Source organism: Streptomyces sp. NPDC096205, from assembly GCF_044763135.1.
In the GTDB taxonomy this organism is placed as follows: Bacteria; Actinomycetota; Actinomycetes; order Streptomycetales; family Streptomycetaceae; genus Streptomyces.
On record NZ_JBIWFS010000002.1, the window covers coordinates 731,396 to 957,793 of the forward strand.

The window sequence follows — 226,398 nt, forward strand, 5'->3', positions numbered from 1 at the left end:
CCAGCTGCTCGCCTCGACCAACCCGGGCTGTGTCGCGTACGACCCCGCCTTCGGGTACGAGATCGCGCACATCGTGCAGGACGGTCTGCGCCGGATGTACGGCGGCAGCGAGGAGCACCCGCACGGCGAGGACGTCTTCTACTACCTCACCGTCTACAACGAGCCGATCCAGCACCCGGCCGAGCCGGACGGCGTGGACGTCGAGGGCATCCTCAAGGGCGTCTACCGCTTCAGCGAGGGCACGGGCGGGTCGATCCCGGCGCAGATCATGGCCTCCGGTGTGGCCGTGCCGTGGGCGGTCGAGGCGCAGAAGATCCTCGCCGAGGAGTGGAACGTCCGTGCCGACGTCTGGTCGGCGACCTCCTGGAACGAGCTGCGGCGCGAGGCCGTCGCGTGCGAGCAGCACAACCTGCTGCACCCGGAGGAGGAGCAGCGCGTGCCGTACGTGACGCGCAAGCTCGCCGGGGCGCAGGGTCCGTTCGTCGCCGTCTCCGACTGGATGCGGTCGGTGCCGGACCAGATCTCGCGGTGGGTGCCGGGGTCGTACCAGTCCCTGGGCGCCGACGGGTTCGGCTTCGCCGACACGCGCGGTGCCGCGCGGCGGTTCTTCCACATCGACGCGCAGTCGATCGTGGTGGCGGTGCTGACCGAGCTGGCGCGCGAGGGCAAGGTCGACCGGTCGGTGCTGAAGCAGGCCGTCGACCGGTACCAGCTGCTCGACGTCTCCGCCGCCGATCCGGGGGCCGCGGGCGGAGACGCGTAGGGCCTGACCCCGCGACGCCGGCATGATCCGGAAGACAGGCCCTGAGCACGCAGACCTACGATTGCGTGCATGAAGGAAGAAACCGCACAGGGCCGTTGGGAGCAGTTGACCCAGCGGCCCTTGCTGGCGCTCGCCGTCGTCTTCGCGATCGCCTACGCGGTGCCGATCGTGGACTACTCGGCCGGGCACAAGCTCACGCGTGTGTGCGCGGTGACCGAGTGGGTGGTGTGGGGCGCGTTCGCCCTCGACTATCTGGTGCGGCTGGTGCTGGCGCCCCGGCGATGGGAGTTCATACGCCGGCACTGGCTCGATCTGTGCGCCGTGATCCTGCCGTTGCTGCGGCCGCTGGCCCTGCTGCGGGTGGTCTCGACGCTGCTGCTGGTCGGCAAGCGGGCGCGGATGGCCTCGCAGATCCGGCTGACGACATACGTCGCCGGTGCGGTCGTCGGGCTGCTGATGTTCGGCTCACTGGCCGTGCTGTCCGTCGAACGGGAGGCGCCGGACGGGAACATCCGGACGCTGGGTGACGCGGTGTGGTGGTCGTTCACGACGATGACGACCGTGGGGTACGGGGATCACGCGCCGACCACCGGGCTGGGGCGGGTCCTTGCCGTGGGGCTGATGCTGTCCGGGATCGCGTTGCTGGGTGTGGTCACCGCGAACATCGCCGCGTGGTTCATTGCGCGGTTCGAGATGGATGACGCGGAGGAGAGGCGGCAGACCGCGGCCATTGCTGCGCTGACCGAGGAGGTTCGGGCGCTTCGGGCGGAGGTTGCTGCGTTGTCCTCCGGGGCGTCTGTGAAGTCGCCTACTGAGGAGCGGGGTTCTGCTTGATCGCGTCTTGCGGGTCGTCCGTGGCTGGTCGCGCCCACGCGGCGGAGCCGCATATCGACACAGCCCCGCGCCCCTAGAAGACCAGCCACACCAGCGCCAGCAGCGTGTCGATGGTCCCCAGGACCAGTGCGATCAGAGTCGGCACCTTGCGGGGGGACCTGCGTGTGCGGTCCAGGGAGAGCCAGCCGCAGGCCATGGCCATGGGGCCCAGGAGGATTCCCAGGACGAAGAAGCCGGCCACGGCGCAGATGGCTCCGGTGATGGCGAGCGACGCGCGGTCCGGCCCGGTCCGCTGCCACGTCCGGCCGCGTGAGCGGGGGTACCCGTGCGTTCGGTTTCCGAAGCTCGCCATCGTCAACTCCCTGGACCGTCAGGTCGGTTGGGTTCCGATGTGGGGCGGGTACCCCCGTCGCGCGGTTCATTCACGCCTTTTGCGGCGCGCTGCCCCCCTCCTGCAGCGCGCCGCATGTGTCCCACTGTCACCTGCGGCGGCCGCCCAGGAGGAGGGGGCTTTAGCTCTCTCACCCTGATAGGGGAAATGCCGCCGGGTGCGGCACCGTCAGATGTGGGCGGCGCCCGCGCCCGCCTCCGCGTTCGCGCCCCGCTTGGTGAGGAGGGCGACGAGGACGGCAACGCCCGCGACGCCCGCCGCGACCAGGGACGCCAGGCTCATGCCGGAGATGAAGGTGTCGTGGGCGACGTCCGTGATCTTGGTGACCAGCGGCTCCGGGGTGCCCGGTGCGATCGGCGCGACCCCGAGCTGGACGGCCTCGGAGGCCTGGTCGAGCTGCTCGGGAGCAAGCGGGGGCAGGCCCGCGTCGGCCCAGTTGCCGGCGAGGTCGCTGTCGACCTTGGAGGCCATGACGGCGCCCAGGACGGCCGTGCCGAGGCTGCCGCCGATCTGCATGGCCGCCTGCTGGAGGCCGCCGGCCACGCCGGACAGCTCCATGGGGGCGTTGCCCACGATGACCTCGGTGGCGCCGACCATGACCGGCGCGAGGCCGAAGCCGAGCAGGGCGAACCAGATGGACATCACGCCGCTGCCGGTGTCCGCCTCCAGGGTGGACATGCCGTACATGGCGATCGCGGTCACCGCCATGCCGCCCGCGAGCGGCACCCTCGGGCCGAGCTTGGTGATGAGGGCGCCCGCGAGCGGGGAGCCGACGATCATCATGCCGGTGAGGGGCAGCAGGTGGAGGCCGGCGTCGATGGGGCCCATGCCGTGCACGTTCTGGAGGTAGAACGTCACGAAGAACAGGCCGCCCATGAACGCGATGGCCATCAGGACCATGAGGACCACACCGGCGGACAGCGCGACCGAGCGGAACAGGGCCAGCGGGATCAGCGGCTCACGCACGCGCAGCTCCCAGAACGCGAACAGCGCGAAGCCGAGCAGGGACGCGCCGATGAACGTCCACGTCTGCCCGTCGCCCCAGCCCCACTCGGGGGCCTTGATCACGGCCCAGACCAGGCAGAACATCGCGGCCGACAGCAGGGCGATGCCCAGCAGGTCGAAGGAGCGCGGGGCGTTCTCCGCCCGGTGGTCGAGGAGGATCAGCACGCCCAGGACGAGCGCGAGGACACCGACGGGCACGTTGATGAAGAACACCGACTGCCAGCTGACGTTCTCCACGAGGACGCCGCCGAGGACCGGGCCGCCCGCGGTGGAGGCGCCGATGACCATGCCCCAGATGCCGATGGCCATGTTGAGCTTCTCGGCCGGGAAGGCGGCGCGCAGCAGGCCGAGCGCGGCCGGCATCAGCAGCGCGCCGAACAGGCCCTGGAGCACGCGGAAGGCGATGACCGCGCCGATCGAGGAGGAGAGGCCGATCGCGCCGGAGGCGGCGGCGAAGCCGACCACGCCTATCAGGAAGGTCTGCCGGTGTCCGAAGCGGTCACCGAGCTTGCCCGCGGTGATCAGGGTGACGGCGAGGGCGAGGAAGTAGCCGTTGGTGATCCACTGGAGGTCTTCGCGGCTCGCCTTCAGGTCCGCCCCGATGGCCGGGTTGGCGATGGCCACGATGGTCCCGTCCAGGGCCACCATCATCACGCCGACGGCGACGGTGAGGAGGGTGAACCACGGGTGCCCGCGCAGGCCCTGGGCCGGGGCCGGGTCCGACGGGGTGAGCGGTGCGCCGTCCCCCGGCCCCGTCTTGTCGATGGTGGTCTGACCAGTCATACGAACGAGGCTAGTGACAGCCTCTGACATTTGACAAAGCAATTCAGTCGTCACTAACTGACATCTATGGAAACACTGCGCGAGCGCAAGAAGCAGCGCACCCGGGACGCACTGGTGCGGGCCGCGTTCGAGCTGTTCACGACCCAGGGCTACGACCGCACGACCGTCGACGAGATCGCCGAGGCGGTCGACGTCTCGCAGCGCACCTTCTTCCGCTACTTCGCGGGCAAGGAGGACGCCGCCCTCGCGGTCCAGCGCCTCACCGAGGAGCACTTCTACGAGGCCGTGCGCGCCCGTCCGCCGCACGAGCCGCCGCTGGAGGCGCTGCGCAGGGCCGTCCTGGAGGGCTGGGACACCATCAGCGAAGTCATCGAGTCCGTCGTACCGGTCGATCTGTACTTGCGGATGTACCGGGTGGTGGAGTCGACTCCGGTGCTGCTCGCCGCGCATCTGCGGCGCTCCGCGGAGACCGAGGAGCGGTTCGCGCGGCTGATCGCCGAGCGCGAGGGTCTCGATGTGGACGCCGACCCGCGGCCGCGGGTGGCGGTGGCGGTGTTCGGTGCGGTGATGCGGGTCACGGAGCGGCAGTGGAGTGCCCGGGAGGACCTCAACCTGGAGGCGATCCGCGAGCTGACCGCGGCGTACCTCGATCACGTGGGGCCGGCGCTCGCCGAGAACTGGCGCGCATCCTGACAGCAGGGAGAGATTCGTCAAACGTGATCTGCGTCACTCGGTTCACGCGAGACCGTCCCGTTCTCCTAGTGTGTCCTCCCAGTGACTTCCTTCGACACCTCCCCGCAACTCAACGTCTGGCGCATGCTGCTCGCGCTGGCCGTGGTGTTCGTGATGCTGGCGACCACCGGCTGGACCGCGCTGCGCAGCGACCACCCGGTGACCGAACTCCAGGCCTCCCTGTCCGCCTGGGAGGACGGCAGCATCGCCGGCCACCGGCTGCCCGACCCGGACGCCTCCCCCGCCCGCATCGCCCGCTTCTTCGCCACGCTCACCGACCGGCAGCAGGCCACGCTCGCGGCCCGCTACCCGCTCGCCGTCGGCAACATGAACGGCGCCCCCGTCGAACTGCGCTACCGCGCCAACCGCGTCGCGCTCGGCAAGGCCCGCAGAGTCGAGCTGGCCCGGATGCACGACAGCCGCCTCAACCCGGCGGGGCAGCAGCAGGCGGGGCGCCGCATGCACCGCCTGGAGTCGCTCGCCGAGCCCGGGCGGCACATCCTCGCCTTCGACCCGGAGGGCTCGGGCCGGGTCGCCGAGGTGTTCGGCGACCTCACCGAGGCCGAGCGGATCTCCGTCGTCGTGCCCGGCGTCGACACCGACCTGCTCACCTTCCAGCGCACCTATCGCTACCACTCCGCGCCCGTCGGCATGGCCCGCTCCCTCTACGACGCCGAGCGCGAGGCCCGCCCCGGCCTGCGGACGGCCGTCATCGCATGGGCCGACTACACCGCCCCCAGCGGCATCGGCATGGACGCGGCCACCGCGCTGCGCGCCGAGGGCGGTGCGGTCCGGCTGAACGCGCTGGTGCGGGCCCTGCCCGGCAGGGCGCCGGTGTCGCTGTTCTGCCACAGCTACGGCTCGGTGGTCTGCGGGGTGGCCGCGCACACGCTGCCCGCACGGGTGGCCGACATCGCGGTGGCCGGCAGCCCCGGGATGCGCGCCGAGAAGGCCTCCGGGCTCGGCACGTCCGCGCGCGTGTGGGCCATGCGGGACGCCGACGACTGGATCGGGGACGTGCCCCATCTGGAGCTCGGCGGCTTCGGCCACGGCGCCGACCCGGTGACCGCCGAGTTCGGCGCGCGGGTGCTCTCGGCACGCGACGCCGAGGGACACGCGGGCTACTTCGTGCCCGGCACGGACAGCCTCCAGAACTTCGCCGAGATCGGCACTGGCGCGTACCGCTCGGTGGACTGCGCCGACGATCTGGGCACATGCCGGGCGGGTTTGTCCGCCACGACGCCGGTGGGACGCGCGTAGAGGCGCAGAAACTGCGGTTTGCGCGGGGAGGGGACGGAGGAGCTCATGCCGCATACGATGAGCCGCATGGGTGACGTACTGGCCGGATTTCATGCCGCCTGGGAGTTCGAGTCCGACTCCGTGCTCATCCGCTACGAACGGGGGATTCGGACACCCAAGCTGTTCCAGGCGCTGCGGGAGCGCCGGGTGCCGCTGGAGGCGGTGCAGGGGGTGTCGCTGACGCCGGGACGGCGGGGGACCGTGGTGCTGCGCGCCGAGCTGCGGCCGGGCGCGGATCCGCTCCTGGAGGCTGCCGCCGGGCAGCTGAAGGAGCACAGCGACCCCTACCGGCTGGTGCTGCCGGCCGAGCGCGAGGTGCTCGCCGAGTACTACGCCGACGAGCTGCGGGCGAGCCTCAAGGGCGACACCGAGCCCGCCGACCGCTTCCTGGTGACGGCGCCCGAGGTGCCGCTGCGGTTCAAGGCGTACGACGCGAAAGCGTCCTTCGACGGGTCCCACGTGCACTTCCGGTGGTTCTGGACCGGGGCGTCGTCGGCGAAGTGGAAGGCCGGGGACCAGAGCTTCGCCGTCGACGAGCTCAGTGGGGTCGAGTGGCGCTCGCCGGAGGTGTTCGAGGGGCATCTGCGGCTGCTGACCGGGGACGCCCAGCCGACGCAGGCGGATCAGGACCCGGCCGCCGTGGTGTTCGGGCTCGGGTACGGGCCGGTGCACGAGTCGCTGCCGTTCGCCGCGGCCGTGCTGGCCGCCGTACGGGGGAAGGGGCCGGGCGCCGCGGTGTCGGCCGTGCCCCGCAGGGACCCGGCCGACATCGCGGACAGGATTCGGCATCTGGGGGAGCTGCACCAGGCCGGACTCGTCACGGACGAGGAGTTCTCCGTGAAGAAGGCGGAGTTGCTGGCGGAGCTCTGAAGGTCACTCCCGGCCGGCGGACGCGAAGCGCATGTCGGCGTACCGGTCGCCGGCCACCTGGGCCGCGATCGGGGCCAGGAGGTTCAGGTCCTCCTCGTCCAGGGTGATACCGACGGCCGCCACGTTCTCCTGAACCCGGGTCGGCCGACGGGTGCCCGGGATCGGGATCACGGGCAGGCCGTGGACCCGGGCCTGCTGCTGGACCCAGGCCAGGGCGATCTGCCCCAGGGAGGCGGAGTGCTTCGCGGCGACCTCGCGGACCGGCTCCAGCAGGGCGGCGTTGGCCCTGGCGTTGTCGCCGGTGAAGCGGGGCTGGTGGCGGCGGAAGTCGTCGGCGGTGAGGTCCTCGGCGCGGGCGAAGGAGCCGGTGAGGAAGCCCCGGCCGAGCGGGGAGTACGGGACGAGGGTGACGCCCAGGTCGCGGGCCGCGGGCACGACCTTGGCCTCGATGTCCCGGCTGAACAGGGACCACTCCGACTGCACGGCCGCGATCGGGTGGACGGCGTGGGCGGCGCGCAGCTCGTCGGCGGTGACCTCGCTGAGGCCGAGCTGCTTGACCTTGCCCTCGCGCACCAGGTCGGCCATGGTGGCGACGGTCTCCTCGATGGGGACGTTCACGTCCCGCCGGTGCATGTAGTAGAGGTCGATCACCTCGACGTCGAGGCGCTTGAGGCTCGCCTCGACGGCCTGGCGGATGTAGGGCGCGTCGTTGCGGACGACCCGGCGGGTGGGGTCGTCCTCGGGGATGGACAGGGCGAACTTGGTGGCGATGAGCACCTCGTCGCGGTGGGCGGCGAAGAAGGGCGCCAGGAAGCGCTCGTTGTCGCCCGCTCCGTAGGCGTCCGCCGTGTCGTAGAGGGTGACGCCCAGTTCGAGGGCCCGCTCCAGGGTCGCGCGGGACTCCTGCGCGTCGGAGGGGCCGTAGGCGAAGCTCATGCCCATGCAGCCCAGGCCCTGCACACCCGCCTCGGGACCGTCGGCGCCGAGGCGGGCGGTGGGGATCCTGGTGTCGTTCATCGGTTCGTCTCCGTTTCGCAGGCGCGGTCGGCGCCGCCGTACACGCTGATCTTGCGGTCCAGCACGGCGAGGGTGTCGTGCAGTTCGGCGATCCGCGCCAGCACGTCCCTGCGGGTGGACTCCAGCAGCTCGCGCCGCTCGTCGTAGGTGGACTCGCCCTCGCGCACCAGCTCGGCGTACCGCACCATGTCGGCGACCGGCATGCCGGTCAGCCGCAGCTTTCCGACGAGGTCGAGCCAGTCCAGGTCGCGGTTGGTGTAGCGGCGCTGGCCGGTGTGCGAGCGGTCGATGTGGGACATCAGGCCGATCCGCTCGTACCAGCGCAGGGTGTGCGCGGTGAGGCCGGTGAAGGCGGCGACCTCGCTGATGGTGTAGCGGTCCTCGCCGTCCGGGCGGGGGTGCCGTCGGGGCGGGGCGGTACAGATGTCCGCCGGGGTCCGCGGGGCTCCTTCGGTGGTCACGGCCGTGGTCTGCATCACCGTCATGCCCCCACGCTATGGCCTTGGAGTGGGCTCCAAGCAAGCGAGAACCGGCGGTAAACAGCGGGACTTGGCGTGATCTTCACCGTTAGCTTGCCGTCATGAGTCTCGTACGACGTGCTGGGCCCGGGGACGCCGCCGAAGTGCTGCGGCTGCGTCAGGTGATGATCGACTCCGTGTTCACGGGGGTGTCCGGCGACGACGGCTGGCACTCCGCGTCCCTGCCGACGCTGCGGGCGCGTCTCGCGGAGCCCGGCGGGGACTTCGCGGCGTTCGTCGTGGAGCACCCGCAGCGGCCGGGGGCGCTGGCCGCGCTGGTGGCGGGGACGATCGAGTACCGGATCGGGCGGGCGGACAATCCGCACGGGCGGGTCGGGTACGTCTTCAGCGTCGCCACCGACCCGGACGCCCGGCGCCGCGGGTACGCGCGCGCGTGCATGGAGGAACTGCTGGCCTGGTTCCGCGAGCGCGGCGCCGCCCAGGTCGACCTGAACGCGTCCGCCGAGGCGGAGCCGCTGTACGCGTCCCTGGGCTTCGTCCGCAAGCCGGACCCCTCGATGCGGTTGCGGCTGTGAGACGCATAGGCTCGACGGCATGTCGTTGAAGAGCCTCGCGCTGATCGAGAACTGGCCCGTCCCCACCGCCGCGGCGGGTGTGGTCCGCGCCGACGGCACGGTCGTGGGGACGCACGGCCCGGCCGGGCGGCCGTTCCCGCTGGCGTCGGTCACCAAGCCGCTCGCGGCGTACGCCGTGCTCGTCGCCTACGAGGAGGGCGCGATCGAGCTGGACGAGCCGGCCGGGCCCGCCGGTGCCACGGTCCGGCATCTGCTGGCGCACACCTCGGGGCTGGCCTTCGACGAGCACCGGGTGATGTCCGCGCCGGGCGAGCGGCGGCTGTACTCCAACGCCGGGTTCGAACAGCTCGGCGACCATGTCGCCAAGGCGACGGACATCCCGTTCGCCGAGTATCTGCGCCAGGCGGTGCTGGAGCCGCTGGGGATGACGGGCACGTCGCTGGAGGGCTCGCCCGCCAAGGACGGCGTGTCGACGGTGGAGGACCTGCTGCGGTTCGCCGCCGAGGTGCAGGCGCCGCGGCTGCTGGACCCGCGCACGGTCGCGGACGCGATGACCGTGCAGTACCCGGGCACCAAGGGCGTGCTGCCGGGCTACGGGCACCAGAACCCCAACGACTGGGGCCTCGGCTTCGAGATCCGCGACGGCAAGTCCCCGCACTGGACGGGCGCCTCCTCCTCGCCGCGCACCTTCGGCCACTTCGGCCAGTCGGGCACGTTCCTGTGGATCGACCCGGACGCGGGCCTGGCCTGTGTCGCGCTGACCGACCGCGCCTTCGGGCCCTGGGCCGTCGAGGCGTGGCCGGGGTTCACCGACGCCGTGCTGGCAGAGCTGCGCCCGTAGGCGCGGCCGGCTCCGGCCGGGCGTCCAGGCTCTCGCTCCCGCCCTCGGTGTCGATGTGCGGCAGCAGCCGGTCCAGCCATCGGGGCGTCCACCAGGCGTGCCGGCCCAGCAGGGTCAGCACCGCGGGCACCATGAGCAGCCGGACCACGGTGGCGTCGATGAGCACGCTCACCGCGAGACCGAGGCCGAGCATCTTCACGACGATGTTGTCGCTGACGATGAAGGCCGCGAACACGCTCACCATGATCAGGGCCGCGCAGGTGATCACCCGCGCGGTGATCTCCAGCGCGTGCGCCACGGCGGCCTTGGCGTCCCCGGTGCGCAGCCAGGCCTCGTGCACCCGGGACAGCAGGAAGATCTCGTAGTCCATGCTCAGGCCGAAGATGATGGCGAACATCATCATCGGCACATAGCTCTCGATGGGCACCTTGCCGTGGACGCCCAGCGCGGGGCCGCCCCAGCCCCACTGGAAGACGGCGACGACGACACCGTAGGACGCGGCGATCGACAGGACGTTCAGGACGGCCGCCTTCAGCGCGACGAGCAGACCGCGGAAGACGGCGAGGACGATCAGGAAGGCCAGTCCCACCACGACGCCGATGATCAGCGGCAGCCGTGCGGCGACGATGTCCCGGAAGTCGACCTGGGCGGCCGTGGTGCCGGTGACGTATCCCTCGGCGTCGGTGCCGGCGGCCGCCTGGGGCAGGGTGTCGTCGACCAGCCGGTTGACGAGGTCGGTGGTGTCGGGGTTCTGCGGGGACACCTCGGAGTAGACGGTGCCGACCAGGACGTCGCCGTCCTTCGTCGGGTTGAGCGGGGTGACGAAGGCGGCTCCCTGGACGCCGTTCAGCGCCTTCTGCGCGTTCGAGGCGAGGTCGGAGCGCTGGGAGTCCGGCACGGAGGTCTGGTCGACGACGACGGTGAGGGGCCCGTTGGAGCCGGGCCCGAACGCGTCGGTCATCAGGTCGTAGGCGCGCCGGTCGGTGAACGAGGTCGGGTCGGCGCCGTCGCCGATGTGCCCGAGCTGGAGGGAGAACACGGGGACGGCGAGGACGGCGACGGCGGCGAGGCCGGCGGCGAGGAAGCGCAGCGGACGGCGTTCCACGCGCTGGGCGTAGCGGTGCCAGGTGCCGGTGGCCTCGGCTCCGGGCTCGGCCCCGGTCTCGGCGACGGGCCCCCGCACCTTGTAGCGGTCGATGCGTGTGCCGATGAGGCCGAGCAGGGCGGGGACGAGGGTCAGCGCGCCGAGGACGGCGGAGACCACGGTGACGGCCGCGGCGAGGCCGAGTTTGCCGATGAAGGTGACGCCGGAGGCGTACAGGCCCATGAGGGCGACGATGACGGTGGTGCCGGAGACGAGGACCGCGCGTCCGCTGGTGGCGGTGGCGTGTCCGGCGGCGCGCACCGGGTCGGCGCCGTCCATGAGGTTCTGCCGGTGCCGGGTGATCAGGAACAGGGCGTAGTCGATGCCGACGCCGAGGCCGATCATCGTGGCGAGGGTGGGCGAGACCGTGGCGAAGGTGAACGCGAGGGCGAGCAGCCCGAGGCCGGCCAGCCCGCCGACGACTCCGATCAGCGCGGTGACCAGCGGCAGTCCGGCGGCGATCACGCTGCCGAACCCGACCAGCAGCACGACGACGGCCACCGCGAAGCCGATCAGCTCGCTGACCCGGTCGTCGGCGGCCGGGCGGGCGAGTTCACCGAGCGAGCCGCCGTACTCGACCTGGGCGCCGGCGTCCTTGAGCGGCTGGACCGCGTCGTCGACCCCGTCGAGGTAGCTGTCGCCGAGGGCGGAGGGCTGTTCGTCGAAGCGGACGGTGACGTAGGCGGTCTTCCCGTCGGAGGACAGCGGGCCGACCTTGGAGGAGGTGGCGTCCAGCGGGTTCTGCACGCTCAGGACGTGCGGCAGTTTCTGCAGGTCGGCGACGGTCGTCGACATCTGTGAGCCGAGCGAGGACAGGGCCTTGTCGTCGTGCAGGACGATCTGGCTGCTGTAACCGCCGGCTTGCGGGTCGTGCTTCTTCAGGACGTCGAGGCCGTCCTGCGACTGCACGTCGGACAGGGCGAAGTCGTCGGAGTAGGTGCCGCCGTGGAGGTGGTTCAGCGCCTGGAGGCCGCCGAGGCCGACCAGCCAGGCGATGATCACGATCACGAAGTGGCGTGCGCACCACTCTCCCAGCCCCCGCAGTCCCCCTGCTGCGGTCCGGCTGCGTCCCCCCGCACGGGCGCGAGCGACCATGGTGTGGGCTCTCTCCCTGCCGGACACGACCCGGCGTCTCCAGTACACGCCCGCCCGGGCCCGGGGTCATCTCGGGCCGGGCGGACGTGTCTTGTCACGCTCAGCTGAAGAACCGGCGCTCACAGGTCGTCAGCGAGACGCTGTCGCCCAGGTCGGCGACCACCTGGTCGGTGCCGGCGGGCCGGTTGCCGTCGCAGTTGACGGAGTCGTTGCCGCGCACACCGTCACGGACGACGATCGTGTCGTTGCCGCCGCCGGTGAGGATGACGTCGGGGCCCGGGCCGGCGCTGACGGAGGCGTTGGCCGTGACGAGCTCGGAGATGAACAGGCTGTCTCCGTTGTCGCCGAGCGAGATCTGCAGCGTGGTGACGCCGGTGCCGCAGTCGGCGGAGGTTGTGCTGTTCGGCAGCCGCTGGCACCCGCTGAACGCGGCGATGCCTGCCTGGTCCTCGACGATCAGACGCCCGGCCGGGGTGATGCCGATGGAGACCCCGTTGGCGACACCGCTGCGCGCCGAGAGCTGGACCGTGCTGCCGGAGCGGGTCACCCAGGAGCCGGGCGGCTCCTGCGCGGCGGCGGGCAGGGCGAACGCGGTCAGGAGCATGCCCGCGGCCAGGGCGGGGGCGGCGGCGCGTATCAGGGTGCGGGGGGCGAGCTTCATGCTGTCTGCTCTCCTTGCGTGAAGAGTGCGTCCCTTGCGTGAGAGTGCCTCGGGACAGGCGCCGGAGTCGGCGTCCTCGGCGCAAGCCAAACAGCACGTGATGGGTCGCGCACCGCGAGTGACAGCGTTCGAGTGCCGCTCACCCGTTCGAATCGGCTGCCATCTCCCACACGAGGACCTCCGCACCGCCGGCCCCCGCGACCAGCTCCAGGTCCCGCGCCCCCGTGCCCCGCACCGCGTCGCCCGGCCCCAACTCGGCGTCGCCGAGCCGCACTTCACCGCGTACGACATGGACGTAGACGTACGCCGCGTCCGGCACCGCGGTCCGCTCCCCCGCCGTCAGCCGCCGCACGTGCAGCATCGCGCCCGCCTCCGGGACGGCGTACGGCGTGGAGTCGGCGATGCCGTGCACGATCTCGTACACCGGGTCGCCGCCGGGGTCGCGGGGCGCCAGCCACATCTGTACGAAGGTCAGCGGGGTGTCCCCGTCGTTGCGCTCCACGTGCCGTACGCCCGCGGCCGAGCTGAGGCGCTGGACGTCGCCGGAGCGCACCCGGGTCTCGTGGCCGGCGGAGTCGCGGTGCGTCAGCTCGCCCTCGACGACCCAGGTGACCAGCTCGGTGTGGCTGTGCGGATGCTCGTCGAAGCCGGCGCCGGGGGCGAGCCGCTCCTCGTTGCAGGCGATCAGCGCGCCGAAGCGGAGGTTGTCGGGGTCGTAGTGCGGGCCGAAGGAGAAGGCGTGCCAGGACTCGATCCCGGCCTCCGGCTCCCCGCCGCGGTAGCGCTCTGCGGCGCGCCGTACGTCCATCACAGGCCCCACCGTAGACCCCGTAGCGCATCCTCCCGTCCGGATAAGGCAGTCTTGTCCCCGTGCCCGAACCCGAAGTCCGTACCGACCGAGCCGCAGCGCGCCCCGTCCATCCGCACGCGGCGACGCTGAAGCGGCTGGAGAAGTCCTCCGGCTCCCTCGCCGCCCAGGCCATCGCGCGGATGGACGAGACGCTGCCGTGGTACCGGGCGATGCCCCCGGAGAACCGTTCCTGGATCGGGCTGGTCGCCCAGGCGGGCATCGCCGCCTTCACCGAGTGGTTCCGGCACCCGGAGGCCCCGCAGGCGATCTCCACCGATGTCTTCGGCACCGCCCCGCGCGAGCTGACCCGGGCCATCACGCTGCGGCAGACCGTGGAGATGGTGCGCACCACCATCGAGGTCATGGAGAGCGCGATCGAGGAGGTGGCCGCGCCCGGCGACGAGAGCGTGCTGCGCGAGGCGCTGCTGGTGTACGCCCGCGAGATCGCCTTCGCCACCGCCCAGGTCTACGCACAGGCCGCCGAGGCACGCGGTGCCTGGGACGCCCGCCTGGAGTCGCTGGTGGTGAACGCCGTGCTCAGCGGCGAGGCCGACGAGGGCGCCGTCTCCCGGGCCGCGGCGCTCGGCTGGAACTCCCCCGAACACGTCTGCGTGGTGCTCGGCACGGCACCCGACGGCGACTCCGAGCTGACCGTGGAGGCCATCCGGCGCGCGGCCCGGCACGCCAAGCTCCAGGTCCTCACCGGCGTCCTGGGCAACCGGCTGGTCGTCATCGCGGGCGGCAGCGACAACCCGCTGGCCGTGGCCAAGTCGCTGATCGGCCCCTATGCCGCAGGTCCCGTCGTCGCCGGGCCCGTGGTGCCCGACCTGCAGGCCGCCACGCGGTCCGCGCAGGCCGCCGCGGCCGGCCTGAAGGCGTGTTCCGCCTGGCAGGACGCGCCGCGGCCGGTGCTGGCGGACGATCTGCTGCCGGAGCGCGCGATGGCCGGAGACCCGAGCGCTCGCGAGCAGTTGGTGGAGGAGATCTACAGACCGCTGGAGGAGGCCGGATCGGCGCTCCTGGAGACCTTGAGCGTCTACCTGGAACAGGCGAGCAGCCTGGAGGGGGCCGCGCGGATGCTGTTCGTGCATCCCAACACCGTGCGCTACCGGCTTCGACGTGTGACTGACGTCACCGGATGGTCGCCATCGGATGTACGCTCCGCGTTCACGCTGCGGATCGCGCTGATCCTGGGGCGTCTCACCGACGGTGATCTTCCTTCCTAGCGTTTTGTCGGGGGGCTACAAATCCCCCCCACGTTCTTCGTCCTAGTCCCCACGGGCGGGCATGCCCTTCGACAAGAGAGAGTGTGAGAGTGTTCGTACTCGTCGCTCCCGGCCAGGGCGCTCAGACGCCCGGCTTCCTGTCCCCCTGGCTCGAACTGCCCGGCGCCGCCGACCGGCTGGCCGCATGGTCGGACGCCATAGGGCTGGACCTCACCCACTACGGCACGCAGGCCGACGCGGACGAGATCCGCGACACGGCCGTGGCGCAGCCGCTGCTGGTCGCCGCCGGTCTGCTGTCCGCCACGGCACTGGGTGACACGGCTCCGGGTGCCGTCGCCGGTCACAGCGTCGGCGAGATCACCGCCGCCGCCTTCGCGGGCGTCCTGGACGACACCGCCGCGCTCACCCTGGTGCGCAAGCGGGGTCTGGCCATGGCCGAGGCCGCCGCGGTCACCGAGACCGGCATGTCGGCGCTGCTCGGCGGTGACCCCGAGGTGTCCGTCGCGCACCTGGAGAAGCTGGGCCTGACCCCGGCGAACGTCAACGGCGCCGGCCAGATCGTCGCCGCGGGCACGCTGGAGCAGCTCGCCGCGCTGGCCGAGGACAAGCCCGAGGGTGTCCGCAAGGTCGTTCCGCTGAAGGTCGCCGGCGCGTTCCACACGCACCACATGGCGCCCGCGGTCGAGGCCCTCGCCAAGGCCGCCGAGGAGCTGGACCCGGCCGACCCGAAGGTCCCCTACGTCTCCAACAAGGACGGTCAGGCCGTCGCCTCCGGCGCCGAGGTGCTGACCCGCCTGGTCGGCCAGGTCGCCAACCCGGTCCGCTGGGACCTGTGCATGGAGACCTTCAAGGAGCTCGGGGTCACGGCGCTGATCGAGGTGTGCCCCGGCGGTACGCTCACCGGTCTGGCCAAGCGGGCCCTGCCGGGCGTGCAGACGCTGGCGCTGAAGACCCCTGCCGACCTCGACGCGGCCCGCGAGCTCATCGCCGCGCACAGCTGACGTCCCCAGAAGGAGCCGAACGGACATGTCGAAGATCAAGCCCGCCAAGGGTGCCCCGTACGCGCGCATCCTGGGTGTGGGCGGCTACCGCCCGACGCGGGTCGTCCCCAACGAGGTGATCCTCGAGACGATCGACTCCTCCGACGAGTGGATCCGTTCGCGTTCCGGCATCCAGACCCGGCACTGGGCGAACGACCAGGAGACCGTCGCCGCGATGTCGGTGGAGGCGTCCGGCAAGGCGCTCGCCGACGCCGGCATCGACGCCGAGAAGATCGGCGCGGTGGTCGTCTCGACCGTCTCGCACTTCAAGCAGACCCCGGCCGTCGCCACCGAGATCGCCGACAAGCTCGGTACGGCGAAGGCCGCCGCCTTCGACATCTCGGCCGGCTGCGCGGGCTTCGGCTACGGCCTCACCCTCGCCAAGGGCATGATCGTCGAGGGTTCGGCGGAGTACGTCCTGGTCATCGGCGTGGAGCGGCTGAGCGATCTGACCGACCTGGAGGACCGCGCGACGGCCTTCCTGTTCGGCGACGGCGCCGGCGCGGTCGTCGTCGGCCCCTCGGACGTGCCCGCGATCGGCCCCACGGTCTGGGGCAGCGAGGGCGACAAGTCCGAGACCATCAAGCAGACCGTGCCGTGGACGGACTACCGCGACGGCACCGTCGAGAAGTTCCCGGCCATCACGCAGGAGGGCCAGGCCGTCTTCCGCTGGGCCGTCTTCGAGATGGCGAAGGTCGCCAAGGAGGCGCTGGACGCCGCCGGGATCTCGCCCGACGAACTGGACGTCTTCATCCCGCACCAGGCCAACGAGCGGATCATCGACTCGATGGTGAAGACCCTCAAACTGCCGGAGTCCGTCACGGTCGCCCGTGATGTACGCACCACCGGCAACACCTCGGCCGCCTCGATCCCGCTCGCGATGGAGCGGCTTCTGGCGACCGGGGAGGCGAAGAGCGGCGACACCGCGCTCGTCATCGGCTTCGGGGCGGGTCTCGTGTACGCCGCGACGGTCGTTACCCTCCCCTAGGCACACTGCCACCAGGCGAACTGCCACACCCCTTGAGAAACATCTACGAAGGAGCGCCGACATGGCCGCCACTCAGGAAGAGATCGTCGCCGGTCTCGCCGAGATCGTGAACGAGATCGCCGGCATCCCGGTCGAGGACGTCGAGCTGGGCAAGTCGTTCACCGACGACCTGGACGTCGACTCGCTGTCCATGGTCGAGGTCGTCGTCGCCGCCGAAGAGCGCTTCGACGTCAAGATCCCGGACGACGACGTCAAGAACCTGAAGACCGTCGGTGACGCGACCGACTACATCCTCAAGCACCAGGCCTGATCCGCCGATCAACCCCCTGGGCTGACTGCCCCGCCACCCGGCGGTGGCGCCGCTGAATCCCCATTACTTGGAGAAAGAATTCCCGTGAGCCCGACCAATCGCACCGTGGTCGTCACCGGTATCGGCGCAACCACACCGCTGGGTGGCGACGCAGCCTCTACCTGGGAGGGCCTGGTCGCCGGCAAGTCCGGCGTCAAGCCCCTGGAGCAGGAGTGGGCGGCCGAGCAGGCCGTCAGGATCGCCGCTCCGGTCGCCGTGGAGCCCACCGAGGTCATTCCCCGGCCGCAGGCCCGCCGCCTCGACCGCTCCGCGCAGTTCGCGCTGGTCGCGGCGCAGGAGGCCTGGAAGGACGCCGGGTTCACCGGCAAGGCCGGCGAGGACACCTCCGTCGACCCCGACCGCCTCGGCGCGGTCATCGCCTCCGGCATCGGCGGCGTGACGACGCTCCTCGACCAGTACGACGTGCTCAAGGAGAAGGGCGTCCGCCGCGTCTCCCCGCACACCGTCCCCATGCTCATGCCGAACGGCCCGTCGGCGAACGTCGGTCTGGCCGTGGGCGCCCGCGCGGGTGTGCACACGCCGGTCTCCGCGTGTGCGTCCGGCGCCGAGGCGATCGGCTACGCCATCGAGATGATCCGCACCGGCCGCGCCGACGTCGTCGTCGCGGGTGGCACGGAGGCGGCGATCCACCCGCTGCCCATCGCCGCGTTCGGCAACATGATGGCGATGTCCAAGAACAACGACGACCCGCAGGGCGCCTCGCGTCCCTACGACGTCGCCCGTGACGGCTTCGTCCTCGGCGAGGGTGCCGGCGTGATCGTCCTGGAGTCCGCGGAGCACGCCGCCAAGCGCGGTGCCCGGGTGTACGCCGAGGCGGTCGGGCAGGGCATCTCCGCCGACGCCCACGACATCGTGCAGCCCGAGCCCGAGGGTCGCGGCATCTCGCACGCGCTGCAGAGCCTGCTGGACAGCACCGACCTGGACCCGGCGGAGATCGTGCACGTCAACGCGCACGCCACGTCGACGCCGGCCGGTGACATCGCGGAACTGAAGGCGCTGCGGAAGGTCTTCGGCGACCACGCGGACCACTTCGCGGTCAGCGCGACGAAGTCGATGACGGGGCATCTGCTCGGTGGCGCCGGTGGTGTGGAGTCGGTCGCGACCGTGCTCGCCCTGTACCACCGGGTCGCCCCGCCGACCATCAACGTCGAGAACCTGGACCCGGAGGCCGAGGCGAACGCCGACGTCGTCCGGGGCGAGGCCCGCAAGCTGCCCGTCGAGGGCCGGATCGCCGCGCTGAACGACTCGTTCGGCTTCGGTGGTCACAACGTGGTGCTGGCGTTCCGTACGGTCTGACGCCGTCGGTTGTGAGAACGGCCCGTCCCCTTCGGGGGGCGGGCCGTTCGCCGTTGTGCCGTCTGCTCGTCGCCGGGTGCGGGTTGTGGTCGCTTCTCGCGCAGTTCCCCGCGCCCCTTGGGGTCAGACCACTTGATGCAACCAGCGGACCGGGGCTCCCTCTCCCGCGTATCTGAACGGTTCCAGTTCGTCGTCCCAGGGCTTGCCCAGGAGCTTGGAGAGTTCGGCCTCCAGGTCGGTCTCGCCGCGCTGGCTGCGCAGCAGGGCGGCGCGCAGGCGGTCCTCGGGGACGAGGATGTCGCCGTGGATGCCGGTGACGGCGTGGAAGATGCCGAGGTCGGGGGTGCAGCTGTAGCGCTCGCCCTCGGCGGTGGGGCAGGGTTCGGCGGTCACCTCGAAGCGCAGCAGATGCCAGCCGCGCAGCGCCGAGGCCAGTTTGGAGGCGGTGCCGACCTCGCCCTGCCAGGAGAACTCCGAGCGCCAGGTGCCGGGCGCGGCGGGCTGCCGGATCCAGTCGAGGTTGACGCGGGTGCCCAGCACCCCGGCGACGGCCCACTCGACGTGCGGGCACAGCGCGCGCGGAGCGGAGTGCACGTACAGAACTCCACGTGTCGTCACCGGGACCTCCGGGCAGAGCGGGACAGGCGGGCCGAGCGGTGGTGGCGGGCAGCCACGCTGATGGCGAGGCTACCGTGCGGCGGGGCAAGGAGGGTGACGTACCGTCGGTCCCGGTGCCCGGAAACACACACCATTCACTCGGCAGGACGCCTGTGCGTGGGCGGACGATCACGGCGCGCGCATCCGGGAACTCCCGCGCGTTGTCTTGTGTGAGGAGTTCTGTGGGGACGAGGCCGTGTCGGTCGACCGAGGGGATCACCGGTATGCGGAAGCGAAACCATGTCTTAGCGGCCGTGGTGGCCGCCGTTACGGCAGCGGTGGCGGGAGTCGCCGGATGTGATGCGGTGGGCGGTGACTCGGCGTCGCCGAGCGGGCGGGCGGTGAAGCCGTCGCCGACGCCGGTGTGGGACCGCAGCCCGGAGTCGATCGTGGCGGTGGGCGACTCGATCACCCGCGGCTTCGACGCGTGCGGCATTCTGACGGACTGCCCGGAGGCGTCGTGGGCGACCGGCAGCCGTGAGGACGTCGACAGTCTCGCCGTACGCCTGCTGGGGCGTACGCGGGCGGCGGAGCGCAGTTGGAACTACGCGCGGACCGGGGCGCGGATGGCGGACGTGCCGGGTCAGATGGCCCGGGCGGTGGCCCGCTCCCCGGAGTTGGTCACGGTGATGGCGGGGGCCAACGACGCCTGCCGGGACTCCGCGGACGAGATGACGTCGGTGGCCGCGTTCAGGACCTCCTTCGAGGAGGCGATGCGGACCCTGCGCGGCGCCCTGCCCAAGGCGCAGGTGTATGTGTCGAGCGTGCCGGACCTGAAGCGGCTGTGGTCGCAGGGGCGGACGAACCTGCTGGGCAAGCAGGTGTGGAAGCTCGGCATATGCCCGTCGATGCTGGACGACGCGGACGCGCTGGACGCGGCGGCGAACCTGCGCCGGGCGACGGTGCAGAAGCGGGTGGAGGACTACAACAGGGTGCTGCGCGAGGTGTGCGCGCGCGACGAGCGCTGCCGTTTCGACGGGGGCGCGGTGTACGCGTACCGGTTCGGCACCGACCAGCTCAGCCACTGGGACTGGTTCCATCCGAGCGTCGACGGTCAGGCGCGGCTGGCGGAGATCGCCTACCGGACGGTCACCGCGAAGGAGACCTGACTTAGGGTTTCCGGCATGATCGAACAGTTCGCAACACTTTCCGACGGCACCCCCGTGCACCGCTGCACCCTGGAGCGCGCGGGGGTCCGGGTGCGGGTGCTGTCCTACGGCGGAATCGTCCAGTCCGTCGAGATCCCGGACCGCGAGGGGCTCCGCGCGGACGTGGTGCTGGGTTTCAAGGACCTGGACGGCTATCTGACGCACCAAGGGCCGTACTTCGGCGCGCTGGTGGGCCGCTACGCCAACCGGATCGCGGGCGCCCGCTTCGCGCTGGACGGGGTGACGTACCCGCTGGAGCGAAACGACGGCCCCAACTCGCTGCACGGCGGCGAGCACGGCTTCGACAAGCGGGTGTGGGACATGACGCCCGTCGAGCACGGCGTCCGCCTCGGCCGGGTCAGCCCGCACGGCGAGGAGGGCTTCCCGGGCCGCCTGGAGATGTCGGCGACGTACACGCTCCTGGAGTCGGGTGCGCTGCGGATCGCGTACGAGGCGGTGGCGGACGCGCCGACGGTGGTGAACGTGACGAACCACAGCTACTTCAACCTGGCGGGCTCCGGATCCGCGGGCGGCCATGAACTGCGGATCGCCGCCTCCCGCTTCACGCCTGTCGACGCGGACCTGATCCCGACCGGCGAACTCGCGGACGTCAGCGGCACCCGCTTCGACTTCCGTACGGCCCGCGAGACCGGCTCGGGATACGACCACAACTTCGTGCTGGACAAGGGCGTCACGGACGGGCCGGTCGAGGTCGCCGAGCTGCACGACCCGGCGTCCGGGCGGGTGCTGACCGTGTCGACGACCGAGCCGGGCCTGCAGCTGTACACCGCCGACCACCTCTCCGGCCCGTTCGCGCCGGGCGACGGCATCGCGCTGGAGACCCAGCACTTCCCCGACTCCCCCAACCGGCCGGAGTTCCCGAGCACGGTGCTGCGGCCGGGCGAGGTGTTCCGCTCGGAGACGGTCTACGGCTTCGGGGTGCGCTGAGCCGGGACCGCCGCCACCACCTCCACCTCGATCTGCGCCTCGGGCCGGAACAACTTGGGCACCTCGAAGGTCATGCTGGTGGGCGGGGTGCCGGTGAGATGGCGGCGGCGCACCTGGCCGTACTCGTCCAGCCGGGAGATGTCGGTGAGGTAGGTGCGGATGTTGATGATGTCCGCCAGGCTCGCGCCGTGCGCCTTGAGCAGGGCGTCCAGGGTCCGGAAGACGCCCTCGCTCTGCTCGGCGAGGGTGGCGCCCTGCGCGATCTGCCCCGACACGAACAGCAGCGCGCTGCCGTCGGCGTGTGCGACCCGGGCGACCTGGGAGTAGTAGGGGCTGAGCGGCTGGGGGGCGTTCTCGGGGTTGTCGAGGGTGACCTGCACGGGTGCTCCTTCAGTCGGCGGTACGGGGGCTGCTGTCGGCGCTACGAAGGTGTGCCGCGGCCTCTGCGATGTCCACGCCGGTGAGCGCGGGGTCCGCCTCCGCCGCACTCCGCAGGCGCTCCAGCACGGCCGTCACGACCGGCAGTTCGGCCGCCTTCACGGCGAGGTCCAGGTCCTTGACGGCGAGCCCGGTGCCGAAGTGCACGCCTTCGGCGAAGGCACGGGCGACGACACCGCCCAGTGGCCCGGCAGCGAGGGCGGCCCGGGAGGTGGCGGGGTCGACGCCGAGCGCGTCGGCCAGCCGGAGGGACTCGGCGACCAGGGCGACCCCGCCGATCACCCCCGTGTTGACGGCGAGTTTGAGGGCGGCGCCCGAGCCGGGGCCGCCGGTGCGGGTGACCGTGCCCAGGTGGGCGAGGATGCCGGCGACGGAATCCACGTCCCCGCCGGCCAGGATGCCGAGTTCGCCCGTGGCCGCCTTGTCGGTGCTGCCCATGACGGGCGCGTCGACCACGGTCGTGCCGTCCCCGAGCCGGGCGGCGAGTTCCCGCACGGCGTCCGGGCCGACGCTGGACATCTCCACCCAGCGGGCGCCCGACCGCAGGGCCGGTGCGGCCTCGGCGGCCACGGCGTCGAGGGCGTCGGGGCCGGTGAGCATCGTGATCACCACCTCCGCGTCCTGGACGGCCTCGGCGGGCGTGCCGGCGCGCAGCGCGCCCTCGGCGACCAGCGGGTCGGCCTTCGCCGCCGTACGGTTCCAGACGGTCAGGGGGTGGCCCGCGCGCAGCAGTCGGCGGGCCATCGGGGCGCCCATGTGGCCGAGCCCCAGAAAGGCGATCTTCTCCATGCCCCGACGCTAGGCCGGGGGCTTGCCATGCGACAAGCGAATGTCCAGCATGGCAGGCATGCCGAACACGCATGACGTAGTGCCGGAGCTGTCGACGGTCTGGCTCCGGGCCTTCCTCGAGGTCGCCCGCCACGGCTCGTTCACCGTGGCGGCCCGCACGCTGGGCTGGACCCAGTCGGCCGTCTCCCGGCAGATCTCCTCGCTGGAGTCGGCGCTGGGCGGCGAGCCGCTGTTCGACCGGCTGCCGCGGGGCGTACGGCTGACCGAGGCCGGACGGGTCCTGGTGCCGTACGCCGAGGCTGTGACGGAGGCCCTGACGGGCGCCGGGCGGGAGCTGGCGGACCTGCGTGCGGGGACGGCCGGGCGGCTGCGGTTCGGGGCGTTCGCCACGGCCGACGCGGCGCTGGTGCCGCGCGCGCTCGCCGCCTTCCGAGCCCGCCGCCCCCGCGTCCGCGTCACCCGCGAGGAGGGCCTCACCCCGGCCCTGCTCGACCGGCTCACCGCCGGGCATCTGGACCTGGCGGTGGTCTCCACGACCGGCCGGGCCCCGCTGGACGCCTACGACCTGCACCATCTGCTCGACGAGTCCCTGTACGTCGCCGTCCCCGCGGACCATCCTCTCGCGGGCCACGAGGGGCCGGTCCGGCTCGGGCAGCTCGCCGACGCCGACTGGATCGCGGGCGGCTCCCAGCCCGAGGGCACCCTCCTCGACGCGGCCCTGCGCCAGGGCTTCCGACCGCGGGTGACCCATGTCGTCGCCGAGTGGACGGCCAAGCAGGGCTACGTCGCCGCAGGGCTCGGCGTCACGCTGATCCCGGCCCTGGCCGCCGCCTCGGTGCGCCCGGACATCGTGCTGCTGCCGGTGCTGGACGAGGGCGCGGCGGCCCGCGCGGTGTACGCGGCGACGGTGAAGGGCCGCAGTCCGGCCCCTGCCGCGCGGCTGTTCCTGGCGGCGCTGCGGGAGGCGGCGGAGACGATTCCGGCACTGTGAACGAGGGATTCCGGCGCGGCGGAGGCGGGTAGGACCTGGCACCTCCATCGCAACGGGAAGGACCTGAAGTCACGTGAGTGTCATACGGGTTGGGATCGGCGTCACCGTGCTGGCGCTGGCCGTCGGGCTCACGGCGGCCCCCGGAGCCACAGCCGGGGTCGACGCCCCGCCGACCGCCGAGGAGCAGCGGCTCGACCGTGCCGTACCGCAGGAGATCCTGCGCCGCTCCGGATTCGACACGGTGGCGGCCGAGTTCGCCCGGGATCTCGCGGGCGCCGGGTCCTACGCGCAGGCCCACCGGATCGTCGTACGCGAGGGGTCGGCGCTGTGGCGGCGGGCCGTGGACCGGGTGCAGGGGCGCGGTCCGGCGGGCGGGGATCTGAGCCGGGACGACGACCGGCCGCTGTACTGGGCGCGGTTGGGGATGACCCGGGAGGTGCGGGCCTACCGGCCCGGGTTCGGACTCGACGAGGAGCGACGCGCCAAGCTGCTCGACGCCCTGGAGCGGGCCTCGCGCGGGCAGAGCGACATCCGCTTCCCGTGCGGCAAGGGTGTCCGGCGGGTCCTGGTCACCGGCTTCGATCCGTTCACGCTGGACCGGGACATCCGGATCTCCAACCCGTCGGGCGCGACCGCGCTGGCGCTGGACGGCACGGTGATCGAGACGGCGGACGGTCCGGCCCGGGTGGAGACGGCCGTGTTCCCGGTGCGCTGGCGGGACTTCGCCGAGGGGACGGTCGAGCGGACCCTGCGCCCGCACCTGCCCCACGTGGACCTGTTCACCACGGTGAGCCAGGGCCGCGTCGGCCGCTTCGACGTCGAGCGCACCAACGGGGCCTGGCGGGGCGGCTTCCCCGACAACGAGAACATCGGCCGCACGGAGACGGTCCCGGTCACCGACCCGGCCTCGCAGCCGCAGTGGACCTCCACGACCCTGCCGTACGCGCGGATCGTCGCGGCGGGCACCGGCCCCTTCCCCGTCCACGACAACACCGGCGTGACCGAGATCCCGGCCGGGGGCACCGAACCCGTCGTACGGCCGGACGGGCCGAGTCCGGGCTCCACCGCGCGGGCCGGGGGCGGCGGGAACTACCTGTCCAACGAGATCGCCTACCGGGCGACCCTGCTGCGCGACCGCCTCGGCCTGCACGACACCCTGCCGGGCGGGCATGTGCACACGCCGGTGCTGCAGTTCGGGGCCGGGAACACCACGGAGGTGACCGACCCCGAGTTCGTGCGCAACCGGTTGGACATCGTCGCGCAGGTGCGGGCGATCCTGTCCGCCGCGCTCAGTGCGACGGGGCGAACGCGAGGCTGACGCCGAGGCCGGCCAGGACCGAACCGATCACCTTGTTGAGCACCTTCTGGGCGCGCAGCATGAGCGTGCGCATGCGTTCCTGGGAGAAGAACACGGCGACGACGCCGAACCACAGCAGGTGGGCCAGCGACATGAACAGGCCGTAGCCCGCCTGCTGATAGAGCGGGGTGCCGGGGCTGACGACCTGGGCGAAGGTGGAGACGACGAACAGGGTCGTCTTGGGGTTGAGGACGTTGGTGAGGAACCCGCTGCGCAGCGCGGCGAGCGGCGTCAGCCCGGTCTTGTTCTCCAGGTCGACCTTCACCTCGCCGCGGGCGCGGAAGGTGCGCACACCGATGTAGACGAGGTAGGCGGCGCCGATCAGCTTGATGACCGTGAACAGGAAGGTCGAGGAGGCGATCAGCAGGCCCACGCCGAGCATGGTGTACGTGACGTGGACGAGCACGCCGGCGGCGACTCCGGTGGCGGCGAGGAGGCCGGTGCGCCGGCCGTGGAGATAGCTGTTGCGGACGATCATCGCGAAGTCGGCGCCCGGGGCGATGACCGCCAGGACGGTGATGACGGCTACGGCGAGTATCTCGGTCACACGGTCTCCTCTTCGGACTCGTCTTGGGCCCCGTCACCGTCGGCCTCCGTCTCCTCGCCGAGCAGGTCGCGGGCCATGAGGGTGGCGCCCGCGACCGCGCCCGGCATCAGGAAGACCGCCACGAACGGGACCAGGAAGGCCAGGCCCAGGGGCGTGCCGAAGCCCCAGACCAGGGTCTTGCGGGAGCGGAGCAGGGCGAGACGGTCGCGCAGCTGGACGCCGCGGCGCTGCATCGCGACGGCGGCGAGCTCCTCGGTGAGGAAGAAGCCGGTGACGAAGAAGCCGACGACGGGCACGACGGTCTGCCCGGCGATGGGGACGAACCCGAGCGCGAACAGCAGCACACCCCAGCACAGGGCGCGCAGGACGATCCGCAGGCTGTCCCGGGCCGAGATCCACAGCTCCCGCCACAGCGGCAGCCCCGACTCGGGCGCGGTGCCGTCGGGCGAGACGTCCCGGTCGACCTCCTCGGAGAGGCTCTCGTAGAACGGCTGGCCGATCAGCAGCGTCACCGCGGTGAAGGTGAGCACGGCGAGCAGCAGGCCCAGCGCGAACAGCACGACCGTCAGGAAGCCGCGGAACAGGCCCTGCCAGGGGCTCGACCAGTCGTCGGCGAACGGCGTCGCCCAGGACACGGCGTCGTCGCCCCACGCGGCGAGCGACACCAGCGCGGCCCCGTACAGCACGAGGGTGATCAGGCCGGGGATCAGCCCGAACTCGAACTGCCTGCGGTGCGTGGCCACCCACCGCTGGCCCTTGATGAGGTACTGGAAACCCGCCCCGAGATCACGCATGGCGGAACTCTAACCGGGTGACACCGAGTCCCTCTTGTTGCCCTTGAGTCGAACAGGTAGATCTCGCCGTACCGATCCGCAGAAAGCCCGGAGGAGGTACGCGTGCGCACCACCCGTAGCGTCCTTGCGAGAACCGCCCTGGCCCTCACCCTGTCGACCAGTTCCCTCCTGCTCACCGCCCCGGCCCAGGCCCGGCCGGCCCCCGACCCCGTCACCCGCCACGAGCCCGCCCTGGACAGCGGGGCCGCCAAGTCGCCCGAGGCCGCCGCCCGTCGGGCGCTCACCTCGCCCGTCCCCGATCTCTCGGACGCCTCCCGCGGCTATCCGCGGCAGCAGGTCCTCGCCCCGGACCCGGAGAACCCGGCCGACAGGTCCCTGAAGCTGGGCCTCGTCCCGTACCACGGCATCGCGCCCCGGCTGAACGCCCTTCAGGCGCTCGGCGACCGGGTCAGCGTGGAGGTGGCCGGGCGTTCGGCGGGCGGACACCGGCTCTATCTGGTCACGGTCACCGCGCCGGAGTCGGCCGCCCGCACCCGCGCCCAGGAGCGGATGCGGGAGCTGATCGAGAACGCGCCCGCGGCGGCCGCGAAGGACCCGGCCGTCAAAGCGGCGTACAAGACGCCGGTGTTCTTCAACAACAACATCCACGGCAACGAGTGGGAGGGCACGGACGCCGCCCTGAAGCTCATCGAGCGGCTCGCGACCGCGACCGACGCGCGCACCCGGGAGCTGCTGAGCACGAGCCGCCTGTACTTCAACATCACCGCGAACCCGGACGGCCGGATCGCCGGGACGCGGGCCAACGCGGGCGGCTTCGACCTCAACCGGGACTTCGTGACCGCCTCGCAGCCGGAGACCCGGGCGATGCGGCAGATCGAGATCGACAAGCAGCCCGCGGTCATGCTGGACCTGCACGGCTACGTCAACGGCACCCTCATCGAGCCGACCACTCCCCCGCACGGCGAGAACTACGAGTACGACCTTTTCCTGAAGAACACCTATGCCAACGCCCTCGGCATGGAGGCCGCCGTCAACGGCCTCGGGTACACCCCCGACAAGGACGGGGTCGAGCCCGCGCAGATCCCGTTCCGGGACCAGCAGGAGGGCTGGGACGACTGGCCGCCCGTCTTCACCCCGCAGTACGCGGCCTACCACGGCACGGTCGCCGCGCACACCGTCGAGATCCCGCTGCCGGTGAACAACTCCGCCTACAGCAGCCTGCCGGTGGCGGAGCTGCGCCGCCGGGCGGCGGTCAACGTCGAGGTGGCGGGCGCCGCGATGCGGGCCACGCTGGAGTTCGTCCGCACGCACCGCGCGTCCCTGCTGGCCGACCAGATCGAGGTGTTCCGGCGCGGGCAGGCGGGCGCGGCGCAGGTGCCGGTGTCCGAGGAGACCGTGCCCGGCGTGCCCGGCATCGGGCCGGAGGACGTGTACACCACCGAGTTCCCGCGCGCCTATGTGATCCCTGGCGGCACCACCGCCGCCGCCCGGCTCGTCGGCCATCTGCTCGCCAACGACGTCCGCGTCAGCCGCGCCTTCAAGGCCTTCCGGCTCGGCGGGCGGACCTGGCCGCAGGGCTCGTACGTCGTCGACCTGCGCCAGGCCAAGCGCGGCATGGCGAACGCGCTGCTCGCGGACGGGCGGGACATCAGCGACAAGGTGTCGGTGATGTACGACATCTCGGGCTGGAGCCTGGGCCGGCTGTGGGGCGCCCGGGTGGAGTCCGTGCCGTCCGGGAGCCTGTCCGGGCTGCCGCTGCGGGAAGTGCGGGAGGCCTCGCCCGTCGGGTACGTCGCCCCGCGCGGCGACCTGCGGCTGCGGCTGACCGACCCGGCGGAGGTGGCGGCGCTCAACTCGCTGCTGGGGCAGGGCGTGCCGGTGCGCCGGGCCGCGGACGGGTCGGTGCTGGTGCCGCGTTCGGCGCGTGAGCCGGCGGCCGAGGCGGCACGGACGTACGACGTGGTGTTCTCCTCGGCGAAGTTCGGCCCGGGCACCGCGCTGCACCGCACCCGGGTGGCCGCCGCGGTCACTCCGGGTGAGCTGTTCGCGCTGCGGGAGATGGGCTTCGAGGTCACCCCGGTGTCGACGGCCGTGCTGAACGCGGGCTTCGACTGGTCGGGCGTGGAGGTGCTGTTCGTGTCGGCCGGGCTGGACCACGGGGCGCTGGCGCCGGCCGCGCGCGGGGCGCTGGAGGCGTTCCTGGCGGCCGGACACGGGCTGGTGGGCCGCGGGGCCGTCGGGGCGGAGCTGAGCGCGGCCACGGCGCTGCTGAAGGCGCACGCGGTGGAGGGCAACGGGGACGCCAATGGCGTGGTCCGAGTGCTGAACTCCGGCCCGCTGACGGCCGGTTCGCCCTCCCACAGCTTCGTCTACGCGCCGGTGTGGTTCACCGGCCTCGGCCCCGGCGTGCGTGTCGAGCAGTCCTACGCGAGCGGCAATCCGCTCGTGTCCGGGCACTGGAGGCCGTCGGACGACGGCACCGGCGGCCCGGCGGACGCGGCCGGCCGGGCCTCGGTCGTCAGTGGCCCGCACGCTGTTCTGTTCGGGACGGAACCGCTCTTCCGGGCGCACCCCAAGGGGGAATTCCCCCAGGTGGCCCGGGCATTGTTGATCATGGGACAGGCCGGCAGAGGCTGATGCGAGGTTGAGGGAGAGCGGATGACGCAGGAGATTCACGGCACCGTCGCCGACGGCTACGAGGCCGTCCGCGAGGAGTTCGCCGCGTTCGTGGCGGAGGAACGCCCGGACTACGAGGGCCAGTTGTGCGCCTACGTCGACGGCAGGCGGGTCGTCGACCTGTGGGCCGGCGAGGGCGCCGAGGCCGACTCGCTGTACGGCGTGTTCTCCACGACCAAGGGCGCCGCGCACCTCGTGGTCGCGCTGCTCGTGCAGGACGGCACCCTGGAGCTGGACCGGAAGGTCACGTACTACTGGCCGGAGTTCGGCGCCGAGGGCAAGGGCGGGGTCACCCTGCGGGATCTGCTCGCGCACCGGGCCGGTGTGGTGGGCCTGGACGCAGGGTTCAGCCGGGAGGAGCTGGCGGACGACCGGGTGATCGCCGAGCGGCTCGCCGACCAGCGGCCGTTCTGGCGGCCCGGCACGGCGTTCGGCTACCACGCGCTCGTGATAGGCGCGCTCACCGGCGAGGTGGTGCGGCGGGCCACGGGCCGTACGACGCAGGAGCTGTTCGAGGAGCGGGTGCGGGCGCCGTACGGGCTGGACTTCCGTCTCGGGCTGCCCGAGGCGCTGGAGCCGCGGTTCCGCAGCGTGCTGCCGATGGCACCGACGCCGGAGCAGCAGGCGGAGCTGAACGCGGCACCGACGGGGCCGCACACGCTGGGCTCCATCGCGTTCAACACCCATGCGCCGGGCGCCGGGACGCTGGTGGACCACGCCAACTCCCGGCTGGTCCGCGCCAAGGGGCCGACCTCGGCGGGCGGTGTGGCGGCCGCGCGCGGGATCGCCGGGATGTACGCGGCGGCGATCAGCGAGCTGGACGGGCGGCCGCCGCTGCTCAAGCCCGACACGATCGCCGAGGCCGGCCAGATCCACTCCGTCGGCCACGACCTGGTGGCCCGGGGATACCGGGCCTTCGGGCTCGGCTTCCAGGCGACCGCCGACGTGGCGTACCCCTTCCTGGGCGCCGGCACGTTCGGCCACAGCGGCGCCGCCGGCTCCCAGGGCTTCGCCGACCCGCGCTCGGGCCTCGCCTACGGCTACACCCGCCGCCGGTTCGCCTACCCGGGCGGCGCGGCGCCGGAGAACGAGCGGTTCGTGAAGGCGGTGCACAGCGCGGCACTGGCCGGCTGAGCGGCGTAGTACGACGAGAGCCATCCGGACGGCGCACGACGAGAGCCGGCCGGGGCGGGCGCACGGCAAGGGCCGCACCCCACGTCCAAGGGTGCGGCCCTCGTCGTATCAACGACGGATGTCAGCCCAGCGTCACGATGATGTTCCCGCGAGTCGCCTTGGAGTACGGGCAGACCTCGTGGGCCTTCTTGATCAGGCTCTGGGCGGTCTCCGCGTCCACGTTCGGGATGGTCGCGGAGAGCTCGACGATGATGCCGAAGCCGTCGTCGTTCTTGCCGATGCCGACCTTGGCGGTGACGGTCGAGCCGGAGACGTCGGCGCCCTCCTGGCGGGCGACCACGCCGAGCGCGCCCTGGAAGCAGGCGCTGTAGCCGGCGGCGAACAGCTGCTCCGGGTTGGTGCCGGTGCCGCTGCCGCCCATCTCGACGGGCGGGTTGACGATCACGTCGAGCCGGCCGTCGTCGGTGGCGACCCGGCCGTCACGGCCGTTCTCGGCGGTGGCGACGGCGGTGTACAGGACGTCGGACTGCTGAATGGGCATGCGGTGATCTTCCTCCTCGTCCGCCGCGACTCGCGCCCACGATCGACGGCGGTTTCGGAAAGAAGTTACCGCATGCCGGAATGCTCGGGAAGCTCAGAGCTGGACGATCATCTTTCCGGTGTTGTCGCCGCGCAGGACGCCGAGGAACGCCTCCAGGTTGTTCTCGATGCCCTCGACGACGGTCTCGCGGTACTTCAGCGCGCCCGAGGCGACCCAGGGGCCGACCTCCTGGACGAACTGCGGCTGGAGGTCGTAGTGGTCGCCGACCAGGAGGCCCTCGATGCGGCCGCGGGTCTGGATGAGGCGCGCGAGGTTCTTCGGGCCCGGGGCGGGCTCGGTGTTGTTGTAGACCGAGATCATGCCGCAGATGACGATCCGGCCGCCCTCGTTGAGCTGCCCGATCGCGGCCTCCAGGTGGTCGCCGCCGACGTTGTCGAAGTACACGTCCACGCCGTCGGGCGCGGCCTCGCGCAGCTGCTCGGCGACGGAGCCGTTCTTGTAGTTGAAGGCCGCGTCGAAGCCGTACTCCTCGACCAGCAGCTTGACCTTGTCGTCGGAGCCGGCCGAGCCGATCACCCGCGAGGCGCCCTTGAGCTTCGCCATCTGGCCGACCTGGCTGCCCACGGCACCCGCGGCGCCGGACACGAAGACACTGTCGCCCTCCTTGAACGCGGCGGTGCGCAGCAGGCCCGCGTACGCGGTCAGGCCGGTCATGCCGAGCACACCGAGGTACGTGGACAGGGGCGCGGCCTGCGGGTCGACCTTGACGGCGTGCTGCGCGTCCACGGCGGCGTACTCGCGCCAGCCGAGGAAGTGCAGGACGTGGTCGCCGGGCTCGATGCCCTCGGCGTTCGACTCGATGACCTCGCCGACCGCGCCGCCCTGCATGACCTTGCCCAGCTCGAAGGGGGCGACGTAGGACTTGGCGGCGCTCATGCGGCCGCGCATGTACGGGTCGACGGAGAGGTACCTGTTGCGCACCAGCACCTGACCTTCGCGCGGCGTCGGAACCTCGGCCTCCACCAGGGCGAAGTCCTCGGGCTTGGGCCAGCCGACGGGACGGCTGAGCAGGTGCCATTCGCGGTTGATCATGGGGGGTGCCTTTCGATTACTTCAGTGCCTGAAACAACCATGCGCCTGGATATTTCAGGTTGTCAAGTAATCCGGGTATCCTTGGGGCATGGCCACTCCCCACGGAAACCGTCCCGACGAACTGACCCTGGAGGTCGTCGACCTCATCGCATCGGTCGTCGCGCGCTATCACGAGGAGTACGAGGAGGCTGCCGCCGAGCACGCGCTGACGGGGGCGCAGGCGAAGCTGCTCGGGTTGCTCACGCTGGAGCCGCTGCCCATGCGGAAGCTGGCCCAGAAGCTGAAGTGCGAGCCGTCGAACGTCACGGGAATCGTGGACCGGCTGGAGGCGCGGGGGCTGGTCGAGCGGCGGCCCGATCCCGCGGACCGGCGGGTGAAGGTCGCGGTGGCGACCGAGGCGGGGCGGGGGGTGGCTCGGTCGTTGCGGGAGTCGTTGCGGTTCGCTCGGGAGCCGTTGGCCGGGCTTTCCGAGGCCGAGCGGGTTGTGCTGCGGGAGTTGTTGCAGCGGATGCTCACCGCCGCGCCGTAGGGCTTCTCTTCCTCGGCGGCTCTCCCGTCGTCGTGGTTGCTCGCGCCCACGCGGCGGAGCCGCATATCGACACAGCCCCGCGCCCCTGGGGGACGTGCCCCTCAGGACGATTTCAGGTGCACCACCACAGGAAGCGGTCGCAGGTCTCCGAAGGTTCCGGTTCCGGGTCCGGGACCGTCGTCGTCGGGGCGACCGTCGGCGTGTCCGCCGGGGCCGGGTCCTCGGCCGGGGCCGAGTCGGCGGGGGCCGGGGCCTGCGGAGTGGGGCCTGAGCCCGTGTCCGCGCCCGCGGACGGGGAGCGGGTGATGACGCCGGGGCTCCTGCTCGCGTCGGGGGACTCGCTCGCCGATGCGGATGCCGAGGGGGAGGCTTCCGAGGCGGAGGCGCTGGGGTCGTGGTCGCCCCGCGTGGTGGAGTCCTGGGAGTCGGACAGGGGATCCGCCGGATCGGTGCCGGCCTCCTGCGACGCGCCGCCGTCCGTCTGCTCGTCCCCCTCCGCCGCAGCGGGCTGCGGGGCGGAGCCGGGTGCGTCCAGGCCCAGTTCGGCGAGGCTCAGGCCGCCCGCGGCCAGCAGGAAGCCCGCGGTGATGAGGACGGTCCTGCGGCGGCGCCTGCGGTGGGCGGCGGCCTTGCGGTCGCGGCGGCTCTCGCCGGGGCGGCGGGACGCGGCGCGGCCCTGCGGGGGTTCGTCGGCGCGGGCGTCGGCCGCGGACTCGTGCGCGGCCGGGTCGTCGTACGTGGGCTCCGCCGGGAGCTGCTCGGCGGGCACGCCGCAGCCCGGGCAGGCAAGGGCGCCGTTGAGATGCCGTCGGCAGGGGTGGCAGTAGTCCATGACGCCGGAAGATTAAGTTCCCGACGCGTCACGTTCCTAGACGTGGCCGTGAAGGTTTCGTGGGGAAGAGGGCCCACCGGCGTGGCGAGTTGGGCTCGAGAGGTTTCGAAAGTACCGAAACCGTAATCTGTGCGACCCATTGACACCCCCGCCCACCCGTCCTTACTGTCTGGCCAGCATTTCGAACGAGTGACGAAATCTCGAACAAAAGCTAACGTTCACGAGGGGCAACTGCCGTGCGCATCACCGGAATCAGCACACACGTGGTCGGGACGCCGTGGCGCAACCTGACCTACGTCCAGGTGCACACCGACGAGGGCATCACCGGAGTCGGCGAGACCCGGATGCTGGGACACACCGACGCTCTGCTCGGCTATCTGAGGGAGGCCGAGGTCAACCACATTCTCGGCTCCGACCCGTTCGCTGTCGAGGATCTCGTCAAGCGCATGAAGTACGGCGACTACGGCCGGGCCGGCGAGATCGTGATGTCCGGCATCGCCGTGATCGAGATGGCCTGCTGGGACATCAAGGGCAAGGCTCTGGGCGTGCCGGTGTGGCAGCTGCTCGGCGGCAAGGTGACCGACAAGGTCAAGGCGTACGCCAACGGCTGGTACACCACCGAGCGCACCCCGGAGGCCTACCACAAGGCCGCGCAGCAGGTCATGGAGCGCGGGTACAAGGCGCTGAAGATCGACCCGTTCGGCACCGGGCACTTCGAGCTGGACCACCAGGAGACCCTGTACGCGGTCTCCCTCATCGAGGCCGTGCGCGACGCCATCGGCCCGGAGTCCGAGCTGATGCTGGAGATGCACGGCCGGTTCTCGCCCGCCACCGCCGTCCGGCTCGCCAAGGAGCTCGCGCCCTTCAAGCCCGCGTGGCTGGAGGAGCCGTGCCCGCCGGAGAACCTCAAGGCGCTGGAGAAGGTCGCCGCGAAGGTGGACGTCCCGGTGGCCACGGGTGAGCGCATCCACGACCGGATCGAGTTCCGCGAGCTGTTCGAGAGCCAGGCCGTGGACATCATCCAGCCCGACGTCGGCCACATCGGCGGCATCTGGGAGACCCGCAAGCTCGCCGCGACCGCCGAGACCCACTACATGCTGGTCGCGCCGCACAACGTCGGCGGGTCCGTGCTGACCGCCGCGTCCCTCCAGGTCGGGTTCACCTCCCCCAACTTCAAGATCCTGGAGCACTTCAACGATTTCGCCGACGCGGAGATCAAGAAGGTCGTCAAGGGCGCCCCGCAGGTGGTGGACGGCTACTTCCACCTGTCCGACGCGCCCGGTCTCGGCGTCGAGCTGGACGTGGACGCGGCCGCCGAGTTCCCGCAGCAGCAGGCCCGTTTCGACCTGTGGGCCGAGGGCTGGGAGCAGCGTAAGCCGAAGGGCACCAAGTGAGTTCCCAGGTCGTCGTGGAGGCTCCCGGCGTGCATCGCGTCGAGGAGCACACGCCGCGCGCGCCCGGTGCCGGTGAGGCGCTGGTCCGGGTGCACGCGGCCGGCATCTGCGGCAGCGACCGCGAGGTGTACCAGGGCAACCGGCCCGAGGGGTACGTCCGTTACCCGCTGACGCCCGGTCACGAGTGGTCCGGGACGGTGGAGGCGGTCGGTGCCGGGGTGCCGGTGAGCCTGGTGGGCCGCAAGGTGGTCGGCGAGGGTTTTCGCAACTGCCAGGTCTGCGACCGCTGCCACGCCGGTGAGACGACCCTGTGCACGGACGGCTACGAGGAGACCGGGTTCACCCAGCCCGGCGCGATGGCCGCCACCCTGACCCTGCCGGCCCGGCTGCTGCACGCCCTGCCGAAGGACGCCGACCTGACCGCGGCGGCCCTGCTGGAGCCGGCCGCCTGTATCGCGGCGGCGGCCCTCAAGGCGAACGCGCGGCCCGGCGAGCGGGTGGCCGTCGTCGGCACCGGCACGCTCGGGATGTTCGCGGTGCAGTTCCTGCGCGCCTCCTCCCCCGGTGAGCTGCTGGTCGTCGGCACGCGCCGGGACCGGGAGGCGCTGGCGCGGCAGTTCGGCGCGACGGACTTTCGAACCAAGGACACCGAAAATTCGGCGCTGCCCGGGGACTTCGACGTCGTCATCGAGACGGCCGGGTCCGCCGACGCGGCCCGCACCGCCGCCGCGCTGCTGCGGCGCGGGGGCCGGCTGGTGCTGACCGGCATCCCGGCGCCGGGCGCGGACGGGCTCGACCCGACCGAGCTCGTCGTACGGCAGCTGGAGGTGCACACCGTCTTCGGTGCGCCGCCGGACGCCTGGTCGCACACCGTGCGGGTCTTCGCCGCCGGTCTGCTCGACCCGGTGCCGCTGGTGACGCACGAGCTGCCGCTGACCGAGTTCTCCCGGGCCATCGAGCTGGTGGGGTCCGGTGACCCGAAGGTCGGCAAGGTCCTGCTGCGCCCGTAGACGTACGCCGGTACGGGGGTTACCTGACGGCCGCCGTACCGGCGTACCACCAAGCCTTCGCGCCCTTTTTCACGCCGAGGGACGCGAACCACGTCCGATATATCGAACACGAAGGACAGCTTGTGACCGACGCTTCCGCCACGGCAGCCCGGCGACCCGGTGAGCAGGCGCTCGCCGCGCTCGGCCTGGGCACGCCCGCGCCCGACCCTGCCGACGCCTCGCCGCACACCTTCCCCGGCGGCGGCCGCTGGCGCACCGAGATCCCCTCGTGCGAGGGCCCCGAAGCGCTGGCCGTCGTCCTGAAGGAGGCCTCGCGCCTGGACGTGCCGATCCACCGGATCAGTCAGGGCAGCGGGGTGTGGATGCTCAGCGACGCCGAGATCACCGAGATGGTCGAGGCGACCGCCGAGCGCGACATCGAGCTCTGCCTGTTCACCGGCCCGCGCGGCACCTGGGACATCGGCGGCTCGGTGCGCACCGACTCGCGGGGCGCCGGCCTGCGCGCGCGGGGCCACGACGCCGTCGCCGGCTGCGTCGAGGACGCCGTACGGGCCACCGAGCTGGGCGTGAAGTGCCTGCTGGTGGCCGACGAGGGCGTGCTGTGGACGCTGCACCGGGCGCGCCTGGCCGGCATCATCCCGGCCGACACCACCCTGAAGGTCTCCGCGCTGATCGGCCCGGTCAACCCGGCCGCGTACGCCGTCTACGAGCAGCTCGGCGGCGACTCGATCAACGTGCCCAGCGACCTCACGCTGGACCACCTCACCGAGATCCGCCGGGTGTCGGCCGCGCCGATGGACATGTACATCGAGGCGCCGGACGACCTGGGCGGTTACATCCGGATGTACGAGGTCGCCGAGCTGATCCGGCGCGGCGCGCCGCTCTATCTGAAGTTCGGCCTCTCCAAGGCCCCCGGGATCTACCCCTACGGCCACCACCTGCGGGATCTGACCCTGTCCACCGCCCGGGAACGGGTGCGGCGCGGCCGGCTCGCGCTGGACCTGCTCGCGCGGCACGGCGCGGACGGCGACATGGCGCCGCTCGGCTCGAGACTGCCGGGCGCACTGCGCCGCTTCGACACGCCCTCATAACGTTCCGGCGAACACCCCTTCACATAAGTCGACGCAGCCCCACAGAATCGCACACACCCGCTCACCGAGCCCGGTCCGAACATCAAGGATGATGATCATGCGCACTCGCAGAGCCGCACTCGCCGCAATAGCCGCCACCGCCTCCCTCGCCCTCACCCTCACGGCCTGCGGCCAGAACTCCGAGGGCGGCAGCGAGGACAAGGGCGGCAGCACCGAGGGCGCCACCATCGGTATCGCGATGCCCACCAAGTCCTCCGAGCGCTGGATCGCCGACGGCAACAACGTCGTCCAGCACCTGGAGGACAAGGGCTACAAGACCAAGCTGGTCTACGGCGAGGACGACCCCGACCAGCAGGTCTCGCAGATCGAGAACCTCATCACGCAGGGCGTGAAGGCCCTGATCGTGGCGGCCATCGACAACAAGTCGATGAACAACGTCCTGCAGCAGGCCGAGGACGCCGGCATCCCGGTGATCTCCTACGACCGCCTGATCCTCGGCACCCCGAACGTCGACTACTACGCGTCCTTCGACAACGAGAAGGTCGGCGAGCTCCAGGGCACCTACATCGTGGAGAAGCTGGGCCTGAAGGACGGCAGCAAGAAGGGCCCGTTCAACGTCGAGCTGTTCGCCGGCTCCAACGACGACAACAACACCCGCTACTTCTTCCAGGGCGCGATGAACGTGCTGCAGCCCTACATCGACAAGAAGCAGCTCGTCGTCCGCTCCGGCCAGACCAAGCTCACCCAGGTCACCACCCTGCGCTGGGACGGCGGCACCGCGCAGAAGCGCATGGACGACATCCTCACCTCGGCCTACAAGACCGAGCGCGTCGACGCCGTCCTCTCGCCGTACGACGGCATCTCCATCGGCATCCTGTCCGCGCTGCGCTCGGACGACTACGGCTCCAAGGCCAAGCCGTGGCCGATCGTCACCGGCCAGGACGCCGAGGTCGCCTCGGTGAAGTCGATCATCGCCGACCAGCAGTCGATGACCGTCTACAAGGACACCCGCGAGCTCGCCAAGGTCGCCTCGAACATGGTCGACGCGGCCCTGAAGGGCAAGAAGCCCGAGGTCAACGACACCAAGACCTACGACAACGGTGCCAAGGTCGTCCCGGCGTACCTGCTGGAGCCGGTGAGCGTCGACAAGGCCAACTACAAGGCCACCGTCGTCGACTCCGGCTACATCAAGGAAAGCGACCTCAACTGACCTCCGCCCCTTAAGGATTGGAAGGCACGACCATGGCGGGACCCGTCCTGGAAATGCGCTCGATCGTCAAGACCTTTCCCGGCGTCAAGGCGCTGTCGGACGTCAATCTGACCGTCCGGCAGGGCGAGGTCCACGCCATCTGCGGGGAGAACGGCGCCGGCAAGTCGACCCTGATGAAGGTCCTCTCCGGCGTCCACCCGCACGGCACCTACGCAGGGGACATCCTCTTCGAAGGGGAGACCTGCCGGTTCAAGGACATCCGGGCGAGCGAGCAGCACGGCATCGTCATCATCCACCAGGAGCTGGCGCTGGTGCCGTATCTGTCCATCGCCGAGAACATCTTCCTCGGCAACGAGCACGCCACCCGCGGCTTCATCAACTGGAACGACACCCTCAAGCACGCCACCGAACTGCTGCGCCGCGTCGGCCTCGACGAGCACCCGGAGACCCGGGTCGCCGACATCGGTGTCGGCAAGCAGCAGCTGGTGGAGATCGCCAAGGCCCTGTCCAAGCAGGTGAAACTGCTGATCCTGGACGAGCCGACGGCGGCCCTGAACGACGAGGACAGCGGCAAGCTGCTGGATCTGATCCTGGACCTCAAGGAACAGGGCATCACCTCGATCATCATCAGCCACAAGCTCAACGAGATCCGCCGGGTCGCCGACTCGGTGACGATCCTCCGCGACGGCCGGACCATCGAGACCCTCGACGTGAAGGCGGAGAGCACCACCGAGGACCGGATCATCTCCGGCATGGTCGGCCGTGACCTGGAGAACCGCTTCCCCGAGCGCAGCCCGCACGAGCCGGAGGAGGGCCGGGCGCCCGCCCTGGAGATCCGGGGCTGGACCGTGCACCACCCGATCGACCAGCAGCGCAAGGTCGTCGACGACGTGTCCCTGTCCGTACGCCGGGGCGAGATCGTCGGCATCGCGGGCCTGATGGGCGCCGGCCGCACCGAACTGGCGATGAGCGTGTTCGGGCGGACGTACGGCCGCTACGCCGCCGGCACGGTCCTGAAGGACGGCGCGGAGATCCGCACGAAGACCGTCCCCGAGGCGGTCGCGCACGGCATCGCGTACGTCACCGAGGACCGCAAGCACTACGGCCTGAACCTCATCGACACCATCAACCGCAACATCTCGCTCAGCGCGCTGGGCAAGGTCGCCCGGCGGGGCGTGGTCGACGAGCACGAGGAACGCCAGGTCGCCGAGGGCTTCCGCAAGTCCATGAACATCAAGGCGCCCACCGTGTTCGAGCCGGTCGGCAAGCTGTCCGGCGGCAACCAGCAGAAGGTCGTCCTCAGCAAGTGGATCTTCGCCGGTCCCGATGTGCTGATCCTGGACGAGCCGACCCGCGGTATCGACGTGGGCGCCAAGTACGAGATCTACACGGTCATCGACCAGTTGGCCGCCCAGGGCAAGGCGGTCGTCTTCATCTCCTCCGAACTGCCCGAGCTGCTCGGCATGTGCGACCGCATCTACACGATGGCCGCCGGGCGCCTCACGGGTGAGTTCTCGCGGGCCGAGGCCTCGCAGGAGTCGCTGATGCGCCAGATGACGAAGGACAAAGAGGTAACGCGATGAGCACGGATGTGACCGCCAAGAGCCCGGCCCCCGCGCCGCCGGGCGGGAGCGGGGCCGCCGGGGGCGACGGCCTGCTCCAGCTGATGCTCGACGGCATGCGCCGCAACATGCGGCAGTACGGCATGCTGTTCGCCCTCGGCCTGATCGTGGTGCTGTTCGCCGTCTGGACCGACGGCGACCTGCTGCTGCCGCGCAACGTCTCCAACCTGGTGCTGCAGAACAGCTACATCCTGATCCTCGCGATCGGCATGATGCTCGTCATCATCGCGGGCCACATCGACCTGTCGGTCGGCTCGCTGACGGCGTTCGTGGGCGCCATGGGTGCCGTCCTGATGGTCGACCACGACATGTCGTGGCCGCTCGCCCTGGTGCTGTGCCTGGCCATCGGCGGGGCTGCGGGCGCCGCGCAAGGGTTCCTCATCGCGTACCTCGGCATACCGTCGTTCATCGTGACCCTCGCGGGCATGCTGACCTTCCGCGGTCTGACCGAGATCTTCCTCGAAGGCCAGACGATCGGCCCGTTCCCCGAGGGCCTGCAGAAGGTCGCCAACAGCTTCATGCCCGAGGTCGGCCCGAACACCAACTACCACAACCTCACCGTGCTGCTCGGCCTCGCCGTGATCGCGTTCGTGGTCTTCCAGGAGTTCCGCGACCGCAAGCGGCAGCAGGAGTTCGCCCTCGAAGTGCTGCCCACCAAGCTCTTCCTGCTCAAGCTGGTGGCGCTGGTCGCAGCGGTGCTCACCGTCACGCTGCTGCTCGCCAGCTACAAGGGCGCGCCGATCGTGCTGATCATCCTCGGTGTGCTGGTGGTCGGCTACGGCTACCTCATGCGCAACGCCGTCTTCGGCCGCCACATCTACGCCATCGGCGGCAACCTGCCCGCGGCCAAGCTGTCGGGTGTGAAGGACAAGAAGGTCACCTTCCTGGTCTTCCTGAACATGGGCATGCTCGCGGCCCTGGCGGGCCTGGTCTTCGCCGCCCGCTTCAACGCGGCCTCGCCCAAGGCGGGCCTCAACTTCGAGCTGGAGGCGATCGCCGCGTCCTTCATCGGCGGAGCGTCGATGAGCGGCGGCGTCGGCACCGTGCTCGGCGCGATCATCGGTGGTCTCGTCCTGGGCGTGCTGAACAACGGCATGAACCTCGTCGGCATCGGCACGGACTGGCAGCAGGTCATCAAGGGCCTGGTGCTGCTGGCCGCGGTCGGGTTCGACGTGTGGAACAAGCGCAAGGTCGGTTCATAGGACACCGGGCCCCGCCACAAGGCGGGGCCCGCTTCATATGGCAGGAGCCGCTGTATGGAACTGAACAGACGCACCCTCATCGCCGGGGCCGCGGCCGCCGGCATCACCGCCGCCACCGCGGGCGGCACGGCGCACGCCACGGGAGGCAGGAAGCCGGTGAAGTCGCTTTTCGGCAAGCTCGCCGACGGCACCGAGGTCCACAGCTGGTCGCTGGAGAACGGCGGCACCCGGCTGAAGGTCCTCTCCTACGGCGGCATCGTGCAGTCGCTGGAGATTCCGGACCGGCGCGGGCGGTACGCCAACGTCTCGCTGGGCTTCGACAACCTGGCGGACTACGTCTCGTCGAGCCCCTACTTCGGCGCGCTGATCGGCCGTTTCGGCAACCGCATCGGCAAGGGCCGCTTCACCCTCGACGGCAAGGAGTACCAGCTCTCCGTCAACGACGGCGACAACAGCCTGCACGGCGGAGCCCAGGGCTTCGACAAGCGGGTGTGGGACGTCGAGCCGTTCACCAAGGGCACCGACGTCGGGCTGCACCTGCGCTACACGAGCGCGGACGGCGAGATGGGCTACCCGGGCACGCTCAGGACGAAGGTCACCTACACCCTGACCCGGCACGGCGACTGGCGCATCGACTACGAGGCAACGACGGACAAGGCGACCGTCTGCAACCTCACCAACCACGTCTACTGGAACCTGGCCGGCGAGTCGAGCGGCACGATCTACGACCACGAGCTGTCCATCGCCGCCTCCCGCTTCACGCCGGTCGACTCGGGCCTGATCCCCACCGGCGAACTGGCGAAGGTGGCGGGCACGCCCTTCGACTTCCGCCGTGCCAAGCCGGTCGGCCGCGACATCCGCGTCGCCCACCAGCAGCTGCTGTACGGCCAGGGCCTGGACCACAACTGGGCGCTGGACAAGGGCATCTCGGACCGGCCCGAGCACGTCGCGACCCTGCGCGACCCGTCCTCCGGCCGCACCCTGAAGATCGCCACGACCGAGCCGGGCCTGCAGTTCTACTCGGGCAACTTCCTCGACGGCACCCTGGTCGGCACCGGCGGCACGGTCTACCGCCAGGGCGACGGACTGTGCCTGGAGACCCAGCACTTCCCGGACTCGCCCAACCAGCCGGCGTTCCCGTCGACGGTGCTGCGCCCGGGGCAGGTCTACCGGTCCACAACCGTCCACTCCTTCCGGTGAGTTGAACACCTCCTGACACCCCTGCGTATGTAAGGGCGGCCCGTGCTCCCCCGCACGGGCCACCCACATACGGAGGTTCCCTTGCCCGGTGGTGTCACCTCGCTGTTCCGCTCCGGATCGGCCCACAGCCCGTCCATGGCGGCGCTGACACGCGAGGGCGGCGACGGGGCCGGCCCGGTGGACTTCTGCATCCCCTGCAACCCGTACTTCCCCACCCCGGCGATGTTCGACGAGCTGGCGGCCGGCCTGCGCGACATCGTCACCTACTACCCCAGCGGCGCCGACACCATCACCGCCGAGCTGTGCACGCTGCTGGGACTTCCGCCGCAGTGCGTGGCGATGGGCAACGGCTCCACGGAGCTGATCACCTGGATCGACCATCTGCTGGTCCGGGAGTCCCTCGCCGTCCCCGTCCCCACCTTCGGCCGCTGGACCGACCAGCCGATGGAGACCGGCAAGCGCGTCGACATGTTCCCGCTCCAGGAGTCCGGCGGCTTCGCCCTGGACCTCGCGCGGTACGCCGACTTCATCCGTGCCCGGGGCACCCGGGTCGCGGTCCTGTGCAACCCCAACAACCCCGACGGCGGCTATCTGCACCGGCAGGCGGTCGTGCAGTTCATGGACGCGATGGCGGACCTGGACCTGGTGATCGTCGACGAGTCTTTCCTGGAGTTCGCCGACGCCGAGCCGGAACCGTCGGTGGTCCAGGAGGCGATCCTGCGGCCCAACGTCATCGTGCTGCGCAGCCTCGGCAAGAACTTCGGCCTCCACGGCGTCCGCTTCGGCTATCTGGTCGCCTCTCCGGCCCTCGCGGGCAAGGTCCGCGCGATGCTGCCCAAGTGGAACCTCAACTCCTTCGCCGAGCACGTGGTGTTCATGCTGAAGGAGCACGGCGCGGAGTACGCGCAGAGCCTTGTGCAGGTGCGCCGGGACCGGCTGGAGATGGCCAGCGCGCTGTCGGCGCTGCCGGGCCTGACGGTCTACCCCTCCCAGGGCAACTTCCTCTTCGTGCGCCTGCCCGTCGGCGCCGAGGGCACCGTGGTCCGCGACCGGCTGCTCACCGAGCACCGGATCCTGGTCCGCGAGTGCGGCAACAAGATCGGTTCCTCCAGCCGCTTCCTGCGGCTCGTGGTGCGCCCCCAGGTCGACGTGCGTCGCCTGGTGTCCGGCCTGGACCAGGTGCTCTACGGGACGTCCAGGAGGGAGGCCGCCGTATCCGAGCTGGGCACCGGGACCAGTTACAGCTCGGGTACGGCGGCTGTCGATCGGCTGGTGACTCAGGGCGGGACTCGAGGTGGGGCTCGAGCCGGGGCTCAGGGCGGGCTCACCGCGGCCCAGTTCCGGGGCGTGGTGGGCTGGCCCGACGCCGGAGCGATGGGGTGAGCCCGGTTGTCAGTAGGCGACGGGCCAGCCGCTGCTCCAGTTCAGGAGGTTGATGCCGAGCTTGGGCGTGCCGTTGTCGTTGCCGTCGTAGTAGTGGTAGACGATCAGGTCCCCGTCGGCGTCGGCCATGATCGACTGCCCGCCGGGGCCGATGACGCTGCCGTGCGACTCCAGCACGGGCGTGCCGCCGTTGTTCATCAGCGCGACGCCGTTCTTGTCGTAGTAGGGCCCGGTGACGGACGTGGCCCGACCGACCTTCACCTTGTACGTGGAGCCGGTGCCCTGGCAGCAGACGTCGTACGAGGCGAAGAGGTAGTAGTACCCGTTCCGCTTGACGACGAAGGGCGCCTCGACGGCCTTGGTCCCGCTCGGGCGGGAGGCGAGCGAGTAGCGGGTGGTGTTGGTCGACAGCTGCTTCCCAGTCGACGGGTTGATCTGGATCATCTTGATGCCGGTCCACCAACTGCCGAAGGACAGCCACCACTTGCCGTCGCTGTCGACGAAGAGGTTGGGGTCGATGGCGTTGTAGTCGCTGGAGGAGCTGGAGCTGTGGACGATGCCGTAGTCGGTCCAGCTGCCCGGCTGCCCGGTGCTCGACCCGGCGAGGCCGATGGCGGAGGTGTTCGTGCCGAACTTGGAGACGGAGTAGTACATCAGGTACTTGCCGCCCTGGTACGAGATGTCCGGCGCCCAGGCCTCCGGCACGGAGGAGTACGTCGACCACCAGGCCGGCCGCGTGGAGAACGCGTCGGACCCGGCCCGGAAGGCGATCCGGTCGCTGGAGGTCTTGCCTGCGAGGCCGCCTCCGGTGGCGTACAGCAGGTACTGCCCGGAGGAGGTCCGGATCATCGTCGGGTCGTGCACGACGGTGGAGCCGGTGACGGTGCCGGGGTTGGGGTAGGCCGAGGCGGTGGAGGGGAGCAGGGCGAGCAGGGTCGCCGCGGGGACGGCGAGCAGGGTGCGGCGAAGACGTGTGCGGCTCAAGGGGACGCTCCTTGGGTGGGGTTGCCGTTCATGTTCGGTATAACGAACGACGGTCGCGTCATCGGACGGGACCGTAGAATCGAACCCCTCGCGCGTCAATAGTTCACGCAGCAACGGAAGTTGTGGATCAGCCGCCCAGCGCGGCACGCAACACCGCGACGGTCTCAGCGTGTTCGCCGGTCTGCGCCCACTCCAGGGGGGTGTGGCCCGTGCCGCCGTCCTCGCGCAGCGACGGGTCGGCGGCGGCGTCCAGCAGAGCCCGGACCGTGTCGGTGTGCCCCCAGCAGGCCGCGCCGCACAGGGGCAGCCCCTCGTGACCGTGTCCGCTCTCCACGTCCGGGTCGGCACCGGCCGCCAGCAGCAGGCGGACGATGTCCGTGGCGCCGTTCACCGACGCCCGGTACAGCGGCGTGCTGCCCTCCGGGTCGGCCGCTCCCGGATCCGCTCCGGAGCGCAGCAGCGCCCGTACCGTGTCCGTCTCGCCCAGCCATGCCGCCGTCGTCAGCCGCCGCGACAGCTTCTTCTGCTTACGCCTGTTCACGGCCGTGGACCCTATGTCGGCGCACCGGCCCGTGTCGTCCCGTTTTTCACGGGTTCTCCCACGACTCCGGTTCCGCCGCCAGGTCCCGGACCGGCTGCGGCAGGGCGTCCGCGGCGAGATCGGCCAGGGTGACCCCCTCCAGAATTCTGCGGACGTTGGCGCGCAGGGCGATCCACAGCGGGAGCAGCGGCTCGGCGGTGCCCTGGTAGCTCAGGCCCGTGGGACGTTCACCGCGCACCGAGACGATCGGGCCGTCGACGGCGCGGATGACGTCCGCGACGGTGATCGCGGACGCGGCGCGGGCGAGGCGGTAGCCGCCGCCTCCGCCGCGCCGGCTGTCCACGACACCGGCGCGGCGGAGGTCGCCGAGAATCCCCTCCAGAAACTTGTGCGGAATGGCCTGCGCGACGGCGATCGTCTCCGCCTTCACCGGATCGCCGTCCTCCTGTCGTACGGCGAGTTCCAGTGCCGCCCGCACCGCGTAGTCCGCCCGTGCCGAGATCCTCATGCGGCCATTGTCGGTCAGGGCCGGGGTCAGGCCAGCCGGATCACGTTCCAGGACAGCGGCTCCAGCACGGCGGTGAGGCCGCCGTCCAGGACCTCGGTCCCCTCGACCGCGTGCGGGGTGACCCGCTCGGGCTCGTCGAGGGTGTTGCGGGCCTCCGGGTCGGCGTCGGCGAGGGCGCTGTGCTCGACGACCCGCGTCACGCCGAGGCCGCCCAGCGCGACCTGAAGCGGGAGGGCCTCGGTGCGGCTGCGGTTGACCGCGAAGACGGTGACCGTGCCGTCCTCGGCGCGCACGGCGGTGGCGTGCAGCAGGTCGGCCTCGCCGTACTTCTTCGTCGCGTACGTCGGTGAGTCGACACGGACGTCCAGCACCTCGCCCCGGCCGTACCGCGAGGCCTGCGCGAACGGGAAGAACGTCGTCTGCCGCCAGGCCGGACCACCCGGCTCGGTCATGATCGGCGCGATGACGTTGACCAGCTGGGCGAGGCAGGCCACCGTCACACGGTCGGCGTGCCGGAGCAGCGCGATCAGCAGGGAGCCGAAGACGACGGCGTCGGTGACGCTGTAGTTGTCCTCCAGCAGGCGCGGGGCCTCCGGCCAGTCGAGGGCGCTGACCTCGGCCTCGGTGCGGGACAGGTACCAGACGTTCCACTCGTCGAAGGAGAGGTTGATCTTCTTCTTCGACTTCAGGCGGGCGCCGATGTGGTCGCAGGTGGCGACCACGTTCTCGATGAAGGACTCCATGTCCACGGCCGAGGCCAGGAAGGAGTCGACGTCGCCGTCGAGCGGCTCGTAGTAGGCGTGCAGGGAGATGTAGTCGACCAGGTCGTACGTCTCCTTCAGGACCGTCGCCTCCCACTCGGCGAAGGTCGGCATGGACTGGCCCGAGCTGCCGCAAGCAACGAGTTCGACCTCCGGGTCGATCTGGCGCATGGCCCGCGCCGTCTCGGCGGCGATACGGCCGTACTCCTCGGCCGTCTTGTGGCCGGTCTGCCAGGGGCCGTCCATCTCGTTGCCGAGGCACCACAGGCGGATACCGAACGGGTCCTTGTCGCCGTGGGCTCGGCGGAGGTCGGAGAGTGCCGTGCCGGCGGGGTGGTTGGCGTACTCCTGGAGTTCGATGGCCTCGGCCACGCCCCGGGTGCCGAGGTTCACCGCCATCATGGGCTCGGCCTGGGGGCCGACCTTCTTGAGGAAGGCGATGAACTCGGAGAGGCCGAAGCGGTTGGACTCCGTCGTGCGCCAGGCGAGGTCGAGGCGGCGGGGCCGGTCCTCCACGGGGCCGACGGAGTCCTCCCACTTGTAGCCCGAGACGAAGTTGCCTCCGGGGTAGCGGATGGCGGTGACGCCGAGTTCTCGTACGAGGTCGAGGACGTCCTGCCGGAGGCCGGCCTCGTCCGCCGTGGGGTGCTCCGGCTCGTAGATGCCCGTGTAGACGCAGCGGCCGAGGTGTTCCACGAAGGAGCCGAAGATACGGGGGTCTACCTGGGCGACGGTGAAGGCGGGGTCCAGGGTGAAGCGGGCGGTGCGCATGTTCGCCTTTCGCGGTGGGTGGTTGGTGTTTCGAATGCGGCTGACTGTGGTCTGTGGCTGGTCGCGCTCACGCGGCGGAGCCGCATATCGGATACGGCCCCGCGCCCCTAGGACACTGCCGGCCAGCCCTGTTCCCAGTTCAGCTTGTTGATGCCCAGCTTCGGGGTGCCGTTGTCCTGGGCGTCGTAGTAGTGGTACGCCAGCCAGTCCTTGCCGCGGTCCTTGAAGACGGACTGGCCGCCCGTGCCGATGAAGTCGCCGTGACCCTCCAGGAGGAGGTCGCCGCCGCCCTGGAGCATCGGGGTGCCGTTGCTGTCGACGTACGGGCCCGTCACGGACGTGGAGCGGCCGACCTTGATCTTGTAGGTGGAGTTCACGCCCGAGCAGCAGGCGTCGTAGGAGGCGAAGAGGTAGTAGTAGCGGCCGTGCTTGACCACGTACGGGCCCTCGACGGCGTAGGGGGCGTCGGGGCGGGTGGCCAGGTGGTGGACCTCGGCGTTGGGGAGGGCCTTGCCGGTGTCCGGGTCCAGCTCGACCATGCGGATGCCGGTCCAGTAGGAGCCGAAGGTCATCCAGAGCTTGCCGTGGGACGTGATGAGCGCCGGGTCGATGGCGTTCCAGGAGTCGGTGCGCTCGGAGGAGAAGACCTTGCCGTGGTCGGTCCAGGTGCCGGGGAGGCCGGAGGGCGAGGTCGCGACGCCGATCGCGGAGTGGTTGGTTCCCCAGGAGGAGACCGCGTAGTACAGCCAGTACCTGCCGTCGCGGTAGGAGATGTCGGGGGCCCAGGGGTCACCGGTGGCGTTGTACTCGTACCACCAGCTCGGCGGCTCGGCGAAGGCGTTGCCGGAGTCCTGCCAGTGTTTGCCGTCCGACGAGAGGCGGGCGCCGATGACGCCGCCGGTCGAGTAGGCCGCGTAGCCGCCGGACTTGAGGCGGATCACCGTCGGGTCGTGGATGATCTCCTGGCCGGTGATCGGGCGGGGGTCGGGGTAGCTCTCGGCCGCCTGGGCTGCGTGGGGCATCAGGGCCATGAGGGTGGCCGTCGCCACGGCCGTGAGAGTGGTGCGCACGGTCACTGTCCTGCCAATCCCGTGTGGGCGACGCCCGCCACGATCTGACGCTGGAAGAAGACGAAGACGACGATCAGGGGCAGGCCGGCCATCAGACCGCCGGCCATGAGCTGGGCCCACTGGATGCCGTAGGAGTTCATGACGGTCGCGATGCCGTTGGGCATGGTCATCAGGTCGGGGTTGTTGGTGACCATGTAGGGCCACAGGAAGTTGTTCCACGACGCGATGAAGGTGAAGATGCCGACGGCCGCGAGGGAGGGCCGGGCGAGCGGGACCACAATGGTGAAGAAGACCCGCCAGCGGCCGGCACCGTCGATGAAGGCGGCCTCCTCCAGTTCGCGCGGGACGCCCTGGAAGAACTTGTAGAGGATGAAGACCATCGCGGCGGGCGCGCACTGGGGCAGGATCATGCCCCAGTAGGTGTCGACCATGCCCATCTGCTGGACGGTCGTGAACAGGGGTACGCCGAGGACGGCCGGGGAGATCATCAGGCCCGCCATGACCAGGCCGAGCAGGGCGTTCTTGCCGCGGAACTCGGTGCGGGCGAAGCCGTATCCGGCGAGGGCGCTGACCACCAGGACCACGGTCGTCACACAGACCGAGACGACCAGGGAGTTGATGAACCAGTTGGTGATGTTGCCGGTCTCGAAGAGGGCCTTCCAGGCCTGGCCGGTCCATTCGTCCGGCAGCCAGTGCGGCGGGATCTCGGCCGCCTCGGCCTCGGACTTGAGGGAGGTGAACAGGGCCGCGGCGATCGGGGCCATGAACAGGGCGGAGACGGCGACGCCGAGCAGGGTGAGGACGATCTGGCCGGGTGTCCAGGTACTGCGGGGCTTGAGCCGGATCTGGGTGCTGCTCATCGAGCGCCCTCCTCACGGTTGCGCAGCAGCCACATCCGCGCCAGGGCGACGACTGCGATGATCACGAAGAAGATGACGGAGATCGCGGAGGCGTAGCCCACGCGGTAGCTGGTGAAGCCCTGTTCGAGGGTGTACTGGACGAACGAGCGCGTACTGAGCTCGGGTCCGGGGCCGAAGTCCATCATCACCACGGCCTGGTCGAAGAGCTGGAGCGAGGCGAGGATCTGCAGGGCGATCACGAGGCCGGTGATGTTGCGCAGCATCGGCAGGGTGATGTGGACCATGCGCTTCCAGGCGTTCGCGCCGTCGAGCTTGGCGGCCTCGTACAGGTGGCCGGGGATGCCCTGGAGTGCGGCGAGGTAGAGCAGGAAGCTGAAGCCGACGGTCCACCACAGGGTCTCGATGACGATGGCGAACATCGTGTACGACTTGTCGGTCAGCCAGGGTGTGTCGATGCCGAGGGTCTCGTTGAACAGGCCGATGCCCTGGGTGAACAGCCACTGCCACATGTTGGCGGCGACCGTCGACGGCAGCAGGAACGGCGCGAAGAAGCACAGCCGCCACAGCCATTTGGCGCGCTCGATGTTATGGGCGAGCATCGCGAGCAGGAAGGCGAGGACGGTGATGCAGGGGACGACGAGGAGGGTGAAGTACGCGCTGTGGCCGAGCGCGTCCCACATCATCGAGTCGCCCAGTGCCTCGCGGTAGTTGTCGAGGCCGACGAAGCTCGCGCTCTCGCCGGAGATGTTGGCGTCCGTGAAGCTGAGCCAGATGCCGCGCAGCAGCGGCCAGATCACGAACAGCACGAACAGGGCCAGGAACGGGGCGACGAACCAACCCCCGTGCTGGAAGCCCTGCTTGCGGCGGACGGTATCGCCGGCCGCGGCGGCCTTGGTCCTCGCGGGGGCGAGGACGGTCTCAGCACTGGTCGTCGTCATGCGACCGCACCTCCCTGCGCGGCGGTCTTGCCGTCCATCGGGTTCTTCGAGGCGAGGAGCGTGGTGAGCCGGGACCTCATGCGCGCCGCGACGGCGGCGGGCTTGGCGGAGCCCATCGTCGAGGAGACGACGATCGGGCCGAGGTCCTGGGCGAGCACGCCGGTGGAGCCCGCGAACCACACCTTGGGCTCGGTGGCCTGGTGGTCCATGGCGCTCACGTACTCGTTCTGCGGGGCGAGCTTTCGGTACGCGGCCGAGGTGAGGGTCGGCGTGTACGCGGGGATGTGGCCGCCGGCCGCCCACTGCTGGGCGTGCTGGACGACGTAGGCGGCGAGCCGGTGGGCGGCCTCGTTGGTGGCGCCGCCGCGGCCGGACTGGTGGGGCAGGACGAAGGCGTGGGACTCGGCGTGGGTGGCCGGCTCGCCGAAGACGGGCGGCAGGGGGGTGGCGCCGTAGTCGAGCCCGGCTCCGGAGAAGACGGGCACCGACCAGTTGCCCTCCCAGGTGAAGGGGGCGCCGTTGATGAACTGTTCGCCGGTGGGGGCGCCCGGGACGACATAGCCGTCGGTGACGTGCTGCCGCAGGAACTCCAGGACCTGGGTGGCCTTGTCGGCGTCGAAGAGGACCTGGGTGCGGCCCTCGTCGAACCACTGGCCGCCGAGCTGGGTGTAGAAGGCGACGAAGAACCACCACTGGAAGTTCTGGTCGTTCGTCCACAGGCCGATGGTCTGCAGGCCCTTCTTCTGGACCTTTTTGGCCTTCTTCAGGACGTCGAACCACTCGGCGGTGGAGCCGACCGGGACCATCCGGCCGTCGTCGCCGAGCAGATCGGCCTTCTTCAGTACGTCCTTGCGGTAGAAGCAGAGCTGGACGTGGATGTCGAGCGGCAGGGCGTAGAGCTTGCCGTCGATGACGCCGCGGTTCCACAGGGCGGGGTTGTAGTCCTCTTTCCGTACGCCGTACTTGGCGAGGAGGTCCATGTCCCAGGGGTCGAGGAGGCGGCCCGGTGAGAAGCCCGCGACCCGGCCCAGGTGCATGACGCTCAGCTCGGGGGCGCGGTTGCCGGCCGCGGCCATGGCCAGCTTCGTGTAGAAGGGGTTGCCCCACTGGAGGGTGGAGTCCTTCACGTCGATGCCGGGGTTTTCCTTCCGGAAGGCGTCCAGCATGGCGATCATGTTGGCGCCGTCGCCGCCGCTGAAGAGGTTCCAGTAGCGCACGCGGGTGTCCGCGCCGGAGGCGAGCGCGTCGGCACCGGTGCCCAGTGCCGCGAAGCCGAAGCTGCCGGCCACGGCCAGTCCGCCCGCGCCGGCGAGTAGTTGCCTGCGATTGAGGCCAGGTCGTCCCATTGCCTGCCCTTACGTTCTTGGTTCGATGAGCCGGCCGCAACCGGTCGTTCGAAATATCGGATGCCGCTCGTAACTTCGAACGGGACCGTAGATTCCCCACGCCCCGACGTCAATGGGTTGGACAGGGTCGGACAGCGACAACTCTCGGCCAGGACCGGACCAAACGATGGTTCGGACCGCAACCACCGTCGTCGGATCGCATGACGCGGGCAGTTCTCCCCGCGTAGGCTCGAACAGCCCGCCGAACGGCGGTGGAAGGGGGCGCGATGGACATCGCGGGCGCGCGACGGACGGCGGCCCGGGCCGCGGCGGCGCTACGGCGACCGAGCGCGGCCTCCGCCATGCGGGGACTCGCCCGCGACCTGACCGCGGCGCTCCGGGCCAGACCCCGGCCGCCCGCCGACGTCCGTGACCTGTGCCGCGTGCTGTGCGAGGAGATGACCGCGCTGCGCGGCGGACGGCCCGTCGAGCTGCGCTTCGAGCGGTTCCCCGACGAGATCGAAGTGACCGGGCTGTGCGTGGAGTTCCGCGACTTCGACCTGGTCATCGTCGAGGAACGCGCCGAGGCCTCCCAGCAACTGGTCATCCTCGGCCATGAGTTGTGGCATCTGCACGCCGGTCACCGCCATCACCACGGCGTCGACGAGGCGACCGCCGCCCGCGCCCTGGCCGGCTGGGGCGGCTCCGCCCTGACGGTCGCCGCCCGCAACGGCTCGCGCCAGGCCGACGAGGCCCAGGCCGACGACTTCGGCCACCGCCTCGCCGCCGCCTTCCGCCCCTTTCTGACCGACGGCCCGGACCCGCGCCCGCCCCTCGACCCGGTGCAGCGCTCCCTGGGCTACCGGGGCCGCGGAGGCACGACCCGGTGACCGGCACCGCCCCCGTGACGGCCGCACGCCCTCGGGCGAGAAGAGCCCGCCGTTGCGCTGCCGCCGGGGTGGCCCGGCCGGCCGCCGCCGCTCCCGTGCCGCTCGCCCTCGATCCGTCCCGGCTGCTCACCGATCTGAACGTCTCCGTGTGGCTGCCGACCGTACTGCTGGCGGCCGCGCTGGCGATCAAACTGCCCAGCATCGTGAAGATGTGGCGGGACCCGCTGCTGCGGGCCGTCGGCGGGCTGCTGCTGTTCGGCTGCGCGGTGTTCGTGTCCGCGGCGCCCTCCACCATCGCCTGGACCAACCGCGTCACCGGCGTGCCGAACATCGCGGCACCCTGGGTGTACTCCCTGATCACAGCCCTGTGCGCGTCCTGGCTGCTGCTGATCGTCGCCTGGCGCAACGGCACCGGCCGCTCGGCCGCCACCCGCCGGGCGACCCGCCGCGTCGTCGTCGCCTACGCGGGCGTGGTCGTCGGGCTGTGGGTGCTGTTCGCCCTCGCGGACGCCCCGGTGGAGCGGCCGCGCGACCTGGACACGTACTACGCCACCACCCCGTTCATGCGCGAGCAGATCCTGCTCTACCTCCTCGCGCACACCCTGGCCTGCACCGTCACGGCCCGGCTGATCTGGAACTGGATCCGCACCGACGGACTCGACGCCTGGCTGCGCTGGGGCCTGCGCATCCTGGCCGTCGGCTACAGCCTGAACCTGCTGTTCGACGCCTCCAAGCTCACCGCCGTGGCGGCCCGCTGGACCGGGCACGACCTGGACTGGCTGAGCACCTATGTGGCACCCACGGCCGCCTGCGCCTCCGCGACCCTGGTCGCGGTCGGCTTCATCGTCCCGCACGCCGGGCAGTACCTCCACGAGCACTGGCGGCTTCGCAGTGTGCGCCGGCAACTGCGGCCGCTGTACCTGCTGATGCGGGACGTCACCGGCGGCCGCGAGCCGCTCGCCGCGCGCGCCACCGGCGAACTGCGCCTGGTGCGCCGCGAGACCTTCATCCGCGACGCCCTGCTCCAGCTGTCCCGCCACCTCGACGAGGACCTGCGGGTGCGCGCGTACGACGCCGCCCTCGCCCTCGGCCACCCGCCCGTCCGCGCCGAGGCCCTGGCCGCCGCGGTGATGCTGCTGGACGCGGTGGAGACCCGGCGGGGGTCGGGAGCCCCGGCGGACATGGGGTACCTGATGCGCGAGATCCAGGCCGTCTCCCGCGCACTGAGCCGGCCCGACGAACTGCACGCGGTCCGCGCCCGCACGGCCGCCCCCGCCGAGAGCGCCCGTGCATGACCGCGGTGGTCCTCGGCGGCTCCCACACCGGCATGCTCGCCGCGCAGGCCCTGGCCGGGCCGGCCGGCCGGGTGCTCGTCGTCGAGCGTGACGTCCTCCCGCACGGCCCCACGCCCCGCAAGGGTCTGCCCCAGGCCCGCCACACCCACGTCCTGTGGTCGGGCGGCACCCGGGCCCTGGAGGACCTGCTGCCCGGCGTCACCGACGCGCTGCGTGCGGCCGGGGCCCGCCGGATGCCCGTCACGAGCGGCGTCGTGGCGCTCTCCCCGCACGGCTGGTACCGCCGCTGGCCCGAGTCCCACCATGCCGTCCTGGCCGGCCGCGACCTGCTGGACGCGACGATCCGGGCCCGCGTCCTCGCCGACGAGCGCATCGAACTCCTCGACGGCACGGAGGTGCTGGGCCTGACGGGGACGAGCACCGCTGTCACGGGGGTCCGGGTCCGGCGCGGCGGCGACGAACGGCACCTCCCCGCCGACCTGGTCGTCGACGCCACCGGGCGCGGCTCGGCGGCGCCCCGCTGGTTACGCGCCCTCGGCCTGCCCGCCGCCGAGCGACGCGAGGTCGACCCCGGCCTGGCCTACGCCAGCCGCCTCTTCCTCGCCCCGCGGGACGCCCGCACCGGCTTCCCGCTCGTGAACGTGCAACCCGACCCGCGCTCCGGCGGCCCCGGCCGCAACGGCATCCTCCTGCCGATCGAGGAGGGCCGCTGGCTCGTCACCCTCTCCGGCACCCGCGGCGGCCACCCCTCCCCCGACAACGCCCTCTTCGGCCGGTTCGCCCGCGAACAGCTCCGGCACCCGCTGATCGCCGACCTGATCGAACGCGCCGCACCTCTCTCGGACGTGGCCTTCACCCGCATGACCGCCAACCGCCGCACCTTCTACGAACGCATGCCGGCCTGGCCGGAGGGCCTCGTCGTCCTCGGCGACGCCCTCGCCGCGCTCAACCCCCTCTACGGCCACGGCCTCTCGGTCGCCGCCCAGAGCGTGCTGCTCCTGCGGGATGCCGTACGCCGCCGGGGCCCCGGCCGGCCCGGCCTGTCCCGCCGCGTGCAGCGGGCCGTGGCCCGCCCGGTGGACGCGGCGTGGTCCCTGGCGGTCGGCCAGGACAGCTTCTACCCGGGCGCGACCGACCACGGCCCTGCCCTGCGGGACCGCCTTGTCGCGGCGTACGTGGGGCGGCTGCTGTACACCGCGACGGGGAACGGCCGTGTCGCGCGCCGGGTGACCGACGTGACCTCGCTGGAGCGGGGCGGGGGGACTCTGCTCGCGCCGAGTGTGCTGCTGGCGGCGCTGGTCGGCCCGCTGAGACCTCCGCTGAAGGTCCCGCCGTTGACGGTGAGGGAGCGCAAGGCCGCGGGGTTGCCGTAGCTGTATGTCCCCAGGGGCGCGGGGCTGCATCGATATGCGGCTCCGCCGCGTGGGCGCGACCAGCCCACGACAACCCGCGGCCGAACGACGGAGAAGAGAGACCTCAGCCCTCGAACGCCGGCTGCGCGATGCCCTTGCCCGCCCCCGGGATCACCAGCAGCGACCCCGACATCGGATGCGGCGCCGCCAACCCCGTACGGGCCGTCGTGATGTACAGGTCGGTCAGCTCGGCGCCGCCGAACGCGCAGGCCGTGGGGCGGCTCACCGGCAGGGGTACGACCCGGTCCAGGACCCCCTCCGGGGTGTAGCGCCGTACGGCAGCCCCGTCCCACAGCGCGACCCACACGCAGCCGTCGGCGTCGACCGTGAGGCCGTCGGGGAAGCCGGCGCCGTCCTCGATGGCGGCGAAGGGCCGGCGGGCGGACACCCGGTCGCCGGTGACGTCGAAGACGTCGATGCGGCGGGTCGGGGAGTCGATGTAGTACATCAGGCGCCCGTCGGGGCTCCAGCCCGTGCCGTTGCTGACGGCGACCGAGTCGAGGACGACCTCGACGGTCCCGGTGCCGGTGCCGGTGAGACGGGACAGGGTGCCGCCGCCCGGGGCCTCGTCGTAGCGCATGGTGCCGGCCCACAGGGAGCCGTCGGGGGCGACGGCGGCGTCGTTGCCGCGGCGGCCGGGGACGACGTCGCGGTGCAGCCAGCGGAAGGTGTCGTCGGGGTCGAGCAGGCCGACCCCGTCGCGGAGGTTGAGGACCAGGCCCCCGCCGGCCCGCGGCTTGGCGGCGCCGACGTGCTGGTCGGTACGGCGCACCGTGCGGCGGCCCGTCGACGGGTCGTAGGTGTGCACGCGGGAGCCGAGGATGTCGACCCAGAGCAGCCGGCCGGCCGCGGCGTCCCAGGTGGGACCCTCACCGAGCGCGGCCTCCGCCTGCACGGCGACCTCGTAGGCGGTCATACGGCGCTCCGGTGGCCGAGCCGCTCGGACAGCTCGGCGGCACCCTTGGCGGCGAGCTGCTCCAGCTCGGCGCGGCGCTCCTCGCTCCAGCGGATCATGGGCACGGAGATGGACAGGGCGGCGACGACCCGGCCGGTGCGGTCGTGGACGGGCGCGGCCACGCAGGAGACGTCCGGGTTGGACTCGCGGTTCTCCACGGCGAGCCCGCGGGTGCGGATCTCGGCGAGGGCCTCGCGCAGGGCGGCCGGGTCGGTGATGCTGTTCGGAGTCATCGCGACCAGCTCGGCGTCGTCGGGGATGCGCGCGGTGAGCTCCGGCTCGGGAAGGGAGGCCAGCAGCATCTTGCCGACGGAGGTGCAGTGCGCGGGGAGCCGGCGGCCCGCCGCGGACACCATCCGGACGGCGTGCGTGGAGTCGACCTTGGCGATGTAGATGACGTCGGTGCCTTCGAGGATCGCCACGTGCACGGTCTCGTCGCAGGTCTCGGCGACGGAGCGGGCGACCTGCTGGCCCTCGGCGGCGAGGTCGAGCTGCTCGGCGTAGCGGCTGCCGAGCTGGTAGGGGCGTACACCGAGCCGGTAGCGTCCGGGCTGGCCCGGCACGGCGACGATGTACGAACGGGCGGCGAGCGTGGTCACCAGCTCGTGCACGGTGGTGCGCGGCAGCTGGAGCTTGCGCACGATGTCGGGGGCGGAGAGCGTGCCGTCCCCGTCGAGGAAGAGCTCGAGTATGTCCAGAGCCCGGGTCACGGCAGGCACGAGGCGTCCCACGTCGGCCCCCTCCCTTGATCTGCGAGGCTGTTCGAAATTTCAACAGCCGATCGGAATGACGAACACAGGCTACTCAAAGTCCGTTTCACCGGGCAATGCCCCAGCGGTACCGGTCTCAGCCGCTCTCCCCCAGCCGCCCCCGCAGCCGCTGGGCCCGCAGCACCAGCTCCAGCTCGAAGCGGCGGTCCGGGTCGTCGATCTCGTCGCCCCACAGTTCGCGGATCTGGCGCAGCCGGTAGCGGACCGTCTGCGGATGGACACCGAGCCGCGCGGCCACCTCGGGGGCGCCGCCGCGGGTCTCCAGCCAGGCCAGCAGCGTCTCCGCGAGCCGCCGCCCGTGCGCGGGCCCGCAGTGCGTCAGCGGGGCCAGGCATCTCAGCGCCAGGTCGTCGAGCAGTTCCTCGGGCTGGAGCAGCACGAGAGCCTCGGTGTGCTCGGTGCAGAACAGCACCTCACCGGCCGGCAGCAGCCCCCGCTCCATCAGGCGTACGGCGGCCTCGGCCCAGCGCAGCGACTTCGCCGCGTCGGCCAGCGGCACCGGCGGCCCGATCGCGCCCGCCCAGCCCGCCAGCGCCCGGTGCAGCAGGTCCCGGCGGCCGGCCGCGTCCGGCTCGGGCACGACCATGCGCGGCTGCTCGTAGTCCATGTCGAGCAGCACCTCCTGACCCACCGCGGGCGCGACGGCCTCGCGTGCCGGACGCAGCAGCACCCCGACGGCGACCCGGCGGGGCAGCGGCCAGCCGACCCGGGAGGCGCGCTCGGCGAGGGCGTCGGCACCCTCGGTGCGCTGCCGGTCGGCGAGGAGCTGCTCCATCAGCCGGCGCTGCAGGCGCAGCCGCTCCCCGGCCTGGCGGGCGGCGGCCTCGGCGTAGCCGCGCACGGACTGGTCGACGAGGCCGTCGAGGTACTCGTATCCGGCGTCGACGAGTTCGTACATCGCGGGCGGCGGGATCCGTACGCGCTGGCCGATGTCGGCGAAGCGGCGCCAGGCCAGCCGTACGCCCATGCGGTAGATGGCCTGGAGGGAGTCCAGGCTGCGCCCGCCGAGGCCCTCGCCGCGGCCGAAGTCGTGGAAGACACCGGGCGGGACGGTGGGCCGGCCGGCCGAGTAGTCGGTGTGCTCCAGGTGCCGGACGAAGACCTCGATGGCGCGGCGGATGCCGACGAGGGCCATGGGTTCGCCGTTGTCGTCGAGGACGACGGGCAGATGGGGGTACTCGCGGCGGATCTCCCGCATGATCTCCTGCGCGAGTTCCGGCGCCTCGGCGAGGGCGATCGCCGCGAACCGGCGCACCTTCAGGGGCGGCACGTCGTGCCAGGCGGAGCGGGGGGCGGCGACGGCCGTGGGGCGGGCGGTCACGGCGTGCTCCCCTCGGCCGCCTGTTCATAGGTGATCAGCGGGGTGTCGGGCTGCTCGGGGGTGGCCCGGAGCAGGGCGACGGCGCCGAGGGCGGCGCCCACGGCGAGCGCGGCGGCGGCCACGACGGTGACGGTTGCGGCGAGCAGTCTGGGCATCTCAGGGTCTCCCTCTCCGATCCGAAAGGTCGCCCCACCCCGGTGTTCCACCCCCTGCTTCAGGATGCCCAGTCTCGGCACGGCGTCGAAGCACCGTCAAGGGCAACCCCCACCAGGGCTCACGAATTGACATTACGTCAGATCTAATAGCCGCCGAATTTGTCACGCTCGTGAGTAGCCGTGGCGAACGCCTGGGCGAAAACTTGCGAACCCCACCCCACCGTCACCCACGCACCCTCCCCCACTGTCCCCCACGCACCCTCCCCCCACTTGAGTTCCGCACCCTGAGACGAGTCGGAGCACCGATGCCCCAGCAGTCCTCGCTGCGCGCCGCACTCCCCCGGGCGCAGCACCCCACGGCGCCTCCCCCCGAACCGCGCCGGATCGTCTTCCTCGCCCACCGCGACCTCGGCAACCCGTCGGCCGGCGGCTCCGAGTTGCTCGTCGACCGGCTCGCCGACGGCCTCACCCGCCTCGGCCACCAGGTCACGCTGCTGTGCGGCGGCCCCGCGGCCCACCGCGACTACCGGGTCGTCTCCGCGGGCGGCGCCTACGGCCACTATCTGCGCGCCCGTTCCGCCTTCGCCCGCCAGGTCGGCGAGACCGACCTGCTGGTGGAGGTGTGCAACGGCATGCCGTACCTCTCCCCGCTGTGGCACCGGGGACCCACGCTGTGCCTGGTCAACCACGTCCACACCGACCTGTGGAGCATGCGCTTCGGTGGCCCGCTGGCCCCGGCCGCGCGCCTCGGGCGGCGACTGGAGCACTGGGCGCTGACCGGGGCCCGGCCGGACGGTCTGCTCGTCGCCGTCTCCCCCTCCACCGCGCACGCCCTGCACGGCATCGGCGTCGAGCGCGACCGCATCCGGGTCGTGCACAACGGCGTCGAGGAGCCGGGTCCGCACACCGGGCGCTCGCCGGAGCCGCTGTTCGTGGCCGTCGGACGGCTCGTCGAGTACAAGCGGATCGATCTGCTGCTGCGGTTGTGGGAGCGGGTGCGCCCGGTGACGGGTGGTCGACTGGTCGTCGTCGGGGACGGGCCTGAACGGGAGCGGTTGGAGCGGCTCGCGGGTGAGGGTGTCTCCTTCGCCGGGCATGTCTCCGAGGACGAGAAGCACCGGCTGCTGTGTGCGGCGTGGCTGCTGCTGCACCCTTCCGCCGTGGAGGGGTGGGGGCTGGTCGTCACCGAGGCCGCCGCCCGGCAGACCCCTGCGATCGCCTTCGACGTGCCCGGGCTGCGGGATTCCGTCATGGACGGGGTGACCGGGGTGCTGGCCTGTGGTGAGTCGTCCTTCGCCGCGGCGTGGTGCACGCTCGCGTTGTCCACTCGTCGCCGTGAGGTCATGGGTAAGGCCGCGCAGGACAGGGCGGCGCGGTATCGGTGGGACCGGACGGTGAGGCAGTTCCGTACGGTGGCCGCCGAGGCCGTGCGGGGTTGGTCGCCGTGAGCGGGTTGCGGGTTCGTCGTGGCTGGTCGCGCCCACGCGGCGGCAGCCGCACATCGAACACAGCCCCGCGCCCCTATGGGCCCGTTCCCCGCGACCCCTCCATAAAGCGTTCGGTCCTTCTCCTTCGGGCCTTCCTCCGTGAGCAGCGCGATCCCGTCGCCTGCTACTCCCTCCTCGCCCGGGACGCCGTCGATCAGGTCGAGGCGTACGACGGGTCCGTCAAGGGCCGTACCGTCGTCGATGTCGGCGGAGGCGGCGGGTACTTCACCGAGGAGTTCCGGCGGCGCGGGGCCGACGCGTACCTCTTCGAGCCGGACTTACGGGAGCTGGGCGAGAAGCCGCCCGAGGGTGCCGTCGTCGCCGACGGGTACCTCCTCCCCCTCTACGACGGTGTCGCGGACGTCGTCTTCTCCTCCAACGTGCTGGAGCACGTGGCCGACCCGCAGACGTTCCTCAGCGAGCTGGTTCGGGTGACCCGGCCGGGTGGGCTGATCTATGTGTCGTTCACCAACTGGCTGTCTCCGTGGGGAGGTCACGAGTGGGCGCCCTGGCACTACCTCGGCGCCGAGCGGGCCCGGCAGCGGTACCGGCGCCGCACCGGGCGCCCGGCCAAGCACACGCTCGGCGAGAACCTGTTCGCCGTGCACATCGGCCCCACCCTGCGGCAGGTGCGGGCCCGCGACGACGTGCGGATCGTGTCGGCGCGGTCGCGCTACTGGCCGTTCCTCGCGGAGGGCATCGTGAAGGTGCCGGGACTCCGTGAGGTCGCCACCTGGAACCTTCTCCTCATTCTCCGGCGGTGTGCCCCATGACGACCACGGTCCAGGTTCCTCCCCCGGCGGCCGTCCCCACCCCCGCGACCGCGCCCGACAGGCCCGAGGGGCCGCGGTCACGGCGCTGGCTGCTGGGGTTCTGGGCCGTGGTCCTCGCCCTGTTCCTCGCAGTGCAGCCGGGGCGGCAGACCTTCGACACCAAGCTGGGGGTGACCACCGATCCGGGCCAGTTCCTCGCCGACCTGGGGCAGTTGTGGCACGACCGGGGCGGCTTCGGCGGGATCTCGGACCAGTACGTCGGCTACCTGTGGCCGATGCTGCCGTTCCACTGGGTGTGCCGCACGGCCCATGTGCCGGTGTGGCTGGCCGAGCGCCTGTGGCTGTCGCTGGTGGTGACCGTCGCCTTCTGGGGCGCGCTGCGGCTGGCCGAGCGGCTCGGTGTCGGCAGTGGAGCCTCGCGGCTGCTGGGGGCGGTGGCGTACGCGCTGTGGCCGGTGTTCACCATCGTGGTCGGGTCGACGTCGGCGGCCGTGCTGCCGGGCGCGTTCCTGCCGTGGGTGCTGCTGCCGCTGGCGGACGAGCGGTACACGGCCCGGGTGGCCGCGCTGCGCTCGGCGCTGCTCGTGCCCTTCATGGGCGGCGTCAACGCCGTCTCCACCCTCGCCAGTCTGCTCCCTGTGGGTCTCTATCTGCTGTCCCGGCCGGCCGGGCCCCGGCGGCGCAAGCTGATCGCCTGGTGGGCGCCCGCGATGGTGGTGGCCACCGCTTGGTGGTGGGTCCCGCTGCTGCTGCTCGGCGCGTACGGCGAGAACTTCCTGCCGTACGTGGAGAGTTCGCAGACCACGACGGAGACGATGTCGGCCACCGAGGCGCTGCGCGGTGCCGGGAACTGGGTGGCGTATCTGCACTTCGGCGAGGCGTGGCTGCCGGCCGGATGGACGGTGGTCTCGGCGGTCCTGGTGATCGTGTGCTCGGCGCTCGCCGCCGGGTTCGGGCTCGCGGGTCTGGCCCGCCGGGACCTGCCGGAGCGGCGCTGGCTGGTGCTGACGGCGCTGGTGTGCGCGCTGGTGCTGCTCGCCGGGTACGGCGGCACGGTCGGGGCGCCCTTCCACGGGGCCGTGCAGGGCTGGCTGGACGGGGCGCTGGCGCCGTTCCGCAACATCTACAAGTTCCAGACGGGTGTGGCCCTCGCGCTCACCCTCGGGCTCGCGCACTTCGTCGCGGTGGCCGCCGAGCCGCGCGGGGCGCGGGCGGTGCGCGGCCGGCGCGTGCTGCCGTTCGCCGCGGCCGTGCTGGTGCTGCCGGGGCTGGTGTGGCCGTATCTCAACGGGTCGATCCTGAACCCGGGTTCGTTCCGGGAGATCCCCGCGTACTGGAAGGCCACCGCCGACTGGCTGGAGAAGTACTCGCCCGACTCGCGGGCCCTGGTCGTCCCCGCGACCGCGCACGGGGTGTACACCTGGGGCTCGACCATCGACCAGCCCCTGGACGTGGTCGCCGGCTCCCGCTGGGCGCAGCGCGACTACGTCCCCTTCGGCACGCCCGGCAACCGCCGCGCCATGGACGCCGTCCAGCAGGCCCTGCTCACCGGCGGCGAAGTGCCTGGTCTGGCCGACTACTTGAGCCGGGCCGGGCTGTACTACGTGGTCGTCCGCAACGACCTCGACCCGGACCAGATCGGCTGGACCCCGACCACGACCGTGAAGCGGACCCTGGAGCAGTCCGGCTACGAGCGGGTGACCGGGCTCGGCCCGGTGACGACCGTCGGCCGGATCGCCGAGGACACCCCGCTCCAGGTGGAGGGCCTGTACCCGCGGGTGCGGGCGGTGGAGATCTACCGGCCCGCCGACGAGGCGGTGCCCCGGCCGGGGCAGGCCCGGCTGACGGCGGTCGCCGACACGGCCGTGGTCTCGGGCGGCCCGGAGGCGCTTTTGCCGCTGGCCTCCGCGATGCGCGGCCGGGCGACCGTGCTGACCGGCGACAACCACCCCGGGCTCGGCACCCCGCCCGTGCAGGTCATCGGCGACGGGCTGCGGCGCGCGGACACCCGCTTCGGCCTCGTCGACGCCAACACCTCGTACACGTACACCCGCGACGAGCGCAACGCGCAGGGCGCCCTTCAGGACCCCGGTGAGAAGCCGCACCAGATCCTGCCGGTGACGGGTGTGGAGCACCAGACGGTGGCCGAGCTGCGCGGCGCGCGGTCGGTGACGGCGTCGTCGTACGGCAGCTGGTTCTTCCATCTGCCGCAGTTCGATCCGGTGAACGCCTTCGACGGCGACCCGGCGACCGCCTGGGCGGAGGGCTCGGACGGCTCGCCCGACGGGCAGTGGCTGCGGATCGGCTTCAGCGGGTCCTACGACATGCCGTCGTCCTTCGAGGTCACTCCGCTGCCGCAGGGCAGTGTGCGGGCGGCGCCGACCCGGGTGCGGGTGGAGACCGAGCGGGGCTCGGCGACCAGCTTCCTGCGGCCCGACGGCACGGCCCAGAGCATCCGGGCGTTCCCCGGGCCGACGCGCTGGATGCGGCTGACGATCGTCGACTCGGTCGAGCGGCGCGCCGGGCTCACCGGGGCGGGCTTCTCCGAGGTGGACCTGCCCGGGGTGACCGTGTCCCGGCTGCTGCGGCTGCCCGCCGACACCCGGGGCTCCGGCTCGGCCGCGGACGTGGTCTCCCTGCACCGTACGGCCGACCCGGCGAGCGTCTCCCCGACCGGCATGGAGTCCGGCCTGCGCCGCGGCTTCTCCGTCAACACGCCCGGCGCGTACGGGTTCCGGGCGAGCGCGATCCCCGTGCCCGGTGAGCGGCTGGACCGGCTGCTGTACGAGGTGGCGCCGGACCAGGCCGGCCGGATCACCGCCACCGCCGACTCCACCGCCCGCCTCGGCGTGGGCCTGTCGGCCCGCAACCTCACCGACGGCGACCTGACGACGGCCTGGATCGCCGGGGACCGCCCGACGCTGCATCTGCGCTGGCCGGACAAGCAGCCGGTGGGCGAGCTGGTGCTGGCCCCGGCGGGCGGGCTGACCACCCGGCCCACGCAGGTCCACCTCAGCTCCCCGGACGGCGCTGCGGTCGCCGCCGTCGACGACAACGGCTGGGTGCGCTTCCCGCCGATCACCACCGACCGCCTCGACATCACCGTCACCGCGACCGCCCCGCTCACCCTGCACAACCCGGTCGTCGACGAGGACCTCCAGCTGCCGGTGGGCCTCACCGAGGCGTACGTCCCCTCCCTCGACCGCTACCGCGTGCCGCAGCCCGACCCCTCCCGGACCTTCTCCCTGCCGTGCGGGAAGGGGCCGGTGGTCTCGGTGGACGGGCAGCGGTACGACACGCGCGTGACGGGGACCGTGCGGGACCTGGTCCAGCACCGGGCGGTGGACGTGACGCTGTGTCCGGGCGGGTCGCTCGACCTCCCGGAAGGCGCCCATCGGCTGGAGTCGGCCGACTCCGGCCCGCTGCTCCTCACCGACGTCACACTGACCCGCGGCACGCTTCCCGAGCCGTCCACCAGCGGGCGTGAGCTGCGCGTACGGGACTGGCTGGGCGACCGCCGCGAGGTGACGGTCGGCTCGGGCGCGGCCTCGTACCTGACGACGTACGAGAACCACAACGACGGCTGGAAGGCCACCCTGAACGGCGAGGAGCTGACCCCGGTCCGGCTCGACGGCTGGCAGCAGGGCTGGCGGATCCCGGCCGGGGCGGGCGGCACGGTGAAGCTGACGTACGAGCCGTCGACGGCCTACGAGGGGGCGCTGATCGGCAGCGGGGCCGGGATCGCCGTGCTGGCCTGTCTGGTGCTGTGGCGCAGGCGCGCGGAGAACCCGGACGAGCCGCAGCCGGTGCCGCCCGCACCGGGGTTCTGGCTCGGCACGGTGGCGCTGACGCTGGTCGGCGTGGTGATCGCGGGCTGGTTCGCCCTGCTGGTCCCGGCCCTCGCCGTGCTGGCCCACCGCCGCCACGCTCTCCTCGTGCCGCTGGCGTTCGCCTCCCTCGCGGCCGCGGGTCTCGTGGCGGCGACGGGCGCGGGACGGCCCGCGACGGAAGGGGCCGGGGCCTTCGGGCCGGTCGCCCAACTGCTGGCGTTGACAGGGCTGTTCGCGGCGCTGGTGAGCGTGCGCGAGCCGGGAGCACGGAAGGAGGGCCGGGCATGACGACACGGGTGCCGTTCCCCGTCGTGGACGAGATCTCCCGCCACTGCCATCAGGAGGCCGAACCGGAGACCGTCCACATCGAGGTCCACCTCCCGGGCCGCCTCGACCCCGGCCGTCTCCGCAAGGCCTTCCACGAGGCCCTGCACCAGCACCCCCGCATCCTGATGCGCGAGGCGCCGGCCCGCTGGTACCACCGCCGCTACCTGTGGGAGCTGACGACGGACCCGGACGTGGAGGTGGTGACGTTCCCCGAGCCGGGGAAGGACGCCCTGCGGGACGCCCGGACGCGTGCACTGACGTACGCGCCCGCGCTGTCGGTGTCGCCGCCGATACGGCTGGAGGCCGTCGAGGAGGCCGGCACGGTCCTGCTCCTCACCGTCAACCACACCGCCCTGGACGGCCCCGCCTGCCTCCGTGTCCTCGCCACCGCGGCGGAGCTGTACGGCGGCCGGGACAACGCTCCTTCGACGCCCCCCGTACGGACGCAGGAAGCCGCACCCCCACCACCCGCGCCCTCCCCCTGGGCCCGCCCCGCCAGGATCGCCCCCGGCACACCCGAGCCCACCCCCGGCAACGGCCTCCTCGTCACCGAACTGCCCCTGCCCCGGCGCCCGAAAGGCGCCCCCTACACGGTGAACGACCAGCTGATGGCCGCCACCGCCCTCACCCTCGCCCACTGGAACGGCGAGCACGGCGCCCGCCCCCGCCCGCTGCGCATCACCATGCCCGTGGACGACCGCCCGAGGGACGCCTCCATGCCCATCGGCAACGGCACCCGCCTGGTCGAAGTAACCCTGGCACCGCAGGAGTTGCACCTCCCCATGCCCGATCTGCTCCGCCGTACGGCGACCCGCACCCGCGCGTTGAAGGTCCAACCCCGCCCCCAACTCGGCCATGGGGCAGCTCTGTTGACGAAGCCGGTCACGCCGGTCGCTTGGCGGGCGGCCCTCACGCGAGGGCTGCGCCGGGCGGCCGCGCCCTGGATGTCGACGACGCTGCTCAGCAACATCGGCCGCATCCCGTACCCACTGGACTTCGGCGAGGACGGCGGCCGGGCGCACGCGGTGTGGTTCTCGGCCCCGGCCCGGATGCCGCGCGGCCTCACCGTCACCACCGCCTCCACCGCCGGCCGCCTCCACCTGGCCCTGCGCTGGTCGCGCACCCTGCTCGGGCCGGGCGACGGCGCCCACCTGCGCGACCTGTTCGAGGAGCACCTGCACACCACGGAGGTCCCCGCATGACGGCCGTCGCCCCTGGGGAACTGCGCGACTTCTACGAGGACCCCGCCGTGCCGGTCGCCTCCGGCAGCGCCCGCTCAATGCGTCAGGCGCGCATGCTCGCGACAGCGCTCGGCCCCGCCACCACCGCCCCCCGAACGATCCTCGACATCGGCTGCGGCGACGGCACCGCGGCCGCCACGGCGGCTCCCCTCCTCGCCGGCCATCACCTCGTCGGCGTCGACTGGTCCCAGGACGCGCTCGGCCGCGCCCGCACCCGGCTGCCGTACGCCGTGCGCGGCGAACTCACCGGCGGTGGGCTGCCGTTCCGGGCCGGATCGGCGGACGCGGTGCTGTTCAGCGAGGTCGTCGAGCACCTCGTCGACCCGGACGCGGCCCTGGAGGAACTGCGCCGGGTGCTGCGCCCGGGCGGCCATCTGATGCTGTCCACCCCGAACCTGGCCGCCTGGTACAACCGCGGTCTGCTGCTGGCCGGGGTGCAGCCGGTGTTCTCCGAGGTGAGCCTGCGCGCGATCCACGGCCGGCCGGGCCGGGAGGTCGTAGGACATCTGCGGCTGTACACGGCCCGGGCGCTGCGGGAGTTCGTCGCCGCGTCCGGCTTCGAGGTCGTGACGCTGGCCGGGGCGCCCTTCCACGGGGTGCCCCGGCCGCTCAGGCCGCTGGACCGGCTGGCCTGCGCGCGACCGTCGCTGGCCTCGATCCTGCTGCTGCACGCGCGAAGGACCTGAAGCCCGTGTGGTGGGGAGTGGCCGCGGCCCTGCTGGCGAACGTGCTGTACAGCAGCGGTTTCGTGCTGGAGAAGCGGGCGCTGGCGGGCATGCCGGAGGTGTCGGTGCGGCGCCCGGCGCGGCTGCTGCGCCACGTGCTGGGCAGCCCGCTGTGGCTGGCGGGCTCGGCGGCGCTCGCGGCCGGGTTCGGGGCGCAGCTCGTGGTCTACCGGACGCTGCCGATCGCCGCCGCGCAGGGCATCTTCGTCTCCGGCCTGGTCCTGCTGGTGCTGCTGTCGGCGCGGCTGCTGCGGGAGGAGACCAGCGGGCGCGAGCGGTACGCGCTGGCCGCGATCCTCGCCGCGCTGCTGATGGTGGTGCTGTCGCTGGAGGACACCGAGCGAGTGGGCCGGTCGGCGCCGTACCCGCTGGTTCTGCTGGTGTGCGTGCCGTCGCTGGCGGGCGGGGTGTGGCTGTACCGCGCCGCCGAGCGCCGCGCCGCGCGCCGCCACCGGATGCCGACCACGGGCGTCGAGTACGGCGTGGCGGTCGGCCTGCTGTACGGGGTGAGCTCGCTGGCCGTGAAGGGCGTGTCCGGCTGTCTGACGGGGAGCCCGCCCGGACAGGCCCTGGCCGGGCTGGCCCGCTCCCCGTACCCCTATCTGCTGCTGTTCACCGGCGCGTTCGGTCTGGTGATGTCGCAGGCCGCGCTGCAACGCTGCCGGGCGTCGCTGATCGTGCCGGTGTGTACGACGGTGACGTGTCTGTACACGGCCGTGCTGGGCTCGCTGTCGTTCGGCGAGGCCCTGCCGGGCGATCCGGTGCGGCTCGCGCTGCGGCTGGCGGGCATCTGCCTGGCGGTCGGCGTGCTGCTGTCCGTGCCGAAGCACGACCCGGCCCCGCAAGCCCCCGTCCCCGCCGAGGAGTTCATGTGAAACCGGACGACCCCCTGCTGAAGATCCTGGCCTGCCCGCTCGACAAGGGCCCGCTGCACCTGCTGGCCGACGACGCCCTGTACAACCCGCGGCTGCGCCGCCGCTACCCGATCGTGGACGGCATCCCGCAACTGCTGCCGTCGTCCGGGGAGCAGCTGGGGGACGACGAGCACGAGGACTTCCTGCTGCGCCTTTCCGGGGAACACCCCGAGGCCCCCGGGACGGCACCATGACCGGCCGGCCCACCCTGGCGGCCCGGCTCGCCCCGCACCTGCCGCCACGGCTGGTCGCGGCCGCCGCGCGTGCGGTGTACCCGCGCTTCGAGCCGGAGCTGGCCCGCCTCGGCGACTTCTGCCCGCCCGGCTGCGGGACGGCGGTGGACGTCGGCGGCTGGTACGGCCCCTGGACCCACCGGCTGGCCGGGCGGTCCCGCCGGGTGGTGACGGTGGAGCCGGTACCGCACCTGGCCCGCCTGCTCACGGCGACCGCCCCGGGAAACGTCCGGGTCGTCGAGGCCGCGGCAGGCGACCGCCCCGGCACGGCCCGCCTGTGGCTGCCCGCGGGCGACCCCGGCGACCGGGGCGTCTCCTCGCTCGTACGGCGGGACATCCACGCCCGTGCCGTCCCGGTGCGCGTGGTGGCGCTGGACGACCTGGGCCTGAAGGACGTCGGCTTCGTCAAGGTCGACGTGGACGGCAGCGAGCCCGCGGTCCTGCGCGGCGCGACGGCCCTGCTCTCCCGCGACCGGCCGGCCCTGTTCGTGGAGCTGGAGTCCCGTATCCAGCCGGTCGCGCCGGTGGTGACGTATCTGCGCCTGCTCGGCTACGAGGGCTGGGTGCTGCCCGCGGACACCTGGGTCCCGCTGTCCGCCTTCCCCCTGGAGGCGCACCAGGCCCGTGCCGCCCATGTCGCCTCCCACGGGCTGGCCCGCCGTGTCCTGCCCTTCGGGGACCGGCCGCGGTACGTCAACTCGGTGCTGTTCCTCCCGGACGGCCGCCGCCCGGCCGGGGCGCGGGTGCGCGACGATGGGACGCATGCCGTCAGCTAGCCCGTTCACGCCCCTGCACTTCCAGCTGGTGCTGCTGCGCCGCATGGCCGACCACAACCCGGTCCTGGTGGAGCGGGCCCGCCATGAACTCGGCGTGTCGGTGGCGGAGATGCGCGAGGCCAACAAGCGCTGGCAGGCGATGACCCGCTCACCCCGGGCGCGGCCCGCCGCGAGCCGCTACCGCTCGGTCCTCGGCCCGCCGGAGTCCGTCACGCCCCGCCGTATCGGCGACCTGGACTGCGAGGCCCGGCAGTGGCCGGTCCCTCTCTGGCCCGACCTGCGCTTCGAGATCCTCCTGGCCCCCGACGGCACGGTCTGGAACGAATGGCTGGTCCGCGCCCCGGGCGCGAAGGCCCCGGCCCTGCACACCCTGGCGGACCTCACCCCCTGGTCCTGCACGGTCGACGAGGCCGCGCGCGCCTTCGCCCCGGCCCGCCCCCTGGAAGGCACCGCCCCCACCCGATGGGGCCTGGTCTTCACAGCCCCGGACCTCGACGGCGTACGCCGGGAGGTGGTCGCGGAGTTCACCTGGGGGCTGCTCCAGCGGACGGCGGTGGGCGGTGGTTGACCTTCCCCTTCGGTGAAGCCCCAGCATCGGTGGCGGAAGAGACGAGGACAGGGCGAGGTACTCCATGGAGATGCTGACGATCGGGGCCTTCGCGAAGGTGAGCCGGCTGTCGCCCAAGGCACTGCGGCTGTACGACGAGCTGGAGTTGCTGCGGCCGGCGCGGGTCGACCCGGACACCGGCTACCGGTACTACGCGGCCGGGCAGCTGGAGCGGGCCCGGCTCGTGGCGTGGCTGCGACGGCTCGGGATGCCGCTCGCGTCGATCCGCGAGGTGTGCGACCTCCAGGAGCGGGACGCCCGCGCGGCTGCCGCGGAGATCCGGGCCCACTGGGCGCGCGTCGAGGCGGAGACGGCCGTACGGCGGGACCTCGCCGCGTTCCTCGTCGACCATCTGTCGACCCCGACACGGGAGGACACCACCATGCTGGAACTCCGTTATGCCGCGCACTCCGACCGAGGCCGGACGCGCCCCGCCAACCAGGACGCCGCCTATGCGGGGCGGCGACTGCTCGCGGTCGCCGACGGCTACGGGCCGCGCGGCGAGGGCGCGAGCGGCGCCGCCCTCGATGCCCTGGCCGCGCTGGACACCGGCGACCTGCCGGACGGCAGCGTGCTCGGGCTGCTGGAGGACGCCGTGCGCGACGCGTCCCGCGCCGTGCGGGAGACCGCGGGGGCCGAGGAGACAGGCACCACCCTGACCGCCATGCTCTGGACCGGCTCCGCGCTGGCCCTGGCCCACATCGGCGACTCCCGGGCCTACGTCCTGCGCGACGGCGCGCTCTTCCGCATCACCCACGACCACACCGTCGTGCAGTCCCTGCTCGACGAGGGCCGGCTGACACCCGAGGAGGCGGAGTCGCATCCGCAGCGCTTCCTGCTCCTGAAGTCCCTCTCCGCGGACACCGACCCCCTGCCCGACCTCCGCCTCCACGAGGCCCGCCCCGGCGACCGCTACCTGCTCTGCTCCGACGGACTGTCCGTCACCGTCCCCGACGAACACATCCGACACCTCCTGACCGAGGCCGCCTCCCCCGCCGACGCCGTCCGCACGCTGACCGACGCCGCGAACGACGCCGGCGGCCCGGACAACATCAGCTGCGTGGTCGCGGACGTGGTGATGGCCGGGGCCTGAGCAAGAGGTCCGGTCCGGAAAACAGGAGGCCCGATCGAACAGCGGGCTCCGGCCCGATCCGGCAGGATCGGCGGCATGTCCCTCGCCGGAACCGCCGCCCACGCCTCTGCCGGTCCCCTGCCCCCGCTCGTCGCCCGCGCCGTCGCCGCCGCCCAAGCGCACGGCTTCCCGCACTCCTGCCGCCCCGAACAGGGCCGCCTGCTGCACGCCCTGGCGGGCGGCGCCTGGCGGGTCATCGGGGAGACCGGCACCGGGCTCGGCGTCGGCCTGGCGTGGCTGGCGTCCGGCGCCGGGGAAGCCGTACGGCTGGTCAGCGTGGAACGCGATCCGCAGCGGGCCCGGGCGGCGGCGGCCCTGTTCGCCGACCGGCCCGGTGTGGAGGTGCTCACCGGTGACTGGCGGCGCATCGAGGAGCACGGGCCGTTCGACCTGCTGGTCCTGGACGGCGGCGGACAGGGCAAGGCGCCCGGTGACGCGCCCGCCGACGTGGAGCGGCTCCTCGCCCCCGGCGGCACGGTCGTCGTCGACGACTTCACACCCGCCACCACCTGGCCGCCCCTCCACGACGGCCGCCCCGACCTGGCCCGGCTGCACTGGCTGGACCACCCGGCGCTGCACACCGTGGAACTGCGGCTCGCGCCGGATCTGAGCGCGGTCGTGGGGACGCGCCGCGTCGCTCGGTGACCGTTGTCACGGGCCGGGCTCCTGCGGGCTCCGGCGGGGTTGGGGTAGGAACGGTTCGTCGTCGAATTTCCCGGCCGTTTCCGATCGTCAAGGAGTGCCCCGCGTGTCCTCCCTCTTTCCCGCGCTCGCCGGTGGACCGGGCGAGCGCGTCGCGCTCCGGTTCGGGGCGCGGTCGCTGACGTACGCGCGACTCGCCGCCGCGGCCGGTGCCGTGGCGGAGGGGGTGCGTGGTGCGGGCCGGGTCGCCGTGTGGGCGACGCCCGAGCTGGAGACGGCCGTCGGTGCGGTGGGCGTGCTGGTCGCCGGGCTGCCGCTGGTGCCGCTGAACCCGAAGTCGGGCGAGAAGGAGCTGGCGCACATCCTGAGCGACAGCGCGCCGGACGTCGTCCTCGTCGGGCCGGGTGCCGAACTGCCCGAGGCGGCCCAGGGGTTGGCGCGCGTCGAGGTCGACGTGCACGCGGAAGGCGCCCTGCCCGCGGAGTCGGCCGGTGACGCCGACCCGGCTCTGGTCGTCTACACGTCCGGCACGACCGGCCCGCCCAAGGGCGCCGTCATCCCGCGGCGGGCGATCGCCTCGACGCTGGACGCGCTGGCCGACGCCTGGCAGTGGACGGACGCCGACGAGCTGGTGCACGGGCTGCCGCTGTTCCATGTGCACGGGCTGGTGCTCGGCATCCTCGGCCCGCTGCGGCGGGGCGGCGGCGTACGGCATCTGGGCCGGTTCACCACCGAGGGCGTGACGCGGGAGCTGGCGTCCGGCGCGACGATGCTGTTCGGGGTGCCGACGATGTACCACCGGATCGCGGAGACCCTGCCCGGCGACCCGGAGCTGGCGAAGGCGCTGGCGGGGGCGCGGCTGCTGGTGTCCGGGTCGGCCGCGCTTCCGGTGCACGACCACGAGCGGATCGCGGCGGCGACCGGGCGCCGGGTCATCGAGCGGTACGGCATGACGGAGACCCTGATGCTGTGCTCGTCCCGGTGGACACCCCCGGACCCCCGGCCCAGCGTCCGCGCCGACGGCGAGGCCCGCGCCGGGACCGTGGGGGTGCCGCTGCCCGGCGTGGAGCTGCGGCTGGTGGAGGAGGACGGCTCCGGGATCACGGCGTACGACGGGGAGACCGTCGGGGAGATCCAGGTGCGCGGGCCGAACCTGTTCACCGAGTACCTCAACCGGCCCGACGCCACCGCGGCCGCGTTCACGCAGGACGGGTTCTTCCGCACCGGGGACATGGCGGTGCGCGAGCCCGACGGCTATGTCCGCATCGTCGGCCGCAAGGCCACCGACCTGATCAAGAGCGGCGGTTACAAGATCGGGGCCGGTGAGATCGAGAACGCCCTGCTGGAGCACCCGGGCGTGCGCGAGGCCGCCGTGACCGGGGAGCCGGACCCGGACCTGGGCGAGCGGATCGTCGCCTGGATCGTGTCCGCCGACCCCGAGGCCCCGCCCACCCTCGCCGAGTTGGCCGACCACGTGGCCCGGCGGCTCGCCCCGCACAAGCGGCCCCGGGTCGTCCACCACCTCGACGCGCTGCCCCGCAACGACATGGGCAAGATCATGAAGCGGGCGCTGACCTCATGACCGTACGCCTCACCGCACGGCAGGCGATCGCCCTGGTCGCCGAGGACTTCACCGAGCTGCCGCCGCCCGAGCGCGAGCCGGCCCCCGACGGCCCCCTCGGCTGGCACGGCTACGACGCCGCCCGCGCCCGCGCCGCCGAGCGCACCGGCGAGCCGGAGTCGGTGGTGTGCGGCACCGCCCGTGTCGGGGGCACCCGGGCCGTGCTGATCTCCTTCGAGTTCGGGTTCCTGGGCGGCTCCCTCGGCGAACGCACCGGCGACCGCATCGAGGCGGCGTACGTCCACGCACGCGAACACCGGCTGCCGGTCGTGCCGTTGATCGCCACGGGCGGCAGCCGGATGCAGGAGGGCATGGTCGCGCTGACCCAACTCCAGCGCGTGGCCCGGCAGTCGGTGCTCACGCGTGAGGCCGGGCTGCCGCAGATCGCCGTGCTGCGCGACCCGACGACCGGCGGCGGCTGGGCCACCCTGGGCGCGGGCGCCGACGTGGTCCTCGCCCTCCCCGGCGCCCAGGTGGGCTTCGCCGGCTCCCGGGTGCGCCCGGCGGACGCCGACCCGGCCGCGTACACGGCCGAGGCGCAGGTCGCGGCGGGCGCGGCCGACGCGGTCGTACCGCCGCAGGAGCTGCGCGAGGTGCTGGGCCGCTGGCTGCGGCTGCTGACGGCGCCCTCCGCCGAAGCCGCGCCCCCGCCCGAGCCCCTCGGCGCCCGCGACCTCCCGCGCACCGGCTGGGACGCGGTCCGGCGGGCCCGCTCCCCCGAACGCCCCCGCGCCGAGGCCTATCTGGACGCCTACTTCACCGACCGGGTGGCGATCAGCGGCGACCGCTGCGGCGGCACCGACCCCGGCATGCTGTGCGGCTTCGGCGAGCATCGGGGCCGTACCGTCGCGTACGCCGCCCAGTGCGGGACCGCCACCCGCCCGGCGGGCTACCGGACGGCGACCCGGCTGATCCGGCTCGCGGACCGGCTCGGCATCCCGGTGCTGACCCTGGTGGACACTCCGGGCGCGGCCAACGACGCCGAGGCCGAGCGGCAGGGTGCGGGCGCGGCGATCGCGGAGCTGTTCGCCGCGGTGGCGGGCGCCCGCACCCCGGTGACCACGCTGCTGATCGGCGAGGGCGGCTCGGGCGGGGCACTGACCCTGGCCGCGCCCGGCAACACCTGGGCCGCGCCGGACAGTTACTTCTCCGTCATCGCGCCGGAGCTCGCGGCCGCGATCCTGAAGCGCCCGCCGGAGGAGATCGAGGCGACCGCCGGTCAACTGCGGCTGCGGCCGCAGGACTTGGCTGAGCTCGGACTGATCCGAACAGGGGATCAGCTGTTCCCTGGAACAGGTGATCGTCACCCCTGAGGGTCAACTGGGGCCCCTGGGGCGGGACATACTCACTGTGCGCGAACGACGGGCTGCAGACCGTGATCGACCACGCGCATGTCCCAGCTGAACCTCTGCAAGGAGTAGCTCGATCATGAACCTTCTCACCGACGCCCTCGCCTGCCTCGTCCACTTCATCGGCTGGCTCGTCTGAGGCCGTCCCGAGAACGCACGGCGGCGCCGTCTCCCCGTCCCAGGGAGGCGGCGCCGTCCGCGTGTCAGCGGACCCCCGCGGCCCGGATCACCTCCTGCCGCACGGCCCCGCCCCGGTCGTCCCGCGCCGACGCCCGCAGGGACACCGACCCGGCGCCCGCCGGGACGTCCAGCACCCCGCGCCCCGCGCGGTCCAGCGGAACCCTCCGCCAGCTCACCCCGTCGTCGTACGACACCTCCAGCGCGACCCCGCCGACGACCCCGCTGCCCGCCGCCCCGGCGACGTACCCGGCCCCGATCCCGACGGGCACGCGGCGCCCGCCCGGCACCCGGCCCGCGAGGTCGGTGCCGAGGTCGAAGGAGAGGTTGATCAGCGGCAGCCGGGTCTCCTCGGCGGTGGCCGCGGAGCGGAAGGTCCACTCGGTGTGCCCCTCGGTGGCGAGCCCCCAGCGTTCCGCGTCGAGCGCGGTGTCGGTGACGACCCGGTAGGTGTGCTCGCCGGCGGGCGCGCCGGACACAGAGGCGTCGGCCCCCCGGCGCCGGTCGACGAGTCCGCCGTCCAGGTACACCTCGGTGGTCTGTCGCATGCCGCTCTCCTCGCTCCACACGTCGCCGAAGCCGGAGTGGTCGGGCCCGGAGTCGCCCCAGCCGGGCAGGCTGAACTCCAGCCGGTCGCCCGTGCGGACCGGGCCCCGGTCCAGCGCGGTGCCGAGCCAGGGATGCCAGACGGGCCGGAACCACGGCAGCTCCCGGTGCGTGCCGCCCCGGTACCGGACGACACCGCCGCGCTGCTCCAGCGCCCCGTCGGCCGTCGTCACCGACTCCTGCCAGCGCTGCCCGGGCCCGGCCGAGACGAAGTCCGTGCGGGCGGCGGGCTGGTCGACGCGCTCGGGGAAGCCGAGCCCGACCGGGAAGGCGTCGGTGAGCGAGTACCGGAACTCGCTGCCGCTGCGCGGCACCGCCGCGTGGAACTCGGTGTCCAGCACGGCCAGTTCGTCCTCACCGGGCCGGTAGGTCAGGTCCCGGTCGGGTATCGCGCCCCGGTGCCCCTGCGAAAGGTCGTACACATAGGGCGTGTTGCGCGTGCCGGTCATGTCGACGGCCCCGGCCTCCCGCAGCCGGGCCGCGTCGGCGGCGTCGACCGTGGCGATGGGGAAGGGCCGGTCGGAGCCGTCGTCCGCGCCCCACCAGGCGCTGAGCCGGCCGGGCCGGTCGTCGGTCACGAACAGGGCCGCCACCCCGGCGTCCTGCGCGGCCTGGGCGAGCGCACCCGGTTCGGCTCCCTCGGCGAGGCGCACGAGCACCGCCTTGCCCCGGGCATCGTCGAACGACCCCTCCACCAGCGGCAGCCTCCTGCGGCCCTCGACGAGCGTGCCGCCGGACTGCACGAGCGCGTCGGCGACACCCCGCACCTGAAGCAGCGGCTTGCCCAGCCGCCACACGGTCCGGTACTCGAACAGGCCCTGGCCGACCCGTGCGGTGGGCGCCGCGAACACGCTGTCGTACGTCACCGGCACCATGACCGCCCCGAACGCGTCGGAGCCGCCGCCGGAGCGGGCGTACTCCATGACGAGCCGGCGCCGCTCGGTCCGCCGGTCGACCTCGGCGCGCAGCTCACGCAACTCCCGGCCGTCGAGGGTGACTTCGCGGTCACGGTCGAGGACGACCTCGGGCGCGGCGAGGAAGCCGAGGCCGAGCGAGTCGGTGCCGTGGCTGCCGCGCACGTCGAGGAAGGAGGTCAGGCTGTAGGTGCCCGGCGCCAGCCGCAGCGCGAGGCTTCCGGAGTCGCCGACCCGGGCCTGGAACGGGTCGGTGCCCTCGGCGAGTTGCTGCACCGTGAGGTCGGCCGCGGCGGGCTCCCCGTCGCGGTTCTTGACGCGCACGGTGAGGGTGTACCGCTCGTCCTCCTTGACCATGCCGTACGCGGTGCGGGCGAGAGGCGTGCCGTCGTCCGAGACGGCCGTGATCCGGCCGCCGGTGGCGCCGACCGGGGCCTTGGTGCCGTCCCGGGTGACGGTCGTGGACGCGGTGCCGTGCGCTGGGACCACCAGCGTGCTGTCGGCGAGCACGGCGGCCTCGTCGGAGGCCGACAGACGCAGCCGTACGTCCGTATCGGTGGAGTTGGCGTAGGTGAGGGTCCGCGTCACCGGCGGGTTCGCCGCATAGGGCCAGCGCAGGAAGCCGAGGTCGACACCGCCGGTCGCCGTGACCGGGGCCCGCACCGCGTCCGGCACGCTCACCCGCCCGGCGCCCAGCTCGTACACGGACGCGTCCAGCGGCTTCGCCGTCGACATCAGCGCGTCCTTCAGCCGGTCGCCCGGCCAGTCGGGGTGCTGCTCGGCGAGCAGCGCGGCCGCGCCCGCGACGTGCGGGACCGCCATCGACGTACCGCTCAGGGAGGTGTACGGCCCACTGCCGGCGGTCAGTCCCGAGCGGGCGGCGAGGATGTCCACGCCGGGCGCGGCGAGGTCGGGTTTGAGGGCGTTGTCGCCGAGGCGCGGACCGGCGCTGGTGAACCAGGCGGCCCGGTCGGCGGAGTCGACGGCGCCGACGGTGAGGGCGGCGTCGGCGGCGCCGGGCGAACCGATGGAGGAGGGCGCGCCGGTGTTCCCGGCGGCGACCACGAACAGGGCGCCGGTCTCGCGCGAGAGGGTGTTCACGGCCTGCGCCATCGGGTCCGTGCCGTCGCTGGGCTCGGTGGTGCCGAGGCTCATGCTGACGATGTCGGCACCGGCCTCGCGGACGGCCCACTCCATCCCGGCGATGATCTGCGACTCGCTGCCGGTGCCCTGGTCACCGAGCACCTTGCCGATCGCGAGCGCGGCTCCGGGCGCCACGCCCCGTTCGGCACCGGCCGAGGCGGCCCCGCTGCCGCCGAGGACCGAGGCGACATGCGTGCCGTGGCCCCACCGGTCGGCGACCTCCTGGCCCTCGACGAAGCTGCGGCTCGCGGTGACGCGTCCGGCGAGGTCGGGGTGGTCGGCGTCCACGCCGGAGTCCAGGACCGCGACGGTGACGCCCTTGCCGGTCAGCCCGGCCTCCCAGGCGGCGGCCGTGCCGATCTGGGCATTGCTTTCGGCCATGTCGGCGCGCACCCGCCCGTCGAGCCACACCGCGCGGATGCCGTCCTGCCGGGTGAACGCCCGCCAGAACTCCCGCCCCCGGCCCGCCTCCACTGCGGCCCCGCGCACACTGGGCAGGACCCGCGTCCGCTGCGCCCCACGCGGTACGGCGGCCCGCACGCCCTTGTCGTACGTCACGATCAGCGGCAGCTCGGCGGCCCGCTCGTCGGCGAGGCCCTGCCGTATCAGCCCGCTCACGTCGAACAGCCGCTCGTCGAGCGTGCCCGCGCGCAGATACGGCAGGGCCTCGTCCGGTACGACGGTGATACGGCCGTTCGCCGACCGGACACGTACCGCTCCCCCGGCGCCCTCGGGCCGCCGTACGGCGACCGTCTGCTTCCCGCCTCCGACGTCGGTGACGGTCACGCGGTCGCCGGTGACGAGGGTGACGTGGTGTACCGGCCGCTCGGTGTTCTCGGTGGTCTCGTTGTTCCCGGTGTTCCCGGCGTTCTCGGTGTTCCCGGTGTGCGCGAGGGCCGGGGTGCCGCCCTCCGCGTGCACCGTCGGCAACAGCAGGAGCGCCACGACGGCCGCCGTCACGGCGGCCCGGCGCCCGACTGGTCCTCTGGTCATCCCCACCTCTCTCGGTCGAGTGGGTCGAGTGGTGGGAGCAGTGTGATGTGCCTTGTGTTGCACGGGAGTTGACCGGGGGCAGCGGATCGTCGATGTGGCGGGTTTCCGCCACCGCCGCGGGACGCGCGGCGTTTGTGGCGGGACAAGGCGAAGTGCTCTCCGACACAATGGAGTTCACCGACGTCACGCAACACACGGGGGAGCGGCACGGCGCCATGGACGGCCTGGTGGAGTTCAAGACCGAGGACGGCGCGCGGATCGTCGTGGAGGCGGCCGAGGACGACGCGTCCGGCGCCCGGCTGGTCTCGCGCGGCGACGGACCGGCGCAGGCGGTGCGCACCTTCGAGGGCGCCCTGGAGGGAGTGCGCGCGGCGGCGGAGTCCGCGCTGCGGGTGTTCCGCGACGGCCTGCTCCGACCGGACTCGGTGGAGCTGGAGTTCGGGGTCAAGCTGAGCGCGGAGACGGGCGCGATCATCGCCAAGGGCGCGGCGGAGGGCCACCTGATCGTCAAGCTCAGCTGGTCACCGGGCCCGGCCGGCGGGTCCGCGGGGGCGGCTGACGCGGCCGCGGGGGCGGCTGACGCGGCCGCGGGATCGGCCGACGAGTCCGCGAGCCCGGCGGCCGGGGCCGCACCATCGGCCGACGGCTCCACAGCACCGACTCCCGCCCCCACCGCACCGACCCCCCGCCCCGCATGAGCAACGCCACCTGGCACGCCCGGATCGAGTGCGGGAAGGAAGTCGGCGCGGGCTTCCTGGTGTCCGCGCGCCGGGTGCTCACCTGTGCCCATGTCGTGCGGTGCAGCGACGCGGCCGAGGTCACCGTGTCCTTCCCGGGACGCCGTGAGCTGGGCGGCGTCCGTGCCTCGGTCGCCGTGCACGGCGGCTGGCGGGGCGGCGTGGCCGACCCGGGCGACCTCGCCGTACTGGAGCTGGAGCGGGACGTGCCGCTGGCCCCGGCCGCGTTCGCGCCGCCCGGCGCGGAGCACGGCGGCGAGCTGGTGGCGTACGGCTTCCCGAAGGGCTACGACGAGGGCATGCTCGCCGCCTACCGCGCCCTGCCCGGCCCGCTGATCTCCGGCGAGTGGGTCCAGCTGGAGGCGCTGACCGCGCACGGGCAGCCGCTGGCGGCCGGGTTCAGCGGGGCGGCGGTGACCCGCCCGGACGGCAGTGTGGTCGGGATGGTGTCGGCGGTCGCGGGCTCCCGGGAGGTGCGGGTGGGCCGCATGCTGCCGACGGAGATCATGGCCCGCTACTGGAGCGGCCTCGGCGAACTGGTGCCGACGGCCGGCCACGCGGCGGACGACAGGCGGCGGCTGTACACGCTGGTGCGGCGGGCGCAGGAGGAGGCCCGTGCGGGACTCGACCCCGACCGGCTGTACGTCGACGCGGTGGGCCCCTTCGGACCGCCGCTGCCGCCGGGCGGGTTCCCGTCGCTGGAGCGGGCGGCGGGGTATGTGCAGTGGGAGGTGCCGGAGGCGGAGGCGGTGACCCGGTTCGCCGACCGGCTGGAGGAACTGCTGCGCGGCGACGAGACGCCCGCCCGCCCGGAGGCCGCCTGGTCGCCGATCGTCGTGGAGATCGAGCACAGCGGCGCGGGCGCCGACCAGGTCACCGTCGAGGTCTCCGCCTACCGCGACGGACACCGCCGCCCGGTCGGCGCCCGCCGTCTGCCGCGGTCCGGCGTCCGCGCGTACGTGCAGGAGCGCATCGACGAGGCCTTCACCCAACTCTCCCCGGATGCCGAGGAGTTGCTGACCTTCGTGCTGCCGCGGGAGTGGCTGAACGAGCCGGTGTCCCGCTGGGAGTGCAGCCCCGACGACCCCACCCCGCTCGGCTGCGCCTACCCGCTCGTGGTGGCCGACCGCGCCCGGCACCGCAGTGGCCGGCTGCGCCACCAGCTCGCCAAGAAGTGGCAGAAGCTGGACGCCGGCACCACGTCCCTGCACCGCGTCGAATGCGGCACCCGCGAGCGGCCCCTGAGCCTGCGCAAGCGGCTGCGCGAGCACGACGCGGGGCTCACCGCGTACGGCGCTCCGCCCACAGCCGTACGGGAGCACTTCGAGGTCGCCGTCAACGTGCCCGTCCCCGTCCTGCTGTGGCCGCGCACCGGCTGCCCCGGCGCCGCCCACGCGGGCCCCTGCCCGGGCGGCACCTTCCTGGACGAACTCGCCGAGTCCGTCACCGGCGTACCGCCCGCGGACCTGCCCCGCCTCGTCCTGACCCTGCGCGAGACCGCGGAGGCCGCCGACGAGCCGGAGCGGCACTGGGCCCACGGCCTGCAGCTGCTGTGGGACGACCCGCGCTGCTTCCCGGAGCCGACCGCCTGTCTGCACTCACCTGTCGCCTGAGCGAAACATGAAAGAAGAGCCCCGCATGCCCCTGTGGCCCGTCTACACCGGCACCGACGAGCCGCACGACGGCATCCTGAAGCTGCCCCCGCCCCCGCCGTGGCGGGCGTTCGACGGCGGCCCGGTGCTCCAGGCACCCACGGACGACACCGCCGACGCGGACTCCCCCGACCGCACCCACCGCGCCGCGACATACCGGGCCACCGAGCAGACGGTCCAGCTCGTCAACGCCGCCCTGTACCTGCGCCGCCCGCTGCTGGTCACCGGCCCGCCCGGCACCGGCAAGTCCTCCCTCGCCTACGCCGTCGCCCGGGAGCTGCGGCTCGGCCCGGTGCTGCGCTGGAACATCACCAGCCGCAGCACCCTGCACGACGGCCTCTACCAGTACGACCCGCTGTCCCGGCTGTACGCGGCCCGGCAGTCGCTGGAGGGGGCGAGTGACACCGGCGTGGAGAACCACCTGCGCCTCGGCCCCCTGGGCACCGCGCTCCTCCCCTACGCCCGCCCGCGCGCCCTGCTCGTCGACGAGATCGACAAGAGCGACCTCGACCTGCCCAACGACCTGCTGCACGTCCTGGAGGAGGGCCAGTACGAGATCCCGGAGCTGGTCCGCGCGGCCAGGGACACGCCGGTCGCCCAGGTCATGGCCGACGGCACCGACGAGCGCGTCCCCGTCGAGCGCGGCCGGGTCCGCTGCCGCGCCTTTCCCTTCGTCGTGCTGACCAGCAACGGCGAGCGCGAGTTCCCGCCCGCGTTCCTGCGCCGCTGTGTCACCCTCCGGCTGAGCCAGCCCGACGACGGGCACCTCGCCGACATCGTCCGCGCCCATCTGGGCGAGCCCGACGAGCACGCCCGCCGCCTCATCGACCGGTTCCTCTCCCGCGTCGGCGGCGGCGACCTGGCCACCGACCAGCTCCTGAACGCCATCTACCTGGCCCGCACCTCCGACCTCCCCGCGCACTCCCTGGACGACCTGGCCACGCACCTGATGCCGTACCTGGGGCAGGACCCGCAGACAGATGCCTTCTGACGCCCCCGACCCGCTGGCCCGTCTCGCCGACCTGCTGGCCGAGGCGGGCGGCTCCGGCGTACGGCCGACCGGGCGCGAGCTGGCCGAACTGCTGTGGCTGGCGCGGCGGATGGAGGACGCGGAAGGCCTCTCGGCAGAAGCGGAGCCGGAAGCTGAGCCGGGGCCGGAGGTGGAGGCAGAACAGCCGAGGCCCCCGAGCCCGGAGCCCACCCCGCCCCCGGCCCCCGAATCCGAGGCACCACCGACACCCCCGGCCCCCGAGGCGCGGGCCCCGCTGCACCTCCCCTCCCCCCGCACCGCCGACGCACCGGCCACGTCACCCCGGCACGCCTCCCTCCTGGCCCCCGCGCCCCCGATGCTGCGCCACCCCCTCGGCCTGCAACGCGCCCTGCGCCCGCTGAAGCGCCGTACGGACGCGCCCACCGGCCGTGAGCTGGACGAGCGGGCCACGGCCGAGCGCATCGCCCGCCTGGGCGCGGCGCCCGAGTGGTGGCTGCCGGTCCTGCGCCCGGCGCAGGAGCGCTGGCTGCGGCTGCGCCTGGTCCACGACACCGGCCCGACCATGCCGGTCTGGCGCCCCCTGGTCAGCGAACTGCACACCGCGCTGGCCCAGTCGGGCGTCTTCCGCACGGTGACCCTGCACCGCGCCGCCCCCGACGGCACGGTCGGCACCGACGCCGCGCACGCCCCCGCCGACGGCCGTACGGTCACGCTCCTCATCAGCGACTGCATGGGCCCGCAGTGGCGCAAGGGCCCGGCGGCCACGCGCTGGTACAGCACCCTGCGCCGCTGGTCCCACCGCATGCCGGTCGCCCTGATCCAGCCCCTGCCGGAACACCTATGGCGCGACACCGCCCTCCCGGCGACGCCGGGCCGCCTCTCCTCCCCCCACCCGGCGGCACCGTCGGCGGCCCTGACCTTCACGCCGTACGACGACACCGCGGAGGCAGGCGTCCCCCTGCCGGTCCTCGAACCGGACCCGGCCTGGCTGGCGAACTGGGCGTCGCTGACCGCCTCACCCGGGGGCACGCGGTACCCGGCGGCGGTGGCGACTCTGCCGGCCACCCCGCCGGACGCGACGGGCCTCACGGACCTGTCCCTGCTCACCCCCGAGGAACTGGTCCTCCGCTTCCGCGCCACCGCCTCCCCGGAGGCCTTCCGTCTGGCGGGCCACCTGGCCCTGGGCCGCCCCGACCTGCCGGTCATGCGGCTGATCCACGCCGCCCTGGAACCCGACCCGCGCCCCCAGCACCTCGCGGAGGTCATCCTCAGCGGCCTGCTGACCACCGCCCCAGGACCGCCCGGCAGCTACACCTTCCGCCCCGAGGTCCGCGACCTCCTGCTGCGCGCGGTCCCCCGCACCTCCCGGCTGCACACCACCGACCTGCTGGAACGGGTCGGCGGCCTCATCGACCGCCGCGCGGGGCGGGCGCGGGGGGAGTTCGCGGCGACCACTCCTGCGGAGGGCGGGACGGAGACAGGGGCCGACGACGAGGCCTTCGCGACGGTCAGCCAGGAGAGCGCGCGGCAGCTGACCGGCGTCGAGCCGGCGCCGGCAGGGCTGGGAGACCGATACCAGCTGCTGCGGCGGCTGACCCCGACGGGAACCCTGTGGCAGGCGAAGGACATCGAGACCGGCCGCCAGGTGGCGCTGCGGCTGCACGGGACGATCACCGACTCGGCCCGCCAGGAGGCGTTCCTGCGCGAAGCACGGGTCCTGATGAAGCTGCGCCATCCGAACGTGGTGACCGTCCACACCATCGGCTTCGACGGCCCCAACCCGTACGTCGCCATGGAGCACCTGGAGGGCGTCCCGCTCAACAGCCTCGCCGCGCCCAACGGTTACCGGCTTCCGCCGCCGCTGCTGGTGTCGGTCGGCAGCCAGCTCGCCCAGGCCCTCCAGGCCGTGCACAGGGCAGGGATCGCGCACGGCGGTCTCGGCATGTCCCGGGTGGTGCTGCTGCCCGACGGCACGGTGAAGCTCAGCCTCTTCGAACCGGGACGCGCGCCCGGCTCGGAAGGACAGGAGGCGGATCTGTGGGCGCTGGGCGAGTTGCTGCTGCAGCTGGCGACGGACACGGGCTCCCGGGCCCGCCCGGTCGACGCCGACGCGCTCGTACGCCTGCCGTCCCGGATACGCCGGGACTACGCGCACGCCCTGAATCGGCTGATGCACGCGGAGCCGGGGGGCCTGGTCCTGCTCGCGGACCCGCAGCTGCTGCACACCGTGCGCGACGCGTGCGCCCCGCGCCTCTACAAGGTCCTGGGCCCGCTACGGGTCGAGGGGGCACCCGAACTCGACGACACCGCACGGGCCATGCTGGCGCTCCTGCTGCTCAGGCACGGCCGCGTGGTCACCCATGACGAACTCCGCACGGGGATGTGGGGGCCGGGAGAGGAGCCGAGGAACGCCATGGCCGTCCTCGGCGCGACGGCCTCGCGGCTGCGCACCCTCCTCGGCCCGGACGCCGCCCTGGCGACCCGCCCCGACGGCTACGCCGTGCACACCAGCGCCGACCAGGTGGACGTCGTCCGCTGCGACGCCCTCGTCCGGCGCGCGGAAGAAGCACGCCTGGCGGGGGACCTCACCAACGCCCACGCCCACATCACCGACGCACTGGGCCTCTGGCACGCCGACGCCGTTCTGCACAACGTCCCCGGCCCCGCCGCCCGCACCGCCCGCACCCGCCTCCTCCAGCTCCACCTCACCCTGTGCCGCACCCGCGCCGAACTCGACCTGGACCTCGGCGAGGTGGACCGGGCGGCCGCCGACCTCGCCGGCCTGGTCCGCGCGCACCCCGCCCGGGAGGACTTCCGCCGTCTGTATCTGATCGCGCTGCGCCGCCAGGGCCGTACGGCTCAGGCGCTGGAGGTGTTCGAGGAGTACGAGGTCTCCGGCGGCCGCAGTCCCGAGCTGCTGGAACTGGGCCGGGAACTGCGCGAGGAGGCAGGCCCAGGCCCCTCCCCGGCCGTCCCCGCCCTCACGCTGACGACCTCCCCCCTCAGCGGCCGGCCCGAGGCCCGCATCAGGCTCGAGTACGCGGTGCACGACGCCCTCGTCCGCGGGGCGCTCACCCCGCAGCAGTACGAGGTGACCGTCCGCGAGGACGGCTACCTCGTCCACACGGAGCCCGGCGCCGACCTGCTGCCCGTCCTGGTCGCCGCCCTGCGCAGCCTCCCGGACGCCCTGGCCGGGCTGCGGGACGCGCCGCCGGTGCGGGTGACCTTCCAGGACGCCCCGCAGCCGCCGGTGCAGCCGCCGCTGCTGGTCTGCGTCCCCCCGGCCCTCCACGGGCGGTTCGCCGCCAGCTCGGCCGCCCTGGGCCCGCACCGGTTCCGGCCGTTGTACGGTCCCGTGGACGCGCCGCCGCTGGCCTGGTACTGCCCGCTGGTGCCGGGCGCCACCCCGCCGGACGAGGACCGCGACCTGGTGCGCGGCCCGCTGATCGCCCGCGACCTGCGCGAGCTGCGCGTACCGGACACGGGCCGTACGGCGGTGGTGCACGCTCCGCCCGACCGCCCCCTCACCCTGCTCAACCCGGCCCAGCCGCACGGGGTGGGCCCGCCGCGCGCCACGACGTACTACGAGGTGGACCTCACCCCGCACGAGGCGAGCCGCCGGCTGGTCCTGCCCAGCTCCGGCAAGAGCGGCTTCCCGGCGGCGGTCGACCTGTCCTGGCATGTCACGGACCCGGTCGCCTTCGTCCACGGCGGACCGGACCGCGTGCTGCCGCGACTGCTGGACCATCTGACGGACACCGCCTCACGCATCACCCGCCGCTACTCCCTGCGCCACATGGCGGGTGCCGAGCGCGCGGTGACGGCGGCCCTGGCGGGCGACCGGCCGGTACCCGGGCTGGTGGTGATCTGGTCGGTGCGGCTGGGCGCCGCGGGGTCGGGCACCCTGTCCCCGGCCGCCCCGCGCCCCCTGCCCGAGCTGCTCGCCGACGCGGAGCTGGTCCTGGTCGGCTTCGACGGCCCGCTCACCCGGCTGTTCTCGGCGCAGACCGCCCGCGAGGCGGTGCGCGAGCTGCTGTCGGTCGTCGCCGAACACCGGGACCCGGCGGAGGCGTTGGACGGCCGACCCCTGCCGCGCCCGGCGCCGCTGGAGGCGTTCCCGCACCCGCTGGACGTGCTGCGTGCCTTCTCCCGCGACCGGCTCGGGCCCCTGATGCGGGCCCGGCTGGAGGAGCTGGAGCTGCTCGCCGTACGGCACTCGCCGGCCACCCACCGCTCCGGCGCGCTGATCGACGTGCTGCACATGGCGCGCCGTCAGGTCGCGGTGGTCACGGACGTCAGCGAGGCCGCGGTCCACCGGTACGCCCGGCACCACCGCCTCTCCACGCGCGTCCACGGCCGCGACGACGACCTCCGGCGGCTCATGCCCGACCCGAGCTGTCTGCAGCGCGCCGTGGGAGAACACCACCCCGCCGCCCCTCCGCGGGCCCTGCTCATCTCCTCCTCGGTGGCCGAGGTGACCGCCGCCCGGCGCATCGGTGTGCCGTGCATCGGGCTGGGCCGCAATCCCATGCTGGAGCAGCATCTGCTGGAGGCGGGCTGCGAGGTCACGGTGCCGTCGCTGGAGCCGGTGCTGGAGGCGGCGCGCACGCTCTGAGCGCGCCTTCGCGCCGACCGAACGCGCCTTTATGTCTGGCTCACTTCGAACAAATAGGGCAAATCAACCATTCGGCGGCGCCCCGCCCGGCGCATCCCAGAAGGCGCCCGCCCCCACGGCCCCCGCACGATGCGTGTACGGCCCGCCGGCCCGGCGGCCCGCACAGCGAGGCCCGCCCCCGGGCGGCCCCATGGTCTGCGCTCTCGGGAGGACCTGCCAATGACCGCCAGTCTGGAGCAGTTGCGCCGCTGCCACTTCGCCGTCGACCTGGGCGCGGCGCGGACGCGGGTGTACGTGAAGGGCGCCGGGCTGGTCGTCGACCAGCCGTCCGCCGCCGCCGTCAACACCCGCACCGGCGCACTGATCGCGGTCGGCGAGTTCGCGGAGAAGATGACGGGCCGCACCCCGCACTACATCCGCGTCGTCCGGCCCGTCTCCGGTGGCACGGTCGTCGACATCGAGATGGCGCAGCGCATGCTGCGGCACCTGATCGGCGACAAGATCCGCCGTCAGCTGCGCCGCAAGCCGTTCCTGCGGGCCGCCGCCTGCACCCCGCACGACGCCGACCCGCTGGCCCAGCGCGCCACGATCGAGACCCTCGTCGGCCTCGGCGCCCGCCGCGTCGAGCTGGTCGACACCCTCATCGCCACCGCCGTCGGCTGCGGCCTCCCGGTCGAACAGCCGGAGGCGACGATGGTCCTGGACTGCGGCGCCGCCGCCACCCAGGTCGCCGTGCTCTCCCTCGGCTCGATCGTCACCGCCGCCCGCCTGCCCGTCGGCGGCGAGGCCGTGGACCACGCGATCGTGCAGCACCTGCGCCACGAGCACGAGCTGATGCTGCCCAGCCAGTCGGTGCGGCCCCTCCAGCTGGCCCTGTCCGGCAACGGCCTGACCCCGCACGGACCGGCCTCCACCGAGATCCACGGCCGCGACGTCGCCACCGGCCTCGCCCGCTCGGTCCAGGTCGACACGGCCGCGGTCCGCGACGCCATCCAGACCCCGCTGACCGCCGTCCTCGACGGCATCGGCAAGGTCCTGCGCAACTGCCCGCCCGACCTGGTCGCCGACCTCGCCGACCGCGGCATCATGATGGTCGGCGGCAGCGCCCTGCTCCCCGGCTTCGACCAGATGCTCCGCCAGGCCACCGGCATGCCGGTCCATATCGCCGAGCGACCCGACGTGTGCGCCGTCCAGGGCCTCGGCGTCATGCTGGAGGGCAGGATCCAGCCCCTGGAACTGGACCCCACGGGCGACTGACCCTCCCGGCCCCACGGCACCGCGAGCCCGGACAGGCGCAGCCCTACCCCGGCACCCTCCCCGTAACGGCGTGTGCATACAGAGCCGCCGCGGGTGACAGGCTGTGCACATATGCCCGCGCGAACGTCACCAAGGGCATGGAAACGGAGGAGTGCCGGCCAGGCTCCGCACTCGGCCGACCTCTCCATGACAGACAACGGGTCGGCACGAGCGCACCGTCCGCACCGTCCTCACCGGCCGAGATGCGGTCATTCGGTAATACGATGAGAGACCCCGATGCCGGGGCCGAGGAAACGCCCGCCCCGGACGGGAGGCACGGCCATGCAGGATGCAACCAGCGGTGTCACTGAGGGCACGGACGAGCTGACCGGTGTGTTCGTCTACCGGGCGAAGGAAGACGCCTGGTGGTGGTCGGACGACATGTACCGCCTGTACGGCTATGCACCGGACTCGGTCGTGGCGACGAGCGCACTGCTCCGCGAGCACCAGCATCCCGAGGACCGTGAGCGAGTGGAGAAGGCGCTGGCCACCGGGCTGACGGACGGGCGGCCGTTCAGCTGCTACCACCGCATCAAGGACGTCGCGGGGAACGAGCGCGCGGTCGTTCTCGTGGCCGACGGCCGAACGGACGAGGCGGGCGGTGTGGCAGCCCTGCGCGGCTTCGTCATCGACCTCACCGGGCCCGTCGCCCAGCACGCCCGCACAATCGCCGACGGTGAGATCGCCAAGGCGAGGGAGAGCCAGGAGAACATCGACCTGGCACGCGGAATACTCATGGCCCAGTACGGCATCGACGGCGATGTGGCCCTGCGCGTCCTGCGCCGCCAGTCGCAGCACACGAACACGAAGCTGCGAGAACTGGCCCGTGTCCTTGTCGCCGCTGCGCCCACGCCGGCAGGCGAGCCGCAACATGATCTGCACCACCGGATCAGCGCCGTCCTGTATGCCCAGGACGCGGACCGAGGCTGCGGTCCCAGCGTCTGACCTGCTGCCCACCGGGTACTGGGAGAGAAGGCCGCCTGGTTCGGAAAGGTGCCCGTCGGCCAGTGCGCCGGGTCCGCCCGGGACGACCCGGTCGCGCGCGCCGGGGAGCGGGCCTCGGTCCACTCCCCGGTGAGGAGCTGGATCACAGCGGGACGATGCCGCGAACTGTGGCGCCTGCGCACACGCTCATCCGCACGAGGGGGAGATGACGTGGTGCAGCAGCAGGCCCGGTACATGGCGGGCCAGCCAGGCGCTGGCCAGGCCGATCGAGGCGCCGACGGCCACATCACTGGGGTAGTGGGCGCCGCTCTGGACCCGCTCGACGGCCACCGTCACCGCAGGCACTGCGCAGATCGCCCCCACCAGCGGCCACGACGGAGCGACGGCGGCGGTGAACGCCACCGCGGCGGCCGTGTGCCCGGACGGGAGCGACGAGGAATCGGGACGGTCCTCGACCTCGCTGTGCGGGACCCACTCCTTGGGCGGCCGAGGACGGTCGGCCAGCTGCTTGCACACGCCGTTCGACGCCAGTTGGGCCACCGCCATCGCCGCCAGACCCGCCGCCGCGGCCGTGCGGCCGCGCCGGCCGCCCAACCAGGCCATCGCCACGGCAGCACCGCACCACAACTTGGTGGCCTCCGCGGCCTCTTCCACGGCCGACAACGAGCGCACGAGGCCGGGACGGTCCCAGGACACCATCCGCTTCGTCACCCGGCGATCACCGTCACGCACTCCCGCCGACCAGTCCATGACCTGCGAGTATCCAGGGGCGAACAGGCCAACCCGCCATCTCGACCCCCGCCGAGGACCCTCAACCCCTCAGGCGCGCTCATCGGCTACCTGCGGGGCACCGGCGATGCGGCCCGCCGTGCGTCGCGGGCGGCTGCCGCGTTCACTTCACGCCAGCCCCGGCCTCTCCTCGACAACCGGGCCGACGCCGAGGACGTCGTACAGGACGCGTTTCTCAGCGCCTGGCGGCGCCTGCCGGAGTTCCACCACGCAGCTTCGTTCGGCCGAGCCCGCCGACGACGACGCGTCCGCCTCACCGCCGTCCGCCGCCGAGGCGGACGCGGTCACGGCCGCCCTGACCCGAGCACTTCGCACACTCGACCCCGATCAACGGGTCTGCCGGGTCCTCCGGGAACTGCACGGCCTGCACTACGAGGAGATCGCGCACGTGACCGGGACCGGGACCGGTGAGCAGACGGTGCGCGGCAGGTTGTTTCGCGCACGACGCGCGTTGCAGGAGGCGATGCGCCCATGGCGCTGGACGATCCGCACCCCGTCCCCGGCGAACCGCCGGCCGAACAGCCCCGGCCGGTCGGCACTCCGCAGACGCTCGCAGCGCAACTGCCGGGGGGCGACGAGCATCTGCCCTGTGGACGCACGCTCAGCCACGCCTGGGAGCAGGCACGCGACACCGAGGCCACGGCAGACCCGCATACGACCCGCTGCCCCTACTGCCGGCAGGCCGTCGAAGGGCTGGCCGCCCTGGACCGGGCCACCCGCGCCCTCCGCTCCGCGGATCGCCCCGACGGCCGCAGCCTTGCCGACCGGGTGATGACAGCCGTACGGGCAGAACTCCGCCTCGTCACCATGACCCTGGCCACCGCACTCGACGAGCCACTGGCCGACCGGGCCGCCCAGGTACGCCGCGCCGTCCTGTACGCCGCGGAGCAGGGGTTGGGTCTGGCGGTGGCAGCAGTTGACCTGAAGATCGACACTGTGCTGGGCCCCGCCGACACACACGATGGCGGGGCACCGGGAAGGAGCGAGCGGCGATGACCTCTCACCGCAGGTCAGATCGATTCTGCACCTGCACTGTGGTGGGGCGGGTGGGACTCGAACCCACGGCCGACGGATTATGAGTCCGCTGCTCTAACCGGCTGAGCTACCGCCCCATAGCGGCGTGTCGCGTACATGTGTGCGCGCCGTCTGCCGCAGCATAGCCGCTCATACGATCTCCTGCTCCGGCATGGTCGGCTTCGCACGGCCTTCGTGACCATGAGGACTCCGCCGGGGTCCCGGCGGTTCCCCCGGGCCCGTAACCCGTGGAAGCCGGACATGAAAAAGGACCCCGGCGGGGTCCTCGTTCACGATGCTCCCCCGACTGGACTCGAACCAGTAACCTGCCGGTTAACAGCCGGCTGCTCTGCCAATTGAGCTACGGAGGACCGAGCTCCCCCGACTGGACTCGAACCAGTAACCTGCCGGTTAACAGCCGGCTGCTCTGCCAATTGAGCTACGGAGGAATGCCTCGTTGCATCGAACGTACCTACCTGGGTATCCGCCAGGGGGCGTTCGCTCGCTGCGACACATACATTAGCGCAAGCAGGGGGGTGCTCCGCCAATCGGTACTCCCTCATGACGGAAGGGTGGCTCGGCCATGCGCTACAAGCTCACGTTCGTCGCCGGACTGGCGCTTGGTTACGTGCTCGGCACACGTGCCGGGCGCGAGCGCTACGAACAGCTGAAGAAGTCCGCACGTCAGGTCGCGCAGAATCCTGCCGTCCGCAACACCGCCGAGTCGGCCGCCCACCAGGGCCGCCACTTCGCCGGCAAGGCGATCCACACGGTCAGCGAGAAGGTCGGCGACCGTGTCCCGGCCTCCGTGGCCGACCGGGTCCGCCACCTGCGCGACCGCAACGGCTCCTACCCGGAACAGGACGACTGGGGCACCAGCAACACCTAGGGCCACCTGGCGGCGACGCCCACAACCCGCACCCGGGACGACCACAGGCACCACCACGGGAACGGAGTACGGCAAAATCTCCCTCATGGGGATAGTCGCCGGGTTGGACAGCTCACCCGATTTCACGCGCATCGTCGTCTGCGACACGGACACGGGGGCCGTGCTGAGGCAGGGGTACGCACCGCACCCCGCGGAGGACCCTGGCGACACACGGCCCAGCGACGTGGATCCACAGTCCTGGCTGCTCTCGCTCGGCGAGGCGGCCGGCGGTGGCCTGCTGGAGGGCGTGCAGGCCATCGGGGTCTCGGCGCAGGCCAACGCGGTGGTCCCGCTGGACGCACAGGGCGCCACCGTGCGCCCGGCGATGATCGGCGGCGACAAGCGGGCGCAGGTCGCCGCCGCCGACCTCGTCGACGCGCTCGGCGGCCGGGAGGCCTGGGCACAGGCCGTCGGCTGCGTCCCCACCGCCGCGCACCCGGTCACCAAGCTGCGCTGGCTGCAGAAGACCGAGCCGGAGAACGCCCAGCGCACCGCCATGCTGATGCAGGCCCACGACTGGCTCGTCTGGCAGTTGCTCGGCCGCCCGGTGCGTCGTACGACCGACCGGGGCGGGGCGTCGGGGACCGGCTACTGGTCGGCGACCACCGGCGCCTACCGGCCCGATCTGGTGGAGCTGGCGCTCGGCCACCAGGCGATGCTGCCGGAGGTCATCGGCCCCTCGGAGGCGGCCGGTACGACGCCGGAGGGGCTGCTGATCTCGGCGGGGACCGGCGAGACCATGGCGGCCGCGTTCGGGCTGGGGGTCGGTTTCGGGGACGCCGTGGTGTCGCTGGGCGCCTCCGGGTCCGTGATGGCCGTGCACCCCGAGCCGCTGCACGACGCCACCGGGACGATCACCTCGCTGGCCGACGCGACCGGCATGCACCTGCCCGTCGTCACCACGCTGAACGCCGTACGGACTCTGCGGGGCACCGCCGAGCTGCTCGGACTGCCCGATCTGGAGAGCCTGTCCGACCTGGCGATGAAGTCGACGCCGGGTGCGCACGGGCTGGTGCTGCTCCCCTATCTGGAGGGCGAGCGCACCCCGAACCTGCCGCACACCGCCGGCACCCTCGCGGGCCTCAGGCGTGAGGCGATGCTGCCGGAGCATCTGGCGCGGGCGGCGTTCGAGGGCATGCTGTGCGGGCTCGCCGACGCGCTCGACGTGCTGCGCGGCCGGGGCGTGGACGTACGGCGGATCTTCCTGCTGGGCCCGGCCGCCGAGCTGCCCGCGGTGCAGGCGGCCGCGCCTTCGCTGTTCGGGGCGCGGGTGGTGGTGCCGCAGCCGGCCGACTACGCCGCGATCGGCGCCGCCCGGCAGGCCGCCTGGGCCCTCGGTGTCTCCCAGGGCACGCTCGACCCGCGCACCCCGCCGGCCTGGCAGGGCGCCGCGGCCCAGGTGCTCGACCCGGGCGAGGAGCTGGCCGTGGGGCAGGCCGTACGCCAGCAGTTCGTGTCCGTGCGGGAGCAGACCCACCCGGGGGCGTTCCGCGCATAGCTCCGGGGGCCGTAGCACACGTCTGATGGGTTAATCAGTTGAGGTAACGCGGGTGGAGTGTTCGACGATAGGTGCCAAGGGCGACCGACCGCCCCTTCGCCGACCGTCTTTTCGCCCACTTCCGAGAGAAGCGACGTGCTCATACGACTTCTGCGGACCTACCTCAGGCCCTACAGGAAACCCATCGCCCTGCTGGTACTGCTGCAGTTCCTGCAGACCTGCGCCACCCTCTACCTGCCGACCCTGAACGCGGACATCATCGACAACGGTGTCGTGAACGGGGACACCGGCTACATCCTCTCCTTCGGCGCCCTGATGATCGCGATCTCGCTCGTGCAGGTCGTGTGCAACGTCGGTGCCGTCTACTACGGCGCCCGTACGGCCTCGGCGCTCGGCCGGGACGTGCGGGCGGCCGTGTTCGACCGGGTGCAGTCGTTCTCCGCGCGTGAGGTGGGTCACTTCGGCGCACCCTCGCTGATCACCCGGACCACGAACGACGTCCAGCAGGTGCAGATGCTGGCGCTGATGGCGTTCACGCTGCTGGCGTCGGCGCCGATCATGTGTGTCGGCGGCATCGTGATGGCGCTCGGTCTGGATGTGCCGCTGTCGGGTGTGCTGGTCGCGGTGGTGCCCGTGCTGGGCATCTGCGTGACGCTGATCGTGCGGGCGCTGCGGCCGCTGTTCCGGTCGATGCAGGAGCGGCTGGACACGGTGAACCGGGTGCTGCGCGAGCAGATCACCGGCAACCGGGTGATCCGGGCGTTCGTCCGCGACGAGTACGAGCAGCAGCGGTTCCGGAAGGCGAACACCGAGCTGACCGACATGGCGCTGGGCACGGGCAAGCTGCTCGCGCTGATGTTCCCGATCGTCATGACGGTGGTGAACCTGTCGTCGATCGCGGTGGTGTGGTTCGGCGCGCACCGCATCGACAGCGGCGGGATGGAGATCGGCGACCTGACCGCGTTCCTCGCCTATCTGATGCAGATCGTGATGGCCGTCATGATGGCCACGTTCATGTTCATGATGGTGCCGCGCGCCGAGGTGTGCGCCGAGCGCGTCCAGGAGGTCCTGGACACCGACAGCAGTGTGGTGCCGCCGGCGAACCCGGTGCGTGAGCTGCGCCGGCACGGCCATCTGGAGATCCGCGGCGCCGGGTTCCGCTACCCGGGCGCCGAGGAGGCGGTCCTGAAGAACGTCGACCTGGTGGCCCGGCCCGGTGAGACCACCGCCGTGATCGGCTCGACCGGCAGCGGCAAGTCCACCCTGCTGGGTCTGGTGCCGCGGCTGTTCGACGCGACCGAGGGCGAGGTGCTGGTCGACGGCGTGGACGTGGCCGGGGTGGATCCGCGGCTGCTGGCCCGGGTCGTGGGCCTGGTGCCGCAGAAGCCATATCTGTTCGCGGGCACGGTGGCGACGAACCTGCGCTACGGCAATCCCGACGCCACCGACGAAGAGCTGTGGCACGCGCTGGAGGTGGCGCAGGCCAAGGAGTTCGTCGCCGGTCTCGAGGGCGGTCTGGACGCGCCGATCGCGCAGGGAGGCACCAATGTCTCCGGCGGTCAGCGCCAGCGGCTCGCCATCGCGCGCACGCTGGTGCAGCGCCCGGAGATCTATCTGTTCGACGACTCGTTCTCCGCGCTCGACTACGCCACCGACGCCGCGCTGCGTGCCGCGCTGTCGCGGGAGACGGCCGAGGCGACCGTGGTGATCGTCGCCCAGCGGGTGGCGACCATCCGGGACGCCGACCGGATCATCGTCCTGGACGAGGGCCGGGTGGTCGGCACGGGCCGGCACCACGAGCTGATGGCGGACAACGAGACCTACCGGGAGATCGTGCTCTCCCAGCTGACGGAAGCGGAGGCTGCCTGATGGCGGGGCCGATGGGGCGGATGATGGCCGGGGGCGGCCCCGATCAGCGCTCGATGGACTTCAAGGGCTCGGGCAAACGGCTCGTCGCCCAGTTCAGACCGGAACGGGTGACGATCTACGCGCTGCTGCTGTGCGTGGTGATCAGCGTGGGCCTGTCGGTGGCCGGGCCGAAGATCCTCGGCCGGGCGACCGACCTGGTGTTCGGCGGCATCGTCGGCCGGCAGATGGAGCCGGGCCCGACCAAGGAGCAGGTGCTCGACTCGATGCGCGAGCGCGGCGACGGCGACATCGCCGACATGCTGCGCGGCACCGACTTCACCCCCGGCAAGGGCATCGACTTCACCGCCGTGGGGCATGTGCTGCTGATCGCGCTCGGTGTGTTCGTGGCCGCCGGTCTGCTGATGGCGGTGGCGACCCGGCTGGTGAACCGGGCGGTCAACCGCACCATGTTCCGTATGCGCGAGGACGTGCAGACGAAGCTGTCGCGGCTGCCGCTGTCGTACTTCGACAAGCGCCAGCGCGGTGAGGTGCTCAGCCGGGCCACCAACGACATCGACAACATCGGGCAGACCCTCAACCAGTCGATGGGCCAGCTGATCAACTCGGTGCTCACCATCGTCGGTGTGCTGGTGATGATGTTCTGGGTGTCCTGGCTGCTGGCGCTGGTCGCGCTGGTGACCGTGCCGCTGTCGTTCGTGGTGGCGACCCGGGTCGGCAAGCGGTCGCAGCCGCACTTCGTGCAGCAGTGGCGCACCACCGGCAAGCTGAACGCGCACATCGAGGAGATGTACACGGGCCACGCGCTGGTGAAGGTGTTCGGCCGGCAGGACGAGTCGGCGCAAGCGTTCGCCGAGCAGAACGAGGCGCTGTACGAGGCCGGGTTCAAGGCGCAGTTCAACAGCGGCATCATGCAGCCGCTGATGATGTTCATCTCGAACATCAACTACGTCCTGGTCGCGGTGGTCGGCGGTCTGCGGGTCGCCACCGGCTCGCTGTCGATCGGTGACGTGCAGGCGTTCATCCAGTACTCGCGGCAGTTCTCCATGCCGCTGACGCAGGTGGCGTCGATGGCGAACCTGGTGCAGTCGGGTGTCGCCTCGGCCGAGCGGGTCTTCGAACTCCTCGACGCGGACGAGCAGTCGGCGGACCCGGTGCCGGGTGTGCGGCCGGAGGAGCTGCGCGGGCGGGTGGCGCTGGAGCAGGTGTCCTTCCGCTACGACCCCGACAAGCCTCTCATCGAGGACCTGTCGCTCACGGTCGAGCCGGGGCAGACGGTCGCGATCGTCGGCCCGACCGGCGCGGGCAAGACCACGCTGGTCAATCTGCTCATGCGGTTCTACGAGGTGTCCGGCGGCCGGATCGCCCTCGACGGGGTCGACATCGCGAAGATGTCCCGTGACGAACTGCGCTCCGGGATCGGCATGGTGCTCCAGGACACCTGGCTGTTCGGCGGCACCATCGCCGAGAACATCGCCTACGGGTCCGGGCGCGAGGTCACCCGCGGGGAGATCGAGGAGGCCGCGCGGGCCGCGCACGCCGACCGGTTCATCCGGACGCTGCCCGACGGCTACGACACCGTGATCGACGACGAGGGCACGGGGGTGAGCGCGGGCGAGAAGCAGCTCATCACCATCGCGCGGGCGTTCCTGTCCGACCCGGTGATCCTGGTGCTGGACGAGGCCACGAGTTCGGTCGACACCCGTACCGAGGTGCTGATCCAGAAGGCGATGGCCAAACTCGCGCACGGGCGGACGTCGTTCGTGATCGCGCACCGGCTCTCCACGATCCGGGACGCGGACACCATCCTCGTGATGGAGAACGGCTCGATCGTCGAACAGGGCGCGCACGCCGAGCTGCTGGCGGCCGACGGGGCGTACGCCCGGCTGTACAAGGCGCAGTTCGCGCAGGCGGTGGCCGAGGTCGACTGAACGCTCCGCTGGGAGTGCCGCGATGGGCCGTCGTTCGTCCGACGGCCCGTCGTGGCTGGTCGCGCCCCGCGGCGGAGCCGCAGATCGGCGCAGCCCCGCGCCCCTGGCTTGCTTCAGTCGAGGTATCCCCGCAACTGATCGGCGAAGGCGTGGTCGCGCAGCTTGTTGAGGGTCTTGGACTCGATCTGCCGTATCCGCTCCCGGGTCACGCCGAAGATGCGGCCGATCTCCTCCAGGGTGCGCGGGCGGCCGTCGACGAGGCCGTAGCGCAGCTGGACGACCTTGCGCTCGCGCTCGCCGAGCGTGGACAGCACGGCTTCCAGGTGCTCCCTGAGCAGCAGGAAGGCGGCCGACTCGACGGGGGACGCGGCGTCGCCGTCCTCGATGAGGTCGCCGAGGGCGACGTCGTCCTCCTCGCCGACGGGTGCGTGCAGCGACACGGGCTCCTGCGCGAGGCGCAGCACTTCGCCGACCCGCTCGGGCGGCAGGTCGAGCTGGACGGCGACGTCCTCCGCCGTGGGCTCGTAGCCGCGCTCCTGGAGCAGCCGGCGCTGGACGCGTACGACGCGGTTGATCAGCTCGACGACATGGACGGGCACCCGGATGGTGCGGGCCTGGTCGGCGAGGGCGCGGGACATGGCCTGGCGGATCCACCAGGTCGCGTACGTGGAGAACTTGTAGCCGCGGGCGTAGTCGAACTTCTCGACGGCCCGGATCAGCCCGAGGTTGCCCTCCTGCACCAGGTCGAGCATGGTCAGGCCGCGGCCGACGTACCGCTTGGCAACGGACACCACGAGGCGCAGGTTCGCCTCGATGAGGCGGCGCTTGGCCATCCGGCCCATCACGACCAGCCGGTCCAGGTCGAGCGCCAACCGGGTGTCCAGCTCGGGTGAGTCGAGGAGCTTCTCCTCGGCGAACAGGCCGGCCTCGACACGGCGGGCGAGCTCGACCTCCTCGGCGGCGGTGAGCAGCGGGATACGGCCTATCTCCCGCAGGTACTGGCGGAACAGGTCGGAGGAGGGCCCGGAGGTGTCAGCGCGTACGGGCGCGGGCTCGGCCTCCTCCAGCGCCTCGGTGGGCGGCTCCGACGGCTCCGCCGGGGCCTCCGGGTGGAGCACGGCACGGCCCTGCGGCGGTACGGCGACGAGCACGCCCGGCTCGGCGTCGGGCTCCGGGCCGTCGGTGGTGGCGTCGGTCTGGACGAGGGTCTGGGTCTGCACGGGGGCGACCTCCAGGGTGATCGCTGCGGAGTGGTACGGCAGCGCTGCTTCGGGAGCGGAGTCGGCGGCCTCGCCGCTGTCCGTCCCGTGAGCGATGAGCGGAACCGCGGGGGTGAGGGATCCGTGGGGGACGGATCGGCCGCGCTCCGAGGACTCAGGCACCGGAACCAGTGTGGGGTACGACACATCCCCGCCACGAGGGGCGTGCGGTGACTTTTTGCGGTCGCTTCGTGACGGGGCGCCAAACCCTGCGCTGCGGCCGAGCCGCACATCGGCACGGCCCCGCGCCCCTCAGGGGGCGCTGCTGCTCAGAGCGAGCCGGGGCCCTCGTCCTGCAGCGCGCGGTCGTACCTGGTGAGGACCATCATCTCGTTCTGCACCGCCGCCGACTGGGCGGGATCGCTGTTGCCGAGGCGGGCCAGCAGGCTCTGCAGGTCGGCGAGGCGACGGGCGACGGCGCGTCGACGGACCGTCACCAGCTGGACGCCCGCGTAGTGTTCGTCGACCGTCTTGCGCAGGATCGCCTCGACGGCCAGTTCCGTCACCATCGCCCGCACGGTGTCGTCGGGGGCCGCGTCCCGCACCCGGACCAGGTATTCCTGCGGGTCCTGCGTGCCGAACTCCGCGCCGCCCGCGTCGAGGATGGCCTGGCGTACGGCGGCGTAGGGGGCGGCGGTGAACTCGTCGACGCCGTACGCGTCGAAGGCCGGGGAGACCAGTTCCGGGCGCTGGAGGGCGAGCTTGAGCAGTTCGCGTTCGGTGGCGTAGACGGGGTTGCGCAGGGTGAGGGCGGGGCCGGCGGCGCCCGGGCGGGGGGCGGCGTCGTACGACGGCTGCTGCGGGCCGCGGGACGGGGCGGGGCCCTTGCCGCCGCGGTCGCGGGCCCAGCGGGCGAGCTGGGCGACCCGCTTGACGACGAACTGGGTGTCGAGGATGCCGAGCATGCCGGCGAGCTGGACGGCGACCTCGTGCTGGGCGCCGCTGTTCTTGATGCGGGCGACGATCGGCGCGGCCTCGTCGAGGGCGGCGGCACGGCCGGCCGGGGTGTTGAGGTCGTAGCGGCCGACGATCTGCCGCAGCGCGAACTCGAACAGCGGGGTGCGCGGTTCGGCCAGGTCGGCGACCGCGTCGTCGCCCTTGGCCAGGCGCAGCTCGCAGGGGTCCATGCCGTCCGGGGCGATGGCGATGTAGGTCTCGGCGGCGAACTTCTGGTCGTCCTCGAAGGCGCGCAGGGCGGCCTTCTGTCCGGCCGCGTCACCGTCGAAGGTGAAGATCACCCGCGCCGAGCCGTTGTCCATCAGCAGGCGCCGCAGGATGCGGATGTGCTCGCCGCCGAACGCCGTGCCGCAGGTGGCGATCGCGGTGGTGACCCCGGCGAGATGGCAGGCCATGACGTCGGTGTAGCCCTCGACGACGACGGCCCGGCTGGACTTGGCGATGTGCTGCTTGGCGAGGTCGATGCCGTAGAGGACCTGCGACTTCTTGTAGATCGCCGTGTCGGGGGTGTTGAGGTACTTCGGGCCGTTGTCGGCCTCGTAGAGCTTGCGGGCGCCGAAGCCGACGACGTCGCCGCCGATGTCGCGGATCGGCCACATCAGCCGGCCGCGGAAGCGGTCGATGGGTCCTCGGCGGCCCTCCTGGCTGAGCCCGGAGAGGATCAGCTCCTTGTCGGTGAAGCCCTTGCCGCGCAGGAAGCGGGTGAGGTGGTCCCAGCCCTGGGGGCTGTAGCCGACGCCGAAGTGCACGGCCGCCGCCTGGTCGAAGCCGCGCTCGGCGAGGAAGATCCGCCCGGTGTCGGCCTCGGGGCTGGAGGCGAGCTGCTCCGCGTACCACTCGGCCGCGATCTTGTGCGCCTCGACCAGGCGGATGCGCTCGCCGCGCTGATGGGCGGGGTTGTAGCCGCCCTCCTCGTAGCGCAGGGTGATGCCCGCCTGGCCGGCCAGACGCTCGACCGCCTCCGAGAAGGAGAGGTGGTCGATCTTCATCACGAACGTGATGGTGTCGCCGCCCTCCTGGCAGCCGAAGCAGTGGAAGAGTCCCTTGCTCGGGCTGACCTGGAAGGACGGCGACTTCTCGTCGTGAAACGGGCACAGCCCCTTGAGGTTGCCGCCGCCCGCGTTCCGCAGCTGGAGGTACTCGGACACCACGGCGTCGATCGGGACCGCGTCCCGAACAGCCTTCACGTCCTCGTCGTTGATCCGTCCTGCCACGCGTGAATTCTACGGGGGTGCTGTGACAGTGCCGCTCCCCGTGACGTCAGGGGACGAGGCTTTCCAGGGAGACGTGCGGGTCCGCGAGAGCCTCCGTGTCGACCTGGGCCCGGGAACGGATGAGGTTCTGGACGGTCTCTGTGACGTCCCACACGTTCACGTTCATCCCCGCCAGCACCCGCCCCTCCTTCACCCAGAACGCGATGAACTCCCGCTTCCCGGCGTCCCCGCGGATCACCACCTGGTCGTACGACCCCGGCGGAGCCCAGCCGCTGTACTCCATGCCCAGGTCGTACTGGTCGGTGAAGAAGTAGGGCATCCGGTCGTAGACCACGTCCTTGCCGAGCATCGCCCGCGCCGCGGCCGGTCCGCCGTTCAGCGCGTTCGCCCAGTGCTCGACCCTGATCCGGCTGTCGAACAGGGCGAGCGGGAAGGACGCCACGTCGCCGGCCGCGTAGATGTCGGGGTCGGAGGTGCGCAGCCGCTCGTCCACGACGATGCCGCCGCCGTGCGCCCGGTCGGCGATCTCCAGCCCGGCCGCCTCCGCGAGCGCGATCCGCGGGGCCGCGCCGATCGCGGCGAGGACGTCGTGCGCCGGGTGCTCCTCGCCGTCGTCGGTGCGGGCGGCGAGGACCAGGCCGTCCTGGCCGACGATCTCCGTGAGCCGGACCCCGAAGTGGAAGCGGACCCCGTGCTCGCGGTGCAGTTCGGCGAAGACATTGCCCAGCTCGGGGCCGAGCGCCCCGTGCAGCGGGGTCGGCCCCGGCTCGATGACCGTGACCTCCGCGCCGTACCCGCGGGCCGCCGCCGCGACCTCCAGGCCGATCCAGCCGGCCCCGGCGATCACCAGATGCCCGTTGTCCCGGCCGAGGGCGCCGAGGACGCCCTTGAGGCGCTCGGCGTGCGCGAGCCTGCGCAGATGGTGGACGCCCGTGAGGTCCGTGCCGGGGATGTCCAGGCGGCGCGGCTCGGCGCCGGTCGCCAGCAGCAGCTTGTCGTAGCGGACGAGGGTGCCGTCGTCACCGAAGCGGACGGTCTTCGCCGCCGGGTCGATCGCGTCGACGGTCTGCCCGAGGTGCAGTTCGACGTCGTGGCGCGCGTACCAGGCGGGCTCGTGCACGAAGACGCTGTCGCGCTCCTCCTTGCCGAGCAGATAGCCCTTGGACAGGGGCGGCCGCTCGTAGGGGTGGTCGCGTTCGTCGCAGATCAGTATCACCCGCCCCGTGAACCCCTCCGCGCGGAGCGTCTCGGCCGCCTTCGCACCGGCGAGACCGCCTCCGACGATGACGAATGTCTGATCCGCATCGACCACTTGTTGCCTCCTCGTTGACGTGGCGCCACATGCGAGCGTCCCGCACGCAGCGTGATGGGGGAAGAGGGAGTGACCCGATCAGGCCACGCAGGGTTACGTCCGCCCGGTCGGCGGCGCCGTCACGGGCGACCCGTCAGCCGGGCGTGCAGGGAGCGCGCCGAGGCGTCGGTGAGCGACGCGATCTGGTCGACGATCACGCGCTTGCGGGCCCGGTCGTCGCCGGCCTGGTCGAACAGGGCGCGGAACTGCGGGTCGAGGCCGTCGGGGGCCCGCGCGGTGAGCGCCTCCGCGAGTCCGGCGACCACGATCCGCTGGTCGGCGCGCAGCCGCGTCTGCTCGTCGCGCTGCATGACGTACCGGTCGGCGACCGCCTTCAGTACGGCGCACTCCATCCGGGTCCCCCGTGGTACGACCAGCTCGGCCCCGTAGCGGGTCAGCCGGCCCGAGCCGTACGCGGCCCGCGTGGCGCCCTCGGCGGCCAGGCAGAACCGGCCGATGAGCTGGCTGGTGGCGTCCTTCAGGCGGGCCTGGGCGAGGGCCGTGCCGTCGTAGCCGTGCGGCCACCACTCCTGGTCCTGGAGCCGGTCGAGGGCCTCGGCGAGCTCGGCCGGGTCGGTGTCCGCGGGCACGTACCGGCCGACGGCCACCGCGAACACGTCCTGCCGCTCCGGCTCGGCGTGCAGCATGTTGGGGTCGATGTGCCCGGCGTGCAGGCCGTCCTCCACGTCGTGCACCGAGTACGCCACGTCGTCCGACCAGTCCATGACCTGGGCCTCGAAACAGGTACGGGTGCCGGGGGCGTCCTTGCGGACCCAGTCGAAGACGGGCCGGTCGTCCTCGTAGACGCCGAACTTGGTGGAGTCCGGGTCGGTGGGGTGGGCGCCGCGCGGCCACGGGTACTTGGTGGCGGCGTCCAGGGCGGCCCGGGTGAGGTTGAGGCCGACGGAGCCCTCCGGGGTGAACCGCTTGGGCTCGATGCGGGTGAGGAGCCTGAGCGACTGGGCGTTGCCCTCGAAGCCGCCGCAGTCGGCCGCGAACTCGTTGAGGGCCTGTTCGCCGTTGTGACCGAAAGGCGGGTGTCCGAGGTCGTGGGAGAGGCAGGCGGCCTCCACCAGGTCCGGGTCACAGCCGAGGGCCGCGCCCAGCTCTCGGCCTACCTGGGCGCATTCCAGGGAGTGGGTGAGGCGGGTTCTCGGACTGGCGTCCCACACCCTGCTGGTGGTGCCGGGGGTGACGACCTGGGTCTTTCCCGCGAGCCTTCTGAGGGCCGAGCTGTGCAGGACCCTGGCGCGGTCGCGTTGGAAGGCGGTGCGGCCTGGGCGTTTGTCCGGCTCGGGGGCGTAGCGTTCGGTGGCGGTGTCGTCGTAGTCGTGGGGAGTGCCTGCCATGGGTCGACAGTAGTGCGCCTACTCGTCTGCCGAGTGTTGTTGTGGTGCGGGTGCGGGTCGTTCGTGGCTGTTCGCGCCCACGCGGCGGAGCCGCAAATCGATACAGCCCCGCGCCCCTTAGGCCACTGCCCTCAACGCCGTTTCCAGTGACTGGTCGTATCTGTGGAGGATCAGGTCCGCCATCGCGGGGTGGGCTCCCAGGGGGGCCGAGGCTACCCATGGGGCCTTGGCCGCGCACTCCGTCGCGAAGCGGCCCGGGGCTGTGAAGCAGGACGCCACGGCTATGCGGTGGCGGCCTCTCGCGGTGAGGGAGCGGATGGCCGACTCCACCGTCGGGGTCGCCGCGCAGGCGTACGCCGGGACCACGGGGACGCCCAGCCGCTCGGCCAGGCGGTCGGCGATACGGCGGGTGCCCGCGGCGGACTCGGGGTCGCGGGAGCCTGCGGCGGCGAGGACCACGGCCGTCGTACGACGCTCGGAGGCCGTGCGAGGGGCGTGCCAGCCGGCCTCGGTCAGGCGTTCGTGGAGTGCCTGGACGAGCAGGGGGTGGGCACCCAGCGGTGCGGCCTGGCGGGTGCGGATCCTGGCCTCGGCCGCCATGTCGGGGATGTCCTGCTTGATGTGGAAGCCGCGGCTGAACAGCAGCGGGACCAGGACGGCCTCGTCGGTGCCGAGGGAGGCGAGGGTGTCGGGCAGCAGGGGGGCGTTCAGCTCGATGTGGCCGAGGCGGACGGCGAGACCGGGGCGGCGGGCGCGGACCCGGTCGGCCAGCTCGCGGACGGTCTCCAGGGCGCGGGGGTCGCGGCTGCCGTGGGCGACCAGGACCAGCGCGGGCTGGCCGTCGAGCGGGGCGAGGCCGAGGCGGCCGGCGAGCCCGCTGCTGATCCGGTTCATGAGATGCGCCGTCATGCAAGGATCCTGGCTGGCCGAGATTGCGCCCCCGTTGCACGGCCGTATCACGGTTGTTTTCCGGTGCTTCACGGGACGCGGGCGCTCGGTGTGAGGTGAACCGGATCCGTGCGGGGCGCGTCCTTCCTGGTCGTAGGCGACCGGAGGATGGCTGGATGAAGATCGTTCGACCCCGTGTGCCCCGTACACGTGCCGGGCGGCGGCGGCTCGTGCAGGCCGTGATGGCGGGGTGCGCGCTGGCGCTGATGCCGGCGGCGTGGCTGCACGTCGTGACGGACGGGCGGCTGAGCACGACCGCGGACGTGCCGCGCACGGACGTGGCGATGGTGTTCGGGGCGGGGCTGTGGAACGGCGAGCCGTCGCCGTACCTCGCGCACCGGCTGGACACGGCGGCCGAGCTGTACCGGGCGGGCCGGGTGAAGGTCGTGCTGGTCACCGGGGACAACAGCCGTGAGGAGTACGACGAGCCGGACGCGATGCGCGCCTATCTGGTGCGCAGCGGGGTTCCGGACCGGCGGATCGTGTCGGACTACGCGGGCTTCGACACCTGGGACTCGTGCGTACGGGCGAAGAAGATCTTCGGCGTCGACAAGGCGGTGCTGATCAGCCAGGGCTTCCACATCCGGCGGGCCGTCGCCCTGTGCGAGGACGCGGGGATCGTCTCGTACGGCGTCGGGGTCGCCGAGCCGCACGACTCGACCTGGTACTACGGCGGCGTACGGGAGATCCTCGCCTCCGGCAAGGCCGCGCTGGACGCGGTGATCGAGCCCGATCCGCGGTTCCTGGGGCGCAGGGAGCACGGCGTGACGCGAGCCCTGACGGAGGCGAGTGGCTTTTAGGGGCGCGGGGAACTGCGCGAGCAACCCACCACGGCCCGCAGGCGCGGACGGCGAGACGCGGGCAGGCGGGCGGGCGCGAGGGACGCCCCGGCCGCCGGGCCAGGGCAGTACCGGTCCCACCTCACGGTCCGGCCGCGCACGCGAAGAGGTCGCCGTGCGCTTCGTTTAACAATCGGCCGTCATGGGGCGTAACACGCCCGACCCACGCTGAAGTGCATGAAGAGCACCCTCACGCCCACCCACTGCCCGTACTGCGCCCTGCAGTGCGGGATGAACCTGTCGCCCGCACGCGAGGGGGGCGTCGAGGTGATCGAGCGCACCGATTTCCCGGTGAACCGGGGCGCGCTGTGCGGCAAGGGCCGCACCTCGCCGGAGGTTCTCGCCAAGGGCGTCCGGCTGACCTCGCCTCTTGTGCGGCAGGGCGGCGCGCTCGTGCCGGCCGGCTGGGACGAGGCGCTCGACCGGATCGCCGGGGCGCTGATCCGGACGCGCGCCGAGCACGGGCCCGACGCGGTCGGCGTGTTCGGCGGCGGCGGGCTGACCAACGAGAAGGCGTACACGCTCGGCAAGTTCGCGCGGGTCGCGCTGGGGACCTCGCAGATCGACTACAACGGCCGGTTCTGCATGTCGTCGGCGGCGGCGGGCGGCACCAAGGCGTTCGGCCTGGACCGCGGGCTGCCGTTCCCGCTGGAGGACATACCGCGGACCGGGTGCGTGATCCTGGTCGGGTCCAACCTGGTCGAGACGATGCCGCCGGCGCTGCGCTACCTCACCGAGCTGAAGGAGAACGGCGGCACGCTGATCGTCGTCGACCCGCGCCGCACGCGTACCGCCGAGCAGGCCGATCTGCATCTGGCCCCGCGCCCGGGCACCGACCTCGCGCTCGCGCTGGGGCTGCTGCACCTGGTCGTCGCGGAGGGCCGTACCGACGAGGAGTACATCCAAAACCGTACGTCCGGCTGGGAGGAGACCCGGGCGGCGGCGATGGCGCACTGGCCGGAGTACGTCGAGCGGATCACCGGCATCTCCGTGCCCGAACTGCGCGAGGCCGTACGGCTGTTCTGCGAGCCGGAGGCCGCGATGGTGCTCACCGCGCGCGGGCCCGAGCAGCAGGCCAAGGGCACCGACACCGTGAGCGCGTGGATCAACCTGTGCCTGGCGACGGGGCGGGCCGGTCAGCCGTTCAGCGGCTACGGCTGTCTGACCGGGCAGGGCAACGGGCAGGGCGGGCGCGAGCACGGCCAGAAGGCCGACCAGCTGCCCGGCTACCGCAAGCTGGACGACCCCGAGGCCCGGCGGCACGTGGCCGCGGTGTGGGGCGTGGACCCGGACTCGCTGCCGGGACCGGGGCGCAGCGCGTACGAGCTGCTGGACGCGCTGGGCACGGACATCAAGTCGCTGCTGCTGATGGGCTCCAACCCGGTGGTGTCGGCGCCGCGTGCCGCGCACATCGAGGAGCGGCTGCGGTCGCTGGACTTCCTGGCCGTGGCCGACGTGGTGATGTCGGAGACAGCCGAGCTGGCCGACGTCGTGCTGCCGGTGACCCAGTGGGCCGAGGAGACGGGCACGACGACGAACCTGGAGGGCCGGGTGCTGCTGCGCCGGCAGGCCATCACCCCGCCCGAGGGCGTGCGCAGCGACCTGGAGGTCCTGCACGGCCTCGCCGCCCGGCTGGGCGTGGAGAAGGGCTTCCCGACCGACCCGGAGGAGATCTTCACCGAACTCCGCCGCGCGAGCGCGGGCGGACCCGCGGACTACTCGGGGATCACGTACCGGAGGCTCGCGGAGGAGAACGGCGTGTTCTGGCCCTGCCCGGGGCCGGTGGAGCCGGAGGGGGCGGACGCGTCCGCGGGCTCGGCCGCAGCGGATGCACTCACGGGTACGACCGGCTCCGGCCCCGCAGGTCCCGTCGATGACGGCGAGGACGCCGCACTCGACGCCCCGCTGCCGGACGACCCCGCGCTGGAGACGGGTGCCGAGGAGCCGACCGAGGCCGCCGGCCACGCCGGTGAAGCCGGTGAAGCCGGTGAAGCCGGTGAAGCCAGCGAGGCCGCTGAGGCCCGTGTCGCCGCGCCGCACCCCGGCACCCCGCGGCTCTTCCTCGACCGGTTCGCCACGCCCGACGGGCGGGCCCGGTTCGTGGCGGTGTCCTACCGGGCGATCGCCGAGGAGCCGGACGACGAGTACCCGGTGCTGCTGACGACGGGCCGTGTGGTGTCGCAGTACCAGTCGGGGGCGCAGACCCGGCGGGTGGCGGAGCTGAACGCCGCCGCGCCCGGACCGTTCGTGGAGCTGCATCCGCGGCTCGCGGCCCGGCTGGGCGCGGCCGAGGGCGACCCGGTGGCAGTGGTGTCCCGGCGCGGCCGGGCCGTGGCGCCGGCCCGGATCACGACGTCCATCCGCCCGGACACCGTGTTCATGCCGTTCCACTGGCCCGGCGAGGGCCGCGCGAACACGCTCACCAACCCGGCCCTGGACCCGACCTCGCGGATGCCGGAGTTCAAGGCGTGCGCGGTGCGTCTGGAGGCGGTACGACCCGTCGCGGATTGACCCACGATTCTGGGGCAGAAATGCACCCGTCGGTGGGTCGCCGAGCCTCGTAGATTCGAGGCATGACGACCCACCAGGTACCTCAGCGCATGAACTTCGCCGCCGTCGCCCCCAAGGTGTTCAAGGCGGTCCTGGCCCTCGACGCGGCCGCCCGGCAGGGCATCGACCCGGTCCTGCTGGAGCTGGTCCAGATCCGGGCCTCGCAGCTCAACCGGTGTGCGTACTGCCTCGATTACCACACGGGCGACGCCCGCAAGGCCGGTGAGAGCGAGGCCCGCATCTACCAGCTCTCCGCGTGGGAGGAGTCGAGCCTGTTCACGGAGAAGGAGCGGGCGGCCCTGGCGCTCACCGAGGCGGTCACGCTGCTGCCGCAGGGGGTGCACGACCATGTGTACGACGAGGCCGCGCGCCACTTCGAGGAGCAGGAGCTCGCGCAGCTCATCGCGCTGATCTTCACGGTGAACACGTGGAACCGCATGAACGTGACGACCCGCAAGACCCCCGGCACGGTGTGACGGTCAGCGGCGGTTCCTCCAGTCGCCGCTCTCGATGAGCTTGCCGCGCTCCCGCAGCCGGGCGGCGATCGCGGGCGCGGCGAGATAGACCCAGGCCCGGACGGCGGCCCCGTCGGCCTCCCGCAGGACCTCGCGCTCGACGCGCAGATAGAGGCTGCGGCCCGGGTCGCCGGGGCGGTACTCCTCCAACTGGTCCAGCGCGCCGAGGAGTTCGGCGTACGCCTCGTCGAGCGCGGTGACCAGCTCCCCGCACACCACACCGCCCGGCTCCTCGACGGCGTAGGGGTAGCCGGGGCCGTCGTACAGGGCGGCTCCGGCGAGCCGGGCCGGGTCCTCGGCGCGGGTGCGGCCGCGCAGGAAGAGGTCGTGGTTGACCTCGCCGGGGCGGAGGGTGCCGTAGACGAAGAAGGGGAGGTGGCGGGGGTTTTCGGGCGTCACAGAAACGATTCTCACTCCTCACACACCTCCACGTAATCGCTATGGCCATGACAGGTCCGCAGCGCTTTGAATCTTGGTCACCTCCCGCCGCCGTCCCCGCACCGAGGAGACCCATGAGCCGGATACGGCCGTACGCCGCCCGCAGCCTGACCACCGCCGCCGCCGTCGCCCTGCTGGCCGGGGTGCTCTCCCCCGCGGCCGGCGCCGCGCCCGAACCCACGCCGCTGGAGAACGCGGCGGCGGCGCTGGACACTCACCGGAGCGAACTCGGCCTGGCGGAGGGGCAGTCGGTGAAGGTCCGCGACGTGATCGTCGACCCGGACGGCACCCAGCATGTGCGCTACGACCGCACGTACCGCGAACTCCCGGTGCTGGGCGGTGACTTCGTGCTGCACCTGTCGCCCGACGGCACCCTCCGCGGCACCTCCCGCGCGACGACCCGGCAGATCTCGCTCGGCGTGACCCCGGCGCTGCCCGCCACCAAGGCGGCCGACCTGGCGGCGCAGGCCCTGCGCGCGACCAACCTCGGCACGGCCCTGCGCAAGCTGACCTCCCGCCCCGAGCTGGTCGTCGACGCCCTGCACGGCGCGCCGAGGCTGGCCTGGCGCACCGAGGCGGCCGCCCTCGACGAGCGGGGCAACCCGGTCGCGCGTACGGTGCTGACGGACGCGACGACGGGCACCCAACTGGACGCCTGGGACGTGCTGGAGACCGCGACGGGCGACGGCCGGTCCCTCTACGGCGGCACGGTCGCGCTGGAGACGACCGCGAGCGGATCCTCGTACAGCCTGAAGGACCCGCTGCGCGGTGGCACGTACACCGGTGACGCGGCGGGCGGGACGGACCTGTGTCTGCTGGGCGCGGTGTGCGTGAGCCGCGCCCCGGCCACGGTCTTCACGGACGCCGACAACCACTGGGGCGACGGCACGCAGGCCGACCGGGCCTCGGCGGCGGTCGACGCCCAGTACGGCACGGCGATGACGTGGGACTACTACGCGAAGGTCCACGGCCGCAAGGGCATCGCCGGTGACGGCAAGGGCTCGTACAACCGGGTGCACTACGGGAGTGCGTACAACAACGCCTTCTGGGACGACAGTTGTTTCTGCATGACGTACGGCGACGGTGACGGCAAGCAGTTCGGTCCGCTGGTCTCCCTGGACGTCGCCGGGCACGAGATGTCCCACGGCGTGACGTCCAAGACGGCGGCCCTGACGTACTCGGGCGAGAGCGGCGGCCTGAACGAGGCGACCTCGGACATCTTCGGCACGCTCGTGGAGTTCCACGCGGCGAACGCCCAGGACCCCGGCGACTGGCTGATCGGCGAGAAGATCGTCCGCTCCGGCTTCGGCAAGGCCGCCCTGCGCTGGATGGACCGCCCCAGCCGCGACGGCAAGTCCGCCGACTGCTGGAGCCCGACCACCGGCACCCTGGACGTCCACTACTCCTCGGGCGTCGCCAACCACTTCGCCTACCTCCTCGCGGAGGGCAGCGGCCCGAAGTCCCTGAACGGCGTCACCTACGACTCCCCCACCTGCAACGGCTCCACCGTCACCGGCATCGGCCGCACCGCCCTGGGCGCGATCTGGTACCGCGCACTGACGGTCTACATGACGTCGTCGACGAACTACGCGGCCGCCAGGACAGCGACCCTCAACGCGGCCCGGGATCTTTACGGGGCCGGGAGCCGGGAGTACGCGGCGGTGGGCGCCGCTTGGAGCGCGGTGAAGGTGGGCTGACCCGCCCCCCTGGGCGGCCTAACCCCCGTAAGGCCGCCTCTCCTTCGCCTCCCTCAACGCCTGGCCCCACCACACCAGTTGGTCCAGCATCACCTTCGCCGCCGCGTTCGGGCCCGTCGGGTCCTTCAGGGTGCCTTCGGTGTCGAAGGCACCCGCGGCGTTGGGGAAGGAGACCGTGTCGCGGACGGTGACGGTGTGGAGTTCGGCGAAGACCTGGCGGAGGTGTTCGGTGGCGCGCAGGCCGCCGGAGATGCCGCCGTAGGAGACGAGGGCGACGGGCTTGGCCTGCCACTCGGTGTGGTGCCAGTCGATGAGGTTCTTCAGGGCCGCCGGGTAGGAGTGGTTGTACTCGGGGGTGAGGACGACGAACGCGTCCGCCGAAGCCAGCTTGGGGGTGATCGCGGCGAGGGCCGCGGCCGTCTCCGGCGTGCGGGTCATCGAGGTGGGCAGGTCCGTCTCCGCGACGTCCAGGACATCGGCCGTGAGGTCCTCGCGGGTGCGGAGGCGGTCGAGGAGCCAGTCGGCGACGACCGGGCCGAAGCGGCCGTGGCGGTTGCTGCCGAGGACGACGGTGACATGGAGGGGGCTGGTGTTCTGTGTGGTCATGCGGGACAGGCTGGTACCTCAAGTTTTGTTGAGGTCAAGCTCCGGTTCCCGGGCGGGCGGCGGTCACCCGTTCACCCCGTCGCCCTGCGCTCTTCGGGTGTTCTTGTACGACACGCCTGCCGTGCGGCCGTGACCTGCTGAAACGCACCCTCGGGGGTGCCCGGTGCGGGCCCGTTCGCCGCGTTTCTGACGCCCCCTCAGGAAGCGGGCTCGGCGCCCTGCCTTTTTCCTCGGAAGAGCAAGGGAAGAGCAGGGGCCGCGACAGGCTCGACCGAGGGGCTCGACGAGGAGCTCGTGAAGGAGCGACCGATGCGACGTACCGCCAGGCTGCTGACCGGCGCGGCGTTCGCCGCCGTCGTCGTCGGCGGACCGCTCGCCGCGAGCGCGTATGCCGCCGGCGCCGCTGAGTCCGCCGGCCTGGAGGTGTACCCGTCGTCCGTGGTCCCCGGCGGCACCGTCACCGTCGGCACCGCCGCCTGCGGCGACGACTCCGCCGCGGAGGGCGACGCCAGCGCGGTCGGGGCCGGGGTCTTCACCCTGGCGCCCAGCAGCCGCGAGGGCGAGGTGATCGGCCAGTTCAAGGTGCCGCCGAGCGCCCAGCCGGGGACGTACGAGATCGTCGCGACGTGTGGCCACGACGGCCGGGAGGTGCACGGCGACCTCGTGGTGACGCTCACTCCCGTGCAGCCGCGCGGCAGTGTGAAGACGGGGGTCGGCGGCGCTCTTGGCCCCGACCCCGTGCAGACCGCGGCAGGCGTGGCGGCTCTCGCCGTCGCCGCCGCGGGCGGTACCTGGCTCCTGCATCGCCGGGCGAGAGGCGACGGGATCTGACGGACACCCTCCGCTGTCCGTCCGCCGGTACCGCATGTCCCCTCCCCCTCCGGGTCCGACCGCCCCTCGCGGCCCGGAGGGGGACCCGGGGACCGAAGGGAGGTCCAGGTGCGCAGATACGGCAACACCGCCATAGCGGCCGTCACCGCCGCCGCCCTGTGCACGGGAGCCTGGCTGCTGCACAACGGCGCCGCCCCGCACGCCCCGCCGCAGCCCTCCGCCGCCGAGGCCGCCGGCACCGATCACGCGGGCCACGGCCGGGTGACCTCCGCCCCCGCTCTGCCGCCCTCCCCGCCCGACCGCATCCGCATCCCCGCGATCCGGGTGGACGCGCCTTTGATGGGCCTCGGCCTCACCCCGTCCGGCAGCCTCGACGTGCCGCCCGCGGAGAAGAAGAACCTCGCCGGCTGGTACGAGGCCGGCACCACGCCCGGGGAGACCGGCACCGCCATCGTCGCCGGGCATGTCGACAACGCCGACGGCCCCGCCGTCTTCTACGCCCTCGGCGCGCTGAAGAAGGGCAGCGGCATCGACGTGGAGCGGCGCGACGGCAGCACCGCGCGCTTCACCGTCTACGCCGTCGAGGTGTACCAGGCGCGGAACTTCCCCGACCGCAAGGTGTACGGGGCCGCCCCCCGCCCCGAGCTGCGGGTCATCACCTGCGGCGGCGGCTACTCACGCGCGACCGGGTATCAGGGCAACGTGGTCGTCTTCGCCCGGCTGACCGGCAGCGTGCGCTGAGGCTCCGCCCAGGAGGTTCGCCTTCCCCCACTCCGCGAGCGGCTCCAGCGCCGTGTTGAGGGTCTCGCCGCGCTCGGTCAGCGAGTACTCCACCCGCGGCGGCACCTCGGCGTACTCCTCGCGGTGCACGATGCCGTCCGCCTCCATCTCGCGCAGTTGTGCCGTGAGCACCTTCTCCGTCACGCCCGGCAGCTCGCGGCGCAGCTCCCCGAAGCGGTGCGGGCGCACATGCAGCGCCCACAGGATCAGCACCTTCCACTTGCCGCCGATCACGTCCATCGCCGCGTCCGTGCCGCACATGTACGAACCCGGCCGCCGTCCGATCGTCATGCCCCGTCCCCCCGTCCCCTCTGTCCGGATGTTCTGCCTGTTGTTCTGCCTGTTGCTCTGCCTGGTTGCTCTGCCTGGTTGCTCTGCCTGGTTGCTCTGCCTGGATGCTTTCGCCGCGGTAACCACCCACTCGTAAGTGCGTACTTGAGCAGGTGATCCACCCTCTACGAGGCTAACCGCCATGACTGACAACGCCCTTTCCCCCAGCTCCCGCACGCCTCTCACCGTCCTCGGCACCGGCGCCATGGGCACCGCCCTGGTCCGCGCCTGGCTCGCCGCCGGCCACCCCGTCACCGTCTGGAACCGCACCCCCGCCCGGGCCGAGGCCCTCGCCGCCGAGGGCGCGACCGTCGCCGCGAGCGCGGCCGAGGCGGTGGCCGCGAACCGGCTGGTGGTCGTCTGCCTGCTCGACGACGCCTCGGTCGGCGAGGCCCTCGCACCGGCCGGCCTGACCGGCCGGGACGTCGTGAACCTCACCACCGGCACGCCCGGCCAGGGCCGCGCCCGCGCCGCCTGGGCCGAAGCGCGCGGCGCCCGGTTCCTCGACGGCGGGATCATGGCCGTACCGCCGATGATCGGTGCCGCCGAGTCGGGCGCCTTCGTGTTCTACAGCGGCTCGGCCGAGCTGTTCGAGGAGCACCGGGCCGCCCTCGCCGTACCGGCCGGCACCCGGTACGTGGGCCCGGACGCCGGGTCCGCCGCCCTGCACGACGTGGCACTGCTGAGCGGGATGTACGGCATGCTCGGCGGGATCGCGCACGCCTTCGCCCTGATCCGCGGGCAGGACATCGCGCCGAAGGAGTTCGCGCCGCTGCTGGAGGGGTGGCTGAACGCGATGTCGTCCCTGGTGCATGTGGCCGCCGAGAGGCTGGAGAGCGGCGACTTCACGACCGACGTCGTCTCCAGCCTGGCCATGCAGGTCGCCAGCAGCGGCACGTTCCTGGGCACCTCCGAGGAGCTGGGGGTGAGCACCGAGCTCCTCACGCCGTACCTGGACCTGATGCGCCGGCGGGTGGAGTCGGGCCATGGCGACGAGGACAACGCGGGGGTGATCGCCCTGCTGGACGGCAGCGCGGCCACCGCCTGACGGCCGTCGGCATGGGTCACCTCAGGCGAGCCACTGCTCCCACGCCAGCTTCGCCACCAGGGTGAACACCACCGTCAGCAGGACGACCCGTACGAAGCCGCTGCCCTTCTTCAGTGCGGTGTGGGCGCCCAGCGTGCCGCCGGCGAGGTTGAAGACGGCCATGAGCGCGGCGAGCTGCCACAGCACGGTGCCCTGCCAGGCGAACATCGCGAGGGCGCCGGCGTTGGTGCAGCAGTTGACGATCTTGGCGGTCGCGGAGGCGGTCACCAGGTCGAGATGGAGTACGGCGGTCAGCGCCAGGACCAGGAAGGTGCCGGTGCCGGGGCCGATCAGGCCGTCGTAGAAGCCGATGCCGAGGCCGGCCAGGCCGATCGCGGCGAGGATGCGGCGGGGGGTGACCGGGCCGGGGGCCGGTGCGGTGCCGAAGGCGGGCCGCAGGATCACGAAGGCGGCGACGCCCAGCAGCACCACCATGATCACCGGCTTGAGCACCTCCGTGCTCATCCCCGCCGCGAAGAACGCCCCCGCCGAGGACCCGGCGAGCGCCGCGAGCCCGATCCGTACGGCCGTGCGCACATCGACCGGCGCCTTGCGGGCGTAGGTCACCGCCGCGCCCGTGGTGCCGACGATCGCCACCGCCTTGTTGGTGCCCAGCGCGTACGCGGCCGGAGTGGAGACCGGCAGGCCCAGCAGCAACGCGGGCAGGAGCAGCAGCCCGCCACCGCCCACCACGGCGTCGATCCACCCGGCCGCGAGGGCAGCCAGGCACAGCAGGGCGATCATGGCGAGAGATATGTCGGGCACGACGGCGACCCTACGGGACGGGATACATGCCGTGTCCATGTTGTTTCGGGGGTTCTGAGGGTCTCCTGAGCTTCGCGGCGTTCCCTCACAGAGGTCTCCCGAGTTTCCCGGCGTTCCCTCACACAGGAGGTCCACTCCCGCTGAGGGCAGAGTTCCCCCCGTGAAACAGACGCGATGCGGTCGGGTAACACCCGCACCGCACGCTCGATGCCATGACCTCGAATTCGCGTGTGGTGGTGATCGGCGCCGGCCTCGCGGGCGTACGGCTCGCCCGGCGGCTCGGTGAGCTGGGCACGCCCGTGACGCTCGTCGGCGAGGAGGAGCACCGGCCCTACAACCGGGTGCTGCTCGCCGAGGTGCTGGCCGGACGGTACAGCCCCGATGTGATCGCACTGCCCGCCCCGGCGGACCTGGTGCGGGCCCGGGTGACCGGTATCGACCGGGCCGCGCGGACGCTGGCGTGCGCGGACGGCTCGGAGATCGCATACGACACGCTGGTCCTGGCCACCGGCTCCAACCCGGTGCTGCCGCCGCTGCGGGGCCTGTTCACCCCGGACCATGTGCTGCCCGAGGGCGTGCACGCGTTCCGGACCATGGACGACTGCCTGGGCCTGTCCAAGGCGGTACGGCCCCGCACCAAGGCCGTGGTGATCGGCGGCGGGCTCCTAGGTGTGTCGGCCGCCCGCGCGCTCGCCCTGCGCGGCGCCCAGGTGGTGCTCGCCCAGCAGTCCGAGCGGCTCATGGAGCGCCAGCTCGACCCGGCCGCCTCCCAGCTCGTCCGCCGGCATCTGACCGGCCTCGGCGTCGAGGTGCACACCGAGTGCCGGGTGCGTGACGTGCGCTGCGTCGGCGGCGCGGTCCGCTCGGTGGAGATGGCCGACGGATACGCCCTCGACGCCGACATCGTCGTCCTGGCCTGCGGCGTCCACCCGCGGGTGGGCCTCGCCAAGGACGCCGGTCTTTCCGTGCACAAGGGCATCCTCGTCGACGACGAGCTGCGCACCTCCGACCCGCACATCTTCGCGATCGGCGACTGCACCCAGCACGACGGCGAGATCTACGGCCTCGCCGCCCCCGCGCTGGAACAGGCCGACGTGCTCGCCGAGTTGCTGGCCGGCCGGTCGGCCGCCCGCTACCGCGGCACCCGCTCCCTCACCCGGCTCACCCTGACCGGCCTGGACCTCGCCGCGTTCGGCGAGACCGTGCCGCAGCCCGGGGACGACGTCGTGCAGCTCGCCGACGCCACCCGCGGCACCTACCGCAAGGTCGTCGTCCGCGACGACCGTCTGGTCGGCGGGGTTCTCGTCGGCGAACTGGGCACCGTGGGCGCGCTGGCGCGCGCCTGGGAGGGAGCAGAGCCGCTCCCCGACGACGGCCCTCTGCTCCACCTGCTCACCAACGATGGAGGCTCCTCATGACCGCCACCCCGGGGGCCACCCCCACTCCCACGATCGTGCTGGTCGGCCACGGCATGGTCGGCCAGCGCTTCCTGGAGTCGCTCGCCGAGCGCGGCCTGACGGCGAACCACCGCGTGGTGGTGCTGTGCGAGGAGCCCCGCCCCGCGTACGACCGCGTGCACCTCACCTCGTACTTCTCGGGCACCTCGCCCGAGGAACTGTCCATGACGGACATGGAGTTCATCAAGGACAACGGCATCGAGCTGCACCTGGGCGACCCGGCGGAGACGATCGACCGTGAGGCCAAGACGGTCACCGCCCGCTCGGGTCTGGTCGTCGCCTACGACTACCTGGTGCTGGCCACCGGCTCCTACCCGTTCGTGCCGCCGGTGCCGAACAAGGACGCCGCGGGCTGTTTCGTGTACCGCACGATCGAGGACCTCCTCGCCATCGAGGAGTACGCCAAGACCCGTACGACCGGCGCGGTCGTCGGTGGCGGTCTGCTCGGTCTGGAGGCCGCGGGCGCGCTCAAGGGCCTCGGACTGGACAGCCACATCGTGGAGTTCGCGCCCCGGCTGATGCCGGTGCAGGTCGACGAGGGCGGCGGCGCGGCGCTGCTGCGCACCATCGAGGGCATGGGCCTCACCGTCCACACCGGGGTGGGCACGCAGGAGATCGTGGTCGGCGAGGACGGCGCCGTCACCGGCATGAAGCTGTCCGACGGCTCCGAACTCTCCGTCGACCTGGTGGTGTTCAGCGCCGGTGTCCGCCCCCGCGACCAGCTGGCCCGTGAGAGCGGCCTGGCGGTCGGCGAGCGCGGCGGCATCTCGGTCGACGAGCAGTGCCGTACGGTCACCGACCCGAGCGTGTTCGCGATCGGCGAGTGCGCGCTGGCCGCCGACGGCCGCGTGTACGGCCTGGTCGCCCCCGGCTACGAGCAGGCGAAGACCGCCGCCGCGACCATCGCCGCCGACGAGGCGTCGTTCACCGGCGCCGACCTGTCGACGAAGCTGAAGCTGCTCGGCGTGGACGTGGCGTCCTTCGGTGACGCGCACGGCGCCGCCGAGGACTCCCTGGACGTCGTCTACTCCGACTCCCGCTCGGGCCTGTACAAGAAGCTGGTCATCGCCAGCGACGGCACGCTGCTCGGCGGCATCCTGGTCGGCGACGCGGAGGCGTACGGCACGCTGCGCGCGCTGACCGGCACGGTCCCGCCGATCGCCCCGGAGAGCCTGGTGCTGCCGGCCGGCGCGGGCGAGTCTGCGCAGCTCGGCCCGACCGCGCTGCCGGACGAGGCGATCATCTGCTCCTGCCACAACGTCACCAAGGGCCAGATCCGCGGCGCGGTCACCGACCACCAGTGCACCTCCGTGCCCGAGGTGAAGAAGTGCACCAAGGCCGGTACGGGCTGCGGCAGTTGCATCAAGGTCCTCGGCCAGCTCGTGGACGCCGAGCTGGAGGCGAGCGGCGTCGAGGTCGACAAGGGCCTGTGCGGCGACTTCTCGCAGACCCGCGAGGAGCTGTACGAGATCGTCCTGGCGCTGCGCATCAACTCCTACCAGGAGCTGCTCGACCGCTACGGCCGAGAGGAGGCCCGCGGCGGCGACGGCTGCGAGATCTGCAAGCCCGCGGTCGGCTCGATCATCGCCTCCCTCGCCCCGACGATCGGCGCGAGCGGCTATGTCCTGGACGGCGAGCAGGCCGCGCTGCAGGACAGCAACGACCACTTTCTGGCCAACCTCCAGAAGAACGGCTCGTACTCCGTCGTCCCTCGTATCGCCGGCGGTGAGATCACTCCCGAGAAACTCATCGTGATCGGCGAGATCGCCCGGGACTTCGGCCTCTACACCAAGATCACCGGAGGTCAGCGCATCGATATGTTCGGCGCCCGCGTCGAGCAGCTGCCGCTGATCTGGACCCGCCTCGTGGACGCCGGCTTCGAGTCCGGCCACGCCTACGGCAAGGCGCTGCGCACGGTGAAGTCCTGCGTCGGCGAGACCTGGTGCCGCTACGGCCAGCAGGACTCGGTGCGCATGGCGATCGACCTGGAGCTGCGCTACCGCGGCCTGCGCTCCCCGCACAAGCTGAAGTCGGCCGTGTCGGGCTGCGCCCGCGAGTGCGCGGAGGCCCAGTCCAAGGACTTCGGCATCATCGCCACCTCCAACGGCTGGAACCTCTACGTCGGCGGCAACGGCGGCGCGACCCCGCGCCACGCGGACCTGCTCGCGCAGGACCTCACCGACGAGGAACTGATCCGCCTGATCGACCGGTTCCTGATGTTCTACATCCGCACCGCCGACCGCCTGGAGCGCACCTCCACCTGGCTGGACCGCATCCCCGGCGGCCTGGACCACGTCCGTGACGTGGTCGTCGAGGACTCCCTCGGCATCTGCGAGGAGCTGGAGTCGCTGATGGCCGACCACGTCGCCAACTACCGCGACGAGTGGGCCGAGACCATCCAGGACCCCGAGAAGCTCGCCCGGTTCGTGTCCTTCGTGAACGCGCCCGACACCCCCGACCCGGTCGTCGGCTTCGTCCCCGAGCGCGACCAGATCAAGCCCGACCTGCCGCTGCTGACCATCGGACTGCGCCCCTCGGAGGGCCTCCTGGAAGGAAGCACCCAGCGATGACCCTGGCACCCGAGACGACCGACCTGAAGGTCCAGATCCAGCTCGCCGGCGACTGGCTGACCGTCTGCGACCTGAGCCGGCTGCTGCCGGGCCGGGGCGTGGCCGCGCTGCTCCCCGACGGCAACCAGGTCGCCCTCTTCCGCGACCGCTCCGGCCGCCTGTACGCCATCGACAACCGCGACCCCTTCAACGGCGCGGCCGTCCTCTCCCGCGGCCTCACCGGCACCCACGAGGGCCGCATCTACGTCGCCTCGCCGCTTCTGAAGCAGCGCTTCGACCTGGAGACGGGCGTCTGCCTGGACGACGACGCGGTACGGGTGACGACGTACGAGGTCCGCACGTACTGAATCTTTTCCGGCCCGCCGCGAGGCGCGCACCCGATGCCGACCGGGTGCGCGCCTCGCGGCGTTTCACGCGGGGGGCTTGGCGCCTGTCACTCGCAGCCGACCCCGTCGCCGTCTCGGTCCAGGTGGCTGCCGTAGCCGGGGTCGCCCGCGTACACGGGCGCGGCACCGGCGGCGCGGGCCGCGCTGCAGTTGTCGTAGTAGACGGAGCCGCCGGAGTCGTCACTGCCGTAGTCCTCGACCGCTTCGGCGGTGACGGTCTGCGTGACCCGTACGGTCTCCTTGACCCGGACCGTCCGCGTGACGGTGACGGCCGGCTCAGGCTCGGCGGCGGCCGGGGTCTCGGTGACGGTGGCGGTCGCGGTGACGGTGACCGTGGGTGCGGCCGAGGCCGCCAGGGCCTTGGCATCGGTCGCCGTATCGCCGTCGTCGCCGTCGTCGCTCCCGCACCCGCCGACTCCGAGGAGGAGGGCGAGGGCGAGGACGGGCAGCACAGAGCGCTTACAAGGGTTGTTCATGTGGCCCCCCACGGGTGTCGGATCAGGGGACGACCGTACGGTCGCACCCCCGCTTGTGAAGGACGTGTAATGGTTTCGTGACCGGGCGTGAGGGATCTGCCGTACGGCGAAGCGTCACGGGTTGTCCATGGCCCGTCAACCGCGCTCCCCTAGGGTCCATCAGCGCACGGCCCCGTCGTCTGCCCGACGGCGGGCGGTCACGGCACCCTCTTGGAGTGAACGTGGAACGTCGTACTGTCCTGCGTGCGGCCATCCTCGGCGGGTCCTCCGCCGTCTTCGGCGGAACCCTGTGGCGGGGCGCCGCCTACGCAGCCCCGGCCCAGCCCGGCACCGGCCCCTACGGGTCCCTCGGCTCCCCGGACGCCAACAGCATCCGGCTCCCCAGCGGCTTCACCAGCCGGGTCGTCGCCCGGTCGGGCCAGACGGTCTCCGGCACCTCCTACACCTGGCACAACGCCCCCGACGGCGGCGCCTGCTACGCCGACGGCACGGGCTGGATCTACGTCTCCAACTCGGAGATCAACCCTGGCGGCGGAGCGAGCGCGGTCAGGTTCTCCTCGACCGGCCAGATCACCGGCGCGTACCGCATCCTGTCCAACACCCGGCAGAACTGCGCGGGCGGCAAGACCCCGTGGAACACCTGGCTGTCCTGCGAGGAGGTGTCGCTCGGCTACGTCTACGAGACGGACCCGTTCGGCGTGAACGCGGCCGTGCAGCGGCCGGCGATGGGCCGCTTCAAGCACGAGGCGGCTGCCGCCGACCCGGTGCGCAAGGTCGTCTACCTGACCGAGGACGAGACGGACGGCCGCTTCTACCGCTTCGTCCCCACGACCTGGGGCAACCTCTCCTCCGGCACCCTCCAGGTCATGGTCGCCGGCTCCGGCACCTCCGGCTCCTTCAGCTGGGCGAACGTGCCCGACCCCGACGGCTCCCCCACCACCACCCGCACCCAGGTCTCGGGGTCGAAGTCCTTCAACGGCGGCGAGGGCTGCCACTACGCCAACGACACGGTGTGGTTCACCACCAAGGGCGACAACCGTGTCTGGCAGCTCAACCTCCTGAACAACACCTACGAGCTGGCCTACGACGACTCCCTGGTCACCGGCGGCACGGCCCCTCTGACCGGCGTCGACAACATCACCGGCTCCGCCTCCGGCGACCTCTACGTCGCCGAGGACGGCGGCAACATGGAGATCTGCCTGATCACCCCGGACGACATCGTCGCCCCCTTCCTCCGCATCGACGGCCAGTCCTCCTCCGAGATCACCGGCCCGGCCTTCTCCCCCGACGGCCGCCGCCTCTACTTCTCCAGCCAGCGCGGCACCACGGGCTCCTCGTCGGGCGGCATCACGTACGAGGTGACGGGGCCGTTCCGGTCGTAACCGGCCCGTTCCGTTCGTAGGAGACACGCGCGGCGCTCCTCCGTCCTCGTCGGTTCATGGCACACCCCGGTCGTCCCGCCCGCCGTTCGGCTGAGATCCCGGCCTGCGATGGCGCGCCTCCCACCCGGCGGGGCATCCCTTGTTCCACACAGAACAGGAGAAAGCGGGATGACCATGCGAACGACCTGGAGGGTGGGGCGCCTGTGGGTGCCGGCGGCGACGGCGGTGGTGATGGCGGCGGCGGCCGGCCTGACCGGGGCGGCGCCGGCCGCCGCCCAGACCGTGGTGAACTGCAACGGCAACCCCGCCGCCCTGCAGCCCGCGATCACCGCCGCCTCACCGGGGGACACACTGCGCGTGCGGGGGACCTGCGTCGGCAACTTCACCATCCACAAGGACCTGACACTGATCGGCCTCGGAAACGCGGTCCTCGACGGCAACGGGACCGGCACCACCGTGACGGTCGGCTTCTCCCAGGTACAGCTGACCAACCTGACCATCACCGGGGGCAACGACACCTACGGCGGCGGCATCTTCAACCACAGCGGCAGCACACTGACGCTGGACCGCTCCACCGTGCGCAACAACTCCTCCATCTTCTACGCCGGCGGCATCGGCAACAGCGCCACGCTGACGCTGAGGAACTCCGCAGTGCGCGACAACGTCGCAGCTCACGGCGCCGGCGGCATCGACAGCGTCGGCTCAACGCTGACGCTGGACCGCTCCTCGGTGACCCACAACACCGCGAACGGCGACGTCGGCGGCGGCATCCGCCACCAGAACGGCACGCTGACGCTCACCCGCTCCACGGTGAGCAACAACAGTTCCCCTACCAACGGCGGCGGTATCTACAACATCGGCGGCAACGGCTACGGCACGATGACGCTGGACCGCTCCACCGTGCGCGAGAACACCGCCGCCAACCGAGGCGGCGGCATCTACAACGAAGGCGGCACGGCGACGCTGCGCAACTCCACCGTGGAACGCAACACCGCGAACGGCGGCCCCGGCAGCGGCGGCGGCCTCTACAACGACGGCGGCACGGCGACACTGACCAACACCATGGTCCGCAACAACATCCCGGACAACTGCGCCCCACCGGGCACGATCCCCGGCTGCACCGCCTGACCCCCCTCTCCGAGGGGGCGCCACCCCGCACGGGTGCCGCCCCCTCCCCGCGGAACCGACACACCACGTCACACGGGCAGGTGCCAGACCGCGCCATCCGGGAGGTGCCACACATACGCACGGCCGTCGGCCCCCCGGGCGTAGCCGAACCGATCCTGACCGGGCCGACCCACGGAGTTCCACCACTCCCAGGCCGCTTCCGCCTGCTTCCACAGTTCGTCGTCGCCGCCGTACGTCACCACGCCGGTGTCTTCCCCGGCGAGCGGAACACGCGCCCACGAGCCGTCGTCCCGCTGGAACTGCAGCGCCGTCCCGGCCTCGTCGGCGTAGTACACCAACTCGACGCCGGGCAGATGGAAGGCCAGGACCAGGCGCAGCGGGTAGTGCGCTCGGATCGTGGCCGCGGTGAGCACCGTCGATCGGCTCCCGGCCGTGGGCGCGCGTTCCGGCCGGCAGCCTTCAAGCGGGCGACCGCGGAGGCAGCTGAAGCTCTGGCTGACGGCGGGACGCAAGATGAGCCTTACTGGATCGCCTACTTCGACGACGCCGAGTTGGCCGGAGTCACTGGCGGTCGCCTTCTCGACATGGCCCGCCAGGACCCCCGGGGCCACGCGGAAGCAGCAGCGCAGAACATCCACGCCGCCCTCACGAAGAGGGGGGCCGAGGCCGGCCGCAGTTACGCCCTCGACCTGATCGGCCTCGCCGAGTGCCACTTCCTGCTGGGCGATGTCACGGTCGCGGTGAGCCACACGCACCGCGCAGTCGACGCAGCCGCGCGCACCCGGTCCAGCCGGGTCCGCGCACAGCTCGGGCAGCTGTACCCGTACACGGTGGGCCGGTCCGCCTCGCGTACCGTCGGCGAGGCGCGGGCCAGAATCCGCGAAGTCCTGTCGAGCTGAAGGAGCAACGTGACCACGATCGCCGTGACCGGGCACATGGACCTGACCGACAGCAGCGTGCCTCTGGTGCGCGACGCCCTCCGGAAGACGCTCAAGCCCTACTCCGGCGACCTCACGGGCGTCTCGTGCATCGCCAAGGGGTCTGACTCCTTGTTCGCCGAAGTGGTCCTGGAGCTGGGGGGCCACCTCGTCGCGATCATCCCGTCCAAGGACTACCGGGCGAACAAGGTCAAGCCCGCCCATGCAGCGACGTTCGACCGGCTCACCGCGGCCGCTCACGAAGTGATCGTGCTCGACAACGAGACCGCGAACCGCGCGGCCTACGAAGCAGCCAACCGCGAACTCCTTCGTCGTGCCGACCGTCTCGCCGCCGTGTGGGACGGGGCTCCCCCGAGCGGGAAGGGCGGAGGCACCGCCGACACCGTGCTCGAAGCTCGCGAGGCGGGGCTGCCCGTCGACGTCGTGTGGCCCGAAGGAGCGGCTCGCGGCTGAGTGCCACCCCGCAGACGTACATACGGCCGCTCCCGCACAGCACCACGAAGAGACGGCACCCCCGCACGGGTGCCGCCTCTTCTTCGTGGTCCGGAGCCGCCGCCGATCGGTACTGAGGGTCGGGGACCAGCGGCGGCTCCGGGGCTTGCGGGAGGTCAGCGGTGGTCGCTGTCCCTCCGGCAGGAGGTCAGCGGCAGTCGCTGCCCCTCACCGGAAGGTCAGCGGTGGTCGCTGCCCTCCGACTGGGAGGCCGCGCGGCCGGCCTCGAGGCGGGCCACGGGGATGCGGAACGGGGAGCAGGAGACGTAGTCGAGGCCGACCTCGTGGAAGAAGTGGACCGACTCCGGGTCGCCGCCGTGCTCGCCGCAGACGCCGAGCTTGATGTCGGGGCGGGTCTCACGGCCCGCCTTCGCCGCGGCCTTGACCAGGGCGCCGACGCCGTCCTTGTCGATCGTCTCGAACGGCGATACGCCGAAGATGCCCTTCTCCAGGTACGCCGTGAAGAACGAGGCCTCCACGTCGTCCCGGCTGAAGCCCCACACCGTCTGGGTCAGGTCATTCGTACCGAAGCTGAAGAACTCCGCCGCCTCGGCGATCTGGCCCGCCGTCACCGCGGCGCGCGGCAGCTCGATCATCGTGCCGATCGAGAGGTTGAGCGACGTACCCGTCGCGGCCTCGACCTCGGCGATGACCTGGTCGGCCTCCTCGCGGACGAACTCCAGCTCCTGGACGGTGCCGACGAGCGGGATCATGATCTCCGCGCGCGGGTCGCCCTTGGCGTTCTTGCGCTCGGCGGCCGCCTCGGCGATCGCGCGGACCTGCATGGTGAACAGGCCGGGGATGACCAGGCCGAGGCGTACGCCGCGCAGGCCCAGCATCGGGTTCTGCTCGTGCAGGCGGTGGACCGCCTGGAGCAGGCGCAGGTCGTTCTCGTGCGGCTCCTGGCGGGACTCGGCGAGGGCCACGCGGACCGAGAGTTCCGTGATGTCGGGCAGGAACTCGTGCAGCGGCGGGTCCAGGAGCCGGACCGTCACCGGCAGGCCGTCCATCGCGGAGAACAGCTCCACGAAGTCCTTCTTCTGGAGGGGAAGGAGCTGCTGGAGAGCCTCCTCGCGCTCGTCCTCGGTGTCGGCCAGGATCAGCCGCTCGACCAGCTCACGCCGGTCGCCGAGGAACATGTGCTCGGTGCGGCACAGGCCGATGCCCTGGGCGCCGAACCGGCGGGCGCGCAGCGCGTCCTCGGCGTTGTCGGCGTTGGCCCGTACTCGCAGGCGGCGCTTGCGGTCGGCGAAGGCCATGATGCGGTGCACGGCCTGGACCAGCTCGTCGGCGTCGTCGGCGCCTGGGTGCATCCGGCCCTCGAAGTACTCCACGACCGGGGAGGGGACCACCGGGACCTCGCCCAGGTAGACCTTGCCGCTGGAGCCGTCGATGGAGATCACGTCGCCCTCCTCGACGACGTGCCCGCCGGGCACGGTCATCCGGCGGCGCTTGGTGTCGACCTCGAGCTCCTCGGCGCCGCACACGCACGTCTTGCCCATGCCTCGGGCCACGACGGCGGCGTGCGAGGTCTTGCCGCCGCGACTCGTCAGAATCCCCTCGGCCGCGATCATGCCGTCGAGGTCGTCGGGGTTGGTCTCGCGGCGGATCAGGATGACCTTCTCGCCCGAACGGGACCACTTCACCGCGGTGTAGGAGTCGAAGACGGCCTTGCCGACCGCGGCGCCCGGCGAGGCGGCGATGCCCCGGCCGACCTGCTCGACCTTCGCCTTCTCGTCGAAGCGGGGGAACATCAGCTGGGCGAGCTGGGCGCCGGTGACGCGCTGCAGCGCCTCGGCCTCGTCGATCAGGCCCTGGTCCACCAGCTGGGTCGCGATGCGGAAGGCCGCGCCCGCCGTGCGCTTGCCGACGCGCGTCTGGAGCATCCAGAGCTGGCCGCGCTCGATGGTGAACTCGATGTCGCAGAGATCCTTGTAGTGGTTCTCCAGCGTCTCCATGATCTGCATCAGCTGGTCGTACGACTTCTTGTCGATCGACTCCAGCTCCGCGAGCGGGACGGTGTTGCGGATGCCCGCCACGACGTCCTCGCCCTGCGCGTTCTGCAGGTAGTCGCCGTAGACGCCCTGGTGGCCGGAGGCCGGGTCACGGGTGAAGGCCACGCCGGTGCCCGAGTCGGGGCCGAGGTTGCCGAAGACCATGGAGCAGACGTTGACCGCGGTGCCCAGGTCGTGCGGGATGCGCTCCTGGCGGCGGTAGAGCTTGGCGCGGTCGCCGTTCCAGGAGTCGAAGACCGCCTTGATGGCGAGGTCCATCTGCTCGCGCGGGTCCTGCGGGAAGTCCCGGCCGGTCTCCTTCTTGACGATCTTCTTGAAGGTGGTGACCAGCTTCTTGAGGTCGGCGGCCTCCAGGTCGGTGTCGACCGTGACCTTCTTGACGTCCTTGGCCTTGTCGAGGGCTTCCTCGAACAGCTCGCCGTCGACGCCGAGGACCGTCTTGCCGAACATCTGGATCAGGCGGCGGTAGGAGTCCCAGGCGAACCGGTCGTCGCCGGCCTGCTTGGCCAGGCCCTGCACCGACTTGTCGGAGAGGCCGATGTTGAGGACCGTGTCCATCATGCCGGGCATGGAGAACTTGGCGCCCGAGCGGACCGACACCAGCAGCGGGTTGTCGGCCTGGCCGAGCTGCTTGCCCATGCGCTGCTCCAGCGCGTCGAGGTGCGCACTCACCTCGTCACGCAGTGCCACCGGCTCCTCGCCACTGTCGAGGTAGACCTTGCAGGCCTCGGTGGTGATGGTGAAGCCCGGAGGGACGGGAAGACCCAGGTTGGTCATCTCGGCGAGGTTTGCACCCTTACCGCCGAGAAGGTCCTTGAGGTCCTTGTTGCCCTCGGTGAAGTCGTAAACGAACTTTTGAATTTCCGACACGGGTCCCAACTCCTGGAGGACGCGGTGGCTGCCCTGACGTCGAGGAACATACCCAGATCGAAGGCACCTGGGGAGGTCCACTTGCGCGTCATGTGCCTGTAACCGGTCGTCCGCCACCGGATCGAAAGTCAAAGGTTGGTAAGCGAACGAGCCGCGCTGTTTTCAACTCTTGAACACAAGACCACTCGGAGACTGTCCATCCCGCTCAGATGAGCTCACTTCAGCACGTCTGATTTCGATCGATGAACGATCAAGGGGTGGCACTCAGTGCCACCCCTTGAGGAAGTGCAGTCGCGCTTGATCCGCTCATCTGAGCGCAACCCTTATCATGGGTGGCGAGAATCACGCTGTCACAGGAACCCGGATATCACCATGCGGACCCCCGTCCGGACCGGAAACCCGCTTGTCACCAGCGTGCCTCAGACCCCGAGCGCCCGCAGCCGCTCCTCGGCCCGCGCGGGCGCGTACAGGTACTCCACCACCAGTGCCCCGGCCCCCACCAGCCCCGCCCGCTCCCCCAGCCGCGAGGTGACGATGTCCAGGTGAGCGGTGGAACGCGACAGCGCCCGCTGGTACAGCAGCTCCCGTACGCCGGTCAGGAAGGGAGTTCCGGCCAGATCGCCGGCGATCATCAGCACGCCGGGGTTGAGCAGCGTCACCACGGTCGCCAGCACCTCCCCCACCAGCCGCCCCGCCTCCCGGGCGAGGCCCACCGCCTCCGGGTGCCCGGCCGCGAGCAGGCCGCGCACATCTGAGCCGGAGGCCGCCGGTATCCCGGCCTCGGCCAGCCGCCGGGCCACCGCGCCGCCGCTGGCGACCGCGGCCAGACAGCCGTAGGAACCGCACCGGCACAGCGCCTGCGCGCCCTCCGGCACCCGGATGTGCCCGATGTCCCCGGCGCCGCCGTCGATGCCCCGGTAGACCGAGCCGTCCACCACCACGCCCGCGCCGATGCCGGTGGAGACCTTCACCAGGACGAACGCCGAGCAGTCGGGGTGGGCCGTGCGCTGTTCGCCGTACGCCATCAGGTTCGCGTCGTTGTCGACCAGGACCGGTACCTGCCCGGCGCCCGTGTACTCGGTGAACGCCCTGGCCAGCCGGCCTCTTATGTCGTAGCCGTGCCAGCCCGGCATGATCGGCGGCTGCACCACCCGGCCGGTCTCGCTGTCCACGGGGCCGGGCACCGCGAGCCCGATGCCGCACACCTCCTCGGGCCGGTGGCCGGCCCGCGGCAGCAGCTCGGCGAACCAGCGGCCCAGCGCGTCGAGCACCGCGTCCGGGCCGTCCTCGACCAGCAGGGTGCCGCTGCGCTCGGCGCGGATCTCGCCGGTCAGCGACAGCAGGGCCACGCGCGCGTGCCGGGTGTCCAGGTCGGCGGCGAGCACCACCGCGTGTTCGTCGTCGAACTCCAGCGTGATGGAGGGGCGTCCGCCGAGCGGGGAGTCCACCGGACCGCCCGCCCCCTCGCGCAGCCAGCCCGCGCGGAACAGCCGGTCCAGGCGCTGCCCGACGGTGGCCCGGGACAGGCCGGTCGCCTGCTGCAGCGCACCGCGCGTGGTGGCGCGTCCGCTGCGCACCAGTTCGAGCAGCTCGCCCGCACTCGCCTGACTCCTGGCAGTCATGCACACCCCCTTGTGTTTCCCAAGCTTGCATTACATATTGAGTTTTGCGTGTTAAATAGGCGTAACCCTGCGGTAGCCACTGCCGAACCGGTCGACAGTTCCGCCCGTGCCATTCTTGCGGGAGCCCCGAGTGGATCGCACTGCCCAGCTCATCGCCCACCGGACCGAAACGTCCGTTGCATACGATCCGGCCGTCCACGCCCATCCGCTGCACGTCGGCGCGGCGCGGGTGCTGGAACAGAACTGGACGGGGACCTCCACGGTGCCCTCGCGGGGCCTCTACCCGCACCAGTGGTCCTGGGACTCGGCGTTCATCGCGATCGGGCTCAGGCATCTGTCCGCGTTACGGGCGCAGACCGAGCTGGAGACGCTGCTGTCCGCCCAGTGGGCCGACGGGCGCGTCCCGCACATCGTGTTCAACCCCTCGGTGCCGCTCGACGCGTACTTCCCGAGCCCCGACTTCTGGCGCTCCTCCACCGCCGGCCGCGCCGCGGGCGCCCCGCGCGGGGTGGAGACCTCGGGGATCGTGCAGCCGCCGGTGCACGCGCTCGCCGCCTGGCTGGTGCACCTCGCCGACCCCGAACTCTCCCGGGCCCGCGGCTTCCTGGCCCGTCTCCACCCGCGGCTGGCCGCCTGGCACCGCTACCTCCTGCACCGCCGCGACCTCGGCGGCGGGGGCCTCGCCTCCGTGGTGCACCCCTGGGAACAGGGCATGGACAACGCCCCGAGCTGGGACGCTGCGCTCGCCCGCGTCACCCCCGCCCCGGCCCGCTCCTTCCGCCGCGCCGACCTCGACCACGGCGCCCCGGAGGACCGGCCGACGGACCTGGACTACGGACGGTACGTGCGGCTGGCGGCGGACTACCGGGACCGCGGCTACAGGGACGGGACGGGCGGGAGCTACGGCGACGGGCCCAGCGACTTCGCCGTCGAGGACCCCTCATTCAACGCCCTCCTCATCGCCTCCGAGCACGCGCTGGCCCGTATCGCGCACGAGCTGGGCGCCGGCGGCACGGCCCGGCACGCCCGCGCCGAACGCCTCACCGCGGCCCTGATCGAGCGGCTGTGGGACCCGCGGACGGGCCAGTTCCTGTGCCGGGACCTGCGCGGCGGGGGCCTCGTCCCCGAGCGGGGCGTGTCCGGGCTGATCCCGCTGCTCCTGCCGACGCTGCCGCGCGACACCGTCGTATCGCTGGTGCGCACCCTGACCGGACCCCACTTCGGCCTCGGCACCGCCACCCGCCTCGCACCGAGCTACGACCTGCTCGGCGAGGCCTTCGACCCGCACCGGTACTGGCGCGGGCCGGCCTGGTTCAACACCAACTGGCTGCTGGAGCGCGGCCTGCGCCTCCACGGGGAGCGGGAGCGCGCCGACGCCCTGCGCCGCGCGCTGCTGGACACCGCGCAGCACAGCGGCTTCGCCGAGTACGTCGACCCGTACACCGGCGAGGCCTGCGGGGCGACCGGCTTCGGCTGGACCGCCGCGCTCGCGCTGGACCTGCTGCACACGCCGACGTTCGACCTGAGGGACATGAGGGACAAGGGAGGGGACCGGGCATGACCGATCGGCAGCATCTGCTCGTGTACGGCGGGACCTTCGCCGCCGTGGGTGACGGCGGCGACATCAGCGGGGTGCGGGGCGGCAGTTTTCCCGACGGGCTGTTCGTGCGGGACGCCCGGCATCTGAGCCGCTGGCAGCTCACGGTCGACGGGGCCGTGCCCGACACGCTCACCCCGGTGGCCGACGGGGACACGGCCCGCTGTGTCCTGGTGCCGCGCGGCGGCCGCCTGGAGCCCGCCGCGTACACGCTGTTCCGGGAACAGGCCGTCGCCGACAGCTCGTTCGTGGAGGCGGTGCGTATCACCAGCAACCGCCCGGTGCCGACCACTCTGCGCCTGGCGATCACCGCCGATGCCGACTTCGCCGACCAGTTCGAGCTGCGCTCCGACCACCGCACCTACGCCAAGCCCGGCGCGGTCCGCCACCGCCAGGCCCTCGACCACGGTGTGGAGTTCACCTACCAGCGCGGCAAATGGCTCTCCCGTACGACGGTCAGCTCCGAGCCGGCCCCGGACGGCGTGGAGGAGACCGGCACGGGCGCCCGGCGCCTGGTGTGGACGCTGGACCTGGAGCCGTACGGCACCGCGGAGCTGACCCTGCGGGTGATGGCCCGGCCGCACGGCGAGCAGCGGGCGCTGCGGGTGCCGGCCTCCCCGGCGGCGGTGGACGGACAGCTGCGGGCGCTGGAGGCCGGTTTCGTGGAGGGCATGGCCTTCCCGACCGGGTGGCCGGAGCTGGCCGCGGCCTGCGAGCGGGGTCTGGCCGACCTCGCCGCGCTCCAGGTCCCGGCGCGGGGCCCGGACGGCGAGGAGCTGCGCGTCCCGGCCGCGGGCGCGCCCTGGTTCCTCACCCTGCTGGGCAGGGACGCCCTGCTCACCTCGCTGTTCGCGCTGCCGTACCGCCCGCAGCTGGCCGCCGCGACCCTGCCCGCGCTCGCCGCCACGCAGGCCGGTGAGCACAGCGGCCCCGCGTCGGTGGCGCAGCCGGGGAAGATCGTGCACGAGGTGCGCCACGGCGAGCTGGCCTACTTCCACCAGGTGCCGTACGGCCGTTACTACGGCTCGGTGGACGCCACCCCGCTCTTCCTCGTCCTGCTCGGCGCCTACACCGAGCACACCGGCGACCTCGCGCTCGCCCGCCGCCTGGAGTCCCACGCGCGCGCCGCGATCGGCTGGATGCTGGACCACGGCGGTCTGACCTCGCGCGGCTATCTGGTCTACCGCGCCGACCAGGGCGGGCTCGCCAACCAGAACTGGAAGGACTCCCCCGGCGCGATCTGCTGGGCCGACGGCACCCGCCCCACCGGCCCGGTGATGGCGGCGGGCGCCCAGGGCTACGCCTACGACGCCCTGCGCCGCACGGCGTGGCTGGCCCGCACGGTGTGGGAGGACCCGACGTACGCGGCGCTCCTGGAGCAGTCCGCCGCCGATCTGCGCGACCGCTTCCAGCGCGACTTCTGGATGCCGGACCGCTCCTTCCCCGCGCTGGCCCTGGACGGCGAGGGCGGCCAGGTCGACGCCCTCGCCTCGGACGCCGGGCATCTGCTGTGGTCCGGGCTGCTGGACAAGGAGTACGGCGAACTGGTCGGCCGGCGGATGCTGGAGCCGGACTTCTTCTCCGGCTGGGGCGTGCGCACCCTGGCCGCGGGGCAGCCCGCCTACCACCCGCTGTCCTACCACCGCGGCTCGGTGTGGCCGCACGACAACGCGCTCATCGCGCTGGGCCTGGCCCGCTACGGCCTGCACGACGAGGCCCGTACGGTCGCGGGCGCCCTGGTGGAGGCGGCCGCCGCGACCGGCAACCGGCTGCCGGAGGTGCTCGCCGGCTACTCCCGCGAGGCCCACGCCGAGCCGGTGCCCTTCCCGTACGCGTGCATCCGCGAGTCCCGCGCGGCGGCGGCTCCGCTGGCACTGCTGACCGCGGTGGGAGGGGCGTAGCGCCTCGGTTGAACGCTGTCCCCTGACGCCCCGTACGAAGGGGCGGCGGGCCCGGCTCCCCGTGCCGGGCCCGCCGTCGTCGTCGTACGGAAGGACCTCGGGTGAGGGGTTTTGGGCTGAAAGGCGTCGGGCTGAAGGCCCTCTGGCCGAAGAGCGGTACCCGGCACATCGCGGTCACGGTCTTCTGCTCGGTGCTGGTGCTGGGGGCCCTGCTGCTGCCGAACGCGCTCGTCGCGCTGCGTCCGGTGCGCTTTGTGCGGCTGCCCGGCGAGGCGGTGATCGGCGCGATCGTGCTGCTCGCCCTGCCGCGCCGGGCCCGTACGCCCGTGGCGGTGGCCGTCGGTGTCGGGCTGGCCGCGCTGACGGTCCTGAACGTGCTGGACATCGGCTTCCGGCAGTATCTGGGCCGCGGCTTCAACCCCGTACTCGACTGGGAGCTGCTGGACGACGCCCACGGCTATCTGCGCGACACCCTCGGCGGCACGGCCGCGCTGGCCGCTACGGCCGGCACTCTCGTGGGGGTCGGCGCCCTGTTCGCGCTGCTGGCGTGGGCCACCGTACGGCTGGCCGGCGCCCTGGACCGGCATCGCTCGCAGGCGTCCCTGGGGGTGCTGGTGGCCGGGACGGTGTGGGTGACCTGCGCGGCGCTCGGGCTGCAGATCGGCGGTGTGCCGTTCGCGGCCGACCGGGCGGCGCAGGCGGCGCTGAGCCAGGCGCGGCGGGTGCAGGTGACCCTGCGGGACGAGGCGGAGTTCGCGCAGGAGGCGCGGGCCGACGCGTTCGGCGCCACCCCGCCCGGCCAGCTGGTGCCGGACCTGCGCGGCAAGGACATGATCTTCGCGTTCGTCGAGAGCTACGGCCGCAGCGCGATCGAGGACCCGGGCATCGCGCCCGGGGTCACGGCCACGCTGGACGCACGCACGAAGGCCCTGGAGAAGGCCGGTTACCGGGCCCGCAGCGGCTGGCTGACCTCGGCGACGTACGGCGGCGGGAGCTGGCTGGGGCACTCCACCTTCCTGTCGGGCCTGTGGATCGCCAACCAGGCCCGCTATCGCACGGTCACCTCCGGCGACCACCTCACCCTCACGAAGGCGTTCCGCAAGACGGGTGCCTGGCGCACGGTCGGCATCGTGCCCGGGGTGCGCAAGGGCTGGCCGGAGGCTCGGTTCTACGGCCTCGACCATGTCTACGACGCCCACCATCTCGGCTACCAGGGGCCGAAGTTCAGCTGGTCGACGATGCCGGACCAGTACGCGCTGGAGGCGTTCCAGCGTCTGGAGCACGGCCGCCGGCACGACAAGCCGCTGATGGCGGAGGTCATCCTGACGTCCAGTCACCAGCCGTGGGCGCCGATCCCCCGCACGGTCGGCTGGGACGAGCTGGGCGACGGCCGGATCTTCGACGGCATCGAGAAGGCGGGCCTGGACCCGCAGGACGTCATCGCCGACTCGGCGCGCTCGAAGCGGGAGTACGCCCGGTCGGTGCAGTACTCGGTGACCAGCCTGACCCAGTGGCTCCAGCGGTACGGCACCGACGACACGGTGCTGGTCTTCCTCGGGGACCATCAGCCGATCGCCCGGGTCAGCGGGGACCACGCGAGCCGTGATGTGCCGGTGTCGGTCGTCGCCAAGGACCCGAAGGTGCTGGCCGCGATCGACGACTGGGGCTGGACGGAGGGCCTGCGGCCGGCGCACTCGGCCCCGGTGTGGAGGATGAGCGCGTTCCGCGACCGGTTCCTGCGGGCGTACGGGTCTGTGCCGCGTCCGACGAAGGGCTGACCGGCCGCTCGTCTCCCGCTCGTGTCCCGCTCGTCTCTCGCTCGTCAGCCGCTCGTCAGCCGCCGGAGGCGTACGGGGCTGTCCCCGGCCCCTGTTCAGCCGCCGGAGGTGTCCAGCTCGGCGTCCTCGCCGACGCCCGCGCAGTCGTAGGGGTCCTTCAGCCAGCCGTCGGGCAGGACGACCCGGTTGTTGCCGGACGTACGGCCGCGGGGGCCGTCGGCGCCGACCGGCCAGGCCTGGTCGAGGTCCAGCTCGTCGAGCCCGGCGCGCAGTTCCTCCAGGGAGGAGGTGATGGCGAGCCGCTTGCGCATCTCGGAGCCGACCGCGAAGCCCTTGAGGTACCAGGCCACGTGCTTGCGGAAGTCGATGACCCCGCGCGCCTCGTCGCCGATCCACTCGCCGAGCAGGGTGGCGTGCCGGACCATGACGTCGGCGACCTCGCGCAGGGACGGCCGCGCGATGTCGTCCGTACGCCCCTCGAAGGCGGCGACCAGATCGGCGAACAGCCACGGCCGGCCGAGGCAGCCGCGTCCGACGACGACGCCGTCGCAGCCGGTCTCGCGCACCATCCGCAGGGCGTCCTCGGCGGACCAGATGTCGCCGTTGCCGAGCACCGGGATCTCCGGCACGTGCTCCTTGAGGCGCGCGATGGCGTCCCAGTCGGCGGTGCCGCCGTAGTGCTGGGCGGTGGTACGGCCGTGCAGGGCGATGGCGGTGACGCCCTCCTCGACGGCGATCCGGCCGGCGTCGAGGTAGGTGAGGTGGTCGTCGTCGATGCCCTTGCGCATCTTCATGGTGACGGGCAGGTCACCGGCGCCGCCGACGGCCTCGCGCAGGATGGCCCGCAGCAGGTTGCGCTTGTACGGCAGGGCCGAGCCGCCGCCCTTGCGGGTGACCTTCGGGACCGGGCAGCCGAAGTTCAGGTCGATGTGGTCGGCGAGGTCCTCCTCGACGATCATGCGGACGGCCTTGCCGACGGTGACCGGGTCGACGCCGTACAGCTGGATCGAGCGCGGCTTCTCGGTCGCGTCGAAGTGGATGAGCTGCATGGTCTTGTCGTTGCGCTCGACCAGCGCCCGGGTGGTGATCATCTCGCTGACGAAGAGTCCCTTGCCGCCGCTGAACTCCCTGCACAGGGTGCGGAAGGGCGCGTTCGTGATCCCGGCCATGGGGGCGAGGACGACGGGCGGCTGGACGGTGTGCGGGCCGATCGTGAGCGGGGATGCGGGCGTGGGCATTCCTCCATTGTGCCGTGTCACGGGTTTGGGCAAGTCTTTAGTTAGGCGCACTATTGAACGGCGTAGGCTGGAGCACATGCCCGAGCCGACCACCCGCCGGCGTCATCTCGTTCTGGCGATCTGCTGCACCAGCCTGCTGATCGTGAGCCTGGACGTCACCGTCCTGAATGTGGCCCTGCCCTCCCTGCGCTCCGACCTGGGCGCGAGCACCTCCGGCCTGCAGTGGACGATCGACGCCTACACGCTGGTGGTCGCCTCGCTGCTGATGCTCGCGGGCTCCACCGCGGACCGGATCGGCCGCAAGCGCGTCTTCATGGCGGGCCTGGTCGTCTTCACCCTCGGCTCGGCCCTGTGCTCCATGGCGCCGACCCTGGAGGCGCTGATCGTCTTCCGCACGGTCCAGGCGGTCGGCGGCTCGATGCTCAACCCCGTCGCCATGTCGATCATCACCAACACCTTCACCGAGCCACGCGAACGCGCCCGCGCGATCGGGGTGTGGGGCGCGGTGGTCGGCATCTCGATGGCCGCGGGGCCGCTGGTCGGCGGGGTGCTGGTGGAGTCGGTGGGCTGGCGCTCGATCTTCTGGCTCAACCTGCCGGTGGGCCTGGCGGCCCTTCTGCTGACCCTGCGCCACATCCCGGAGTCCCGCGCACCGCATCCCCGCCGCCCCGACCCGGTGGGCCAGCTCCTGGTCATCGCCCTCTTCGGCTCCCTGACGTACGCGATCATCGAGGCCCCGAACGCCGGCCTCGCGACCGTCCTGCCCTTCGCGGCGGTGGCCGTGGCCGCCCTGACCGGGCTGGTCCTGTACGAACCCCGCCGCGCCGAACCCCTCATCGACCTGCGCTTCTTCCGCTCGGCTCCCTTCAGCGGGGCCACAGTGATCGCCATCAGCGCCTTCGCGGCCCTCGGCGGGTTCCTGTTCCAGTCCACGCTGTACCTGCAGAACGAGCGGGGGCTCGACGCCCTGCACGCCGGCCTGTGGATGCTCCCGATGGCCGCACCGACCTTCCTGTGCGCACCCCTGTCGGGCCGCCTGGTGGGAAGCCGCGGACCACGCATCCCCCTGCTGATCGCGGGCCTCACCATGACGACCAGCGCGGTCATGTTCGCCGCGGGAGCCCAGACCTCCACGGCCGGCCTCTTCACCGGCTACCTGCTCTTCGGCATCGGCTTCGGCTTCGTGAACGCCCCGATCACCAACACGGCGGTGTCGGGCATGCCCCGCGCCCAGGCAGGCGTGGCCGCGGCAGTGGCCTCCACCAGCCGCCAACTGGGCCAGACCCTGGGCGTGGCCGTCGTGGGCGCGGTCCTGGCGTCGGGGGCGGGCTGGTGGGTGCTGGTGGGCTGCGGGGCGTCGGTCCTGGTGGTGGGGCTGGCGAGCAGCGGGGACTGGGCCCGCGGGACGGTGGACCGGGTGTGGGGGCAGGAGGCTCCGCGCGAGCAGCCGCAGACCGCGCGGGGCTGAGGCCTGTCTTCCTCAGGCCGGTTCGCGCACTAGGGCCTGTCGCCGCGCTCCAGCGCGAGCTCGTGCAGCCGCACCAGCCGCTCCCGGCTCAGCTCGTCCGCGGGTGCGTAGGTGACCATCCGCGGGCCCACCTCGGGGCTGAGCCACAGGTCGGTGTGGTCGACGACGATCAGGCCGACGTGCCGGTTGAGGAACTCCTTGCGCTTGGTCCGGTGGGCGACCACCTCGTGCCGGTCCCACTCCTCGCAGAAGTCCGGCGACTCCGCGCGCAGCCGCTTGAGGAGCATCTTCCAGGCGGGATCCCCGAGATGCCCGGCCATGGCGGCACGGAAGCGCGCGGCCATCAGCCGCTGGGCCTCGGCGAGGTGGACGATCGAGGAGCGCCACTCCTCGTTCGTGTAGGAGAGGATCATGCAGTTGCGGTCCTCGGCCGGCACCGCGTCCAGGTCGCACAGCAGCATCCCGTACGTGCGGTTGTAGGCGAGGATGTCGTACCGGCTGTTCTGCAGACAGGCCGGGAACGGCTCCAGCTGCTCCAGGACGGCCCGCAGTGCAGGTGTCACCGACGGGCACACCGTCGCCGGGGTCGGGTCGATCGCCCCGGCGAGCTGGAAGAGGTGGGCGCGCTCGCCCGGGTCGAGCAGGAGGGTGCGGGCGAGGGCGTCGAGGACCTGCACGGAGACCTGGATGGGCCGCGCCTGCTCCAGCCACGTGTACCAGGTGACGCCGACCGCGGAGAGCTGGGCCACCTCCTCGCGGCGCAGTCCGGGCGTACGGCGCCGGCGGCCGCGTTCCATGCCCACCTGCTCGGGGGTGATGTGCTCACGGCGGTGGCGCAGGAAGGCCGCGAGTTCGTGCCGGCGGATCTCGGCGACGGCGGGGCGTGAGGCCGCCTGCTGCGGGGCCGGGGTCTCCTGGGCAGCCATGGTCGTCATGCCCCCATCGTGCCGGGCCGCGCACCCTGTTGCCAGGTAGTCCTTGTACCAGGACAAGGACACTCTGGTACCAGCCTGAGCGGTGGCCCAGGCTCGACGGCGTGACCGAAACCATGACTTCACGCCAGGTCCGCTCGCCGGTGGGCCCGCCCGCGCTGAGCGACCTCGGACTGTTCACCGTGCTGCTCGGAGCGGCACTCCCTCTCATCGACTTCTTCATCGTCAATGTCGCCCTGCCCGACATCGGCCGCGACCTCGCGGCGGGCGAGTCGGTCCTGGAGCTGGTGGTGGCCGGCTACGGGGTCGCGTACGCCGTGCTGCTGGTGCTCGGCGGACGGCTCGGCGACCAGTTCGGCCGCCGCCGGCTGTTCCTGGCCGGCATGGCGGCCTTCGGGCTGACCTCGCTGGCGTGCGGGCTCGCGCCGGGCGCGTGGAGTCTGGTCGCGGCGCGCATCGCGCAGGGCGCGGCGGCCGCCGCGATGCTGCCGCAGGTGCTGGCCACCGTGCAGGCGACGACCACCGGACCGCGCCGGGCCCGTGCGATGAGCCTGTACGGCGCGACGGCCGGGCTGTCCATGGTGGCCGGGCAGATCCTCGGCGGTCTGCTGGTCGCCGCGGACGTGGCGGGGATCGGCTGGCGGGCGGTGTTCCTGGTGAACGTGCCGGTCGTACTGGCCGGTCTGGCGCTGGCCGTACGGGCGCTGCCGGAGACGCGCTCGCCGCGCCCGGAGCCGCTGGACGGTCCCGGTACGGCGCTGCTCGCGGTGTCCCTGCTGACGCTGCTGGCCCCGCTCACCGAGGGCCGGGCGGCGGGCTGGCCGCTGTGGACGTGGCTGTCGCTGGCCGCGTTCCCGTTCGCGGCGGCCGGGTTCTACGCGGTGGAGCGGCGGGCCGACCGGGCGGGGCGGACGCCGCTGGTGCCGCCGAGCCTGTTCGCGGTGACGTCTCTGCGGCGCGGGCTGGTGATGATCCTTCCGTTCTCGATCGGGTTCAGCGGGTTCATGTTCGTGGTCGCGGTCGCGTTGCAGCGGGGGGCGGGGCTCGGGCCGGTCGCAGCGGGGCTGGCGCTGGCGCCGCTGGCGGTGGCGTTCTTCTTCCTGTCGCTGGCGGGGCCGCGGCTGGTGGCCCGGTTCGGCACGCGCGTGGTGACCGCCGGGGCGGTGCTCCAGGCGGTGGGCATCGGGCTGCTGGTGCTGGCCTTCTGGCAGACCTGGCCGGACCCGGATTTCCTGGCGCTGCTGCCGGGCGGGGCGATCGCGGGGGCGGGGCAGGCGCTGCAACTGCCCGTCATCTTCCGGATCGTGATGTCCGAGGTGCCGCCGGAGCGCGCCGGGGTCGGCAGCGGCGTGATGAACACGACCCAGCAGTCGGCACTGGCGCTCGGCGTGGCCACGCTCGGCTCGCTGTTCCTGTCGCTGGTCCCGTCGATGGGCATACGGGACGCCCTTGTCGTGACGCTGCTGGTGCAGCTGGCGGGGATCGTGGTGACGGGGCTGCTGAGCCTGCGGCTGCCGCGGACGATCGCCTGAGACCTGCTTCCCGCGACCTGTGACAGGGCTGTGACCGGAGGAGTGGCTTCCGTCACAGCTCTGGGGGGAGGGCGGCTGGTCGGGTGGGCGGACGCACGTCCGCTCACCGGGAGGAAGCCGGACCATGATGATTCTGCTGGTCGGCCCCGCCTTCCTCGCCGCGGCCCTCGGGGTGGTCCTCCTCGTCGTCGCCGTCCTCAGCGCCGCCCTGCCGGGCCGACCCGAGGACTGGCGCCGGCTCCTGGTGCGACGGGCCACCTGGCTGGCCGCCTCGGGGGCCGCGGCCGTCTATCTGTGGGGGGCGTTCGGTGTGGCGGCCTCCGAGAGCGCCTTCGGCGACGGCGCCGACTCGGTCCCGGCCCCCGCGTGCCGCGACGAGGACATCCCGCCGGAGACCGTCGAGGGGCTGTCCCACCACCGGGCGTCCTACCTGCCGCTGGCCTTCGACTGCGTCCGCGAGGACGGCAGTGTCTACACGTCGGACCCGTACTACGGCGTGGCGAACCGTACGGCCCCGGTCCTCGCCGTCACCGCCGCGCTGCTCGCGATCGGCGCCGGCTACGCCTCCGAACTGCGCCTCAGGCGCGCAGCCCCCGCAGCACCAGGTCGACCACAGCCGTGAACTCGGCCTCGATGCCCGGCTGTTCCCACTCCTTGGCGTAGCACGGGTCGTGGAAACGGCCGGTCGCCTGGAACACCGCGAGGGCGGTGGCGGCCGGGTCGGCGGCGGTGAAGGTGCCCTCGGCGACGCCCGCCTCGATGATCCGGGTGAGCTGGCCGGCCAGGTCGGTGATGTGCTCGCCGACCGCGGCGGTGTTCTCCCCGGTGAGCACCATGTAGGTGGCGAACAGCTCGGGGTCGTCCCCGGCCTTGCGCCGCTTGGCCTCGAAGAGCCCCGCGAGCCAGTCCCGCAGCCGGGCCCGCGGGTCGCGCTCCTCGGCGACGATCGCGGAGAGCGTCTCCGCGGTGCGGTCCAGCCACCGCTTGGTGACCGCCTCGCGCAGCGCCGCCTTGGTGCGGAAGTGCCGGTAGACGCTGCCGTGGCTGACCCCGAGCGCGCGGGCCACGTCGACCACGGTGGCCTTGGCCGGTCCGTGACGGCGCAGCACCTCCTCGGTCGCCTCGAGGATGCGCTCGGCGGTCAGGGTCTCGGTGGTCGCTGCCATGTCCTAGACGGTACCCGCCGCCGTCACTCGCTCCCGAGGTGAGCCATCTGCGCGGCCGGGTAGCGCTCGCCCGCCGCCGCGCCGGCCGGGACGGCCTCCTCGATCGCCGCGAGGTCGGCGGCCTCCAGGGTCACGTCCAGCGCGCCCAGGGACTCGGCCAGCCGCTCGCGGGTGCGGGCGCCGACCAGCGGGACGATGTCCTCACCGCGGCTGAGCACCCAGGCGATGGCGATCTGGGCCACGCTGACGCCCTTCTCCGCGGCGATCTTGCGCAGCGCCTCGACGAGGTTCAGGTTGTGCCGGAGGTTGTCGCCCTGGAAGCGGGGCGAGAAGGCCCGGAAGTCGCCCGCGCCGAGCTGCCGGTCGGCGGTGAAGTGGCCGGAGATCAGGCCGCGGGACAGCACGCCGTACGCCGTGATCGCGATGCCCAGTTCACGGGTGACGGGCAGGATCTCCTCCTCGATGCCGCGGGAGATCAGCGAGTACTCGATCTGGAGGTCGCAGATCGGGGCGGTGGCGGCCGCCTTGCGGATGGTGTCGGCGCCGACCTCGCTGAGGCCGATGTGCCGGACGTACCCCTTCTCGACCAGCTCGGCGATCGCGCCGACCGTCTCCTCGATCGGGACGGCGGGGTCGAGGCGGGCGATGCGGTAGACGTCGATGTGGTCGACGCCCAGGCGCTGGAGGGAGTAGGCGGCGAAGTTCCGCACCGCGGCCGGCCGGCCGTCGTAGCCGCTCCAGCCGCCGTCCGGGTCGCGCAGGGCGCCGAACTTCACGCTGACCAGCGCCTGTTCGCGCCGGGCCGCGGGGGCCGTGCGCAGGGCCTCGCCGATCAGCAGTTCGTTGTGGCCCATGCCGTAGAAGTCGCCGGTGTCGAGCAGCGTCACGCCGGCTTCCAGGGCCGCGTGGATCGTCGCGATGGACTCGGCCCGGTCCGCCTCGCCGTACAGCGCGGACATGCCCATGCAGCCGAGGCCGAGGGCGGAGACGTGGGGGCCGGTGGTACCGAGAGTGCGTGTCTGGATCGTCATGGCCTCCACCTTGCCATGACGGCTGACAGATTTCAATATCTGTCAGTCCAAACTTGTCAGCACACCCGAATGGCGCACCCTGGTCCAGACCTCTTGACGAAAGGTCTGGACCAGGGGACTGTCATGTCTACGACACCTCACCGCACCCCCACCGGGAGGCCTCGCATGCTCAGACGTCTGCTCGTCGGCGCCCTCACCGCCGCGCTCCTCTCCCCCTTGGGACTCACCACCGCGCCCACCGCCACGGCCGCCGAGACCTGCGCCCTGAAGCCCCGCCCCACCGGCAAGGTCCTCCAGGGCTACTGGGAGAACTGGGACGGCGCCGCGAACGGCGTCCACCCGCCCTTCGGCTGGACCCCGATCACCGACTCACGCATCCCCGCGCACGGCTACAACGTCCTCAACGCGGCCTTCCCCGTCATCCGCTCCGACGGCACCGCACTGTGGGAGGACGGCATGGACAGCGGCGTGAAGGTGGCCACGCCGTCGGAGATGTGCGCGGCCAAGGCGGCCGGGCGGACGATCCTGCTGTCCATCGGCGGCGCGACGGCCGGGATCGACCTCAACTCCACGGCCGTGGCCGACCGTTTCGTCGCGACGATCGTGCCGATCCTGAAGACGTACAACTTCGACGGCATCGACATCGACATCGAGACCGGCCTGGTCGGCAGCGGCAGCATCACCCAGCTGTCCACGTCCCAGGCCAACCTGATCCGCATCATCGACGGCATCCTGGCCCGTATGCCGGCCGGCTTCGGCCTCACCATGGCGCCCGAGACGGCGTACGTCACCGGCGGCAGCGTCGTCTACGGCTCCATCTGGGGCGCCTACCTGCCGATCATCAAGAAGTACGCCGACAACGGCCGCCTGTGGTGGCTGAACATGCAGTACTACAACGGCAGCATGTACGGCTGCTCCGGCGACTCCTACTCCGCGGGCACGGTCGAGGGCTTCGTGGCGCAGACCGACTGCCTCAACCGGGGCCTGGTCGTGCAGGGCACCACGATCCGGGTCCCGTACGACAAGCAGGTGCCGGGTCTTCCGGCCCAGTCCGGCGCGGGCGGCGGCTATATGTCCCCGAGCCTGGTCGCCCAGGCCTGGCGGCACTACGGCACATCGCTCAAGGGCCTGATGACCTGGTCGGTCAACTGGGACGGCTCACGGAACTGGACCTTCGGCGACAACGTCAAGGCGCTTCAGGGCCGTTGACCGCGGACGTCACCCCCAGCACCCGCAGCATCGCCCGCGTCGCCGGGCTCGGGTTGAACCGGCTCCACGCCAGACACTCCAGCCGGTGCGGCCCGTCCACCACCGGCACCAGCGCCAGCTCGGGGTCGCCCGCGGCCAGCGGCCGGATGAAGGCCGAGGGCAGCAGCGCGACCCCGAGCCCGCGCGCGGTCAGCCGGGTGATCATCTCGACCAGCCCCACCTCGTACGCCACGTCCCGCGCCAACCCCGCGGCGGCGAACGCCTGATCGGACTGCGCCCGCGCGGGCGTGCCCACCATGAAGTCCACGAACGTCTCCCCGGCGATGTCCCGCAACGCCACCCGCGAGGCCCCCGCGAGCCGGTGCCCGGCCGGCACCACCAGCACATGCTCGTCATGGTCGAGCACCAATGTCTCGACCCCGGTGGGCAGTTGCCCCTCCGGCAGCCCCAGGAACGCGATGTCCAGCTCACCGTCCCGGATCGCCGCCACGAGATCGTCACTGCGCCCGGACCGCAGCACCACCCGCACCTGCGGATACCGCTCCCGGTACCGCTGCAGCAGTTCGGGTACGTCGACGGCGGCCGCGGTCACGATCACCCCGACGGCCAGCCTGCCCCGCACCACGCCCGCTGCCGCGGAGGCGTCCGCCACCGCCCGGTCGGCCGCCTCCAGGCACTCCCGCGCCCGCACGACGAACGCCTCTCCCGCGGGCGTCGGCTCCACCCGGCGGCTGGACCGCGCGAACAGCCTTACCCCCAGCTCCCGTTCGAGCCCCGCGATGCGATGGCTCAGGGACGACTGCACCACGGAGCACCGCTCGGCGGCCCGGGTGAAGTTCCGTGTCTCGGCGACGGCGACGACGTACCGCATCTGCTGAAGATCCACGGGATTCATCGTCGTGGGCCATGGCTGCCATCGCAACCATGCTTTGGAGCCATGGAGTTCAGGGGCCGAGACTCCTCGCATGCAGACCTCGACCTCGTACGGACCGCGTGCGGCGACCGTGGCCCTGACCGCCCTCGCCCCGGTCTCCTGGGGCACCACGTACGCCGTCACCACCGAGCTGCTGCCCGCCGGGCATCCGCTGTTCGCCGCGGTGATGCGGGCCCTGCCCGCCGGACTGCTGGCACTGGCGCTCACCCGGGTGCTGCCGCGCGGCGACTGGTGGTGGAAGGCCGCCGTCCTCGGCACCCTCAACATCGGCGCGCTGTTCCCGTTGCTGTTCGTGGCCGCCGAACGCCTGCCCGGCGGTGTCGCCGGCACCCTCGGCGCCGTCCAGCCGCTGCTGGTCGCCGCTCTCGCCATCGGAGTGCTGCACACCCGGCCGACGGCCTGGACCTGGAGCTGGGGCGTGATCGGCGTGCTCGGTGTCGGCCTGGTGGTGCTCGGGCCGGGGGCCCGGCTGGACGCGGTCGGCGTGCTCGCCGGCCTCGGCGGCACGGCGGGCATGGCCACCGGCGTGGTCCTCACCCGGCGCTGGGGCCGCCCCGCAGGGGTCGGCGCGATGACGCTGGCGGGCTGGCAACTCACCGTGGGCGGGCTGGTGTTGCTGCCCCTCACCCTCGCCGTGGAGGGCATCACGCCTCCGCCGGTCGACGTGGACGCCGTCGCCGGTTACCTCTGGCTGGGCAGCATGGGCGGGCTGATCTCGTTCACGCTCTGGTTCCGCGGGCTCGGCAGGCTGCCGGTGGCCGCCTCCGCCCCGCTGGTGCTGCTGTCCCCGCTGGTCGCGACCCTGGTCGGCCTCGCCCTCGGGGAGACCCTCGGCCTCCTCCAGGCCCTCGGCTTCGTCCTCGCCCTCGCCTCGCTGCTCGCCGCGCAGTTCAGCGCGCCGCGCCTGCGCAGAAGCAACCCGCACACCAAGGAGAACGCATCCCATGACGACACCTCTGACGATCGCCGTCCTCGGCGCGACCGGCATGGTCGGCAGCCGAGTGATCACCGAGGCGGCCGGCCGCGGACACCGGATCCGCGCTCTGTCCCGCAAGCCCGCCGGTGACCACCCGCACATCACCCCGGTCCCCGTCGACGCGACCGACACGGACGCCCTGCGCGCGGCCCTGACGGGCGTGGACGCGGTGGTGGTCGCGGTCCGCACGAACCCGGTCGACGAGCCCTTCCTCGTCGGCACGACCGTCGCCGTGCTGGACCTGGGCGTACCCACCCTGGTGGTCGGCGGCGCCGGCGTCCTGCGCAGCCCGGACCGGCCGGACCTGCTGGTCGCCGACAACCCGGCCTACGTCCCGGCGGAGATCAGGCCTGTCGCCGCGGCCGGCCTGGCCCAGCTCGCCGCCTGCCGCGCCCACCCCCACCACGCCTGGACCTACCTCGCCCCACCGGCCCTCCTGGAACCAGGCACCCGCACCGGCACGTACCGCCGCGGCACGGACACCCTGCTGACGGCGCCCGACGGCCGGTCGTGGATCAGCGCGGAGGACCTCGCGGTGGCGGCGGTGGACGAGCTGGAGAGCCCGGCAGGCGAGCACCTGATCACGGTGGCGCATCGCTGAGAGACCGCGGAAAAAGGCGAGCCCACCCTCCAGCCGAGTTGTCACGGGCGGAGGGTGGGCAAAGGCCGGGGGTCCAGGGGGCGGAGCCCCCTGGTACCTCAACAGCGAGAAACCTCAGCAGCCGATCAGACGCGAGGCGAGGTAGCCCTCGATCTGGTCCAGCGACACGCGTTCCTGCTTCATGGTGTCGCGCTCACGCACGGTCACCGCGTTGTCGTCCAGCGTGTCGAAGTCGACGGTCACACAGAACGGCGTACCGATCTCGTCCTGGCGACGGTAGCGGCGCCCGATCGCACCGGCGTCGTCGAACTCGATGTTCCAGTGCTGGCGCAGCGCCTGGGCGAGGCCCTTGGCCTTCGGCGACAGCTCCGCGTTGCGGGACAGCGGCAGGACGGCGACCTTCACCGGGGCGAGGCGGTGGTCGAGGCGCAGCACGGTGCGCTTCTCCATCTTGCCCTTGGCGTTGGGCGCCTCGTCCTCGACGTACGCGTCGAGCAGGAACGCCAGCATCGCGCGGCCGACACCGGCCGCGGGCTCGATGACGTACGGCGTCCAGCGCTCCTGGGCCTCCTGGTCGTAGTAGGCGAGGTCCTGGCCGGAGGCCTTGGAGTGGGCGCCGAGGTCGTAGTCGGTGCGGTTGGCGACGCCCTCCAGCTCACCCCACTCGTTGCCGCCGAACTGGAAGCGGTACTCGATGTCGGCGGTGCGCTTGGAGTAGTGGGAGAGCTTCTCCTTCGGGTGCTCGTACCACCGCATGTTCTCCTCGCGCAGGCCCAGGCCGGTGTACCAGTTCCAGCGCTGCTCCATCCAGTACTCCTGCCACTTCTCGTCCTCGCCCGGCTTGACGAAGAACTCCATCTCCATCTGCTCGAACTCGCGGGTGCGGAAGATGAAGTTGCCGGGCGTGATCTCGTTGCGGAAGGACTTGCCCATCTGCGCGATGCCGAACGGGGGCTTCTTGCGCGAAGCGACCTGCACCTGGGCGAAGTTGGTGAAGATGCCCTGGGCGGTCTCGGGGCGCAGGTAGGCGATGGAGCCGGTGTCCTGCGTCGGGCCGAGGTGGGTGGCGAGCAGGCCCGAGAACTGCTTGGGCTCGGTGAACTGGCCCTTGTTGCCGCAGTTGGGGCAGTTGATGTCCGCCAGGCCGTTCTCCGGCGCACGGTTGTGCTTGGCCTCGTAGGCCTCCTCCAGGTGGTCCGCGCGGAACCGCTTGTGGCAGGAGGTGCACTCGGTGAGCGGGTCGGAGAAGGTGGCGACGTGACCGGAGGCGACCCAGACCTCGGGGGCGAGGATCACGGAGGAGTCGATACCGACCACGTCCTCGCGCGACGTCACCATGTAGCGCCACCACTGGCGCTTCAGGTTCTCCTTGAGCTCGACACCCAGCGGTCCGTAGTCCCAGGCGGCGCGCTGACCGCCGTAGATCTCACTGCAGGGGAAAACGAAGCCACGGCGCTTGCTCAGGCTGACGATGGTGTCGATCTTGTCGGCGGCCACGGTGCTCTCTTCATTACGACGACGGGCGACGAAGCGAGGTGCTTCCAGCGAATGCTTCAGATTACCGGCGCAGGCTGCCCCTCGACCAAATCGGTCCGGTCTTCGGCCCGTTCAGCAGCTTTGTTGACAATGGTTTCCATCTTTGCTGAAAATGAGTGTCATGAACGTACGACGACAGCACATATCCGGGATCGCGATCGCGGCGGCCACCGCTCTCGGTCTCGCGACCCTGTCCGCCTGCTCCTCCGACAGCTCGGCTGCGGGCAGCACGGACAAGTTCGACGTCGTCGCGTCGTTCTACCCGATGGAGTTCCTCGCGGAGCGGATAGGCGGGGACCACGTCCATGTGACGACCCTCACCGAGCCCGGCCAGGAGCCGCACGATCTGGACATCAGCGCCCAGCAGCGCGCACAGCTGGAGGAGTCCGACGCGGCCCTCTACCTCGCCGGCCTCCAGCCCGCCGTCGACGACGCCGTGAAGCAGTCCGGCACCGAGACGAAGATCGACGCGGCGCAGCTCACCACCCTGGAGGACCTCGGCGTCGAGGACGGCCACGACCACGGCGGCTCCTCGGAGGAGGAAGAGGGCGGCGACCACCTCGACCCGCACGTCTGGCTCGACCCCGTGAAGTACGCGGAGATCGCCGAGGGTGTCGGCAAGGCTTTCGAGAAGGCCGACCCCGACCACGCCGCCGACTACAAGAAGAACACCGCCGCCCTGGTCAAGGAGCTCGGCGAGCTGAACACCTCCTTCGCCGACGGCCTGAAGAACACGAAGACCAAGGTCTTCTTCACCAACCACGCCGCCTTCGGCTACCTCGCCGAGCGCTACGGCCTCACCCAGGAGGCCATCTCCGGCCTCGACCCGGAGAGCGAGCCCAGCCCCGCCCGCGTCAAGGAGCTCCAGGAGGAGGCCAAGGCCGACGGCGTGACCACCGTCTTCTACGAGACACTGGTCTCCGACAAGACCGCGAAGACCCTCGCCTCCGACGCCGGCCTGAAGACGGACGTCCTCGACCCCGTCGAGGGCATCACGGACAAGTCCCGCGGCGACGACTACATCCAGGTCATGCAGGCCAACCTCAAGGCGCTCCAGAAGGCCCTGGGCAGCAAATGATTTTCACGGAGGACGACGCCATGAGCGAACCCGTCATATCCCTGCGCGGCGTACGCGCCGAGCTGGGTTCGCGCACCGTCCTGCGCGGCATCGACCTCACCGTCCGGCGCGGTGAGGTCGTCGCGCTGCTCGGCGCGAACGGCTCCGGCAAGTCGACCGCCGTGCGCAGCGTCATCGGCCAGGTGCCGGTGTCGGCCGGTGAGATCGAGCTGTTCGGCACCCCGCGCCGCCGCTTCCGCGACTGGGCGCGCGTGGGCTACGTACCGCAGCGCACCACCGCCGCGGGCGGCGTGCCCGCCACCGTCACCGAGGTCGTCTCCGCGGGCCGCCTGTCCCGCGCCCGCTTCGGCGTCCTGCGCAAGGCCGACCACGCGGCCGTACGCCGTGCCCTGGACCTCGTCGGCATGGCCGACCGCGCCAAGGACTCCGTGGACGCCCTGTCGGGCGGCCAGCACCAGCGCGTCCTGATCGCCCGCGCGCTCGCCTCCGAGCCCGAGCTGCTGATCATGGACGAGCCGATGGCGGGCGTCGACCTGGCCAGCCAGGAGGTGCTCGCGGAAACCCTGCGCACCCAGGTCGCCGCGGGCGCCACCGTCCTGCTGGTCCTGCACGAACTCGGACCGCTGGAGCCCCTGATCGACCGGGCGGTCGTCCTGCGCGACGGCTGCGTCCTGCACGACGGGCCGCCGCCCGAGGCGGTCGGCCAGCACGCGCTGCCCGGCCACGACCACGTACACCCGCACGCGGCCCACGACGCCGAGCCGATCCGCACAGGACTGCTGAGCTGATGGAATTCCTGAACTACGCCTTCATGCAGCGGGCCCTGATCGCCGCGGTCCTCGTCGGCATCACCGCCCCCGCGATCGGCATCTACCTGGTCCAGCGCCGCCAGGCCCTCATGGGCGACGGCATCGGCCATGTCGCCATGACCGGCGTCGGCCTCGGCTTCATGCTGTCCTGGTCCCCGGTGTGGATGGCCACGCTGGTCTCCGTCGCCGGCGCGGTCCTGATGGAGCTGATCCGCTGGTACGGCAAGACCCGCGGCGACATCGCCCTCGCCATGCTCTTCTACGGCGGTATGGCCGGCGGCGTGATGCTGATCAACCTCGCGCCCGGCGGCGCCAACGCCAACCTGATGTCGTTCCTCTTCGGCTCCCTGTCCACGGTGTCCGAGGCGGACGTACAGGCCATCTGTATCCTCGCCGGATTCGTGATCCTCACCACTTTGCTGCTGCGCCGCCAGCTGTTCGCCGTCAGCCAGGACGAGGAGTTCGCACGGGTCACCGGGCTGCCGGTGCGCGCGCTGAACCTCCTCGTCGCCGTCACGGCCGCGGTGACGGTCACGGTCGCCATGCGCGTGGTCGGCCTGCTGCTGGTGTCGGCCCTGATGGTGGTCCCGGTGGCCGCCGCCCAGCAGATCAGCCGCAGCTTCGCCACCACCTTCGTCATCGCGGTCGCGCTGGGCGTGACGGTGACCATCGGCGGCACGGTGACCTCCTACTACCAGGACGTACCGCCCGGCGCGACGATCGTGCTGCTCGCCATCGCCGCCTTCATCGCCCTGACCGCGCTGGCCACTCCCCTGGCCCGTCGCAGGGCCCGGGCGGCGGCCGCCGCGGCGCCCGCGGGAGACCCGGCTGAGTGCGCGATTCCGGCCAGCCGGGGCCCCGAGAAGGAAGTCGGCGTCTGACCGCCCCCTGCCCGGGCTGGCACAATGGCCCGGCAAGGCGAGACGTGAGGAGGCAACCGGTGACGACCGCTGGACCGCCCGTGAAGGGCCGCTCCACCCGGCAGCGTGCCGCGGTGGCGGCCGCCCTCGACGAGGTCGACGAGTTCCGCAGCGCGCAGGATCTGCACGACATGCTCAAGCACAAGGGCGACTCCGTAGGCCTCACCACCGTCTACCGCACCCTGCAGTCCCTCGCCGAGGCCGGCGAGGTCGACGTTCTGCGCACCTCCGACGGCGAGTCCGTCTACCGCCGCTGCTCGACCGGCGAACACCACCACCACCTCGTCTGCCGCGCCTGCGGCAAGGCCGTCGAGGTCGAGGGCCCGGCCGTGGAGACCTGGGCGGAGGCCATCGCCGCGGAACACGGCTATGTGAACGTGGCGCACACGGTGGAGATCTTCGGCACCTGCGCGGACTGCGCGACGAAGGGCTGACCGGCCGCGGGGGGCGCTGCCGCGCCCCCTCGCCCGTTCCTCACTCCTGCCGGCCCTCCATGGCGAGCAGCTCCTCGTTCGGGATGGCCCCGCCGAAGCGCCGGTCCCGGGAGGCGAACTCCAGGCAGGCCCGCCACAGATCACGGCGGTCGAAGTCCGGCCACAGCACGTCCTGGAACACCATCTCCGCGTAGGCGCTCTGCCACAGCAGGTAGTTGGAGGTGCGCTGCTCACCGCTCGGGCGCAGGAACAGGTCCACGTCCGGCATGTCCGGGTAGTACATGTACTTCTGGAGCGTCTTCTCGCTGACCTTGGCGGGGTCCAGCCGGCCGGCCTTCACGTCCTCCGCGAGGGCCTTCGCCGCGTCGGCGATCTCGGCGCGACCGCCGTAGTTCATGCAGAAGTACAGGGTCAGCCGGTCGTTGTCCTTGGTCTGCTCCTGGGCGATCTGCAGCTCCTTGGCCACCGACTTCCACAGCTTGGGCATACGGCCCACCCAGCGCACCCGGATGCCCAGCTCGTCCAGCTGATCACGGGTCTTGCGGATGAAGTCGCGGTTGAAGTTCATCAGGAAGCGCACCTCGTCGGGCGACCGCTTCCAGTTCTCGGTGGAGAAGGCGTACAGGGAGATCGCCCCGACACCCATCTCGACGGCGCCCTGGAGCACATCGAGGACCCGCTCGGCGCCGACCTTGTGGCCCTCGGTGCGCGGCAGCCCGCGCTCCTTGGCCCAGCGACCGTTGCCGTCCATCACGATCGCCACGTGGTTCGGGATCAGCTCACCCGGGAGCTTCGGCGGCCGCGCGCCGGACGGGTGCGGCTCCGGCGTCCTGTACTCGCGGCGCTGGCGCCCCAGGAACCCGCGTACGACCATGTGCGTCTCGTCTCCCTCTTGCTTCTTACTTCTCGACGTACCGAAGGGAGCGCAGCCCGCGCTCCAGATGCCAGTGCAGATAGGCGGACACCAGCCCGCTGCCCTCCCGCACGTACCGCGGCTCGCACGCGTCGGCGGTCTCCCAGTCGCCCGTGAGCAGCGCGCCGAGCAGTCCGAGCGTCTGCGGCGACGGTACGACGCTACCGGGCACCCGGCAGTCCACACACACGGAGCCGCCCGAGGCCACGGAGAAGAACCGGTTGGGACCGGGCATCCCGCACTTCGCGCAGTCGCTGAAGCTGGGGGCGTAGCCGTTGACGGCGAGGGACCGCAGCAGGAAGGCGTCGAGCACGAGGTGAGGGGCGTGCTCACCGCGCGCGAGCGTCCGCAGCGCACCCACCAACAGCAGATACTGCTGCACGGCAGGCTCCCCCTCGTGATCGGTGAACCGCTCGGCGGTCTCCAGCATGGCCGTCCCCGCGGTGTAGCGGGCGTAGTCGGTGACGATCCCGCCCCCGTACGGCGCGATGGTCTCGCTCTGCGTACACAGCGGCAGGCCCCGCCCCACCAGCTCACTGCCCCGCGCGAAGAACTGCACATCCACATGCGAGAAGGGCTCCAGCCGGGCCCCGAACTTCGACTTCGTGCGCCGCACCCCCCGAGCCACGGCCCGCACCCGACCGTGCCCCCGCGTCAGCAACGTGATGATCCGATCCGCCTCACCCAGCTTCTGGGTGCGCAGCACGATGCCGTCGTCACGGAACAGACTCATGCCCCCATTCTCCCGCACCGGGTCCGGTCCCTGTGCCCGCGTGCCCGACATCACTCGCTGCGCGGAGGCGGAGCCGGCGGGGCTCAGGGGTGACCCCGAGGGGCTTCCTCGGGTAAACCCCAGGAGGAACAGGGACGTTGCCCGGATGTGCTGGCCCGGCAAGATCGGCGAGGCTCGGGGCATGAAGAAGTCGACGCGTCACTCCCGGGCCGGCCGTGCCACACTCCTCGGTCTCGCCGCGGCCACAGCCACAGCCGGTCTCGGCCTCGGTCTCACGGGTCCCGCCACGGCAAGCCCCACAACGGCCTCCCCCTCGACCCTCCGATGGGGCGCATGCGAAGGCGGCGGCCCCGCCCTGGACCCCCGTCAGCAGTGCGCGACCCTCTCCGTGCCCATGGACTACGCGAAGCCGCACGGCAAGCAGATCCGGATCGCCGTCTCGCGGCTGCCCAGCGAGGACCCCTCCGCCCGGCGCGGGGCGCTGCTGCTGATCCCGGGCGGGCCCGGCGGGACGAGTCTCGGGCAGCCGTCGCAGAAGGCGAAGGTGCTCCCGCAGGAGGTCCGGGACGCGTACGACCTGATCGGGTTCGCGCCGCGAGGCATGGCGCCGTCCACGGCGGTGACGTGCGACCTCGACACCTCCGACCTGGCGGCGACGAAGCTCAGGCCGTGGCCGGCGCCGGACGGCTCCGTCGAGGGAAACATGGCCAATGCCCACCGGATGTCGCAGGCCTGCGCACGCAACGGCGGTGAGCTGATCCGGCACATCAGCACGGCGAACGAGGCCCGTGACCTGGACCGCATCCGGGCGGCGCTGGGCGAGCAGCGGATCTCGGCGTGGGGTGTGTCGTACGGGACGTATGTCGGCGCGGTCTACGGCCAGTTGTTCCCGCACCGCACGGACCGGTTCGTGCTGGACAGCAACGACAACCCGGATCCCGCACGGGTCGGCCGCGCCTGGCTCGCGGGGTTCGAGCAGGGCGTCGAGGACACCTTCCCCGAGTTCGCCAGGTACGCCTCCACCCCCGGCACCCCGGACCGTGTCGCCGCGCACCCGGCCGAAGTGCGGCGCGTCTTCCTGGAGTTGGCCGCACGGCTCGACCGCGCACCGCTCCCCCGCCCCGGCGCCAACCCGCCCGTGCTGGACGGGAACGAACTGCGCCAGGCCATGCTGACCGGCCTCTACGACCCCGACGGCTATCCCGCCCTGGCCCAGCTGATCAATGCCGCCCGCAAGGGGCAGGTGCCGCCCGCGCCGCCCGCCCCGCCGGAGGCGGTGCTGCAGAACGTCACGGCGGTCGCGATCGGCACGATATGCAACGACGTGGCCTTCCCCGCCTCGGCCGCCGACTACTCGCAGGACGTCCACGACAGCCGCGCCGCCTTCCCCCTCACCGCCGGCATGCCGCGCGGCCCGATGGCCTGCGCCGCCTGGCCGTTCGCGCCGAAGGAGCCGCCGGTGCGGATCGGCGACAAGGGCCGCTCGTCGTTCCTGCTCGTGCAGAACGAGCGCGATGTGGCCACGCCGCTCAGCGGCGCGCGCAAGCTCCGCGAGGCCCTGGGCCGGCGTGCCGTGATGGTGACGGTGAACTCCACCGGCCACGACGCCTACCTCGCCAACGGCAACGCCTGCGGCGACGCCACCGTCAGCCGCTTCCTGGCCACGGGCCGGCGCCCCGCCACGGACCTCTACTGCCGCTGACCGGCGCCGGCCCCACCACCCTCGCTCCCGAACCGCTCCACATACCTCCGCTGCCACGGCGTCTCCACGGCCCGCCGGTCGTAATGCGCACGTACGTAGGCCACGGCCTCGTCGGCCGGCACGCCGTCCAGGACGGCGAGGCAGGCGAGGGCCGTCCCGGTGCGGCCGCGTCCGCCGCCGCAGGCGAGTTCCACGCGCTCGGCGGCGGCCCGCCGCCAGGCCTCGGCCAGCACCGTGCGGGCCTCCCGGCGGTCGGCGGGGAGCCGGAAGTCGGGCCAGCGGAGCCAGTGGCTCTCCCAGGGGACGGCGGGCGGCCGCCGGCCCAGCAGATAGACCCCGTACGTCGGCAGGGGCGCCTGCGCGTCGAGCGGCCGGCGCAGCCCCCGCCCCCGAACGGACCGCCCCGAAGGCAACCGCAGCACCCCCGGCGCCCCCGCCTCCCAGGTCTCACCCGTCCCCGTCATCAGGCCCCTCCCACCGTCCCGTCCGTCCATCAGGCCACCCCACCGTCCCAGCCATCAGACCCCTCCCACCGTCCCCGGCGTAACCAGTCCCGACTCGTAGGCCACGATGACCAGTTGGGCCCGGTCGCGCGCCCCCAGCTTGCCCATGATGCGGCTGACATGGGTCTTCGCGGTGAGGGGGCTCAGGTGGAGGGCGTCGCCGATCTCGGTGTTGTTCAGGCCGCGCGCGACCAGGGAGAGCACCTCGCGCTCGCGCTCGGAGAGGCACTCGGGGCCGCCCTCGAGCGGGGCCGTGGCGGGGCTGCGCAGGAAGCGGGCGATGAGCCGGGAGGTCGGTCCGGGCGACAGCAGGGCCTCGCCGCCGGCCACCGTGCGGATGGCGTCGAGGAGTTCGGCGGGGCGGGTGTCCTTGACCAGGAAGCCGGAGGCCCCGGCGCGCAGGGCCTCGACGATGTGCTCGTCGGTGTCGTACGTGGTGAGCACGAGGACCTTCACCCCGGCGAGGTCCTCGTCGGCGGCGATCAGCCGGGTGGCCTCGATGCCGTCGAGGTCGGGCATGCGGATGTCCATCACCACCAGGTCGGCGCGCTCGCTGCGGGCCAGTTCGACGGCCTCGCGGCCGGTGCCGGCCTGGCCGACGACCGCCATGTCCTTGGCGGACTCGACGAGCATCGCGAACGCGGCCCGTACGAGGGTCTGGTCGTCGGCGAGCAGGACACGGATGGTCACGGGGTTCCTCCCGGGGACGCTGACGGTACGAGGCTGATCACTGGGTTCCTCCCCAGGCGGCGCCGCTCACTGCGCCGCCCCCAACGGCAGTACGGCGCTGACCTCGAAGCCCTGGCCGGGCAGCGGCCCGGCGTCCAGGGTGCCGCCGACGCTGCGCGCCCGCTCGCGCATGCCGACGAGCCCGAATCCGGGCGTGCCGCCGCCCTGGCCGGTCCCGTCGTCGGTGACGGTGACCCGCAGGGCGCCCTGCCCGGCGTGCACGCCGACCCGGATGCCGAGGTCGTCGCGTCCGCCGTGGCGTACGGCGTTGGTGAGGGCCTCCTGCACGATCCGGTAGGCGGCCGCGCCGACGGCGGGCGGCACGTCCCCGGCGCAGACCGACAGGTCGACCTCGGCCCCGGCGACCCGCGCGGCCTCGGCGAGGCCCGGCAGGCCGCGCAGGTCGGGCAGCGGCCCGCGCGCGTCGGGTGTGCCGTGTTCGCGCAGCACCTCCAGGGTGGTGCGCAGTTCGCCGCGCGCGCTGCGGCAGGTCTCGGCGATGTCGTCGAGGGCCTTGGCGACGGTCGCCCGGTCCAGCCGGTCGGGGTCGGCGTTCAGGACGTGGGCGGCGACGGAGGTCTGCACGCCGATGAGGGTGATGCTGTGGGCGAGCAGGTCGTGCAGGTCGCGGGCGATGCGCAGGCGTTCCTCGGCGACCCGGCGGCGGGCCTCCTCCTCGCGGGTGCGTTCGGCGCGTTCGGCGCGCTCGACGATGGCGGCGACGTACTGCCGGTAGAAGCGGACGTCGATGCCGACGAAGACCACGGCGATCACCCAGCCGAAGGTCCGCAGCAGTTCCGCGGCCTGGTGCTTGTTGACGAACACCATGATGCTCATCGCCAGGGCCAGGGCCGTGCCGCTGGTGAGCAGCGTGTAGAGGGGCCGGCAGGTGACGGCGACGGTGTACAGGGCGAGGTAGGAGGCGGGGACGGGCGCGGTGTGGTTGTTGTCGAGGGCGTGGTACGGCAGCAGCAGCGCGACCGTCGCGGCGAGCACCAGCAGCGGGCGGCGGCGCCGCCACACGTTCGGCACCTGCCCGGCGAGCAGCAGGGCCCAGCCGAGCGGGTCGGGGCGGCGGGCCGGGTCGGTGGCCAGAGCGACGGCGACGGCGTGGGCGGTGGTGGCGAGGACGAGCAGGATGTCGTTGCGCAGGGCGTGCGGGGCGGTCAGCGGGTCGCGGTTGATCACCGCCATGATCCGCTCGCCGACGCGGGGTTTCGGGGCTGCTTCGGGCACGGCCTCATCTTCCGTGAGGAAGGCGCCCCTCCGGGAGGGAGGGGCGCCTGGAGGTTCAGACGCGTTCCGGCCGGCGGACCGCCGGCTCGGGCTCCGGCGCCCGGGACATCCGGCCGGGCCACCACACCGTGCGGCCGAGGGCGACGCTCGCGCTGGTGACCAGGTAGGTGCGCACGAGGAAGGTGTCGAGGAGCACGCCGACGGCGATGACGAAGCCGAGTTCGACGAGCTGGACGAGGCCCATGTTCATCAGCACCGCGAAGGTCGCGGCGAGGACCAGGCCCGCGGAGGCGATGACCCCGCCGGTGGTGCGCAGCGCGGTGAGCGCGGCCGTGGCGGGTTCGGCGCCGCCGAGGGACTCCTCGCGCATGCGGTGCATCAGGAAGATGCCGTAGTCGACGCCCAGGGCGACCAGGAACACGAAGGACAGCAGCCCGAGCCCCGGGTCGGTGCCCTCGAAGCCGAACAGCGGCCCGAACACCAGCCCGCCGATGCCGAGGGCCGCGCCCCATACGGCGACCACGGCGGCCACCAGCATCAGCGGGGCGACCAGGGAGCGCAGCAGGATGATCAGGATGAGCAGGACGGAGACGAGGACGAGGGGCACGACGACCTTCTGGTCGCGGGCGCTGGCGTCCTTCAGGTCGAGCTGCTGGGCGCTGGGTCCGCCGACGTAGGAGCCGTCGAGCTTGGCGCGCAGGGCCTCGATGGTGCGGGTCTCGGCGGCCGTCTGCGGCGGGGCGGAGGCGGTCACGGACACCTCGGTCCAGCCGTCTCCGGTACGGCCGAGCCGGGCGCTGTCGACTCCATCGGTGTTCCGCGCGGCGGCGAGGGTGGCCTCGGCGCGGTCGGCAGGGGTCATGACGGTGATGGGCTGGCTGGACCTCTCGGGGTAGGCCTCGGCCAGGGCCAGCATGGCGGTGACGGACTCGGGCCGGTCGACGAAGGAGTCCTCCTGCTTGACCGTGCCGGGCAGGTTGAGGGCGCCGAGGGCGAGCGCGCCGAGCGCGACGGCGCCCGAGACGAGGACCGCGACGGGGCGGCGTCCGGCGGAGCTGCCCATCGCGGCGAACAGCGAGCGGCGGGCCTTGGGGGTGCTGCCGAAGGCGGGGACGAGCGGCCAGAACACGCGGCGGCCGAGCAGGACCAGGATCGCGGGCAGCAGGCTGAGCATGGCGAGGAGCGCGCACAGCACGCCGACGGTGCCGAGCGGGCCCATGCCGCGGTTGGAGTTCAGGTCGGCGGCGAGCAGGCAGAGCAGGCCCGCGGCGACGGTGCCCGAGGAGGCGAGCACGGCGGGGCCGCAACTGCGCAGCGCGGCCTTCATGGCGTCGTACGGCCGCTCGATGCGCCGTAGTTCCTCGCGGTAGCGGGAGACCAGGAGGAGGGCGTAGTCGGTGCCGGCGCCGAAGACGAGGATCGTCATGATGCCGGAGCCGGCGCCGGAGACGGCGGTGCCGAACGCCTGGTTGAGGCCGTAGGCGACGGCCATGGACAGGTAGTCGGCGACGCCGGCGACGACGAGCGGCAGCAGCCACAGCACGGGGCTGCGGTAGATGAGGATCAGCAGCACGGCCACCACGGCGGCGGTGGTGTAGAGCAGCGGTCCGCCGAGGGAGTTGTAGACCTCCGCGGAGTCGGTGAGGAGTGCGCCGGGGCCGCCGACCTCGACGGTCAGTCCGTCGCCGCCGTGGACGGTGTCGCGCACGTCGTTGACGAAGGCGTCGCGCAGTTTCTCGTCGTCCCCGGGTTCGTTGCTGACGACCGGGTACATCAGGGTCGCGCCGTCCCGGGAGGGCACGCCCTCGGGGGTGGCGGTCAGCGCGTGCTCGCCGTCGATCGCGGCGACCTGTTCGTCCGCCGTGCGCCGGTCGGCGGCGGTGAGGCCGCCGTCGCGGTGGTAGACGAGGACGAGTTGGGTGCTCTCGCCGCCGGGCAGCTTCTCCTGGAGCTCGGCCACCTGGGTGGAGTCGGCGCTCGCGGGCAGGTAGTCGGTGACGCGGTCGCGCTGCACGTCCGCGAGTTTCGCGGCGAACGGCGAGGCGACGGCGAGTACGCCGACCCACAGCGCGAGCACCAGCCAGGGCACGGCTCTGCGCCGTGTCTGTGTGTTTGCGGCCCCCATGGATCGGGCCTCCCTCCGGCACGAATGTCTGGATGTGACTCCAGACTCCCGGCGGAGAAGGGCCGATTCGTCGCGCCTGCGGCCGAGTTCGGGGGTACTGCCCGGGGTGATGTGAGGGGCCGGTTACTCCCGGGGGAGTACTGCGGCGGCCAGGAGCCGTGTCACCTCGTCGGCGGCGATCGTCAGCGCCGACCCGACCGTCGCGAGGACCTCCCGCTCCGCGGGCGTGTACGGGCCGTCCGCGAGGGCGATCCGTGCGCCCTGGAGCAGGATCGACTCCCGCCCGGACGGGGCGAGGTGGGGGGCGAGCGGGTCCAGTGCCTCGTGCAGCTCTATGGCCAGTCCGGGCCCGCACGGGGCGCCGTACACCCGGCCGGTGTCCGCGGCGAGGGCCTCGACCAGCGCGTTGAGCTTGTCCTCCGTGCAGTCGTCGAAGCCGGCCTGCCGCACCGCGCCGGCCGCCGCGGTCAGGGCGAGCCGCGCACGGGGCCCGCCTCCCGCGGCGAGGACCGCGAGGGCGACGGTGTGCACGGCGTCCCGGAGCATCGCCGCGAAACGGCTGGTGGTGGGGTGGTCGAGGACCTCCGTGCCGTAGCGGCGCCTGCAGTCCGCGCACTCGACGGCGGGCCCGGTCTCGCCGCGCGGCAGCACGGGAACGCCCAGCAGGGTGAAGCGGCGGCGCCCGGTGAGCCGCTGGTAGTTGCGGTCGCCGCCGCAGCCGGGGCAGAAGAACTGCCCGTCGCCGACGGCGGTCCATGCGACGCGCGTGCCCAGGATGCGCACAGCCTTGTCGGCCCGGCCGTCTCGTCCCCGTCCTGGCAGCACGTCGCACCTCCGTCACCGCGCGGCAACATCGCCGCGCTGGCGTGATGTTAGCCACATCGCCCAGCCCTAGTCAGCACCCCGGACGAGACCTTTCCGTGACCTGGGGGTTCATATGGCTGGTATACGACGGTGCCCCGCCGGCCGTGCGTACGGCGGGCGGGGCAGCGAAGCGACGAGGGGCGGGGGTCAGCGCGCGGCGCGGTTGACGGCGGAGATGACCGCCTTCAGCGAGGCGCGGGTGGTGTTGGCGTCGATGCCGATGCCCCACAGGACCTTGTCGTCGATGGCGCACTCGATGTACGAGGCGGCCTGCGCGGAGGCGCCCTCGCTCATGGTGTGCTCCTGGTAGTCCAGCAGGCGGGCGTCGACGCCGATGCCCTGCAGCGCGTGGAAGAAGGCGGAGATCGGACCGTTGCCGGTGCCGACCAGCGTGATCTCCTTGCCGTCGACCTCGGCCTCCACGGTCAGCGTGTCCACGCCGTCCTTGTCGGTGGTGGACTGGCCGGCCTTCAGCTGGATGCGGCCCCACGGGTTGTCCGGGTTCGGCAGGTACTCGTCCTGGAAGACGGCCCAGATGTCCTTCGGCGTGACCTCGCCGCCCTCGGCGTCGGTCTTGGCCTGGATCAGCTTGGAGAACTCGATCTGCATACGGCGCGGCAGGTCCAGCTTGTGGTCGTTCTTCAGGACGTACGCGACACCGCCCTTGCCGGACTGCGAGTTGACGCGGATGACCGCCTCGTAGGAACGGCCGACATCCTTCGGGTCGATCGGCAGGTAGGGGACCGCCCACTCGATGTCGTCGACGGTGACGCCCTTCGCGGCCGCCTCGGCCTCCATGGCGTCGAAGCCCTTCTTGATGGCGTCCTGGTGGGAGCCGGAGAAGGACGTGTAGACCAGGTCGCCCACGTACGGGTGGCGCGGGTGGACCTCCATCTGGTTGCAGTACTCCCACGTACGACGGATCTCGTCGATGTCGGAGAAGTCGATCTGCGGGTCGACGCCCTGGGAGAACAGGTTCATGCCCAGGGTGACCAGGTCGACGTTGCCGGTGCGCTCACCCTGTCCGAACAGGCAGCCCTCGACGCGGTCGGCGCCGGCCATCAGGGCCAGCTCGGCGGCGGCGACGGCGGTGCCGCGGTCGTTGTGCGGGTGGACGGACAGGCAGACGTACTCGCGGCGGGACAGGTTGCGCCCCATCCACTCGAAGCGGTCCGCGTGGGTGGAGGGCGTGGAACGCTCCACGGTGGCGGGCAGGTTGAGGATGATCTCGCGGCCCGGGCCGGGCTGGTAGACGTCCATCACCGCCTCGCAGACCTCCAGCGCGAAGTCCAGCTCGGTGTCGGTGAAGATCTCCGGGCTGTACTGGTAGCCGAACTCGGTCTCGGGGCCCAGCAGCTTCTCGGCGTACTCCATCACCAGGCGGGTGCCGTCGACGGCGATCTGCTTGATGTCGTCCTTGGAGCCGCGGAAGACGACCCGGCGGAAGACCGGGGCGGTGGCGTTGTACAGGTGGACCGTGGCGCGCTTGGCGCCCTTCAGGGACTCCACGGTCCGCTCGATCAGGTCCTCACGGGCCTGGGTCAGTACGGAGATGGTGACGTCGTCCGGGATGGCGCCCGGCTCCTCGATGATGGAGCGTACGAAGTCGAAGTCGGTCTGGCCGGAGGCGGGGAAGCCGACCTCGATCTCCTTGTAGCCCATCTTGACCAGCTGGTCGAACATCCGGCGCTTGCGCTCGGGCGACATCGGGTCGATCAGGGCCTGGTTGCCGTCGCGCAGGTCCGTGGACAGCCAGCGGGGGGCGGCGGTGATCCGTCGGTTCGGCCAGGTGCGGTCGGCGATGTCGACCTGCTCGTAGCGGCCGTACTTGTGGATCGGCATGGAGGTGGGCTGCTGGCGGTTCGCCATGATGCGTAAGGCTCCTCAGGATGTCCGGAAGGACGGCCGACGACGCAACGCCAAGCTCCGCGGGGAGGGAGTCGACCTGGACTACAGGCCCTCGCCGCGGCAGCTAAGGAGAAGCAGCCCGAAACGCATGATGCGCAGCATGCTAGCCGAGCCGCCTTCGCCGCGAAGGTCCGTATCAGTATGCGGGACCGCAGACCTTAAATCGGACAAAAAGTGCGCTATACCACTTCCGGAGGCCGATTCGGGCCCACATCCCCCGTTTTTCACCGATCATGGTTGCTGGTAGTGACAGCGGCATAACTCAGTGCGATGGTGCCGGGCATGACGCCAGTCTTCTGCACCATCGTCCCGCCGCATGTTCTCGACCAGCTGGCCCGGGCGGAGGACCCCCGCCTCTCCGGCCCCGCCCGCCGCACCCTCCAGCGCGACGCCTTCGAGCGCACCCAGCGCCGCCTGACCACGGTGATCGGCGCCGCCGCCGTCGCCCCGCCCACGGGAGCCGAGTCCGGCAAACCGAACCGCACCATCTACGACGCCCGGCACCGGACCACCCTGCCCGGCAAGAAGGTCCGCGCCGAGGGCGAGGAGCCCGGCAGGGACGCCACCGTCAACCGCGCGTACGCGGGCCTGGGGGCGACGTACGAACTGTTCCTCAGCGCCTTCGCGCGCGACTCGATCGACGGCTCGGGCCTCCCGCTGGACGCGACGGTCCACTACGAGGAGGACTACAACAACGCCTTCTGGAACGGCGAGCAGATGGTGTTCGGCGACGGGGACGGCGAGATCTTCCTCGACTTCACGATCCCCGTCGACGTCATCGGCCACGAACTCGCCCACGGCGTCACCCAGTACACCGCCAACCTCGCCTACTTCGGCCAGTCCGGCGCCCTCAACGAGTCCCTGTCGGACGTCTTCGGCTCGCTGATCAAGCAGTACACCCTCGGCCAGACCGCCACCGAGGCCGACTGGCTGATCGGCGCGGGCCTGCTCGCCCCGCGCGTGACCGGCACGGCCCTGCGGTCGATGAAGGAGCCGGGCACGGCGTACGACGACGACGTCCTCGGCAAGGACCCGCAGCCCGCGACGATGGACGACTACGTCCACACCGGCCGCGACAACGGCGGCGTGCACATCAACTCCGGCATCCCCAACCACGCCTTCTATCTGGCGGCGACCGCCCTCGGCGGCCACGCCTGGGAGCGCGCGGGCCGCGTCTGGTACGACGTGCTGACCGGCGGCGAGCTCCACGAGGACGCCCTGTTCACGGACTTCGCCACGCTCACCGTGAAGGCGGCCCGGGCCCGCTACGGCGAGGGCGACGAACTCACCGCCGTCAGCAAGGCCTGGGAGCAGGTCGGCGTGCGCACGCTGTAGTTCCGTACTAGACAGGGACCCATGCGGATTCAGGTGAGGCGCACGGGAGGTTTCGCGGGCATCGAGCGGTACGCCGAGGTGGACACCTCTGGCCGCGCCGACGCCCAGGAGTGGCACGCCCTGGCCGAGCGCGCGCTCGCGTCCGGCCGGGGCACGCCCCCGGTCGGGGTGCCGGACGGGTTCGGCTACGAGATCACGGTCGACGGGAAGACGGTGTACTGCGCGGACCCACGGCTGACCGACGACCAGCGCAGGCTGATCACACGGGTGCTGAAGGAAGGCGCGTAACGCGCGATCCCTGTCCGGCCGTTGACTTCGGTTACCCCGGGTACGGATGATCCGGCGCATGGCGACCAACGCGATACCTCGGTTCCCGGCCGGCTTCCTGTGGGGCGTGTCGACCTCGGCCCATCAGATCGAGGGCGCGGTGGACGAGCGCTCGCCGTCGGTGTGGGACGTCTTCACGGCCGAGCCGGGCCGGGTGAAGGACGGCTCCACGGCGGCGGTGGCCTGCGACCACGTCCACCGCCACCGCGAGGACGTGGCCCTGCTGGCCGGCCTGGGCGTGGACGCCTACCGCTTCTCGGTCTCCTGGCCGCGCGTGCTCAAGGACGGCGGCCTGGACTTCTACGACCGCCTGGTGGACGACCTGTGCGCGGCGGGCGTCCGCCCGGTGCCGACCCTCTTCCACTGGGACCTGCCGGTCGGGGAGGACTGGCTGGAGCGGGACACGGCCGCGCGGTTCGCCGAGTACGTCTCGGTGGTGGCCGAGCGCCTCGGCGACCGCGTGCAGAAGTGGATCACCCTCAACGAGCCCGCCGAGCACACCCTGCTCGGCCACGCCCTCGGCGTCCACGCCCCCGGCAGACGGCTCCTATTCGACGCCCTCCCCGTCGCCCACCACCAGCTCCTCGCCCACGGCCTCGCCGTCCGGGCCCTGCGCGCGGCCGGCGCCTGCGACATCGGCATCGCCAACTCCCACGGCCCGACCTGGCCGGCCTCACGGGAACAGGCCGACGTGGAGGCGGCCGACTTCTACGACCTGCTGCTGAACCGGCTGTTCGCCGACCCGCTGCTGCTGGGCGCCTACCCCGACGGCATCGGGGAGTTGATGCCCGGGGACGTGGCGGCCGACCTGTCGGTCATCGCCGAGCCGCTGGACTGGTACGGCATCAACTACTACGCGCCGACCCGGGTGGGCGCCCCCCAGGGCACGGAGATCGACTTCGGCGGCGTCCGCATGCCCGCCGAACTCCCTTTCTCGGTACGGGAGATCGACGGCGTCCCCCTGACGGACTTCGGCTGGCCGGTGGTGCCCGAGGGCCTCACCGACCTCCTCACCGCCTTCCGCACCCGCTACGGCGACCGCCTCCCGCCCGTCGTCATCACCGAGAACGGCTGCTCGTACGAGGGCCTGGACGACCAGGACCGTATCGCCTACCTCGACGGCCACATCCGCGCCCTGCACCGGGCGATCGAGGCGGGCGTGGACGTACGGGGCTACTTCGTGTGGTCCCTGCTGGACAACTTCGAGTGGGCGGAGGGGTACGCCCGGCGCTTCGGCCTGGTGCATGTGGACTTCGAGAGCCAGAAGAGGACGCCGAAGGCGTCGTACACCTGGTTCAGGGACGTGCTGGGGGCGCAGCGTAGTTAGGGGTGCGGGGAACTGCGCGACAAGCCACGACGGCGCGTCGGACGCGAGACGGCGAGAACCACGACGGCGAAGAGGCGGCTACAACGCCCCCGCCTCACGGGCCGCATAAACAGACGGGTACTGCGGCCGATACCCCAGCTCCCGCCGAATCCGCTCCGTGGAGGTGATCCCGAACCACGGATCGGGGTCGGCACGCTCGAACAGCTCCTCCGGCACCTCGGCCCCGTTCAGCTGATGCAGCTCCACCGCGGTGACAGGCGTGTCGTCGGCGATGTTGTACAGCCGCCCGTCCACCCCGGGCGCGTGCAGCAGCCGCAGCAGGCCCTGGGCGACATCGGCGTGGTGGACCATCTGGAGCCGCTGAGCAGCGGCCCAGCGGGACGCCCACATCAGGGACTGGGCCAGGTGCGGGTCGCCGTCGCCGTAGACGAAGGTCAGCCGGCCCACCCGCACGCCCAGCCCCTCCATCGCGAACAGCCCCTGCTCGGCCTCCCACTTGGACGCGGTGTAGGCGCCCCACATCTCCCCGCCGGGCTCGACGGGGTCGTCCTCCGTCAGCGGCCTTCCCCGCCCGGTGCCGTACACCAGCCCGGTGCTGGTCTGCACGAACCGCCGTACGCCCGAGGCCGCGGCCGCCCGGCCCAGCGCCAGGGCGGCATCGCGGTTGACGGCCCAGGCCTCTTCGTCCGGCACGCCCCGGAACGCCGCGGCCACGTTCACCACGGCGTCCACCCCGGCGACCGCTTTGCCGAGCGCCTCCTCGTCGCGCAGGTCGCCGACGACGACCTCGGCGCCGAGATCGGCGAAGGCGTCCGCGCGGGAGGCGTCCCGCACGAGGACCCGGACCTTCTCCCCCGGCCGGGCCTGGGCCAGCAGCCTGGGCACGAAACGGCGTCCGACCTGTCCTGTCGCACCGGTCACCAACGTCAGCATGATGTGCTCCTCTCGTCGGGCACCAGCCTCCGGCGACCGGGCGTGCGGCGGGAGAGACCCGTCGATCATGGGACTGGCAGTCCCTGGATAAGCCGGACGGCGTCCCGCACGCTTGAGGGGTGGACCGAGCCGAACTCGCCGACTTCCTGCGCCGCGGCCGCGGCCGTCTGTCCCCCGCCGACGTGGGGCTGGCCGCGGGTGCCCGCCGCCGTACGCCCGGACTGCGCCGGGAGGAGGTGGCGGCGCTGGCCGGTATGTCGGTGGACTACTACACGCGTCTCGAGCAGGCGCGCGGCCCGCGGCCGTCCCGGCAGATGCTGACCGCGCTGGCGCGGGCGCTGCGGCTGGGCGAGGAGGAGCGCGACCACCTGTTCCACCTGGCCGGTGAGGAGCCGCCGCGCCGGGAGGCCGGGGCGGGGTACGTCCGTCCCGGGCTGCTGCTGATCCTGGACCGGCTGCACGACACCCCGGCGCAGGTGGTGACGGACATCGGGGACGTCCTCGCGCAGAACGCGTCGGCGAAGGCCCTGGTGGGGGACGTGGAGGCGCGTCCGCCGCGGGAGCGGAACCTGGCCCGGCTGTTCTTCCTGGACCCGGCCTCGCGCGAGCTGTTCCCGGAGGAGGACCGGCCGGTGAACGCCCGGGCGCACACGGCGGCGCTGCGCGCGGCGACGGCGGCGCACCCGGAGGACCGGGCGGCGGCCGCGCTGGTGGCGGAGCTACGGGCACAGAGCGCCGAGTTCGCGCGCCTGTGGGAGGAGCACGACGTGGCCGCGCGGCGGGGGCCGACGAAGAGGTTCCGGCACCCGGTGGTGGGCCTGCTGGAGCTCGACTGCGAGGTCCTGCTCAGCCCCGACCACCGTCAGTCACTGGTCGTCCACTCGGCCCGCCCCGGCACGGAGTCCCACGACCGGCTGCGTCTGCTGGGCGTGCTCGGCCTCCAGGACATGTCCGCCGACGGGGCCTGACGCCTCAGAAACCGAGCTTGCGCAGCTGCTTCGGGTCGCGCTGCCAGTCCTTGGCGACCTTGACGTGCAGGTCCAGGAAGACGGGCGTGCCGAGCAGGGCTTCGATCTGCTTGCGGGACTTGATGCCGACGTCCTTCAGGCGCTTGCCCTTGGGGCCGATGATGATGCCCTTCTGGGAGGGGCGCTCGATGTAGACGTTGGCGTGGATGTCGAGGAGGGGCTTGTCCGCGGGGCGGTCCTCGCGCGGGAGCATCTCCTCCACGACGACCGCGATGGAGTGCGGCAGCTCGTCGCGTACGCCCTCCAGGGCGGCCTCGCGGATCAGCTCCGCGATCATGACCTGCTCGGGCTCGTCGGTGAGGTCGCCCTCGGGGTAGAGGGCGGGGCCCTCGGGCAGCATCGGGATCAGCAGGTCCGCCAGCAGGTCGACCTGCTTGTTCGCGGTCGCCGACACCGGGACGATCTGCGCCCACTCGATGCCCAGCTCCTTGCCGAGCTGGTCGATCGCGATCAGCTGCTCGGCGAGGGTCTTGGAGTCGACGAGGTCCGTCTTGGTGACGATGGCGACCTTCGGGGACTTCTTGATCCCCGCCAGCTCCTTGGCGATGAAGCGGTCACCGGGACCGATCTTCTCGTTCGCCGGGAGACAGAAGCCGATGACGTCGACCTCGGCCCAGGTGGTCCGTACGACGTCGTTCAGCCGCTCGCCCAGCAGCGTGCGCGGCTTGTGCAGGCCGGGGGTGTCGACCAGGATCAGCTGGGCGTCCGGGCGGTGCACGATGCCGCGCACGGTGTGCCGGGTCGTCTGCGGCTGGTTGGCGGTGATCGCCACCTTCTGCCCGACCAGAGCGTTCGTGAGGGTGGACTTCCCCGCGTTGGGGCGGCCCACGAAGCAGGCGAAGCCGGCCCGGTGGACTTCTTCAGCAGACTGCTCGGATGACTGGGTGCGAACGCTCATGCGCCCATTCTCCCTGATCCCCGAAGCCGTGCCGCACCACGCACCGCACAGTGAGGTCCCGGAAACCCGTCCGCAACGAAACGTCGCCGAAACACACCTGTACACGACCGGAAACCGTCACCGGTGACTCTCTGACGCAAGCCCCCCCTCCGTTGGAGACGACCGTGACCCTTGCCGCGCCCCTCGCCGCAGCGCATGTCGACACCGGCGACACCGCCTGGCTGCTCGCCGCCACCGCCCTCGTCCTGCTGATGACCCCGGGCCTGGCCCTGTTCTACGGCGGCATGGTCCGCACGAAGAGCGTCCTCAACATGCTGATGATGAGCTTCGTGTCGATCGCCCTGGTGACGGTCGTCTGGCTGGCGGCCGGCTACTCGCTCGCCTTCGGCGAGGACGCGGCCGGCGGCCTCATCGGCGGCCTGGACCACCTCGGCATGTCCGGCATCGGCCCGGACAGCGTGCAGGGCACGGTCCCCACCGTCCTGTTCGCCACCTTCCAGCTCACCTTCGCGATCATCACGGCCGCGCTGATCAGCGGCGCGATCGCGGACCGGGCGAAGTTCGGGGCGTGGCTGGTGTTCGTGCCGCTGTGGGCGCTGCTCGTATACGTTCCCGTCACCCACTGGGTGTGGGGCCCGGGCGGCTGGATCCTCGACAAGCTGGGCGCGTTGGACTTCGCGGGCGGTCTGCCGGTCGAGATCACCTCGGGCGCCTCCGGTCTCGCCCTGTGCCTGGTACTGGGGCCGCGCCTGGGCTTCAAGAAGGACTCCATGCGCCCGCACAACCTGCCCATGGTGGTGCTCGGCGCCGGTCTGCTCTGGTTCGGCTGGTTCGGCTTCAACGCGGGCTCGGCCCTCGGCGCGAACGGCCTCGCCGCCGCCGCGTTCCTCAACACCCTCGCCGCCGGCTGCACCGGCCTGCTGGGCTGGCTGTTCGTCGAGCAGAAGCGCGACGGCCACCCCACCACGCTGGGCGCCGCCTCCGGCGCGGTGGCGGGCCTGGTGGCCATCACCCCGTCCTGCGGCTCGGTGTCCCTGCTGGGCGCGCTCGTGGTCGGCCTCGCCGCCGGTGTCGTCTGCTCGTACGCGGTGAGCTGGAAGTTCAAGCTGAACTACGACGACTCCCTGGACGTCGTCGGCGTGCACCTGGTCGGCGGAGTGATCGGCACGCTCCTCATCGGCGTCTTCGCGGTGGAGTCCATGACCGGCGGCACCGAGGGCCTGCTGTACGGCGGTGGCTTCGGGCAGCTCGGCAAGCAGCTGGTCGCTGTCGTCACGGTCGGGGCGTACGCCTTCGCCGTCACCTACGGCCTCGGCAAGCTCATCGACAAGGTGCTGGGCTTCCGCGCGAGCGAGGAGCAGGAGCACACCGGCCTCGACCTTACGGTGCACGCGGAGACCGCATACGATCACGGCGTCCTGGGCCACGGCGCCCCGGTCGCCCACTCCGTCGTCCCCACCGCCCAGAAGGTCAGGCCCCAGGCATGAAGCTCATCACCGCGATCGTCAAGCCGTACCGCCTCGACGAGGTGAAGAACGCCCTCCAGGAGCTCGGCATCCAGGGCCTGACCGTCAGCGAGGCCAGCGGTTACGGCCGCCAGCGCGGCCACACCGAGGTCTACCGCGGCGCCGAGTACCAGGTCGACCTCGTCCCCAAGGTCCGCATCGAGGTCGTCGTCGAGGACGCCGACTCCGACGCCGTCATCGACGCCATCGTCAAGGCCGCCCAGACCGGCAAGATCGGCGACGGCAAGGTCTGGGCCCTGCCGGTGGAGACGGTCGTACGGGTGAGGACGGGCGAGCGAGGCCCGGACGCCCTGTGACTTTTCAGAACGTCCCGTAGGGACACGTAGTCAGGGGCGCGGGGAACTGCGCGACCAGCCACGGCGGACCCGCACCCGGCCGCGCACGCGAGGCCCCACGACAGGTCCCGCTCAGCCGGCGGTGACGGTCACCCGAACCTCGCCATCAGGCCCAGCCACGAGCACAGGCGTCCCCGCCCCACCAAGATCCCGCACAGCAGCCCGGTCCAGTTCGGACACCGACTCCGCGTCGGTCACCACAGCCGCGGCCTCCAGGGACTTCGCCCCGGACGCCACCGCCATAGCCACCGCGGTCTGCAGCGCACTGAGCTGAAGCGAGTCCAGCGACACCGTCCCGGCGACATACGTACGGCCGGTGTCGTCGCGGACGGCCGCGCCCTCCGGCACACCGTTGCGGGCACGGGCCGAACGGGCCAGGGTGACGATCTTGCGGTCCTCGGGGTCGAGCGCGTTGCTGTCGGTCATGGTCCGAGGATACGTAGGCAGGGCCGGCTCACCCCGCGACGGGGTACATCGCACGATGGTGAGGTCGGGCTGGTGGCGCTGGGCCTGCGCCGGGGTCAGTCCAGGGTCTGAACGATCTCGCTGCGCGCGGCCGTGTGCACCACGCGGCCGCGCGCGCCGTTGACCAGGGACAGATACGGCGCCACATGTCCGCACTCGACGTCGGCGACGACCGGCACGCCGAGCGGGCCGAGGGCGTCCAGGACGGCCTCGTGCTGGGTGAGGGTTCGCCCGTCGGCTGCCGGGCTGCGGCCGACGAGTACGGCGTTCGCGCCGTCGAAGAACCCGGCCAGGCGCATGCCGTGCAGGCTCCGGCAGACGGTGTAGGCGTCGCTGCCGCCGGACTCGATGTACACGAGGGTGCCGCCGTCGCCGGCCAGGGAGGAGACGTCCAGGTACGGCGTTCCGGCCACGTTGACGAGCGCCTCCAGGCACCCGCCGATCAGCCGGCCGGTCACGTCCACGTCGCCGGAGCCGTCCAGGCGGGTCCAGTGCCCGGTCGCGTCGAGCGTGAAGTCGCGGATGCCGGGGTGCTCGGTGTAGTCGTCCCAGCCGGAGGACCGGTGGCGCCCGGGCGGGGTCTGTGTGAGCGGCTCGCTCTGCGCCGCGGTGACGACGTCGAACCAGGAGAGCAGGCCCTCGGGCGTCCGGTAGGGGGTGTCCATGAGGTTGTTGCCGTGGACGGTCGCGACGCCGGTCAGCAGGGTCAGCGGGGTCGCGATCGTGGAGATGTCGGACCAGCCGATCAACCAGGTCGGCTCCGCCCGCGCGATCTTGTCGAAGTCCAGCAGCGGCAGCAGGTCGATCGCGGTCTCGCCGCCCCACGGCGGGATCACGGCCCGGATCGTCGGGTCGGTCAGCATCTCGGTCAGCTCGGCCGCCCGCTCACCGGCCGGGGCGCTGATGTGCGTGGCGCCGTCCATGCACCGGCCGACGACGACCTCGTACCCGCGCTCCCGGATGTCCTGGAGCGCCACCTCGAGGCGCCCCCGCATCGACTCGGGGACCCCACTGGACGGGGAGGTCACACCGACACGGTCACCGGGGCGCAGCGGGCGCGGGTATCGAACGCTCATGCGGCGGATTCTGACACGGGGTCACCCGGCCCCGGCAACGCGTTTACGGCCGGTCGAGCCGGAGCCGGTCCGCCCTCGGCAGTCCGGCCACCACCAGGTCGTAGGAGTCCTCGACGAGCTCGGCGACCAGCCGGTCGGGGAGGTCGCCGTCGACCGTGACGGTGTTCCAGTGGCGCTTGTTCATGTGGTAGCCGGGCTTGATCAGGCCCTCGTACTCGGAGCGCAACCGGACGGCGTCCTCCGGGTCGCACTTGAGGTTCACGGTCAGGGGCCGGTTGTCGAGCCAGCTCAGGGCGAACATCTTGCCCTGGACCTTGAAGACGGAGATCTCGGGGCTGAAGGGGAAGTCCTCCACGGCGGCGTTGAAGGACAGGCACAGGGCGCGCAGTTCCTGAGGTGTCACTCGTCCTCCTTCTGCTCCGTGCCGGCCGGATCGACCGGCTCCACCAGCACGGTCACGATCTTGTTCCGGCGGCCCGCGGACGACTCCGCGGTCAGCCGCAGCTCGCGGCCGTCGGGGAGGCCGACCATGGAGGAGGCGCCGGCGATGGGGACGCGGCCGAGGGCCTTGGCGAGCAGGCCGCCGACGGTCTCGACGTCCTCGTCGTCGTACTCCTCCAGGCCGTACAGCTCGCCGAGGTCGCCGATGTCGAGGCGGGCGGTGACCCGGAAACGGTCCTCGCCGAGGTCCTCGACGGGCGGCAGTTCACGGTCGTACTCGTCGGTGATCTCGCCGACGATCTCCTCGAGGATGTCCTCGATGGTGACGATGCCGGCGGTGCCGCCGTACTCGTCGATGACGACGGCGACGTGGTTGCGTTCCTTCTGCATCTCGCGCAGCAGGTCGCCGGCGTTCTTGGTGTCGGGCACGAAGAACGCGGGCCGCATCGCGGTGGACACCAGCTCGGACTCGGCGTCGCGGCTGATGTGCGTCTTGCGGACGAGGTCCTTCAGATACACGATGCCGACGATGTCGTCCTCGCTCTCGCCGGTGACCGGTATCCGGGAGAAGCCGGAGCGCAGGGCGAGGGTGAGGGCCTGGCGGATGGTCTTGTAGCGCTCGATGACGACGAGGTCGGTGCGCGGCACCATCACCTCGCGCACCAGGGTGTCGCCGAGCTCGAAGACGGAGTGCACCATGCGGCGCTCGTCGTCCTCGATGAGGGACTCCTGCTCGGCGAGGTCGACCAGTGCGCGCAGCTCCGCCTCGGAGGCGAAGGGGCCGCGCCGGAAGCCCTTGCCGGGGGTGAGCGCGTTGCCGATGAGGATCAGCAGCGACGGGATCGGGCCCATCACCCGGGCCAGCGGCAGCAGCACATAGGCCGCGGCGGTGGAGGTGTTCAGCGGGTGCTGGCGGCCGATGGTGCGCGGGGACACGCCGACGGCGACGTACGACACGAGGACCATGACCGCGATGGCGATCAGCAGGGCCTGCGAGGTGGAGGAGAACTCCTCCAGGCAGGCGTAGGTGACGAGGGCGGCGGCGGCCATCTCGCAGGCGACGCGCACGAGCAGCGCCATGTTGAGATAGCGGGTCGGGTCGGCCGCCACCTGGGCGAGCTTGGCGCTGCCGCGGCGGCCGGACTTGACGGCCTCGTCGGCGCGGAAGCTGGAGACGCGGGCGATGCCGGCCTCCGCGCAGGCGGCGAGCCAGGCGACGACGACCAGCAGGATCGCGCCGAGGACGAGTTGCGGACTCATGACCGGGGTGACCGCCCGCGCCTAGGAGACGGTCGGGGCCGGCGACGGGCCGGTCAGGCCCTTCTCCGCGCGCCACCCGTCCACGATCGCCGCCTGCAGGCCGAACATCTCCGCCTTCTCGTCCGGCTCCTCGTGGTCGTAGCCGAGCAGGTGCAGCACACCGTGGACGGTGAGCAGCTGGAGCTCCTCGTCCATGGTGTGCTGCGTCGGTGCTTCGTCGCCCTGCTTCTTGGCGACCTCGGGGCACAGCACGATGTCGCCGAGCAGGCCCTGCGGGGGCTCGTCGTCGTCCTTCGTGGGCGGGCGCAGCTCGTCCATCGGGAAGGACATGACATCGGTAGGGCCGGGCAGGTCCATCCACTGGATGTGGAGCTGCTCCATGGCGTCGGCGTCCACGACGATCACCGAGAGCTCGGAGAGCGGGTGGATGCGCATCCGTGCGAGTGCGTAGCGGGCGATGTCGAGGATCGCCTGCTCGTCGACCTCGGTTCCGGATTCGTTGTTGACGTCGATCGACATGGTGCTGCTCGGTCTACTTCCCCTTGTGCCCGGCCTTGCTCCGGCCGCCCTTGTGCGTGCCGTTCTCCGTGCCGTGCGTGTCGTCGTACTTCTCGTACGCGTCGACGATACGGCCCACCAGCTTGTGCCGGACGACATCGTGGGACGACAGCCGGGAGAAGTGGACGTCCTCGACGCCCTCCAGGATCTCCTGGACCTGACGCAGGCCGGACTTGGTGCCGTTGGGCAGGTCGACCTGCGTCACGTCACCCGTGATCACGATCTTCGAGTCGAAGCCGAGGCGGGTGAGGAACATCTTCATCTGTTCCGGGCTGGTGTTCTGGGCCTCGTCCAGGATGATGAAGGCGTCGTTGAGGGTGCGGCCGCGCATGTAGGCGAGCGGCGCGACCTCGATCGTCCCGGCGGCCATCAGACGGGGGATGGAGTCCGGGTCGAGCATGTCGTGCAGCGCGTCGTAGAGCGGGCGCAGGTAGGGATCGATCTTTTCGTAGAGCGTGCCGGGCAGGAAGCCGAGGCGCTCGCCGGCCTCCACCGCGGGCCGGGTCAGGATGATGCGGTTGACCTGCTTGGACTGCAGGGCCTGCACCGCCTTGGCCATGGCGAGGTAGGTCTTGCCGGTACCGGCGGGGCCGATGCCGAAGACGATGGTGTGCTTGTCGATCGCGTCGACGTAGCGCTTCTGGTTGAGCGTCTTGGGGCGGATGGTGCGACCGCGCGAGGACAGGATGTTCTGCGTGAGCACCGAGGCCGGGGTCTCCTCCTGGCCGTCGCCGCTCTCGCTCGCCCTCAGCATGGCGATCGAGCGTTCCACTGCGTCCTCCGTCATCGGCTGCCCGGTGCGGAGCACCAGCATCATCTCGTCGAACAGGCGCTGTATCAGGGCGACTTCCGACGGGTCGCCGACCGCGCTGATCTCATTGCCCCGGACGTGGATGTCGGCCGCCGGGAAGGCCTTCTCGATCACGCGCAACAGGGAGTCGCCGGACCCCAGCACGGTGACCATCGGGTGCTGGGCGGGGACGGTGAACTGCGCTCGCGCCTGCCCCTGCGCAGGGGTGTGAGCTGTGGGTGTCTGAGTCATGGGCCGGCTCTGAAGGCCTGCGTTTCCTCCTCTTCACGGCCGCGTGGCTGAGGGCGGCCTCGCGCTTCCAGGGTACGACGGTGGACCGACAAGGCCGTAGGGCTTTTCGCCGAAGCCCGTCCCGGACAGGCCCTGGCTGCGGGCAGGCGTGCCGCTGGGGCGGCACGGGTGGGCGCAGCGGCACCTCCTCGCGCCGAGCTGCGCAACGCCCCGCGCCCGGCTCCCGCGCCCTGCACCCCTACGCCGACCTCCCGAAGCCGATCGTCGGGACCGCCCTCCTCAGCGGCCAGGGGCGTACGCACTCCTCCGGGACCAGGGTGTCCAGGAACGCGTACCGCTGGAGCGCCGCCGGGTCCTGGGCCTCCAGTGACTGCACCTTGCGCCACCAGGCGGCGACCTCGCTCCAGCCCGGGGCCGACAGGGAGCCGCCGAACTCCTGGACGGACAGGGCCGCCGTGAGGCCCGCGAAGGCCAGCCGGTCGGCGAGGGGCCAGCCGGCCAGGGTGCCGGTGACGAACCCGGCGACGAAGACGTCCCCCGCGCCGGTGGGGTCCAGCGCCTCGACGGCGATCGCGGGGACCTCCGCCGTCTCGCCCGTACGGCCGTCCACGGCGTACGCCCCCTCCGCCCCCAGCGTCACGACCGCGACCGGGACGTACGAGGTCAGGGCCTGCGCCGCCGCCCTCGGGCAGCTGGTGCGGGTGTAGCGCATGGCTTCCTCGGCGTTCGGCAGGAAGGCCTCGCAGTGTTCGAGGTCGGCCAGCCCGGCGAGGTCCCAGGCGCCGGTGTCGTCCCAGCCGACGTCGGCGAAGAGGCGGGTGCCCTTCGCCGCGGCCTGGGCGATCCAGGGGGCGCGCCTGCCCGGGGTGAGGGAGGCGATCGCGGCCCGCGCGCGGGGCGGGCAGTCGGGGGCGGGCTCCTCCGGCGGGGGCTCGTGGCCGTGGGAGACCATCGTGCGCTCGCCCTCGTAGGCCATGGAGACGGTGACCGGGGAGTGCCAGCCGGGCACCGTGCGCGACGGGCCGAGGTCGATGCCCTCGCCCTGTTCCAGGGCGTCCCAGCAGTACTCGCCGTAGTGGTCGTCGCCGAAGGCCGCCGCGAGGGAGGTGCGCAGCCCGAGCCGGGCCAGGGCGGTGGCCATGTTGGCGACGCCGCCGGGGCTGGAGCCCATGCCGCGGGCCCAGGACTCGGTGCCGCGCACGGGCGCGGAGTCCAGGCCGGTGAAGATGATGTCGAGGAAGACGGTGCCGGTGAGGTAGACGTCCCAGGGCGGATCGGCGGGCGCGCGCAGCCCGGCGAGCGGGTCGACCTGGGACCGGCGGTGCGGTCCCCCTGCGATGGACACCTCGGACGCGATCACGATGGCGCTCCCTGACGCACGGTGCGGATTCAGGCCAGTGTGCACCACCGCACGCAGGGGGCGCCGACGCTCCCGGCGGGGACCGCGCGTGCCGCTACCAGCGCGGCACGGCCGGTGTCGTCCACCCGGGCTCGGCGACCCGCATCGCCGCCGCGTCGTCCCGGTCGCGCAGCCGGCCGTCGTCTTCGAGCCACCTGCGGTGCAGGAAGGCCAGCCGGTCGCGGTCGAGTTCGACGCCGAGGCCGGGCGCGTCGGAGACGGTGACGCGGCCGCCGGTGAAGGGGATGCGCTCGGTGAGGACGTCCTCGGACTGCCAGGGGTAGTGGGAGTCGCAGGCGTGGTGCAGCGCGGGCACGGTCGCCGCGACGTGGGTCATGGCGGCCAGGCTGATGCCGAGGTGGGTGTTGGAGTGCATGGAGATACCGACGCCGAAGGTCCGGCACACGGCGGCCAGGTGCTGGGTGTTGCGCAGCCCGCCCCAGTAGTGGTGGTCGGACAGGACGATCTGCACGGCACCGCGGGTGAACGCCTCGGGTATCTCGGCGAAGGTCGTCACGCACATGTTGGTGGCGAGCGGTACGTCGGTGCGGGCGGCGACCTCGGCCATCGCGTCGGTGCCGAGGGCCGGGTCCTCCAGGTACTCGAGGACGTCCTTCAGCGCGTCGGCGACCTTCACGGACGTCTCCACCGACCAGGCTCCGTTGGGGTCGAGCCGCAGCGGCTGCCCGGGGAAGGCCTCCGCGAGGGCGCGGACGGCGGCGACCTCCTCGTCGGGCGGGAGGACACCGCCCTTGAGCTTGAAGGAGGTGAAGCCGTGGTGCTCGGTGAAGCGGCGGGCCTGCTCGACGACGCCGGCGGGGTCGAGGGCGGCGCCCCACTCGTCAGCCGCTTCCCCAGGATGGGCGGCCCACTTGTAGAAGAGGTACGCGCTGTACTCGACCGAGTCGCGCAGCTTGCCGCCGAGCAGGGCGTGCACGGGCAGCCCCAGCGTCTTGCCGAGGGCGTCGAGGCAGGCGACCTCGAAGGCGGAGACGACGGACAGCCGCAGCTTGTCCGCGGTCTGGACACCGCGCAGCCCGCCGACGTCGACGGCGTTCTCCACGCGTGAGGCGTCCACCCCGACCTCGTCCACGAGCGTGAACAGCCCGTTGAGGTCGTCCACCCGGCGTCCGGTGAGCCGGGCGGCGAGCGGCCGGGCCAGTTCCAGGTACTTGGTGTCGCCGTAGGTCTCTCCGACGCCTGTGGTGCCGTCGTCCGTGACGACCTCCACGATCAGGCGGGGCGTGTACGGCTGGTGGACGCCCTGGGTGTTGAGCAGGGGCGGGTCGGCGACCAGGACGGGCGTCAGCCGGACCTCGGCGACGGTCGGGGCGTGGGTCACGGGGCGCCTCCTGCGGGTTCACGTATGAGAACACCGGTCGAGTGGATGAAAAGCGATCGCCCTTCTACCCGACGGTCGGGGCACCAAACCGAAAAGTGCTCCAGATCACACCACCCACCCTCCCTCGCGCCCGCCCCCACTTGATACAAATTGCCCGCGCGTTCCTGTCCGTCGACAGTCGTCGCCCAATCCCCCTTTTGTGCCGCTCCTTTCGCATGCCCTGGGAACGCCCGTGTCCTCCCCCCGCACCACTCCCTGGCCCGTCCTCGCCCTTTTCACGGCCGGGTACCTCGCCCCGTACCTGCTGCCGACGGTCGTCGGCCGGCTGGACGCGTATCTGCCCGTCACCTCCACCCAGGCGGGCGCCATCGGCAGTGCGCTGCTGCTGAGTTCGGCGACGGCCGGGTTCCTGCTGGCCTCGCTCGTCGAGCGGATCGGCGCCCGCAGGCTCGCCCGGGCCGGGCTGGCTCTCGCCTTCGCCGGATACGGAGGTGCCGCGCTCGTGCACGCTGTACCGGCCGTGGTCGCCGGGGCGGTCCTCGGCGGGTTCGGCTCGGGCACCGTCACCGCGGTCGCCGCGACCCGGATCGCCGCCCAGCGCGATCCGCACCGGACCTCCACGCTCGGGCTGCTGGGCGTCTCCGCGCTCGCGGGCGCGGTCTATCTGACGGTCCCCCACCTCGGCCCGGGACACGGGCTGCCGCTCACCGCGATCGCGCTGACCGCGCTCGCCGTGTGGCCGCTCACCGGCCGGCTGCCCGCCGCCGGAGCCACCCTCCACACCCGCCGCGAACCCGCCCCGCTCCCCCACCGGCGCTCCGGGCTGGTCCTCGTCGCGGTCATGCCCTGCTGGTCGCTCGCGCAGAACGCCCTGTGGGGCGTCAGCGGCCGGATCGGCCTGACCCAGGCCCATCTCACCGAGGCGGCCGTCGGCGTGGTCTTCGCCGTCGCGCTGGGCGCCGGACTGCTCGGCGTCCTCGGTGCGGGGGCACTCGGACCGCGGCTCGGCCGCGCGCTGCCCATCGGGGCGGGTACGGCGCTCATCGCCGGGTGCATCGTGCTGAGCGCGTCCGCCACCGACCTGGCGAGCTTCGCGGGCGGCGAGATCGCCTGGAACACCTGCTACCCGATCGTCCTGTCGTACCTGATCGGGCTGGCCGCCTCCCTCGACCCGGCCCGCGGCCGCTGGGCGGTCCTGGTCGGCTCCGCGTCCTCGCTGGGCACGGCGGCGGGCCCGCTGACCGGCAGCCTCCTGTCCGCACAGGCGGGCTTCCCGGTGATGGGCGCGGTCCTCGCGGCCGGGCTGCTGGTGATCGCCGTACCCATGACGGTGGTCGCGCGGGGCGCCGGCCGGCGGACCCTGCCGGTCGTCGAGATCCCGGTGGAGACGCCCGCCCCGCAGACGGCGACCGCCGCTTAGAACGCGCAGGCGTCGACCCGCCGCCTAGAATGCGTACGCGTCGACCTCCGCGAGGTAGCGCGCCCGTCGCTCCTCGTCGTCCTCCAGGAAGGAGGCGAGGAAGGAGTTGCGGGCCAGCTCGCGCAGGCGCTCCTCGCCGAGGTGCAGTTCCCGGCGTACGGCGTCGAAGTTGTCGCCCGCGTAGCCGCCGAAGTAGGCGGGGTCGTCGGAGTTGACCGTGCACAGCAGGCCGGCGTCCAGCATCGCGGGCAGCGGGTGCTCGGCCAGCACGTCGACGGCCCGCAGGCGGACGTTGGACAGCGGGCACAGCGTCAGCGGGACACGGTCGCGGACCAGCCGGGCGACCAGCTCCGGGTCCTCCATGCAGCGCAGGCCGTGGTCGACGCGCTCGACGCCGAGGACGTCCAGCGCCTCGGTGATGTACTCCGGCGGGCCCTCCTCGCCGGCGTGCGCCACGCGCCGCAGCCCCAGCCGGGCCGCGGCCTCGTACACCTCGCGGAACTTCACCGGCGGATGCCCGACCTCGGCCGAGTCCAGTCCGACACCGGTGATGCGGTGCAGATAGGGCTTGGCGGCCTCCAGGGTCGCCATCGCCGACTCGGCGGACTCGTCGCGCAGGAAGCACATGATCAGCTTGGTGGAGACGCCGTGGTTCTCCTCGCTTTGCGCGAGCGCCCGCCACAGGCCCTCGACGACCGTGCCCATGCCCACACCCCGCGCGAGGTGGGCCTGCGGGTCGAAGAAGATCTCCGCGTGCCGCACGCCCTGCGCGGCGGCGCGGGCCAGATAGGCGTTCGCGAGGTCCGCGAAGTCCTGCTCGGTGCGGAGCACCGCCATGAGCTCGTAGTACAGGTCCAGGAAGGACTGGAGGTCGTCGAAGCGGTACGCCGTGCGCAGCTCTTCGGTGTCCTCGTACGGCAGCTCCACGCCGTTGCGCGCGGCCAGCTCGAAAGCCAGCTCCGGCTCCAGGGTGCCTTCGATGTGCAGGTGCAGTTCTGCTTTGGGGAGGGGCATTACGGCATCGTACGACCGCTTTACCGTCGTTTCGGAACCGGCACCCGCATCAGGTCGTACGCCACCGTCAGCTCGCCCTCGTAGCCGGCGGCGCGGGCCTGGCGCTCGAACTCCTCCGGCTCGGAGTAGCGCTGGCTGAAGTGGGTGAGCACGAGGTGGCGCACGCCGCCCTCCCGGGCCACCCGGGCCGCCTGACCTGCTGTCAGATGGCCGTGATCGACGGCGAGTTGCTCGTCCTCGTCGAGGAACGTCGACTCGATGACCAGCATGTCGCAGCCCTCGGCGAGCGCGAACGCGCCCTCGCACAGCCGGGTGTCCATGACGAACGCGAACCGCTGTCCGCGCCGCACCTCGCTGACCTCCTCCAGCGCGACCCCGTGCAGGATGCCCTCGCGCTGGATGCGGCCCACGTCCGGCCCCTTGATGCCGTGCGCGGCGAGCCGCTCGGGCAGCATGCGGCGGCCGTCGGGCTCGGTCAGCCGGTAGCCGAAGGACTCGACGGGGTGGGAGAGCCTGCGGGTCTCCAGTACGTAGTCCCGCGTGGCGGCGATGACGCCGTCCTGCGCCATGGGGGACTCCGTCAGCCGGACCGTCTCGCGATACGCCGTCGCGTACCGGAGGCGGTCGAAGAAGCGCTGTCCCGAGGCCGGGTAGTGCGCGGTGACCTCGTGCGGCACCTGGTCGAGGTTGATGCGCTGGATCACCCCGGCCAGACCGAGGGAGTGGTCGCCGTGGAAGTGCGTGACGCAGAGCCGGTTCAGGTCATGGGCCGCGACCCCGGCGCGCAGCATCTGGCGCTGTGTGCCCTCGCCGGGGTCGAACAGCAGGCCCTCGCCGTCCCAGCGGAGGAGGTAGCCGTTGTGGTTGCGGTGCCGGGTCGGGACCTGGCTGGCGGTGCCGAGCACCACGAGTTCGCGTACGGACACGGCGACTTAACCGGGGGGCCACTGCATGCCACGGCCGCCGAGGATGTGGGCGTGGGCGTGCCACACCGTCTGGCCCGCGCCGCTGCCCGTGTTGAACACGAGGCGGTAGCTGTCCAGCTTCTCCTCGTCGGCCACGGCCTGGGCCTCCCGGAGGACGTCCGCGGCCACCTCCGGTGCACCTGCGGCGAGTTCGGCCGCATTGACGTAGTGCGCCTTCGGGATGACCAGGACGTGGGTGGGGGCCTGGGGGTTTATGTCCCGGAAGGCGACCGTCGTTTCTGTCTCGCGGACGACATCCGCCGGGATGTGGCCTTCGACGATCTTGCAGAACAGGCAGTCTTCCTGGGGTTCGCCTGCCATGGTCCCTCCGGGGGTAGAGCGGCTTTACGTTTCGCATCGTATCGTCGTCGGGTGCGGGTGCCTTGTGGTTGATCGCGCCCACGCGGCGGAGCCGCACATCGATACAGCCCCGCGCCCCTGGGTTACTCCACCCTTGGCGGCGTTTTGGCGGGCTGTTGCTCCAGTGCCTCCAGTGCGAGCCTGATCGCCTCGTCCAGTTGGGTGTCCCTGCCCGCTGCCCAGTCCTGGGGGCTCTGGATGACCTCCACGTCCGGGTCGACGCCGTGGTTCTCGACGCCCCACTCCTGGCCCTCCAGCCAGAAGGCGTACTTGGGCTGGGTGATGAGGGTGCCGTCGACGAGGCGGTAGCGGCTGTCGATGCCGACGACGCCGCCCCAGGTGCGGGTGCCCACGACGGGGCCGAGGCCGAGGGCCTTGACGGCGGCGTTGACGATGTCGCCGTCGGAGCCGGAGAACTCGTTGGCGACGGCGACGACGGGGCCGCGCGGAGCGTCCTGCGGATAGCTGTAGGGCTGCATGCCGCGGGGGACGGCCCAGCCGACGATGCGGCGGGCCAGCTTCTCCACGACCAGTTGGGAGGTGTGCCCGCCGCGGTTCTCGCGGACGTCGACCACGAGGCCCTCGCGGGCGACCTCCACGCGCAGGTCGCGGTGGATCTGGGCCCAGCCGGGGGCCTGCATGTCGGGGACGTGGAGGTAGCCGAGGCGGCCGCCGGAGGCCTGGTGGACGTAGGCGCGGCGGTCGGCGACCCAGGCGTGGTAGCGCAGGGGTTCCTCGTCGGCGAGGGGCACGACGACGGCGTGACGGGGTTCGCCGCCGCCCGACGGGGAGACGGTCAACTCGACCGGGTGGCCCGCCGTGCCCACGAGGAGGGGGCCGGGGCCCGTGACCGGGTCCACCGGGCGGCCCGCCACGGCGACGATCGCGTCGCCGGGGCGGATGGCGACGCCGGGCGCGGCGAGCGGCGAGCGGGCGTCGGGGTCGGAGGTCTCGGTGGGCAGGATGCGGTCGACGCGCCAGGTGCCGTCCTCGTGGCGGGAGAGGTCGGCGCCGAGCAGGCCCTGCCGGTCGCCGCTGCCGTAGCCGCCGTTCGGGACGACGTAGGCGTGGGAGGTGCCGAGTTCGCCGTGGACCTCCCAGAGGAGGTCGACGAGGTCGTCGTGGGTGGCGACGCGGTCGAGGAGGGGCCGGTAGCGGTCGAGGACGGCGTCCCAGTCGACGCCGTTCATGTCGGCCCGCCAGAAGTTGTCCCGCATGACGCGGCCGGTCTCGTCGAACATCTGGCGCCACTCGGCGGCCGGGTCGATCAGCCGGCGCACCCGGGCGAGGTCGACGGTGACGTTGCTGTCGCTGTCGGCGTCGGCGGACGCCCGCCGGTCGCTGGGCACGACCTTGAGCAGCCCGTCGGTCCACAGCAGGACGCGCTTGCCGTCGCCGCTGACCTGGAAGTGGTCGGCGTCGGTGGCGAGGTGCTCGATGCGCTGCTGGGCGAGGTCGTAGCGCTCCAGCTCGGTGTGCGGGTCGGGCGCCTCGGGCGTGGCCCGGGAGACGCCGAGGACCCCGCGCACGGGGTGGCGCAGCCACAGGACGCCGTCCTTGGCGGCGCGCAGGTTGGAGTAGCGGGCGGCCTCGACCGGGAAGGGCACGATGCGGTCGGCGAGGCCGTCGAGGTCGATCCGGGTGGTGGGGGTGCCCTCGCTGTCGGGCGTCTCGTCCTTGTCGGACACCTCGAAGGGGCGGCCGTGCCGCTGCGGCCCGAAGGGCGAGGGCGTGGTCGCCGCCAGGGTGATCAGGTGCGGGCGGGAGCCGGTGACGAAGGCGAGGTCGAAGACGTGCTCGTCGTAGACCGGGTCGAAGGAGCGGTTGGACAGGAACGCCAGGTACTTGCCGTCGAGGGTGAAGGCGGGCGCGTAGTCCTGGAACCGCAGCGGGGTCGCCTCGGTGACCGTGAGGTCGGTGGTGTTGGCGAGCTTGAGCCGGCACAGCGGGTGCGGGCCGGGGTGGGACCAGGCGAGCCAGCCGGAGTCGGGCGAGAAGGTGAGACCGGTGACGTCGCCGTGCTCGCTGCGGTCCAGCTCGCGCACCTCGCCGGTCTCCCGCTCGACGAGCAGGACGCGTCCGTCGTGCGCGGCGACGGCGGCGCGGCTGCCGTCGGGGGACATGGTGAGGCCGAGGACCCGGCCGAGCAGGCCCGCGGCGATACGGCGCGGGGTCGCGCCCGGGGCGAGGCCGGTGGCGGGCGCGAACTCCAGGGCGTCCTCGCCCTCGGCGTCCGTCACCCACACCACCCACTCCTCGCCCTCCACGCGGAAGGTGCGCGGCAGCCGGGCCCGTACGCCGGGTTCGGCGGCGAGGGCGCGGGCAGGCCCCGAGCGGTGGGTGACCCAGTGGACCGCGCCGCGCACGCCGACCGCGCTGCCGCGGGCCGCGTGGTCGGGGGAGGCGGAGCCGAACCAGCGGGCGGCGTCCACGGGGTGCGGCTGGCGGTCGGTGCGCTGCCCGCCGAGCCGGATGTCCAGGCGGCGCGGCTCGGCCCCCTCCAGGTCGTCGAGCAGCCAGAGTTCACCGGCGCTCGCGTAGACGACCCGGGTGCCGTCGCTGGTGGCGTGGCGGGCGTAGAAGCCGTCGAGGGGCGTGTGGCGGCGCAGGTCGGAGCCGTCGGCGAGGGAGGAGTAGAGCGCGCCGGTGCCCTCGTGGTCGGACAGGAACGCGATGCGCTCCCCCGCCCAGCAGGGGTGCTCGATGTTGCCGTCGAGGTCGGCGTGGAGCCGTACGAACTCGCCGGTGCCGTCGGGGTCGATCCACAACTTGCCCGCCGTACCGCCGCGGTAGCGCTTCCAGTAGGCGGCCTCGCGGCCCATCGGCGCAGACAGCAGCACGGTCGCCGGGCCGAACGCCACGTCGCCGACGGGGCCGTGGGGCAGGGTGGTGGCCGGGCCGCCGTCGAGCGGGATCGCGCGCGCCCAGGTGCGGCGCAGGGTGGCCTGGCCGTGGGTGCTCAGCGCGAGGACCTCGCCGTCGGGGGTCCAGCCGCGCACCTGGGTCTTGCCGCTGCCCCAGTACGTCAGCCGCCTGCCGGGGCCGCCCTCGACCGGGGCGATGTGCACCTCGGGGGCGCCGTCGCGGGTGGAGGTCCAGGCGACGGTGGTGCCGTCGGGCGAGATGCGCGGGTGCGACACCGGCACGTTGTCGGCGCTGACCCGCCAGGCCCGGCCCCCGTCGAGGGGGGCGAGCCAGACGTCGTCCTCGGCGGTGAAGGCGACCGACTCGCCGTGCACGTGCGGGAAGCGGAGGTACGCCGGTATGGCGGAGGAAGAGGGCTGCGTCACCCGATCAAGCCTATGCAGTCGGGCCGTTCGGGGCCGGGCGTTTGGATCACTTCCCCTGGACCGGCCTGCACTCTGGGAAGTTGTCGCACCTCACGGTCTGCGTCACCGTCACCGTGACGGCGGGGCGGGGTCCGCCCGCGGGCGGCGCGCTGGTGGCGTCGCAGTTGCCGAGGCCCTGGACGTGGAACCACTCCTTGCCGTCGATCTTCGCGGTGAGGTCACCGCGTACGCACGCGCCGCTGACGGCCCGGGTGACCCGGCCGGTGACGGTGATGTCCTTGCCGTCGTCGGTCTCGCCCTGGCAGTCGACGGCGGCGAGGTCATCGGCCGTGGCGGACGGGGACGCGCTGTCCCCGTCGTCGACGGACGCGGTGCACGTCAGCCAGCGCACGTCCGCCTTCTGCCGCTCCAGCTCCGCCGTCACCAACTGGTCGGTGGTGTACGCCACCGTCGCCGAGTTCAGCCCGCCCGCCGGGTCGCACGCGGCGGCGCCGCCCACGGTGACCACCGCGAACACCACCGCGGCCGCCGTCCGGCGGCCACGCGGCCGCTTCGCCACTTCCCAAATCCGTCGCAATACCCCCATGGAGGGCAGCGTCCCACTGTCCCGGCCGTCGCGGTAGAGCACATACGGCCACGCACGGCCTGGTCCGCTGCCGGGCCGTCACGAGGCGGACGGCCGGCCGCCGCTGCCGCCGCGGTGATCAGCCGCGCAGCAGCAGCCACTCCTGAAGCTCCACCAGGTTGCCCTCCGGGTCCTTGACGTGGGCCACCCGCAGCCGGTCGGACATCGGTGCCGGACCGTGCAGCAGCTCGGCGCCGCGCGCGGTGATGTCCTCGCAGTACGCGTCGAGGTCGTCCACCCGCAGCACCACCAGCGACCGGTGCCCGCTCGCCGCATCGCCCAGTTCGCCCAGCACCTCGGCCATCATCGCCCGGTCCTGCAGCGCGACACCCGCCGAGCCGGTGGCCGGGCTGAACTTCTCGTACGGCCCGTCGACCGCGCCCGACTGCGGCTTGAGACCGAGGACGTCGGCGTAGAAGCGGTAGCAGGCGGCGAAGTCGGTGACCAGCAGCCGGACCTGTGCGAGTTCCATGGCGTGCTCCCCCTGAGGTTCAGGACGTCGTTCAGGACCAGCGGCCGGTACGCCCCAGCAGCAGGGCCACCGCCGCGGTCCCCGCGGTCGAGGTACGCAGCACGGTACGCCCGAGGACGTACGGCTTCGCGCCCGCCTCCGCGAACAGGGCCAACTCCTCCGGGGACACGCCCCCTTCGGGGCCGACGACCAGCACGATCTCGCCCTCGGTGGGCAGTTCGACCGTGGCGAGGGGCTCCTCACCGCTTTCGTGGAGTACGGCGGCGAAGTCGGCTTTGGCGAGAAGTGCGGCAACCTGTTTGCTGCTCGCGGCGTCCGCGACCTCCGGGAAGCGCACCCGGCGGGACTGCTTGCCCGCCTCCCGTGCGGTGGCCCGCCACTTGGCGAGGGCCTTCAGACCGCGCTCGCCCTTCCACTGCGTGATGCAGCGGGACGCGGCCCACGGGACGATCGCGTCGACGCCGGTCTCCGTCATGGTCTCCACGGCGAGTTCGCCGCGGTCGCCCTTCGGCAGGGCCTGCACGACCGTGATGCGGGGCTGCGGCTCGGGCTCCTCCTCGACGGCGCCGAGGTCCACCACCAGCCGGTCCTTGCCCTCGGCGGCCCTGACCACGCCCTCCGCCCAGCGCCCGCGCCCGTCGGTGAGGACGACGTCCTCGCCGGGCCGCAGCCGCTTCACGGAGACAGCATGCCGTCCCTCGGGACCGTCGAGCACGAACTGGGGCCCGCCGCGGTCGAGTTGCTCGGCCACGAACACCGGAGCCGTCATCAGAGGGCACCTCCTTGCGCCGGCAGGTTCGACAACGTTGTGCGGGCGGCGGCCAGTTCGCCCATCAGCACCTCCACCAGCTGCCCGGCAGGCATCGCGCGCGCCATCCGGTGCCCTTGCCCCGCCCACAGCGCCATGCCCTGGGCGTCGCCCGCCTTCGCGGCCGCCTTGCGCAGCGGCGCGGTGAGATGGTGGACATCGGGATAGGCAGCGGGCGCGTACGGGCCGTGCTCGCGCAGGAAACGGTTCACCAGGCCGCGTGCCGGGCGGCCGGAGAACGCCCGCGTCAGCTCGGTGCGCACGAACAGCGGGTTGATCAGGGCCTGCTTGTGCAGGGCGTGCGCGCCGGACTCGTCGGTGGCGAGGAACGCGGTGCCGAGCTGGGCGGCGCTCGCCCCCGCGGCGAGGACGGCGGCGATCTGGCTGCCGCGCATGATGCCGCCCGCGGCGACGAGCGGCAGGGACACGGCCTCGCGGATCTGCGCGAGGAGGGAGAGCAGCCCGATGCCGGTCCCGTCGGTCTCGGACAGGTCCCGGTGCGTGCCCTGGTGGCCGCCGGCCTCGACGCCCTGCACGATCACCGCGTCGGCACCCGCCTGCTCCACCGCACGCGCCTCGTCGACGCAGGTCGCGGTGACCAGGGTGACCGTCCCGGCGCGGCGCAGGGCCTGCAGCGCCTCGGGGGTGGGCACGCCGAAGTGGAAGGAGACCGCGGGTACCGGGTTGTCCAGCAGGACGGCCAGCTTGGCGTCGTAGCCGTCGTCGCGGCCGCTGTCGGGGTCGCCCAGCTCGGTCTCGTACCAGGCGGCCTCACCGGCGAGCTGGTGGGCGTAGACGCCGACGGCCGCGGGGTCCGCGTACTCGGGGTGCGGCATGAAGAGGTTCACCCCGAAGGGGCGGGAGGTCAGGCTCCGCAGCTGCTTGATCTCCTGGTACATGCCGTCGGCCGTCTTGTACCCGGCGGCCAGGAACCCCAGCCCGCCGGCCTCGCACACGGCAGCGGCGAGCTTCGGCACGGAGACGCCGCCCGCCATGGGGGCCTGCACGATCGGACAGGGGAGGAGACCGGTCAGCGCGGAGGACATGACCGCATGTTGTCACGTCCTCCGAACAAGTCCGAATCGGCCCTTCCGCTCGGCATAGGCCTGCGGCACGGGTGGCTTCGCACCTCGGTGAAAGCCACCCGTGGCGGGACCTCAGCGACCGTTGAACGCATCCTTCAGCCGCGAGAACAGACCCTGCTGCCCAGGCTGGAACTGCCCGGTGGGCCTCTCCTCGCCGCGGAGCTTGGCCAGCTCGCGCAGCAGGCGTTCCTGCTCCGGGTCGAGCTTGCCCGGGGTCTGGACCTCGACGTGGACGATCAGGTCGCCTCGGCCGCCGCCCCGCAGGTGGGTGACACCGCGCCCGTGCAGCGGGATCGACTGGCCGGACTGCGTGCCGGGCCGGATGTCGACCTCCTCCATGCCGTCGAGCGTCTCCAGCGGCACCTTGGTGCCGAGAGCCGCCGCCGTCATCGGGAGCGTGACCGTGCAGTGCAGGTCGTCGCCGCGCCGCTGGAACTGCGCGTGCGGCAGCTCGTGGATCTCGACGTAGAGGTCACCGGCGGGACCGCCGCCGGGGCCGACCTCGCCCTCGCCCGCGAGCTGAATACGCGTGCCGTTGTCCACACCGGCCGGGATCTTGACCGTGAGGGTGCGCCGGGACCGGACCCGGCCGTCACCCGCACACTCCGGGCACGGCGTCGGCACGACGGTGCCGAAGCCCTGGCACTGCGGACACGGCCGCGAGGTCATGACCTGGCCCAGGAAGGACCGGGTGACCTGCGAGACCTCACCGCGGCCGCGGCACATGTCACACGTCTGCGCGGACGTGCCGGGCGCCGCGCCCTCGCCATTGCAGGTGTTGCAGACGATGGCCGTGTCGACCTGGATGTCCTTGGTCGTGCCGAAGGCCGCCTCGTCCAGCTCGACCTCGATCCGGATCATCGCGTCCTGGCCGCGCCGCGTACGCGACCTCGGCCCGCGCTGGGACGCCGTACCGAAGAAGGCGTCCATGATGTCGGAGAAGTTGCCGAAGCCGCCCGCCCCGAAGCCGCCCGCGCCGGCGCCGCCGGACTGCGAGAGCGGGTCGCCGCCGAGGTCGTAGACCTGCTTCTTCTGCGGGTCCGACAGCACCTCGTAAGCGGCGTTGATCTCCTTGAACCGCTCTTGCGTCTTCGGATCGGGGTTGACGTCCGGGTGCAGCTCGCGAGCGAGCCGACGGAAGGCCTTCTTGATCTCTTCCTGCGACGCGTCGCGGCGCACGCCGAGAACGGCGTAGTAGTCCGTGGCCACTTACGACTCCGCCAGGATCTGTCCGACGTACCGTGCCACTGCGCGTACCGCTCCCATCGTTCCCGGGTAATCCATGCGGGTCGGTCCGACCACGCCGAGCTTGGCGACTGCCTCGCCGCCCGAACCGTAGCCGACCGACACCACCGACGTGGAGTTGAGTCCCTCGTAGGCGTTCTCGTGACCGATGCGCACGGTCATGCCCGAATCACCCGCCTCGCCCAGGAGTTTGAGGAGCACGACCTGCTCCTCCAGGGCCTCCAGGACGGGGCGGATGGTGAGGGGGAAGTCATGTCCGAAGCGGGTGAGATTGGCGGTGCCGCCGATCATCAACCGCTCCTCGGTCTGTTCGACCAGTGTCTCCAGGAGGGTGGAGAGCACCGTGTGGACCGTGCCGCGGTCCTCCGGCTCGAAGGCTTCCGGCAGGTCCTGCACCAGCTGCGGCACGTCCGTGAAGCGACGGCCCGCGACCCTGCTGTTCAGCCGCGCCCGCAGATCCGCGAGCGAGGCCTCGCCGAACGGCGCCGGGCAGTCGACCATCCGCTGCTCGACCCGGCCGGTGTCGGTGATCAGCACCAGCATCACCCGGGCGGGGGCCATCGACAGCAGCTCCACGTGCCGGACCGTGGACCGGGTCAGCGACGGGTACTGCACGACGGCCACCTGCCGGGTGAGCTGCGCGAGCAGCCGCACCGTGCGGGCCACGACGTCGTCGAGGTCGACGGCGCCGTCGAGGAAGTTCTGGATGGCGCGCCGCTCCGGCGCGGTGAGCGGCTTGACCTCGGCGAGCTTGTCGACGAAGAGCCGGTAGCCCTTGTCGGTCGGGATGCGCCCGGCGCTGGTGTGCGGCTGCGCGATGTAGCCCTCGTCCTCCAGGGCCGCCATGTCGTTCCGCACGGTCGCCGGGGACACGCCCAGGCTGTGCCGCTCGGTGAGCGCCTTGGAACCGACCGGCTCCTCGGTGCCGACATAGTCCTGGACGATGGCGCGCAGCACCTGGAGCCTTCGTTCACTGAGCATCGCGCGCACCTCCAGAAGTCGTCGCCTCGGCCGCCCGGCCGCTCCACCTGGCACTCGGAGCATACGAGTGCCAGCCTTACCGGCCCAGTGTACGGCCGTCGGGTGGCACCCGGGCAAGGCAGGTGGCGTACCGCCCTGCCGTGCGCGGGCGGCACCGCTAGCGTCGCCGTATGACGGTGACTTGGGAAGAGCTGGGGTGGGAGCGGCTGGCGGCCGGGGTCGGCCGGTGCCGCCTGCCGGGCTGGGACTGCACGGCCGGGCTGGTCGTCGGGGAGGGCGCCGCGCTGCTGATCGACGCGGGTTCGAGCCTGCGGGAGGGCTCGGAGCTGCGGGCCCGCGCCGAGTGGCTGTCCGGCGGCCGTGTGACCCATCTCGCGCTGACCCACCCCCATTTCGATCATGTCTTCGGGGCGGCGGCGCTGTCGGACGCGGAGGTGTACGGCGCGGTCGGCGTGGCCGCGGCGCTGACGTCCCGGCACGCCCGCGAGGAGCTGCGCGCGGACGCGATCGGCAACGGCCTGGACGAGGTGGCGGCCACGGAGGCGGCGGAGGCGTTGATCGCGCCCGGCCATCATGTCTCCGGCGAGTGGACGCTGGACCTCGGCGGCGGCCGCCAGGTCCTGCTGGCCAACGTCGGCCCCGGCCACACCGCCCACGACCTCGCCGTCCTGGTCCCCGGCTCCCCCGAGGTGGTCTTCTGCGGCGACCTGGTCGAGGAGTCCGGCGAGCCCCAGGCGGGCTCCGACGCGGTGCCGTCCCGCTGGCCCGACGCCCTGGACCGCCTCCTCGCCCTCGGCGGCGAGGACGCGCTGTACGTACCCGGTCACGGAGCGGTGGTCGACGCCGGCTTCGTACGACGTCAGCGCGACGAGCTGGCGTCCCGTTTCGGCGTGTCGCCCTGAAGGCGCCGGGGCTTGTTCCTATCGTCATCCGAATGCGCCAGTACTCCGCCGACCTGACCCCTCCCTGGAAGAAGCCGCAGCCCGTCCCCGAGGTCCCGGCCGAGCCCGGTCTGGTCGTCGAGGAGCCCGGCACCGGCTTCTGCGGCGCGGTGATCCGCTGCGAGGCGGGCACGGTCACCCTGGAGGACCGCTTCGGCAAGCACCGCGTCTTCCCCCTGGAACCGCGGGGCTTCCTGCTGGAGGGCCGCGTGGTGACGCTGGTGCGGCCTGCGGCCGGTTCTCCCGTACGTCCCACCCGTACGGCATCCGGCTCGGTCGCGGTCCCCGGCGCCCGGGCCCGGGTGGCCCGCGCCGGCCGCATCTACGTCGAGGGCCGGCACGACGCCGAGCTGGTCGAGAAGGTCTGGGGCGACGACCTGCGCATCGAGGGCGTGGTGGTGGAGTACCTGGAGGGCGTGGACGACCTGCCGAGGATCGTCGAGGACTTCGCCCCCGGCCCGGACGCACGGCTGGGCGTCCTGGTGGACCACCTGGTGCCGGGCTCGAAGGAGTGGCGGATCGCGGAAGCCGTGACCAGCGAGCACGCCCTGGTGGTGGGCCACCCGTACATCGACATCTGGGAGGCGGTGAAGCCGTCGTCCCTGGGCATCGAGGCGTGGCCCCGCGTCCCCCACGGCCAGGACTGGAAGACGGCCGTGTGCCGCGCCCTGGGGTGGCCCTCGGACAACACGGGCGCGGTGTGGCAGGCGATCCTGAAGCGGGTCGGGTCGTACAGGGACCTGGAGCCGGAGCTGCTGGGAAAGGTCGAGGAACTGATCGATTTCGTCACGGCGCCGGCGGCCTAGCGGCTAGTCCACCAGATCCCTGACCACCGCGTCCGCCAGCAGCCGCCCCCGCAGCGTCAGCACCGCGCGCCCCTCCTCGTACGCCTCCTCCTGGAGCAGTCCCTCGGCGAGGGCCCGGCGGGAGGCGGCGAGGCCCTGCTCGTGCAGGAGGGAGAGCGGGACGCCCTCGCGCAGGCGCAGCTCCAGCAGGATGCGCTCGACCCTGCGGTCCTCGTCCGACAGCAGCTCGCGGCCGGCGCCGGGTGAGCGGCCCTCGGCGAGGGCGGCCGCGTAGGCCCCCGGATGCTTGACGTTCCACCAGCGCACCCCGCCGACGTGGGAGTGCGCCCCGGGGCCCGCGCCCCACCAGTCGGCGCCGCGCCAGTACAGCTCGTTGTGCAGGCAGCGGCCCGCGTCCGAGGTGGCCCAGTTGGAGACCTCGTACCAGTCGAAGCCCGCCTGCCCGAGCATTTCCTCGGCGATGAGGTACCGGTCCGCGTGGACGTCGTCGTCGGTCATCGGGACCTCGCCCCGGCGGATGCGGCGCGCGAGCTGCGTGCCCTCCTCGACGATCAACGCGTACGCGCTGATGTGGTCCGGGCCGGCGCCGAGGGCCGCCTCCAGCGAGGCCCGCCAGTCGTCGTCGGACTCGCCCGGGGTGCCGTAGATCAGGTCGAGGTTGACGTGCTCGAAGCCCGCCGCGCGTGCCTCGGAGACGCATGCCTCGGGGCGTCCCGGCGTATGGGTGCGGTCGAGGATCTTCAGGACGTGCTGCTTGGCGCTCTGCATGCCGAAGGAGATGCGGTTGAAGCCGCCTTCGCGCAATGCCGTGAGATACGCCGGGTCGACCGACTCCGGGTTCGCCTCCGTGGTGACCTCGGCGTCGGGCGCCAGCCCGAACTCGTCGCGGACGGCCCCCAGCATCCGTACGAGATCGTCGGCGGCCAGCAGGGTCGGCGTGCCGCCGCCGACGAAGACCGTGCGGACCTCGCGCGGGTCGTCGCCGAGCACCTTCCGCGCCAGGCGGATCTCGTCGACGAGGGTGTCGGCGTAGTTGTCGCGGGAGGCCAGCACCCCACCCGTGCCGCGCAGCTCGGTCGCGGTGTAGGTGTTGAAGTCGCAGTAGCCGCAGCGGGTCGCGCAGTACGGGACGTGCAGATAGAAGCCCAGGGGTCGGTCGGCCGCCCCGGCGAGCGCGGACGCGGGCAGCGCGCCGTCGGCGGGGACGGGCTCGCCGTCGGGGAGTGCGGAAGGCATGTCTTCCAGTGTCCCCCATGCCCGCAGGTCGCTCTGCCGGGCTGTCTTCGGCCCGGGCCGGCTATTCCGCCTGGAGCACCAGCAGCGCCAGGTCGTCCTCCGGCGGCTGCCCGCCGAAGTCGTGCACGAGCCGGCGGATGCGTTCCGCGATCAGCTCGGCGTCCAGTCCGGCGCATCCGGCGAGGGCGGTGGCGAGGCCGTCGGCGTCGTCGAACTGGCGGATGCCGTCACGCCGCTCGGTGACCCCGTCCGTGACACACAGCAGACTGTCGCCGGGCCACAGCTCGAAGGTCTCGCTGGTGTACGTCTCGTCCTCGACGACCCCGAGCAGGGTCTGCGGCCGTGCCGCCGTACGGACGCTGCCGTCCGCCCCGAGGAGCAGCGGCAGCGGGTGGCCCGCGGAGGCCAGGGTGCAGCGGACCCCGCCGCCCTCCAACGGCACGAGTTCGCCGTAGAGCAGGGACAGGAAGCGGGTCTGCGGGCCGTCGCCGGGCACGCCGGGGCCGACGAGGGCGCGGGCGGCGGCGTCGGCGGCCTCGGTCGCGTCGTCGAGGAGGAGCTGGTTGAGGCGGTCGAGGACGTCGGCGACGCGGTAGCCCTCGCGGGCCAGCAGCCGCAGCCAGGGCCGGGCCAGGCCGATGACGACGGCGGCCTCGGGGCCCTTGCCCTGGACGTCGCCGACGGCGAAGCACCAGCGGCCGTGGCCGGCCGGGAAGAGGTCGTAGAAGTCGCCGCTCGGGCCGCCCTTGTCGCACGGCTCGTAGACGAGCGCGCTGCGCACCCCGGGGATCTGGGCGACCGCGCCGGGCAGCAGGCCGCGCTGGAGGACGGCGCTGATGGTGGCCTGGCGCGCGTACTGGCGGGCCGCGCCGATCGCGAGGGCGACGCGGCGGGCGAGGTCCTCGACGAGGCCGGTGATCTCGTCGGGGAAGCGCAGGATGCCGGCGCGGCCGATGACGAGGGTGCCCAGCGGGCGTCCGCCGGCGATCAGCCGGTAGGCGAGCGCCGAGCCGTGCGGGGCGCCGGGGGCGAGCGCGGCGGCGGGCCAGGGGTAGGCCTCGGGGCCCGAGCGCAGGCCGTCGGACGGGCGGGGCGGTTCCTTCTCCAGGACGCGGCGCAGTTCCTCGATACGGTCCTCGTGGCCGTGCCAGACCCGGCCGAGGCGGGGTCCGGGCAGCCCGCCGCCCTCGCTCCAGCCGCGTCCGGTGGCCTCGTCCTCCAGCCAGATCGCGCACCAGTCGGCGAGCCGCGGCACGAGCAGCTGGCCGGTGAGCGCGGCGACCAGGTTCTCGTCGAGCTGCCCGGCGAGGAGGTCGGAGGCCTCGGCGAGGAAGGACAGCGCGCCGCGTCCGAGCCAGTCCCCGTCGTGCTCCGCGCACCGGCCCTCCGGCGCGAGGAGCGCGGCCGCGTCGAGGGCGCCCTCCGGTGCACAGCCTCCGCTGTCCTCGGGCGTCAGCCGCGCCCACACCGTCTTGGCGCCCCTGCGGTAGGTGACGCCCCAGGCCTCGGCGAGCCCCGCGACCAGCCGCAGGCCCCGCCCGTACTCCTGCGCCTCGGCGGCGGTGCTGCGGGGCGGGCGGGCCGGATGCCGGTCGGTCACCTCGACGACGAGGGCGCCGCAGCCGTCCTCCAGCCGGCAGTACAGCTCGACGTCCGTCCCGGCGTGCACGACCGCGTTGGTGACCAGCTCACTGACGACCACCAGCGCGTCCCCGACCAGCCGCTCGGTGTCGGGCACCCACTCCTGGAACGCCGCCCGCGCCAGCGCTCGCGCGATCCCGGGCGCCGGCGGCCCTCCGGCCAGCTTCGTACGGAGCTCGGAGGGTCGCGCGGAGGCAACGGTCTCCCGCTGCACCGGAATGGCCCTCATGGACAACTCCCCGAGCTTTCGGACGTATTGACCTCGGTCTGCCGCCAGAGTGACAGACAGGCCCTGTCCAGAAGCAGGGAGTTACCGAACTAGACCATCATGAGCGAGATCTGTGCTACGGAAGTGGCACATCCCGACCGTTTCAACGCCCTATGGGGGCGTGCCCCAAGGGGCGCGGGGCTGTGTCGATCTGCGGCTCCGCCGCGTGAGCGCGATCAACCACGACGAACGGATGGCCGCCGAACAACCCCGCACCACCCCCTACGCCTCGCGCGTCCCCGCGTACATCTCCTCCAGCAGATGCTTGTACTCCCGCTCGACGACCGGCCGCTTCAGCTTCAGGCTCGGCGTGATCTCCCCGTGCTCCACATCGAGATCCCGGGGCAGCAGCCGGAACTTCTTGATCGTCTGCCACCTCTGGAGGCCGGAGTTGAGCTCCTGGATGTAGCCCTCGACCATCTCCACGGTGGCGGGGGCCGCGACGATCTCGGCGTACGACTTGTCCTTGAGCCCGTGCTCCGCGGCCCAGCCGCTGATCGCGGCCTCGTCGAGCGCGATGAGCGCGGTGCAGAAGTTCCGGTCGGCGCCGTGGACGAGGATGTTGGAGACGAACGGGCACACCGCCTTGAACTGGCCCTCGATCTCGGTCGGCGCGACGTACTTGCCGCCCGAGGTCTTGAACAGGTCCTTCTTGCGGTCGGTGATGCGCAGATAGCCGTCGGGGGACAGCTCGCCGATGTCGCCGGTGTGGAACCAGCCGTCGGCCTCCAGGACCTCGGCGGTCTTCTCGGGCAGGTTGTGGTAGCCCTCCATGATGCCGGGGCCGCGCAGCAGGATCTCGCCGTCGTCGGCGATACGCACCTCGCAGCCGGGCAGCGGCTTGCCGACGGTGCCGGTGCGGTAGGCCTCGCCGGGGTTCACGAAGGACGCGGCGGAGGTCTCGGTCAGGCCGTAGCCCTCCAGGATGTGGATGCCGGCGCCGGCGAAGAAGTAGCCGATCTCCGGGGCGAGGGCCACCGAGCCGGAGACACAGGCGCGCAGGTTGCCGCCGAAGGCCTCGCGGAGCTTGGAGTAGACGAGCGTGTCGGCGACCTTGTGCTTGGTGGCCAGGCCGAAGGGCGCGCTCGCGGTGCCGGTGCGGCGGAAGTTGTCCTGGGTGGCCTTGGCGTACTCGCGGGCGACCTCGGCCGCCCACTGGAAGATCTTGTACTTGGCGGCGCCGCCGGCGCGGGCCTTGGCGGCGACGCCGTTGTAGACCTTCTCGAAGATGCGGGGCACGGCCGCCATGTAGGTCGGCTGGACGACCGGCAGATTCTCGATGATCTTGTCGACGCGGCCGTCGACGGCGGTGACGTGGCCGACCTCGATCTGCCCGGAGGTGAGCACCTTGCCGAAGACATGGGCGAGCGGCAGCCACAGGTACTGCACGTCGTCGGCGGTGATCAGGCCGGTCGCGGCGATCGCCTTCGCCATGTACGACCAGTTGTCGTGCGGCAGGCGCACGCCCTTGGGGCGGCCGGTGGTGCCGGAGGTGTAGATGAGGGTGGCGAGCTGGTCGCTGGTGATCGCGGCGACCCGCTCCTTGATCAGCTCGGGGTCCTTCTCCAGCCGGGCGGCGCCCCGGCTCTCGAGCTCGGCGAGGGAGAGGATCCAGTCGCCGGTCTCCACGCCCTCGGCGTCGATCACCACGACATGGGTGAGCTCGGGCAGCTCGGCGCGCTTCTCGACGGCCTTGGCGAGCTGCTCGGCGTTCTCCGCGATGAGCACCCGGCTGTCGGAGTCGGCGAGGATGTACGCCGCCTCGTCCGCGTTGGTCTGCGGGTAGATGGTGGTGGTGGCCGCGCCGGCGCACATGATGCCCAGGTCGGCCAGCAGCCACTCGAGGCGGGTGGCGGCGGCGAGGGCGACGCGCTGCTCAGGCTGGACGCCGAGCTCGATGAGTCCGGCCGCGACGGCGTAGACCCGCTCGGCGGCCTGGGCCCAGCTCAGCGACTTCCACTCGTCGGGGCCCTGACCGGACGGGGCTGGTACGGGGTACCGGTACGCCTCGGCGTCCGGCGTCGCCGCCACGCGCTCCAGGAAGAGGCCCGCCACGGAGGGCGGACGGTTCTCGATCAGGGTCTGTGTGTCGCTCACGACGTCCTCCGGGGCCCGCGACGATGCGGCTGGCTCAGTGGCTGTTTTTCACTCACGTGCCGTTGTTTAACTCGTGAGTAACTATCGAGCAGGGACAGGGTAGAGCCCGGCCGCCCGCTGCGTAAGAGTCCGCGCCCTGTCACTTCCTACAGACACATACCCGCCACGTGCGAGGAGCCCGCCGCGCTTTTGCACGACGGGCCCCTCGATGTCCGTTTTGCGGGTGTGCTGCGGGTTACTTCTTGGCCTTGCCCGACCCCGCGCTGTCATCGCTGGAGAGCACCGCGATGAAGGCCTCCTGCGGAACCTCCACGGAACCCACCATCTTCATCCGCTTCTTGCCTTCCTTCTGCTTCTCCAGCAGCTTCCGCTTACGGGAGATGTCACCGCCGTAGCACTTGGCGAGGACGTCCTTGCGGATGGCGCGGATGGTCTCGCGGGCGATGACACGGGAGCCGATGGCCGCCTGGATCGGCACCTCGAAGGCCTGCCGCGGGATCAGCTCGCGCAGCTTGGCGACGAGCCGCACACCGTAGGCGTACGCCGCGTCCTTGTGCGTGATCGCGGAGAAGGCGTCGACCTTGTCGCCGTGCAGCAGGATGTCGACCTTGACCAGGCTGGAGGTCTGCTCGCCGGTGGGCTCGTAGTCCAGCGAGGCGTAGCCGCGGGTCTTGGACTTCAGCTGGTCGAAGAAGTCGAAGACGATCTCGGCGAGCGGCAGGGTGTAGCGGATCTCGACGCGGTCCTCGGAGAGGTAGTCCATGCCGAGGAGGGTGCCGCGCCGGGTCTGGCACAGCTCCATGATCGAGCCGATGAACTCGGTCGGGGCGAGGATCGTGGCCCGCACGACCGGCTCGTACACCTCGTTGATCTTGCCTTCGGGGAACTCGCTCGGGTTGGTGACGGTGTGCTCGCTGCCGTCCTCCATCACGACCCGGTAGACCACGTTCGGCGCGGTCGCGATCAGGTCGAGCCCGAACTCGCGCTCCAGCCGCTCACGGATCACGTCGAGGTGCAGCAGGCCCAGGAAGCCGACGCGGAAGCCGAAGCCGAGCGCGGCGGAGGTCTCCGGCTCGTAGACCAGCGCGGCGTCGTTGAGCTGGAGCTTGTCCAGGGCCTCGCGCAGCTCGGGGTAGTCGGAGCCGTCCAGCGGATAGAGCCCGGAGAACACCATCGGCTTCGGGTCCTTGTACCCGCCGAGCGCCTCCGTCGCGCCCTTGTGCTGGCTGGTGACGGTGTCACCGACCTTGGACTGGCGGACGTCCTTCACACCGGTGATGAGGTAGCCCACCTCACCGACACCGAGGCCGTCGGCGCCCAGCATCTCGGGCGAGTTGGTGCCGATCTCCAGCAGCTCGTGGGTGGCGCCCGTCGACATCATCTTGATCCGCTCACGCTTGTTGAGCTGACCGTCGATGACACGGACGTACGTGACGACACCGCGGTAGGAGTCGTAGACGGAGTCGAAGATCATGGCGCGCGCGGGCGCGTCCTTGACGCCGACCGGCGCGGGGACCTCGGCGACGACCTTGTCCAGCAGCGCGTCGACACCGACACCGGTCTTCGCGGAGACCCTGAGCACGTCGGACGGGTCGCATCCGACCAGGTTGGCGAGCTCCTCGGCGAACTTCTCGGGCTGCGCGGCCGGCAGGTCGATCTTGTTCAGCACGGGGATGATCGTGAGGTCGTTCTCCATCGCCAGGTAGAGGTTGGCGAGGGTCTGGGCCTCGATGCCCTGGGCGGCGTCGACGAGGAGGATGGTCCCCTCACAGGCGGCCAGCGACCGCGAGACCTCATAGGTGAAGTCGACGTGCCCCGGGGTGTCGATCATGTTGAGGATGTGCGTGTTGCTCTTGTCGTGGGTCGGGGCCCACGGCAGACGCACCGCCTGGGATTTGATCGTGATGCCGCGCTCGCGCTCGATGTCCATGCGGTCGAGGTACTGAGCGCGCATCTGCCGCTGCTCGACCACACCGGTCAGCTGGAGCATCCGGTCGGCGAGCGTGGACTTGCCGTGGTCGATGTGCGCGATGATGCAGAAATTGCGGATCAGAGCCGGGGCGGTACGGCTCGGCTCGGGCACATTGTTAGGGGTCGCGGGCACGCAGGGTCCTGTCTCTTGAGGCGCCTTATGCCTCGGGTCGGATCGATACGTAGCCTCCATGGTCCCACGGGCGGCGACCGGCGGCTGGTTTGGGCTGGCCGCGGGGGCACTGGTAGCCTGGGTGGCTGTGTCTCATGCCCTCTCAGCGCGAGGCACGTCATCAGAAATCACTCGGTACGGGATCCAGGGGCCGCTCGGCCCCCACGATCGCGTGCCTGAACCTGAAAAGGCTCATTCGTGGCGAACATCAAGTCCCAGATCAAGCGGATCAAGACCAACGAGAAGGCTCGGCTGCGCAACAAGGCCGTCAAGTCCTCCCTGAAGACCGCCATCCGCAAGGCCCGCGAGGCCGCTGCCGCGGGTGACGTCGAGAAGGCCACCGAGTACCAGCGCGCCGCTGCGCGTCAGCTCGACAAGGCCGTCTCGAAGGGCGTCATCCACAAGAACCAGGCCGCCAACAAGAAGTCGGCGCTTGCTTCCAAGGTCGTCGCGCTCAAGGGCTGACCCTTTCTGATCTGACCGCTGGAAGGACCCAGGGCGGGCCCTCTCTCATCCGCCCCCGACCAGCCCCCGAGCCTGTACGCGGCCTGCGTTCGCCACGCGGGTACGGGCTCAGCAGCTTGAACAGCTTGAACCGGAGGCCCCGGTCTTCCTCCCTCGGGAGGGAGGCCGGGGTCTTTGGTGTGCGTGGTTCCTGCGGGGTGTGGTTCGGGTGTGGCTGGTGCGTTGTGCGGCATCGTTGTGCGGCACCGTTGTGCGGCATCGTTGTGCGGCTGGAGCCGGTGTCTGGGCCGGTGCGGTCCGTGCGCGGGGCCGGACTCGATCCGTGCGCAGCAGGTCGGCCCTTGCGCGGGCCGGTCGCGGGGATCAGGTCCAGAAGTCGTTGACCTTGTCGATGTCGTCCACGCACTGGTCGAGATCGGTCGCCTTGTTCTCGACGATCCGGAAGACGAGGCACTCGTCCATGTCTATGTGCTTGCCTCCGCGCTGGGCCCTGGTGCGGTGGAAGGCGACCGCATGCCCGGCTCCGTCCACGAGCACCTTCTGCAGCTCGACCTGGAGACTGCCGCCCGTCTCCTCGAAGAGCCTGCGGTACAGCCCGACGATCGCGTCCTGGCCCTTGTAGTCACCCGAAAGGGAGTGGCTGCCGGGCACATGCTGCGTACAGTCCGCCGTCATCAGCTTCCGCAGCGCGTCCATGTCCCCGCGCTGGAACGCCTCATAGCCCTTACGGACCAGCTGCGCATGGGGATGTTCAGCCATGGCGACCGCCACCTCTCCTCGTTCGGCGTTGGATGGCTGCCAGACACGATTTTCCTCCCGGGGGAGGCAGGCGTCCTGCGGGAACGCCGACTTCCACAGCTGGGCCCGTTGGCCGAGGGTGATCGGGGCGGACGGCTCAGCGGCCTCGGGAACGGGCCGCTCGCGCGATGATCACCACGGCCTTCTCCAGGGCGTACTCGGGATCGTCGCCGCCGCCCTTCACGCCGGCGTCCGCCTCTGCCACGGCCTGCAGCGCGACGGACACCCCGTCGGGGGTCCAGCCGCGCATCTGCTGTCGCACGCGGTCGATCTTCCAGGGGGGCATGCCCAGCTCGCGCGCGAGGTCGGCGGGGCGGCCTCCCCGGGCCGAGGACAGCTTCCCGATCGCCCGCACGCCCTGCGCGAGCGCGCTGGTGATCATCACGGGGGCCACACCGGTCGACAACGACCACCGCAGCGCCTCCAGCGCCTCGGCAGCCCTGCCCTCCACGGCCCGGTCGGCGACCGTGAAGCTCGACGCCTCGGCACGGCCGGTGTAGTACCGCCCGACGACGGCCTCGTCGATGGTCCCCTCGACATCCGCGACCAACTGCGCCACCGCGGAGGCCAGCTCCCGCAGATCACTGCCGATGGCGTCGACGAGCGCCTGACAGGCCTCGGGCGTCGCGGACCGCCCCTTCGCCCGGAACTCCTGCCGCACGAACGCCAACCGGTCCGCGGGCTTGGTCATCTTGGGACACGCCACCTCCCGCGCCCCGACCTTGCGCGCGGCGTCCAGCAGCCCCTTGCCCTTCGCGCCACCGGCATGCAGCAGCACCAGCGTGATCTCCTCGGCCGGCGCCGACAGATACGCCTTCACATCCTTGATGGTGTCGGCCGACAGGTCCTGCGCATTGCGCACCACCACGACCTTCCGCTCCGCGAACAGCGACGGACTCGTCAACTCCGCGAGCGTGCCGGGCTGCAACTGGTCCGACGTCAGGTCCCGCACATCCGTGTCAGCATCCGCGGCCTTCGCAGCAGCCACCACCTCCTGAACCGCACGGTCGAGCAGAAGGTCCTCCTGCCCCACCGCAAGCGTCACCGGGGCAAGAGGGTCGTCATTCGCAGTCTTCCTGGCCATCGCCCCAAGCATGTCACGCCCCACCGACAACCCACCCGCCATGGGCGACACCCTCGGCCGGGGCCGGCGACCAGACCGGCCACGCTCAGACACCTGGCCCTCCCCGCTGCGGGCAGTCGTGCCGCTGGGGCGGCACGGGTGGGCGCAGCGGCACCCCGCCAGCGCGGGCGAGCGTCACGCCCCGGGCTCAGCCACCACGCCGCGCACCCGCCAGGAAGGCCGGCCTACGGCTCCTCACGCCACCCGTCCCACTCCCCGGCGAACTCATCGAGCTCCTGAGGATCGAGCCGCCCCTCCTCGTCCCGCAGCACGACCAGCCACTGCGCATCCTCCGCGTCGTCCTCCCCTGCCAGCGCATCCCGAAGCAGCCGAGGCTCCTCAGCGACGGCGAACCGCTCCCCCAGCGCCTCCGCCACCGCCTCCGCGGCATCACGATCGGGCAGCACCAGCACATGTCTCACATCACTCACGCCCCCATTTTCCGCCACGGCCCTCGCCTTGAGGTCGCCGAGGGTCCCAAGGTCGCCGAGGGCCCCGAGGCCTTCGAGCGTCCCAAGGTCGACGAGGTCCCCGACCTAGACCAGCCCCACCGCCCCGAGACCGGACCCGCCGCCCTGACCCCCGCACCGTCGGCACCCGGTCAGTCTCGCGCCACCCTCATCCCCTCCCCCGTACCGGTCACCGCCACCGCCCCACCGGCATCCGTCCGCAGCACCACCGCACCCCCGGCCCGCAACGCGGCAACCGTGCCAGGAGCCGGATGACCGTACGGGTTGTCCACCCCGGCAGAGATCAGCGCCAGCCGCGGCGCCACCCTCCGTATGAGGTCCGGATCCTGGTACGCCGAACCATGGTGAGCGACCTTCAACACATCCACCCCCTCGAACTGAGCAGCCGCAGGCGACCTCAACAACGCCCGCTGCGCGGGCGGTTCGAGATCCCCGAGCAACAACATCCGCAGCCCCGCCGACCGCACGAACAACGTCACGCTCGCATCGTTCGGCCCCTCGGGCTCCATCAGCGGCACCGACTGGGCCACACCACCGCCCCGAATCGGCGGCGCCCCCGGCGGTGGCGGCCACACCACCTGCCACGCCAGATCACCGGTGCGCCGGCGCTCGCCCGCCACAGCCCGAGTGACCGGGATGCGCCGCGCGGCCGCCTCTCTGCGTACGAACTCCACCTGTTCCACAGGCTCCTCGAACCCGGTCGTCTGGATCTCCCCCACCGACCGGCCCCGCAACACACCCGGGAGCCCAGCCACATGGTCCGCGTGGAAGTGCGTGAGCACCACCAGAGGCACCTTGGTGACGCCGAGTGCCCGCAGGCATCGGTCGACCGGTTCCGGATCGGGCCCCGCATCGACCACGACACCGCTGCCCGCACCCGCCGCCAGCACCAGCGCGTCGCCCTGCCCCACGTCGCACATCGCCAGCCGCCAGCCCGGCGGCGGCCAGCCCTTGATCACTCTCGCGAACGGCGGCGGCTGCACCACCACCAGCAACAGCAGCACCCCACACACCGCACACAGCCAAGGCCGGCCGAGCAACCGCCTCCCCACGACCAGCACCACCACCGTGACGAGCGCGAGCAGCGCCGCCCCGGCCCAGCCTTTTGGCCAGTCCATTCCCCCGCCGGGCAGCGCCGCCCCGGCACGCGCCACATCCGCGATCCACCCCACCGGCCAACCCGCCACCCACGCCAGCCCCTTGGCCACGGGCATCGCCACCGGCGCCACCGTCAGCGCGGCGAAGCCCAGCACCGTGGCCGGTGCCACCGCGAACTCCGCGAACAGATTGCACGGCACCGCCACCAGACTGACCCGCGCCGACAGCACCACCACGACCGGCGCACACAGAGCCTGTGCCGCCCCGGCCGCCGCCAGCCCCTCGGCCACCCGCGGCGGGACCCCGCGCCTCTGCAATGCGGTGCTCCAGCGCGGCGCGACCGTCAGCAGGGCGCCCGTGGCCAGCACCGACAGCAGGAACCCGTAACTGCGTGCCAGCCAAGGGTCGTACAGCACCAGCAGCAGCACAGCCGTCGCCAACGCCGGGATCAGCGATCTGCGGCGTCCGGTGACCAGCGCCAGCAGCGCGACCGACCCGCAGGCGGCGGCCCGCAGCACACTCGGGTCGGGCCGGCACACCACCACGAACCCCAGCGTCAGCACCCCACCCAGCACCGCCGTCGTCCGCAGCGAGATCCCCAGGCGCGGCGCGAGCCCGCGGCGCTCGACCCGCTGCGCCAGGCCCGGCGGGCCGAGCAGCAGGGCCAGCACGATCGTGAGGTTGCTCCCCGACACCGCCAGCAGGTGCGCCAGGTCGGTCTCCTTGAACGCCTCGTCCAGCTCCGGCGTGATCCGCGAGGTGTCCCCGACGACCAGCCCGGGCAACAACGCCCGCGCATCCGTCGGAAGCCCCTCGGTCGCCTCGCGCAAGCCCTCCCACAGCCGACCCGCGAGACGCTGCGCCCCCGACGGCTGCCCCGTCACCTCCGGCGCCCCCGACCCGCGCACCCGCAGCACACCTGCGATCCGATCACCGCCCACGACCGCCGGCGCCAGCCGCCCGGTCACCCGAAGCCGCGTCGAGGGCAGCACTTCGAGCCACGGCGACGACACCGGACTCGCCGTCGAGGACGGCCCGCCCTCACGTTTCCGCGCGTCGACCATCAACAGCACAGGCGTCCGCGTCACCGACTCCGCCCCGTCCGGCGCCACGACCCGGCGCACCTCCGCCTGGATCAGCACCACACCCGGCGCCATGCGGTTCCCCCTGACCCGAGGTCTGGAGAGCCGTGGATCGGACGTGACCTCGACCTCCGCCGTCACCGTGGCGAACTGCCTCACCAGCCCCGGCACGGGCCCGCGCCGCAGATCGGCCCCGTGCAGCCCCGCCGAGACGGCAGCCGCGGCGACACAGAGCAGGACAGCCGCCACCGCGCCGAGCGACCACCCGCGCCGACCGGAACCCCGGCCACTGCGAACCCCCTGGCTCCACTTCCAGAGCAGCACCCCCGCCACGGCCAGGCAGGCGATCGTCACGCCAATGACCCACCCCGGCGGCGCGCCGAGCGTGAGAGCGGCTGTCGCCCAGGCCGCCACAGCCGGTGGGACGAGCCTCAGATCGGCCGGTGCCTCCTGCCGAGGGTGGGCGTCTCCCAGGCGTCTGCCGGACGCGCTGTGCACCGCCCGGCGTGCACCGGAGGCCAGAGCGGCCGGAGCCCCCGTGCTCATGGCCGCACCAGGTCGCGCAGATCGGCGAAGCGGCGTTCACCGATGCCGTTGACCTCCCGCAACTCGTCGACCGAGCGGAAGCCGCCGTGCTGGGTGCGGTAGTCGATGATGTGCTGGGCGAGCACCGGACCCACCCCGGGCAGGCCGTCCAACTGCTCGACCGTGGCCGTACTGAGGAAGACCGGCGCCATGGGCCCGGCGGGTGTCCCGGGACCTGGTGGCACACCGCCGACGGCTCCACCGGTGCCGATGTCGGTTCCGGTGCCGGTTCCGGTGCTGTTGCCGACGCCTGCGACGGCTGGGCCGCCGACGATCACCTGCTCCCCGTCCACCAGGAACCGCGCGCGATTGAGTCCGTCGACGTTCGTGCCGGGCCGCACCCCTCCCGCGGCCCGCAGCGCGTCCGCGACCCGCGACCCGGCCGGCAGCCGGTGGATACCCGGTTCGCGGACCTTGCCGCTGACGTCCACGACGATCTCGGCAGGCGCCGCCCCAGCAGACCCCCCTACCGGCGCGCTGACCGGCGGAGAGCTGTGCCCGGAGGCATCCCCGGTCTGCTGCTCCTCGTAAGAACCGGCCGCACGCACGATCTCGGGCGCCTGCACCGGCTGGGTACGGCCGCTCCAGAAGTGCGTCACCGCGAGGCCCCCGGCCACGACCAGCACCACCGCGAGCGCGGCTACGCTGCGCCGCTCCAGCCCGCACCTGGCCTGCAGCCACACCGGCATCCGCTCCCGCAGAGCGAGACCGACCCGCCCCCGTAAGTCGCGGCTGTCGCCACCGCCTACCGGAACGGCTTCGGGTGTCCCCCGTTCACTCACTCCGCCGGGCGCCGACTCCACCTCCTCTCGCCACGTCGGCGGTGAGCCCTGTTCCACCACCCGTGGTGGTCCGGCCCCGGCCTCCCTCCGCGGCACGGGCGGCGACTCCACGAACAGCGCCTCCGCGCGGCGTCGCAGTTCATCGGCAGACGGGCGGTGACCGTGCCGGGCGCGGACGGGCCGGCGGCGGTGACGGTGTCGGATGCGGCCGTCGGAGGACAGGGCCCGGCCGGGCCCACTCGTCGCGGACGGCGTACGTGGATGTGATCGAAGTGCCATGCCACGAGGATCACGCAGATCAAGGCCTCACGGCGCTCCCGCTCAAGTTCCGTGGATCGCCGCACAGTTGTGGATAACTCCGTCACCCGAACGAGTGGGTCCACTCCCTCACCGAACAGCAACGGCAACGGCCGACAGCCGTGTCCCCGCTGTCTCTCAGCGCGCCGAGACCACGACCCCGAGCAGCCCAGGGCCCGTGTGCGCCCCGATCACCGCTCCGACCTCGCTGACATGCAGATCGGCCAGCCCCGGCACCCGCTCACGCAGACGGTCCGCCAGCGCACCGGCCCGGTCGGGAGCGGCGAGATGGTGGACCGCGATATCGACCTGTGCGCCTCCTGCCCGGTCGACGACCAGCTCCTCCAGGCGGGCGATGGCCCTGGACGCCGTACGGACCTTCTCCAGCGGGCCGATCCGGCCGTCCTCCAGCTGGAGCAGCGGCTTCACGGCGAGCGCGGAGCCGAAGAGCGCCTGCGCGGCACCGATCCGGCCGCCGCGGCGCAGGAAGTCGAGGGTGTCGACGTAGAAGTAGGCGCAGGTGCCGGCGGCTCGTTTCTCCGCGGCGGTGACGGCGTCGTCCACCGTGCCGCCCGACTCGGCGGTCTCGGCCGCGGTGACCGCGCAGAAGCCGAGCGCCATCGCGACCATGCCGGTGTCGACCACCCGCACCGGAACGGGCGCCTCGCGGGCCGCGAGGACCGCCGCGTCATAGGTGCCGGACAGTTCCGCGGACAGGTGGAGCGAGACGATGCCGGTGGCGCCGGACTCGGCGACCTTGCGGTAGTGCTGCGCGAAGAGTTCGGGGCTGGGGCGCGAGGTGGTGACGGGGCGTCGTTTCTGCAGTGCCTGGGCCAGCGACCGGGTGGAGATCTCGGTGCCCTCTTCGAGTGCCTGGTCGCCGAGCACCACGGTCAGCGGTACCGCGGTGATCCCGTGGCGCTCCATCGTCCGCTGCGGCAGGTAGGCCGTGGAATCCGTGACGATCGCGACATGGCGGGACATGAGCTGGAGGTTACCTGGCGTAGCGCCCGCGCGGCAGCCCGGCCCCGCTCACCTGGGAGTTCAGCAGCGCCTCAGGTGGTGCTTTCAGGTCGGGGCTTCTTCTGCCACGGGTAGGCGGGACGCTGTCCGGGCGGGGTGATGGCCTGCCGTGCCGGTTCCCCGGCCGGTCGTCCCTGCGCGGGTCCCGGCGAGGTCTGCCCGGCCGACGCGGTGTCGGCGCTCGGCGCCTCGGGCCACGACGGCGGCGGGGTGGCGGAGTCGGTGGTCGTCCAGTGCCGCAGGGCACCCGCCTCCAGGTCGATCTGTGTGCTCAGGGAGTCCAGGTCGTCGTCGGCGAACCGGCGGGCCCGGTCGCGGGCGGCCCAGCGCAGGGAGTCCGCCGAGCGTGTGATGCGCTCGGTGCGTTCGCGCAGTGCGGGCAGCCGCTCGACGAGCGCGGCCCGGTCCGGCTCCGACTCCAGGCGCCGCAGCTCGGCGTCCAGCTCGTGGCCATGGGCGCTGAGGCGCTGGAAGAGGCCGAGGGACTCCTTCAGCGACTCGTCCTCGGCCACGCCCGTGTGCAGCGCGTCCTGCGTGGCGCGCATCGAGGTGCGCAGCGACAGCCGCAGTTGGGCGATCTCGCCCGCCGGGCCCGGCTGGGCGAAGGACTTGGCCCGCAGGGTGTGGTCCTCGACGGTGCGGCGGGCCTGGGTGAGGGTGCGGTCCACGCCGCGCTTGGCGGCACCCACCGCCTTCACCGTGGCGTAGACGCCCCCTGCGAGGAGCAGCGCGAAGAGCAGGACGACCACTGCGACCACTGCTTCCACGACGCTCCTCCTCCGCACTGCCGCGGCACGCTCCGCGCCGCACTTAAACCGTAAACGCAACAGGCAGGCCCGGAGTTCCAGAAGAACCCCGAACCTGCCCGTAGGGGACTACCCCGAGTCGCCGACCGACACCCGGCCGACCTCGGTGGCCGAGAGCCAAAGGCCGGCCAGGCCAGGCCAGGCCGGCGCCGGAAACGCCGCCCCGACTCCGACACCAGCCCGAGCCCCAGCCCCGTAAGACCGGCACCTACGCCGTAACGATGTTCACCAGCTTCGGCGCCCGCACGATCACCTTGCGGATCGCCGCACCACCCAGCGCGGCGACGACCTTCTCGTCGGCCAGGGCCACCTTCTCCAGCTCCTCCTCGGAGATGGCCGGCGGCACCTCCAGGCGGGCCTTGACCTTGCCCTTGACCTGGATGACACAGGTGACGGTCTCGTCGACGACATACGCCGGGTCGGCCACCGGGTAGTCCTGGTGCACGACCGAGTTCCCGTGGCCCAGCTTGCGCCACAGTTCCTCGGCGATGTGCGGGGCCAGCGGCGCGATCAGCAGCACCAGCGACTCGGCCACGGACCGCGGCACGGCCCCGCCGGTCTTGGTCAGGTGGTTGTTCAGCTCGGTGATCTTGGCGATGGCGGTGTTGAAGCGCATGCCCTCCAGGTCGCCGCGCACGCCGTCGATCGCCTTGTGCAGGGCACGCAGCGTGTCCTCGTCGGGCTCGGCGTCGACGACGGTGGCCTCGCCGGTCGTCTCGTCGACGATGTTGCGCCACAGCCGCTGCAGCAGACGGAACTGGCCCACCACCGCGCGCGTGTCCCAGGGGCGGGAGACGTCCAGCGGGCCCATCGCCATCTCGTACAGGCGCAGCGTGTCCGCGCCGTACTCGGCGCAGATCGCCTCCGGAGTGACGGCGTTCTTCAGGGACTTGCCCATCTTGCCCAACAGGCGGGAGACCTTCTCGCCCTGGTAGTAGAACGCGCCGTCGCGCTCCTCCACCTCGGCGGCCGGCACGGCGATGCCCCGGCTGTCGCGGTAGACGTAGGCCTGGATCATGCCCTGGTTGAACAGCTTGTGGAACGGCTCGGCCGAGGAGACGTGACCCAGGTCGAACAGGACCTTCGACCAGAAGCGCGCGTACAGCAGGTGCAGCACGGCGTGCTCGGCGCCACCGACGTACAGGTCGACGCCGCCGTGCGGCTGGCCCTCGCGCGGGCCCATCCAATACTGCTCGATCGCCGGGTCGACCAGCTTCTGGTCGTTGTGCGGGTCCAGGTACCGGAACTCGTACCAGCAGGAACCGGCCCAGTTGGGCATGGTGTTGGTCTCGCGCCGGTACTTCTTCGGTCCGTCGCCCAGGTCCAGGGTGACGTCGACCCAGTCCTCGTTGCGCGACAGCGGCGTCTCGGGCTTGGTGTCGGCGTCGTCCGGGTCGAAGGTGCGCGGGGAGTAGTCCTCGACCTCCGGCAGCTCCAGCGGCAGCATCGACTCGGGCAGCGCGTGGGCCACGCCGTCCTCGTCGTAGACGATCGGGAAGGGCTCGCCCCAGTAGCGCTGGCGGCTGAACAGCCAGTCGCGCAGGCGGAAGTTGACGGTGCCCTCGCCGATGCCCTTGCGCTCCAGCCACTCCGTGATGCGGGCCTTGGCGTCGACGACGCCCAGGCCGTCCAGGGAGACCTCGTCGTTCGAGGAGTTGATGATCTTCGCGTCGTACGAGGCGAAGGCGTCCTCCCACGTCGAGGTGTCCGTGCCCCGGCCGTCGGTCGGCTCGACGATGCAGTGGATCGGCAGCTCGAAGGCGCGCGCGAACTCGAAGTCGCGCTGGTCGCCCGCCGGGACGGCCATGATCGCGCCGGTGCCGTAGCCCATCAGGACGTAGTCGGCGATGAAGACCGGGATCTGCTCGCCGTTGACCGGGTTGGTGGCGTAGGCGCCGATGAAGACGCCGGTCTTGTCCTTGGCCTCGGCCTGGCGCTCCACGTCGGACTTGGAGGCGGCCTGCGTGCGGTACGCGGCGACGGCCTCGGCCGGGGTGGCGTGGCCGCCGGTCCACACCTGGTGGGTGCCCTCGGGCCAGGCCTCCGGGGTGAACTTCTCGACCAGCGGGTGCTCGGGCGCCAGCACCATGTAGGTCGCGCCGAACAGGGTGTCGGGGCGGGTGGTGAAGACGGTGATGCGCTCGCCGTCGATCGGGAAGTCGACGCGGGCGCCCTCGGAGCGGCCGATCCAGTTGCGCTGCTGCAGCTTGATGGCCTCGGGCCAGTCCAGCTCTTCCAGGTCGTCCAGCAGGCGGTCCGCGTAGGCGGTGATGCGCATGTTCCACTGGCGCAGCTTGGCCTTGAACACGGGGTAGTTGCCGCGCTCGGAGCGGCCGTCGGCGGTGACTTCCTCGTTGGCCAGTACGGTGCCCAGGCCGGGGCACCAGTTGACCGGCGAGTCGGAGGCGTAGGCCAGGCGGAACTCGCCCAGGACGTCGGCGCGCTCGGCCTCGGTCAGCTCGCTCCACGCGCGCGTGTGGCCGGGAACGGCGCGCTCACCGGACTCGAACCGGGCGATCAGCTCGGAGATCGGCCGGGCCTTCTTGGCCTCGTCGTCGTACCAGGAGTTGAAGATCTGCAGGAAGATCCATTGGGTCCACTTGTAGTAGTCCGGGTCGATCGTGGCGAACGACCGGCGCTTGTCGTGGCCCAGGCCCAGCCGGCGCAGCTGGGACTTCATGTTGTTGATGGCCGCCTCGGTGGTGATCCGAGGGTGCTCGCCGGTCTGGACGGCGTGCTGCTCGGCGGGCAGGCCGAAGGCGTCGAAGCCCAGGGTGTGCAGGACGTTGTGGCCGGTCATCCGCTGGAAGCGGGCGGTGACGTCGGTGGCGATGTAGCCCAGGGGGTGGCCCACGTGCAGGCCCGCACCGGAGGGGTACGGGAACATGTCCATGATGAACTTCTTGGGCTTGGCGGCCAGCTCGGGGTCACCCGCCAGGTCACCGCTCGGGTTGGGCGCCTCGTAGGTGCCGTCGGCGTCCCAGAAGTCCTGCCAGCGTGCCTCGATCTCAGCGGCCACGGCGGCTGTGTAGCGGTGCGGCGCGGCATCCGCCGACATGCCAGTGGCGGCAGCGGGGTTCGTCTCGCTCATGATCCTCAAAGCTCCATCGATCGTCTCTGCCAGCGGCGTGTCACTCGGGAAACGAAAAATCCCCTCGCACAGGAGGGGACGCCGCGCCGATTCCGGCCACTCCGTTCACCCGTGGCCGGGACTGATCAGCGCGGCTCGCTAAGCAGAAGGCGTACGGCACGCATGGCGTCAGGGTACCGCAGCGGTCGAGCGGCCCGCGACGGCCTTCCACGGCAGGCGCTGAACAAAGGTCAATGATTACTTCGCGTAACAGCCGCTAAGGGGCATCACAACAAGCCCATTGTCATTTGATAACAACGCAATAACTCAAACCTCGTACCCACCGGTATGGCGCGACCTAGAGTGCGGCAGCGGGACCGCTTTCCCGAACCGCTCGGAGTTGCCCCCATGAACCCTCGACGTAAGTCCCCCTCGCTCCCCCAACCCGGCCGCTCGGCCTATGGGGCGGTGACGGCTGCCGCTCTGATCCTCATACCCCTGGTCGTGCTGGTCGGAGGTGACGCCTTCCGGGACTTCCTCAATTTCGGCGCCGGCGTCCTGTGCCTGGTGTCGCTGAGCTGCTCGGTCATCTGGGGGCTGGTCGCCCAGGACCGGATCTTCCTGAACACACGCCAGCGGATCATCGGCCAGGCGGTGCACCGGACCACCGCGGTCGCCTCGATCGCGTTCCTGTTGCTGCACATCACTACCAAGATCGCCCTCGACCATGTGGAACTGGTCGCCGCGGTGATCCCCTTCGCGCTCGGCGTCACCGGCAGCGCGGGGCTGATCGGCCTGGGCAGCCTGGCCGGACTTCTGATGATCTTCGTGGGCATCACCGGCGCCCTGCGTGGCGCCTTCGCCTCCCCCGCCCCGGTCGCCGCCCGCTGGCGCGCCATGCACATGCTCGCCTACCCGGCCTGGTGCGCCGCCCTGCTCCACGGCCTGTACGCCGGCCGCGAGGCGAAGCCGGTCTTCGTCTTCCTCTACGGCCTGTCCCTGGTGGCCGTGATCGCCGCCCTGGCCCTGCGTTCCGCCCCTCGCCCGGTCAAGCGCAAGGTCGCCGACCGGATCACCGCGCTGCTCGGCACGCAGGACGGGCCGGGCCGCGAGGAGCCGGCAGGCGACCGCGACAGGGCGGAGGCCTCCGCGCTGCCGGGATACGGCGGGGAGGCCGGGGCGGGCCACCGCGCGGGGCGCCGGGCCGGTCGCCGGGCGGGCTTCGACCAGCGGACAGCTTCCGGGGCCTACGAGGCTCCCGCCGAGCGCGCGGGCGGCTTCGCGGCCGCCTACCGCGCGGTGTCGCGGCGCCCGCGCGCGGCACAGCCGTTCACGGCCGACGAGACCGCGCGGATGGACCTGCCCGATTTCCCGAGCACCCAGTCCCTCCCGCTCACGGACAGCGGCTCGTCGGCCTCCGGCGCCTGGCCGATCCCGTCGCCGCCGCCGGTCGGCGAGGCCCCGCCGTCGGCGTACGACCCCCTCGCGGACACGGGATACACCGTCCCCGCTTATGGCAATTCGGGCACCGAGACCTACGGTTCGAGTGACGTGTACGACACCGCTGAGTCGAACACCCTCTACGGCACGTACAACCCGAGTGACACGTACAACAGCGGTCCCGCCACTGAACCATTCCCCGGTGCCTCCTACGACTACGACTACGAGGCACCGGGTTCGGGCGAACCTTGGAACACGCCTTCCGGAGGCTTTAAGTGAACGAGGCCCTGCCCGACGTCCCGGAAGTCCGCGTCGTCGGACTTCCGCAGCTCACGTCAGGCTTCGACCTTGTCGAACGGCTCGACCTGCCCATGCATCTGAAGGTGCACGGGCCGCTCGAGCCGATGGCCGGCGAGCAGCTCGCCCAGCTCGCCGAACGCATCAACCTCAGGGGCCGCGGAGGCGCGGGCTTCCCCTTCCACAAGAAGCTGCGGTCGGTCGCCGAATCGGCGATCCGCCGCGGTGTACGGCCGGTCGTCGTGATCAACGGCAGTGAGGACGAACCGGCCTGCCGCAAGGACACGGTGCTGATCAACCGTGCCCCGCATCTGATCCTCGACGGCGCGCTGCTGTGTGCCGAGGCGCTCGGCGCCCGCACGCTCGTCGTCGGGGTGACGCGGGAGTCCACCCAGCGCTCGATGGAGGCCGCGCTCGCCGAGCGCGGCCTGAGCAACGGACGAAGATCGGCGCTACGCGCGCGTGTGCAGCGCAATCCGGTGCGCATGGTCACCGGTGCCGCGGCCTCGCTGATCCGCTCCATCGACGGCGGCCCGGCGATCCCGCCGGGCCGCAAGATCAGCGCCTCGCAGAGCGGGGTCGGCGGAGCGCCGACCCTGCTGTCGAACGCGGAGACGTTCGCCCAGCTGGCCATCGCCGCCCGGATCGGCCCGGAGCGGTACGGCAACACGGGCCTGTACGACGAACCGGGCACGGTCATGCTGACAGTCTCCGGCGCGGTCGCCCGGCCGATGGTGATCGAGGTCCCCACGGGCGTACCGCTGCGCTACGTCCTGCAGCTGGCAGGCGCCCCACCGATGCCGCAGGGGGTCCTGACCGGCGGCTACCACGGCAAGTGGATCGATGCGGCGACCGTGAACGAGGCGATCGTCTCCCGCAACTCCCTGGACGCGGTGGGCGGTTCGCTGGGCGCCGGCGCGATCCTGCCGATCGGTCAGGAGACCTGCCCGCTGGGCGAGTCGCTGCGGGTGGCGCAGTGGCTGGCCGAGGAGAGCGCCGGCCAGTGCGGCCCCTGCTACCTCGGACTGCCCGCGGCCGCGCGCGGGATGGAGGACATCCTCAACGGCGGCGGGCCGGCCGCGCTGGAGGCGCTGAAGCAGGTCGCAAGGAACGTGAAGCGGCGCGGGGCGTGCTCGCACCCGGACGGCTCGGCGATGTTCCTGGAGTCGACCATCAAGGCGTTCACCGACGACCTCGCGGCGCACGTGCTCGGGAACGGCTGCGGAAGGCCCGTACAGGGCGTTCTGCCGCTCTTCGAGGGCGGCAGGGCCCCCACAGGAATCCCGGGCGGCGGCGAGGCCCAGGAGAACGGCCCCAGCCGTCAGAAGATCTACGTCGACTGGACACTGTGCCGGGGCCACGGCCTGTGCGCGGACATCCTGCCGGAGGTCTTCGAGCTGGGCGCGGACGGTTTCCCGACGGTCGCCCAGGCCTCGGTGCCCCGCTACGCCGAGGCGAAGGCGCTGCGCGCGGTACGACGCTGTCCGGCGCTGGCGCTGCGCCTCGAGGAGGACACGCGCGTGCAGCCGGCCCGCAACACGCTGCCGGTACTGTCGCAGGGCCGCGGCCGGCGGGCGCTCGGGCGCTGAGCGCCGTACCGGAAACGAAAGATCCCGTCGGACCGATCGGTCCGGCGGGATCTTGTCTGTGGAGCTAAGGAGAATTGAACTCCTGACCTCCTGCATGCCATGCAGGCGCTCTACCAACTGAGCTATAGCCCCTTGCGGTGTGTCATCCGCTTCGTTTTCCCTTTCGGGCCCCCTCGCGGCGACACAGAGAACATTACACGGTCCCCCCGGTGGAACACCAAATCGTTTCCGCTCTGCACCGCTAGGTCGGGGAATGTCCGATCCGACGCATGCGGCCCGACGCGGAACCGGCAGGTCCCGGCGTCAGGCCGTGACGAACGAGTAGAACCGCTTGAGGGTGCAGTGCTCCTCCAGGAGCCGCCCGTAGATCGGCTCGCCCTCCAGCTCGCGGTAGGTCTCGATCGGGTCGCCTTTTATGATCAGCGCCCGCGCGCATTCCTCGCACCAGTACTGGTAGTCGGGATTCACCGGTTCCATGTCGCGGACGATCGGCGTACCGCTGCCGCACCAGTCGCACTTCCGCCTGTGTGCACCCATCGATCAGCTCCAGCTGTGGCCGCAGGCCGTGCACACGTAGGAGATCCCGCCGTTGTCGCCGAGCACTTGGGCGACATGCGCGGAACCGCAGGAAGGGCAGCTGAGCCGGGTGGCCGTGTTCCGTATCAACGCCGCTTCGCCGAGGAGGTGGCCGACCTCCTCGATGATGCTCGCAGGCATCGCCACTCCCTCCCGTCGGGCCGCGCCCCCTTCCGGCCGTTTGATTCTGCCACGGCCGGACCAATACGGTCAGCGACGCCGTGGTACCAGTCCGGCCACAGCACCCACCACCGCCGTCCCGGCCAGCGCGCACATGCACACCCACAGCGCCTGCGCAGAGGTATACGCCCCCGGGGCGCCGAGTGACTCAAGCCGGTTGAGGAACAGTGTGCCGAAGGCCGCGACCCCGACGAGCTGCCCCAGTTGGGTCACCGTCGCCAGCAGTCCACTGGCGTCCGCGGCGTCCTCCGGCCGCACCGTGGCCAGCGCCCGGGTCAGGGTCGGACTGTAGGCGAGGGCGAGCCCCACGCCCACAGCGCCGTACGCCACGAACACCGCCGCTCCCCCGTCGCCGCCACCCTTGAGCGCCCAGCCGGCCCCGGCCAGCGACAGCGCGGTGAGCACGAATCCCAGCGGGATGAGCACCCGCCGCCAGGAGGCTGGCCACTTGCTCCAGGTCAGCCCGACCACGCCGAACACGACGGCGGTCGGAGCGAAGGTCAGCCCGGCCCGCAGCGCGCTCTGACCGAGGCCGCCCTGCAGATGCAGGGTGAGGGTGAACAGGAACCCGGCGTTGACGGCCATCACCGCCAGAATCCGTACGACGGCCAGGGCCATGCCCTGATGTCGCAGCACCCGGGGCGCGATCAGCGGGGCGCCACCACGCCGGGCGAGCCGTGCCTCGTAGCCGCAGAACAGCACGAACACCACCACCGCGGCACCGAGCGACAGCCAGGACCACCACGGCCAGTCCAGCTCCTGACCGAGCACCAGCGGCACCGTGAACAGCGACACCGCCGCGCCGAGCAGCAGCAGTCCGGGCACGTCGAACGGGCGCGAACGCTCCGCGGCCGGTGCCCCGTCACGCGGTAGGACGCGTCGGCCGATGACCATCAGGGCGATGCCGACCGGCACGTTCACCAGGAACACCGGCCGCCAGCCGGTGCCGAACAGGTCGGCGCTGACCAGGACGCCACCGACGATCTGGCCGGACGCCGCGCCGACCGCGAGGACGGCCGAGTAGGCGCCGAGCGCCCGCACCCGGGCCTCACCGGTGAAGGTGCGCTGGATCAGGCTGAGCACCTGCGGGATCATCAGCGCCGAGCCGGCGCCCTGCACCAGCCGGAACACGATCAGCTGACCGACGCCCTGCGCCAGGCCGCAGGCGAGCGAGGCCACCGTGAACAGCGCGAGTCCCGCCAGGTGGACCCGGCCGTGGCCCAGCCGGTCGCCGAGCCGGGCGCCGGTGATGAGCAGCACGGAGTACGCGATGGTGTAGCCGGCGATCACCAGCTGCAGTTCGGCGCCCGAGGCGTCCAGGTCGGAACCCACCGTCGGGGCCGCGACGTTCACGATGAAGACGTCGAGCAGGGCCATGAACATGGCCGCGAGCACGACCGCGAGCAGCGGCCGGGGCCCGTTGTCAGTGCCAGGCGCTTTACTGGCCACAGGACTTGAGACGGGCGCCGCAGGCGGGCCCGTACGAGGAGTCGTCGTCATGCCTGGAGCCTGACGGCCCTCCGATACGGGTGCCGAGAGCCCGCCGATGCTGGTACTGGCAGCACCTGGCAACGCCGGGTGCCGCCGCGGACGATGAACGCGTGACGACTGGGGGGACGTGACGAGATGGGGACCGCACAGCGCCGCCGGCCCGAGCTGGCCGCTTTTCTGCGCAGCAGGCGTGCCCGGGTGACTCCGGCCGACGTGGGGATGCCCCCGGGCCTGCGGCGCCGCACACCGGGGCTGCGCCGCGAGGAGGTCGCCCAGCTCTCGGGTGTCGGGGTGACCTGGTACACATGGCTGGAGCAGGGGCGCCCGATCAACGCCTCCGCGCAGGTCCTCGACGCGGTGGCGCGCACGCTGCGGCTGGACGCGCCGGAGCGGGAGCATCTGTACCACCTCGCCGAAGTGCCGTACGTACCCGCGCCGGGGGCTGTGGCGCGGGCCGTGGGCCCGGAGATCCAGGGCATCCTCGACGCCCTCGATCCGCGCCCCGCGGTGGTCTACAACACGCGCTACGACGTCCTGGCCACCAACACCGCCTATCTCGACCTGTTCTTCGCGGACGGCGAGCTCCCCGAGGCGCCGAATGCACTGTGGACGCTGTTCCAGGAGCCGGAGGAGACCTGTCCGGTGCTGTTCCGCGAGGAGGAGCTGCCGGTCATGGTGGCCACCCTGCGGGCGGCGTACGGGACGCATATCGGGGAGCCGGCCTGGGAGGAGTTCATACGCAGGCTGTCGGCGGCCAGTCCGCTCTTCGCGCGGCTGTGGGAGTCCGGCGACGTGCAGCTGCCCGGGCGCCGGGTGAAGACGTTCCGGCACGCCCTGGTGGGTCAGTTGCGGATGACGTCGCAGTCGCTGTCGATCGACGGGGTGCCGGAGTGCCGGATCGTCGTCTACACACCGGAGGACGAGGAGACGGTGCGCGGTATGGCGGTGCTGCGGGAGCACTGCCGGCGACAGGCCATCGCGGGGAGCGCCGTGGGGCAATGAAAAATCCCGCCCCCTGCCCGGGGACGGGATCCTCATCACTGCTCTTTGACAACTCGACAGAGTGTCGTTCTGTGGAGCTAAGGAGAATTGAACTCCTGACCTCCTGCATGCCATGCAGGCGCTCTACCAACTGAGCTATAGCCCCTTGCGTTCTTCCCGCTCGGCGGGGCGAACAAGAAGAACTTTAGCCTGCGACCTGCCGGAAAGTGAAATCCGGGTCCCGGCGGGGTCGCGGGCCATGGTGCGCGGGCTCAGTCGTCGTCGCCGAGGACCGGCTCGGGCAGGGTGCCGGCGTTGTGCTCGAGCAGGCGCCAGCCCCGGGCGCCCTCGCCGAGGACGGACCAGCAGCAGTTGGAGAGCCCGCCCAGGCTCTCCCAGTTGCGGGCCTCCAGGCCGAGCAGACGGCCGATGGTGGTCCGGATGGTGCCGCCGTGGCTGACGACGACGAGGGTGCCGTCCTCGGGCAGCTTCTCGGCATGCCGCAGCACGACGGGAGCGGCGCGGTCGGCGACCTCGGTCTCCAGTTCGCCGCCGCCGCGGCGCACCGGCTCACCGCGCTTCCACGCGGCGTACTCCTCGCCGTGGCGGGCGATGATCTCGTCGTGTGTCAGGCCCTGCCAGACACCCGCGTACGTCTCGCGCAGGGCCTCGTCGCGGGAGATGTCCAGGCCGGTGAGCGCGGAGAGTTCGGCGGCCGTGTCCGCGGCCCGCTGGAGGTCGGAGGAGACGATCGCGTCGGGGCGCAGGGAGGCGAGCAGCCGGGCGGCGCGGCGGGCCTGGGCCACGCCGGTCTCGGTGAGCTCGACGTCCGTGGTGCCCTGGAAGCGGCGCTCCACGTTCCAGGAGGTCTGGCCGTGCCGCCAGAGGATGATGCGGCGGCCGCGACCGGGCGTCCGGTCGGACCCGGCACCCGGTGTGGTCATCGCCACTCACCACCCGCTTCGGCCGCGTCCTCGGCGGCCTGCAGCTTGGCGTGCTCCTCGGCCTTGCCACGGGTGGCCTTGGCATCCTCGGGCAGTTCGATCTCGGGGCAGTCCTTCCACAGCCGCTCCAGGGCGTAGAAGATGCGCTCCTCGCTGTGCTGCACGTGGACGACGATGTCGACGTAGTCGAGCAGGATCCAGCGGGATTCGCGATCGCCCTCGCGGCGGACCGGCTTGGCGCCGAGCTCCTTCAGGAGCCGTTCCTCGATCTCGTCGACGATCGACTTGACCTGGCGGTCGTTGGGTGCGGACGCCAGCAGGAAGGCGTCCGTGATCGACAGCACGTCGCTGACGTCATAGGCGATGACGTCGTGGGCGAGCTTGTCGGCTGCCGCCTGCGCGGCGGTGGTGATGAGCTCGAGAGAGCGGTCAGTGGCGGTCACTACATGGCTTTCCGTCGGCGGTCACTAGACCTCAAGGGTCTCACGGACCGCCGACGGCACCCCACGCGAATAAACCGGGCAGCGCGCTCCCGGGCGCCACACCGCCAGTACCGCACCGCCCCGGCCGGGCGGCGCCTAGGACGACGCCGGGCTGTAGTCCTCGCCGAGGATCACCGTGACGTCCGCGTTCGAGGAGACCTCGCCCTTGGTGACGGAGCCGGCGGGCAGGCCGAGGGTCTTGGCGACCTCGGTGGCGTTCTCCTTGTCGGCGGCGTTGGCATAGACGACCTGGGACTCCGACTCGGTGCCGGAGGCGGAGCCGCCGTCGAGGAAGGTGAAGCCGCCGTTCAGCAGGACGACTCGGGCCTTCTCGGTGCGGTCCTTCGCGCCGCTGGCGTTCTGCACGGACACCCGGACGGCGGCGTCCTTGGCGGGGCTCTTCGCGGTGCCGCCCAGGATGTCCTTGACCACACCGGCGCTGGCCTGGCTGTTCAGTGTGCCGTCGTCCTGGACGGGCAGCAGCGCCGTCTTGTAGTCGCCGCCCTTGGCGAGGTCGGCGAGCTTGGCGAGGAAGGTGCCGAGGTCCTTGTCGGTCAGCGACGGGTCGAGGATCTGCGCCAGGGTCTGAACGGTGACGGTCGCGGCCTGCGGGTCGGACGACATCTTGCGCAGCACGCCCTGCATGACCTGCCCGAACCGCTGGAGCTGGGCGTTGTCGTCCTCACCGGAGGCGCGATAGGTGGCGTAGGCGACGGCCATCTTTCCGCTGAGCGTCTGCTTCTCGCCCTTGTGGACGAGCGGTGCCGCGCTCTTGGACTTGCCGGCCGGGTCGGGCACATCGGTGTCGGTGTCGATGTCGATGTTGCCGACGAGGTCGACGAGGTTCTGCAGGAAGGGCGTGTCCAGGCGCCAGGTGCCCTGGATCTGGGTGCCGAGGACGGTGTCCAGTGCCTCGCGGGTGCCGGAGGAGCCGTCGTCGTCGACGGACTTGGACAGCGTGGTCGCGGTGCCGTCGTCCGAGGTCAGGGCGAGGGAGTTGGGCAGCAGCACGGTGGTGCCCTGCTTGGTGGTGGCGTTCTCGACGAGCAGCGCCGTGGAGGTGCCGCCCTTCTTGGTGTCGTGCAGATGCAGGACGATCACGTCGCGCTGCTGGGCGGCCACGGAGGTGTCGCCGGCGCTGTCGGTGTCCGACGAGGACAGGCCGGGCAGCTTCCCGGCGTACCAGAGGTAGCCGACGCCGCCGACCGCGATCAGCGCGAGCACTACGACGAGCGCGACGACCCGGCTGCGGGCGCGGCGCTTGGCCTCCTCGCGGCGCTCGGTGCGGTTCTCGGTGAACTTCAGCCAGTCGATGACGTCCTCGGAGTCACCGTCGGGTTCCTCGACGAAGGCGAACTGTTCCGTGCGGTAGTCGCGGTCGTCTCCGCGGTCGCCCTGAGGTGCCTGGCCGTGGCCGTCGGACCCGGCCCAGCTGCCGCCGTCCCCCTGACCGCCCGGATGTCCGGGGGCCTGGGGTTCGTGGGCGGGCGTGGCCTGCTGCGGGATGTAGGCGGTCTGTTCCGCGACGCGGGGCTGCCTGCCGTCGGGCGCGGCCTGGCCGTACGGGTCGTAGGCCGTACCAGGCGCCGGGCGCGCGCTTGCGCCGTACGGGTCGTACGGGTCGTAGGAGGGGACCGGCTGCTGGGTGCCGGTGTCGCAGGCGTCGTACGCAGGCACCGGCGGCTGGTTACCGGTGTCGTAGGCGTCGTACGAGGGGACCGGCTGCTGCGTGCCCGTCGCGTACGGGTCGTAGCCGTAGCCCTGCTGAGCGTAAGGGTCGTAGGCCTGCCCGGGGGCCTGCTGCGGCTGGGCGACCTGCTGGTACACAGGTCGGCCGTACTCGTCGTAGCCGACAAGTTCGTACTGGTCGCCCCCGTGGCCAGCGTCGTATCGGTCGTTCACCGGTGCCCCTCTCGGCTCACTCGCCGCGGTACAGCTCTCGTTTGGCGATGTAGCGCACGACTCCGTCCGGCACCAGATACCAGACGGGGTCGCCCTTGGCGACTCTCGCACGGCAGTCCGTGGAGGAGATGGCGAGGGCGGGAACCTCGACGAAGGAGACGCCGCCCTCCGGCAGGCCGGGGTCCGCCAGGTGGTGGCCGGGCCGGGTGACACCGATGAAGTGCGCGAGGGAGAACAGCTCCTCCGTGTCGCGCCAGGTGAGGATCTGGTCCAGGGCGTCGGCGCCGGTGATGAAGAACAGGTCCGTGTCCGGGTTGAGCGCGCGCAGGTCGCGCAGGGTGTCCACGGTGTAGGTGGGGCCGCCACGGTCGATGTCGATGCGGCTGACGGAGAACTGCGGGTTCTCGGCGGTCGCGATGACCGTCATCAGATAGCGGTCCTCGGCGGCGGAGACATTGCGGTGGGACTTCTGCCAGGGCTGGCCGGTGGGGACGAACACCACCTCGTCCAGGTGGAACTGGGCCGCGACCTCGCTGGCCGCCACGAGGTGACCGTGGTGGATCGGGTCGAACGTTCCGCCCATGACGCCGAGCCGGCGCTTGCTGCTGCGGGCCGGGCCCTGCCCGGGGCCACCTATGCGTGCCTGCGCCGGGCGGTGCCGGGTGTCCGGGGCGTCGGCCGCTTCATGCGCCGGACCGGTAGGCATGTCCTGCTCTCCCATGCGTGCAGACCCTACCGGCCCGGGCTGTGGGCGTCGGCCGACGGTTCCCCGCTGCCCGCGCTGCGGGCTCTTACCCGGGTTCAGCGGTCGCGGTTGAAGCGGGTGGTGACCCAGAGCAGCAGCAACAGGATGATGAACGCGCCGCCTCCGGTGAGCAGGGGGTTGAGGCTGTCGTGGTTGCCACCGTGCTCCTCGCCCTCGGCGGCGAGGGTGACCAGCTGGGCAGCAGCGCTGTGGAAGCTCATCTTCGGCAGGACCTATCCGGTGTGGGCGGGATAAAGATGTCGGCCCATCGTAAGCGGGCGGCTCCACACGGCTCACGCCGACTCCGCCGTTGGGGACGTCCGGGGGAGCCCCTAGGGGAAAGGTCGGGGTCGTCCCGAGCGCGGGAAGGAACTCGGCGGTGCCGTCAGTCGTCTTTCCTTTTGTAGCCGCGCAGCAGCAGCCACGCGGTCAACACGCCACCCACGACCATCACGATCAGTACGACCCGGAGCAGATTTCCCGCTCCCTGCTGCTCGGCGGCACCGGCGGCCTGGGCCAGCCAGGCGGCTGCGGGACTGTGCTCCATGGTGCTGGACTCCGTTCGCTGCACTGCCCGTCCACGGTAACCCGGCCTAGGCTGGTCCCTTCCGCGGGGGCACGGAGGGCACAGCACAGCGCTCCAGAGCACGGCACTCATACGTACATGGGGGAAGACATGTCCGACGACAGCCACCAGCACACCGGGCACGAGCATGTGCCCAGCCGACAGCGCAGGCGCTTTCCGGAGATCTCCTCGCGTGCGTACGAGCATCCCGCGGACCGCTCCGCGCTGGTGGCGCTGCGCAAGCTGAGCGGTTTCGACACCGTCTTCAAGGCGCTGAGCGGGCTGCTGCCCGAGCGGAGCCTGAGGCTGCTGTTCCTGTCCGACTCCGTGCGTGTCTCGGACCGGCAGTTCTCCCACCTCAACGACATGCTGCGGGACGCCTGTTACATCCTGGACCTGGAGAAGGTTCCGCCGATGTACGTCAACCAGGACCCGCAGCCCAACGCGATGTGCATCGGCCTGGACGAGCCGATCATCGTGGTCACCACGGGGCTCGTCGAGCTGCTCGACGAGGAGGAGATGCGGGCGGTGATCGGCCATGAGGTCGGCCACGCGCTGTCAGGGCACTCCGTGTACCGGACGGTCCTGCTGTTCCTGACGAACCTCGCGCTGCGGGTGGCGTGGATCCCGCTGGGCAATGTGGCGGTCATGGCGATCGTGACGGCGCTGCGGGAGTGGTTCCGCAAGTCGGAGCTGTCCGCCGACCGGGCCGGACTGCTGGTGGGCCAGGACCTCCGGGCGTCGATGCGCGGCCTGATGAAGCTGGCGGGCGGCAACCATCTGCACGAGATGAACGTGGACGCGTTCCTGGAGCAGGCCGAGGAGTACGAGGCGGGCGGTGACCTGCGCGACTCGGTGCTGAAGATCCTCAATGTGCTGCCGCGTTCCCACCCGTTCGCCACCGTGCGCGCGGCCGAGCTGAAGAAGTGGGCGGCCAGCCGCGACTACCAGCGGATCATGGACGGCCACTACCCGCGGCGCAGCGACGACAAGGACACCTCGGTCTCCGACTCCTTCCGCGAGTCAGCGGCGCACTACGCCGGGCATGTCAGAAGCTCCAAGGACCCGCTGATGAAGCTGGTCACCGACATAGCCGGCGGGGCCGGGGACCTCGGCAGCCGGGTGCGGCGCGGCTTCGGCGGCTTCGGCGCGAGCCCGGGCTCCGCCGGAGCCGGAGCGAACGGCTCCACGGACGCCCCGCCGACCGACACCCCGCCGAAGGACCAGCCCCCACGGGACGAGCCTCCGCGCGACGAGAACTGACCCGAGCGCACTTCCCCAGGGCCCTCTCCTCAGGGCCCTCTCCTCAGGGCCCTCTGCCCGGGGGACCTCTGCCCCTGGACCGTCTGCCCCGGGCCTCCCGCGCCGGGGTCCCTCTCCCCCCGGGGCCCTCCCCCCCAGCCCTTCTGCCCCAGCCCCTCTACCCACTCACCTCCTGCCCCGAGCCCCCCTCCCTGGACCGTCTTGCCCCGGGCCTCCCGCGCCGAGGTTCTCTCCCCCAGCCCTTCGCTCCCCCAGGACCTTCCACCGCGGGCCCCTCACCCCGGCCCCGCCCTCACACCCGCGGCTGGGCCTCGTCCGCCAGCGTCCCGCAGAGCGCAGGGGTGCCGTCGCTGGCGAAGGGGTTGGTGCCCGCAGGGCCGCCCTGCTCGGCGGTCTGGCCGGCCAGGAGGGGGCGCAGATGGTTGGTGGAGTCCTCGGTGCAGGACAGCGGTCCGGCCTGGACGGAGGAGAGGGCCAGGTGGGCCTGGTGCAGCCGCAGGTCGTCGCGGTCGAAGCGGAAGCGCAGCTCACGGCGGACGGTGAACAGCGACGCCTTGGCACTGTCCCCGGCACCGGCGGGCCGCAGGGCGTACACGAAGGTGTGGTCGGCGGTGACCTCCAGCGTGGAGGCGTCGGCCTCGACGGCGTGGAGCGTGCCGCGGACCCGGATCCCGCGGTCGGCGAGCTCGGCGTCGGAGGGGTCGAAGCGGATCAGCCAGCCGGTGGGCGCGTGCAGGCCATCGGCGGCGGGGCGGGCGAAACTCTCGTCGAACTGGGCGAGTTGGTCGGGAGCGAGGAGCACCCGCACCGGCCGGACCTGCTGGCCGGTGACCACCTCGGGATACAGGGAGGAGCGGACGATGTAGTCCTTGGCGGTGGTCAGGGCGCTGACGACCTGGCTGTCGGAGAAGTTCGCCGTGCGCCGGGAGGCGGGCAGCGGGATGCCCTCCGCGCCGACGCGGTAGGGGGCGGCGGGGCTGTGCGCGAACAGCTCCGCGGGATCGGCGGAGCCGGGGACCTTGCCGTGCGGGGCGAGCGGCACGACGGTCATCCGCAGCGGTTCGGTGGGCTGGGAGGTGGCGCGGGGGGTCTGGTACGGGTGCCGTACGCCCATGTAGATCGCGGTGCCGAAGGCCAAGGCGATCAGCAGGACCAGAAAGAGCGCCTGGCGAGGCAGGCCGCGGCGCAGCGGCGGGCGGCTGCGGACCGCGGGCGCGTGGTCGGCCATGCGCTCCTGGGCGGAGAACTCCTGGAGGCGGGCAGCACGGACGAACGACTCGTCGAACACGACGGATCGGTACTCGTCGTCCGCACCGCCGGGGGCGCCGTCGGGTGTCCCCTCCGGTGGCTCTCCTGGCCCTCCCATACCTTCAGGGTAGGTCTCCGGAAGGCCCGGTAAACGCCCTGGTACACGACAAGTTCTGACAGGTTCTCACCAGGTCCGGCAGGGGATCGGACGGGGCTCGCGACGGGCTCGCGCGGCCACTTCTGGACAGACCGCGGGCGCTCCTGGACAGAGTCAATGGAACCCGGACGGGGCCCTGCGCGGGGGTCCGGATCAGGGTGGGGGCGGGACCGTCGAGACGACCGGCCGGGGCGGCTCGGCCGAGGCGGGCGGGGAGGCCGTGCCGCCCTGTTCCAGCCGGGGAGCCGCGCCACCCTGGTCCAGCTCGGTGGTGGCGGGCGGCGGGGCCGGGTCCTGGCGGCCCGAGGAGGCGCCACGGTAGACGGCCGCGAAGGCCAGGACGACCATGCCGACACCCATCACGAGCGCGAGCACCCAGGCGACGGGCCGGTGCCAGCGGCCGTACCGGCCGTACCGGCCATAGGGCCCGGCGAAGCCGTAGCGGCCCTCCAGGATGTCCGGGTCGTCCAGATCGTCGAGGTCCCGATCATGGCCGAATCCGGTGCGGTGGGGCCGGCCGTCGGGGCCGTAGCCATCGCCGTAGTGGTCGCTGCCGCCGTGGGCGCGGCGGGCGGCCTCGGCCTCGGAGGCCTCGGCTCTGGCCTGCGCGGCGGCCAGGAGGCGTTCGACGGCGGTCGGCTCATGTACTTCGGCCGCCCGTACGAAGGCCTCGTCGAAGACCACGGAGGCGAACTCTTCGTCCGACACCCCGCGGTCGTGGTCGTCGTCGGGCTCCCAGCCGTCGGGAAACGGCGTACCCCCCACGTCCTCCGGCACGGGTCCAGAGTAGACCTGGGGGGTCATTTTGGGCAGACGGTACGGAAATTCTCCGCAGCCCGAATCAGCCCGGATGAGCAGCCCGGATCAGCCCGGATCAGCCCGGATCAGCGAACGGCCCAGTGGACGGCTCAGCGGACGAATCAGCGCCGTACATGCCCGTCGCCGGTGACGATGTACTTGGTGCTGGTCAGCTCCGGCAGGCCCATCGGGCCGCGGGCGTGCAGCTTCTGGGTGGAGATGCCGATCTCCGCGCCGAAGCCGAACTGGCCGCCGTCGGTGAAGCGGGTGGAGGCGTTCACGGCGACGGTGGTGGAGTCGACCAGCTGGGTGAAGCGGCGGGCGGCCTGCTGGGAGGTGGTGACGATGGCCTCGGTGTGGCCGGAGGTCCACAGCCGGATGTGCTCCACGGCCCGGTCGAGCGAGTCGACGACCGCGGCGGCGATGTCGTAGGACAGGTACTCGGTCTCCCAGTCCTCCGCGGTGGCCTCGACGACGGTGGCCCGGGAGTCCTTGGCGTAGGCCATGACCCGGTCGTCGGCGTGCACGGTCACGCCCGCCTCGGCGAGGGCGTCCAGGGCGCGCGGCAGGAACTCGGCGGCGATGTCCTGGTGGACCAGGAGGGTCTCGGCGGCGTTGCAGACGCCGACGCGCTGGGCCTTGGAGTTGATCAGGATGTCGACGGCCATGTCGAGGTCGGCGGCGGCGTCGACGTAGACGTGGCAGTTGCCGGTGCCGGTCTCGATGACCGGGACGACGGACTCCTGCACGACGGTGTTGATCAGGGAGGCGCCACCGCGCGGGATCAGCACGTCGACCAGGCCGCGGGCGCGCATCAGCTCGCGCACGCTGTCACGGCTCTCGCCGGGCACCAGCTGGATGGCGTCGGCGGGCAGCCCGGCGCCGCCCACGGCGTCGCGCAGGACCCGCACCAGGGCGGAGTTCGACTGGTACGCCGAGGACGAGCCGCGCAGCAGGACCGCGTTGCCGGACTTCAGGCACAGGGCGGCGGCGTCGACGGTGACGTTCGGGCGGCCCTCGTAGATGATGCCGACGACACCGAGCGGGACGCGGACCTGGCGCAGGTCGATGCCGTTGGGGAGGGTGGAGCCGCGGACGACCTCACCGACCGGGTCGGGCAGGGCGGCGACGTCCCGTACGTCGGCGGCGATGGCCCGCACCCGCTCCGGGGTGAGGGTGAGCCGGTCGATCATGCCCTCGCTCATGCCGTTCTCACGGGCCTTGGCGAGGTCCAGGGCGTTGGCCTCGACGATCTCGCTCGTGCGGACTTCCAGCGCGTCCGCGATGGCCAGCAGCGCGTCGTCCTTGTCCGCCCGCGGCAGCGGCGCGAGCGTGGCGGCGGCGGCCTTGGCCCGGTAGGCGGCCTGGGTGACCGGGGACATGGAGTCGTACGGGGAGAGCGTGGTCATGCAAGAAAGGGTAGTGCGCCCGGGGCACCCTTCCACGCGACGTCCCACAGCCCGAGACACGGGCTCGCACTGCACGTCCCCCAAGGGGCGGGAGGAACTGCGCGACCAGCCAAAGACGACCGGTGGACGGCAACGCACCAGCAACCCACCCCTAGGTCGGCCGCACCTTCGGCTCAGTAGGGGTGCACTCCCACCGGCGTGGCCGGCGGCGGCCCGTACCCCTCCGAGATCCGCTGGTGGTACGTGTCCCGGTCGATGACCTCGAGGCCGACGATCTCCCACGGCGGCAACCCCGCGGTCTGCCGATGCTCGCCCCACAAGCGGAGCGCAACCGCGGCGGCGTCGTGCAGATCGCGGGCCTCCTCCCAGTACCGGATCTCGGCGTGGTCGTCGGCGTACCGGCTGGTCAGCAGAAAGGGGTGGTCGTGTGCGAGCTGCTCCAGCGCCCGCCGCACCTCCTTCAGCGGGGCGGGTTCGCCGGAGACGCTGAGGGTGATGTGCCACAGCCGAGGCAGGTCGGCCTGCTCCCCTTCGTACCGGTCGCCCGCCGCCACGCTGGTCAGGGCGCGCTCTTCGCCGGCCGCGCGGGACGCCGCCGCCCCAGGGCGCACTCGTCTCACGACGGCCTCCTTACTCCGCAGTGCCGGGGGCCGCCCGGCAACGACCGGGCGCCCCGACGGGCCCATGTCGCGCCTGGGCGAAACTGCTCCCAGAACGCGTCCCTCACACAAAGTTGAGCAGGCCGCAAGCCTCTGTGGGGCGGTTTTACGGAACGTCCCCCGCCGGGGGCGGACCTTTCCGGCTCTTTTACGGGTGCAGGAGGACGAGGTCGTCCCTGTGTACGACCTCGCGTTCGTACGCCGGTCCCAGCTCGGCGGCGAGCTCGTGCGTGGAGCGTCCGATCAGACGGGGGATCTCCTTGGCGTCGAAGTTGACGAGCCCGCGGGCGACGGCGCGCCCCTGCCCGTCGCGCAGCTCGACCGGGTCCCCCGCACTGAAGTCGCCCTCGACCCCGGCGATACCGGCCGGCAGCAGAGATTTGCGGCCCTCCACGACGGCCCGTACGGCCCCGTCGTCGAGGGTGAGCGCGCCCTGCGGGGCGGAGGCGTGCTGCAGCCACAGCAGCCGGTCGGCGGAGCGCTTGCCGGTGGAGTGGAAGTAGGTGCCGGTGTCCTGGCCGGTGAGGGCCTCGGCGGCGTGGACGGCGCTGGTGAGGACGACGGGGATACCGGCCGCGGCGGCGATCCGGGCCGCCTCCACCTTGGTGACCATGCCGCCGGTGCCGACCCCGGCCTTGCCCGCGCTGCCGATCTCGACGTGCTCCAGGTCGGCGGGGCCGCGCACCTCGGCGATCCGCGAGGTGCCCGACTTGCTCGGGTCGCCGTCGTACACGCCGTCCACGTCGGACAGCAGCACGAGCAGGTCGGCGCGCACCAGGTGCGCCACGAGCGCGGCGAGCCGGTCGTTGTCGCCGAAGCGGATCTCGTCGGTGGCGACGGTGTCGTTCTCGTTGACGATGGGCAGCGCGCCCATTGCGAGGAGCTTGTCGAGAGTGCGGGAGGCGTTGCGGTGGTGGGCGCGGCGGCTCATGTCGTCGGAGGTGAGCAGCACCTGGCCGACGCGGATGCCGTAGCGGGCGCAGGATGCGGTGTAGCGGGCGACGAGCAGGCCCTGGCCGACGCTGGCGGCGGCCTGCTGGCGGGCGAGGTCCTTGGGGCGGCGGCGCAGGCCCAGCGGGGCGAGCCCGGCGGCGATGGCGCCGGACGAGACCAGGACGATCTCCTTCTCACCTCCGCTGCGGCTCTTGGCGAGGACGTCGACGAGCGCGTCGACCCGGTCGGCGTCGAGCCCGCCGGAGGCGGTGGTCAGCGACGAGGAACCCACCTTGACGACGATCCTGTGGGCCTCGCGCACGGCCTGCCTTGCCCCTGACACTCGCTTTTCCGTCCCCTCACAGCTCTTGGATCACTCGCCCGCAATGTACGCGAAGGGAAACGCCTCACGCGCGGGAGTTCCAACCCCCGGAATCACCCCATCACCACACCGGCTCCGCGGCCACTCAGCAGCGGGCCTGCCACAGACACGCGGCGAGCTACACCGACACGCGGCGAGGCCACCACCGAGACTCGGCGAGGCCACCATCGGCCCAGGGCAAGCCACCACGGCCCCGCCCGGCCCGCCTCACTCCCACCGCCCGGCCCGCCTCAGCCCCCGCCCGGCCCCTGCGCCTCCGGCTGCCCGGGCATGGCGTCGACCATCTCCGTGACCACCTCTGCCTCACTTTCAGCAGCACCGAAGCCTTCAGCTTCAACAGCACCGAAGCCCTCAGCTTCAACAGCACCGAAGCCCTCACCCCCGCCGCCCGGCTCCATCGCCGCAGCCCGGGCCGTCTGCCCCAGATTCCGGCTCTCCGCCTTCAGCGCGAGGTTCGCGACCGCGGTGTTGAACTGGTCGATGGACTGCGGCTCGTCCGGACCGAGCAGGTACCGCTTGAGCTCGGCCCGCTCCTCGGCGAGCGGGTCCGTCGCCGGATCGCGGACGGCGTCCAGCAGCGCGCCCATCTCGGCGGCGCTGTTGGAGAGGATCACCGCGGCCCGCACGGCGGTGTTCTGCCGCTTGAACTCCTCCGCGCCGAGCCCGGCCGAGTCCGTGACGGCGTACGGCTTGCCGCTGGCGATGAAGTCGGAGACGACGGAGGAGATGTCGGAGACCATCGCGTCGGAGACGTTGAAGCAGTCGTACAGATGCGGCTCGGCGCCCGTGATGACCCGGTGCTCCCAGGCGGGGAAGGCGCGCCAGTACGCGGCGTTCCACTCGGTGCGCAGCCGGGCGATCTCCTGGTGCCGCTCGATGTCGACGAGTCCGTCCCGCGTGGCCTCGGCCTCGTCGCGGGACTCGGTGGAGCCGGTCAGCTCGGCCAGGCGGGCCTCGATGCGGGCCAGCTCGGCCCGGGCGTGCGCGGCCGCCTCCGGGTCCGCCGCGAGGGCCGGGTCGGCGACGCGCTCGGCGGCGGCCTGCTCGACCAGGGCGGTGATGCGCTGGTGGGCGGCCCTGGCCTGGGCGCTGACCGTGCCGGTGAAGGGGTGCGGCTTGTACAGGACACGCACCGGCGGGTCGGCCTGCACGAGTGCCTTCACGATGTTCTCGCCGGCCAGCACGAGCGAGGTGTTGCCGGGGTTGTCGTCCCAGCCTTCCCAGGTGGGCGCGTACAGGACGGTGGGCATCCGGCCCTCCGGCACGCCCTGCCAGGTCTGGATGGGCGCGAGCTGGGGGCGGCCGACCTCGACGATGTCGTCGTCGCGGACGCCGACATCCGCGATGGCGTAGCGGTCGCGGCCCGCCCGGCCGGCGGTCCACACCTCGTCGTAGACCTTGCTGAAGGGGTTGACGCTGGCGAGCTTGTCGCTGTCGCCGTGGCCGATGAAGACGTGCTTCATGGTGGGCACGCGCAGCATGTGGATGTTCTTGCCGACGTTCGCCGCGTACAGCGCGACCCGCACGGTCGACAGGTCCATGTTCATCAGATGCACGCCGCCGGGCACGCACAGGACGGGCACGGTGGTGGGCGTGAGGCGCTCCATTATCGTGCGCTCGCGCAGGATGATCAGCGGGGTGGAGTCGAGCTGCTCCATGGTCTGGAGCCACATGTTGACCTGGTAGGCGGAATCCTTGGAGCCGGAGAAGTACAGCACCGTCTCGGGCCGGTAGGCGCGCAGCCATGCGTCGACGGCGTCCAGCACCTTCTCGGCGTTCGGCGGGATTCTGTCGCCGCGCACGTACGGCGCGAGGGCCAGGTCGTAGGCGGCGGCCAGCACCAGCGTGAGGACGATGCCGACGAAGCCGACCAGGTCGCTGCCGGTGCCGGCGGCGAGCAGTATCCCGACGACCGCGAACAGGTCGAGGTGAAGCACCTTCTCCGCGGAGCGGTGCAGCAGGGCGCGCGGCGGGGCGTCGGGGATGCGGATGCGCGAGGCCAGGTCGATGTTGCGGGTGGCGACCGGCAGCCTGCGGCGGTTGCGGATCAGGGTGACCAGCGCGCCGTGCGGGGCCTGGAGGCCGTAGAACGCGATGAAACAGGCGACCGTGCTGTAGAAGATCACACTGTCCGAGAGGTCCAGTCGGGACAGCAGCAGGACGAGGAGCAGCTGCCTGATCAGAAAGCGGATCGACAGACCCGCGCGCACCT

General features: G+C 72.1%; 198 protein-coding genes, 5 tRNA genes and 3 pseudogenes (2 of these 206 only partly in view). 98 read left to right on the top strand and 108 right to left on the bottom strand.

From position 1 onward, the window contains the following. A protein-coding gene (aceE, locus tag ACIQ6Y_RS09780; RefSeq protein ID WP_404034985.1) for a pyruvate dehydrogenase (acetyl-transferring), homodimeric type crosses the window boundary here: on the top strand, positions 1–763 show its 3' end. The gene continues 1,985 nt to the left of window position 1, outside the view; only the last 763 of its 2,748 coding nucleotides appear in the window; its start codon lies off the left edge, out of view; the stop codon is at positions 761–763. A 69-nt stretch (positions 764–832) separates the two neighbouring features. Next, a complete protein-coding gene (locus ACIQ6Y_RS09785; RefSeq protein WP_404034987.1) occupies positions 833–1,597 on the top strand; it encodes a potassium channel family protein in 765 nt (254 codons plus the stop codon). A 73-nt stretch (positions 1,598–1,670) separates the two neighbouring features. Here ACIQ6Y_RS09785 and ACIQ6Y_RS09790 read toward each other — a convergent pair whose 3' ends face one another. Both ACIQ6Y_RS09790 and ACIQ6Y_RS09795 read right to left on the bottom strand, forming a co-directional pair. After that, complete coding sequence (locus ACIQ6Y_RS09790; protein ID WP_404034989.1) at positions 1,671–1,949, bottom strand: small hydrophobic protein; 279 nt, start codon at positions 1,947–1,949, stop codon at positions 1,671–1,673. A gap of 207 nt (positions 1,950–2,156) precedes the next feature. Continuing rightward, entirely contained in the window at positions 2,157–3,776 is a 1,620-nt protein-coding gene (locus ACIQ6Y_RS09795; RefSeq protein WP_404034991.1) for an MFS transporter, read from the bottom strand. A 66-nt stretch (positions 3,777–3,842) separates the two neighbouring features. Between ACIQ6Y_RS09795 and ACIQ6Y_RS09800 the strand changes: the two genes are divergently transcribed. From ACIQ6Y_RS09800 to ACIQ6Y_RS09810, 3 genes are all read left to right on the top strand, one after another. Further along, the gene (locus ACIQ6Y_RS09800; protein WP_404034993.1) at positions 3,843–4,469 is read left to right on the top strand and encodes a TetR family transcriptional regulator; all 627 of its coding nucleotides are present in this window, start codon (positions 3,843–3,845) and stop codon (positions 4,467–4,469) included. 81 nt (positions 4,470–4,550) lie between these two features. Beyond that, complete coding sequence (locus tag ACIQ6Y_RS09805; protein WP_404034995.1) at positions 4,551–5,768, top strand: alpha/beta hydrolase; 1,218 nt, start codon at positions 4,551–4,553, stop codon at positions 5,766–5,768. A 57-nt stretch (positions 5,769–5,825) separates the two neighbouring features. Beyond that, positions 5,826–6,677, top strand: a complete 852-nt coding sequence (locus ACIQ6Y_RS09810; RefSeq protein ID WP_404036380.1) for a DUF4429 domain-containing protein — start codon at positions 5,826–5,828, stop codon at positions 6,675–6,677. Between the two features lie 3 nt (positions 6,678–6,680). Here the strand turns inward: ACIQ6Y_RS09810 and ACIQ6Y_RS09815 are convergent, their stop codons facing one another. Beyond that, the gene (locus ACIQ6Y_RS09815; RefSeq protein WP_404034997.1) at positions 6,681–7,694 is read right to left on the bottom strand and encodes an aldo/keto reductase; all 1,014 of its coding nucleotides are present in this window, start codon (positions 7,692–7,694) and stop codon (positions 6,681–6,683) included. Continuing rightward, the gene (locus ACIQ6Y_RS09820) at positions 7,691–8,179 is read right to left on the bottom strand and encodes a MerR family transcriptional regulator (RefSeq protein ID WP_404034999.1); all 489 of its coding nucleotides are present in this window, start codon (positions 8,177–8,179) and stop codon (positions 7,691–7,693) included. The genes ACIQ6Y_RS09815 and ACIQ6Y_RS09820 overlap by 4 nt, the downstream gene beginning before the upstream one ends. 95 nt (positions 8,180–8,274) lie before the next feature. On the opposite strand from ACIQ6Y_RS09820, the gene ACIQ6Y_RS09825 reads away from it, so the two are divergent. Further along, a complete protein-coding gene (locus ACIQ6Y_RS09825) occupies positions 8,275–8,748 on the top strand; it encodes a GNAT family N-acetyltransferase (protein WP_404035001.1) in 474 nt (157 codons plus the stop codon). Positions 8,749–8,767: 19 nt separating this feature from the next. Next, positions 8,768–9,589: a serine hydrolase domain-containing protein gene (locus tag ACIQ6Y_RS09830; protein ID WP_404035003.1), complete on the top strand. Its 822-nt coding sequence runs from the start codon at positions 8,768–8,770 to the stop codon at positions 9,587–9,589. Here ACIQ6Y_RS09830 and ACIQ6Y_RS09835 read toward each other — a convergent pair. The 3 genes from ACIQ6Y_RS09835 to ACIQ6Y_RS09845 form a co-directional block, all read right to left on the bottom strand. After that, a complete protein-coding gene (locus ACIQ6Y_RS09835; RefSeq protein ID WP_404035005.1) occupies positions 9,555–11,828 on the bottom strand; it encodes an MMPL family transporter in 2,274 nt (757 codons plus the stop codon). The genes ACIQ6Y_RS09830 and ACIQ6Y_RS09835 overlap by 35 nt on opposite strands. Positions 11,829–11,928: 100 nt before the next feature. Next, positions 11,929–12,489, bottom strand: coding sequence for a hypothetical protein (locus tag ACIQ6Y_RS09840; protein ID WP_404035007.1), 561 nt, complete (start codon positions 12,487–12,489; stop codon positions 11,929–11,931). Between the two features lie 139 nt (positions 12,490–12,628). Next, entirely contained in the window at positions 12,629–13,297 is a 669-nt protein-coding gene (locus ACIQ6Y_RS09845; RefSeq protein WP_404035009.1) for a pirin family protein, read from the bottom strand. A gap of 62 nt (positions 13,298–13,359) precedes the next feature. Between ACIQ6Y_RS09845 and ACIQ6Y_RS09850 the strand changes: the two genes are divergently transcribed. The 5 genes from ACIQ6Y_RS09850 (at position 13,360) to fabF (ending at position 18,259) form a co-directional block, all read left to right on the top strand. After that, a complete protein-coding gene (locus ACIQ6Y_RS09850) occupies positions 13,360–14,565 on the top strand; it encodes a PucR family transcriptional regulator (protein ID WP_404035011.1) in 1,206 nt (401 codons plus the stop codon). An 89-nt stretch (positions 14,566–14,654) separates the two neighbouring features. Then, positions 14,655–15,566, top strand: coding sequence for an ACP S-malonyltransferase (locus ACIQ6Y_RS09855; protein WP_404035013.1), 912 nt, complete (start codon positions 14,655–14,657; stop codon positions 15,564–15,566). A 25-nt stretch (positions 15,567–15,591) separates the two neighbouring features. Beyond that, a complete protein-coding gene (locus ACIQ6Y_RS09860) occupies positions 15,592–16,593 on the top strand; it encodes a ketoacyl-ACP synthase III (protein WP_404035015.1) in 1,002 nt (333 codons plus the stop codon). 61 nt (positions 16,594–16,654) lie between these two features. Continuing rightward, the gene (locus ACIQ6Y_RS09865) at positions 16,655–16,903 is read left to right on the top strand and encodes an acyl carrier protein (protein ID WP_404035017.1); all 249 of its coding nucleotides are present in this window, start codon (positions 16,655–16,657) and stop codon (positions 16,901–16,903) included. Positions 16,904–16,987: 84 nt separating this feature from the next. Further along, positions 16,988–18,259 (top strand): beta-ketoacyl-ACP synthase II, encoded by a 1,272-nt coding sequence (gene fabF / locus ACIQ6Y_RS09870; RefSeq protein WP_404035019.1) that lies wholly within the window; start codon positions 16,988–16,990, stop codon positions 18,257–18,259. Between the two features lie 123 nt (positions 18,260–18,382). On the opposite strand, the gene ACIQ6Y_RS09875 is transcribed toward fabF, so the two are convergent. Further along, complete coding sequence (locus ACIQ6Y_RS09875; RefSeq protein WP_404035021.1) at positions 18,383–18,877, bottom strand: DUF3145 domain-containing protein; 495 nt, start codon at positions 18,875–18,877, stop codon at positions 18,383–18,385. A gap of 263 nt (positions 18,878–19,140) precedes the next feature. Here ACIQ6Y_RS09875 and ACIQ6Y_RS09880 point away from each other — a divergent pair, with 263 nt between their 5' ends. Together ACIQ6Y_RS09880 and ACIQ6Y_RS09885 are read left to right on the top strand one after the other, a co-directional pair. Continuing rightward, complete coding sequence (locus ACIQ6Y_RS09880; protein WP_404035023.1) at positions 19,141–20,025, top strand: SGNH/GDSL hydrolase family protein; 885 nt, start codon at positions 19,141–19,143, stop codon at positions 20,023–20,025. A 15-nt stretch (positions 20,026–20,040) separates the two neighbouring features. Next, complete coding sequence (locus ACIQ6Y_RS09885; protein ID WP_404035025.1) at positions 20,041–21,012, top strand: aldose epimerase family protein; 972 nt, start codon at positions 20,041–20,043, stop codon at positions 21,010–21,012. On the opposite strand, the gene ACIQ6Y_RS09890 is transcribed toward ACIQ6Y_RS09885, so the two are convergent. Continuing rightward, positions 20,991–21,392 carry a RidA family protein gene (locus ACIQ6Y_RS09890; RefSeq protein ID WP_404035027.1) on the bottom strand — a complete coding sequence of 134 codons (402 nt, stop codon included), beginning with the start codon at positions 21,390–21,392 and terminating at the stop codon, positions 20,991–20,993. The genes ACIQ6Y_RS09885 and ACIQ6Y_RS09890 overlap by 22 nt on opposite strands. A gap of 10 nt (positions 21,393–21,402) precedes the next feature. Beyond that, on the bottom strand, positions 21,403–22,239 hold the full coding sequence (locus ACIQ6Y_RS09895) for an NAD(P)-dependent oxidoreductase (RefSeq protein ID WP_404035029.1): 837 nt from the start codon (positions 22,237–22,239) through the stop codon (positions 21,403–21,405). 49 nt (positions 22,240–22,288) lie between these two features. Between ACIQ6Y_RS09895 and ACIQ6Y_RS09900 the strand changes: the two genes are divergently transcribed. Then, the gene (locus ACIQ6Y_RS09900) at positions 22,289–23,230 is read left to right on the top strand and encodes a LysR family transcriptional regulator (protein WP_404035031.1); all 942 of its coding nucleotides are present in this window, start codon (positions 22,289–22,291) and stop codon (positions 23,228–23,230) included. 73 nt (positions 23,231–23,303) lie between these two features. Continuing rightward, positions 23,304–24,548 carry a pyroglutamyl peptidase gene (locus tag ACIQ6Y_RS09905; RefSeq protein WP_404035033.1) on the top strand — a complete coding sequence of 415 codons (1,245 nt, stop codon included), beginning with the start codon at positions 23,304–23,306 and terminating at the stop codon, positions 24,546–24,548. Here ACIQ6Y_RS09905 and ACIQ6Y_RS09910 read toward each other — a convergent pair. Together ACIQ6Y_RS09910 and ACIQ6Y_RS09915 are read right to left on the bottom strand one after the other, a co-directional pair. Continuing rightward, positions 24,520–25,134: a LysE family translocator gene (locus ACIQ6Y_RS09910; protein ID WP_404035035.1), complete on the bottom strand. Its 615-nt coding sequence runs from the start codon at positions 25,132–25,134 to the stop codon at positions 24,520–24,522. The two genes, ACIQ6Y_RS09905 and ACIQ6Y_RS09910, sit on opposite strands and share 29 nt — an antisense overlap. Next, the gene (locus ACIQ6Y_RS09915) at positions 25,131–25,928 is read right to left on the bottom strand and encodes an EI24 domain-containing protein (RefSeq protein ID WP_404035037.1); all 798 of its coding nucleotides are present in this window, start codon (positions 25,926–25,928) and stop codon (positions 25,131–25,133) included. The genes ACIQ6Y_RS09910 and ACIQ6Y_RS09915 overlap by 4 nt, the downstream gene beginning before the upstream one ends. A 102-nt stretch (positions 25,929–26,030) precedes the next feature. Between ACIQ6Y_RS09915 and ACIQ6Y_RS09920 the strand changes: the two genes are divergently transcribed. Together ACIQ6Y_RS09920 and ACIQ6Y_RS09925 are read left to right on the top strand one after the other, a co-directional pair. Beyond that, complete coding sequence (locus ACIQ6Y_RS09920; RefSeq protein WP_404035039.1) at positions 26,031–28,565, top strand: M14 family zinc carboxypeptidase; 2,535 nt, start codon at positions 26,031–26,033, stop codon at positions 28,563–28,565. 21 nt (positions 28,566–28,586) lie between these two features. Next, the gene (locus tag ACIQ6Y_RS09925) at positions 28,587–29,738 is read left to right on the top strand and encodes a serine hydrolase domain-containing protein (protein WP_404035041.1); all 1,152 of its coding nucleotides are present in this window, start codon (positions 28,587–28,589) and stop codon (positions 29,736–29,738) included. Positions 29,739–29,859: 121 nt separating this feature from the next. Here ACIQ6Y_RS09925 and ACIQ6Y_RS09930 read toward each other — a convergent pair whose 3' ends face one another. Together ACIQ6Y_RS09930 and ACIQ6Y_RS09935 are read right to left on the bottom strand one after the other, a co-directional pair. Beyond that, positions 29,860–30,279 carry an organic hydroperoxide resistance protein gene (locus ACIQ6Y_RS09930; RefSeq protein WP_404035043.1) on the bottom strand — a complete coding sequence of 140 codons (420 nt, stop codon included), beginning with the start codon at positions 30,277–30,279 and terminating at the stop codon, positions 29,860–29,862. 93 nt (positions 30,280–30,372) lie between these two features. Further along, positions 30,373–31,371 (bottom strand): NADP-dependent oxidoreductase, encoded by a 999-nt coding sequence (locus ACIQ6Y_RS09935; protein ID WP_404035045.1) that lies wholly within the window; start codon positions 31,369–31,371, stop codon positions 30,373–30,375. Positions 31,372–31,459: 88 nt separating this feature from the next. Between ACIQ6Y_RS09935 and ACIQ6Y_RS09940 the strand changes: the two genes are divergently transcribed. Further along, entirely contained in the window at positions 31,460–31,900 is a 441-nt protein-coding gene (locus ACIQ6Y_RS09940) for a MarR family winged helix-turn-helix transcriptional regulator (protein WP_404035047.1), read from the top strand. Between the two features lie 112 nt (positions 31,901–32,012). Here ACIQ6Y_RS09940 and ACIQ6Y_RS09945 read toward each other — a convergent pair whose 3' ends face one another. Continuing rightward, entirely contained in the window at positions 32,013–32,732 is a 720-nt protein-coding gene (locus tag ACIQ6Y_RS09945) for a hypothetical protein (RefSeq protein WP_404035049.1), read from the bottom strand. Positions 32,733–32,968: 236 nt separating this feature from the next. On the opposite strand from ACIQ6Y_RS09945, the gene ACIQ6Y_RS09950 reads away from it, so the two are divergent. The 8 genes and pseudogenes from ACIQ6Y_RS09950 to ACIQ6Y_RS09985 form a co-directional block, all read left to right on the top strand. Continuing rightward, the gene (locus ACIQ6Y_RS09950; protein WP_404035051.1) at positions 32,969–34,126 is read left to right on the top strand and encodes a mandelate racemase/muconate lactonizing enzyme family protein; all 1,158 of its coding nucleotides are present in this window, start codon (positions 32,969–32,971) and stop codon (positions 34,124–34,126) included. After that, positions 34,123–35,136, top strand: a complete 1,014-nt coding sequence (locus ACIQ6Y_RS09955; protein WP_404035053.1) for a zinc-binding dehydrogenase — start codon at positions 34,123–34,125, stop codon at positions 35,134–35,136. The genes ACIQ6Y_RS09950 and ACIQ6Y_RS09955 overlap by 4 nt, the downstream gene beginning before the upstream one ends. Before the next feature lie 122 nt (positions 35,137–35,258). Further along, entirely contained in the window at positions 35,259–36,227 is a 969-nt protein-coding gene (locus tag ACIQ6Y_RS09960; RefSeq protein WP_404035055.1) for a hypothetical protein, read from the top strand. Between the two features lie 97 nt (positions 36,228–36,324). Continuing rightward, entirely contained in the window at positions 36,325–37,437 is a 1,113-nt protein-coding gene (gene chvE / locus ACIQ6Y_RS09965; protein WP_404035057.1) for a multiple monosaccharide ABC transporter substrate-binding protein, read from the top strand. A gap of 32 nt (positions 37,438–37,469) precedes the next feature. Beyond that, on the top strand, positions 37,470–39,020 hold the full coding sequence (gene mmsA, locus ACIQ6Y_RS09970; protein WP_404035059.1) for a multiple monosaccharide ABC transporter ATP-binding protein: 1,551 nt from the start codon (positions 37,470–37,472) through the stop codon (positions 39,018–39,020). Continuing rightward, positions 39,017–40,261 (top strand): multiple monosaccharide ABC transporter permease, encoded by a 1,245-nt coding sequence (gene mmsB / locus ACIQ6Y_RS09975; RefSeq protein WP_404035061.1) that lies wholly within the window; start codon positions 39,017–39,019, stop codon positions 40,259–40,261. The genes mmsA and mmsB overlap by 4 nt, the downstream gene beginning before the upstream one ends. Positions 40,262–40,315: 54 nt before the next feature. Next, on the top strand, positions 40,316–41,461 hold the full coding sequence (locus ACIQ6Y_RS09980; RefSeq protein WP_404035063.1) for an aldose epimerase family protein: 1,146 nt from the start codon (positions 40,316–40,318) through the stop codon (positions 41,459–41,461). Positions 41,462–41,542: 81 nt separating this feature from the next. Then, a pseudogene (locus tag ACIQ6Y_RS09985) lies at positions 41,543–42,781 on the top strand (pyridoxal phosphate-dependent aminotransferase); the annotation flags it as partial. A gap of 72 nt (positions 42,782–42,853) precedes the next feature. Here the strand turns inward: ACIQ6Y_RS09985 and ACIQ6Y_RS09990 are convergent. The 8 genes from ACIQ6Y_RS09990 to ACIQ6Y_RS10025 form a co-directional block, all read right to left on the bottom strand. Further along, positions 42,854–43,828: an arabinan endo-1,5-alpha-L-arabinosidase gene (locus ACIQ6Y_RS09990; RefSeq protein WP_404035065.1), complete on the bottom strand. Its 975-nt coding sequence runs from the start codon at positions 43,826–43,828 to the stop codon at positions 42,854–42,856. A gap of 127 nt (positions 43,829–43,955) precedes the next feature. Beyond that, positions 43,956–44,369, bottom strand: a complete 414-nt coding sequence (locus ACIQ6Y_RS09995) for an ankyrin repeat domain-containing protein (RefSeq protein WP_404035067.1) — start codon at positions 44,367–44,369, stop codon at positions 43,956–43,958. 46 nt (positions 44,370–44,415) lie between these two features. Next, the gene (locus ACIQ6Y_RS10000; RefSeq protein WP_404035069.1) at positions 44,416–44,877 is read right to left on the bottom strand and encodes an RrF2 family transcriptional regulator; all 462 of its coding nucleotides are present in this window, start codon (positions 44,875–44,877) and stop codon (positions 44,416–44,418) included. Between the two features lie 26 nt (positions 44,878–44,903). Next, positions 44,904–46,409 (bottom strand): alpha-N-arabinofuranosidase, encoded by a 1,506-nt coding sequence (locus ACIQ6Y_RS10005; protein ID WP_404035071.1) that lies wholly within the window; start codon positions 46,407–46,409, stop codon positions 44,904–44,906. 107 nt (positions 46,410–46,516) lie between these two features. Next, complete coding sequence (locus tag ACIQ6Y_RS10010) at positions 46,517–47,485, bottom strand: arabinan endo-1,5-alpha-L-arabinosidase (protein ID WP_404035073.1); 969 nt, start codon at positions 47,483–47,485, stop codon at positions 46,517–46,519. After that, positions 47,482–48,339 carry a carbohydrate ABC transporter permease gene (locus ACIQ6Y_RS10015; RefSeq protein ID WP_404035075.1) on the bottom strand — a complete coding sequence of 286 codons (858 nt, stop codon included), beginning with the start codon at positions 48,337–48,339 and terminating at the stop codon, positions 47,482–47,484. Before ACIQ6Y_RS10015 ends, ACIQ6Y_RS10010 begins: the two co-directional genes overlap by 4 nt. Next, positions 48,336–49,277, bottom strand: a complete 942-nt coding sequence (locus ACIQ6Y_RS10020) for a carbohydrate ABC transporter permease (protein WP_404035077.1) — start codon at positions 49,275–49,277, stop codon at positions 48,336–48,338. The genes ACIQ6Y_RS10015 and ACIQ6Y_RS10020 overlap by 4 nt, the downstream gene beginning before the upstream one ends. After that, the gene (locus tag ACIQ6Y_RS10025) at positions 49,274–50,623 is read right to left on the bottom strand and encodes an extracellular solute-binding protein (protein WP_404035079.1); all 1,350 of its coding nucleotides are present in this window, start codon (positions 50,621–50,623) and stop codon (positions 49,274–49,276) included. The genes ACIQ6Y_RS10020 and ACIQ6Y_RS10025 overlap by 4 nt, the downstream gene beginning before the upstream one ends. A gap of 266 nt (positions 50,624–50,889) precedes the next feature. Here ACIQ6Y_RS10025 and ACIQ6Y_RS10030 point away from each other — a divergent pair, with 266 nt between their 5' ends. The 3 genes from ACIQ6Y_RS10030 to ACIQ6Y_RS10040 all read left to right on the top strand — a co-directional run bounded on the left by ACIQ6Y_RS10030 (position 50,890) and on the right by ACIQ6Y_RS10040 (position 54,160). After that, positions 50,890–51,492, top strand: a complete 603-nt coding sequence (locus ACIQ6Y_RS10030; protein ID WP_404035081.1) for a toxin-antitoxin system, toxin component family protein — start codon at positions 50,890–50,892, stop codon at positions 51,490–51,492. A gap of 68 nt (positions 51,493–51,560) precedes the next feature. After that, positions 51,561–52,787: an MAB_1171c family putative transporter gene (locus ACIQ6Y_RS10035; RefSeq protein WP_404035083.1), complete on the top strand. Its 1,227-nt coding sequence runs from the start codon at positions 51,561–51,563 to the stop codon at positions 52,785–52,787. Continuing rightward, the gene (locus ACIQ6Y_RS10040) at positions 52,784–54,160 is read left to right on the top strand and encodes an FAD-dependent oxidoreductase (RefSeq protein WP_404035085.1); all 1,377 of its coding nucleotides are present in this window, start codon (positions 52,784–52,786) and stop codon (positions 54,158–54,160) included. The genes ACIQ6Y_RS10035 and ACIQ6Y_RS10040 overlap by 4 nt, the downstream gene beginning before the upstream one ends. Before the next feature lie 103 nt (positions 54,161–54,263). On the opposite strand, the gene ACIQ6Y_RS10045 is transcribed toward ACIQ6Y_RS10040, so the two are convergent. From ACIQ6Y_RS10045 to ACIQ6Y_RS10060, 4 genes are all read right to left on the bottom strand, one after another. Further along, the gene (locus ACIQ6Y_RS10045) at positions 54,264–55,115 is read right to left on the bottom strand and encodes an SMP-30/gluconolactonase/LRE family protein (RefSeq protein WP_404035087.1); all 852 of its coding nucleotides are present in this window, start codon (positions 55,113–55,115) and stop codon (positions 54,264–54,266) included. After that, positions 55,112–55,885 (bottom strand): IclR family transcriptional regulator, encoded by a 774-nt coding sequence (locus tag ACIQ6Y_RS10050; protein WP_404035090.1) that lies wholly within the window; start codon positions 55,883–55,885, stop codon positions 55,112–55,114. The genes ACIQ6Y_RS10045 and ACIQ6Y_RS10050 overlap by 4 nt, the downstream gene beginning before the upstream one ends. A gap of 115 nt (positions 55,886–56,000) precedes the next feature. Continuing rightward, positions 56,001–57,245 carry a PucR family transcriptional regulator gene (locus tag ACIQ6Y_RS10055; RefSeq protein WP_404035093.1) on the bottom strand — a complete coding sequence of 415 codons (1,245 nt, stop codon included), beginning with the start codon at positions 57,243–57,245 and terminating at the stop codon, positions 56,001–56,003. Further along, positions 57,242–57,400 carry a hypothetical protein gene (locus ACIQ6Y_RS10060; protein WP_404035096.1) on the bottom strand — a complete coding sequence of 53 codons (159 nt, stop codon included), beginning with the start codon at positions 57,398–57,400 and terminating at the stop codon, positions 57,242–57,244. The genes ACIQ6Y_RS10055 and ACIQ6Y_RS10060 overlap by 4 nt, the downstream gene beginning before the upstream one ends. Positions 57,401–57,705: 305 nt before the next feature. Between ACIQ6Y_RS10060 and ACIQ6Y_RS10065 the strand changes: the two genes are divergently transcribed. The 13 genes from ACIQ6Y_RS10065 (at position 57,706) to ACIQ6Y_RS10125 (ending at position 73,021) form a co-directional block, all read left to right on the top strand. Then, positions 57,706–58,848: a glycosyltransferase family 4 protein gene (locus ACIQ6Y_RS10065; protein WP_404035099.1), complete on the top strand. Its 1,143-nt coding sequence runs from the start codon at positions 57,706–57,708 to the stop codon at positions 58,846–58,848. 101 nt (positions 58,849–58,949) lie between these two features. Beyond that, positions 58,950–59,660, top strand: coding sequence for a class I SAM-dependent methyltransferase (locus tag ACIQ6Y_RS10070; protein WP_404036383.1), 711 nt, complete (start codon positions 58,950–58,952; stop codon positions 59,658–59,660). Next, positions 59,657–63,778, top strand: coding sequence for an alpha-(1->3)-arabinofuranosyltransferase family protein (locus ACIQ6Y_RS10075; protein ID WP_404035102.1), 4,122 nt, complete (start codon positions 59,657–59,659; stop codon positions 63,776–63,778). The genes ACIQ6Y_RS10070 and ACIQ6Y_RS10075 overlap by 4 nt, the downstream gene beginning before the upstream one ends. After that, complete coding sequence (locus ACIQ6Y_RS10080) at positions 63,775–65,019, top strand: condensation protein (RefSeq protein ID WP_404035105.1); 1,245 nt, start codon at positions 63,775–63,777, stop codon at positions 65,017–65,019. The genes ACIQ6Y_RS10075 and ACIQ6Y_RS10080 overlap by 4 nt, the downstream gene beginning before the upstream one ends. Next, positions 65,016–65,744 (top strand): methyltransferase domain-containing protein, encoded by a 729-nt coding sequence (locus ACIQ6Y_RS10085; protein WP_404035108.1) that lies wholly within the window; start codon positions 65,016–65,018, stop codon positions 65,742–65,744. The genes ACIQ6Y_RS10080 and ACIQ6Y_RS10085 overlap by 4 nt, the downstream gene beginning before the upstream one ends. A 17-nt stretch (positions 65,745–65,761) precedes the next feature. After that, positions 65,762–66,658: a hypothetical protein gene (locus ACIQ6Y_RS10090; protein WP_404036386.1), complete on the top strand. Its 897-nt coding sequence runs from the start codon at positions 65,762–65,764 to the stop codon at positions 66,656–66,658. Continuing rightward, positions 66,655–66,891, top strand: coding sequence for a Trm112 family protein (locus ACIQ6Y_RS10095; protein WP_404035110.1), 237 nt, complete (start codon positions 66,655–66,657; stop codon positions 66,889–66,891). Before ACIQ6Y_RS10090 ends, ACIQ6Y_RS10095 begins: the two co-directional genes overlap by 4 nt. After that, positions 66,888–67,706, top strand: a complete 819-nt coding sequence (locus ACIQ6Y_RS10100) for an FkbM family methyltransferase (RefSeq protein ID WP_404035113.1) — start codon at positions 66,888–66,890, stop codon at positions 67,704–67,706. Before ACIQ6Y_RS10095 ends, ACIQ6Y_RS10100 begins: the two co-directional genes overlap by 4 nt. Then, complete coding sequence (locus ACIQ6Y_RS10105; protein WP_404035115.1) at positions 67,684–68,274, top strand: hypothetical protein; 591 nt, start codon at positions 67,684–67,686, stop codon at positions 68,272–68,274. The genes ACIQ6Y_RS10100 and ACIQ6Y_RS10105 overlap by 23 nt, the downstream gene beginning before the upstream one ends. 64 nt (positions 68,275–68,338) lie before the next feature. Next, a complete protein-coding gene (locus tag ACIQ6Y_RS10110; RefSeq protein WP_404035117.1) occupies positions 68,339–69,406 on the top strand; it encodes a MerR family transcriptional regulator in 1,068 nt (355 codons plus the stop codon). 75 nt (positions 69,407–69,481) lie between these two features. Beyond that, positions 69,482–70,090 carry an O-methyltransferase gene (locus tag ACIQ6Y_RS10115; RefSeq protein WP_404035120.1) on the top strand — a complete coding sequence of 203 codons (609 nt, stop codon included), beginning with the start codon at positions 69,482–69,484 and terminating at the stop codon, positions 70,088–70,090. Between the two features lie 103 nt (positions 70,091–70,193). Beyond that, positions 70,194–71,669, top strand: coding sequence for an acyl-CoA synthetase (locus ACIQ6Y_RS10120; protein ID WP_404035122.1), 1,476 nt, complete (start codon positions 70,194–70,196; stop codon positions 71,667–71,669). Then, the gene (locus tag ACIQ6Y_RS10125) at positions 71,666–73,021 is read left to right on the top strand and encodes a carboxyl transferase domain-containing protein (protein WP_404035125.1); all 1,356 of its coding nucleotides are present in this window, start codon (positions 71,666–71,668) and stop codon (positions 73,019–73,021) included. Before ACIQ6Y_RS10120 ends, ACIQ6Y_RS10125 begins: the two co-directional genes overlap by 4 nt. Before the next feature lie 239 nt (positions 73,022–73,260). Here the strand turns inward: ACIQ6Y_RS10125 and ACIQ6Y_RS10130 are convergent, their stop codons facing one another. Then, positions 73,261–76,890, bottom strand: coding sequence for a S8 family serine peptidase (locus ACIQ6Y_RS10130; RefSeq protein WP_404035127.1), 3,630 nt, complete (start codon positions 76,888–76,890; stop codon positions 73,261–73,263). Between the two features lie 152 nt (positions 76,891–77,042). Between ACIQ6Y_RS10130 and ACIQ6Y_RS10135 the strand changes: the two genes are divergently transcribed. The 6 genes from ACIQ6Y_RS10135 (at position 77,043) to ACIQ6Y_RS10160 (ending at position 87,126) form a co-directional block, all read left to right on the top strand. Further along, positions 77,043–77,588 carry a CU044_2847 family protein gene (locus ACIQ6Y_RS10135; RefSeq protein WP_404035130.1) on the top strand — a complete coding sequence of 182 codons (546 nt, stop codon included), beginning with the start codon at positions 77,043–77,045 and terminating at the stop codon, positions 77,586–77,588. Next, positions 77,585–79,240 carry a trypsin-like peptidase domain-containing protein gene (locus tag ACIQ6Y_RS10140; protein ID WP_404035133.1) on the top strand — a complete coding sequence of 552 codons (1,656 nt, stop codon included), beginning with the start codon at positions 77,585–77,587 and terminating at the stop codon, positions 79,238–79,240. The genes ACIQ6Y_RS10135 and ACIQ6Y_RS10140 overlap by 4 nt, the downstream gene beginning before the upstream one ends. A 25-nt stretch (positions 79,241–79,265) precedes the next feature. Beyond that, positions 79,266–80,270: an AAA family ATPase gene (locus tag ACIQ6Y_RS10145; RefSeq protein WP_404035135.1), complete on the top strand. Its 1,005-nt coding sequence runs from the start codon at positions 79,266–79,268 to the stop codon at positions 80,268–80,270. Next, positions 80,260–84,885 carry an SAV_2336 N-terminal domain-related protein gene (locus ACIQ6Y_RS10150; RefSeq protein WP_404035138.1) on the top strand — a complete coding sequence of 1,542 codons (4,626 nt, stop codon included), beginning with the start codon at positions 80,260–80,262 and terminating at the stop codon, positions 84,883–84,885. The genes ACIQ6Y_RS10145 and ACIQ6Y_RS10150 overlap by 11 nt, the downstream gene beginning before the upstream one ends. Before the next feature lie 219 nt (positions 84,886–85,104). Beyond that, positions 85,105–86,142: a rod shape-determining protein gene (locus ACIQ6Y_RS10155; RefSeq protein WP_404035141.1), complete on the top strand. Its 1,038-nt coding sequence runs from the start codon at positions 85,105–85,107 to the stop codon at positions 86,140–86,142. A gap of 321 nt (positions 86,143–86,463) precedes the next feature. Further along, positions 86,464–87,126 carry a PAS and ANTAR domain-containing protein gene (locus ACIQ6Y_RS10160; RefSeq protein ID WP_404035144.1) on the top strand — a complete coding sequence of 221 codons (663 nt, stop codon included), beginning with the start codon at positions 86,464–86,466 and terminating at the stop codon, positions 87,124–87,126. A gap of 186 nt (positions 87,127–87,312) precedes the next feature. On the opposite strand, the gene ACIQ6Y_RS10165 is transcribed toward ACIQ6Y_RS10160, so the two are convergent. Beyond that, positions 87,313–87,876 (bottom strand): phosphatase PAP2 family protein, encoded by a 564-nt coding sequence (locus tag ACIQ6Y_RS10165; protein WP_404035147.1) that lies wholly within the window; start codon positions 87,874–87,876, stop codon positions 87,313–87,315. Here ACIQ6Y_RS10165 and ACIQ6Y_RS10170 point away from each other — a divergent pair. From ACIQ6Y_RS10170 to ACIQ6Y_RS10180, 3 genes and pseudogenes are all read left to right on the top strand, one after another. Beyond that, positions 87,844–88,086: pseudogene (locus tag ACIQ6Y_RS10170) on the top strand (hypothetical protein); the annotation flags it as partial. The gene ACIQ6Y_RS10165 and the pseudogene ACIQ6Y_RS10170 overlap by 33 nt on opposite strands. Next, a pseudogene (locus tag ACIQ6Y_RS10175) lies at positions 87,983–88,309 on the top strand (hypothetical protein); the annotation flags it as partial. The pseudogenes ACIQ6Y_RS10170 and ACIQ6Y_RS10175, both read left to right, overlap by 104 nt. A 77-nt stretch (positions 88,310–88,386) precedes the next feature. Continuing rightward, positions 88,387–88,911 carry a hypothetical protein gene (locus ACIQ6Y_RS10180; RefSeq protein ID WP_404035150.1) on the top strand — a complete coding sequence of 175 codons (525 nt, stop codon included), beginning with the start codon at positions 88,387–88,389 and terminating at the stop codon, positions 88,909–88,911. Between the two features lie 39 nt (positions 88,912–88,950). On the opposite strand, the gene ACIQ6Y_RS10185 is transcribed toward ACIQ6Y_RS10180, so the two are convergent. The 3 genes from ACIQ6Y_RS10185 to ACIQ6Y_RS10195 form a co-directional block, all read right to left on the bottom strand. Next, a tRNA-Ile gene (locus ACIQ6Y_RS10185) sits at positions 88,951–89,027 on the bottom strand. A 200-nt stretch (positions 89,028–89,227) separates the two neighbouring features. Next, a tRNA-Asn gene (locus ACIQ6Y_RS10190) sits at positions 89,228–89,300 on the bottom strand. A 5-nt stretch (positions 89,301–89,305) separates the two neighbouring features. Further along, a tRNA-Asn gene (locus ACIQ6Y_RS10195) sits at positions 89,306–89,378 on the bottom strand. A gap of 134 nt (positions 89,379–89,512) precedes the next feature. Between ACIQ6Y_RS10195 and ACIQ6Y_RS10200 the strand changes: the two genes are divergently transcribed. From ACIQ6Y_RS10200 to ACIQ6Y_RS10215, 4 genes are all read left to right on the top strand, one after another. After that, positions 89,513–89,818 carry a YtxH domain-containing protein gene (locus tag ACIQ6Y_RS10200; protein WP_404035152.1) on the top strand — a complete coding sequence of 102 codons (306 nt, stop codon included), beginning with the start codon at positions 89,513–89,515 and terminating at the stop codon, positions 89,816–89,818. 85 nt (positions 89,819–89,903) lie between these two features. Next, entirely contained in the window at positions 89,904–91,355 is a 1,452-nt protein-coding gene (locus ACIQ6Y_RS10205; RefSeq protein ID WP_404035155.1) for an FGGY family carbohydrate kinase, read from the top strand. Between the two features lie 135 nt (positions 91,356–91,490). Then, positions 91,491–93,224: an ABC transporter ATP-binding protein gene (locus ACIQ6Y_RS10210; RefSeq protein WP_404035158.1), complete on the top strand. Its 1,734-nt coding sequence runs from the start codon at positions 91,491–91,493 to the stop codon at positions 93,222–93,224. After that, entirely contained in the window at positions 93,224–95,152 is a 1,929-nt protein-coding gene (locus ACIQ6Y_RS10215) for an ABC transporter ATP-binding protein (protein WP_404035161.1), read from the top strand. The genes ACIQ6Y_RS10210 and ACIQ6Y_RS10215 overlap by 1 nt, the downstream gene beginning before the upstream one ends. A 113-nt stretch (positions 95,153–95,265) precedes the next feature. Here the strand turns inward: ACIQ6Y_RS10215 and ACIQ6Y_RS10220 are convergent, their stop codons facing one another. The 5 genes from ACIQ6Y_RS10220 to ACIQ6Y_RS10240 form a co-directional block, all read right to left on the bottom strand. After that, positions 95,266–96,534 carry a sigma-70 family RNA polymerase sigma factor gene (locus ACIQ6Y_RS10220; RefSeq protein ID WP_404035163.1) on the bottom strand — a complete coding sequence of 423 codons (1,269 nt, stop codon included), beginning with the start codon at positions 96,532–96,534 and terminating at the stop codon, positions 95,266–95,268. Positions 96,535–96,680: 146 nt separating this feature from the next. Beyond that, the gene (gene dnaG, locus ACIQ6Y_RS10225; protein ID WP_404035166.1) at positions 96,681–98,582 is read right to left on the bottom strand and encodes a DNA primase; all 1,902 of its coding nucleotides are present in this window, start codon (positions 98,580–98,582) and stop codon (positions 96,681–96,683) included. Positions 98,583–98,628: 46 nt separating this feature from the next. Next, the gene (locus tag ACIQ6Y_RS10230; RefSeq protein ID WP_404035169.1) at positions 98,629–99,894 is read right to left on the bottom strand and encodes an NAD(P)/FAD-dependent oxidoreductase; all 1,266 of its coding nucleotides are present in this window, start codon (positions 99,892–99,894) and stop codon (positions 98,629–98,631) included. A gap of 119 nt (positions 99,895–100,013) precedes the next feature. Further along, positions 100,014–101,282 carry a deoxyguanosinetriphosphate triphosphohydrolase gene (locus ACIQ6Y_RS10235; protein ID WP_404035171.1) on the bottom strand — a complete coding sequence of 423 codons (1,269 nt, stop codon included), beginning with the start codon at positions 101,280–101,282 and terminating at the stop codon, positions 100,014–100,016. A 117-nt stretch (positions 101,283–101,399) separates the two neighbouring features. Further along, on the bottom strand, positions 101,400–102,191 hold the full coding sequence (locus ACIQ6Y_RS10240; RefSeq protein ID WP_404035174.1) for a sirohydrochlorin chelatase: 792 nt from the start codon (positions 102,189–102,191) through the stop codon (positions 101,400–101,402). 155 nt (positions 102,192–102,346) lie between these two features. Between ACIQ6Y_RS10240 and ACIQ6Y_RS10245 the strand changes: the two genes are divergently transcribed. The 3 genes from ACIQ6Y_RS10245 to ACIQ6Y_RS10255 all read left to right on the top strand — a co-directional run bounded on the left by ACIQ6Y_RS10245 (position 102,347) and on the right by ACIQ6Y_RS10255 (position 106,095). Continuing rightward, positions 102,347–103,030: a vancomycin high temperature exclusion protein gene (locus ACIQ6Y_RS10245; protein ID WP_404035177.1), complete on the top strand. Its 684-nt coding sequence runs from the start codon at positions 102,347–102,349 to the stop codon at positions 103,028–103,030. A 216-nt stretch (positions 103,031–103,246) separates the two neighbouring features. Beyond that, a complete protein-coding gene (locus tag ACIQ6Y_RS10250) occupies positions 103,247–105,580 on the top strand; it encodes a molybdopterin oxidoreductase family protein (protein WP_404035180.1) in 2,334 nt (777 codons plus the stop codon). Positions 105,581–105,642: 62 nt separating this feature from the next. Continuing rightward, the gene (locus ACIQ6Y_RS10255; RefSeq protein ID WP_404035183.1) at positions 105,643–106,095 is read left to right on the top strand and encodes a carboxymuconolactone decarboxylase family protein; all 453 of its coding nucleotides are present in this window, start codon (positions 105,643–105,645) and stop codon (positions 106,093–106,095) included. Positions 106,096–106,098: 3 nt separating this feature from the next. Here the strand turns inward: ACIQ6Y_RS10255 and ACIQ6Y_RS10260 are convergent, their stop codons facing one another. After that, on the bottom strand, positions 106,099–106,533 hold the full coding sequence (locus ACIQ6Y_RS10260) for a gamma-glutamylcyclotransferase family protein (RefSeq protein WP_404035186.1): 435 nt from the start codon (positions 106,531–106,533) through the stop codon (positions 106,099–106,101). A gap of 113 nt (positions 106,534–106,646) precedes the next feature. On the opposite strand from ACIQ6Y_RS10260, the gene ACIQ6Y_RS10265 reads away from it, so the two are divergent. Further along, positions 106,647–108,269 (top strand): M4 family metallopeptidase, encoded by a 1,623-nt coding sequence (locus ACIQ6Y_RS10265; RefSeq protein WP_404035189.1) that lies wholly within the window; start codon positions 106,647–106,649, stop codon positions 108,267–108,269. An 18-nt stretch (positions 108,270–108,287) separates the two neighbouring features. Here the strand turns inward: ACIQ6Y_RS10265 and ACIQ6Y_RS10270 are convergent, their stop codons facing one another. Beyond that, positions 108,288–108,875 (bottom strand): NADPH-dependent FMN reductase, encoded by a 588-nt coding sequence (locus ACIQ6Y_RS10270; protein WP_404035192.1) that lies wholly within the window; start codon positions 108,873–108,875, stop codon positions 108,288–108,290. Positions 108,876–109,184: 309 nt separating this feature from the next. Here ACIQ6Y_RS10270 and ACIQ6Y_RS10275 point away from each other — a divergent pair, with 309 nt between their 5' ends. Together ACIQ6Y_RS10275 and ACIQ6Y_RS10280 are read left to right on the top strand one after the other, a co-directional pair. After that, on the top strand, positions 109,185–109,706 hold the full coding sequence (locus tag ACIQ6Y_RS10275) for a hypothetical protein (RefSeq protein ID WP_404035195.1): 522 nt from the start codon (positions 109,185–109,187) through the stop codon (positions 109,704–109,706). A 108-nt stretch (positions 109,707–109,814) separates the two neighbouring features. Continuing rightward, complete coding sequence (locus tag ACIQ6Y_RS10280) at positions 109,815–110,447, top strand: class F sortase (RefSeq protein WP_404035198.1); 633 nt, start codon at positions 109,815–109,817, stop codon at positions 110,445–110,447. On the opposite strand, the gene ACIQ6Y_RS10285 is transcribed toward ACIQ6Y_RS10280, so the two are convergent. Then, positions 110,382–110,777 (bottom strand): winged helix-turn-helix transcriptional regulator, encoded by a 396-nt coding sequence (locus tag ACIQ6Y_RS10285; RefSeq protein WP_404035200.1) that lies wholly within the window; start codon positions 110,775–110,777, stop codon positions 110,382–110,384. The genes ACIQ6Y_RS10280 and ACIQ6Y_RS10285 overlap by 66 nt on opposite strands. A gap of 181 nt (positions 110,778–110,958) precedes the next feature. Between ACIQ6Y_RS10285 and ACIQ6Y_RS10290 the strand changes: the two genes are divergently transcribed. Further along, positions 110,959–111,864, top strand: coding sequence for an NAD(P)-dependent oxidoreductase (locus ACIQ6Y_RS10290; RefSeq protein WP_404035203.1), 906 nt, complete (start codon positions 110,959–110,961; stop codon positions 111,862–111,864). Positions 111,865–111,885: 21 nt separating this feature from the next. Here the strand turns inward: ACIQ6Y_RS10290 and ACIQ6Y_RS10295 are convergent, their stop codons facing one another. Beyond that, on the bottom strand, positions 111,886–112,668 hold the full coding sequence (locus ACIQ6Y_RS10295; RefSeq protein WP_404035206.1) for a sulfite exporter TauE/SafE family protein: 783 nt from the start codon (positions 112,666–112,668) through the stop codon (positions 111,886–111,888). A 212-nt stretch (positions 112,669–112,880) separates the two neighbouring features. On the opposite strand from ACIQ6Y_RS10295, the gene ACIQ6Y_RS10300 reads away from it, so the two are divergent. Genes ACIQ6Y_RS10300 through nirD form a run of 3 tightly spaced genes read left to right on the top strand, consistent with a single transcriptional unit; the run spans position 112,881 to position 117,042 of the window. Continuing rightward, the gene (locus tag ACIQ6Y_RS10300; protein ID WP_404035208.1) at positions 112,881–114,086 is read left to right on the top strand and encodes an NAD(P)/FAD-dependent oxidoreductase; all 1,206 of its coding nucleotides are present in this window, start codon (positions 112,881–112,883) and stop codon (positions 114,084–114,086) included. Continuing rightward, entirely contained in the window at positions 114,083–116,695 is a 2,613-nt protein-coding gene (nirB, locus tag ACIQ6Y_RS10305) for a nitrite reductase large subunit NirB (RefSeq protein WP_404035211.1), read from the top strand. The genes ACIQ6Y_RS10300 and nirB overlap by 4 nt, the downstream gene beginning before the upstream one ends. After that, positions 116,692–117,042, top strand: coding sequence for a nitrite reductase small subunit NirD (gene nirD / locus ACIQ6Y_RS10310; protein WP_404035214.1), 351 nt, complete (start codon positions 116,692–116,694; stop codon positions 117,040–117,042). Before nirB ends, nirD begins: the two co-directional genes overlap by 4 nt. 86 nt (positions 117,043–117,128) lie before the next feature. On the opposite strand, the gene ACIQ6Y_RS10315 is transcribed toward nirD, so the two are convergent. Next, positions 117,129–117,557 (bottom strand): excalibur calcium-binding domain-containing protein, encoded by a 429-nt coding sequence (locus tag ACIQ6Y_RS10315; RefSeq protein WP_404035217.1) that lies wholly within the window; start codon positions 117,555–117,557, stop codon positions 117,129–117,131. Between the two features lie 221 nt (positions 117,558–117,778). On the opposite strand from ACIQ6Y_RS10315, the gene ACIQ6Y_RS10320 reads away from it, so the two are divergent. Next, positions 117,779–118,939, top strand: a complete 1,161-nt coding sequence (locus ACIQ6Y_RS10320; protein WP_404035219.1) for an alkaline phosphatase PhoX — start codon at positions 117,779–117,781, stop codon at positions 118,937–118,939. Between the two features lie 168 nt (positions 118,940–119,107). After that, entirely contained in the window at positions 119,108–120,067 is a 960-nt protein-coding gene (locus ACIQ6Y_RS10325) for a hypothetical protein (protein ID WP_404035222.1), read from the top strand. A 68-nt stretch (positions 120,068–120,135) separates the two neighbouring features. On the opposite strand, the gene ACIQ6Y_RS10330 is transcribed toward ACIQ6Y_RS10325, so the two are convergent. Beyond that, positions 120,136–120,480 (bottom strand): hypothetical protein, encoded by a 345-nt coding sequence (locus ACIQ6Y_RS10330; protein ID WP_404035225.1) that lies wholly within the window; start codon positions 120,478–120,480, stop codon positions 120,136–120,138. A 171-nt stretch (positions 120,481–120,651) separates the two neighbouring features. On the opposite strand from ACIQ6Y_RS10330, the gene ACIQ6Y_RS10335 reads away from it, so the two are divergent. Next, a complete protein-coding gene (locus tag ACIQ6Y_RS10335; RefSeq protein ID WP_404035228.1) occupies positions 120,652–120,966 on the top strand; it encodes a hypothetical protein in 315 nt (104 codons plus the stop codon). Between the two features lie 9 nt (positions 120,967–120,975). Continuing rightward, complete coding sequence (locus tag ACIQ6Y_RS10340) at positions 120,976–121,458, top strand: hypothetical protein (protein ID WP_404035231.1); 483 nt, start codon at positions 120,976–120,978, stop codon at positions 121,456–121,458. 218 nt (positions 121,459–121,676) lie between these two features. Here ACIQ6Y_RS10340 and ppdK read toward each other — a convergent pair whose 3' ends face one another. Both ppdK and ACIQ6Y_RS10350 read right to left on the bottom strand, forming a co-directional pair. Then, positions 121,677–124,463 carry a pyruvate, phosphate dikinase gene (gene ppdK / locus ACIQ6Y_RS10345; RefSeq protein ID WP_404035234.1) on the bottom strand — a complete coding sequence of 929 codons (2,787 nt, stop codon included), beginning with the start codon at positions 124,461–124,463 and terminating at the stop codon, positions 121,677–121,679. Between the two features lie 338 nt (positions 124,464–124,801). Beyond that, positions 124,802–126,004: an ROK family protein gene (locus tag ACIQ6Y_RS10350; RefSeq protein ID WP_404035236.1), complete on the bottom strand. Its 1,203-nt coding sequence runs from the start codon at positions 126,002–126,004 to the stop codon at positions 124,802–124,804. Positions 126,005–126,134: 130 nt separating this feature from the next. Here ACIQ6Y_RS10350 and ACIQ6Y_RS10355 point away from each other — a divergent pair, with 130 nt between their 5' ends. The 3 genes from ACIQ6Y_RS10355 (at position 126,135) to ACIQ6Y_RS10365 (ending at position 131,280) form a co-directional block, all read left to right on the top strand. Then, entirely contained in the window at positions 126,135–127,565 is a 1,431-nt protein-coding gene (locus ACIQ6Y_RS10355; protein ID WP_404035239.1) for an MGH1-like glycoside hydrolase domain-containing protein, read from the top strand. Next, positions 127,562–129,502 (top strand): glycogen debranching N-terminal domain-containing protein, encoded by a 1,941-nt coding sequence (locus tag ACIQ6Y_RS10360; RefSeq protein WP_404035242.1) that lies wholly within the window; start codon positions 127,562–127,564, stop codon positions 129,500–129,502. Before ACIQ6Y_RS10355 ends, ACIQ6Y_RS10360 begins: the two co-directional genes overlap by 4 nt. Positions 129,503–129,603: 101 nt before the next feature. Next, positions 129,604–131,280 (top strand): CDP-alcohol phosphatidyltransferase, encoded by a 1,677-nt coding sequence (locus ACIQ6Y_RS10365; RefSeq protein ID WP_404035245.1) that lies wholly within the window; start codon positions 129,604–129,606, stop codon positions 131,278–131,280. A 95-nt stretch (positions 131,281–131,375) separates the two neighbouring features. Here the strand turns inward: ACIQ6Y_RS10365 and dusB are convergent, their stop codons facing one another. Then, the gene (gene dusB / locus ACIQ6Y_RS10370) at positions 131,376–132,518 is read right to left on the bottom strand and encodes a tRNA dihydrouridine synthase DusB (protein ID WP_404035248.1); all 1,143 of its coding nucleotides are present in this window, start codon (positions 132,516–132,518) and stop codon (positions 131,376–131,378) included. A gap of 76 nt (positions 132,519–132,594) precedes the next feature. Between dusB and ACIQ6Y_RS10375 the strand changes: the two genes are divergently transcribed. Further along, positions 132,595–133,986, top strand: coding sequence for an MFS transporter (locus tag ACIQ6Y_RS10375; protein WP_404035251.1), 1,392 nt, complete (start codon positions 132,595–132,597; stop codon positions 133,984–133,986). Between the two features lie 29 nt (positions 133,987–134,015). Here the strand turns inward: ACIQ6Y_RS10375 and ACIQ6Y_RS10380 are convergent, their stop codons facing one another. Further along, positions 134,016–134,921, bottom strand: coding sequence for a helix-turn-helix transcriptional regulator (locus tag ACIQ6Y_RS10380; protein ID WP_404035253.1), 906 nt, complete (start codon positions 134,919–134,921; stop codon positions 134,016–134,018). A 101-nt stretch (positions 134,922–135,022) separates the two neighbouring features. Here ACIQ6Y_RS10380 and ACIQ6Y_RS10385 point away from each other — a divergent pair, with 101 nt between their 5' ends. Both ACIQ6Y_RS10385 and ACIQ6Y_RS10390 read left to right on the top strand, forming a co-directional pair. Continuing rightward, entirely contained in the window at positions 135,023–136,450 is a 1,428-nt protein-coding gene (locus ACIQ6Y_RS10385) for an MFS transporter (RefSeq protein WP_404035256.1), read from the top strand. A 124-nt stretch (positions 136,451–136,574) separates the two neighbouring features. Further along, positions 136,575–137,072, top strand: coding sequence for a hypothetical protein (locus ACIQ6Y_RS10390; protein WP_404035258.1), 498 nt, complete (start codon positions 136,575–136,577; stop codon positions 137,070–137,072). Here the strand turns inward: ACIQ6Y_RS10390 and ACIQ6Y_RS10395 are convergent. Further along, positions 137,029–137,616, bottom strand: a complete 588-nt coding sequence (locus tag ACIQ6Y_RS10395; RefSeq protein ID WP_404035260.1) for a TetR family transcriptional regulator — start codon at positions 137,614–137,616, stop codon at positions 137,029–137,031. The two genes, ACIQ6Y_RS10390 and ACIQ6Y_RS10395, sit on opposite strands and share 44 nt — an antisense overlap. 23 nt (positions 137,617–137,639) lie before the next feature. Then, complete coding sequence (locus tag ACIQ6Y_RS10400; RefSeq protein ID WP_404035263.1) at positions 137,640–138,647, bottom strand: aldo/keto reductase; 1,008 nt, start codon at positions 138,645–138,647, stop codon at positions 137,640–137,642. A 165-nt stretch (positions 138,648–138,812) separates the two neighbouring features. On the opposite strand from ACIQ6Y_RS10400, the gene ACIQ6Y_RS10405 reads away from it, so the two are divergent. Further along, complete coding sequence (locus ACIQ6Y_RS10405; protein ID WP_404035266.1) at positions 138,813–139,856, top strand: chitinase; 1,044 nt, start codon at positions 138,813–138,815, stop codon at positions 139,854–139,856. Here ACIQ6Y_RS10405 and ACIQ6Y_RS10410 read toward each other — a convergent pair. Continuing rightward, entirely contained in the window at positions 139,834–140,742 is a 909-nt protein-coding gene (locus tag ACIQ6Y_RS10410) for a LysR family transcriptional regulator (RefSeq protein WP_404035269.1), read from the bottom strand. The two genes, ACIQ6Y_RS10405 and ACIQ6Y_RS10410, sit on opposite strands and share 23 nt — an antisense overlap. A 79-nt stretch (positions 140,743–140,821) precedes the next feature. Here ACIQ6Y_RS10410 and ACIQ6Y_RS10415 point away from each other — a divergent pair, with 79 nt between their 5' ends. Next, on the top strand, positions 140,822–141,856 hold the full coding sequence (locus ACIQ6Y_RS10415; RefSeq protein WP_404035272.1) for an EamA family transporter: 1,035 nt from the start codon (positions 140,822–140,824) through the stop codon (positions 141,854–141,856). Continuing rightward, entirely contained in the window at positions 141,747–142,367 is a 621-nt protein-coding gene (locus ACIQ6Y_RS10420) for an NAD(P)-dependent oxidoreductase (RefSeq protein ID WP_404036388.1), read from the top strand. Before ACIQ6Y_RS10415 ends, ACIQ6Y_RS10420 begins: the two co-directional genes overlap by 110 nt. Positions 142,368–142,481: 114 nt before the next feature. Here the strand turns inward: ACIQ6Y_RS10420 and ACIQ6Y_RS10425 are convergent, their stop codons facing one another. Further along, a complete protein-coding gene (locus tag ACIQ6Y_RS10425; protein WP_404035275.1) occupies positions 142,482–143,864 on the bottom strand; it encodes a glycine--tRNA ligase in 1,383 nt (460 codons plus the stop codon). 160 nt (positions 143,865–144,024) lie between these two features. Here ACIQ6Y_RS10425 and ACIQ6Y_RS10430 point away from each other — a divergent pair, with 160 nt between their 5' ends. Genes ACIQ6Y_RS10430 through ACIQ6Y_RS10445 form a run of 4 tightly spaced genes read left to right on the top strand, consistent with a single transcriptional unit; the run spans position 144,025 to position 147,144 of the window. Next, entirely contained in the window at positions 144,025–144,981 is a 957-nt protein-coding gene (locus tag ACIQ6Y_RS10430) for a metal ABC transporter substrate-binding protein (RefSeq protein ID WP_404035278.1), read from the top strand. Between the two features lie 20 nt (positions 144,982–145,001). Beyond that, the gene (locus ACIQ6Y_RS10435; protein WP_404035281.1) at positions 145,002–145,769 is read left to right on the top strand and encodes a metal ABC transporter ATP-binding protein; all 768 of its coding nucleotides are present in this window, start codon (positions 145,002–145,004) and stop codon (positions 145,767–145,769) included. Continuing rightward, positions 145,769–146,671: a metal ABC transporter permease gene (locus tag ACIQ6Y_RS10440; protein ID WP_404035284.1), complete on the top strand. Its 903-nt coding sequence runs from the start codon at positions 145,769–145,771 to the stop codon at positions 146,669–146,671. The genes ACIQ6Y_RS10435 and ACIQ6Y_RS10440 overlap by 1 nt, the downstream gene beginning before the upstream one ends. Before the next feature lie 59 nt (positions 146,672–146,730). After that, on the top strand, positions 146,731–147,144 hold the full coding sequence (locus tag ACIQ6Y_RS10445) for a Fur family transcriptional regulator (protein ID WP_404035287.1): 414 nt from the start codon (positions 146,731–146,733) through the stop codon (positions 147,142–147,144). 40 nt (positions 147,145–147,184) lie between these two features. On the opposite strand, the gene ACIQ6Y_RS10450 is transcribed toward ACIQ6Y_RS10445, so the two are convergent. Continuing rightward, positions 147,185–148,018 (bottom strand): isoprenyl transferase, encoded by an 834-nt coding sequence (locus tag ACIQ6Y_RS10450; RefSeq protein WP_404035290.1) that lies wholly within the window; start codon positions 148,016–148,018, stop codon positions 147,185–147,187. Positions 148,019–148,043: 25 nt separating this feature from the next. Next, complete coding sequence (gene recO, locus ACIQ6Y_RS10455) at positions 148,044–148,790, bottom strand: DNA repair protein RecO (protein ID WP_404035293.1); 747 nt, start codon at positions 148,788–148,790, stop codon at positions 148,044–148,046. A 181-nt stretch (positions 148,791–148,971) separates the two neighbouring features. On the opposite strand from recO, the gene ACIQ6Y_RS10460 reads away from it, so the two are divergent. After that, positions 148,972–150,492, top strand: a complete 1,521-nt coding sequence (locus ACIQ6Y_RS10460) for an alpha/beta hydrolase (protein WP_404035296.1) — start codon at positions 148,972–148,974, stop codon at positions 150,490–150,492. Here ACIQ6Y_RS10460 and ACIQ6Y_RS10465 read toward each other — a convergent pair. The 6 genes from ACIQ6Y_RS10465 to leuA form a co-directional block, all read right to left on the bottom strand. Continuing rightward, on the bottom strand, positions 150,480–150,956 hold the full coding sequence (locus ACIQ6Y_RS10465) for a protein phosphatase (RefSeq protein WP_404035298.1): 477 nt from the start codon (positions 150,954–150,956) through the stop codon (positions 150,480–150,482). The two genes, ACIQ6Y_RS10460 and ACIQ6Y_RS10465, sit on opposite strands and share 13 nt — an antisense overlap. Before the next feature lie 54 nt (positions 150,957–151,010). Then, positions 151,011–151,685 (bottom strand): response regulator, encoded by a 675-nt coding sequence (locus ACIQ6Y_RS10470; RefSeq protein WP_404035301.1) that lies wholly within the window; start codon positions 151,683–151,685, stop codon positions 151,011–151,013. 66 nt (positions 151,686–151,751) lie between these two features. Beyond that, entirely contained in the window at positions 151,752–152,918 is a 1,167-nt protein-coding gene (locus ACIQ6Y_RS10475) for a sensor histidine kinase (protein WP_404036391.1), read from the bottom strand. A 97-nt stretch (positions 152,919–153,015) separates the two neighbouring features. Further along, positions 153,016–155,085: an MMPL family transporter gene (locus tag ACIQ6Y_RS10480; protein ID WP_404035304.1), complete on the bottom strand. Its 2,070-nt coding sequence runs from the start codon at positions 155,083–155,085 to the stop codon at positions 153,016–153,018. Between the two features lie 123 nt (positions 155,086–155,208). Then, on the bottom strand, positions 155,209–155,910 hold the full coding sequence (locus ACIQ6Y_RS10485; RefSeq protein ID WP_404035307.1) for a TerB family tellurite resistance protein: 702 nt from the start codon (positions 155,908–155,910) through the stop codon (positions 155,209–155,211). Between the two features lie 186 nt (positions 155,911–156,096). Beyond that, positions 156,097–157,818, bottom strand: a complete 1,722-nt coding sequence (leuA, locus tag ACIQ6Y_RS10490) for a 2-isopropylmalate synthase (protein ID WP_404035310.1) — start codon at positions 157,816–157,818, stop codon at positions 156,097–156,099. A 309-nt stretch (positions 157,819–158,127) separates the two neighbouring features. Here leuA and ACIQ6Y_RS10495 point away from each other — a divergent pair, with 309 nt between their 5' ends. From ACIQ6Y_RS10495 to ACIQ6Y_RS10505, 3 genes are read left to right on the top strand one after another with little or no spacing between them, the layout of a single operon-like run. Further along, positions 158,128–159,192 carry a M4 family metallopeptidase gene (locus ACIQ6Y_RS10495; protein WP_404035313.1) on the top strand — a complete coding sequence of 355 codons (1,065 nt, stop codon included), beginning with the start codon at positions 158,128–158,130 and terminating at the stop codon, positions 159,190–159,192. A 21-nt stretch (positions 159,193–159,213) separates the two neighbouring features. Next, positions 159,214–159,480, top strand: coding sequence for a protealysin inhibitor emfourin (locus ACIQ6Y_RS10500; protein WP_404035316.1), 267 nt, complete (start codon positions 159,214–159,216; stop codon positions 159,478–159,480). Between the two features lie 46 nt (positions 159,481–159,526). Then, complete coding sequence (locus ACIQ6Y_RS10505; protein ID WP_404035319.1) at positions 159,527–160,846, top strand: GH1 family beta-glucosidase; 1,320 nt, start codon at positions 159,527–159,529, stop codon at positions 160,844–160,846. 78 nt (positions 160,847–160,924) lie between these two features. On the opposite strand, the gene ACIQ6Y_RS10510 is transcribed toward ACIQ6Y_RS10505, so the two are convergent. Then, positions 160,925–161,779 carry an NAD-dependent epimerase/dehydratase family protein gene (locus ACIQ6Y_RS10510; RefSeq protein ID WP_404035321.1) on the bottom strand — a complete coding sequence of 285 codons (855 nt, stop codon included), beginning with the start codon at positions 161,777–161,779 and terminating at the stop codon, positions 160,925–160,927. A 119-nt stretch (positions 161,780–161,898) separates the two neighbouring features. Between ACIQ6Y_RS10510 and ACIQ6Y_RS10515 the strand changes: the two genes are divergently transcribed. Further along, positions 161,899–162,747: a helix-turn-helix transcriptional regulator gene (locus tag ACIQ6Y_RS10515; protein ID WP_404035324.1), complete on the top strand. Its 849-nt coding sequence runs from the start codon at positions 161,899–161,901 to the stop codon at positions 162,745–162,747. 4 nt (positions 162,748–162,751) lie between these two features. Here the strand turns inward: ACIQ6Y_RS10515 and era are convergent, their stop codons facing one another. Continuing rightward, complete coding sequence (era, locus tag ACIQ6Y_RS10520; RefSeq protein WP_404035327.1) at positions 162,752–163,705, bottom strand: GTPase Era; 954 nt, start codon at positions 163,703–163,705, stop codon at positions 162,752–162,754. Positions 163,706–163,869: 164 nt separating this feature from the next. On the opposite strand from era, the gene ACIQ6Y_RS10525 reads away from it, so the two are divergent. Both ACIQ6Y_RS10525 and ACIQ6Y_RS10530 read left to right on the top strand, forming a co-directional pair. Beyond that, positions 163,870–165,192, top strand: a complete 1,323-nt coding sequence (locus ACIQ6Y_RS10525) for an ammonium transporter (RefSeq protein ID WP_404035330.1) — start codon at positions 163,870–163,872, stop codon at positions 165,190–165,192. Next, complete coding sequence (locus ACIQ6Y_RS10530) at positions 165,189–165,527, top strand: P-II family nitrogen regulator (protein WP_404035333.1); 339 nt, start codon at positions 165,189–165,191, stop codon at positions 165,525–165,527. Before ACIQ6Y_RS10525 ends, ACIQ6Y_RS10530 begins: the two co-directional genes overlap by 4 nt. Before the next feature lie 111 nt (positions 165,528–165,638). Here the strand turns inward: ACIQ6Y_RS10530 and ACIQ6Y_RS10535 are convergent, their stop codons facing one another. The 8 genes from ACIQ6Y_RS10535 to ACIQ6Y_RS10570 form a co-directional block, all read right to left on the bottom strand. Beyond that, positions 165,639–165,992 carry a cytidine deaminase gene (locus ACIQ6Y_RS10535; RefSeq protein WP_404035336.1) on the bottom strand — a complete coding sequence of 118 codons (354 nt, stop codon included), beginning with the start codon at positions 165,990–165,992 and terminating at the stop codon, positions 165,639–165,641. Positions 165,993–166,087: 95 nt separating this feature from the next. Beyond that, on the bottom strand, positions 166,088–167,107 hold the full coding sequence (locus tag ACIQ6Y_RS10540; protein WP_404035338.1) for a S66 peptidase family protein: 1,020 nt from the start codon (positions 167,105–167,107) through the stop codon (positions 166,088–166,090). A 43-nt stretch (positions 167,108–167,150) separates the two neighbouring features. Continuing rightward, positions 167,151–167,510, bottom strand: coding sequence for an MmcQ/YjbR family DNA-binding protein (locus ACIQ6Y_RS10545; RefSeq protein ID WP_404035341.1), 360 nt, complete (start codon positions 167,508–167,510; stop codon positions 167,151–167,153). Further along, positions 167,507–168,808, bottom strand: a complete 1,302-nt coding sequence (locus tag ACIQ6Y_RS10550) for a hemolysin family protein (RefSeq protein ID WP_404035344.1) — start codon at positions 168,806–168,808, stop codon at positions 167,507–167,509. Before ACIQ6Y_RS10550 ends, ACIQ6Y_RS10545 begins: the two co-directional genes overlap by 4 nt. 21 nt (positions 168,809–168,829) lie before the next feature. Beyond that, the gene (gene ybeY, locus ACIQ6Y_RS10555) at positions 168,830–169,327 is read right to left on the bottom strand and encodes an rRNA maturation RNase YbeY (RefSeq protein ID WP_404035347.1); all 498 of its coding nucleotides are present in this window, start codon (positions 169,325–169,327) and stop codon (positions 168,830–168,832) included. Positions 169,328–169,340: 13 nt separating this feature from the next. Next, positions 169,341–170,408, bottom strand: coding sequence for a PhoH family protein (locus ACIQ6Y_RS10560; RefSeq protein WP_404035349.1), 1,068 nt, complete (start codon positions 170,406–170,408; stop codon positions 169,341–169,343). 238 nt (positions 170,409–170,646) lie between these two features. Beyond that, complete coding sequence (locus tag ACIQ6Y_RS10565) at positions 170,647–171,768, bottom strand: carbohydrate kinase family protein (RefSeq protein WP_404035352.1); 1,122 nt, start codon at positions 171,766–171,768, stop codon at positions 170,647–170,649. 94 nt (positions 171,769–171,862) lie between these two features. Next, positions 171,863–173,149: a glucarate dehydratase family protein gene (locus tag ACIQ6Y_RS10570; RefSeq protein WP_404035355.1), complete on the bottom strand. Its 1,287-nt coding sequence runs from the start codon at positions 173,147–173,149 to the stop codon at positions 171,863–171,865. A gap of 232 nt (positions 173,150–173,381) precedes the next feature. Between ACIQ6Y_RS10570 and ACIQ6Y_RS10575 the strand changes: the two genes are divergently transcribed. Then, the gene (locus ACIQ6Y_RS10575; protein ID WP_404035358.1) at positions 173,382–174,569 is read left to right on the top strand and encodes an MFS transporter; all 1,188 of its coding nucleotides are present in this window, start codon (positions 173,382–173,384) and stop codon (positions 174,567–174,569) included. Positions 174,570–174,593: 24 nt separating this feature from the next. Here ACIQ6Y_RS10575 and ACIQ6Y_RS10580 read toward each other — a convergent pair whose 3' ends face one another. The 10 genes from ACIQ6Y_RS10580 to hrcA form a co-directional block, all read right to left on the bottom strand. Further along, a complete protein-coding gene (locus tag ACIQ6Y_RS10580; RefSeq protein ID WP_404035361.1) occupies positions 174,594–175,583 on the bottom strand; it encodes an adenosine deaminase in 990 nt (329 codons plus the stop codon). Positions 175,584–175,603: 20 nt separating this feature from the next. Continuing rightward, complete coding sequence (locus ACIQ6Y_RS10585) at positions 175,604–176,509, bottom strand: ribonuclease Z (protein WP_404035364.1); 906 nt, start codon at positions 176,507–176,509, stop codon at positions 175,604–175,606. Between the two features lie 6 nt (positions 176,510–176,515). Continuing rightward, positions 176,516–176,869, bottom strand: coding sequence for a histidine triad nucleotide-binding protein (locus ACIQ6Y_RS10590; protein WP_404035367.1), 354 nt, complete (start codon positions 176,867–176,869; stop codon positions 176,516–176,518). A 122-nt stretch (positions 176,870–176,991) separates the two neighbouring features. Next, complete coding sequence (locus tag ACIQ6Y_RS10595) at positions 176,992–180,198, bottom strand: S41 family peptidase (RefSeq protein ID WP_404035369.1); 3,207 nt, start codon at positions 180,196–180,198, stop codon at positions 176,992–176,994. Between the two features lie 46 nt (positions 180,199–180,244). Next, the gene (locus ACIQ6Y_RS10600) at positions 180,245–180,784 is read right to left on the bottom strand and encodes a hypothetical protein (protein WP_404035371.1); all 540 of its coding nucleotides are present in this window, start codon (positions 180,782–180,784) and stop codon (positions 180,245–180,247) included. A 118-nt stretch (positions 180,785–180,902) separates the two neighbouring features. Beyond that, complete coding sequence (locus ACIQ6Y_RS10605) at positions 180,903–181,295, bottom strand: VOC family protein (protein ID WP_404035373.1); 393 nt, start codon at positions 181,293–181,295, stop codon at positions 180,903–180,905. 31 nt (positions 181,296–181,326) lie between these two features. Beyond that, positions 181,327–182,064 carry a 16S rRNA (uracil(1498)-N(3))-methyltransferase gene (locus ACIQ6Y_RS10610; RefSeq protein WP_404035376.1) on the bottom strand — a complete coding sequence of 246 codons (738 nt, stop codon included), beginning with the start codon at positions 182,062–182,064 and terminating at the stop codon, positions 181,327–181,329. Continuing rightward, positions 182,064–183,149: a nitronate monooxygenase gene (locus ACIQ6Y_RS10615; RefSeq protein WP_404035379.1), complete on the bottom strand. Its 1,086-nt coding sequence runs from the start codon at positions 183,147–183,149 to the stop codon at positions 182,064–182,066. The genes ACIQ6Y_RS10610 and ACIQ6Y_RS10615 overlap by 1 nt, the downstream gene beginning before the upstream one ends. A gap of 111 nt (positions 183,150–183,260) precedes the next feature. Continuing rightward, entirely contained in the window at positions 183,261–184,397 is a 1,137-nt protein-coding gene (dnaJ, locus tag ACIQ6Y_RS10620; RefSeq protein ID WP_404035382.1) for a molecular chaperone DnaJ, read from the bottom strand. After that, entirely contained in the window at positions 184,398–185,414 is a 1,017-nt protein-coding gene (hrcA, locus tag ACIQ6Y_RS10625) for a heat-inducible transcriptional repressor HrcA (RefSeq protein ID WP_404035385.1), read from the bottom strand. It abuts the gene before it with no gap. 170 nt (positions 185,415–185,584) lie between these two features. Here hrcA and ACIQ6Y_RS10630 point away from each other — a divergent pair, with 170 nt between their 5' ends. Both ACIQ6Y_RS10630 and ACIQ6Y_RS10635 read left to right on the top strand, forming a co-directional pair. Next, positions 185,585–186,316, top strand: a complete 732-nt coding sequence (locus ACIQ6Y_RS10630; RefSeq protein ID WP_404035388.1) for an MBL fold metallo-hydrolase — start codon at positions 185,585–185,587, stop codon at positions 186,314–186,316. Between the two features lie 32 nt (positions 186,317–186,348). Beyond that, positions 186,349–187,161, top strand: coding sequence for a DUF3097 domain-containing protein (locus ACIQ6Y_RS10635; protein ID WP_404035391.1), 813 nt, complete (start codon positions 186,349–186,351; stop codon positions 187,159–187,161). A gap of 3 nt (positions 187,162–187,164) precedes the next feature. Here the strand turns inward: ACIQ6Y_RS10635 and hemW are convergent, their stop codons facing one another. The 4 genes from hemW to lepA form a co-directional block, all read right to left on the bottom strand. Then, positions 187,165–188,397 (bottom strand): radical SAM family heme chaperone HemW, encoded by a 1,233-nt coding sequence (hemW, locus tag ACIQ6Y_RS10640; RefSeq protein ID WP_404035394.1) that lies wholly within the window; start codon positions 188,395–188,397, stop codon positions 187,165–187,167. A 61-nt stretch (positions 188,398–188,458) separates the two neighbouring features. Continuing rightward, entirely contained in the window at positions 188,459–190,267 is a 1,809-nt protein-coding gene (locus ACIQ6Y_RS10645) for a SpoIIE family protein phosphatase (RefSeq protein ID WP_404035397.1), read from the bottom strand. Between the two features lie 261 nt (positions 190,268–190,528). Continuing rightward, positions 190,529–192,403, bottom strand: coding sequence for an AMP-dependent synthetase/ligase (locus ACIQ6Y_RS10650; RefSeq protein ID WP_404035400.1), 1,875 nt, complete (start codon positions 192,401–192,403; stop codon positions 190,529–190,531). Positions 192,404–192,638: 235 nt separating this feature from the next. Next, complete coding sequence (gene lepA / locus ACIQ6Y_RS10655; protein WP_404035403.1) at positions 192,639–194,507, bottom strand: translation elongation factor 4; 1,869 nt, start codon at positions 194,505–194,507, stop codon at positions 192,639–192,641. Positions 194,508–194,744: 237 nt separating this feature from the next. On the opposite strand from lepA, the gene rpsT reads away from it, so the two are divergent. Then, on the top strand, positions 194,745–195,011 hold the full coding sequence (gene rpsT, locus ACIQ6Y_RS10660) for a 30S ribosomal protein S20 (RefSeq protein ID WP_007503526.1): 267 nt from the start codon (positions 194,745–194,747) through the stop codon (positions 195,009–195,011). 363 nt (positions 195,012–195,374) lie between these two features. Here rpsT and ACIQ6Y_RS10665 read toward each other — a convergent pair whose 3' ends face one another. The 8 genes from ACIQ6Y_RS10665 to leuS all read right to left on the bottom strand — a co-directional run bounded on the left by ACIQ6Y_RS10665 (position 195,375) and on the right by leuS (position 206,166). After that, the gene (locus tag ACIQ6Y_RS10665) at positions 195,375–195,770 is read right to left on the bottom strand and encodes a nuclear transport factor 2 family protein (RefSeq protein ID WP_404035406.1); all 396 of its coding nucleotides are present in this window, start codon (positions 195,768–195,770) and stop codon (positions 195,375–195,377) included. A gap of 136 nt (positions 195,771–195,906) precedes the next feature. After that, a complete protein-coding gene (gene holA, locus ACIQ6Y_RS10670; protein ID WP_404035409.1) occupies positions 195,907–196,893 on the bottom strand; it encodes a DNA polymerase III subunit delta in 987 nt (328 codons plus the stop codon). Positions 196,894–197,117: 224 nt separating this feature from the next. Continuing rightward, positions 197,118–197,363 carry a hypothetical protein gene (locus ACIQ6Y_RS10675; protein ID WP_404035412.1) on the bottom strand — a complete coding sequence of 82 codons (246 nt, stop codon included), beginning with the start codon at positions 197,361–197,363 and terminating at the stop codon, positions 197,118–197,120. A gap of 170 nt (positions 197,364–197,533) precedes the next feature. After that, positions 197,534–200,128: a ComEC/Rec2 family competence protein gene (locus tag ACIQ6Y_RS10680; protein ID WP_404035415.1), complete on the bottom strand. Its 2,595-nt coding sequence runs from the start codon at positions 200,126–200,128 to the stop codon at positions 197,534–197,536. Then, positions 200,125–201,228: a helix-hairpin-helix domain-containing protein gene (locus ACIQ6Y_RS10685; RefSeq protein WP_404035418.1), complete on the bottom strand. Its 1,104-nt coding sequence runs from the start codon at positions 201,226–201,228 to the stop codon at positions 200,125–200,127. The genes ACIQ6Y_RS10680 and ACIQ6Y_RS10685 overlap by 4 nt, the downstream gene beginning before the upstream one ends. 156 nt (positions 201,229–201,384) lie before the next feature. Then, positions 201,385–202,230: a DegV family protein gene (locus ACIQ6Y_RS10690; protein ID WP_404035420.1), complete on the bottom strand. Its 846-nt coding sequence runs from the start codon at positions 202,228–202,230 to the stop codon at positions 201,385–201,387. 71 nt (positions 202,231–202,301) lie between these two features. Beyond that, positions 202,302–203,036, bottom strand: a complete 735-nt coding sequence (locus ACIQ6Y_RS10695; protein WP_404035423.1) for a hypothetical protein — start codon at positions 203,034–203,036, stop codon at positions 202,302–202,304. A 247-nt stretch (positions 203,037–203,283) separates the two neighbouring features. After that, positions 203,284–206,166, bottom strand: coding sequence for a leucine--tRNA ligase (gene leuS / locus ACIQ6Y_RS10700; RefSeq protein WP_404035426.1), 2,883 nt, complete (start codon positions 206,164–206,166; stop codon positions 203,284–203,286). A gap of 387 nt (positions 206,167–206,553) precedes the next feature. Between leuS and ACIQ6Y_RS10705 the strand changes: the two genes are divergently transcribed. After that, entirely contained in the window at positions 206,554–207,864 is a 1,311-nt protein-coding gene (locus ACIQ6Y_RS10705; RefSeq protein ID WP_404035428.1) for a cytochrome b/b6 domain-containing protein, read from the top strand. After that, positions 207,861–209,471 carry an NADH-ubiquinone oxidoreductase-F iron-sulfur binding region domain-containing protein gene (locus tag ACIQ6Y_RS10710; protein ID WP_404035431.1) on the top strand — a complete coding sequence of 537 codons (1,611 nt, stop codon included), beginning with the start codon at positions 207,861–207,863 and terminating at the stop codon, positions 209,469–209,471. Before ACIQ6Y_RS10705 ends, ACIQ6Y_RS10710 begins: the two co-directional genes overlap by 4 nt. Before the next feature lie 59 nt (positions 209,472–209,530). On the opposite strand, the gene ACIQ6Y_RS10715 is transcribed toward ACIQ6Y_RS10710, so the two are convergent. The 4 genes from ACIQ6Y_RS10715 to ACIQ6Y_RS10730 all read right to left on the bottom strand — a co-directional run bounded on the left by ACIQ6Y_RS10715 (position 209,531) and on the right by ACIQ6Y_RS10730 (position 211,727). Continuing rightward, positions 209,531–209,603: transfer RNA gene (locus ACIQ6Y_RS10715), tRNA-Ala, on the bottom strand. 171 nt (positions 209,604–209,774) lie between these two features. Continuing rightward, a complete protein-coding gene (locus tag ACIQ6Y_RS10720) occupies positions 209,775–210,008 on the bottom strand; it encodes a hypothetical protein (protein ID WP_003976229.1) in 234 nt (77 codons plus the stop codon). A 3-nt stretch (positions 210,009–210,011) separates the two neighbouring features. Beyond that, positions 210,012–210,188 (bottom strand): hypothetical protein, encoded by a 177-nt coding sequence (locus tag ACIQ6Y_RS10725; protein WP_404035433.1) that lies wholly within the window; start codon positions 210,186–210,188, stop codon positions 210,012–210,014. Positions 210,189–210,257: 69 nt separating this feature from the next. Next, complete coding sequence (locus ACIQ6Y_RS10730) at positions 210,258–211,727, bottom strand: MFS transporter (protein ID WP_404035436.1); 1,470 nt, start codon at positions 211,725–211,727, stop codon at positions 210,258–210,260. 126 nt (positions 211,728–211,853) lie between these two features. Here ACIQ6Y_RS10730 and ACIQ6Y_RS10735 point away from each other — a divergent pair, with 126 nt between their 5' ends. Then, the gene (locus tag ACIQ6Y_RS10735; protein WP_404035439.1) at positions 211,854–212,720 is read left to right on the top strand and encodes a helix-turn-helix transcriptional regulator; all 867 of its coding nucleotides are present in this window, start codon (positions 211,854–211,856) and stop codon (positions 212,718–212,720) included. Positions 212,721–212,792: 72 nt separating this feature from the next. On the opposite strand, the gene ACIQ6Y_RS10740 is transcribed toward ACIQ6Y_RS10735, so the two are convergent. The 7 genes from ACIQ6Y_RS10740 to ACIQ6Y_RS10770 form a co-directional block, all read right to left on the bottom strand. Beyond that, positions 212,793–212,865, bottom strand: a tRNA-Ala gene (locus ACIQ6Y_RS10740). A 106-nt stretch (positions 212,866–212,971) separates the two neighbouring features. Beyond that, complete coding sequence (locus tag ACIQ6Y_RS10745; protein WP_404035442.1) at positions 212,972–213,643, bottom strand: histidine phosphatase family protein; 672 nt, start codon at positions 213,641–213,643, stop codon at positions 212,972–212,974. Continuing rightward, a complete protein-coding gene (gene rsfS, locus ACIQ6Y_RS10750) occupies positions 213,640–214,086 on the bottom strand; it encodes a ribosome silencing factor (protein WP_404035445.1) in 447 nt (148 codons plus the stop codon). The genes ACIQ6Y_RS10745 and rsfS overlap by 4 nt, the downstream gene beginning before the upstream one ends. A gap of 135 nt (positions 214,087–214,221) precedes the next feature. Further along, a complete protein-coding gene (locus ACIQ6Y_RS10755; protein ID WP_404035447.1) occupies positions 214,222–216,027 on the bottom strand; it encodes a LytR C-terminal domain-containing protein in 1,806 nt (601 codons plus the stop codon). Positions 216,028–216,043: 16 nt separating this feature from the next. Beyond that, a complete protein-coding gene (gene nadD / locus ACIQ6Y_RS10760) occupies positions 216,044–216,748 on the bottom strand; it encodes a nicotinate-nucleotide adenylyltransferase (RefSeq protein WP_404035450.1) in 705 nt (234 codons plus the stop codon). Between the two features lie 80 nt (positions 216,749–216,828). Then, positions 216,829–216,993, bottom strand: coding sequence for a hypothetical protein (locus ACIQ6Y_RS10765; RefSeq protein ID WP_404035453.1), 165 nt, complete (start codon positions 216,991–216,993; stop codon positions 216,829–216,831). Positions 216,994–217,157: 164 nt separating this feature from the next. Further along, positions 217,158–217,319, bottom strand: a complete 162-nt coding sequence (locus tag ACIQ6Y_RS10770) for a hypothetical protein (RefSeq protein ID WP_404035456.1) — start codon at positions 217,317–217,319, stop codon at positions 217,158–217,160. Positions 217,320–217,448: 129 nt separating this feature from the next. On the opposite strand from ACIQ6Y_RS10770, the gene ACIQ6Y_RS10775 reads away from it, so the two are divergent. Next, the gene (locus ACIQ6Y_RS10775) at positions 217,449–218,600 is read left to right on the top strand and encodes a M48 family metallopeptidase (protein WP_404035458.1); all 1,152 of its coding nucleotides are present in this window, start codon (positions 217,449–217,451) and stop codon (positions 218,598–218,600) included. A gap of 292 nt (positions 218,601–218,892) precedes the next feature. On the opposite strand, the gene ACIQ6Y_RS10780 is transcribed toward ACIQ6Y_RS10775, so the two are convergent. The 6 genes from ACIQ6Y_RS10780 to ACIQ6Y_RS10805 all read right to left on the bottom strand — a co-directional run. Then, positions 218,893–219,966: a hypothetical protein gene (locus tag ACIQ6Y_RS10780; protein WP_404035461.1), complete on the bottom strand. Its 1,074-nt coding sequence runs from the start codon at positions 219,964–219,966 to the stop codon at positions 218,893–218,895. Between the two features lie 192 nt (positions 219,967–220,158). After that, positions 220,159–220,809 (bottom strand): hypothetical protein, encoded by a 651-nt coding sequence (locus tag ACIQ6Y_RS10785; protein ID WP_404035464.1) that lies wholly within the window; start codon positions 220,807–220,809, stop codon positions 220,159–220,161. A gap of 116 nt (positions 220,810–220,925) precedes the next feature. Then, positions 220,926–222,212: a glutamate-5-semialdehyde dehydrogenase gene (locus ACIQ6Y_RS10790; protein ID WP_404035466.1), complete on the bottom strand. Its 1,287-nt coding sequence runs from the start codon at positions 222,210–222,212 to the stop codon at positions 220,926–220,928. A 173-nt stretch (positions 222,213–222,385) separates the two neighbouring features. Then, on the bottom strand, positions 222,386–222,832 hold the full coding sequence (locus ACIQ6Y_RS10795) for a hypothetical protein (RefSeq protein WP_404035470.1): 447 nt from the start codon (positions 222,830–222,832) through the stop codon (positions 222,386–222,388). Positions 222,833–223,019: 187 nt separating this feature from the next. After that, on the bottom strand, positions 223,020–224,147 hold the full coding sequence (gene proB / locus ACIQ6Y_RS10800) for a glutamate 5-kinase (protein ID WP_404035473.1): 1,128 nt from the start codon (positions 224,145–224,147) through the stop codon (positions 223,020–223,022). A 269-nt stretch (positions 224,148–224,416) separates the two neighbouring features. Continuing rightward, positions 224,417–226,398 carry the 3' portion of a hypothetical protein gene (locus ACIQ6Y_RS10805; protein ID WP_404035476.1) on the bottom strand. Its footprint extends 205 nt past the window's final position, so the window shows 1,982 of its 2,187 coding nt (coding positions 206–2,187); its start codon lies beyond the right edge, outside the window; the stop codon is at positions 224,417–224,419.

Coding starts and splice junctions, on each gene's coding strand:
- ACIQ6Y_RS10015 (WP_404035075.1), bottom strand. CDS start 48,339: ATGAGCAGCACCCAGATCCGGCTCAAGCCCCGCAGTACCTGGACACCC.
- ACIQ6Y_RS10270 (WP_404035192.1), bottom strand. CDS start 108,875: ATGACCACACAGAACACCAGCCCCCTCCATGTCACCGTCGTCCTCGGC.
- ACIQ6Y_RS10540 (WP_404035338.1), bottom strand. CDS start 167,107: ATGAGCGTTCGATACCCGCGCCCGCTGCGCCCCGGTGACCGTGTCGGT.
- ACIQ6Y_RS10415 (WP_404035272.1), top strand. CDS start 140,822: ATGCAGACCTCGACCTCGTACGGACCGCGTGCGGCGACCGTGGCCCTG.
- ACIQ6Y_RS09800 (WP_404034993.1), top strand. CDS start 3,843: ATGGAAACACTGCGCGAGCGCAAGAAGCAGCGCACCCGGGACGCACTG.
- ACIQ6Y_RS10380 (WP_404035253.1), bottom strand. CDS start 134,921: ATGACGACCATGGCTGCCCAGGAGACCCCGGCCCCGCAGCAGGCGGCC.
- nirD (WP_404035214.1), top strand. CDS start 116,692: ATGACCCTGGCACCCGAGACGACCGACCTGAAGGTCCAGATCCAGCTC.
- ACIQ6Y_RS10450 (WP_404035290.1), bottom strand. CDS start 148,018: ATGGTCGTACGCGGGTTCCTGGGGCGCCAGCGCCGCGAGTACAGGACG.
- ACIQ6Y_RS09840 (WP_404035007.1), bottom strand. CDS start 12,489: ATGAAGCTCGCCCCCCGCACCCTGATACGCGCCGCCGCCCCCGCCCTG.
- ACIQ6Y_RS09845 (WP_404035009.1), bottom strand. CDS start 13,297: ATGGACGTACGGCGCGCCGCAGAGCGCTACCGCGGCGGGGAGCCGGAG.
- ACIQ6Y_RS10315 (WP_404035217.1), bottom strand. CDS start 117,557: ATGAACAACCCTTGTAAGCGCTCTGTGCTGCCCGTCCTCGCCCTCGCC.
- ACIQ6Y_RS10530 (WP_404035333.1), top strand. CDS start 165,189: ATGAAGCTCATCACCGCGATCGTCAAGCCGTACCGCCTCGACGAGGTG.
- ACIQ6Y_RS10140 (WP_404035133.1), top strand. CDS start 77,585: ATGAGCAACGCCACCTGGCACGCCCGGATCGAGTGCGGGAAGGAAGTC.
- ACIQ6Y_RS10300 (WP_404035208.1), top strand. CDS start 112,881: ATGACCTCGAATTCGCGTGTGGTGGTGATCGGCGCCGGCCTCGCGGGC.
- ACIQ6Y_RS10040 (WP_404035085.1), top strand. CDS start 52,784: ATGACCGCGGTGGTCCTCGGCGGCTCCCACACCGGCATGCTCGCCGCG.
- ACIQ6Y_RS10635 (WP_404035391.1), top strand. CDS start 186,349: ATGCGCCAGTACTCCGCCGACCTGACCCCTCCCTGGAAGAAGCCGCAG.
- ACIQ6Y_RS10505 (WP_404035319.1), top strand. CDS start 159,527: ATGATCCGGCGCATGGCGACCAACGCGATACCTCGGTTCCCGGCCGGC.
- ACIQ6Y_RS10205 (WP_404035155.1), top strand. CDS start 89,904: ATGGGGATAGTCGCCGGGTTGGACAGCTCACCCGATTTCACGCGCATC.
- ACIQ6Y_RS09900 (WP_404035031.1), top strand. CDS start 22,289: ATGGCAGGCATGCCGAACACGCATGACGTAGTGCCGGAGCTGTCGACG.
- ACIQ6Y_RS09785 (WP_404034987.1), top strand. CDS start 833: ATGAAGGAAGAAACCGCACAGGGCCGTTGGGAGCAGTTGACCCAGCGG.
- ACIQ6Y_RS10440 (WP_404035284.1), top strand. CDS start 145,769: ATGGAATTCCTGAACTACGCCTTCATGCAGCGGGCCCTGATCGCCGCG.
- ACIQ6Y_RS10025 (WP_404035079.1), bottom strand. CDS start 50,623: ATGGGACGACCTGGCCTCAATCGCAGGCAACTACTCGCCGGCGCGGGC.
- ACIQ6Y_RS10240 (WP_404035174.1), bottom strand. CDS start 102,191: ATGACGGCGCATCTCATGAACCGGATCAGCAGCGGGCTCGCCGGCCGC.
- ACIQ6Y_RS09865 (WP_404035017.1), top strand. CDS start 16,655: ATGGCCGCCACTCAGGAAGAGATCGTCGCCGGTCTCGCCGAGATCGTG.
- ACIQ6Y_RS09860 (WP_404035015.1), top strand. CDS start 15,592: ATGTCGAAGATCAAGCCCGCCAAGGGTGCCCCGTACGCGCGCATCCTG.
- ACIQ6Y_RS10100 (WP_404035113.1), top strand. CDS start 66,888: ATGACCGGCCGGCCCACCCTGGCGGCCCGGCTCGCCCCGCACCTGCCG.
- ACIQ6Y_RS10180 (WP_404035150.1), top strand. CDS start 88,387: ATGGCGCTGGACGATCCGCACCCCGTCCCCGGCGAACCGCCGGCCGAA.
- ACIQ6Y_RS10375 (WP_404035251.1), top strand. CDS start 132,595: ATGCCCGAGCCGACCACCCGCCGGCGTCATCTCGTTCTGGCGATCTGC.
- ACIQ6Y_RS10265 (WP_404035189.1), top strand. CDS start 106,647: ATGAGCCGGATACGGCCGTACGCCGCCCGCAGCCTGACCACCGCCGCC.
- ACIQ6Y_RS10160 (WP_404035144.1), top strand. CDS start 86,464: ATGCAGGATGCAACCAGCGGTGTCACTGAGGGCACGGACGAGCTGACC.
- ACIQ6Y_RS10580 (WP_404035361.1), bottom strand. CDS start 175,583: ATGCCCCTCCCCAAAGCAGAACTGCACCTGCACATCGAAGGCACCCTG.
- ACIQ6Y_RS09820 (WP_404034999.1), bottom strand. CDS start 8,179: ATGACGGTGATGCAGACCACGGCCGTGACCACCGAAGGAGCCCCGCGG.
- ACIQ6Y_RS10110 (WP_404035117.1), top strand. CDS start 68,339: ATGGAGATGCTGACGATCGGGGCCTTCGCGAAGGTGAGCCGGCTGTCG.
- era (WP_404035327.1), bottom strand. CDS start 163,705: ATGAGCGTTCGCACCCAGTCATCCGAGCAGTCTGCTGAAGAAGTCCAC.
- ACIQ6Y_RS10325 (WP_404035222.1), top strand. CDS start 119,108: ATGACCATGCGAACGACCTGGAGGGTGGGGCGCCTGTGGGTGCCGGCG.
- ACIQ6Y_RS10395 (WP_404035260.1), bottom strand. CDS start 137,616: ATGGCAGCGACCACCGAGACCCTGACCGCCGAGCGCATCCTCGAGGCG.
- ACIQ6Y_RS10350 (WP_404035236.1), bottom strand. CDS start 126,004: ATGACTGCCAGGAGTCAGGCGAGTGCGGGCGAGCTGCTCGAACTGGTG.
- ACIQ6Y_RS09790 (WP_404034989.1), bottom strand. CDS start 1,949: ATGGCGAGCTTCGGAAACCGAACGCACGGGTACCCCCGCTCACGCGGC.
- ACIQ6Y_RS09830 (WP_404035003.1), top strand. CDS start 8,768: ATGTCGTTGAAGAGCCTCGCGCTGATCGAGAACTGGCCCGTCCCCACC.
- ACIQ6Y_RS10495 (WP_404035313.1), top strand. CDS start 158,128: ATGGTGCCGGGCATGACGCCAGTCTTCTGCACCATCGTCCCGCCGCAT.
- ACIQ6Y_RS10245 (WP_404035177.1), top strand. CDS start 102,347: ATGAAGATCGTTCGACCCCGTGTGCCCCGTACACGTGCCGGGCGGCGG.
- dusB (WP_404035248.1), bottom strand. CDS start 132,518: ATGCCCACGCCCGCATCCCCGCTCACGATCGGCCCGCACACCGTCCAG.
- ybeY (WP_404035347.1), bottom strand. CDS start 169,327: ATGTCGATCGACGTCAACAACGAATCCGGAACCGAGGTCGACGAGCAG.
- ACIQ6Y_RS09925 (WP_404035041.1), top strand. CDS start 28,587: ATGACGCAGGAGATTCACGGCACCGTCGCCGACGGCTACGAGGCCGTC.
- nadD (WP_404035450.1), bottom strand. CDS start 216,748: ATGGGAGAGCAGGACATGCCTACCGGTCCGGCGCATGAAGCGGCCGAC.
- ACIQ6Y_RS10000 (WP_404035069.1), bottom strand. CDS start 44,877: ATGAGGATCTCGGCACGGGCGGACTACGCGGTGCGGGCGGCACTGGAA.
- ACIQ6Y_RS10645 (WP_404035397.1), bottom strand. CDS start 190,267: ATGAGGGCCATTCCGGTGCAGCGGGAGACCGTTGCCTCCGCGCGACCC.
- ACIQ6Y_RS10200 (WP_404035152.1), top strand. CDS start 89,513: ATGCGCTACAAGCTCACGTTCGTCGCCGGACTGGCGCTTGGTTACGTG.
- ACIQ6Y_RS10465 (WP_404035298.1), bottom strand. CDS start 150,956: ATGACGGGGACGGGTGAGACCTGGGAGGCGGGGGCGCCGGGGGTGCTG.
- leuA (WP_404035310.1), bottom strand. CDS start 157,818: ATGGCGAACCGCCAGCAGCCCACCTCCATGCCGATCCACAAGTACGGC.
- ACIQ6Y_RS09815 (WP_404034997.1), bottom strand. CDS start 7,694: ATGAACGACACCAGGATCCCCACCGCCCGCCTCGGCGCCGACGGTCCC.
- ACIQ6Y_RS10785 (WP_404035464.1), bottom strand. CDS start 220,809: ATGACCCCCCAGGTCTACTCTGGACCCGTGCCGGAGGACGTGGGGGGT.
- ACIQ6Y_RS10290 (WP_404035203.1), top strand. CDS start 110,959: ATGACTGACAACGCCCTTTCCCCCAGCTCCCGCACGCCTCTCACCGTC.
- ACIQ6Y_RS10685 (WP_404035418.1), bottom strand. CDS start 201,228: ATGGCACTTCGATCACATCCACGTACGCCGTCCGCGACGAGTGGGCCC.
- ACIQ6Y_RS10790 (WP_404035466.1), bottom strand. CDS start 222,212: ATGACCACGCTCTCCCCGTACGACTCCATGTCCCCGGTCACCCAGGCC.
- ACIQ6Y_RS10730 (WP_404035436.1), bottom strand. CDS start 211,727: ATGACGACGACTCCTCGTACGGGCCCGCCTGCGGCGCCCGTCTCAAGT.
- hrcA (WP_404035385.1), bottom strand. CDS start 185,414: ATGCTCAGTGAACGAAGGCTCCAGGTGCTGCGCGCCATCGTCCAGGAC.
- ACIQ6Y_RS10480 (WP_404035304.1), bottom strand. CDS start 155,085: ATGGGGGCCGCAAACACACAGACACGGCGCAGAGCCGTGCCCTGGCTG.
- mmsA (WP_404035059.1), top strand. CDS start 37,470: ATGGCGGGACCCGTCCTGGAAATGCGCTCGATCGTCAAGACCTTTCCC.
- ACIQ6Y_RS10615 (WP_404035379.1), bottom strand. CDS start 183,149: ATGTCCTCCGCGCTGACCGGTCTCCTCCCCTGTCCGATCGTGCAGGCC.
- ACIQ6Y_RS10275 (WP_404035195.1), top strand. CDS start 109,185: ATGCGACGTACCGCCAGGCTGCTGACCGGCGCGGCGTTCGCCGCCGTC.
- ACIQ6Y_RS10105 (WP_404035115.1), top strand. CDS start 67,684: ATGGGACGCATGCCGTCAGCTAGCCCGTTCACGCCCCTGCACTTCCAG.
- ACIQ6Y_RS10130 (WP_404035127.1), bottom strand. CDS start 76,890: ATGACCAGAGGACCAGTCGGGCGCCGGGCCGCCGTGACGGCGGCCGTC.
- ACIQ6Y_RS09895 (WP_404035029.1), bottom strand. CDS start 22,239: ATGGAGAAGATCGCCTTTCTGGGGCTCGGCCACATGGGCGCCCCGATG.
- hemW (WP_404035394.1), bottom strand. CDS start 188,397: ATGCCTTCCGCACTCCCCGACGGCGAGCCCGTCCCCGCCGACGGCGCG.
- mmsB (WP_404035061.1), top strand. CDS start 39,017: ATGAGCACGGATGTGACCGCCAAGAGCCCGGCCCCCGCGCCGCCGGGC.
- ACIQ6Y_RS10510 (WP_404035321.1), bottom strand. CDS start 161,779: ATGCTGACGTTGGTGACCGGTGCGACAGGACAGGTCGGACGCCGTTTC.
- ACIQ6Y_RS10775 (WP_404035458.1), top strand. CDS start 217,449: ATGTCCGACGACAGCCACCAGCACACCGGGCACGAGCATGTGCCCAGC.
- ACIQ6Y_RS10285 (WP_404035200.1), bottom strand. CDS start 110,777: ATGACGATCGGACGGCGGCCGGGTTCGTACATGTGCGGCACGGACGCG.
- ACIQ6Y_RS10005 (WP_404035071.1), bottom strand. CDS start 46,409: ATGCGCACCGCCCGCTTCACCCTGGACCCCGCCTTCACCGTCGCCCAG.
- ACIQ6Y_RS10435 (WP_404035281.1), top strand. CDS start 145,002: ATGAGCGAACCCGTCATATCCCTGCGCGGCGTACGCGCCGAGCTGGGT.
- ACIQ6Y_RS10335 (WP_404035228.1), top strand. CDS start 120,652: ATGGCCCGCCAGGACCCCCGGGGCCACGCGGAAGCAGCAGCGCAGAAC.
- ACIQ6Y_RS09885 (WP_404035025.1), top strand. CDS start 20,041: ATGATCGAACAGTTCGCAACACTTTCCGACGGCACCCCCGTGCACCGC.
- ACIQ6Y_RS10065 (WP_404035099.1), top strand. CDS start 57,706: ATGCCCCAGCAGTCCTCGCTGCGCGCCGCACTCCCCCGGGCGCAGCAC.
- ACIQ6Y_RS10605 (WP_404035373.1), bottom strand. CDS start 181,295: ATGGAACTCGCACAGGTCCGGCTGCTGGTCACCGACTTCGCCGCCTGC.
- ACIQ6Y_RS10145 (WP_404035135.1), top strand. CDS start 79,266: ATGCCCCTGTGGCCCGTCTACACCGGCACCGACGAGCCGCACGACGGC.
- ACIQ6Y_RS10115 (WP_404035120.1), top strand. CDS start 69,482: ATGTCCCTCGCCGGAACCGCCGCCCACGCCTCTGCCGGTCCCCTGCCC.
- ACIQ6Y_RS10665 (WP_404035406.1), bottom strand. CDS start 195,770: ATGGCTGAACATCCCCATGCGCAGCTGGTCCGTAAGGGCTATGAGGCG.
- ACIQ6Y_RS10475 (WP_404036391.1), bottom strand. CDS start 152,918: ATGGCGGTGATCAACCGCGACCCGCTGACCGCCCCGCACGCCCTGCGC.
- ACIQ6Y_RS10745 (WP_404035442.1), bottom strand. CDS start 213,643: ATGACCACACCGGGTGCCGGGTCCGACCGGACGCCCGGTCGCGGCCGC.
- ACIQ6Y_RS10725 (WP_404035433.1), bottom strand. CDS start 210,188: ATGCCTGCGAGCATCATCGAGGAGGTCGGCCACCTCCTCGGCGAAGCG.
- chvE (WP_404035057.1), top strand. CDS start 36,325: ATGCGCACTCGCAGAGCCGCACTCGCCGCAATAGCCGCCACCGCCTCC.
- ACIQ6Y_RS10430 (WP_404035278.1), top strand. CDS start 144,025: ATGAACGTACGACGACAGCACATATCCGGGATCGCGATCGCGGCGGCC.
- ACIQ6Y_RS10610 (WP_404035376.1), bottom strand. CDS start 182,064: ATGACGGCTCCGGTGTTCGTGGCCGAGCAACTCGACCGCGGCGGGCCC.
- ACIQ6Y_RS10535 (WP_404035336.1), bottom strand. CDS start 165,992: ATGACCGACAGCAACGCGCTCGACCCCGAGGACCGCAAGATCGTCACC.
- ACIQ6Y_RS10165 (WP_404035147.1), bottom strand. CDS start 87,876: ATGGACTGGTCGGCGGGAGTGCGTGACGGTGATCGCCGGGTGACGAAG.
- ACIQ6Y_RS10080 (WP_404035105.1), top strand. CDS start 63,775: ATGACGACACGGGTGCCGTTCCCCGTCGTGGACGAGATCTCCCGCCAC.
- ACIQ6Y_RS10360 (WP_404035242.1), top strand. CDS start 127,562: ATGACCGATCGGCAGCATCTGCTCGTGTACGGCGGGACCTTCGCCGCC.
- ACIQ6Y_RS10630 (WP_404035388.1), top strand. CDS start 185,585: ATGACGGTGACTTGGGAAGAGCTGGGGTGGGAGCGGCTGGCGGCCGGG.
- ACIQ6Y_RS09880 (WP_404035023.1), top strand. CDS start 19,141: ATGCGGAAGCGAAACCATGTCTTAGCGGCCGTGGTGGCCGCCGTTACG.
- ACIQ6Y_RS09930 (WP_404035043.1), bottom strand. CDS start 30,279: ATGCCCATTCAGCAGTCCGACGTCCTGTACACCGCCGTCGCCACCGCC.
- ACIQ6Y_RS10255 (WP_404035183.1), top strand. CDS start 105,643: ATGACGACCCACCAGGTACCTCAGCGCATGAACTTCGCCGCCGTCGCC.
- ACIQ6Y_RS10405 (WP_404035266.1), top strand. CDS start 138,813: ATGCTCAGACGTCTGCTCGTCGGCGCCCTCACCGCCGCGCTCCTCTCC.
- ACIQ6Y_RS10250 (WP_404035180.1), top strand. CDS start 103,247: ATGAAGAGCACCCTCACGCCCACCCACTGCCCGTACTGCGCCCTGCAG.
- ACIQ6Y_RS10390 (WP_404035258.1), top strand. CDS start 136,575: ATGATGATTCTGCTGGTCGGCCCCGCCTTCCTCGCCGCGGCCCTCGGG.
- ACIQ6Y_RS09945 (WP_404035049.1), bottom strand. CDS start 32,732: ATGGACTACTGCCACCCCTGCCGACGGCATCTCAACGGCGCCCTTGCC.
- ACIQ6Y_RS10590 (WP_404035367.1), bottom strand. CDS start 176,869: ATGGCAGGCGAACCCCAGGAAGACTGCCTGTTCTGCAAGATCGTCGAA.
- leuS (WP_404035426.1), bottom strand. CDS start 206,166: ATGAGCGAGACGAACCCCGCTGCCGCCACTGGCATGTCGGCGGATGCC.
- ACIQ6Y_RS10770 (WP_404035456.1), bottom strand. CDS start 217,319: ATGGAGCACAGTCCCGCAGCCGCCTGGCTGGCCCAGGCCGCCGGTGCC.
- ACIQ6Y_RS09810 (WP_404036380.1), top strand. CDS start 5,826: ATGAGCCGCATGGGTGACGTACTGGCCGGATTTCATGCCGCCTGGGAG.
- ACIQ6Y_RS10600 (WP_404035371.1), bottom strand. CDS start 180,784: ATGGGGGTATTGCGACGGATTTGGGAAGTGGCGAAGCGGCCGCGTGGC.
- ACIQ6Y_RS10680 (WP_404035415.1), bottom strand. CDS start 200,128: ATGAGCACGGGGGCTCCGGCCGCTCTGGCCTCCGGTGCACGCCGGGCG.
- ACIQ6Y_RS10690 (WP_404035420.1), bottom strand. CDS start 202,230: ATGTCCCGCCATGTCGCGATCGTCACGGATTCCACGGCCTACCTGCCG.
- ACIQ6Y_RS10085 (WP_404035108.1), top strand. CDS start 65,016: ATGACGGCCGTCGCCCCTGGGGAACTGCGCGACTTCTACGAGGACCCC.
- ACIQ6Y_RS10550 (WP_404035344.1), bottom strand. CDS start 168,808: ATGAGTCCGCAACTCGTCCTCGGCGCGATCCTGCTGGTCGTCGTCGCC.
- ACIQ6Y_RS10030 (WP_404035081.1), top strand. CDS start 50,890: ATGGACATCGCGGGCGCGCGACGGACGGCGGCCCGGGCCGCGGCGGCG.
- ACIQ6Y_RS10215 (WP_404035161.1), top strand. CDS start 93,224: ATGGCGGGGCCGATGGGGCGGATGATGGCCGGGGGCGGCCCCGATCAG.
- ACIQ6Y_RS10705 (WP_404035428.1), top strand. CDS start 206,554: ATGAACCCTCGACGTAAGTCCCCCTCGCTCCCCCAACCCGGCCGCTCG.
- ACIQ6Y_RS10125 (WP_404035125.1), top strand. CDS start 71,666: ATGACCGTACGCCTCACCGCACGGCAGGCGATCGCCCTGGTCGCCGAG.
- ACIQ6Y_RS09825 (WP_404035001.1), top strand. CDS start 8,275: ATGAGTCTCGTACGACGTGCTGGGCCCGGGGACGCCGCCGAAGTGCTG.
- nirB (WP_404035211.1), top strand. CDS start 114,083: ATGACCGCCACCCCGGGGGCCACCCCCACTCCCACGATCGTGCTGGTC.
- ACIQ6Y_RS09980 (WP_404035063.1), top strand. CDS start 40,316: ATGGAACTGAACAGACGCACCCTCATCGCCGGGGCCGCGGCCGCCGGC.
- ACIQ6Y_RS09935 (WP_404035045.1), bottom strand. CDS start 31,371: ATGATCAACCGCGAATGGCACCTGCTCAGCCGTCCCGTCGGCTGGCCC.
- ACIQ6Y_RS10235 (WP_404035171.1), bottom strand. CDS start 101,282: ATGGCAGGCACTCCCCACGACTACGACGACACCGCCACCGAACGCTAC.
- ACIQ6Y_RS10735 (WP_404035439.1), top strand. CDS start 211,854: ATGGGGACCGCACAGCGCCGCCGGCCCGAGCTGGCCGCTTTTCTGCGC.
- ACIQ6Y_RS10155 (WP_404035141.1), top strand. CDS start 85,105: ATGACCGCCAGTCTGGAGCAGTTGCGCCGCTGCCACTTCGCCGTCGAC.
- ACIQ6Y_RS10060 (WP_404035096.1), bottom strand. CDS start 57,400: ATGCCCAGACTGCTCGCCGCAACCGTCACCGTCGTGGCCGCCGCCGCG.
- ACIQ6Y_RS10500 (WP_404035316.1), top strand. CDS start 159,214: ATGCGGATTCAGGTGAGGCGCACGGGAGGTTTCGCGGGCATCGAGCGG.
- recO (WP_404035293.1), bottom strand. CDS start 148,790: ATGAGTCTGTTCCGTGACGACGGCATCGTGCTGCGCACCCAGAAGCTG.
- ACIQ6Y_RS10020 (WP_404035077.1), bottom strand. CDS start 49,277: ATGACGACGACCAGTGCTGAGACCGTCCTCGCCCCCGCGAGGACCAAG.
- ACIQ6Y_RS10720 (WP_003976229.1), bottom strand. CDS start 210,008: ATGGGTGCACACAGGCGGAAGTGCGACTGGTGCGGCAGCGGTACGCCG.
- ACIQ6Y_RS10150 (WP_404035138.1), top strand. CDS start 80,260: ATGCCTTCTGACGCCCCCGACCCGCTGGCCCGTCTCGCCGACCTGCTG.
- ACIQ6Y_RS10560 (WP_404035349.1), bottom strand. CDS start 170,408: ATGACTCAGACACCCACAGCTCACACCCCTGCGCAGGGGCAGGCGCGA.
- ACIQ6Y_RS10045 (WP_404035087.1), bottom strand. CDS start 55,115: ATGACCGCCTACGAGGTCGCCGTGCAGGCGGAGGCCGCGCTCGGTGAG.
- holA (WP_404035409.1), bottom strand. CDS start 196,893: ATGGCCAGGAAGACTGCGAATGACGACCCTCTTGCCCCGGTGACGCTT.
- ACIQ6Y_RS09940 (WP_404035047.1), top strand. CDS start 31,460: ATGGCCACTCCCCACGGAAACCGTCCCGACGAACTGACCCTGGAGGTC.
- ACIQ6Y_RS10460 (WP_404035296.1), top strand. CDS start 148,972: ATGAAGAAGTCGACGCGTCACTCCCGGGCCGGCCGTGCCACACTCCTC.
- ACIQ6Y_RS10765 (WP_404035453.1), bottom strand. CDS start 216,993: ATGAGCTTCCACAGCGCTGCTGCCCAGCTGGTCACCCTCGCCGCCGAG.
- ACIQ6Y_RS10075 (WP_404035102.1), top strand. CDS start 59,657: ATGACGACCACGGTCCAGGTTCCTCCCCCGGCGGCCGTCCCCACCCCC.
- ACIQ6Y_RS09795 (WP_404034991.1), bottom strand. CDS start 3,776: ATGACTGGTCAGACCACCATCGACAAGACGGGGCCGGGGGACGGCGCA.
- ACIQ6Y_RS10780 (WP_404035461.1), bottom strand. CDS start 219,966: ATGGGAGGGCCAGGAGAGCCACCGGAGGGGACACCCGACGGCGCCCCC.
- ACIQ6Y_RS10400 (WP_404035263.1), bottom strand. CDS start 138,647: ATGACGATCCAGACACGCACTCTCGGTACCACCGGCCCCCACGTCTCC.
- ACIQ6Y_RS09835 (WP_404035005.1), bottom strand. CDS start 11,828: ATGGTCGCTCGCGCCCGTGCGGGGGGACGCAGCCGGACCGCAGCAGGG.
- ACIQ6Y_RS09915 (WP_404035037.1), bottom strand. CDS start 25,928: ATGCGTGATCTCGGGGCGGGTTTCCAGTACCTCATCAAGGGCCAGCGG.